This window comes from Lentzea sp. NBRC 102530 (assembly GCF_030269365.1).
Lineage (GTDB): Bacteria > Actinomycetota > Actinomycetes > Mycobacteriales > Pseudonocardiaceae > Lentzea.
This window is the reverse complement of the sequence record NZ_BSTF01000005.1, coordinates 112,429-340,361: the sequence shown is the minus strand read 5'-3', so window position 1 is coordinate 340,361 and position 227,933 is coordinate 112,429. Positions and strand designations below refer to the sequence as shown.

219 protein-coding genes and 1 riboswitch (2 of these 220 only partly in view) are annotated in these 227,933 nt (G+C 69.5%); of the genes, 67 read left to right on the top strand and 152 right to left on the bottom strand.

Annotated elements, in window-relative coordinates; all coding sequences use genetic code 11:
• Window positions 1-441, bottom strand: the 5' portion of a protein-coding gene (locus QSK25_RS15925) for an acyl-CoA dehydrogenase family protein (RefSeq protein WP_285639071.1). Its footprint begins 696 nt before the window's first position; 441 of the gene's 1,137 nt are visible here — the first part of the coding sequence; it begins with the start codon at window positions 439-441; its stop codon lies beyond the left edge, outside the window.
• A gap of 106 nt (window positions 442-547) precedes the next feature.
• Between QSK25_RS15925 and QSK25_RS15920 the strand changes: the two genes are divergently transcribed.
• Genes QSK25_RS15920 through QSK25_RS15910 form a run of 3 tightly spaced genes read left to right on the top strand, consistent with a single transcriptional unit; the run spans window position 548 to window position 4,274 of the window.
• On the top strand, window positions 548-982 hold the full coding sequence (locus QSK25_RS15920; protein ID WP_285639070.1) for a GNAT family N-acetyltransferase: 435 nt from the start codon (window positions 548-550) through the stop codon (window positions 980-982).
• 55 nt (window positions 983-1,037) lie between these two features.
• A complete protein-coding gene (locus QSK25_RS15915; protein ID WP_285639064.1) occupies window positions 1,038-2,240 on the top strand; it encodes an acetyl-CoA C-acetyltransferase in 1,203 nt (400 codons plus the stop codon).
• Between the two features lie 3 nt (window positions 2,241-2,243).
• A complete protein-coding gene (locus QSK25_RS15910; RefSeq protein ID WP_285639062.1) occupies window positions 2,244-4,274 on the top strand; it encodes a 3-hydroxyacyl-CoA dehydrogenase NAD-binding domain-containing protein in 2,031 nt (676 codons plus the stop codon).
• Here QSK25_RS15910 and QSK25_RS15905 read toward each other — a convergent pair.
• Window positions 4,271-5,221, bottom strand: a complete 951-nt coding sequence (locus tag QSK25_RS15905) for an AraC family transcriptional regulator (RefSeq protein WP_285639061.1) — start codon at window positions 5,219-5,221, stop codon at window positions 4,271-4,273. The genes QSK25_RS15910 and QSK25_RS15905 overlap by 4 nt on opposite strands.
• Window positions 5,222-5,433: 212 nt before the next feature.
• On the bottom strand, window positions 5,434-5,982 hold the full coding sequence (locus QSK25_RS15900; RefSeq protein WP_285639060.1) for a DM13 domain-containing protein: 549 nt from the start codon (window positions 5,980-5,982) through the stop codon (window positions 5,434-5,436).
• A gap of 61 nt (window positions 5,983-6,043) precedes the next feature.
• Between QSK25_RS15900 and QSK25_RS15895 the strand changes: the two genes are divergently transcribed.
• Window positions 6,044-6,394, top strand: a complete 351-nt coding sequence (locus tag QSK25_RS15895; RefSeq protein WP_285639057.1) for a hypothetical protein — start codon at window positions 6,044-6,046, stop codon at window positions 6,392-6,394.
• A 122-nt stretch (window positions 6,395-6,516) separates the two neighbouring features.
• On the opposite strand, the gene QSK25_RS15890 is transcribed toward QSK25_RS15895, so the two are convergent.
• From QSK25_RS15890 to QSK25_RS15880, 3 genes are all read right to left on the bottom strand, one after another.
• A complete protein-coding gene (locus QSK25_RS15890; protein ID WP_285639056.1) occupies window positions 6,517-6,915 on the bottom strand; it encodes a hypothetical protein in 399 nt (132 codons plus the stop codon).
• Window positions 6,916-7,226: 311 nt separating this feature from the next.
• Window positions 7,227-8,255, bottom strand: coding sequence for a LacI family DNA-binding transcriptional regulator (locus QSK25_RS15885; protein WP_502881864.1), 1,029 nt, complete (start codon window positions 8,253-8,255; stop codon window positions 7,227-7,229).
• A 75-nt stretch (window positions 8,256-8,330) separates the two neighbouring features.
• Window positions 8,331-9,353 carry a GNAT family N-acetyltransferase gene (locus tag QSK25_RS15880; RefSeq protein WP_285639054.1) on the bottom strand — a complete coding sequence of 341 codons (1,023 nt, stop codon included), beginning with the start codon at window positions 9,351-9,353 and terminating at the stop codon, window positions 8,331-8,333.
• 72 nt (window positions 9,354-9,425) lie between these two features.
• Between QSK25_RS15880 and QSK25_RS15875 the strand changes: the two genes are divergently transcribed.
• Window positions 9,426-10,613, top strand: a complete 1,188-nt coding sequence (locus tag QSK25_RS15875; protein ID WP_285639053.1) for an esterase-like activity of phytase family protein — start codon at window positions 9,426-9,428, stop codon at window positions 10,611-10,613.
• Between the two features lie 84 nt (window positions 10,614-10,697).
• Here QSK25_RS15875 and QSK25_RS15870 read toward each other — a convergent pair whose 3' ends face one another.
• The 11 genes from QSK25_RS15870 to QSK25_RS15820 form a co-directional block, all read right to left on the bottom strand.
• The gene (locus tag QSK25_RS15870) at window positions 10,698-12,116 is read right to left on the bottom strand and encodes a GH1 family beta-glucosidase (RefSeq protein ID WP_285639050.1); all 1,419 of its coding nucleotides are present in this window, start codon (window positions 12,114-12,116) and stop codon (window positions 10,698-10,700) included.
• A complete protein-coding gene (locus QSK25_RS15865) occupies window positions 12,113-12,937 on the bottom strand; it encodes a carbohydrate ABC transporter permease (protein ID WP_285639049.1) in 825 nt (274 codons plus the stop codon). The genes QSK25_RS15870 and QSK25_RS15865 overlap by 4 nt, the downstream gene beginning before the upstream one ends.
• 4 nt (window positions 12,938-12,941) lie before the next feature.
• Window positions 12,942-13,841, bottom strand: a complete 900-nt coding sequence (locus QSK25_RS15860; RefSeq protein WP_352235977.1) for a carbohydrate ABC transporter permease — start codon at window positions 13,839-13,841, stop codon at window positions 12,942-12,944.
• A 74-nt stretch (window positions 13,842-13,915) separates the two neighbouring features.
• Window positions 13,916-15,178: an ABC transporter substrate-binding protein gene (locus QSK25_RS15855; RefSeq protein WP_285639047.1), complete on the bottom strand. Its 1,263-nt coding sequence runs from the start codon at window positions 15,176-15,178 to the stop codon at window positions 13,916-13,918.
• Between the two features lie 500 nt (window positions 15,179-15,678).
• Window positions 15,679-18,195 (bottom strand): ABC transporter permease, encoded by a 2,517-nt coding sequence (locus tag QSK25_RS15850; RefSeq protein ID WP_285639045.1) that lies wholly within the window; start codon window positions 18,193-18,195, stop codon window positions 15,679-15,681.
• 6 nt (window positions 18,196-18,201) lie between these two features.
• Window positions 18,202-18,960: an ABC transporter ATP-binding protein gene (locus QSK25_RS15845; protein WP_285639044.1), complete on the bottom strand. Its 759-nt coding sequence runs from the start codon at window positions 18,958-18,960 to the stop codon at window positions 18,202-18,204.
• Window positions 18,961-19,079: 119 nt separating this feature from the next.
• Window positions 19,080-22,049, bottom strand: coding sequence for a helix-turn-helix transcriptional regulator (locus QSK25_RS15840; protein ID WP_285639042.1), 2,970 nt, complete (start codon window positions 22,047-22,049; stop codon window positions 19,080-19,082).
• A gap of 14 nt (window positions 22,050-22,063) precedes the next feature.
• Window positions 22,064-22,216: a hypothetical protein gene (locus tag QSK25_RS15835; RefSeq protein ID WP_285639041.1), complete on the bottom strand. Its 153-nt coding sequence runs from the start codon at window positions 22,214-22,216 to the stop codon at window positions 22,064-22,066.
• A 167-nt stretch (window positions 22,217-22,383) separates the two neighbouring features.
• Window positions 22,384-25,230: an AfsR/SARP family transcriptional regulator gene (locus QSK25_RS15830; protein WP_285639040.1), complete on the bottom strand. Its 2,847-nt coding sequence runs from the start codon at window positions 25,228-25,230 to the stop codon at window positions 22,384-22,386.
• 328 nt (window positions 25,231-25,558) lie between these two features.
• Window positions 25,559-25,741: a DUF397 domain-containing protein gene (locus QSK25_RS15825; protein WP_285639037.1), complete on the bottom strand. Its 183-nt coding sequence runs from the start codon at window positions 25,739-25,741 to the stop codon at window positions 25,559-25,561.
• Window positions 25,742-25,773: 32 nt separating this feature from the next.
• A complete protein-coding gene (locus QSK25_RS15820) occupies window positions 25,774-26,619 on the bottom strand; it encodes a helix-turn-helix domain-containing protein (protein WP_285639036.1) in 846 nt (281 codons plus the stop codon).
• A gap of 166 nt (window positions 26,620-26,785) precedes the next feature.
• Between QSK25_RS15820 and QSK25_RS15815 the strand changes: the two genes are divergently transcribed.
• Entirely contained in the window at window positions 26,786-27,103 is a 318-nt protein-coding gene (locus tag QSK25_RS15815) for a hypothetical protein (protein WP_285639035.1), read from the top strand.
• Window positions 27,104-27,525: 422 nt separating this feature from the next.
• Window positions 27,526-29,739: a SulP family inorganic anion transporter gene (locus QSK25_RS15810; protein WP_285639034.1), complete on the top strand. Its 2,214-nt coding sequence runs from the start codon at window positions 27,526-27,528 to the stop codon at window positions 29,737-29,739.
• Between the two features lie 57 nt (window positions 29,740-29,796).
• Here QSK25_RS15810 and dacB read toward each other — a convergent pair whose 3' ends face one another.
• The gene (dacB, locus tag QSK25_RS15805) at window positions 29,797-31,329 is read right to left on the bottom strand and encodes a D-alanyl-D-alanine carboxypeptidase/D-alanyl-D-alanine endopeptidase (RefSeq protein WP_285639033.1); all 1,533 of its coding nucleotides are present in this window, start codon (window positions 31,327-31,329) and stop codon (window positions 29,797-29,799) included.
• The gene (gene gnd / locus QSK25_RS15800) at window positions 31,326-32,756 is read right to left on the bottom strand and encodes an NADP-dependent phosphogluconate dehydrogenase (protein ID WP_285639032.1); all 1,431 of its coding nucleotides are present in this window, start codon (window positions 32,754-32,756) and stop codon (window positions 31,326-31,328) included. Before gnd ends, dacB begins: the two co-directional genes overlap by 4 nt.
• Window positions 32,757-32,876: 120 nt before the next feature.
• On the opposite strand from gnd, the gene QSK25_RS15795 reads away from it, so the two are divergent.
• On the top strand, window positions 32,877-33,179 hold the full coding sequence (locus QSK25_RS15795; protein WP_285639031.1) for a DUF2218 domain-containing protein: 303 nt from the start codon (window positions 32,877-32,879) through the stop codon (window positions 33,177-33,179).
• On the opposite strand, the gene QSK25_RS15790 is transcribed toward QSK25_RS15795, so the two are convergent.
• Complete coding sequence (locus QSK25_RS15790; RefSeq protein WP_285639029.1) at window positions 33,162-33,755, bottom strand: LysE family translocator; 594 nt, start codon at window positions 33,753-33,755, stop codon at window positions 33,162-33,164. The genes QSK25_RS15795 and QSK25_RS15790 overlap by 18 nt on opposite strands.
• 60 nt (window positions 33,756-33,815) lie before the next feature.
• Here QSK25_RS15790 and QSK25_RS15785 point away from each other — a divergent pair, with 60 nt between their 5' ends.
• On the top strand, window positions 33,816-34,322 hold the full coding sequence (locus QSK25_RS15785) for an Lrp/AsnC family transcriptional regulator (protein ID WP_285639027.1): 507 nt from the start codon (window positions 33,816-33,818) through the stop codon (window positions 34,320-34,322).
• Here the strand turns inward: QSK25_RS15785 and QSK25_RS15780 are convergent.
• The 3 genes from QSK25_RS15780 to pyk are packed head-to-tail and all read right to left on the bottom strand — an operon-like array spanning window position 34,319 to window position 37,263.
• Complete coding sequence (locus tag QSK25_RS15780; protein ID WP_285639025.1) at window positions 34,319-34,876, bottom strand: Uma2 family endonuclease; 558 nt, start codon at window positions 34,874-34,876, stop codon at window positions 34,319-34,321. The genes QSK25_RS15785 and QSK25_RS15780 overlap by 4 nt on opposite strands.
• 50 nt (window positions 34,877-34,926) lie before the next feature.
• Complete coding sequence (tesB, locus tag QSK25_RS15775) at window positions 34,927-35,829, bottom strand: acyl-CoA thioesterase II (protein ID WP_285639024.1); 903 nt, start codon at window positions 35,827-35,829, stop codon at window positions 34,927-34,929.
• Between the two features lie 9 nt (window positions 35,830-35,838).
• Window positions 35,839-37,263, bottom strand: coding sequence for a pyruvate kinase (gene pyk, locus QSK25_RS15770; protein ID WP_285639021.1), 1,425 nt, complete (start codon window positions 37,261-37,263; stop codon window positions 35,839-35,841).
• Between the two features lie 64 nt (window positions 37,264-37,327).
• Here pyk and QSK25_RS15765 point away from each other — a divergent pair, with 64 nt between their 5' ends.
• Complete coding sequence (locus tag QSK25_RS15765; RefSeq protein ID WP_285639019.1) at window positions 37,328-37,672, top strand: VanZ family protein; 345 nt, start codon at window positions 37,328-37,330, stop codon at window positions 37,670-37,672.
• Here the strand turns inward: QSK25_RS15765 and QSK25_RS15760 are convergent.
• Entirely contained in the window at window positions 37,620-38,267 is a 648-nt protein-coding gene (locus QSK25_RS15760; RefSeq protein WP_285639017.1) for a DUF2461 domain-containing protein, read from the bottom strand. The two genes, QSK25_RS15765 and QSK25_RS15760, sit on opposite strands and share 53 nt — an antisense overlap.
• A gap of 75 nt (window positions 38,268-38,342) precedes the next feature.
• Between QSK25_RS15760 and QSK25_RS15755 the strand changes: the two genes are divergently transcribed.
• Complete coding sequence (locus QSK25_RS15755) at window positions 38,343-40,259, top strand: helicase-associated domain-containing protein (RefSeq protein WP_285639015.1); 1,917 nt, start codon at window positions 38,343-38,345, stop codon at window positions 40,257-40,259.
• A 52-nt stretch (window positions 40,260-40,311) separates the two neighbouring features.
• Window positions 40,312-43,176 (top strand): NACHT domain-containing protein, encoded by a 2,865-nt coding sequence (locus tag QSK25_RS15750; protein WP_285639013.1) that lies wholly within the window; start codon window positions 40,312-40,314, stop codon window positions 43,174-43,176.
• Here QSK25_RS15750 and QSK25_RS15745 read toward each other — a convergent pair.
• Both QSK25_RS15745 and QSK25_RS15740 read right to left on the bottom strand, forming a co-directional pair.
• Window positions 43,166-43,978, bottom strand: coding sequence for a DNA/RNA non-specific endonuclease (locus QSK25_RS15745; RefSeq protein WP_285639011.1), 813 nt, complete (start codon window positions 43,976-43,978; stop codon window positions 43,166-43,168). The genes QSK25_RS15750 and QSK25_RS15745 overlap by 11 nt on opposite strands.
• An 84-nt stretch (window positions 43,979-44,062) precedes the next feature.
• Window positions 44,063-44,518, bottom strand: coding sequence for a COG4315 family predicted lipoprotein (locus tag QSK25_RS15740; RefSeq protein ID WP_285639009.1), 456 nt, complete (start codon window positions 44,516-44,518; stop codon window positions 44,063-44,065).
• A gap of 166 nt (window positions 44,519-44,684) precedes the next feature.
• On the opposite strand from QSK25_RS15740, the gene QSK25_RS15735 reads away from it, so the two are divergent.
• The gene (locus QSK25_RS15735; protein WP_285639007.1) at window positions 44,685-45,926 is read left to right on the top strand and encodes a CHRD domain-containing protein; all 1,242 of its coding nucleotides are present in this window, start codon (window positions 44,685-44,687) and stop codon (window positions 45,924-45,926) included.
• A gap of 52 nt (window positions 45,927-45,978) precedes the next feature.
• On the opposite strand, the gene QSK25_RS15730 is transcribed toward QSK25_RS15735, so the two are convergent.
• From QSK25_RS15730 to dctA, 6 genes are all read right to left on the bottom strand, one after another.
• Window positions 45,979-47,307, bottom strand: coding sequence for a SulP family inorganic anion transporter (locus QSK25_RS15730; protein WP_285639006.1), 1,329 nt, complete (start codon window positions 47,305-47,307; stop codon window positions 45,979-45,981).
• A gap of 13 nt (window positions 47,308-47,320) precedes the next feature.
• Window positions 47,321-47,794 carry a carbonic anhydrase gene (locus QSK25_RS15725; protein ID WP_285639005.1) on the bottom strand — a complete coding sequence of 158 codons (474 nt, stop codon included), beginning with the start codon at window positions 47,792-47,794 and terminating at the stop codon, window positions 47,321-47,323.
• A gap of 161 nt (window positions 47,795-47,955) precedes the next feature.
• Window positions 47,956-48,273, bottom strand: a complete 318-nt coding sequence (locus tag QSK25_RS15720) for a hypothetical protein (protein ID WP_285639004.1) — start codon at window positions 48,271-48,273, stop codon at window positions 47,956-47,958.
• A 489-nt stretch (window positions 48,274-48,762) separates the two neighbouring features.
• Entirely contained in the window at window positions 48,763-50,268 is a 1,506-nt protein-coding gene (locus QSK25_RS15715; protein WP_285639003.1) for a glutamate synthase subunit beta, read from the bottom strand.
• The gene (gene gltB / locus QSK25_RS15710) at window positions 50,261-54,784 is read right to left on the bottom strand and encodes a glutamate synthase large subunit (protein ID WP_285639002.1); all 4,524 of its coding nucleotides are present in this window, start codon (window positions 54,782-54,784) and stop codon (window positions 50,261-50,263) included. The genes QSK25_RS15715 and gltB overlap by 8 nt, the downstream gene beginning before the upstream one ends.
• Window positions 54,785-55,298: 514 nt before the next feature.
• A complete protein-coding gene (dctA, locus tag QSK25_RS15705) occupies window positions 55,299-56,657 on the bottom strand; it encodes a C4-dicarboxylate transporter DctA (protein ID WP_285639001.1) in 1,359 nt (452 codons plus the stop codon).
• Window positions 56,658-56,767: 110 nt separating this feature from the next.
• On the opposite strand from dctA, the gene QSK25_RS15700 reads away from it, so the two are divergent.
• Window positions 56,768-57,667: a TAXI family TRAP transporter solute-binding subunit gene (locus QSK25_RS15700; protein ID WP_285639000.1), complete on the top strand. Its 900-nt coding sequence runs from the start codon at window positions 56,768-56,770 to the stop codon at window positions 57,665-57,667.
• Here the strand turns inward: QSK25_RS15700 and QSK25_RS15695 are convergent.
• Genes QSK25_RS15695 through lgt form a run of 3 tightly spaced genes read right to left on the bottom strand, consistent with a single transcriptional unit; the run spans window position 57,636 to window position 60,719 of the window.
• Window positions 57,636-59,009, bottom strand: a complete 1,374-nt coding sequence (locus QSK25_RS15695; RefSeq protein WP_285638999.1) for a sensor histidine kinase — start codon at window positions 59,007-59,009, stop codon at window positions 57,636-57,638. The two genes, QSK25_RS15700 and QSK25_RS15695, sit on opposite strands and share 32 nt — an antisense overlap.
• 48 nt (window positions 59,010-59,057) lie before the next feature.
• On the bottom strand, window positions 59,058-59,720 hold the full coding sequence (locus QSK25_RS15690; RefSeq protein WP_285638998.1) for a response regulator transcription factor: 663 nt from the start codon (window positions 59,718-59,720) through the stop codon (window positions 59,058-59,060).
• 3 nt (window positions 59,721-59,723) lie between these two features.
• Complete coding sequence (gene lgt, locus QSK25_RS15685; protein WP_285639392.1) at window positions 59,724-60,719, bottom strand: prolipoprotein diacylglyceryl transferase; 996 nt, start codon at window positions 60,717-60,719, stop codon at window positions 59,724-59,726.
• 259 nt (window positions 60,720-60,978) lie between these two features.
• Between lgt and QSK25_RS15680 the strand changes: the two genes are divergently transcribed.
• A complete protein-coding gene (locus QSK25_RS15680) occupies window positions 60,979-62,127 on the top strand; it encodes an FAD-dependent oxidoreductase (protein ID WP_285638997.1) in 1,149 nt (382 codons plus the stop codon).
• Here the strand turns inward: QSK25_RS15680 and QSK25_RS15675 are convergent.
• The 6 genes from QSK25_RS15675 to QSK25_RS15650 all read right to left on the bottom strand — a co-directional run bounded on the left by QSK25_RS15675 (window position 62,124) and on the right by QSK25_RS15650 (window position 68,014).
• Window positions 62,124-62,684: a Uma2 family endonuclease gene (locus tag QSK25_RS15675; RefSeq protein ID WP_285638996.1), complete on the bottom strand. Its 561-nt coding sequence runs from the start codon at window positions 62,682-62,684 to the stop codon at window positions 62,124-62,126. The genes QSK25_RS15680 and QSK25_RS15675 overlap by 4 nt on opposite strands.
• 399 nt (window positions 62,685-63,083) lie before the next feature.
• Window positions 63,084-63,875, bottom strand: a complete 792-nt coding sequence (gene trpA / locus QSK25_RS15670; protein ID WP_285638994.1) for a tryptophan synthase subunit alpha — start codon at window positions 63,873-63,875, stop codon at window positions 63,084-63,086.
• Window positions 63,875-65,095: a tryptophan synthase subunit beta gene (gene trpB, locus QSK25_RS15665; RefSeq protein ID WP_285638993.1), complete on the bottom strand. Its 1,221-nt coding sequence runs from the start codon at window positions 65,093-65,095 to the stop codon at window positions 63,875-63,877. The genes trpA and trpB overlap by 1 nt, the downstream gene beginning before the upstream one ends.
• A gap of 35 nt (window positions 65,096-65,130) precedes the next feature.
• Complete coding sequence (trpC, locus tag QSK25_RS15660) at window positions 65,131-65,940, bottom strand: indole-3-glycerol phosphate synthase TrpC (RefSeq protein ID WP_285638991.1); 810 nt, start codon at window positions 65,938-65,940, stop codon at window positions 65,131-65,133.
• A gap of 132 nt (window positions 65,941-66,072) precedes the next feature.
• A complete protein-coding gene (locus QSK25_RS15655) occupies window positions 66,073-66,486 on the bottom strand; it encodes a Trp biosynthesis-associated membrane protein (RefSeq protein WP_285638989.1) in 414 nt (137 codons plus the stop codon).
• Window positions 66,476-68,014: an anthranilate synthase component I gene (locus QSK25_RS15650; RefSeq protein WP_285638987.1), complete on the bottom strand. Its 1,539-nt coding sequence runs from the start codon at window positions 68,012-68,014 to the stop codon at window positions 66,476-66,478. The genes QSK25_RS15655 and QSK25_RS15650 overlap by 11 nt, the downstream gene beginning before the upstream one ends.
• Window positions 68,015-68,052: 38 nt before the next feature.
• Between QSK25_RS15650 and QSK25_RS15645 the strand changes: the two genes are divergently transcribed.
• A complete protein-coding gene (locus QSK25_RS15645) occupies window positions 68,053-68,664 on the top strand; it encodes a TetR/AcrR family transcriptional regulator (protein WP_285638986.1) in 612 nt (203 codons plus the stop codon).
• 4 nt (window positions 68,665-68,668) lie between these two features.
• On the opposite strand, the gene hisI is transcribed toward QSK25_RS15645, so the two are convergent.
• The 3 genes from hisI to hisF are packed head-to-tail and all read right to left on the bottom strand — an operon-like array spanning window position 68,669 to window position 70,130.
• Window positions 68,669-69,019, bottom strand: coding sequence for a phosphoribosyl-AMP cyclohydrolase (hisI, locus tag QSK25_RS15640; protein ID WP_285638985.1), 351 nt, complete (start codon window positions 69,017-69,019; stop codon window positions 68,669-68,671).
• On the bottom strand, window positions 69,016-69,375 hold the full coding sequence (locus tag QSK25_RS15635) for a hypothetical protein (RefSeq protein ID WP_285638983.1): 360 nt from the start codon (window positions 69,373-69,375) through the stop codon (window positions 69,016-69,018). The genes hisI and QSK25_RS15635 overlap by 4 nt, the downstream gene beginning before the upstream one ends.
• Entirely contained in the window at window positions 69,372-70,130 is a 759-nt protein-coding gene (gene hisF, locus QSK25_RS15630; RefSeq protein WP_285638981.1) for an imidazole glycerol phosphate synthase subunit HisF, read from the bottom strand. The genes QSK25_RS15635 and hisF overlap by 4 nt, the downstream gene beginning before the upstream one ends.
• Window positions 70,131-70,188: 58 nt before the next feature.
• On the opposite strand from hisF, the gene QSK25_RS15625 reads away from it, so the two are divergent.
• The gene (locus QSK25_RS15625; protein ID WP_285638980.1) at window positions 70,189-70,578 is read left to right on the top strand and encodes a PPOX class F420-dependent oxidoreductase; all 390 of its coding nucleotides are present in this window, start codon (window positions 70,189-70,191) and stop codon (window positions 70,576-70,578) included.
• Between the two features lie 186 nt (window positions 70,579-70,764).
• Window positions 70,765-71,466, top strand: a complete 702-nt coding sequence (locus QSK25_RS15620; protein ID WP_285638979.1) for a Clp protease N-terminal domain-containing protein — start codon at window positions 70,765-70,767, stop codon at window positions 71,464-71,466.
• On the opposite strand, the gene priA is transcribed toward QSK25_RS15620, so the two are convergent.
• The 6 genes from priA to QSK25_RS15590 form a co-directional block, all read right to left on the bottom strand.
• A complete protein-coding gene (gene priA / locus QSK25_RS15615; RefSeq protein ID WP_285638977.1) occupies window positions 71,432-72,163 on the bottom strand; it encodes a bifunctional 1-(5-phosphoribosyl)-5-((5-phosphoribosylamino)methylideneamino)imidazole-4-carboxamide isomerase/phosphoribosylanthranilate isomerase PriA in 732 nt (243 codons plus the stop codon). The genes QSK25_RS15620 and priA overlap by 35 nt on opposite strands.
• Before the next feature lie 74 nt (window positions 72,164-72,237).
• Entirely contained in the window at window positions 72,238-72,873 is a 636-nt protein-coding gene (gene hisH, locus QSK25_RS15610; RefSeq protein ID WP_285638975.1) for an imidazole glycerol phosphate synthase subunit HisH, read from the bottom strand.
• 10 nt (window positions 72,874-72,883) lie between these two features.
• On the bottom strand, window positions 72,884-73,696 hold the full coding sequence (locus tag QSK25_RS15605; protein ID WP_285638972.1) for a hypothetical protein: 813 nt from the start codon (window positions 73,694-73,696) through the stop codon (window positions 72,884-72,886).
• 8 nt (window positions 73,697-73,704) lie between these two features.
• Window positions 73,705-74,478, bottom strand: a complete 774-nt coding sequence (locus tag QSK25_RS15600) for a hypothetical protein (RefSeq protein ID WP_285638971.1) — start codon at window positions 74,476-74,478, stop codon at window positions 73,705-73,707.
• A gap of 95 nt (window positions 74,479-74,573) precedes the next feature.
• Window positions 74,574-75,467 (bottom strand): transketolase family protein, encoded by an 894-nt coding sequence (locus QSK25_RS15595; RefSeq protein ID WP_285638968.1) that lies wholly within the window; start codon window positions 75,465-75,467, stop codon window positions 74,574-74,576.
• Window positions 75,467-76,129 carry a thiamine pyrophosphate-binding protein gene (locus tag QSK25_RS15590; protein WP_285638966.1) on the bottom strand — a complete coding sequence of 221 codons (663 nt, stop codon included), beginning with the start codon at window positions 76,127-76,129 and terminating at the stop codon, window positions 75,467-75,469. Before QSK25_RS15590 ends, QSK25_RS15595 begins: the two co-directional genes overlap by 1 nt.
• A 74-nt stretch (window positions 76,130-76,203) precedes the next feature.
• On the opposite strand from QSK25_RS15590, the gene soxR reads away from it, so the two are divergent.
• The 3 genes from soxR to QSK25_RS15575 are packed head-to-tail and all read left to right on the top strand — an operon-like array spanning window position 76,204 to window position 77,821.
• Window positions 76,204-76,650, top strand: a complete 447-nt coding sequence (gene soxR / locus QSK25_RS15585; protein WP_502881863.1) for a redox-sensitive transcriptional activator SoxR — start codon at window positions 76,204-76,206, stop codon at window positions 76,648-76,650.
• Window positions 76,651-76,694: 44 nt separating this feature from the next.
• Entirely contained in the window at window positions 76,695-77,219 is a 525-nt protein-coding gene (locus QSK25_RS15580) for an RNA 2'-phosphotransferase (RefSeq protein WP_285638963.1), read from the top strand.
• The gene (locus tag QSK25_RS15575; protein WP_285638960.1) at window positions 77,216-77,821 is read left to right on the top strand and encodes a class I SAM-dependent methyltransferase; all 606 of its coding nucleotides are present in this window, start codon (window positions 77,216-77,218) and stop codon (window positions 77,819-77,821) included. Before QSK25_RS15580 ends, QSK25_RS15575 begins: the two co-directional genes overlap by 4 nt.
• Here QSK25_RS15575 and QSK25_RS15570 read toward each other — a convergent pair.
• Genes QSK25_RS15570 through hisD form a run of 4 tightly spaced genes read right to left on the bottom strand, consistent with a single transcriptional unit; the run spans window position 77,818 to window position 80,988 of the window.
• A complete protein-coding gene (locus QSK25_RS15570) occupies window positions 77,818-77,973 on the bottom strand; it encodes a CG2302 family histidine operon protein (protein WP_285638958.1) in 156 nt (51 codons plus the stop codon). The two genes, QSK25_RS15575 and QSK25_RS15570, sit on opposite strands and share 4 nt — an antisense overlap.
• The gene (gene hisB / locus QSK25_RS15565; RefSeq protein ID WP_285638957.1) at window positions 77,973-78,572 is read right to left on the bottom strand and encodes an imidazoleglycerol-phosphate dehydratase HisB; all 600 of its coding nucleotides are present in this window, start codon (window positions 78,570-78,572) and stop codon (window positions 77,973-77,975) included. Before hisB ends, QSK25_RS15570 begins: the two co-directional genes overlap by 1 nt.
• A complete protein-coding gene (locus tag QSK25_RS15560) occupies window positions 78,569-79,675 on the bottom strand; it encodes a histidinol-phosphate transaminase (RefSeq protein ID WP_285638956.1) in 1,107 nt (368 codons plus the stop codon). Before QSK25_RS15560 ends, hisB begins: the two co-directional genes overlap by 4 nt.
• On the bottom strand, window positions 79,672-80,988 hold the full coding sequence (gene hisD / locus QSK25_RS15555; RefSeq protein WP_285638955.1) for a histidinol dehydrogenase: 1,317 nt from the start codon (window positions 80,986-80,988) through the stop codon (window positions 79,672-79,674). The genes QSK25_RS15560 and hisD overlap by 4 nt, the downstream gene beginning before the upstream one ends.
• Before the next feature lie 132 nt (window positions 80,989-81,120).
• Between hisD and QSK25_RS15550 the strand changes: the two genes are divergently transcribed.
• Window positions 81,121-82,416, top strand: a complete 1,296-nt coding sequence (locus QSK25_RS15550; RefSeq protein WP_285638954.1) for a M14 family metallopeptidase — start codon at window positions 81,121-81,123, stop codon at window positions 82,414-82,416.
• On the opposite strand, the gene QSK25_RS15545 is transcribed toward QSK25_RS15550, so the two are convergent.
• Window positions 82,400-83,530 carry an aminotransferase class V-fold PLP-dependent enzyme gene (locus QSK25_RS15545; RefSeq protein WP_285638953.1) on the bottom strand — a complete coding sequence of 377 codons (1,131 nt, stop codon included), beginning with the start codon at window positions 83,528-83,530 and terminating at the stop codon, window positions 82,400-82,402. The two genes, QSK25_RS15550 and QSK25_RS15545, sit on opposite strands and share 17 nt — an antisense overlap.
• A gap of 27 nt (window positions 83,531-83,557) precedes the next feature.
• Here QSK25_RS15545 and QSK25_RS15540 point away from each other — a divergent pair, with 27 nt between their 5' ends.
• Both QSK25_RS15540 and QSK25_RS15535 read left to right on the top strand, forming a co-directional pair.
• Complete coding sequence (locus QSK25_RS15540; protein ID WP_285638951.1) at window positions 83,558-84,046, top strand: hypothetical protein; 489 nt, start codon at window positions 83,558-83,560, stop codon at window positions 84,044-84,046.
• A gap of 10 nt (window positions 84,047-84,056) precedes the next feature.
• Window positions 84,057-84,548 carry a hypothetical protein gene (locus QSK25_RS15535; RefSeq protein WP_285638950.1) on the top strand — a complete coding sequence of 164 codons (492 nt, stop codon included), beginning with the start codon at window positions 84,057-84,059 and terminating at the stop codon, window positions 84,546-84,548.
• Here the strand turns inward: QSK25_RS15535 and QSK25_RS15530 are convergent.
• On the bottom strand, window positions 84,541-86,040 hold the full coding sequence (locus QSK25_RS15530; protein ID WP_285638949.1) for an ABC transporter substrate-binding protein: 1,500 nt from the start codon (window positions 86,038-86,040) through the stop codon (window positions 84,541-84,543). The genes QSK25_RS15535 and QSK25_RS15530 overlap by 8 nt on opposite strands.
• A gap of 42 nt (window positions 86,041-86,082) precedes the next feature.
• On the opposite strand from QSK25_RS15530, the gene QSK25_RS15525 reads away from it, so the two are divergent.
• Complete coding sequence (locus QSK25_RS15525; RefSeq protein WP_285638948.1) at window positions 86,083-86,862, top strand: carbon-nitrogen hydrolase family protein; 780 nt, start codon at window positions 86,083-86,085, stop codon at window positions 86,860-86,862.
• Between the two features lie 86 nt (window positions 86,863-86,948).
• Here QSK25_RS15525 and nadC read toward each other — a convergent pair whose 3' ends face one another.
• The 3 genes from nadC to nadA are packed head-to-tail and all read right to left on the bottom strand — an operon-like array spanning window position 86,949 to window position 90,414.
• A complete protein-coding gene (nadC, locus tag QSK25_RS15520; protein WP_285638946.1) occupies window positions 86,949-87,785 on the bottom strand; it encodes a carboxylating nicotinate-nucleotide diphosphorylase in 837 nt (278 codons plus the stop codon).
• A complete protein-coding gene (locus tag QSK25_RS15515) occupies window positions 87,782-89,395 on the bottom strand; it encodes an L-aspartate oxidase (protein ID WP_285638944.1) in 1,614 nt (537 codons plus the stop codon). Before QSK25_RS15515 ends, nadC begins: the two co-directional genes overlap by 4 nt.
• Entirely contained in the window at window positions 89,395-90,414 is a 1,020-nt protein-coding gene (nadA, locus tag QSK25_RS15510) for a quinolinate synthase NadA (protein ID WP_285638942.1), read from the bottom strand. The genes QSK25_RS15515 and nadA overlap by 1 nt, the downstream gene beginning before the upstream one ends.
• 73 nt (window positions 90,415-90,487) lie before the next feature.
• Here nadA and QSK25_RS15505 point away from each other — a divergent pair, with 73 nt between their 5' ends.
• Window positions 90,488-91,183 (top strand): NUDIX hydrolase, encoded by a 696-nt coding sequence (locus QSK25_RS15505; protein ID WP_502881850.1) that lies wholly within the window; start codon window positions 90,488-90,490, stop codon window positions 91,181-91,183.
• Window positions 91,184-91,193: 10 nt separating this feature from the next.
• Window positions 91,194-91,874 (top strand): LON peptidase substrate-binding domain-containing protein, encoded by a 681-nt coding sequence (locus tag QSK25_RS15500; RefSeq protein WP_285638941.1) that lies wholly within the window; start codon window positions 91,194-91,196, stop codon window positions 91,872-91,874.
• Here the strand turns inward: QSK25_RS15500 and QSK25_RS15495 are convergent.
• Entirely contained in the window at window positions 91,871-92,140 is a 270-nt protein-coding gene (locus QSK25_RS15495) for an alpha/beta fold hydrolase (protein ID WP_285638940.1), read from the bottom strand. The genes QSK25_RS15500 and QSK25_RS15495 overlap by 4 nt on opposite strands.
• Window positions 92,116-92,610 (bottom strand): alpha/beta fold hydrolase, encoded by a 495-nt coding sequence (locus QSK25_RS15490; RefSeq protein WP_285639390.1) that lies wholly within the window; start codon window positions 92,608-92,610, stop codon window positions 92,116-92,118. Before QSK25_RS15490 ends, QSK25_RS15495 begins: the two co-directional genes overlap by 25 nt.
• A 484-nt stretch (window positions 92,611-93,094) precedes the next feature.
• Between QSK25_RS15490 and QSK25_RS15485 the strand changes: the two genes are divergently transcribed.
• Window positions 93,095-94,339 (top strand): MFS transporter, encoded by a 1,245-nt coding sequence (locus tag QSK25_RS15485; RefSeq protein ID WP_285638939.1) that lies wholly within the window; start codon window positions 93,095-93,097, stop codon window positions 94,337-94,339.
• Window positions 94,336-95,058, top strand: a complete 723-nt coding sequence (locus tag QSK25_RS15480; protein ID WP_285638938.1) for a putative hydro-lyase — start codon at window positions 94,336-94,338, stop codon at window positions 95,056-95,058. The genes QSK25_RS15485 and QSK25_RS15480 overlap by 4 nt, the downstream gene beginning before the upstream one ends.
• Window positions 95,059-95,076: 18 nt before the next feature.
• On the opposite strand, the gene QSK25_RS15475 is transcribed toward QSK25_RS15480, so the two are convergent.
• From QSK25_RS15475 to bioD, 4 genes are all read right to left on the bottom strand, one after another.
• A complete protein-coding gene (locus QSK25_RS15475) occupies window positions 95,077-95,670 on the bottom strand; it encodes a DUF2567 domain-containing protein (protein WP_285638937.1) in 594 nt (197 codons plus the stop codon).
• Between the two features lie 13 nt (window positions 95,671-95,683).
• The gene (gene bsaP, locus QSK25_RS15470; RefSeq protein ID WP_285638936.1) at window positions 95,684-95,872 is read right to left on the bottom strand and encodes a biotin synthase auxiliary protein BsaP; all 189 of its coding nucleotides are present in this window, start codon (window positions 95,870-95,872) and stop codon (window positions 95,684-95,686) included.
• Window positions 95,872-96,888 carry a biotin synthase BioB gene (bioB, locus tag QSK25_RS15465; protein ID WP_285638935.1) on the bottom strand — a complete coding sequence of 339 codons (1,017 nt, stop codon included), beginning with the start codon at window positions 96,886-96,888 and terminating at the stop codon, window positions 95,872-95,874. Before bioB ends, bsaP begins: the two co-directional genes overlap by 1 nt.
• Window positions 96,889-96,958: 70 nt before the next feature.
• Window positions 96,959-97,678 (bottom strand): dethiobiotin synthase, encoded by a 720-nt coding sequence (gene bioD / locus QSK25_RS15460; RefSeq protein ID WP_285638934.1) that lies wholly within the window; start codon window positions 97,676-97,678, stop codon window positions 96,959-96,961.
• A 36-nt stretch (window positions 97,679-97,714) separates the two neighbouring features.
• On the opposite strand from bioD, the gene QSK25_RS15455 reads away from it, so the two are divergent.
• Window positions 97,715-97,957, top strand: a complete 243-nt coding sequence (locus QSK25_RS15455; RefSeq protein WP_285638933.1) for a glutaredoxin family protein — start codon at window positions 97,715-97,717, stop codon at window positions 97,955-97,957.
• Here the strand turns inward: QSK25_RS15455 and QSK25_RS15450 are convergent.
• The 5 genes from QSK25_RS15450 to QSK25_RS15430 all read right to left on the bottom strand — a co-directional run bounded on the left by QSK25_RS15450 (window position 97,930) and on the right by QSK25_RS15430 (window position 102,346).
• Complete coding sequence (locus tag QSK25_RS15450) at window positions 97,930-99,132, bottom strand: adenosylmethionine--8-amino-7-oxononanoate transaminase (protein ID WP_285639389.1); 1,203 nt, start codon at window positions 99,130-99,132, stop codon at window positions 97,930-97,932. The two genes, QSK25_RS15455 and QSK25_RS15450, sit on opposite strands and share 28 nt — an antisense overlap.
• 64 nt (window positions 99,133-99,196) lie before the next feature.
• The gene (locus QSK25_RS15445) at window positions 99,197-100,402 is read right to left on the bottom strand and encodes a cytochrome P450 family protein (protein WP_285638932.1); all 1,206 of its coding nucleotides are present in this window, start codon (window positions 100,400-100,402) and stop codon (window positions 99,197-99,199) included.
• 36 nt (window positions 100,403-100,438) lie between these two features.
• Window positions 100,439-100,843: a VOC family protein gene (locus QSK25_RS15440; RefSeq protein ID WP_285638931.1), complete on the bottom strand. Its 405-nt coding sequence runs from the start codon at window positions 100,841-100,843 to the stop codon at window positions 100,439-100,441.
• Between the two features lies 1 nt (window position 100,844).
• Window positions 100,845-101,498 carry an SDR family oxidoreductase gene (locus QSK25_RS15435; RefSeq protein ID WP_285638930.1) on the bottom strand — a complete coding sequence of 218 codons (654 nt, stop codon included), beginning with the start codon at window positions 101,496-101,498 and terminating at the stop codon, window positions 100,845-100,847.
• Window positions 101,495-102,346: a DUF427 domain-containing protein gene (locus tag QSK25_RS15430; RefSeq protein WP_285638929.1), complete on the bottom strand. Its 852-nt coding sequence runs from the start codon at window positions 102,344-102,346 to the stop codon at window positions 101,495-101,497. The genes QSK25_RS15435 and QSK25_RS15430 overlap by 4 nt, the downstream gene beginning before the upstream one ends.
• A gap of 78 nt (window positions 102,347-102,424) precedes the next feature.
• Between QSK25_RS15430 and QSK25_RS15425 the strand changes: the two genes are divergently transcribed.
• Complete coding sequence (locus tag QSK25_RS15425) at window positions 102,425-102,913, top strand: CGNR zinc finger domain-containing protein (RefSeq protein ID WP_285638928.1); 489 nt, start codon at window positions 102,425-102,427, stop codon at window positions 102,911-102,913.
• Window positions 102,913-104,505, top strand: a complete 1,593-nt coding sequence (locus QSK25_RS15420; protein ID WP_285638926.1) for an MOSC domain-containing protein — start codon at window positions 102,913-102,915, stop codon at window positions 104,503-104,505. The genes QSK25_RS15425 and QSK25_RS15420 overlap by 1 nt, the downstream gene beginning before the upstream one ends.
• Here QSK25_RS15420 and dnaE read toward each other — a convergent pair.
• The gene (gene dnaE / locus QSK25_RS15415; RefSeq protein WP_502881862.1) at window positions 104,502-108,014 is read right to left on the bottom strand and encodes a DNA polymerase III subunit alpha; all 3,513 of its coding nucleotides are present in this window, start codon (window positions 108,012-108,014) and stop codon (window positions 104,502-104,504) included. The two genes, QSK25_RS15420 and dnaE, sit on opposite strands and share 4 nt — an antisense overlap.
• A 256-nt stretch (window positions 108,015-108,270) precedes the next feature.
• On the opposite strand from dnaE, the gene QSK25_RS15410 reads away from it, so the two are divergent.
• Window positions 108,271-109,107 carry an Lrp/AsnC family transcriptional regulator gene (locus QSK25_RS15410; RefSeq protein ID WP_285638922.1) on the top strand — a complete coding sequence of 279 codons (837 nt, stop codon included), beginning with the start codon at window positions 108,271-108,273 and terminating at the stop codon, window positions 109,105-109,107.
• Here QSK25_RS15410 and QSK25_RS15405 read toward each other — a convergent pair.
• Window positions 109,104-109,892 (bottom strand): inositol monophosphatase family protein, encoded by a 789-nt coding sequence (locus QSK25_RS15405; protein WP_285638921.1) that lies wholly within the window; start codon window positions 109,890-109,892, stop codon window positions 109,104-109,106. The two genes, QSK25_RS15410 and QSK25_RS15405, sit on opposite strands and share 4 nt — an antisense overlap.
• Between QSK25_RS15405 and QSK25_RS15400 the strand changes: the two genes are divergently transcribed.
• On the top strand, window positions 109,891-110,787 hold the full coding sequence (locus QSK25_RS15400; RefSeq protein ID WP_285638919.1) for a LysR family transcriptional regulator: 897 nt from the start codon (window positions 109,891-109,893) through the stop codon (window positions 110,785-110,787). The genes QSK25_RS15405 and QSK25_RS15400 overlap by 2 nt on opposite strands.
• Here QSK25_RS15400 and QSK25_RS15395 read toward each other — a convergent pair.
• The 5 genes from QSK25_RS15395 to QSK25_RS15375 form a co-directional block, all read right to left on the bottom strand.
• Window positions 110,776-111,366 (bottom strand): NAD(P)-dependent oxidoreductase, encoded by a 591-nt coding sequence (locus tag QSK25_RS15395; RefSeq protein WP_285638918.1) that lies wholly within the window; start codon window positions 111,364-111,366, stop codon window positions 110,776-110,778. The genes QSK25_RS15400 and QSK25_RS15395 overlap by 12 nt on opposite strands.
• Before the next feature lie 73 nt (window positions 111,367-111,439).
• The gene (locus tag QSK25_RS15390; protein ID WP_285639388.1) at window positions 111,440-112,324 is read right to left on the bottom strand and encodes an RluA family pseudouridine synthase; all 885 of its coding nucleotides are present in this window, start codon (window positions 112,322-112,324) and stop codon (window positions 111,440-111,442) included.
• Window positions 112,325-112,421: 97 nt separating this feature from the next.
• Window positions 112,422-113,201 (bottom strand): signal peptidase II, encoded by a 780-nt coding sequence (lspA, locus tag QSK25_RS15385; RefSeq protein WP_352235888.1) that lies wholly within the window; start codon window positions 113,199-113,201, stop codon window positions 112,422-112,424.
• Window positions 113,202-113,224: 23 nt separating this feature from the next.
• Complete coding sequence (locus tag QSK25_RS15380; RefSeq protein ID WP_285638915.1) at window positions 113,225-114,556, bottom strand: aminotransferase class V-fold PLP-dependent enzyme; 1,332 nt, start codon at window positions 114,554-114,556, stop codon at window positions 113,225-113,227.
• A 35-nt stretch (window positions 114,557-114,591) separates the two neighbouring features.
• Window positions 114,592-114,706: riboswitch (SAM riboswitch) on the bottom strand.
• Between the two features lie 73 nt (window positions 114,707-114,779).
• Complete coding sequence (locus QSK25_RS15375) at window positions 114,780-116,267, bottom strand: potassium/proton antiporter (protein ID WP_285638913.1); 1,488 nt, start codon at window positions 116,265-116,267, stop codon at window positions 114,780-114,782.
• Between the two features lie 131 nt (window positions 116,268-116,398).
• On the opposite strand from QSK25_RS15375, the gene QSK25_RS15370 reads away from it, so the two are divergent.
• Window positions 116,399-117,331, top strand: a complete 933-nt coding sequence (locus tag QSK25_RS15370; protein ID WP_285638911.1) for a M28 family metallopeptidase — start codon at window positions 116,399-116,401, stop codon at window positions 117,329-117,331.
• Here QSK25_RS15370 and QSK25_RS15365 read toward each other — a convergent pair whose 3' ends face one another.
• Window positions 117,332-117,868 (bottom strand): TetR/AcrR family transcriptional regulator, encoded by a 537-nt coding sequence (locus QSK25_RS15365; RefSeq protein WP_285638909.1) that lies wholly within the window; start codon window positions 117,866-117,868, stop codon window positions 117,332-117,334.
• A gap of 58 nt (window positions 117,869-117,926) precedes the next feature.
• Here QSK25_RS15365 and QSK25_RS15360 point away from each other — a divergent pair, with 58 nt between their 5' ends.
• Window positions 117,927-118,382: an SRPBCC family protein gene (locus tag QSK25_RS15360; RefSeq protein ID WP_285638908.1), complete on the top strand. Its 456-nt coding sequence runs from the start codon at window positions 117,927-117,929 to the stop codon at window positions 118,380-118,382.
• Here QSK25_RS15360 and QSK25_RS15355 read toward each other — a convergent pair.
• Together QSK25_RS15355 and ileS are read right to left on the bottom strand one after the other, a co-directional pair.
• Window positions 118,364-119,353 (bottom strand): hypothetical protein, encoded by a 990-nt coding sequence (locus QSK25_RS15355; RefSeq protein WP_285638906.1) that lies wholly within the window; start codon window positions 119,351-119,353, stop codon window positions 118,364-118,366. The two genes, QSK25_RS15360 and QSK25_RS15355, sit on opposite strands and share 19 nt — an antisense overlap.
• A gap of 111 nt (window positions 119,354-119,464) precedes the next feature.
• Window positions 119,465-122,569, bottom strand: coding sequence for an isoleucine--tRNA ligase (gene ileS / locus QSK25_RS15350; protein WP_285638905.1), 3,105 nt, complete (start codon window positions 122,567-122,569; stop codon window positions 119,465-119,467).
• 245 nt (window positions 122,570-122,814) lie between these two features.
• Here ileS and QSK25_RS15345 point away from each other — a divergent pair, with 245 nt between their 5' ends.
• Complete coding sequence (locus QSK25_RS15345; RefSeq protein WP_285638904.1) at window positions 122,815-123,159, top strand: DoxX family protein; 345 nt, start codon at window positions 122,815-122,817, stop codon at window positions 123,157-123,159.
• Window positions 123,160-123,305: 146 nt separating this feature from the next.
• Here the strand turns inward: QSK25_RS15345 and QSK25_RS15340 are convergent, their stop codons facing one another.
• The 8 genes from QSK25_RS15340 to crtI form a co-directional block, all read right to left on the bottom strand.
• Complete coding sequence (locus QSK25_RS15340) at window positions 123,306-123,800, bottom strand: hypothetical protein (protein ID WP_285638903.1); 495 nt, start codon at window positions 123,798-123,800, stop codon at window positions 123,306-123,308.
• A 15-nt stretch (window positions 123,801-123,815) separates the two neighbouring features.
• Window positions 123,816-124,631 carry a DivIVA-like cell division protein Wag31 gene (gene wag31 / locus QSK25_RS15335; RefSeq protein WP_285638902.1) on the bottom strand — a complete coding sequence of 272 codons (816 nt, stop codon included), beginning with the start codon at window positions 124,629-124,631 and terminating at the stop codon, window positions 123,816-123,818.
• Between the two features lie 48 nt (window positions 124,632-124,679).
• The gene (locus QSK25_RS15330; RefSeq protein ID WP_382440120.1) at window positions 124,680-124,955 is read right to left on the bottom strand and encodes a YggT family protein; all 276 of its coding nucleotides are present in this window, start codon (window positions 124,953-124,955) and stop codon (window positions 124,680-124,682) included.
• An 18-nt stretch (window positions 124,956-124,973) separates the two neighbouring features.
• Window positions 124,974-125,627, bottom strand: a complete 654-nt coding sequence (locus QSK25_RS15325) for a cell division protein SepF (RefSeq protein WP_285638900.1) — start codon at window positions 125,625-125,627, stop codon at window positions 124,974-124,976.
• Window positions 125,628-125,694: 67 nt separating this feature from the next.
• Window positions 125,695-126,393, bottom strand: a complete 699-nt coding sequence (locus QSK25_RS15320) for a YggS family pyridoxal phosphate-dependent enzyme (protein WP_285638899.1) — start codon at window positions 126,391-126,393, stop codon at window positions 125,695-125,697.
• Window positions 126,390-127,094, bottom strand: a complete 705-nt coding sequence (pgeF, locus tag QSK25_RS15315) for a peptidoglycan editing factor PgeF (protein ID WP_285638898.1) — start codon at window positions 127,092-127,094, stop codon at window positions 126,390-126,392. The genes QSK25_RS15320 and pgeF overlap by 4 nt, the downstream gene beginning before the upstream one ends.
• Window positions 127,095-127,393: 299 nt before the next feature.
• On the bottom strand, window positions 127,394-128,707 hold the full coding sequence (ftsZ, locus tag QSK25_RS15310; RefSeq protein ID WP_285638897.1) for a cell division protein FtsZ: 1,314 nt from the start codon (window positions 128,705-128,707) through the stop codon (window positions 127,394-127,396).
• Window positions 128,708-129,092: 385 nt separating this feature from the next.
• Window positions 129,093-130,511 carry a phytoene desaturase family protein gene (gene crtI, locus QSK25_RS15305; RefSeq protein ID WP_285638896.1) on the bottom strand — a complete coding sequence of 473 codons (1,419 nt, stop codon included), beginning with the start codon at window positions 130,509-130,511 and terminating at the stop codon, window positions 129,093-129,095.
• A 381-nt stretch (window positions 130,512-130,892) separates the two neighbouring features.
• On the opposite strand from crtI, the gene QSK25_RS15300 reads away from it, so the two are divergent.
• A complete protein-coding gene (locus tag QSK25_RS15300) occupies window positions 130,893-131,360 on the top strand; it encodes a hypothetical protein (protein WP_285638895.1) in 468 nt (155 codons plus the stop codon).
• Here the strand turns inward: QSK25_RS15300 and QSK25_RS15295 are convergent.
• The 8 genes from QSK25_RS15295 to QSK25_RS15260 all read right to left on the bottom strand — a co-directional run bounded on the left by QSK25_RS15295 (window position 131,357) and on the right by QSK25_RS15260 (window position 141,587).
• A complete protein-coding gene (locus QSK25_RS15295) occupies window positions 131,357-132,106 on the bottom strand; it encodes a cell division protein FtsQ/DivIB (RefSeq protein ID WP_285638894.1) in 750 nt (249 codons plus the stop codon). The genes QSK25_RS15300 and QSK25_RS15295 overlap by 4 nt on opposite strands.
• Window positions 132,103-133,440: a UDP-N-acetylmuramate--L-alanine ligase gene (murC, locus tag QSK25_RS15290; RefSeq protein ID WP_502881861.1), complete on the bottom strand. Its 1,338-nt coding sequence runs from the start codon at window positions 133,438-133,440 to the stop codon at window positions 132,103-132,105. The genes QSK25_RS15295 and murC overlap by 4 nt, the downstream gene beginning before the upstream one ends.
• 41 nt (window positions 133,441-133,481) lie before the next feature.
• The gene (gene murG / locus QSK25_RS15285; RefSeq protein WP_502881849.1) at window positions 133,482-134,549 is read right to left on the bottom strand and encodes an undecaprenyldiphospho-muramoylpentapeptide beta-N-acetylglucosaminyltransferase; all 1,068 of its coding nucleotides are present in this window, start codon (window positions 134,547-134,549) and stop codon (window positions 133,482-133,484) included.
• 63 nt (window positions 134,550-134,612) lie between these two features.
• Window positions 134,613-136,076 (bottom strand): putative lipid II flippase FtsW, encoded by a 1,464-nt coding sequence (gene ftsW, locus QSK25_RS15280; protein WP_285638892.1) that lies wholly within the window; start codon window positions 136,074-136,076, stop codon window positions 134,613-134,615.
• Between the two features lie 67 nt (window positions 136,077-136,143).
• Window positions 136,144-137,517 (bottom strand): UDP-N-acetylmuramoyl-L-alanine--D-glutamate ligase, encoded by a 1,374-nt coding sequence (gene murD / locus QSK25_RS15275; RefSeq protein WP_285638891.1) that lies wholly within the window; start codon window positions 137,515-137,517, stop codon window positions 136,144-136,146.
• Between the two features lie 4 nt (window positions 137,518-137,521).
• Entirely contained in the window at window positions 137,522-138,607 is a 1,086-nt protein-coding gene (gene mraY, locus QSK25_RS15270) for a phospho-N-acetylmuramoyl-pentapeptide-transferase (RefSeq protein WP_285638890.1), read from the bottom strand.
• Complete coding sequence (locus QSK25_RS15265) at window positions 138,604-140,064, bottom strand: UDP-N-acetylmuramoyl-tripeptide--D-alanyl-D-alanine ligase (protein WP_285638889.1); 1,461 nt, start codon at window positions 140,062-140,064, stop codon at window positions 138,604-138,606. The genes mraY and QSK25_RS15265 overlap by 4 nt, the downstream gene beginning before the upstream one ends.
• Window positions 140,061-141,587, bottom strand: coding sequence for a UDP-N-acetylmuramoyl-L-alanyl-D-glutamate--2,6-diaminopimelate ligase (locus QSK25_RS15260; protein ID WP_502881848.1), 1,527 nt, complete (start codon window positions 141,585-141,587; stop codon window positions 140,061-140,063). Before QSK25_RS15260 ends, QSK25_RS15265 begins: the two co-directional genes overlap by 4 nt.
• A gap of 210 nt (window positions 141,588-141,797) precedes the next feature.
• Between QSK25_RS15260 and QSK25_RS15255 the strand changes: the two genes are divergently transcribed.
• A complete protein-coding gene (locus QSK25_RS15255) occupies window positions 141,798-142,598 on the top strand; it encodes a universal stress protein (RefSeq protein WP_285638888.1) in 801 nt (266 codons plus the stop codon).
• Here QSK25_RS15255 and QSK25_RS15250 read toward each other — a convergent pair.
• From QSK25_RS15250 to mraZ, 5 genes are all read right to left on the bottom strand, one after another.
• Window positions 142,595-143,578 carry a putative glycoside hydrolase gene (locus tag QSK25_RS15250; protein ID WP_285638887.1) on the bottom strand — a complete coding sequence of 328 codons (984 nt, stop codon included), beginning with the start codon at window positions 143,576-143,578 and terminating at the stop codon, window positions 142,595-142,597. The genes QSK25_RS15255 and QSK25_RS15250 overlap by 4 nt on opposite strands.
• A 302-nt stretch (window positions 143,579-143,880) precedes the next feature.
• Window positions 143,881-145,791, bottom strand: a complete 1,911-nt coding sequence (locus QSK25_RS15245) for a peptidoglycan D,D-transpeptidase FtsI family protein (protein WP_285638886.1) — start codon at window positions 145,789-145,791, stop codon at window positions 143,881-143,883.
• A gap of 1 nt (window position 145,792) precedes the next feature.
• A complete protein-coding gene (ftsL, locus tag QSK25_RS15240; protein WP_285638885.1) occupies window positions 145,793-146,365 on the bottom strand; it encodes a cell division protein FtsL in 573 nt (190 codons plus the stop codon).
• On the bottom strand, window positions 146,362-147,315 hold the full coding sequence (gene rsmH, locus QSK25_RS15235) for a 16S rRNA (cytosine(1402)-N(4))-methyltransferase RsmH (protein ID WP_285638884.1): 954 nt from the start codon (window positions 147,313-147,315) through the stop codon (window positions 146,362-146,364). The genes ftsL and rsmH overlap by 4 nt, the downstream gene beginning before the upstream one ends.
• Before the next feature lie 167 nt (window positions 147,316-147,482).
• Window positions 147,483-147,914 (bottom strand): division/cell wall cluster transcriptional repressor MraZ, encoded by a 432-nt coding sequence (gene mraZ, locus QSK25_RS15230; protein WP_053733094.1) that lies wholly within the window; start codon window positions 147,912-147,914, stop codon window positions 147,483-147,485.
• Between the two features lie 587 nt (window positions 147,915-148,501).
• Here mraZ and QSK25_RS15225 point away from each other — a divergent pair.
• From QSK25_RS15225 to QSK25_RS15215, 3 genes are read left to right on the top strand one after another with little or no spacing between them, the layout of a single operon-like run.
• Window positions 148,502-149,554, top strand: coding sequence for an AAA family ATPase (locus QSK25_RS15225; protein ID WP_502881847.1), 1,053 nt, complete (start codon window positions 148,502-148,504; stop codon window positions 149,552-149,554).
• A 2-nt stretch (window positions 149,555-149,556) separates the two neighbouring features.
• Window positions 149,557-150,831, top strand: a complete 1,275-nt coding sequence (locus QSK25_RS15220) for a DUF58 domain-containing protein (protein WP_285638883.1) — start codon at window positions 149,557-149,559, stop codon at window positions 150,829-150,831.
• A gap of 1 nt (window position 150,832) precedes the next feature.
• Window positions 150,833-153,379 carry a transglutaminase TgpA family protein gene (locus QSK25_RS15215; protein ID WP_285638882.1) on the top strand — a complete coding sequence of 849 codons (2,547 nt, stop codon included), beginning with the start codon at window positions 150,833-150,835 and terminating at the stop codon, window positions 153,377-153,379.
• A gap of 66 nt (window positions 153,380-153,445) precedes the next feature.
• Here the strand turns inward: QSK25_RS15215 and QSK25_RS15210 are convergent, their stop codons facing one another.
• A complete protein-coding gene (locus tag QSK25_RS15210) occupies window positions 153,446-153,844 on the bottom strand; it encodes an SCO2097 family morphological protein (protein WP_285638881.1) in 399 nt (132 codons plus the stop codon).
• Between the two features lie 283 nt (window positions 153,845-154,127).
• Here QSK25_RS15210 and QSK25_RS15205 point away from each other — a divergent pair, with 283 nt between their 5' ends.
• Together QSK25_RS15205 and QSK25_RS15200 are read left to right on the top strand one after the other, a co-directional pair.
• Window positions 154,128-154,634, top strand: a complete 507-nt coding sequence (locus tag QSK25_RS15205; RefSeq protein ID WP_285638880.1) for a hypothetical protein — start codon at window positions 154,128-154,130, stop codon at window positions 154,632-154,634.
• Window positions 154,634-156,172, top strand: coding sequence for an alkaline phosphatase D family protein (locus tag QSK25_RS15200; protein WP_285638879.1), 1,539 nt, complete (start codon window positions 154,634-154,636; stop codon window positions 156,170-156,172). The genes QSK25_RS15205 and QSK25_RS15200 overlap by 1 nt, the downstream gene beginning before the upstream one ends.
• A 113-nt stretch (window positions 156,173-156,285) precedes the next feature.
• On the opposite strand, the gene QSK25_RS15195 is transcribed toward QSK25_RS15200, so the two are convergent.
• Window positions 156,286-159,438: a S8 family peptidase gene (locus tag QSK25_RS15195; protein WP_285638878.1), complete on the bottom strand. Its 3,153-nt coding sequence runs from the start codon at window positions 159,436-159,438 to the stop codon at window positions 156,286-156,288.
• Between the two features lie 265 nt (window positions 159,439-159,703).
• On the opposite strand from QSK25_RS15195, the gene QSK25_RS15190 reads away from it, so the two are divergent.
• Together QSK25_RS15190 and QSK25_RS15185 are read left to right on the top strand one after the other, a co-directional pair.
• Entirely contained in the window at window positions 159,704-161,209 is a 1,506-nt protein-coding gene (locus QSK25_RS15190; RefSeq protein ID WP_285638877.1) for a M48 family metalloprotease, read from the top strand.
• 41 nt (window positions 161,210-161,250) lie between these two features.
• On the top strand, window positions 161,251-162,351 hold the full coding sequence (locus QSK25_RS15185; protein ID WP_285638876.1) for a DUF4034 domain-containing protein: 1,101 nt from the start codon (window positions 161,251-161,253) through the stop codon (window positions 162,349-162,351).
• 322 nt (window positions 162,352-162,673) lie between these two features.
• Here QSK25_RS15185 and QSK25_RS15180 read toward each other — a convergent pair whose 3' ends face one another.
• The 3 genes from QSK25_RS15180 to QSK25_RS15170 form a co-directional block, all read right to left on the bottom strand.
• A complete protein-coding gene (locus tag QSK25_RS15180; RefSeq protein ID WP_285638875.1) occupies window positions 162,674-163,330 on the bottom strand; it encodes a hypothetical protein in 657 nt (218 codons plus the stop codon).
• Window positions 163,331-163,415: 85 nt separating this feature from the next.
• Complete coding sequence (locus tag QSK25_RS15175; protein WP_285638874.1) at window positions 163,416-164,690, bottom strand: DNA polymerase IV; 1,275 nt, start codon at window positions 164,688-164,690, stop codon at window positions 163,416-163,418.
• A gap of 35 nt (window positions 164,691-164,725) precedes the next feature.
• Complete coding sequence (locus QSK25_RS15170) at window positions 164,726-165,823, bottom strand: amidohydrolase family protein (RefSeq protein WP_285638873.1); 1,098 nt, start codon at window positions 165,821-165,823, stop codon at window positions 164,726-164,728.
• A 12-nt stretch (window positions 165,824-165,835) separates the two neighbouring features.
• Here QSK25_RS15170 and QSK25_RS15165 point away from each other — a divergent pair, with 12 nt between their 5' ends.
• Window positions 165,836-167,146 (top strand): type I glutamate--ammonia ligase, encoded by a 1,311-nt coding sequence (locus QSK25_RS15165; RefSeq protein ID WP_285638872.1) that lies wholly within the window; start codon window positions 165,836-165,838, stop codon window positions 167,144-167,146.
• Here the strand turns inward: QSK25_RS15165 and QSK25_RS15160 are convergent.
• From QSK25_RS15160 to QSK25_RS15135, 6 genes are all read right to left on the bottom strand, one after another.
• Window positions 167,127-167,744 carry a sigma-70 family RNA polymerase sigma factor gene (locus QSK25_RS15160; RefSeq protein WP_502881860.1) on the bottom strand — a complete coding sequence of 206 codons (618 nt, stop codon included), beginning with the start codon at window positions 167,742-167,744 and terminating at the stop codon, window positions 167,127-167,129. The two genes, QSK25_RS15165 and QSK25_RS15160, sit on opposite strands and share 20 nt — an antisense overlap.
• Window positions 167,745-167,851: 107 nt before the next feature.
• Window positions 167,852-168,529, bottom strand: coding sequence for an RNA polymerase sigma factor (locus tag QSK25_RS15155; protein ID WP_285638871.1), 678 nt, complete (start codon window positions 168,527-168,529; stop codon window positions 167,852-167,854).
• 104 nt (window positions 168,530-168,633) lie between these two features.
• Entirely contained in the window at window positions 168,634-169,200 is a 567-nt protein-coding gene (locus tag QSK25_RS15150) for a sigma-70 family RNA polymerase sigma factor (RefSeq protein WP_285638870.1), read from the bottom strand.
• Window positions 169,201-169,285: 85 nt separating this feature from the next.
• The gene (locus QSK25_RS15145) at window positions 169,286-170,002 is read right to left on the bottom strand and encodes a class I SAM-dependent methyltransferase (protein WP_285638869.1); all 717 of its coding nucleotides are present in this window, start codon (window positions 170,000-170,002) and stop codon (window positions 169,286-169,288) included.
• Window positions 169,999-170,568 carry a sigma-70 family RNA polymerase sigma factor gene (locus QSK25_RS15140; protein ID WP_285638868.1) on the bottom strand — a complete coding sequence of 190 codons (570 nt, stop codon included), beginning with the start codon at window positions 170,566-170,568 and terminating at the stop codon, window positions 169,999-170,001. Before QSK25_RS15140 ends, QSK25_RS15145 begins: the two co-directional genes overlap by 4 nt.
• Before the next feature lie 100 nt (window positions 170,569-170,668).
• Window positions 170,669-171,388, bottom strand: a complete 720-nt coding sequence (locus QSK25_RS15135; RefSeq protein WP_285638867.1) for a class I SAM-dependent methyltransferase — start codon at window positions 171,386-171,388, stop codon at window positions 170,669-170,671.
• Window positions 171,389-171,421: 33 nt separating this feature from the next.
• Between QSK25_RS15135 and QSK25_RS15130 the strand changes: the two genes are divergently transcribed.
• The 6 genes from QSK25_RS15130 to QSK25_RS15105 are packed head-to-tail and all read left to right on the top strand — an operon-like array spanning window position 171,422 to window position 176,440.
• Window positions 171,422-172,267, top strand: a complete 846-nt coding sequence (locus QSK25_RS15130; protein WP_285638866.1) for a ParA family protein — start codon at window positions 171,422-171,424, stop codon at window positions 172,265-172,267.
• Window positions 172,260-173,021, top strand: coding sequence for an Fpg/Nei family DNA glycosylase (locus QSK25_RS15125; protein WP_285638865.1), 762 nt, complete (start codon window positions 172,260-172,262; stop codon window positions 173,019-173,021). The genes QSK25_RS15130 and QSK25_RS15125 overlap by 8 nt, the downstream gene beginning before the upstream one ends.
• A gap of 32 nt (window positions 173,022-173,053) precedes the next feature.
• Complete coding sequence (locus tag QSK25_RS15120) at window positions 173,054-174,292, top strand: cytochrome P450 family protein (protein WP_285638864.1); 1,239 nt, start codon at window positions 173,054-173,056, stop codon at window positions 174,290-174,292.
• Between the two features lie 42 nt (window positions 174,293-174,334).
• Entirely contained in the window at window positions 174,335-174,889 is a 555-nt protein-coding gene (locus QSK25_RS15115; RefSeq protein WP_285638863.1) for an RNA polymerase sigma factor, read from the top strand.
• Window positions 174,886-175,404 (top strand): hypothetical protein, encoded by a 519-nt coding sequence (locus QSK25_RS15110; protein WP_285638862.1) that lies wholly within the window; start codon window positions 174,886-174,888, stop codon window positions 175,402-175,404. Before QSK25_RS15115 ends, QSK25_RS15110 begins: the two co-directional genes overlap by 4 nt.
• A 58-nt stretch (window positions 175,405-175,462) precedes the next feature.
• Entirely contained in the window at window positions 175,463-176,440 is a 978-nt protein-coding gene (locus tag QSK25_RS15105) for a quinone-dependent dihydroorotate dehydrogenase (RefSeq protein ID WP_285638861.1), read from the top strand.
• Here QSK25_RS15105 and QSK25_RS15100 read toward each other — a convergent pair.
• The 10 genes from QSK25_RS15100 to QSK25_RS15055 all read right to left on the bottom strand — a co-directional run bounded on the left by QSK25_RS15100 (window position 176,421) and on the right by QSK25_RS15055 (window position 186,156).
• Window positions 176,421-177,635 (bottom strand): glycosyltransferase family 2 protein, encoded by a 1,215-nt coding sequence (locus QSK25_RS15100; RefSeq protein ID WP_285638860.1) that lies wholly within the window; start codon window positions 177,633-177,635, stop codon window positions 176,421-176,423. The two genes, QSK25_RS15105 and QSK25_RS15100, sit on opposite strands and share 20 nt — an antisense overlap.
• Before the next feature lie 172 nt (window positions 177,636-177,807).
• A complete protein-coding gene (locus QSK25_RS15095) occupies window positions 177,808-178,992 on the bottom strand; it encodes a uracil-xanthine permease family protein (protein ID WP_352235871.1) in 1,185 nt (394 codons plus the stop codon).
• Between the two features lie 236 nt (window positions 178,993-179,228).
• On the bottom strand, window positions 179,229-180,050 hold the full coding sequence (gene pspM, locus QSK25_RS15090; RefSeq protein WP_285638858.1) for a phage shock envelope stress response protein PspM: 822 nt from the start codon (window positions 180,048-180,050) through the stop codon (window positions 179,229-179,231).
• A gap of 43 nt (window positions 180,051-180,093) precedes the next feature.
• A complete protein-coding gene (locus tag QSK25_RS15085; protein WP_285638857.1) occupies window positions 180,094-180,945 on the bottom strand; it encodes a PspA/IM30 family protein in 852 nt (283 codons plus the stop codon).
• A 361-nt stretch (window positions 180,946-181,306) separates the two neighbouring features.
• Window positions 181,307-181,729, bottom strand: coding sequence for a helix-turn-helix domain-containing protein (locus tag QSK25_RS15080; RefSeq protein WP_285638856.1), 423 nt, complete (start codon window positions 181,727-181,729; stop codon window positions 181,307-181,309).
• A 105-nt stretch (window positions 181,730-181,834) separates the two neighbouring features.
• A complete protein-coding gene (locus tag QSK25_RS15075; protein ID WP_285638855.1) occupies window positions 181,835-182,308 on the bottom strand; it encodes a CinA family protein in 474 nt (157 codons plus the stop codon).
• Window positions 182,305-182,883, bottom strand: coding sequence for a CDP-diacylglycerol--glycerol-3-phosphate 3-phosphatidyltransferase (pgsA, locus tag QSK25_RS15070; RefSeq protein WP_285638854.1), 579 nt, complete (start codon window positions 182,881-182,883; stop codon window positions 182,305-182,307). Before pgsA ends, QSK25_RS15075 begins: the two co-directional genes overlap by 4 nt.
• Window positions 182,880-184,283 (bottom strand): 30S ribosomal protein S12 methylthiotransferase RimO, encoded by a 1,404-nt coding sequence (gene rimO, locus QSK25_RS15065; RefSeq protein WP_285638853.1) that lies wholly within the window; start codon window positions 184,281-184,283, stop codon window positions 182,880-182,882. The genes pgsA and rimO overlap by 4 nt, the downstream gene beginning before the upstream one ends.
• A 39-nt stretch (window positions 184,284-184,322) precedes the next feature.
• Window positions 184,323-184,796 carry an RloB family protein gene (locus QSK25_RS15060; RefSeq protein ID WP_285638852.1) on the bottom strand — a complete coding sequence of 158 codons (474 nt, stop codon included), beginning with the start codon at window positions 184,794-184,796 and terminating at the stop codon, window positions 184,323-184,325.
• A 70-nt stretch (window positions 184,797-184,866) separates the two neighbouring features.
• The gene (locus QSK25_RS15055) at window positions 184,867-186,156 is read right to left on the bottom strand and encodes an AAA family ATPase (protein WP_285638851.1); all 1,290 of its coding nucleotides are present in this window, start codon (window positions 186,154-186,156) and stop codon (window positions 184,867-184,869) included.
• Between the two features lie 144 nt (window positions 186,157-186,300).
• On the opposite strand from QSK25_RS15055, the gene QSK25_RS15050 reads away from it, so the two are divergent.
• From QSK25_RS15050 to QSK25_RS15020, 7 genes are all read left to right on the top strand, one after another.
• Window positions 186,301-186,801 (top strand): amino-acid N-acetyltransferase, encoded by a 501-nt coding sequence (locus QSK25_RS15050; protein WP_285638850.1) that lies wholly within the window; start codon window positions 186,301-186,303, stop codon window positions 186,799-186,801.
• Window positions 186,802-186,864: 63 nt separating this feature from the next.
• A complete protein-coding gene (locus tag QSK25_RS15045) occupies window positions 186,865-187,716 on the top strand; it encodes a MerR family transcriptional regulator (RefSeq protein WP_285638849.1) in 852 nt (283 codons plus the stop codon).
• Complete coding sequence (locus QSK25_RS15040) at window positions 187,700-188,494, top strand: hypothetical protein (protein WP_285638848.1); 795 nt, start codon at window positions 187,700-187,702, stop codon at window positions 188,492-188,494. Before QSK25_RS15045 ends, QSK25_RS15040 begins: the two co-directional genes overlap by 17 nt.
• A 94-nt stretch (window positions 188,495-188,588) precedes the next feature.
• Entirely contained in the window at window positions 188,589-188,999 is a 411-nt protein-coding gene (locus tag QSK25_RS15035) for a hypothetical protein (protein ID WP_285638847.1), read from the top strand.
• A complete protein-coding gene (locus tag QSK25_RS15030; protein ID WP_285638846.1) occupies window positions 188,996-190,150 on the top strand; it encodes a YcaO-like family protein in 1,155 nt (384 codons plus the stop codon). Before QSK25_RS15035 ends, QSK25_RS15030 begins: the two co-directional genes overlap by 4 nt.
• A 3-nt stretch (window positions 190,151-190,153) precedes the next feature.
• The gene (locus QSK25_RS15025; RefSeq protein WP_285638845.1) at window positions 190,154-190,807 is read left to right on the top strand and encodes a nitroreductase family protein; all 654 of its coding nucleotides are present in this window, start codon (window positions 190,154-190,156) and stop codon (window positions 190,805-190,807) included.
• Between the two features lie 83 nt (window positions 190,808-190,890).
• Window positions 190,891-191,358 carry a phospholipase gene (locus QSK25_RS15020; protein ID WP_285638844.1) on the top strand — a complete coding sequence of 156 codons (468 nt, stop codon included), beginning with the start codon at window positions 190,891-190,893 and terminating at the stop codon, window positions 191,356-191,358.
• A 19-nt stretch (window positions 191,359-191,377) separates the two neighbouring features.
• On the opposite strand, the gene QSK25_RS15015 is transcribed toward QSK25_RS15020, so the two are convergent.
• On the bottom strand, window positions 191,378-193,756 hold the full coding sequence (locus QSK25_RS15015) for a DNA translocase FtsK (RefSeq protein ID WP_285638843.1): 2,379 nt from the start codon (window positions 193,754-193,756) through the stop codon (window positions 191,378-191,380).
• Between the two features lie 148 nt (window positions 193,757-193,904).
• Here QSK25_RS15015 and QSK25_RS15010 point away from each other — a divergent pair, with 148 nt between their 5' ends.
• Complete coding sequence (locus tag QSK25_RS15010) at window positions 193,905-194,648, top strand: lysophospholipid acyltransferase family protein (RefSeq protein WP_285639383.1); 744 nt, start codon at window positions 193,905-193,907, stop codon at window positions 194,646-194,648.
• Here the strand turns inward: QSK25_RS15010 and QSK25_RS15005 are convergent.
• On the bottom strand, window positions 194,545-195,225 hold the full coding sequence (locus QSK25_RS15005; RefSeq protein WP_285638842.1) for a hypothetical protein: 681 nt from the start codon (window positions 195,223-195,225) through the stop codon (window positions 194,545-194,547). The genes QSK25_RS15010 and QSK25_RS15005 overlap by 104 nt on opposite strands.
• A 48-nt stretch (window positions 195,226-195,273) precedes the next feature.
• The gene (locus tag QSK25_RS15000) at window positions 195,274-198,045 is read right to left on the bottom strand and encodes an AfsR/SARP family transcriptional regulator (RefSeq protein ID WP_285638841.1); all 2,772 of its coding nucleotides are present in this window, start codon (window positions 198,043-198,045) and stop codon (window positions 195,274-195,276) included.
• A gap of 138 nt (window positions 198,046-198,183) precedes the next feature.
• Here QSK25_RS15000 and QSK25_RS14995 point away from each other — a divergent pair, with 138 nt between their 5' ends.
• Window positions 198,184-198,798 (top strand): class I SAM-dependent DNA methyltransferase, encoded by a 615-nt coding sequence (locus tag QSK25_RS14995; protein WP_285638840.1) that lies wholly within the window; start codon window positions 198,184-198,186, stop codon window positions 198,796-198,798.
• Here QSK25_RS14995 and QSK25_RS14990 read toward each other — a convergent pair.
• The 9 genes from QSK25_RS14990 to thyX form a co-directional block, all read right to left on the bottom strand.
• Complete coding sequence (locus tag QSK25_RS14990; protein ID WP_285638839.1) at window positions 198,795-199,154, bottom strand: hypothetical protein; 360 nt, start codon at window positions 199,152-199,154, stop codon at window positions 198,795-198,797. The two genes, QSK25_RS14995 and QSK25_RS14990, sit on opposite strands and share 4 nt — an antisense overlap.
• Window position 199,155: 1 nt before the next feature.
• Window positions 199,156-199,959 (bottom strand): F0F1 ATP synthase subunit A, encoded by an 804-nt coding sequence (gene atpB, locus QSK25_RS14985; protein WP_285638838.1) that lies wholly within the window; start codon window positions 199,957-199,959, stop codon window positions 199,156-199,158.
• 101 nt (window positions 199,960-200,060) lie between these two features.
• Window positions 200,061-201,740, bottom strand: a complete 1,680-nt coding sequence (locus QSK25_RS14980; RefSeq protein ID WP_285638837.1) for a ribonuclease J — start codon at window positions 201,738-201,740, stop codon at window positions 200,061-200,063.
• The gene (gene dapA / locus QSK25_RS14975; RefSeq protein WP_285638836.1) at window positions 201,737-202,633 is read right to left on the bottom strand and encodes a 4-hydroxy-tetrahydrodipicolinate synthase; all 897 of its coding nucleotides are present in this window, start codon (window positions 202,631-202,633) and stop codon (window positions 201,737-201,739) included. The genes QSK25_RS14980 and dapA overlap by 4 nt, the downstream gene beginning before the upstream one ends.
• 19 nt (window positions 202,634-202,652) lie before the next feature.
• Window positions 202,653-203,264, bottom strand: a complete 612-nt coding sequence (locus tag QSK25_RS14970) for a TIGR03085 family metal-binding protein (protein ID WP_285638835.1) — start codon at window positions 203,262-203,264, stop codon at window positions 202,653-202,655.
• Window positions 203,265-203,292: 28 nt separating this feature from the next.
• Window positions 203,293-203,697, bottom strand: a complete 405-nt coding sequence (locus QSK25_RS14965) for a hypothetical protein (protein WP_285638834.1) — start codon at window positions 203,695-203,697, stop codon at window positions 203,293-203,295.
• Window positions 203,698-203,700: 3 nt separating this feature from the next.
• On the bottom strand, window positions 203,701-205,143 hold the full coding sequence (locus tag QSK25_RS14960; protein WP_285638833.1) for a serine/threonine-protein kinase: 1,443 nt from the start codon (window positions 205,141-205,143) through the stop codon (window positions 203,701-203,703).
• A 70-nt stretch (window positions 205,144-205,213) separates the two neighbouring features.
• Window positions 205,214-205,615: an ACT domain-containing protein gene (locus QSK25_RS14955; RefSeq protein WP_285638832.1), complete on the bottom strand. Its 402-nt coding sequence runs from the start codon at window positions 205,613-205,615 to the stop codon at window positions 205,214-205,216.
• 5 nt (window positions 205,616-205,620) lie between these two features.
• Window positions 205,621-206,325 (bottom strand): FAD-dependent thymidylate synthase, encoded by a 705-nt coding sequence (gene thyX, locus QSK25_RS14950; RefSeq protein ID WP_285638831.1) that lies wholly within the window; start codon window positions 206,323-206,325, stop codon window positions 205,621-205,623.
• 68 nt (window positions 206,326-206,393) lie between these two features.
• Here thyX and QSK25_RS14945 point away from each other — a divergent pair, with 68 nt between their 5' ends.
• Window positions 206,394-206,909, top strand: a complete 516-nt coding sequence (locus QSK25_RS14945; RefSeq protein WP_285638830.1) for a toxin-antitoxin system HicB family antitoxin — start codon at window positions 206,394-206,396, stop codon at window positions 206,907-206,909.
• A 5-nt stretch (window positions 206,910-206,914) separates the two neighbouring features.
• Window positions 206,915-207,829 carry a DUF4097 family beta strand repeat-containing protein gene (locus tag QSK25_RS14940; RefSeq protein WP_285638829.1) on the top strand — a complete coding sequence of 305 codons (915 nt, stop codon included), beginning with the start codon at window positions 206,915-206,917 and terminating at the stop codon, window positions 207,827-207,829.
• A gap of 28 nt (window positions 207,830-207,857) precedes the next feature.
• On the opposite strand, the gene QSK25_RS14935 is transcribed toward QSK25_RS14940, so the two are convergent.
• From QSK25_RS14935 to QSK25_RS14925, 3 genes are read right to left on the bottom strand one after another with little or no spacing between them, the layout of a single operon-like run.
• Complete coding sequence (locus tag QSK25_RS14935) at window positions 207,858-208,352, bottom strand: hypothetical protein (protein ID WP_285638828.1); 495 nt, start codon at window positions 208,350-208,352, stop codon at window positions 207,858-207,860.
• An 18-nt stretch (window positions 208,353-208,370) separates the two neighbouring features.
• Window positions 208,371-208,979 carry a TetR/AcrR family transcriptional regulator gene (locus QSK25_RS14930; protein ID WP_285638827.1) on the bottom strand — a complete coding sequence of 203 codons (609 nt, stop codon included), beginning with the start codon at window positions 208,977-208,979 and terminating at the stop codon, window positions 208,371-208,373.
• Between the two features lie 5 nt (window positions 208,980-208,984).
• A complete protein-coding gene (locus QSK25_RS14925; RefSeq protein WP_285638826.1) occupies window positions 208,985-209,968 on the bottom strand; it encodes an aldo/keto reductase in 984 nt (327 codons plus the stop codon).
• Window positions 209,969-210,096: 128 nt separating this feature from the next.
• Between QSK25_RS14925 and QSK25_RS14920 the strand changes: the two genes are divergently transcribed.
• Window positions 210,097-210,639 (top strand): winged helix-turn-helix domain-containing protein, encoded by a 543-nt coding sequence (locus QSK25_RS14920; protein WP_285638825.1) that lies wholly within the window; start codon window positions 210,097-210,099, stop codon window positions 210,637-210,639.
• Window positions 210,636-211,511, top strand: a complete 876-nt coding sequence (locus QSK25_RS14915) for an SRPBCC family protein (RefSeq protein WP_285638824.1) — start codon at window positions 210,636-210,638, stop codon at window positions 211,509-211,511. Before QSK25_RS14920 ends, QSK25_RS14915 begins: the two co-directional genes overlap by 4 nt.
• Window positions 211,512-211,682: 171 nt before the next feature.
• Here the strand turns inward: QSK25_RS14915 and QSK25_RS14910 are convergent, their stop codons facing one another.
• The gene (locus QSK25_RS14910; protein WP_285639382.1) at window positions 211,683-212,180 is read right to left on the bottom strand and encodes a YqaA family protein; all 498 of its coding nucleotides are present in this window, start codon (window positions 212,178-212,180) and stop codon (window positions 211,683-211,685) included.
• Window positions 212,181-212,210: 30 nt separating this feature from the next.
• Window positions 212,211-212,753 carry a GNAT family N-acetyltransferase gene (locus QSK25_RS14905; RefSeq protein WP_285638823.1) on the bottom strand — a complete coding sequence of 181 codons (543 nt, stop codon included), beginning with the start codon at window positions 212,751-212,753 and terminating at the stop codon, window positions 212,211-212,213.
• A gap of 70 nt (window positions 212,754-212,823) precedes the next feature.
• Between QSK25_RS14905 and QSK25_RS14900 the strand changes: the two genes are divergently transcribed.
• Complete coding sequence (locus QSK25_RS14900) at window positions 212,824-214,029, top strand: winged helix-turn-helix domain-containing protein (protein WP_285639381.1); 1,206 nt, start codon at window positions 212,824-212,826, stop codon at window positions 214,027-214,029.
• Between the two features lie 78 nt (window positions 214,030-214,107).
• On the opposite strand, the gene QSK25_RS14895 is transcribed toward QSK25_RS14900, so the two are convergent.
• The 13 genes from QSK25_RS14895 to rbfA all read right to left on the bottom strand — a co-directional run.
• The gene (locus tag QSK25_RS14895; protein ID WP_285638822.1) at window positions 214,108-214,545 is read right to left on the bottom strand and encodes a tetratricopeptide repeat protein; all 438 of its coding nucleotides are present in this window, start codon (window positions 214,543-214,545) and stop codon (window positions 214,108-214,110) included.
• Complete coding sequence (dapB, locus tag QSK25_RS14890; protein ID WP_285638821.1) at window positions 214,542-215,279, bottom strand: 4-hydroxy-tetrahydrodipicolinate reductase; 738 nt, start codon at window positions 215,277-215,279, stop codon at window positions 214,542-214,544. Before dapB ends, QSK25_RS14895 begins: the two co-directional genes overlap by 4 nt.
• Window positions 215,276-216,610 (bottom strand): M16 family metallopeptidase, encoded by a 1,335-nt coding sequence (locus QSK25_RS14885; protein WP_285639380.1) that lies wholly within the window; start codon window positions 216,608-216,610, stop codon window positions 215,276-215,278. The genes dapB and QSK25_RS14885 overlap by 4 nt, the downstream gene beginning before the upstream one ends.
• Before the next feature lie 65 nt (window positions 216,611-216,675).
• Complete coding sequence (locus tag QSK25_RS14880) at window positions 216,676-218,916, bottom strand: polyribonucleotide nucleotidyltransferase (protein WP_285638820.1); 2,241 nt, start codon at window positions 218,914-218,916, stop codon at window positions 216,676-216,678.
• 228 nt (window positions 218,917-219,144) lie between these two features.
• The gene (gene rpsO, locus QSK25_RS14875; protein WP_045318466.1) at window positions 219,145-219,414 is read right to left on the bottom strand and encodes a 30S ribosomal protein S15; all 270 of its coding nucleotides are present in this window, start codon (window positions 219,412-219,414) and stop codon (window positions 219,145-219,147) included.
• Window positions 219,415-219,708: 294 nt separating this feature from the next.
• Window positions 219,709-220,194 carry a helix-turn-helix domain-containing protein gene (locus tag QSK25_RS14870; protein ID WP_285639379.1) on the bottom strand — a complete coding sequence of 162 codons (486 nt, stop codon included), beginning with the start codon at window positions 220,192-220,194 and terminating at the stop codon, window positions 219,709-219,711.
• Window positions 220,195-220,278: 84 nt separating this feature from the next.
• Window positions 220,279-221,211, bottom strand: a complete 933-nt coding sequence (locus QSK25_RS14865) for a bifunctional riboflavin kinase/FAD synthetase (RefSeq protein WP_285638819.1) — start codon at window positions 221,209-221,211, stop codon at window positions 220,279-220,281.
• Window positions 221,212-221,317: 106 nt separating this feature from the next.
• Window positions 221,318-222,205: a tRNA pseudouridine(55) synthase TruB gene (gene truB / locus QSK25_RS14860; protein WP_285638818.1), complete on the bottom strand. Its 888-nt coding sequence runs from the start codon at window positions 222,203-222,205 to the stop codon at window positions 221,318-221,320.
• Window positions 222,206-222,334: 129 nt separating this feature from the next.
• Window positions 222,335-223,660: an MFS transporter gene (locus QSK25_RS14855; RefSeq protein WP_285638817.1), complete on the bottom strand. Its 1,326-nt coding sequence runs from the start codon at window positions 223,658-223,660 to the stop codon at window positions 222,335-222,337.
• Between the two features lie 131 nt (window positions 223,661-223,791).
• Window positions 223,792-225,093, bottom strand: coding sequence for an MATE family efflux transporter (locus QSK25_RS14850; RefSeq protein ID WP_285638816.1), 1,302 nt, complete (start codon window positions 225,091-225,093; stop codon window positions 223,792-223,794).
• A 50-nt stretch (window positions 225,094-225,143) separates the two neighbouring features.
• On the bottom strand, window positions 225,144-226,277 hold the full coding sequence (locus QSK25_RS14845) for an ROK family transcriptional regulator (protein WP_285638815.1): 1,134 nt from the start codon (window positions 226,275-226,277) through the stop codon (window positions 225,144-225,146).
• Window positions 226,274-227,260, bottom strand: a complete 987-nt coding sequence (locus QSK25_RS14840) for a DHH family phosphoesterase (protein ID WP_285638814.1) — start codon at window positions 227,258-227,260, stop codon at window positions 226,274-226,276. Before QSK25_RS14840 ends, QSK25_RS14845 begins: the two co-directional genes overlap by 4 nt.
• Before the next feature lie 531 nt (window positions 227,261-227,791).
• Window positions 227,792-227,933 carry the end of a 30S ribosome-binding factor RbfA gene (rbfA, locus tag QSK25_RS14835; RefSeq protein WP_285638813.1) on the bottom strand. Its footprint extends 308 nt past the window's final position, so the window shows 142 of its 450 coding nt (coding positions 309-450); the start codon falls outside the window, past its right edge; the stop codon is at window positions 227,792-227,794.

Sequence of the window (227,933 nt, the reverse complement as noted above, 5' to 3'; positions counted from 1 at the left end):
CTCGCGGATGGCCTTCGTCCGGATGCCCTGGAGGTCCGACCCGGCACCGGGTTCGGTCATCGCGATCGCGCCGACGTACTCACCGGACGCGAGCTTCGGCAGCCAGCGCAGCTTCTGCTCTTCGGTGCCGTAGGAGTTGAGGTAGTGGGCGACGATGCCGCTGTGGACGCTGTTGCCCCACGCGCTGTCGCCCGCCCGTGCCTGCTCCTCCAACAACACGGCCTCGTGTGCGAACGTACCGCCGCCACCGCCGTACTCCTCGGGGATGCTCAGGCACAGCAGCCCGAGCTCACCGGCCTTGCGCCACAGGTCGCGGTCGACCTGCTTCTGCTCGGCGAAGCGTTCGAGGTTCGGCGTGACCTCCTTCTCGAAGAACGTGCGCGCGAGCTGGCGCAACTGGTCCAGGTCGCTGTCCATCCACCGCGATCGACGCTCTGCCATGCGGTCCACGAAACCACCGGGCGATGGTCCACGCCATGACCGCCGCGCCAGTGCGGCCGCCGAAAACTGAGCGAAATTCCCACCCCGGTCGTCCAGACTGACCGGTATGCACATCCACCAGGTCGAGCCGGACGAGTGGGCGCTCTGGCGCGGCATCCGCCTCGACGCGCTGGCGAGCGACCCCGAGGAGTTCGGGTCGACGCTGGCCCGCGAGCAGGCCTACACCGAGGACGAGTGGCGGGAACGGGCCGGGGAAGGCCTGAAGCTCGTCGCACTCGCCCCGGAGCCCGTGGCCCTGGTCGCCGCGACCGCCACACCGGAGGGCCTCTACCTCTACTCGATGTGGGTGCGCGACTCCCACCGCGGCCTCGGCGTCGGGGAAGCCCTGGTCAGGACCGTGCTGACGTGGGCGGCCGAGGAGGGCTGGAAGGTCGTGCGGCTGCGGGTCTGGGACGACAACCTGCCCGCGCGGCGGCTCTACCGGCGGCTGGGGTTCGTGGACGTCGACGAGCCCGAGCACATGGAGTGCCGGGTGAGCTAATCGGTCACCCTCCACGGTCATGGCCAGCTCTCCCGGCCAGGCCTAGCGTGGTGTCATGAGCGAAGCCTTGATCTTCGACGCGGTGCGCACGCCGCGCGGCAAGGGGAAGCGCGGGTCGCTGCACAGCGTCAAGCCCGTCGATCTGGCCGCCGGCGTGTTGCGCGCGCTGTCCGAACGCAACTCCCTCGACACCTCCGCGGTGGACGACGTCGTGTTCGGCGTGGTGTCGCCGCTCGGTGAGCAGGGCGGCGACATCGCCCGCACCGCCGTGCTGGCCGCCGGGTGGGACCAGCGCCCGGCCGGGGTGCAGCTCAACCGCTTCTGCGCGTCGGGCCTCGAATCGGTGAACCTCGCCGCGGCCAAGGTCGCGTCCGGGTTCGAGGACCTGGTCGTGGCGGGCGGCGTCGAGTCGATGTCGCGCGTGCCGATGGGCTCCGACGGCGGCGCGTGGGCGATCGACCCCGCCACGAACTTCGACCTGTCGTTCGTGCCGCAGGGCGTCTCGGCCGACCTGATCGCGACGCTGGAGGGCTTCTCCCGCACCGACGTGGACGCGTGGGCCGCCCGGTCGCACGCCCGCGCGTTCAAGGCGCAGAAGAACGGCTGGTTCGAACGGTCCGTCGTGCCGGTGGTCGACCAGAACGGCACGGTGGTGCTCAAGGAGGACGAGACGATCCGTCCCGAGTCCACCGTGGAGTCCCTCGGGAAGCTCAAGCCGAGCTTCCAGTTCCACGGCGACCTCGGCTACGACACCGTCGCGATCGACCGCTACCCCACCGTCGAGCGCATCTCGCACGTGCACACGCCGGGCAACTCGTCGCAGATCGTCGACGGCTCCGCCGCGATGCTGATCGGGTCCGCGGCGGCCGGCAAGGCCCTCGGTCTCACCCCGCGCGCCAGGATCGTGTCCGTCGCGGTCGTCGGCACCGAGCCGACGATCATGCTGACCGGACCGGCGCCGTCCGCGCGCAAGGCGCTCGACAAGGCCGGGCTCTCGGTCGAGGACATCGACCTGTTCGAGGTCAACGAGGCGTTCTCGTCGGTCGTGCTCAAGTTCCTGCGGGACATGGACGTCCCCGAGGACAAGGTCAACGTCAACGGTGGCGCGATCGCGCTGGGCCACCCGCTCGGCGCCACCGGCTGCATGATCCTCGGCACGCTGCTCGACGAGCTGGAGCGCCGGGACCTGCGCCGCGGGCTCGCGACGTTGTGCGTGGGCGGCGGCATGGGCATCGCGACGATCATCGAGAGGGTCTGAGGCATGCCTTTCCACTACGACAAGGACTCCGACGGCATCGTCACGCTGACGATGGACATGTCCGGCTCCGCCAACGTCATGAACGACGAGTACCGCGACCTCATGGGCGACGCGGTCGCCAAGCTCGAGGCCGACGACATCACCGGCGTGATCATCACGTCCGCCAAGAAGACCTTCTTCGCCGGTGGCGACCTGAACGTGCTGATCGCGATCACGCCGGAGAACGCCTCCCAGGCGTTGGAGGGCGTGGAAGAGCTCAAGTCGCAGCTGCGCCGGCTGGAGAAGCTCGGCAAGCCGGTCGTGGCGGCGATCAACGGGTCCGCGCTCGGCGGCGGGTTCGAGATCGCGCTGGCCGCGCACCGCCGGATCGTGGTGAACGACGACAAGATCCGCGTCGGCCTTCCCGAAGCCACGCTCGGCCTGCTGCCCGGTGGCGGTGGCGTCACGCGCATGGTGCGGCTGCTCGGCGTGCAGAAGGCGTTGCCGTTGCTCATGGAGGGCAAGCAGCTGCGGCCGGAACGCGCGCTGCAGGCCGGAATCGTGCACCAGGTCGTGGACACGCGCGAGGAGCTGATCTCCGAGGCCGTCGCGTGGATCAAGGCGAACCCGGCGCCGCAGCAGCCGTGGGACGTGCAGGGCGCGGGCGTGCCGGACCTGAAGTTCGGTGACCCCAACAGCTACGGCCTGCTGGCGGCGGCTCCTGCCGTGCTGAGCAAGAAGTCGCACGGCGTGTACCCGGCGCCGGAGAAGATCATGGCAACGGCCGTCGAGGGTGCCTACGTCGACTTCGACACGGCGTTGCAGATCGAGGGCCGCTACTTCGTGGAACTGGCCTCCGGTCAGGTCTCCAAGAACATGATCACGGCGTTCTGGTTCAACCTCAACGAGGTCAACGGCCGCGCGTCCGCCACCGGTAAGCGCGTCGCCAAGCTGGGCGTGCTGGGCGCGGGCATGATGGGCGCCGGAATCGCCGAGGTGTCCGCGAAGGCGGGCATCGAGGTGGTGCTGAAGGACGTCAGCCTCGAAGGCGCCCAGAAGGGCGCTCAGGGCCTGGAAGGCATCACGCCGACCGACTCGGACGACGACCTCGCGGGCTGCGACCTGATCATCGAGGCCGTCTTCGAGAACCGCGAGCTGAAGAACGAGGTCCTCCCCGCGGCCGAGGAGAAGGCGTTGCCGGACGCGGTGATCGCGTCCAACACCTCGACGCTGCCGATCACCGGCCTCGCGTCGGCGGTGACGGCGCCGGAGCGGTTCATCGGCCTGCACTTCTTCTCGCCCGTGCCGAAGATGCGGCTCGTGGAGATCATCCGCGGCGAGAAGACGTCCGAGGAGACGTTGCAGCGGGCGCTGGACTACGTACGGCAGATCGGGAAGACGCCGATCGTGGTCAACGACTCGCGCGGCTTCTACACCTCGCGGACGTTCGGCACGTACGTGATCGAGGCGATCACGATGCTGGCCGAGGGCGTGGCGCCGGCGTTGATCGAGAACGTCGCCAAGAAGTCCGGCATGGCGGTCGGGCCGCTGGCCGTCTCGGACGAGGTGACGCTGTCGCTGCAGCTGAAGATCCACGACCAGACGCTCGCGGACGACCCGTCGCTGGTGTCGGAGAGCCCGGCGTACGACCTGATCCGCGAGCTGGTGTCGTTGGGGCGCAGCGGTAAGTCGGCGGGCGCGGGCTTCTACGAGTACCCGTCCGACGGCTCGAGGAAGTTCCTGTGGCCCGAGCTCACGACCCGGTTCGTGAAGGCCGACGCGGGCGTGTCCGAGCAGGACGTGCGGGACCGGCTGCTGTTCGTGCAGTCGCTGGAGACCGTGCGGTGCCTGGACGAGGGCGTGCTGACGTCCGTGGCGGACGCGAACATCGGCTCGATCTTCGGGTTCGGGTTCGCGCCGTGGAGCGGCGGTACGTTGCAGTTCATCAACTCCTACGGCGTGCAGGCGTTCGTGGAGCGGGCGGACTACCTCGCGGACACCTACGGCGAGCGGTTCCGCCCGCCGGCTTCGCTGCGGGAACGCGACAGGTTCTAGGCGCGGTAGGAACCCGGTGACGAACCGGTCCACCGCTTGAAGGCCCGGTGGAAGGCGCTCGCCTCGGAGAACCCGAGGCGCAGCGCCAGTTCCTCCACCGACTCCCCGCCGCGCACCAGCGACGCCACCGCCTGGTCGCGCAGCAACTGCTCGCGCACCTCGCGGAACGACGTCCCCTCCGCGGCCAGCCTCCTCCTGAGCGTGGGCGCCGAGACGCCCAGCTGCGCCGCCACCGCCTCCAGCCCGGTGACGCCGCGGCCCAGCAGCCTGCGCACGTGCCCGGCCGTGTCCGCGCCGTGGTCCCTGCGCGACAACAGCTCCGCGGGCGAGTGCCGCAGGAACCGCCTGAGCGCCGCCTCGTCCTGCACCACCGGCATGCGCAGGAACTTCGGGTCGAACGCGATGGTGGTCCGCGTGCTCCCGAACCGCAACGGGCAGCCGAAGATCAGGTGGTACTCGGCGGCGTGCGCGGGTTCCTCGTAGCCGAACTCGGCGCCCTGCAACGGGATGCGGCGGCCGATGAGCCACGACGAGAGCCGGTGCCACAGCACGAGCAGCGACTCGGTCAGGAAGTGGTCGGGATCGCCCGGCACGTCGAGCGTGAAGCGGCCGCCGTCGAGTTCGAGGTCGAGCGGCTGGTCGAAGAGCGAGTAGAACTGGAGTCCCCTGCGCAGCGCCGACTCGAGGTCCGGGCAGTGCACGGCGAGCAGGCACATCATCGCGAACGTGCCGCGTTTGGACGGTCGCGGCCCGAAGCCCATGAACTCGTCGTCGAGGACTTCCCAGAGCGTCTGGATGAACTTCGTGTACTGGGCGGGCGTCACGCGCGCACGGTCGTCCGCGAGCAGACTGGCCGGAATCCCCGCCCCGAGCAGCACGGCGGACGGTTCCGGGCACGCGCGCAGCGCCGCGCGCACGTAGTGGATCGCCACCGTCCTGGAGTGCACGACCCACAGTAAACGCCACCGGCGGTGGCGCGGCTCCGGGAGAGTTGGAGTCGCGTCACCGCCGGTGTGGCCCACCCAGTGAGCCGTACTCCTTGCCAACGGGGCTTCCGCACGCCCATCGGCAAGGGACGATGTTGTGTTGTGAGCGCAGACGCTATGTGGTCTAGACCAGGAAAGTCAACACCCGTCACACAGCTTCTCGCGCCTGTGTTTCAGGCTTGTTCCAACGGTGCAACGGCGAAGCCGGCACTGAACCGCTGACACCAGATGACAACGCTCCGAATGGTGGACACGTCCACCCCGGCGGGGATTTCGTACACCTGGTCGCCACGATTTCCCTTCAGCTTCCCCAGGCTGGTGAATCCCTGGCCGAAGGTTTTCTCCGCCGAACTGGACGCGTGCGGGGACAGGTAGACGTACAGGTCGGGACCGTCACTGGTGTTCAGCCCGGCGAACTGGACGGAATGCGCGCCACCGGGCAGTTCGATGAGGCTCGCCTTGCCGGTGGTCGCGTGTTCGAGCGAACGCCACTCGCCCGCGGCGACCTCCTTGGGCGTTGCGACAGGCGCGCTACCAGGCACCTGCGCGGTGCTTTGAGCGGTGCTCTGAGCAGTGGTCTGAGTGGCCGGCGGCGGCACGAGCAACGCCTCATGCGTTTCGCGAACCGTGAGCAGCCGCCACGGCTGGAAGAGGTACAACCCCACCCCGAGTGCGACGACCACGAGAACTGAGACGGGAATCAGGAAACGACGCTGGCGCATACCGAAAATACTGGACCAAACCGGACCAAAAAGAGCTTACGGAGTTGTTAGGGTCCTCGCCGTGGCGACACAGGCGAGGATCGGCCAGGCCGTGCTCGGCGTCCTCATGGTCGGCTGCGCGCTGACCGGCCTCTTCCCCGAACCGGTCCCCCTCCTCTTCGCCACCGCGGCGGTGGGCACGGTCAACGCCGCGTTCCCCCTCATGCGCACGTTCGGCAGCGCCTTGCTGGGCGGAGTGGCCGCCGCCTCCATAGCCCTCTCCTCGGTCCCGTTCGTCACCTGCTCCACCGAACGCTTCACCGAGGTGTTCACCTGCTCGGGTGACGCTCCGACGTGGCATCTCACCGGAACCGTGCTGGTGGCAGGCCTTTCCGGGGCCAGTTTGGTGCTCGCCCGGATCACAGTTCAGTGACGGCGATCACTCAACCGGGGCCATCAAGGAACCGATAAGGCATCAGGGTGAGCGTTCTCCTGCATCCGGCCTACCCGGTAGTGTGCCTGGAGCGTGACCGCCCGACTTCATACCGTGAGCATCTAGAGGAGGACTGCCGTGCGCGCACTGTGGGCCGCAGGTGGTTCCGCTGTGCTCGGGTCAGCGTTGCTGGGGGTGCTGGTGGGCATGGCGTTCCACGGAGCCGCAGGCGAGGACCCGCAAAGCAGAACCCCGGCATCGACCTGGATCACCTCGACCACCAACAGCAACCCGAGCACGACCGACAGCTCGACGCCCAGCAGCGCCCCCTCGTCCTCGAGCGAGAGCAGCGCGCCGTCGAGCACCCAGCAACAGCCGAAGAAGACCACGCCACCCCCAGCGGTGACGAACCCGGAGGCCCCACCACCCCCGCCGGCGCAAACGACGACCACCGCTCCGTCCTCTTCCGGGTGGCCGTGCAGCCCGCTGAACCCGCTACCGCCACCCACCTGCAAGAACATGGGTTGACGGCAGGCTCGGCGCGCCAAGCGGCCGAGAGCTGAGCCCAACCGCAGTCGCGAACGCAAGCCGACCACCGTCTTGGCTCGGCGCGCGGTGCCAACCGGACAGCCGAAGTCGCAGGCCAACCACTTACGAGTCCTGGCGTGGCGAAGCGGAGCGAGCCCGAACGGGCTGCTTCACACCAGACCAGCCGGTTCCCCCTGCAGTGGCGATGGGGGCCTTACCTCGAGGGGCGGGATGCCAGCCTGTCCGAACCGACCCGCGCCGCCCTCCCTCGCAAGGTGAGCCGAACTCTGGAACGCAACCGACCTCAGGCGGATTCGCGCGGCACCAGCACAGTAGGAAGCATCTGCTGCTTCTTCTTCACCGTCTCGTCCCGAAGCAGCTTCATCAGGTGCTCGACCATCACCTTGACCTGCTCGTCGGAATCCTGCCGGACCGAGGTCAACGGCGGCGAAGTGTGCTCCGCGATCGCCACGTGGTCGTCAAACCCGACGACGGCGACGTCCTGCGGCACCCGCCGCCCAGCCTCCGCCAGCGTCTCCAACGCCCCAGCCGCCATCAGGTCGGACGCCACGAAGACCGCGTCCAGCGCAGGTACCCGCGCCAGCAACGCGGACATGGCCTTGCGCCCACCCTCCCGGGTGAACCCACCGTCCTCGGTGACCCGGGCGACGGCCTTGTCGTCCAACGACAACGCGGCTCGGAACCCGTTCAACCGATCGATGGCGGACAACTCGTCCAACGGTCCCGAGACGTGCACGATCTTCTTGCGCCCGAGCGACTTCAGGTGCTCGGTGGCCAGGACGGCGCCACCCTCGTTGTCGTTGTCGACGAGGTGCATGCCCCGCAACGAACCCCACGGCTTGCCGGCGTAGACCACCGGCAGCGGCAGCTTCTTCACGATCGACACGAGTTCGTCGTTGCGGTGCGGCGCGAACACCAGGGCACCGTCGACGTGGCCGCCGGCGAGGAACCGGTGCGCACGGGCCTGGTCGTCCGGGGAGTGGACGAGCATCAGGACCATCTGCACGTCCATGTCGGCCAGCGCGCGGGCGCCCGCTCGGATCAGGCGCGCGAAGTGCGGGTCATCGAAGATCTTGGGTTCCGGCTCGGAGAACAGCACGGCGACCGCGCCGGTGCGGCGGGTGACCAGGGCGCGGGCGGCTCGGTTCGGCTGGTAGCCGAGGGCCGTGACGGCGGCGTTGACGGCCTCCAGCGCTTCCGGGCTCACGCGCGGGGACGCGTTCAGCACTCGTGACGCCGTGGCGCGGGAAACCCCTGCCCTCGCGGCAACGTCTTCCAACGTCGGACGCGCGTGGTTGGACACGAGCACCACCACTCCTCGATGAAAACCTTTGAGTCGCTAAGCAGCTTAGCCCCAAGCGATCTCCGAGGAGGGTTTCCGCGCTGTTCATCGTGATTTTTCGGCGACCGCCGCGTTGATCGGTGCCGTTCGGGCCTGTCCGCAGGGCTTGATCGAAACGCGGAGCAGGCCGTCTTCCCGGCGTGTCGTGGCGGCGAGCCCGGCCCGTGCGGCGGTGCGGACGAGGGCGGTCTCGGAGGGCAGGCACCACGCCACGAGCTCCGAGAACCCGGCTCCACGGGCATCCGCGGCCAAGGCTCCCAGCAGGGCCGCTCCCACGCCCCGGCGTTGCCAGGCGTCCTCGACGAGCAGCGAGATCTCGGCGCAGTCCGGGGTTCCGGTGTGGATGAGCTGACCGAGAGCCACCACCTGGTCGCCGCACTGCGCCAGCACCGTCGTGCCGCGCGGCGGGCTCAGCAGGCGGTGCAGCCAGCGGCGGGGAACCGTGCGCATGCCCGAGTGGTAGCGGTTGAACATCGTCCTCATCGAACAGCGCGAGTGCAGCGCGGCGACGGCGTCCTCGTCCAGCGCGGAACCGGGGCGCAGGACCAGGGCGAAGCCGTCCTCGCTCAGCACGGGCCGCAGGGACGGGCCCGGTGCCGTCACGAGATCGACCAACGCCTGCGCGCGCGTGAGTTCCACGTCCGTGAACGACGCCCAGCCGCGCCGCACGACCCACTCTCCCAACTGGACCTGGCCTTCGGCCGCCTCGCCCACGACCACCGAGTCCGCGGCCAGCACGGAACGCAACGCCGACGACACCTGGCTCGGGTCGCCCAACGCCTGGCGGGCCGCGCGGAGCACCGAGGTCGGCACGTCCACCAGGTCCCGGACGTCGGCGGGCGTGATCCCGACGCGACGGCCGCCCTCGGCCCGCACCGCCTCGACGAGGTCCGCGGGCAGCACGCCCTCCCCGGCCCGCACCACGATCTCGTCCAGAACCCCACCCGGCACGGGCATCACGTGCAACGCGAGCACGTTGCAGTCGGCCGCGGCGAGCCGGACGGTGACGCGGGCGAGCGCGCCGGGGCTGTCGCTGAGTTCGAAGCGCATGCGCCAGGTCGTCGTCATGACGTCAAGAGTTCATGGAACTTGTTGCCGCGACGCGAACCACGGGTAAAACGATCGTCATAGGGTCGCGCCATGAGGAGAACACTGGCTGTAGGCCTCACCCTGCTCACCGTCACCGCGCTGGCCACGCCCACCACGGCCGCCCCGCAGAAGACGCCGAAGCAGGCCACGCTGACGAACTTCGCGTTCCTCCCGGCGGAGACCTTCCTGCCCGGCAGCGAGCCGAGCGGCGCGGCACTGGGAACGACCCCGATCAACGGGGTGACGCCGCCGTTCGCCGACCAGCCGGTCCAGGGCTTCAGCGGCCTCGTCCGCAACAGCGACGGCACGTTCGACGCCATCTCCGACAACGGCTACGGCACCAAGGCCAACAGCGCGGACTTCCTGCTGCGCATCCACCGCATCGCGCCGGACTTCCGGAAGAACACCGTCGACGTGCTCGGCGGCATCACGCTGACCGATCCGAACGGCCACATCCCGTTCCCGCTCACCCGGCCGGACCGGGTGCTCACCGGCGCGGACATCGACGTCGAGTCGGTCACCCGCGGCTCCGACGGCACCTACTGGATGGGCGACGAGTTCGGCCCGTACCTGCTGCACTTCGACCGCGCCGGACGCCTCCTGGCACCGCCCGTGCCGCTGCCGGGCGTGCGCGCGCCGGAGAACCCCGAGGGCAACCCGAACCTGGGCGGCAGCAAGGGGTTCGAGGGCATCACGCTGTCCCCGGACGGCAGGACGATCAACGCCCTGCTGGAGGGCACGGTCGCCGGGGACACCCCGGGCACGCTGCGCCTCAACGAGTTCGACATCGCGACCAACCGCTTCACCGGCAAGACCTGGCGCTACCGGCTGGAGGACCCGAACTTCGCGATCGGGGACGCCATCGCGGTCGACGCGAACCGGCTGCTGGTCATCGAACGCGACAGCGCCCAGGGTGCCGACGCGATCGTCAAGCGCGTCTACCTCGCCGACAAGCGCGACCGCGACCGCGACGGCGAGCTCGACAAGACGGTGGTCGCGGACCTGCTGAACCTCGCGAACCCGAAGCGCGTCGGCGGTCAGGCGGACCCGTTCAAGTTCCCGTTCGTCACCATCGAGGACGTCACGATCCTCGACGACCGCACGATCGCGGTGCTCAACGACAACAACTTCCCGTCGTCGTCGGGCCGCACGCCGAGCAAGCCGGACAACAACGAGTTCATCACCGTCAAGCTCGCCGAGAACCTGCACGCCGACCCGCGCGTGCTGCGCCGGCGATAGGGCCGAACAAGAGAGCGCTCTCACCCGTGAACAGGAGTGTCCGCGGGTGAGAGCGCTCGAAGGCCCCCTCGGCCCGTCTGGCGGCTAAACGGTGTAGCCGTGTGCGGGAAGGCCGTTCTGCCCGATGATCCGGGACAGGGCGACCGCGCTCTCCTTGATCGTGCGCTGCTGCGTCTCGAAGTCGACGTGCACGATCCCGAACCGCTGCGAGTACCCGGCCGCCCACTCGAAGTTGTCGAGCAGCGACCACGCCAGGTAGCCGCGGACGTCGGCGCCCTCGGAGATCGCCCGGTGCACCGCGCGCACGTGGTCCAGCAGGTACTTGGTCCGCTGCACGTCGTTCACGCGCCCTGCCGGGTCCACGACGTCCGGGAACGCCGAACCGTTCTCCGTCACGACCAACGGGATCCCGTCGACGTGCTGCGAGAGCCGCACGAGCAACTCCGTGAACGCGTCGGCGTTCTGCTCCCACCCGAACCCGGTCAGCTCGCCCTGCCCAGGCTGGATCTCCACCCCGCGCAGGCCCGCGTGCGGCCCGGCCGTCACGAAGTCCGGGTCGGCGGTCGGGGCCACGCGGGTCGGGTTGTAGTAGTTGACGCCGATCCAGTCGACCGGGGTCGCGATGGTCTCCATGTCCCCGTCGCGCACCACGTTCGTCCAGTCGCCCAGCCAGGTGGTGTCCTGCAGGACGTCCAGCGGGTAGCCGCGGCCGAGGACCGGGTCGAGCAGGATGCGGTTCTGCAGGCCGTCGACCTTGCGGACGGCCTCCGCGTCGTCGCCCCAGACCGTGCTGAAGTTGAGCACGATCGACAGCCGGTGCGACTCGGGTGCCTGTGCGCGCAACGCCTGCGTCGCAAGGCCGTGGGCCAGCAGCAGGTGGTGCGCCGCCTCCAGGGACGCGACCGCGTCGGTGACGCCCGGCGCGTGGATGCCGTTGCCGTAGCCCAGGAACGCCGACACCCACGGCTCGTTCAGCGTGGTCCAGGCCTGCACCCGGTCGCCGAGCCGTTCGTGGACGATCGCCGCGTACTCGGCGAAGCGGTAGGCGGTGTCGCGGTTGCGCCAGCCGCCGAAGTCCTCCAGCACCTGCGGCAGGTCCCAGTGGTACAGCGTGGCGAGCGGCTGGATGTCCTTCTCCAGCAACGAGTCCACCAGCCGGTCGTAGAACGCGAGCCCGCGCTCCTCGACCTTGCCGCTGCCGCTCGGCTGGATCCGGGGCCACGCGATGGAGAACCGGTAGGCCGCGAGCCCGAGGGACTTCATCAGGTCCACATCGGACTGGTACCGGTTGTAGTGGTCGCAGGCCGGGTCGCCGGTGTCGCCGGCGAGCACCTTGCCGGGCGTCGCGGCGAACGTGTCCCAGATCGAGGCACCGCGACCGTCCGCGGTGGTCGAGCCCTCGATCTGGAACGCCGCGGTGGCCGCCCCCCACAGGAAGTCCGGCGGGAAGGTCAGCACCTCGCGCCCGACCTCGACGTCCGCGTCGGTCGTCAATTCCGTCATCCCTTCACCGCGCCCTGCATGATGCCGCCGACGATCTGGCGGGACAGCAGGACGAAGATCGCGATCACCGGCAGCACCGCGATGGAGGCACCGGCGAGCATCAACGAGTAGTCGGTGTAGTAGCCGCTGGCCAGCGTCGACAGGGCGACCTGCACCGTCGGGCTGTCGTTGGGGTCCAGCACGATCAACGGCCAGAAGAAGTCGTTCCAGGCCGTCATGAACGTGAACATGCCGAGCACCGCCGCCTGGGGCCGCACCGCCGGGAAGCCGACGTGCCAGAACGTCCGCAGCACCGAGCAACCGTCCACGCGCGCGGCCTCGATCAGCTCGTACGGCACGGTCTCCTCGCACGCCTGGCGCATCCAGAACACCGCGAACGACCCGATCAGCACCGGCACGATGACGGCCTGGAGCGTGCCGTACCAGTCGAGGTCCGACATCAGCATGTACAGCGGGATCACGCCGAGCTGCGTCGGGACCATCGCGGTGCCGAGCACGACCAGGAACAGCGAGTCGCGGCCCTTGAACCGCAGCCGTGCGAACGCGAACCCGGCGAGCGTGCCCAGCACGACGTTCGAGATCGCCACGGTCGACGCCACGATGAACGAGTTCTGCATGGCGAGCCAGAAGTCGACGGTGTCGAAGACGCGGGTGATGTTCTCGACCAGGTTGCCGCCGGGGATCAGCGGCGGGACCTTCTCGCCGAGGACCGAGTTGTCCTTCGACGCGACGATGAACGAGTAGTACAGCGGGAAGATCGACGCGGCGAGCACGGCGACCAGGAACCCGTAGAGCAGAGGCCCTGCCTTGGCGTTCTTCATGCCCTCACTCCTTGCCCGCGATGCGCCGCGTCAGCGTGAAGTTGACGACCGCGACGAGCAGGACGACCACGAAGAGCATCCACGCGACCGTGGCCGCGTACCCGGCGTCGAACAGCCGGAAGCCCTTCTCGTACATGTAGAGCACCAGTGTCTGGAACTGCCGGTCCGAGCCGCCGGTCGAGTTGTTGGCGGCGAAGCCGGGGTCGAACAGCGCCGGTTCGGCGAACAGCTGCAGACCGCCGATCGTCGAGGTGACGACGGTGAACAGGATCGTCGGCCGGATCGACGGCACGGTGATCGACCAGAACATCCGCCAGCGCCCTGCACCGTCCAAAGTGGCCGACTCGTACATGTCCTTCGGCACGGACTGCATGGCCGCCAGGTACAGCAGCGCGTTGTAGCCCGTCCAGCGCCACATGACCATCGTGGACACCGCGAGGTGCGAGGCCCACGTCTCGGCGCGCCAGTCGATCGGGTCGATGCCGATCAGACCGAGCAGGAAGTTCACGATGCCGAAGTCGCGGCCGAAGAACTGCGCGAACACCAGCGCCACCGCGGCGACCGAGATGACGTTGGGCAGCAGCACCCCGGCGCGCCAGAACGCACTGCCGCGCAGGCCCCGGTCCAGCAGCGCGGCGAGGCCGAGCGCGGCCAGCAGCTGCGGGACCGTCGAGAGCACGAACAGGCTGAGCGTGTTGAACAGCGCGTTCCAGAACTTGGCGTCGCCGAAGAGCTCGACGTAGTTGTCCAGACCGACGAACCCCAGGTTGCCGTCGATCAGCTGCCAGTCGTGCAGCGACACCCACGCCGTGTAGATCAGCGGGTAGAGCCCGAAGATCCCGAACACCAGGAAGAACGGCGCGATGATCAGGTACGGCGTGTACCTGGCGTCCCAGTTGCTCAGCCGGAAGCGCTTCGGCTCGGGGGAAGGCGAAACCGAGGCGGCCGGAGCCGCCTCGGTCCCTGGACGAGTCACCGTCACTTGGCGGCGTCCGTCGCTTCCTTCAGGGCCTGCGTCCACGCCTCAGCAGCGGACTGCTTGCCCTGCTCCACGCGGGTCAGCGCGGTGCCGAACACCGGGCCGACCTTCGAGTCCTTCGTGCCGCGGTAGGTCGGCTTCAGCGACTCCGCCGAGGTCGCGAAGATCTGACCCACCGGGGCGGAGTTGAAGTACTCGTTGACGGTCGCCTGCACCTCGGCGTCCTGGTAGACCTTCGGCTGCGACGGCAGGTTGCCCGTCTCCTTGAAGATCCGCTTCTGCTGCTCGGGGGCCGTGAGCCACTTGGCGAGCTCGTAGGCCTCCTTCGGGTGCTTGCCCTGCTTCGGGACGGCGAGGAACGAACCGCCCCAGTTGCCGCCACCGCCGGGCGCCGTCGTCACGTCCCACTTCCCGGCCGCCGCGTCGCCGGCACCCGCCTTGATCAGCGCGAGCGCCCAGGCCGGGCAGGTGGTGGTGGCGAACGAACCCTGCTTCAGGGCGACGTTCCAGTCCTGGCTGAACGGCTCGAGGGCACCGGTCTGCTGCTTGGTGCCGAGCGCCGCCGCCGTCTCGAACGCCGTCTTGACCTTGTCGTTCTTCTCCGCGATGTACGAGTCGTCCTTCGCGAAGTAGCCCTCCTCGGTCTGGTCGAGGATCGCCTTGTAGACGTTGCGGGCGGTGTCGACGAACTTCACGTTCGGAGTCTTGGCCGTGAACGTGTCCGCGGCCTTCGCGTAGTCGGCCCAGGTCGGCCACAACTTGGCGACCTCGGCCCGGTCCGTCGGCAGGCCCGCTGCCTCGAACAGGTCGCGGCGGTAGCAGAGACCCAGGCTGCCCATGTCCGTGCCCAGCCCCAGCACGAACTCACCGCCGTCGGCGGTGCCCTGGTTCCACTTCCAGCCGGCCCACTGGTCCTTCAGGTCCTTGGCGCCGTACTCCGCCAGGTTCACGAACTTGTCCTTGGAGGCGCGGAACTGCGAGACCACGCCCTCCTCGAGAGCGACGATGTCCGCGGCACCACGGCCACCCGCGAGCTGCGTCGCGAGCTGCGTGTTGTGCTGCTCCATCTTGACCTTGCGCTGCTCGATCTTGATGTTCGAGTGCGAGGCCTGGTACTCCTCGATGAGCTTGTCGTACCCGAAGTCCGAGAAGAGGCCCAGCGACAGCTCGATCTTGCCGTCAGCCTGGGAACCCCCGCCGCAACCGGCGACCATGACCATCACCATGGCCGCAGCAGCGCTGCCGACCAGCCTCTTGCTCATCCGTCCTCCTCGACGACGCCGTGAGCGGCGCTTAACTGTGATGAGAGCGCTCTCACACTCGACGGGAGATGCGCGGGTGTCAAGCGGTCGACATCGTTCCGTAACTTTGTGGAGGCAGGCAACAAAAACCTTTGCCAAATTTCCCGAGCGTCTCGGATGGGTGAACTCGGGGCACGCGCAGAGCCGCGCGGCCGACGCCGGAACGAAGAGGAGGGACGACCGGGCCCTCGCTCCGGTCGTCCCTCCACACCAGGTAGAGGGGGTCGCGGGCCAAAAGTGACGCGCGCCCCCGAAGTTTTTTCGCGAGCTTCCGACCGCACGCGGGGACCAGACCGACACGAAAGCGCCCCGCGTGCCTTCCGGGATGCGGAAACAGCGGAGGCCCGGTGCCCCGACGGCACCGGACCTCCACCGATCCCCCGGTCGTGCGGGCCCCTGTTTCCCGCACTCCCGAACCCGCCTGGCCTCAGCCCCGACTGCGGAGGCCGGGCGGGGTGTCCTTAGGCCTCCGCCATGCCCGCGACCACGGAGTTCCGCGCCGCGCGCCGGGCCGGCAGGGCCGCCGCGATGATCGCCGCGACCACGGCCAGGCCGAGCATGGCGCCGATCTGACCGAACGGGATGGAGAAGCTGATCTGGAACTCCGGGTTGGAGATCGCCTCGACCAGCAGCCACCCGAACCCGGCGCCGAGCAGCACGCCCACGACCGCGCCGATCAGGGCCATCAGGATCGACTCGACCACCAGCATCTGCCTCAACTGGCCCCTGGTCAGGCCCAGGGCCCGCAGCAGGGCCGACTCGCGGGTGCGTTCGAGCACCGAGAGGGTCAGCGTGTTCGCGATGCCGAACAGGGCGATGATCAGCGCCAGGCCGACCAGGGCCCAGATGAAGAGCAGGATCTGGTCGATCTGCCCGTTCAGTTCCGCCTTCGTCTCGGCGGCCGAGTTCAGCACGGCGACCGGCGAGGTCGCGATGACGCGTTCCAGGTCGGTGCGCGCCTGGGCGATGTCGGTGCCGGGAGCCAGCTTGACCAGCAGGTTCTGGTAGCCCTTGGCCGGTTCCTTCAGGATCGACTGGGCCGAGGCCAGCGTGACGATGCCGGTGCCGTAGCTGTTGTCCTTGATCAGGCCGACGACCTTGAAGTCCTTGCCGCTGATCGGGACGGTGGAGCCGACGCCGACGCCCGCCTTCTGGGCCTCCTTGTCCCGCATGACGATCTCGCCGTCCTTGAGACCGGTGATCGTGCCCTCCGACAGCGGCGGGCGGACCAGCGAACCGAGGGCCTCGGACGGGTAGCCCGTCACGTCGGCGTACTCGAGCTTCGTCGACTCGCCGAACGCCCTGAGTTCGGGCGCGACCAGCGCGACGTTGCGGACCTTGGCCAGTTCGTCGGCGAACTTCTGCGTGAGCGGCTGGTCGTAGACGCTCGAGGAGACCGCGTAGTCGGACGGGAAGCGCTCGTCCACCTTCTTGATCATGGTCTCGCGGCCGCTGCCCGCCACGACGGTCACCATCGCCACGATGGTCACGCCGATCATCAACGCCGCGGTGGTGGCGGCCGTGCGCTTGGGGTTGCGACCCGCGTTCGCCGAGGCGAGCTTGGCCGGGACGCCGCGCAGCGCCTTGCCGAACAGGCGGTTCACCAGCGGCACGTAGAGCGGGCCGAGCAGCAGGACGGCCAGCAGCAGCACCATCGTGGCACCGCCGGTGATGAACAGCGCCGGCTCTTCCCTCTGCTGCTGGAGTCCGAAGTAGACACCCGCGCCACCGAGCAGCGCGATGACCGCCGCGACGGCGATGCGGATCTTGCCGGTGCGGGCGACGTCGTCGGAGCTGTCCGGCTGCGAGCGCAGCGCGGCCACCGGGGCGACCTGCGTGGCGCGGCGGGCCGGGAGCACGGCCGACAGCACGGTCACGACCACGCCGACGCCGAACGCCGCGGCGATCGTCACCCACGAGATCGGCAGGCGGATCTCGGACTCGCCGCCGCTCGGGCCGCCGAAGCTGCTGATGACCGACTGCAGGCCGGCCGAGACGCCGATGCCGCCGAGGAAGCCGAGCACCGATGCCGCGAGGCCCATGAAGACCGCCTCGGCGAGCACGGACCGGAACACCTGCCCGCGTTCCGCTCCGACGCAGCGCAGCAGCGCCAGTTCCTTCGTGCGCTGGGCGACGAGGATCGTGAAGGTGTTGTAGATGACCATGCCCGCGACGATGAGCGAGATCGCGGCGAACGCGAGCAGAAACGTCTTGATCTCGCTCGCGGCGTCACCGACCTGCGCCAGCGTGGCCTTGGTCAGCTCCTCACCGGTCTGCACCTGGTAGCCGGGGCCGATGGTCTTGGTGATGTTGTCGACGAGCTGCTGCTGCGACACCCCGGACTTCGCGACGGCCACGATCTCGTAGATCCGCTGCTCCGGGACGAGCGTGCGCATGCCCTCCGGCGAGACGATCAGGTGGTCGCTGCCGGACATCGAGAGGCTGCTCGCGCCCTGCTGGTAGCTGCCGACGATCGTGTAGCTGTGCTCGGCCTCCCCCTCGCCGAGCAGCTTCAGCGTGTCCCCGACCTTGAGCTTCGCGATCTGCGCGGTCTTGGAGTCGACCGCGATCTCGTCGGCCCCGGTGGGGAACCGGCCGTCCTTGAGGTTGAAGTCGCGCAGCTTCTCCGTCGTCGGCAGCGGCTGCACCAGAGCCTGCTTCGCCTTGCCGTCACCGCCGATCAGCGCCGCCCGGCCGAACTCGCGCGAGTCGGCACCCTCGACCCCGGACGTGGCGCGGATCTTCTGCAGGAAGTCGGCGGGGATGCCCTTCTCCTGCTCGGTGCTGTTCTCCGCCAGGTGCACGGCCGCGTCGACGTTGCGGGCGCTGCGGGCGAAGTTGTCCCTGGTCTGCTCACCGACCGCGTCGCCGAGCACGAGCGTGCCCGTCACGAACGCGACGCCGAGCGCGATGGCGATGCTCGACAGCACCAGCCTCGCCGTGCGGGCCCGCAGGCCCGCGAGGATCGTCTTCCACATGACGGGTCAGGCCCCCAGGTGCGCGAGGGCGTTGACGACGGACTCGGTGGTGGGCTGGTGGATCTCGCCCGCGAGCCGGCCGTCGGCGAGCAGCACCACGCGGTCCGCGTAGCTCGCGGCCACCGGGTCGTGCGTCACCATGATCACGGTCTGGCCCAGCTTGCGGACCGACATGCGCAGGAAGTCGAGGACCTCGGCACCGCTGCGGGAGTCCAGGTTGCCGGTCGGCTCGTCCGCGAAGATGACCTCGGGACGGGCGACGAGCGCACGGGCGCACGCCACGCGCTGCTGCTGGCCACCGGAGAGCTCGGTCGGGCGGTGGGTGAGGCGGTCGCGCAGGCCGAGCACGGTGACGATCGTGTCGAACCACTGCTTGTCGGGCTTGCGGCCGGCCAGTTCCAGGCCCAGCAGGATGTTCTGCTCGGCGGTCAGCGTCGGCAGCAGGTTGAAGGCCTGGAACACGAAGCCGACGCGGTCGCGGCGCAGCTTGGTCAGGTCCTTGTCGTTCAGCCTGGTGATCTCGGTCTGTCCGATGTGGATCGCGCCGCTGTCCACCGTGTCCAGTCCCGCGAGGCAGTGCATCAGCGTGGACTTGCCGGAACCGGACGGGCCCATGATCGCGGTGAACTTGCCCGCCTGGAACGCGACGTTGATGCCGTCGAGCGCCCGCACCGCGGTGTCACCCTTGCCGTAGACCTTCACCAGGTTGTGGGCTGCCGCGGCGGTAGTGCCGACTGCGCCTGCTTCGGACACCAGTGCTGACATGTCGTGCGCCTTCCTCACAGGGGGTGTTCCTTGATGAGGAAGAAGCTATTTCGGCAGTTCGTGCGCGGACATCAACTCCGCGACGCGTTGCGCATCAGCCTGAGGTATGACAACCGGGGCTACTCCAGCAGACCCCGGTCGTACGCGATCGCCACGGCCTCCGCGCGCCGCGACGCCCCGAGCTTCGCCATGATCCGGGAAAGGTGCACGGAAACGGTCTTCTCGCTGATGTAGAGCTCCTCGCCGACCTCGCGGTTCGTCCGTCCCGCGGCCACCAGGCCGAGCACGTCGCGTTCGCGCGGGGTGAAGAGGTCGACCTGCTCGCGCACCGGCTCGTCCGCCCTGAGGGTGATGCGGGCCCGCTTCGCGCACGCGGCCACGGCCTCACCGAGTGGCACGGCCCGCAGCCGCGTCGCCACCTCGTCGGCGAGCCTGAGCTGCTCGGCCGCCTCCTCACGGCGGTCCGCGCCGAGCAACGCCTCCGCGAGCCGCCACCGGCACAACGCCTGCTCGTACGGCACGCCGTAGGCGAACTCGTCGATCGCGGCCTGCCACAGCGCCGGATCACCGGCGCTCTCGAGCCTCGACTCCTCGGCGAGCGCGCGGGCGAACCACGCCCTGCCCTCCGGACCGAGGGTGCTGGAACGCGGCTTGCCGTTGCGCACGGTCAGCCGCACGTGCTCGGCGAGTTCGTGACCAGCGCTGATGGCGTTGTTCTCGGCTTCGGCGTCCCGCTTGCGCCGGGCCTTCGCGGCGATCTCGGCGTGCGCCGCGATGCCGACCGCGCCGATCCGGATGCCCGCGAGCATCCACGGCCCGCCGAGCTTGCGCGCCCACTCCAGCGCGTCCGTGACCCGTTCGACGGCCAGCTCGGGACGGCCGCGCCACAACGCGAGTTCGGCGCCGGTACCGCCGTTGATCAGGGCGATCTGGATGTCGCGGTGCCAGTCGCTGCGCAGCTTCGTGATCACCCGCTCGGACTCGGCGAGGTCACCGCGCGACACCGTGAGGTGGGTGCTCGCGGACGCGAGCCGCGCCAGCACCGTCGAGGACACCGCCATGCCGGGCGGTTCGCTGGCCCACGCCGCGTACTCCCAGTCGCCGATGTAGTAGTGCACCAGCACCTGCAGGATGCGGATCTCCAGGCCGTACATGCTCCAGGTCAGGCCGGTTTCCTTGGCCCGGTTGCCGGCCAGGTTGTAGACGCGGGCCGCCTCGGCCAGGTCGCCCCGGTCGTAGTGCATCAGGCCGTAGTAGTACCAGGCCCTCAGCTCGTTGTTGAACGCTCCGACCTCGCGCGCGCAGTCGATCGCGCGCTCGAAACTCTCCTTGGCCTGCTCCGGCTGGCTCGCGTGGTCGTCGAGGATCGCGAGGGTGCCGAGACCGTCCGCGACGGCACCGGGCGCGTTCGCCGTCCGGCCGTCCGCGATCGCGAGCTCGGCGGCCTCCCGCGCTTGAGCGTCTTTGCGCTGCTGCCGCAACGAGGACGCCTTGCCGGCGAACACGCGGGCGCGGGTCGGGCTGGGGTCGCGGTCCTTGACGAGCGCGAGCGCCTTGCCCAGCACCAGGAAGTGCTCCTCCTCGTTGCCGTCGAGGATCGACAGCGCCTGCGAGAGCCGCAGCCAGATCTCGGCGGCCTCCTCCGGGGTCTGCTCGGCGCTGATGGCCTTCGTGGCGCTGCGGGCGAACGCGACCGCGCGTTCGGGCTGCCCGGCCGTGCCCGCCACCCAGGACGCGCGGCGCAACAGCACCGACTCGTCCACATCGGACGGACGATCGGCCTCGGCCACGGCGTTCCAGAGGTTGAGCGCCTTCTCCAGGTACCGCAACGACTCCGCGGGCGCACCGGCGCGTTCGGCCTCTTTGGACGCCTGGATCGAGGCCTTCAACGCGAGCGGCAGGTCGTGGCTCTCGAACGCGTGGTGCGCGAGCGCCGCGGACGACCCGCGTTCGTCGAGCCGCTGGGCCAGGTGCCGGGCGTAGGCGGCGTGCAGCCGGACCCGTTCGCCGGGCAGCAGGTCGCGGTAGACGGCCTCGCGGACGAGCGCGTGCCGGAACGTGTAGACCTCGTCGTCGTTCACGACGAGCAGGTGGTGCTGGACCAGTTCGCGCAACGCCGTGTCGAACGCGAGGTCGTCCATGCCGGAGACCTCGTGCAACCGGTAGTGCTTGACCCGGCGCCCCCACGCCGACGCGACGCGCACCGCGTGCTGCGCCTCGGAGCTCAGCCGTTCGACCCGGCTGAGCAGCACGTCGGCGAGCGCGGACGGCAACGACCTCGGGTCGTCGCACGTCGCCACCGCGATGAGTTCCTCGGCGAAGAAGGCGTTGCCCTCGGAGCGTTCCGCGACCTGCTGGACGACGTCCTCCGGCAGGTCGTCGGACAACGCCTCGACGAACCGGCGCGCGTCCGCGGCGTTGAACGGCGTGAGGTCCAGCCGGTCGACGGCGGGCAGCCGGACCAGCTCGGACAGCAAGGGGCGCAACGGGTGACTGCGGTGCAGGTCGTCCGCGCGGTAGGTGCCGACGACCAGCAGCCGCTGGGAACGCAGGCGGGACAACAGGAACGACAGCAGGTACCGCGTCGACGCGTCCGCCCAGTGCAGGTCCTCGACGACGAGCAGCACGCGACGACGTTCGGAGAGATCGGTCAGCAACCCGAGCACCGCGTCGAAGAGCTGGAGCTGACCGACGTCCTGCTCCGGCCGGCGGCCCGGGATCAGGCTCGGCGCGATCATGCCCTCGGTGCCGGGCTCGCGTTCGGCCGGCAACGCGAGCTGCGGCAGCAACATCGCGAGCGCGGGCCGGTTCGACACGTCCTTGACCGAGCCGAGGGCCTCGGCGAACGGCAGGTAGGGCAGGCCGGTCTCGCCGGCGTCGAGGCACCGTCCCATGAGGACGATCGTGTCGCCGGCGCTCGCGGCCAGCTCGTCGATCAGCCGCGTCTTGCCCACGCCCGCGTCACCGGCGAGGAGCACCGCCCCCGCGGTGCCCTCCCCCGCCTGTGCCAGCGCGGCACGCAACCGGTCCAGCTCGCGGTCGCGCGCGACCAACGGGATGCCAGAACCAAGTCGCGCCACGAGTGGCATGTTTTCACATGTCATCACCGGGTGCTGCGGTGTTTTCCGGAGGTGCGGTGGATCACTCGGTGCAGCCACGACGGCGCGGAGCCGTTCGACCGCTGCCAGTTGCACCGGGCGTTGCCACGTCGGTAGTCGATTTCCGCCTTGATCGCCTCAGGGGTCCACTCGGTCATGGTGGACAGCGTGCTGCTGAGGCCTCACCTCAGGCATCGGGCGATCACGCAGTCCGGCGCGGCAGAACCCTTACCCGCGGTGCCACGCCGACTCCCTCACCCGCGCGCCACCACCAGGCGAGCCCTGCCGCTCACGCGTCACCGCGCGCACCCCGGCCGGGCGAGCCTCAGCCCGCGGCGCCGCTCACCGTCACCGCGCGCACCCGGGCCAGCCGGGCCCGCACCCCGTCGGCCTCCGGCGCTCCCAGCTCCGTGAACAACGCCAGCGCCCGCTGCCAGTGCGCCGCCGCCCCCGCCGCGTTCAACCGCTCGAACACCGCCGCGAGCCGGTCGTGCGCCAGCGCCTGGTGGTACGGCGACACCGCGTCGCACGCCACCGCCAGCGCCGTCCTGGCCGCCGACAACGCCCCGTCGGTGTCGCCGGTCTCCAGCAACGCCGTCGAGATGTCGGTGTGGCAGGCCGCCTCCCCGCACTGCTCGCCCACCTCGTGGTACATCCGCAACGCCACCCGCAGCCACGGCATCGCGTCGTCGAACCGCTGCGTGCTCAGGTACAGCAGCCCGAGGTGGTGGTGGGCGTTGGCCTCGGCCCACTTCGAGCCCGCGATCCGGGAGATCTCCATCGCCTCGCGGTAGTGCGCCTCGGCCTCCGCGTGCCGGCCGAGGTCCTGCAGCGTGCCCGCGACCGTGGTCAGCGCCCGCGCCTGCTGGTGCACGTCCTCCTTGCGGCGCGCCGTTTCCAGCGCACCCCGCTGGGCTTGCAACGCCTCCTCGAAGCGTTCGAACTGCAGCAGCGCCACGCCGAGGTTGAACTGCATGACGAACCGCGCGTCGTCGTCGTTCAGCGCGATCGCGGCCTGCAGCGCGGCTTCGGTGAGGCGCAACGAGGTCTCGCGTTCGGTGCGCAGCCAGAGGTAGCGCGACAACGTGTACGGCAGCTGCCACGCGTGGACGTGCCAGCCGGAGCTCGACGCGAGTTCGGCGGCGGCGATCAGGTTGGCGCGTTCGGCGTCGAACCAGGCCGTCGCGTCGGCGGGACCGGAGATCACCGGCACGTGCGCCGGGCGGTGTTCGGGGGCGACGAGGACGCTGCCGCGGTTGATCGGCAGCAGGCCGTCGGCGAGGTCCGCGCAGTGCAGGTAGTAGTCGAGCATGCGGCCGGTCGCGGCACGGCGTTCCGGTTCGGACAGCTCACCGGCGAGCGTCTTGGTGTAGACGCGGACGAGGTCGTGCGCGAAGTGGCGGCCCGGTTCGCTGACCGACAGCAGGTTCGCGGCGGTCAACGCGTCCAGCGCGCGCTGGGCCTCGATCAACGGGACGTCGCCCATCGCCGCGACCACGTGCGGGGTCAGGTCGGCGCCGGGGTGCAGGCCGACGATCGCGAGCAACCGCGAGGGTTCGGCCGGCAGCGCACGGCGGGAGGCGTCCAGCGCGGCCCGGACGGTGCCTTCGCCGTCCTCCAGACCGAGAGCGGCCAGGCGGCCGTGCTCGTCCTGCAGCTCCTCCACCAGCTCGGCCACGCGCAGACGGGGTGACACGGCGAGACGAGCCGCCGCGATCCGCAACGCCAGCGGCAGGCCGTCGCACAGTTCGGCCAGCGACCGCAGCGCACCGGCCTCCATGTCGGACCGGCCCGCGATGCGGCCCAGCACGTCCACGGCCGCGTCGGGGTCGAGCATGTCCAGCTCGATCAGCTTCGCCTCGACCTGTGCGACCAGTCCGACGAGCCGGCGCCGCGACGTCACGACCACGCACGACGGCGCGCCCGGCAGCAGCGGCAGGAGGTCCGCCGAGCCGCGGACGTTGTCGAGCATCACGAGCATGCGGCGGTCGGCCAGCCTCGTCCGCAGCAGAGCCGAGCGCTCGTCGACGGAGACGGGGGTTTCCCCGGCCGGGACGCCGAGCGCGCGCAGGAACCGGTTGAGCACCTCGCCGATCTCCAGCGGCTCGCGGTTCGGGTCGTAGCCGTGCACGTCGACGTACAGCTGGCCGTCCGGGAACTCCTCGCGCACCCGGTGCGACCAGTGCAGCGCCAGCGCGGTCTTGCCGACGCCCGCCGGACCGGTCACCAGCAGCACCGGGCCGTCGTGGCCGCGCAGCAACGCGTCCATGCCGGCCAGTTCGGGATCGCGGCCGATCAACGCGACGGGCGCGCGCGGCAGCTGCGCCGGCACCGTCACCGGGGCCGGTTCGGGCACGGACTGCTGCTGCGGCACGCGCACGGGCGCACGTTCCGGTTCGGGACTGTTGCCCGCCAGCACGGCCTGGTGCACGCGGCGCAGCTCCGGTCCCGGTTCGACGCCGAGCTCCTCGATCAGCACGGCGCGGGCCTCGCGGTACGCGGCCAGCGCCTCCGCCTGCCGTCCGGCCTGCACCAGCGCCCGCATCAGCAGGCCGTGGCCGCGTTCGCGCAGCGGGTGCTCGGCGACCATCGACCCCAGCTGCGACACCAGTTCCGGGCCCTGCCCGATCGCGAGGCCCAGCTCGGCGCGTTCCTCCAGGACCGCGAGCCGGCGTTCGACGAGACGGCCGCGTTCGACGTCGGCGTGCAGCCCCGAGACCCCGCCGAGCGGCTCGGCCCGGAACAACGCCAGCGCGTCGTCCAGCTCGACCGCGGCTCCGGCCAGATCACCGGTGGCGCGCATGCGGTTCGCGAGCAGCACTTGACGTTCGAACACGTCGAGGTCCAGCGCGCCCGGCTCGATCCGCATCAGGTAGCCGTCGCCGACCGAGGTCAGCAGCTCGGCGGGAGCGCGGCGGGCACGGGTCGGTTCGAGCGCCCGGCGCAGTCCGGCGACGTAGGTCTGGACCAGGTTGACGGCGCTGGACGGCACGTTGTCGCCCCAGACCGCCTCGATGATCTGGCCGCGGGACACCGGGGTGTTGCGCGCGAGCAGCAGGACCGCGAGGACGGCGCGCTGCTTGGCCGCACCGAGAGCAACCTCTTGACCTGCGCGAACGACCCGGAGAAGGCCGAGAACCTCGAACCGGAGGGGTTCCTCGCCGTGCGTCACCGCTCTGTCCCTCGCCTGTGGGCCACCTGGAGCTTGAAGATCACTTCAGTCGGGCTCCAGTCGTGCTGTAGAAGGCATTCTTACGCTTAGCGTGTCCAACCAACCACAGACCGCGAGATCAACGGAAACCGGAGATCAGCGAGTCCGACCAGGTTGGACCGGACAGCGGAACACCCGCTGCTCCCCATGATCGACGTGGGTCGGCCGGCGTGCAAGGGGCATCCAGCCCGCGGCGGCGGAACGCCGGCCGGCCCACGTCCCCTTTCACCTCGAACGACGACGGCCCCGGCTGGATCTTCCAGCCGGGGCCGTCGCGTACCCCTGTCGATCAGCTGACAAAAGAGCCGTTCTTCGCGGCGGCGAGGAACGTGTCCCACCCCGCGTCGCCGAACCTCAGCCGCGCGCCGTCCGCGTTCTTGCTGTCACGGACCGCCGCACCGGCGGGGACGAACGCGATCTCCACGCAGTCGGCTCCAGCGGCCGAGGACCGGCTGCTCTTGCGCCAACTCAAGCTTTCCACTGTCTGTTCACTCCCGGTCGCGGTCACGCGAGAGTGCGAGCGACTTCGGTGATCAAGGCGAAGGACTCCCGCTGCGGAAGCGAGGCGCTCACCAGCCGCTCGAACATCTCGGCGTAGGAAAGGACGTCCGACTGCTGTTCCAGGTAGACGCCGCTTCTGGTGCTTTCGATGTACACGACGTCGGGGTCGAGCCGCTCGGGAAAGCTCAGGATGACGAACGGGCCGTCCATCGCGGCATGACCACCGGCGTCGAACGGCACGACCTGCATCGTGACGTTCTGCAGTGCACCGATCTCGAGAAGACGCGCCAACTGCCCGCGCATCACCTCTCGCCCGCCGACGAGTCTGCGCAGGGCGGCCTCGTCGATCACGGCGTGCAGGCGCAACGGGTCGTCCTCGCGCAGCAGGGCCTGCCGGGCCTTGCGCAACCGGACGCGGCGTTCGATCTCGGCGGCGCTCGCGTTGGGCAAGCCCTGGGAGATCAACGCTCTCGTGTACGCCTCGCACTGCAGCAGGCCGGGGACCATCAGGCCCTGATAGGTCCGGATGGAGTCCGCGTCGGCCTCGTACCCCACGTAACGACCGGGCACGATGTCGCCGAACTCGTCCCACCACGCCTTGCGGCGGGCTTCCCTGGCGAGCTGGACCAGTTCTTCGAGGGCGGCGGCGTCCGCACCGTAGGCGGTGAGCATGTCCCGCACGTCGCGCGGACTCACCCCCACCCGGCCCGTCTCGATGCGGCTGATCTTGGAGGCGGAGCACTCCAGGCGCTCCCCGACCTCCTCGATCGTCAGCTCGGCCACTTCGCGCAGACGCCGCAGCTCGCTCACGAGCCGGCGCTTGCGCAGGGTCGGGCTGCTACCCCGCATGACGCCTCCTGAGTGGCATCCGCACCTCCTGGTCGTTCCCAGTTTGAGAGCAAACCAGCTCGCCGCAAAGAGACGTCATCCATTCGTGTACTGCAACTTGCAGATCGCAGGTTCGTCACGCCAGGCTGCATGGGCTGCTTACGCAAGGACTGGAGCTCTGAGCCTGATGGCCGTCACGGTGTTCAGCCAACTGGACAAGTCGCTGCACTCCCACCTGGCCACACTCACCGACCTCGCTGCCCGCGGCGACGACCAGACCGCTCTCGTACTCGCCAGGGTTGAGTTGCCGAGGGTGGTCGCGGTGGTGAAGGCGTTGCTCGACGAGCACCAGCCCGACGAGCACGGCCGGTGCGCCACCTGCAAGCGCGGCTGGTTCTCCAGGCGGATGCCCGCACCGTGCCGTGCCTACCTGTCGGCGCAGCTGATCCTGACCGTCGTCGGCCAGGAGACTTCGCACGGCAAGCACCTGCGCTCGGTAGGCTGATTTCTCCGAACTCGATAGTTCTTCGGTTCCCGCACGACTTGGGCCGGCTCCGCACCCCCCGACCGGAGCCGGCCCTTCTATGCGATCACCAGGCGTGACGACTCGGGGCAAGATCAACACGGTTGGCTGAAACATCTGTCACAGCACCGTTTTCGGCCTCATCATTGGTGACGACGCGGCCTGATCCCGCCCCACGATGCCTGTGCCGACACGGAGGTGTTCCCGTGCCGACCCCGCATGACCGCGCCGACGAGCTCGATGCCGTCCGGCCGCGCCGAATGCTGCCCTTAAAGCGCCTGCTGGTGTGGGCCGCGCACGGTCTGAGCCGCACCCGCTAGAGCGCTCTTCTCCAGCTCACTCCCCTCCCCGCCCTGTGCAACCGAGCGCACAGGGCCATGCCGCCATTCAGCAAAGGGAAATCCGTGAACCATCAGCCCAGGTCCAACGCCGGCGAGCACACCCCGCACGGCCCTCCGGTGCTCCTGAAGCACGACCTGCCCGCGAGCTTCGTGCTGTTCCTCATCTCCATCCCGCTCTCACTCGGCATCGCGCACGCGACCGGCGCGCCGCTGATGGCGGGCATCATCTCCGCGATCATCGGCGGCGTGGTCGTCGGCGCGATCAGCGGAGCTCCGTTGCAGATCAGCGGGCCCGGCACCGGGCTCGTGGTGATCGTGGCCGCCCTGGTCGCGCAGTTCGGGTGGGCCGCCACGGCGGCGATCACGCTGGCCGCCGGTGTGCTGCAACTCGCGCTGGGGCTCACCGGGATCAGCCGCCTGGTGATGTCGCTGTCCCCCGCCGTCGTGCACGGCATGCTGGCGGGCATCGGCATCTCCATCGCCGTGGGGCAGCTCATCGTGCTGCTGGGCGGCACGGCGGCGTCGACGGTGCCCGCGAACCTCGCGCTGCTGCCGGGAGAACTGGTCTCGGCGCAGCTCGGGTCCGTGGTGGCCGGTGCGGTGGCGATCGCGGTTCTCCTGCTGTGGCCCCGGATCCCGCGCGCGTCTCTCGTGCCCGCGCCGCTGGTGGCCGTCGCTTTGGCGACCGCGCTGGCGTTCGTGCTGCGGTTCGACGTGGCCCGCGTGGACCTGCCGGACAGCCACGCGCTGACGTTCCCCGAGATGCCGCAGGGCAGTGTCGGCACGGTGCTGACCGCCGTCGTCACGGTGGCACTGGTGGCGAGCATGGAGTCGTTGCTGTCGGCCGTCGCGACGGACCGGCTGCACGACGGGCCGCGCGCCCGGCTCGACAAGGAGCTCATCGCGCAGGGCACCGGCAACGTGCTCGCGGGCGCGCTCGGCGGGTTCCCGATCAGCGGCGGCCTGGCGCGGAGCTCGACGAACGTCGCGGCGGGCGCGAAGACCCGGTACGCCGCCATCTTCCAGGGCGCGTGGATCGCGGTGGCCGTGCTCGCGTTCGCGCCGACGCTGGAGCTGATCCCGCTGGCGGCACTGGCCGGCGTGCTGTTCGTCGTCGGCCTGAAGCTCGTGTCGGTGCAGCGGATGAAGAACCTGTTGCAGCACCGGGAGTTCGTGGTCTACGCGACGACCGTGTTCGGCGTGGTCCTCTTCGGACTGCTCGAAGGCGTGGTCGCGGGGCTCGCGGTCGCGCTGCTGCGCGCGTTGTACCGGTTGACGCACTGCTCGGTGCGGGTCGAGGGCAACCGGGTGTGCGTGCGCGGATCGCTGGTGTTCCTCGGTGTCGGGCGGCTGGTGCGGGAGCTGCGCCGGATGTCGCAGGGCCAGACCGTGGTGCTGGAACTGCACGTCGACTACCTGGACCACGCCTCCTACGAGGCGATCAACGACTGGCGCGAGGGCTACGAACGGCTCGGCGGCCGGGTGCGGGTCGACGAGGTGCACGACACCTGGTACGACCGGGCGAACCAGGGCAAGCCGGGGCGGCGCAAGACGTTGCCCGGCCCGTTGCCGCGCTGGTTCGCGCCGTGGTCGCACTGGCAGGGCAAGCCGGACGCCGTCACGTTGCCGGCCCAGCGCGCGTCCGCTGAGGGCGATCCGATGCTGCGCGGGATGCACGAGTTCGAACGCCGCTCGGCGCCGTTGGTGCGGCCGTTCCTGCACGAGCTGGCGGTGCACGGGCAACGGCCCCAGCAGCTGTTCATCACCTGCGCGGACTCCCGCGTGGTGCCGAACCTGATCACCACGTCCGGACCCGGCGACCTGTTCTGCGTGCGCAACATCGGCAACCTGGTGCCGACGCCGTCCGCGGACGACAGCTCGGTCGGCGCCGCGATCGAGTACGCGGTGGAGATCCTCAACGTCAGCACGATCGTCGTGTGTGGACACTCCGACTGCGGCGCGATGAAGGCACTGGTGAAGGGATCGGCCGCGCGCGGCTCGCACCTGCGCTCGTGGCTGCGCAACGCCGAACCGTCGTTGATCAGGTTCCACGCGCCGACGGCACCGGGCTGCGCGGACCTGCCGGTGGCCGACCGGCTCGCGGTCGCGAACGTCGCGCAGCAGCTCGACAACCTGCTCGGCTTCCCGAGCGTGCGGGAGGCGATAGCGGCGGGCACGCTGACGTTGAAGGGCCTGTACTTCGACATCTCGAACGCCCGCGTGTACCTGGTCGACCCCGACCGCAACGGGCTCGAGCCCGTGCCGTCGCCGGCCTGAGAAGCGAGGAGCCGCCCCGGAACGCGTCCGGGGCGGCTCCACTGTGGACTTCTCAGATCAGCAGGTGCCGATCCACGAGCACTCCACGTCGAACCGTTCCTGCGCGGGGACCTTGGCGCGGTCCTGCGCCGGAGCCTTGCGCTGCTGCGGCACCGACTGGACCTGCGGCGCGATCGAGCTGCCGCCGTCCGAGGCCAGCCGCACGGCGATGCGGTCCTCGATGTTCTTCGGGTTGTTGAACAGCAGAACGTTGTTCTGCACCACCGAGAACACCAGGTCACGACCCGCGGCCGTCGTCACGTAGCCGGACAGGCCGGAGACGCCCGAGAGCGACCCGGTCTTGGCCTTCACGTTGCCCGCGGCCGCCGTGTTCTTCATGCGGTTCGCGAGCGTGCCGTCGACCCCGGCGACCGGCAGCGACGCCTGCCACCCGGAGAACCACGGCTTGGTCTTCGCCTTGATCAGCACCGACGTGAGGTCGTCCGGCGAGAACTGGTCGAGCCTCGACATGCCGGAGCCGTCGAAGACCTCGACCGCGTTCGGGTCGACGCCCAGACCGGACCACTTGGTGCTGAGCTGGTTGACGCCGTTGGTGAACGAACCACCCGCGGTCTTGACCAGCACCTCGGCCAGCATGTTGTTGCTGTCCTTGAGCAGCGGCACGTTCAGCTCGCTGAGCTTCATCGACGTGTCGGTGGCGAGGACGGCGGCACCCGCGGGCGCCTTCTGCCGCTTGACGCCACCGGTGACGGTGATCCCGCTGGCCTGCAGGGCCTTCTGGAACACCGACGTCACGAGCCCGGTCGGGTCCTTGACCGTCGAGAGCCTGGTGGTCTCGACGCTCGTCGACCCGGCGACGATGATCCGGTTGGTGCCGTGCTCGCGTTCCACGGTGATGCCGGCGTTGCCGGTCGTCGCCGTCGACACGATCTGCACGTGGTCGTTCGCCGGTTCCGTCGTCACCACGGCCGGGGCGCCCGCCGCGGCGCCCGGCTTGACGCGCACGACGACCGTGCCCGCGCTGAACTTCGCGTCCGGCGAGAGCGTGAGGGCCGACGTCTCCGCGCTGTACGAGAACGGTTCGTCGTCCCACGCCCAGCCCGTGCCGTACGGCTGCGCGTCGAACTTGGTGTCGTCGATGACCAACGCGCCGTTGACCGTGGTGACCCCACTGGCCTTCAGCGCGTCCGCGAGCTGCTGGTAACGCAGCCGGGACATCGTCGGGTCGCCGCCACCGCGCAGCGCCAGGTCGCCGTTGAGCGTCGAGCCGGACTTCGTGCCCGACGAGACGAGCTCGGTCTTCCAGCGGAAGTCCGAGCCCAGCAGGTCGAGCGCCGTCGTCGTGGTGAGCAGCTTGATGTTCGACGCCACCTGGGAACGCCTGCTGCTCTGCCTGGTGTAGATCACTTCTCCGGAGTTGGCGTCCCGCACGACCAAGCCGACGTCCGCGCCCTTGAGCGCGTTGTCGGCGAGGATCGCGTCGAGATCAGCCGTGAGAGCCTCGTTTCCGACTGCCACGGCGCCGCCGCTGGACGTCAGGTTCAACCCTGCCGCCACAGCGACGACCGCCCCCAGAACACGAAATTTCACGCTTCCACCTCTGATCGATCACCCGACCACAACGTGTGGAAGCTACCGGGCTTGTCGGTGCGCCTGTACGTGTGCGCCCCGAAGAAGTCCCGCTGTCCCTGCACGAGCGCGGCGGGCAGTCGCTCAGAGCGAAGTCCGTCGTAGTAGGCCAAAGCGGACACAAACCCCGGCGTCGGCACACCGGATTCGACCGCACGGACCACAACCCTGCGCCAAGCGGCCTCCGCGTCGCGCACGGCGTCGCGGAAGTAGTCGTCCACCAAAAGAGACGCGATGTCGGCGTTCTTGTCGTACGCCTCGCGAATGCGGTTGAGGAACTGCGCGCGGATGATGCAGCCACCGCGCCAGATCGTCGCCATCGCGCCGAGGTCGATGTTCCAGTCGAAGTTCTTCGACGCCTCGCGCATCATGTCGAAGCCCTGCGCGTACGCGACGACCTTCGACGCGTAGAGCGCCTGGCGCACGTCGTCGACCAGGTCGGCGTCCGGCTTCGCGACGACCTCGCCGGCGCCGAACGCGTCGCGCACGGCCTTGCGCTGGTCGGTGTGGCCGCTCAGGCTGCGCGCGAACACGGCCTCGGCGATGCCGGTGACCGGGACGCCGAGTTCCAGCGCCTCCTGCACGGTCCAGCGGCCGGTGCCCTTCTGCTCCGCGGCGTCCTCGATGACCTGCACGAGCGGCGTGCCGTTCGCGTCGACGTGCTTGAGCACCTCGGCGGTGATCTCGACCAGGTACGACTCCAGGTCACCCGAGTTCCACTGCGTGAAGACCTCGGAGATCTCCGCCGGCGTCTGCCCGCCGATGCGGCTCAGCAGGTCGTACGCCTCGGCGATCAGCTGCATGTCGGCGTACTCGATGCCGTTGTGGACCATCTTCACGAAGTGCCCGGCGCCGTCCGGCCCGACGTGCACGCAGCACGGCTGACCGTCCACCTTGGCCGCGATCTCCTCGAAGACCGGGCCGACGTGCCGGTACGACTCCGCCGGACCACCCGGCATGATGCTGGGGCCGTTGAGCGCGCCCTCCTCACCGCCGGAGATGCCGGCGCCGACGAACAGCAGGCCCTTCTCCTTCAGGGCGGCCTCGCGGCGGCGCGTGTCGGCGTAGTGGGCGTTGCCGCCGTCGATCACCATGTCGCCGGGTTCGAGGATGTCACTGAGCTCGTCGATGACGGCGTCGGTGGGGCCACCGGCCTTGACCATGATGATGATCTGGCGCGGCGTCTGCAGGCTGTCGACCAGGTCCTGCAGCGTCTCGGCGCCGACGAAGTCGCCCTCGTGGCCGTGCTCTTCGAGCAGGGCCTTCATCTTCGCGGGGGTCCGGTTGTGCACGGCGGTTTTGAAGCCGTGGCGCGCCAGGTTGCGCGCGAGGTTGCTGCCCATGGTGGCCAGACCGGTGACCGCGATACGTGCTTTGCCTTCCGTCATGCGCACAGCCTGCCGTGTTCTTCAGGTTTACGCGAGACGTCACAGCGTGTTCTCAGACTCCGTTTTGCCAGGTGAACCGCGTCACGTGCCGGTACGTATGGCTAGGCGTAAGTTGGCTTCATGACGGAATTCACGAGCGTGGGACGCTCGGCGACCGGCCGTGCCTCCAGGTACGGCTCACAGCTGGTGAAGCACTTCACGGCGAAGGACGTGGAAGGGTCCTGGGAGGACACCCGCGGTTTCGTGCGCTTCTCGTTCGGCCTGGCCGAGTTCGAGGCCGCCGACGACGCGTTGATCATGCGCGTCGCGTGCACGTCGGAGGAGGACGTGGCGCGTCTTCGCGATGTCGTGGAACGGCACCTGGTCCGGTTCGGCACCCGTGACGAGCTGAGCGTCACGTGGGACTCAGGTAGCGAGAACTGACGCCGCCAACCCGATGAGAGCGGTCCCACAGACCCGTTCGAAGTGCGCGCGGGTCTTGGGCTTGCCCAGCAGCCTGCCCAGTTGACGCGCGCTCGGCACCACGATCACCCAGAACACCGCGAACACGCCGACCGTCACCGCGCTGAGCAACGCCGCCTGGGGCAGCGGAGCCGCGTGGGGGTCCATCGCCTGGGGGATGAGGCTCAGGAACGTGAGCATCACCTTGGGGTTCAACAGGTCGCACAACATGCCGCGCAGGAACACGTTCTTCTGCTGCGGCTGTTCCTCGATCGGCTTGTTGGCCGCCTTCAACGTCATGAAGCCGACGTAGGCCAGGTACACCGCGCCGATCGCCTTGATGACGAACAACGCCGTGGGCGCGGCCGCCACGAGCGCCGACAGCCCGACCGTCGCCAGCGTGCCGTGGATCAACAACCCGGTGAGCACGCCGAGCGCGGCCTCGACGCCCTTGCGGAAGCTCCGGACCGCGTTCCCCATGACCAGCACGAAGTCCGGGCCGGGCACGACCGTGATGACCACGAGCGCCAGCAGGAACGACGTCCACGCGATGTGCATGCCGCAGATCGTCTGTCGTTCGTTCGTGCCGATTCCAGCAGCTCAGTAGGATGTTCGGTCATGCGCGAACAAGCCGAACTGGATTCGGTCGACTGGCACATCCTGGAGGAGTTGCAGAACGACGCCACCCTCCCGAACCGCGCGCTGGCCGAGATCGTCGGCCTGGCCCCTTCGTCGTGCCTGCAACGGGTCCGCCGGCTGCGCGACCTCGGCGTGATCACCGGCAGCCACGCCGTGGTCGACCCGGCCACCACGGGGCTGCCCCTGGAAGCGGTGATCTCGGTGAACGTGCGCCCCCACACCCGGCCCGTCGTGGCCGGTTTCCGGGCGTTCGTGATGGCGCAGCCGGAGACGCGGTCGATCTTCCACGTCTCCGGGCAGGCCGACTTCCTGATCCACATCGCGGTGGCCGACTCGACGCACCTGCAGGCGTTCCTGATGGACAAGATCGCGGTGCGGACGGAGGTGCGGAACCTGACTTCTTCGGTGGTGCTGGAGCGGGTGGAGACGCGCGCTCTGACGCCGCCGGCGAACCTGCGTCCGACCCACCGGCGGCGGAAGGTCTAGCGGCGGCGGGTCAGTGCGTCCAGGTCGAACACCAGCGGAGCAGGCCGCGTCAGCCGCACCTCGCCCACACCGTCTTCCACCAGCTTGTAGATGCCGTCAACGAGTTCGAAAGCCGTCAGGCTGATCGGGTCGCCCAGTTCGACCAGCCAGTAGTGCGCGATTCCCGCTTCGGCGTACTGCATGGGCTTGGTGACGCGATCATCGCGCTCGGAGCCTGGAGACACGATCTCCACCGCGAGGACCACGTCCTCCGCGTCGAAACGCTTGGGATCGCGGTCAGCCGCCTCCGTCGTCACCACGACGACGTCCGGCTTGCGCACGGTGGGCCGGTTCGAGTTGTCGATCACCACGTCGACGTAGGCGTACACGTCGAAATCGTCTGGAAGCTGTTCGTCGAGCCAATAGGTCAGCCGACTTCGGGCTTTCTGATGAGCGGGAACAGCCGCGGCCACCACGTGCAGGACTCCATCCACGACTTCGAGGTTCTTGTCCTCTGGCATCGCGTCCCACACGCCAAGGCTCACCAGGTGATCAGGCCACGCTTTCTCGGTCATGTGATCACCCCTTCCGCCACCAGCTTCCTGCTTGGAAATCCTCCATGCCATCACTCGGACGGCTTGATCACCCGGATGAGCCCTTCCTGCACGACGGTCGCCACCAAGGCCCCGTCCCGGGTGAAGAACTGCCCGGTGGCCAGCCCCCGATTCCCAGACGCGGAAGGCGAAGCGGTGTCGTACAACAACCACTCGTCGGCCCGGAACGGCCGGTGGAACCACATCGCGTGGTCGAGGGAAGCCCCTAGCACCTTGTCCAGTCCCCAGTAGACACCGTGCTTGGCCAGCACCCCGTCCAGCAACGTCATGTCCGAGGCGTAGGTCATGATGCAGAGATGCAGCATCGGGTCGTCCGGCAGCTTGCCGTCGGCCTTCATCCACACCCGTGACGCCGCCTCGCCCGGACCGTCCTCACGGGACTCCCACGGCGGCTCGGTGACGTACCGCACGTCGATCGGCCGCGGGAACTTCGCGTTCATCAACGGGAAGTCCGCGGTCGCCTCACGCCACGTCGGCAGCGTTTCCGGGTCGGGCACGGAGGGCATCGCGGAGGCGTGCTCGTTGCCCTGCTCCTCCAGCTGGAAGGAGGCCGACAACGTGAAGATCGCCTTGCCGTGCTGCACGGCCACGACGCGGCGGGTGGTGAACGAGCGGCCGTCGCGGATGCGGTCCACCTCGTACACGATCGGCACGCGGGGGTCGCCGGGCCTGATGAAGTACGAGTGCAGCGAGTGCACCCGCCGTTCCACCGGGACCGTGCGACCGGCGGCCACCAGGGCCTGTCCCGCCACCTGCCCGCCGAACACGCGCACTGGCGATTCGGCGGGCGAGACGCCTCGGAAGATGTTCTCCTCGATGCGTTCCAGGTCGAGCAGCGCGACCAGGTCGTCCACTGCGGACTGTCCGCTCAGGCCCGAAGGCGAGGTTGCGGCGGCTCGGGCGGCCTCGGTCACGACAAACTCCTACGCGTGGTCGTCCTCCCCCAGCCGGTGCACCCGGATGAGGTTCGTCGACCCAATGGTGCCAGGAGGCGATCCGGCGACGACCACCATGAGGTCACCAGCCTGGTAACGACCGATCTCGATCATGGCCACGTCGACCTGGCGGACCATCTCGTCGGTGGACTCGACGCGCGGCACCAGGAACGTCTCGGTGCCCCACGTCAGGGCGAGCTGCGAGCGCACCGCGGGTTCCGGCGTGAACGCCAGCAGCGGGAGGTGCGTGTGCAGGCGAGCCAGGCGGCGGACCGTGTCACCGGACTGCGTGAACGCGACCAGGGCCTTGGCGTTGAGGCGCTCGCCGATGTCGCGGGCCGCGTACGAGATCACGCCGCGCTTGGTGCGCGGGACGTGCGTCAGCGGCGGCACGACGACCGACTCGGTCTCGACGGCCTCGATGATGCGGCCCATCGTCGCGACGGACTCGATGGCGTAGCGGCCGACCGAGGTCTCGCCGGAGAGCATCAGGGCGTCCGCGCCGTCGAGCACCGCGTTCGCGACGTCGGACGTCTCGGCGCGGGTCGGGCGGGAGTTGGTGATCATCGAGTCGAGCATCTGGGTCGCGACGATGACCGGCTTCGCGTTCTCGCGGGCGATCTGGATCGCGCGCTTCTGCACGAGCGGGACGTGCTCCAGCGGGAGCTCGACGCCCAGGTCACCGCGGGCGACCATGACGCCGTCGAAGGCGAGGACGATGGCCTCGAGGTTGTCCACGGCCTCCGGCTTCTCGATCTTCGCGATCACCGGGAGACGCTTGCTGCCCGCGCGGTCCATGACCTGGTGGACCAGGTCGATGTCGGCGGGCGAGCGGACGAACGACAGGGCGATGAAGTCCACGCCCAGCGAGAGCGCGAACTCGAGGTCCTCGATGTCCTTCTCCGACAGCGCCGGCACGGAGACGTCCATGCCGGGCAGCGAGAGGCCCTTGTTGTTGCTGACGGGTCCGCCTTCGGTGACCTCGCACACGACGTCGGAACCTTCGACGTCGATGACCACGAGGCCGACCTTGCCGTCGTCCACGAGCAGGCGGTCGCCGACCTTGGCGTCCTTCGCGAGCTCCTTGTACGTCGTCGACACGCGGTCGTGCGTGCCTTCGACGTCTTCGACGGTGACGCGGACCACGTCGCCGGTGTTCCAGTCGACCGGACCCGCGGCGAAACGGCCGAGGCGGATCTTGGGGCCCTGGAGGTCGGCGAGGATGCCCACGGCGCGGCCCGACTCGTCGGCTGCCGCGCGGACCATGTCGTAAACCTGCTTGTGGTCGGCATGGCTGCCGTGGCTGAAGTTCATCCTGGCCACGTCCATACCGGCCGCTACCAGGTCGCGGACCTTGTCCGGCGTGCCAGTGGCGGGACCGAGGGTACAGACGATCTTTGCGCGTCGACTCACGTCTAGAGAGAGTAGACCCCGTTCCTGGACCGATCCCGAACTACTCCTCGGTAATGTTCGGACAATGGGTCGAGTGCTGCCATTTGTGATCGCGGCGTTGCTCAGCGTCGTCGTGTTGTTCACCCCCGAGTCAGGTGTGCCGAGCTCGCCACCCGGTACGGACAAGGTGGTCCACACGCTGCTGTTCGCCCTGCTCGCGTTCACCGGCCTGTACGCGAGGATTCCTCACGTCCTGTGGTGGCTGGTCGCCTACGCAGGCCTTTCGGAGGTGCTCCAGCAGCTGATCACGCCGTTGCACCGGTCCGGCGACGTGCTGGACGCCCTGGTGGACGTGCTCGGCATCGGCCTCGGCTGGGCTATCGCCGCGGCTGTTCGCTCACGCCGACGTGGTCCTCGCACCACGCGTTGAAGTCCTTGAGCTGCCTCCACGACTTGCGCACCCGGTCCAGGCACCCCGGCTCGTGCAGCACGTCGTCCGGCTCCCACACCTTGCGCACGTAGATCGACCGGTGCTTGAGCAGGTCGAGGTGCGGGTGGTCGTCGTCGAACCCGCGGGGCTTCGACTTCATCACGTCCCCCGCGACCGCCCACCCCTGCTTCACGAGCTTGTCCACGATCTTGCGCAGCAGGACGCCGTGCGCGTCGACCGAGGCGCGGTAGCGGGCGAGCTGGTCGGACTGCATGTGGAACGAGCCGCCGCCGGTCATCAGGCCCTCGGGGCTGATCTGCACGTAGTACGCGCCACCGCCACGTCCCTTCTCGACCACGCCGCCGCAGTGGTCCTTGTACGGGGTCTTGTCCTTGGCGAACCGCACGTCGCGGTACGGCCGGAAGACCTTGCCCTCGCCGAACTCCTGCTCCAGCGCCAGCAGCAGCGCCTCCATCGGCGCGCGCACGTCGCGCAGGTAGGTCTCCTTGTGGTCGTCCCAGTACGCCTTCGAGTTGTCCAGGACCAGACCGTCGTAGAAGTCAATGGCGTACTCGCCGAAACCGCTGAACGTCACCGAGTCAGCCTAGGCGGATCGCCCATGCCGGTGAAAATTCGTTTGAGCGCACACAACCAGGACATAATCCGATGAATGCCACGCCGTATCAACGCGCTCGCGACCTGGCTCCTCCAACTCGAGCCGGACGAGGTGGCCGCGATCCTGCTGCACCGCCGCGACGTCGCCGACCGCTACCTCCGGACGTTGAAGGACCTCGCGACACAGCTGACCGACGCGGATTCGGTGCACGCCGGTGAGGACACGCTGGACCAAGGCGCGCTCGACGTGCTCGGGGCGATCGTGGCGCAGGGGAACTCCGGGACGGTCGACACGGTCTGCGCGGAACTGCGGTGTTCGCTCGGCGACTTCGAGCGGGCGTTCGGCGAGCTCAAGCAACGGGCGCTGGCGTGGCCGGAGGGGTCCCGGCTGGCGGCGATCAACTCCGTGCGCACCAGCGGGGCCACGCAGGGGAAGTTGACGTTACGCCCTCCGGCGCCGGGCAGGCGCAAGGCGTCCGCGGTGTCGCCGATCGTGCCCGCCATGTCCACTGTGGACGGTGTCGCGCGACTGCTGGCGCACTGCGAGCAGGACACGTTCGACGCCCGCTACACCGGCGGCGTGGCGACCGTGGAGATCCGCCGGGTGGCGCGGGCGTTGCGGGTCGCGGACGGCGTGCTGCGGTTGTGGCTGGAACTGGCGGCGGAGGCCCAGCTCGTCGGGGTGGACAGGGGGCGGTTGCTGCCCACGAGGCACGGGGACGCGTGGCTCGACTCGCAACCGGGACCGCGGCTCGCGGCGCTGGTCCACGCGTGGCAGCGGATGGACTGGCGGCCGGAACCGGACCAGGCGCGGGCCGCGTTGCGCGACTACCCCGGGGCGGCCGGGCTGCTGTTGCGGCGCAGTACGTTGGAGCGCTTCCAAGCCGACGAGGCGTTCACCCACACCAGCGAACTGGTCGCGGACCTCTCGTGGGAACGGCCCGCGGTGCACGACGAGCGGGCCACGGCGGCGGTGATCAGCGAGCTGGAGTCGCTGGGCATGGTGGCCGGTGGCGCGCTCACGCCGCTGGGGGTGGCGGTGCGGGACGGCGGTGACGTCGAGGCCGCCGCGGTCGAGTTGATGCCGCCGGCGACGGAGAAGGCCGCGTTCCAGACGGACATGACGGCCGTGGTGAACGGCCTGCCGTCGCCGGAGCTGAGCGCGACGCTGAACCTGGTGGCGGACCTGGAGGACAACGACGCCGCACGGGTGTGGCGGATGTCGGCCGGGTCGGTGCGGCGCGCTCTCGACACCGGGCTGTCGGCCGACGAGGTGCTCGGGCGACTCGCGGCGGTGTCGGAGGCCGCGCTGCCGCAGGTGATCGAGTACCAGGTCCACGACGTGGCGCGGCGGCACGGGCACCTGACGGTGACGGACGTGGCGAGCTGCGTGCGGGCCACCGATCCGGTGCTGCTGCAGGAGATCGTGAAGTCGAAGCGGCTCGCGTCGCTGAAGCTGCGGTTCCTCGCGCCGACCGTGCTGGCCTCGGCCCAGCCGATGGCGGAGACCCTCACCGCGTTGCGCCGCTGCGGGTACGCGCCTACGGGACTCGATGCGGGTGAACAGTCCATTGTGGAGACCGTTGAGCGCAAGCGGGCGCACGCGCGCGGCGAACGCAGGCCCGACCATCGGCGGACCGAGGTGGACGACCTGGAGCTGACGCAGCTCGCGGTCCGGCTGGTCGAGCAGGAACGGCCGAGCGCGGGACGGGGCTCGCCCAGGGCGACGGCGGCGCGGATGCTGCGCGACCAGAACGTCTTCCTGCGCGACGAGGAGGTCGTGCTGCTGTCGTCGGCACTGGTCGACGGCAGCCGCGTCGAGATCAAGTACGCCACCGGGCCGCGCAACACCGAGACCCACGTGATCGTGCCGACCAAGCACCTCGAAGGCATCGTCAGCGCGGACCTCGCGGACGGCACCAGCAGGGACTTCGAGATCGGCCACGTCCGCAAGGTCGCCCTCCCCGGATGAACAGCTGGTGAAGTACCCCCGCACCACCTGAGCACGTGCCGATACTGGGGTGGTGGCCGATCCGTTCTCCGCCGGACTGCTGATGGTGCTGGAGACCGTGCTGGAGCGGGTGCTCCTCGGTCTCTTCGACGTCGTGCACAAGGGCGCCAGGGACAAGAAGCGCCGGCGCGAGCTGACCAGACCGGGACCGCTGGTCGAACGGGTCAGCGGGGAGCTGGCGCGCGGCGAGCTCAGCGGTGTCGAGCAGCACGAGTGGCAGGCCGCGGTGGACGCGGTGCGCGAGTCGATCGAGGCCTCGCTCCCGCTGCGGCCCGACGAGGCGTTGCGGGTGATGCTGACGCCCGAGTCGTTGCGGGCCCACGTGCTGTCGAGGTCCGGTCGCATCCGGCGGGCGGCCGGTCTGTCGGAGCAGGCGACGGCCGTGTACGACGCGTTGCTGCTGCGGGTCTGTGTCGCGGTCGTGGAACTCGTGTGGTCGCAGCCGGAGTACGCGCGCCGGCTCGCGGTGGAGATGTTCCGGATGGGCAAGGCGACCGCCGACGCCGTGGCACGGCTCGCTGACCAGCACCAACTGGCGCTCACCACCGCTCACCGCGACTTCGAGGACCGCTACGCCGACCAGGTCGCGCACGCACTGGGCGGGCTGGAGCTCTTCGGGGTGTCGCGGGGCCGGGCACCGCGCAGGCAGTCGTTCGACACCTCGTACGTGTCGCTGGCGGTCGCGCGGGTCGGCGACACCGACGAGCTGACCGGCGCCGGACTGCCGGTGGCGGCGGCGCTCGCGGACACCCCGAGGGTGCTGATCAGGGGCGGTGCCGGCGCGGGCAAGACGACGTTCCTGCGCTGGCTCGCGATGAACTCCCTCGGCCAGACCAGGACGTCGGGCAACGAGTGGCTGGGGCTGGTGCCGTTCTTCGTGCCGTTGCGGCAGTACACGTCGCTGCCGAAGCCGGAGGAGTTCATCTCCCCGACCGCCTCGATGATCGAGGAGGAGAAGCCGGCGGGCTGGGTCACCGCGCGGCTGAAGGAGGGGCGCGCGCTCGTCCTCGTCGACGGTGTGGACGAACTGGTGTCCGAACGCAGGGCCGAGGCGCGGCAGTGGCTCGAGAAGCTGGTCACGGCCTATCCCGACGCCCGGTACGCGATCACGACGCGGCCCGCCGCCGTGCCGGAGGACTGGCTGGAGGACGCCGGGTTCGCCGCGTTCGACCTGTTGCCGTTGAGCGACAAGGGGGTGCGGGACTTCGTGGAGGCCTGGCACACCGCGGCCCGCGACGAACCGGGGCTGACCCGCGACGCACGGGTGTGGCTCACCGACTGCGAGGCCCGGCTGGTCGCGACCCTCGCGAAACGGCCCGACCTGCGGCGGCTCGCGTCGAGCCCGTTGCTGGCCGGCCTGCTGTGCGCGTTGCACCAGGACCGGAACATGCACCTGCCGCGCGATCGGCGGTCGCTCTACGAGGCCGCGCTGGACCTGCTGCTGGTGCGCTGGGACGAGGACCGCGGGCTCGCGCTGCCGTCGTTCTCCAAGGAGGAACAACTCGTCCTGCTGCAACGGTTCGCGTACTCGCTGGTGCGCAACCGGGAGCTGATGGTGCCGCGCGAGGAGGCCGTGCACCGGCTCGGCAACGCGATGCGCGGGTTGCGTTCGCACGAGACCGACCCGTCCGACGCGATGCAACGACTGCTCGAACGCGCCGGGCTGCTGCGCGAGGTGACGGGCGAGCGCGTGCAGTTCGTGCACCGGACGTTCCGGGACTACCTGGCGGCCAAGGAGGTCGTGGACGCCGGTGACCTGAACCTGTTGGTGGACAGGGCGCATCTGGACGAGTGGCACGACGTCGTGGTGATGGCGGTCGCGCACGCCCGGCCGCGGGAACGGGCCCGCGTGCTGATGGACCTGCTGGCGGGCAACGACGACACGCGCAAGGACGAACGCGGCCGCGACAAGCTGCGACTGCTCGCGCTGGCGTGCCTCGACCAGGCCGACGTGATCGAACCGGAGACCGCCCGCGCCCAGGTCACGGCCGCCGCGGCCGCGCTGATCCCGCCGAAGAGCTTCGCGCACGCCGACGCGCTGTCCGAGGCCGGCTCGTTCGTGGTCGACCTGCTGCCCGGCCCGGAGGCGTCCGACGAGGCCGCCTACGTCGTGCGGACGCTCGCGAACATCGGCGGCGAGGGCGCGTGGGAACGGATCGCGGAGTTCGTGGCGGTCGACCACGCGATGGTCATCGACGAACTCCTGCGGGCGTGGCGCAACACCCCGGACGCCGAGCAGTACGCGCGGTCCGTGCTGTCCAAGGTGGACTTCGGCGACCGCAGGGTGGACGTCCGCGGCTGGCACCGGATCCAGTTCATCATGCACCTGGAGAAGCTGCGGCACGTGCGGTGCATCGGCAACATCAACCCGCTGGACCCGCTGGGCGCCATGCCGTCACTGCACCGGCTGGAGCTGTGGCAGAACGAAGTCCTGCGCGACCTGGCGCCGTTGGCCGGCTCGCGCTCGCTGAAGGAACTGCACCTGAGCCGTTGCCGCCCGCTCGGCCGGATCGACCTGGCGCCGGTGAAGGACCTCGACGAACTGCACCTGCACTTCAGCCGGGTCGACCTCGCGTCACTGGAGGGCGGCGCGCTGCGGCGGTTGCAGATCCGCGACTCGGCGACCGACGAGGGGCTGGGCGCGTTGCCCGCACTGCCGGGACTGCGCGAACTGGCGATCGACCACCGCCCGCCCTACCCGCTGGCGGGGCTGGAGCGGTGGCCGACCATCCGCACGCTGGAGGTGTTCGGACTGCCCGCTGCCGACGACCTGCGCGTGCTGCCGGGACTGGAACACCTGGTGGTGCGCCAGCCCGAGTCGCTGTCCCGCCTGGAGGAGCTGAGGGCTCAGCTGCCGGGACTGACCGTCACCACCTGATGTCGGCGAGGCTGTCCAGCGGCTTGCGCTCCCCCTCCTCCAGCAACTGCACCGACACCGTGTCCGCCGCGTGCAGCTCCGCCGGGAACGTGAGGCTGACCCGCTTCTCCAACTCGGTCAGCGACACCTGGAACACCCGGAACTCGTCGAGGTCGAGGGCCTCGGCCAGGACGATGTTCTGGGTCAGCAGGAACGCGCTGCACCGCAGCTCGCCGTCCACGACGAACGCGATCGCCTTGTAGAACTCGCGCGGGATCGCGACGCCGCGGAACAGCCGGTCGTCGGCGTTGAAGACGGGGCCGCCGTAGACGCTGACCCTGAGGTCGTCGACGTCGACGTCGGCGAGCACCGCGTCCTCGAGCCTGCCCCAGAGCCCCTCGCGGGCGCTCTGGTTGAAGTCGTCCATCTGCGGCGTGATGTTCGTGAAGAAGAACGAGTCCCGGTTCGCCTTCTGCGCCTCGGCCTTGGGGCCCCAGCACAGGTCGGCGCGGCGGGCGAGGTGGCCGCGGTCGAGCCGGTTGTCGCGGTACAGCTCGTCGCCGGTCTGGAACTGCGCCGGCACCCGCGGGTCCTTGACGAACGGGATGTTGCTGCGGCTCAACGCCTTCATCTCGCCGCCGTCGATGTTCCACGCGACCCAGCTCGCGAACTTGCGGGACTTGCTCATCGCGAGCGAGAAGTGCGTGTAGTGGATCGTGGTCGAGCCCTCGAGCTCGACCGCGTCGGCCGTGCCCGACTCGGTCAGGACCGGGATCCCGGCCTCGGTGCCGAGGAACTTCGGGTCAAACCCTGCGCTGGTCATGTGTCGCCCCCTACTGGTTCACCTGCAGGGTCGACATCTCCCACGGGGCCGTTAGCCGCATACACCCGAACGGCCCAGTGTTCATCAGCTCTTCTTGACGAGTTTCCCGTCCGCGGCGATGGCGAACCACTCGTCGTCGACGCCCTGGCCGTTCACGTCACCGGCGACCTGGTCACCCACGTAGTAGTACAGCGGCCACTTCCCGTAGACGGCCTGCGAGCTCTCGTCGAGCTGCGAGACGAGCTTCGCGTCGGCGCCGTCCTTCGCCTCCACTGTGGACTGCGAGGTCAGGGCGGGCCACACCGCGATGCAGCCGGCGTCGCACTCGGCGGGTTTGTTCTCGTTCTTGGTGAACGCGTAGAGCGTCCGTCCCGTCTGGTCGACGAGGATCGGGCCGAGCTCGGACTGTGCGATCTTCACCTCGGTGTTCGCGGGGACCCCCTGCTGGGCGCCCTGCTGTTGCGGCGCTTCACCTCCGCACGCGGCGAGCCCGGCGAGCAGGGCGGGCAGGGCGGGCAGAATTCCCATACGTACGCGCATCTTCGTCTCCTAGCGGGGGTGTCCTGTTCCGACGTTGACACGTGATGAGACGCGGTTCGGTTCAGCCGGAGAATTCTTGAACCGAACCTGGCCGCGGCCCGTGTCGGTCATGTCGGGTCCGCCAGACCCCCCGACTCCCACTCGTGGAGCCTTGGAGCCCAATCCCATGTCTGTCAACAAAACCGTCGCTGCCGCATGCCTTCTCTCGGCCGGACTCGGCCTCGGCGTCGTCACGCCGGCGTCCGCTCAGGACGCGGTGACCGTCAAGATCACGAACACGGCCGGCTACGAGGCGAGCTTCTGCGCCGCCGACCAACTGGAGGGCCGCTGCCTCGACAGCACCGAGAAGGGCGAGACCCGCACCTTCACCGTGCAGCCCGGCCGCGGCCAGATCGAGGTCCGCGTGGTCGTGAAGAACGGCGGCTCTGCGTTCGAGAACTTCACCGCCGACGGCACCACCCTGAACGTCGACGCGGGTGGCTCGGCCGCGAAGCCCACCGCCACGAAGGCGGGCGCCGGTCAGGACCACGGCGCGGGTCACGGCACGCCCCCGCCGCCCAGCCAGGCCCAGCCCCCCGCGCAGAACCAGCCGCCGGTCAAGCCCGCGACCGGCAAGCCGCTGTTCTTCGCAGCCGACCTCGACGGCCGCCAGGAGGTCCCTACGGCCGGTGGACCGGCCGTCGGTGACGACGACGCCTCGGCGAAGGCCCTGGTCGAGGTCCGCGGCGACCGCGTGACGTTCGCGGTGCAGTGGCAGAAGACCTCACAGCTCACCCTCGGCCACATCCACCAGGGCGCGGCCGGTCAGAACGGCGCGGTCAAGGTCAACCTGTTCACCACGCCGATGCCGGAGACGCTGAGCGCGGCCGCCGGGCAGACCGTGGTCGACGCGAAGCTCGCCGAGGACATCCGCAAGAACCCGGCCGGGTTCTACGTGAACCTGCACAGCACCGAGAAGCCCGGCGGCGCCGTGCGTGGTCAGCTCAAGCCGCTGACCAGGAAGATCAACCCGCTCGACATCGTCAAGGGCGGCAAGCTGCGCGCGTTCTCCAACGGCCGCAACGAGGTCCCGGTGGCGAACGGCCCGAAGGTCGGTGACCCGGACGGCCAGGCCATCACGTTCGTGCAGCCCACCGCGACCGGTGTCGACTTCTCGCTGGCGTGGGTGAACATCGACGCGCCGACCCTCGGCCACGTCCACCAGGGCGCCCGGGGCGTGAACGGCGACGTCAAGATCACGTTCTTCGGCACGGCCGTCCCGAACGGCGTCTTCGCGGTCTCGGGTTCCGCCCAGGCCGACCGGGCCACGCTGGACGCGCTGCGCAAGTCCCCCAAGGACTTCTACTCGAACATCCACACGGGACCGTTCCCCGGTGGCGCGGTCCGCGGTCAGTTCACGACCCACTGACGGCCGGCTGAATGAGAAAGCGCCGCGACCCCGCGGTCGCGGCGCTTTTCTGCTACCTGCCGACCAGGTCGACGGTCTTGCCCGCCCGCCGCGACTGGTCCACCCACTGGTCGATCGCCTGCCCGCAGGCCTGGTCGAGGTGCCTGACCCCGCTCAGGTCCATCCGGACGTGCTCGCGGTCCACCCGGTCGAGCTCGTCCAGCAGCACGGGCAGCCGCAGGAACGTCGCGTTGCCGCGCAACGCCACCCCCTCCGGCGTCACGGTCACCTGGAGCCGGGACACGTCCCAGGCGGTCTTGATGACCGCCGCCAGCAGACCGGCCACGGTGCCGGTCAGCAGGTCGGTGCCCACGATGAGACCCGCGGTCAGGACGAAGACGAAGCCCTCGGCCTTGTCCGTGCGCCACAACGAGACCACTTCACGCAGGCCGAGCAGCTTCCAGCCCGCGTGCACCAGCACCGCCGCCAGCACGGCCACCGGGATCAGCGTCAGCAACCCCGGCAGCAGCACCACGAACAACAGCAGCCACACGCCGTGCAGCACCCGGGACGCCTTCGTCCGGGCACCGGCGTTGACGTTGGCCGCGCTGCGCACGATCACGGCCGTCATGGGCAACGCGCCCAGCAGACCGCAGATCGTGTTGCCGACGCCCTGTGCGACCAGTTCCTTGTTGTACTGCGTGCGCGGCCCGGTGTGCATCCGGTCGACAGCGGCCGCGCTGAACATCGACTCGGCCGAGGCGACGAGGGCGAACACCACCGCCGTGCCGATGACCCCGGTGCCGATCAACGAGAAGTCCGGCAGGTGCACGTCCGTGGAGAGCGTTCCCACGGTGATGCGGTCGACCGGCGTGGCGAACACCGCCGCGATCGCGGTGCAGACCACCACGCCCACGAGGATGCCCGGCACCACCTTCAGCGGGGTGCGCTGCCAGAGCAGCATGATCAGCACGGTGAGCAGGCCCAGCGCGAAGGCGACGGGCGAGACCACCAGGTGCCTGAGCTGACCGAAGATCAGCACGAGCCCGATGCCCGCGAGCATGCCCTGCACGACGGACGGCGAGATCGCGCGGAACCACCGCCCGCACCTCAATAAGCCCAGCGCGACCTGCAGCAGGCCCGCACCGAGGACGATGACGCCCAGCGCCGCGATCCCGTGCCGGCTGACGGCATCCGCCACCAGCACCGTCAAACCGGCGGCCGGTCCGCTCACCTGCATCGAGCTGCCCGGCAGCAGGCCGACGACGATGCCGCCGACCACTCCGGTCACGATGCCGAGTTCGGCCGGCACCCCGGACGCCACCGCCACACCGACGCACAGCGGCAACGCCACGAGGAACACGACGACCGACGCGCCGATGTCGGTCCAATGCTTCTTCATCACGTCGAGACCCCTACAGCGGAAGGAAAGCGTGCTCTGCGCACGCGGAGACCTCGCCGGTCTCGATGTCGTAGAACCAGCCGTGGACGCGCAACGACCCGGCGGCGACCTTCTCCGCCACGAACGGGTACGCCAGCAGGACCTCCAGCTGGGCGCGGACGTGCTCCTGACCTTCCGGGCGCATGGCGGGACCGGACGCCTGCCGAGGCTGTCCGGGACGCAGCCAGCCGCGCATCGCGGGCAGGTGGTCGATGCCGCCGCCGTTCAACGCGCCCACCGCACCGCAGTGCGAGTGGCCGCAGACGACGATCTCGCTCACGCCGAGCTGGAGCACGGCGAACTCGATCGTGGCCATCTCGCTGGATGGCGAGGTGAGCGAATAGGGCGGGATGACGTTGCCCGCGGTGCGCATCTCGAACAACGAACCGGGCTCGGCGCCGGTGATGGCGGCCGTCACGATCCGCGAATCCGCGCACGTGATGAACATCGTCGTGGGTTGCTGACCTGCCGCGAGCTTGCGGCCGAGCGCACTCGAACGCGAAGCGGCGTGTGCGCGGGCATGCTGAACAAAGCGATGGAAGTCCATTGGAGTCCCTCACTGCGATAGGTAAAAGGTGTTCGGTTAGACCCGGGGAGAGACAGGTCCGATCAGTTGCGGAACACCTGCAACGCAGGAGGTGTGCGCCAGACCGCTATCGGTTCGGCGTTGGACACGAGCACGAGAACACCGGGAACAGCGCGCGGCGTGAACACGGTGACGAACGTCGGGGCGGCCACCTTGGACGAACGGTCGACGGAACTCACCAACAGGCGCAGGCGGCTCGTCTCGCGCTCCTCGCGGGGCGCTTCCTCCTTGGGGGCGGACGTCTTCGACTTCGGTGGCGGGGCACCGATCGACGCGGTCGACACGGCCGGGGTGAGCACTGCGCAGAGCGCGACGATGACAGCGAGAAGAACACTGCGCATGGTCACACCCCCAACCGAGTCGATCTACAGTTATCAGTTTCGCCCGAAATGGACAACTTCCGCGATATGCGCTCTCAACTTTGCCCGGAACACACACGACTTTCACCCGAAAGGTTCTCCGGTCTCACGGAAAGATACGGATGCGCAGAGTGATCGCCAAGCGGGTGGACTATGCCGAAAGAGTGCTCACCGAATCGGTGGTACATAGGCAACCAATGCGATGCGTAACCAAATCTCGCGGGAGACTCCCCAGCCGCCCGTCAGCCATCGGCGCACCGCGTGGAATGTGGCGATCCTGACACCAATCCGACCGGGGTTGCACACCGAATAAGCGATTTTCCCGGAAGTTCACCCCGTTGACAGGATTCAAGCCGGGAAATGCGGTACGGGCGCCGTGCACCGCGCGGGACTCCCGGAAAAGGCGAACGCCCCGCGCGACTCCGTTGTCGCGCGGGGCGTCATGCTGCTCTCCGCTGTCGGACGCCGTTGTCAGACCACAGCGAGCGGAAGCTGGTTCGGGATGACCGGCGAAGGCAGGTTCGAGGAACCCGTGAGGAACTTGTCCACGGCGTTGGCCACGGACCGACCCTCGGCGATCGCCCACACCACCAGGGATGCGCCGCGGTGGGCGTCCCCGCAGACGAACACGCCGGGCGCGCTCGTCTGCCAGTCGGAGCCGCACGAGATCGTGCCGCGCTGCGTCAGCGAGATGCCGAGGTCGTCCAGCAGCCGCATGTGCTCGACGCCCTCGAAACCGATGGCCAGCAGCACCATGTCCGCGGGCAGGACCTCGACCTCGTCGGACAGCGGCACGACCGAACGACGGCCGGAGGAGTCCTTCTCGACCCGCACCTGCTGCAGTTCGATGAACCGCACGTGGCCCTCGTCGTCACCCACGAAACGCTTGACCGCCACGGTGAAGCGGCGCTCGCCGGCCTCCTCGTGCGCGGGGTACGTGCGCAGGATGTGCGGCCACACCGGCCACGGCGAGCGGTCGTCGTCGCGGACCGACGGCGGCATCGGGTACTGGTCGAGCTGCGTCACGGACAGCGCGCCCTCGCGGGTCGCGGTGCCGTAGCAGTCGGCGCCCGTGTCGCCACCGCCGATGACGATGACGTGCTTGCCCTCGGCGGAGAACGACGACGGCCCGTCCCCCTCGACGGCGCGGTTCGCGGGGACCAGGTGGTCCATCGCGAGGTGCACGCCCTGGAGCTCACGTCCGGGAGTCGTCTTGTCGTCACGGCCGCGCAGAGCGCCCACGGCGAGCACGACGGAGTCGAACTCGGCCCGCAGCTGCTCGACGGTGATGTCGACGCCGACCTCGCAGCCGGTGACGAACTTGGTGCCCTCCTTGCGCAGCTGCGAGAGCCTGCGGTCGAGGACCTTCTTCTCCATCTTGAACTCGGGGATGCCGTACCGCAGCAGCCCGCCCAGACGGTCATCGCGCTCGTACACCACGACCTCGTGGCCCGCGCGGGTCAGCTGCTGCGCGGCGGCGAGCCCGGCCGGACCGGAGCCGACGATCGCGACGCGCTTGCCCGACGACACGGCCGCCTGGGACGGCTGCACGTAGCCGTTCTCCCACGACATGTCCGCGATCGTCTCTTCGACGCGCTTGATCGCCACGGCGCCACCCGCGTCGTGCGAGATCGACAGCACGCAGGCGGCCTCGCACGGCGCCGGGCACAACCGGCCGGTGAACTCCGGGAAGTTGTTGGTGGCGTGCAGGCGGTCCGAGGCCAGCTCCCAGTCGCCGCGGCGCACCAGGTCGTTCCACTCGGGGATCAGGTTCCCGAGCGGACAGCCCGCGGTTCCGCTGTGGCAGAAGGGGATGCCACAGTCCATGCACCGCGTCGCCTGCGTGCGCACGGCGGCGTTGCGCTCCTCCGGGGCTTCCTGGAGGTAGACCTCGTTCCAGTCCTGCAACCTCTCCGGCTTCGGACGCTTCGGCGCGTCGGAGCGGGAGAACTTCATGAATCCCTGTGGATCAGCCACGAGACGCCTCCATGACAGCCGCGTCAACGTCCCGGCCCTCAGCGCGGGCGAGGCGCATGGCCTCGAGAACGCGCTGGTAGTCGCCGGGCATGACCTTCGTGAACGCACCGGCCCGACGGGTCCAGTCCCCGAGCAGCGACGCGGCGACGGCGGAACCCGTGGCCTCGTGGTGCTTGGTGACGGCGTCCTTGAGCCAACGCAGGTCCTCGGCGCTGAGGCGCTGCAGATTCACCATCTCCTGGTTCACCGACAGGGGATCCAGGTCCAGCACGTACGCGATGCCGCCGGACATGCCGGCCGCGACGTTGCGCCCGGTCGGCCCGAGCACCACGGCCCGGCCACCGGTCATGTACTCGAACGCGTGGTCGCCCACGCCCTCCGCCACGAGCAGCGCGCCGGAGTTGCGGACGCAGAAGCGCTCGCCGACGCGGCCGCGCAGGAAGACCTCACCGGACGTCGCGCCGTAGCCGATCACGTTGCCCGCGATCACCTGCTGCTCGGCGGCGAACGGCGCGTCGTCGTGCGGCCGGACGATGATCCGCCCGCCGGACAGGCCCTTGCCGACGTAGTCGTTCGCGTCGCCGACCATCTCGAGCGTGATGCCGCGCGGCAGGAACGCGCCGAGCGACTGCCCGGCCGACCCGGTCAGCTTGACCCGGATCGTGTCGTCCTCCAGGCCCTCGCCGCCGAAGCGGCGGGTGACCTCGGCGCCGAGCAGTGTGCCGACCGTGCGGTTGACGTTGCGGACGGGCAGCTCCAGCTTCACCTGGTGCGCGTCCTCCAGCGCCGCCTCGGCGAGCTGGATCAGCGTGCGGTCCAGCGCCTTGTCGAGGCCGTGGTCCTGGTCGCGGACCTTGCGCTTCGCCGTCGGGTACGGCGTTTCCGGCACCTCGAACACCGGCGCGAGGTTCAGGCCCTCGGTCTTCCAGTGCTCGATCGCCTCGTCCTTGTCGAGCAGCTCCGCGTGCCCGACGGCCTCGTCGATCGTGCGGAAACCGAGCTCGGCCAGGATCTCGCGGGCCTCCTGCGCGATGAACTCGAAGAAGTTCACGACGTGCTCGGCCTGGCCGGTGTAGCGGGCGCGCAGGTCCGGGTTCTGCGTGGCGACGCCGACCGGGCACGTGTCCAGGTGGCAGACGCGCATCATCACGCAGCCCGCGACGATCAGCGGCGCGGTCGCGAAGCCGAACTCCTCGGCACCGAGCAGCGCGGCGACCACGACGTCGCGGCCGGTGCGCATCGCGCCGTCGACCTGGACCGTGATGCGGTCACGCAACCCGTTGAGCAGCAACGTCTGCTGGGTCTCGGCGAGGCCGATCTCCCACGGCGTGCCGGCGTGCTTGAGCGAGTTCATCGGCGAGGCACCGGTGCCGCCGTCGTAGCCGGAGATCAGCACGACGTCCGCGTGGGCCTTCGCCACACCGGCGGCGACCGTGCCGACACCGATGGACGAGACGAGCTTCACGTGAACCCGCGCCTGCTCGTTCGCGTTCTTCAGATCGTGGATGAGTTGCGCCAGGTCCTCGATCGAGTAGATGTCGTGGTGCGGCGGCGGCGAGATCAGGCCGACACCCGGCGTGGAGTGCCGGGTGCGCGCGACCCACGGGTAGACCTTGAAGCCGGGCAGCTGGCCGCCCTCGCCGGGCTTCGCGCCCTGCGCCATCTTGATCTGGATGTCCGTGGAGTTCACGAGGTACTCGCTCGTGACGCCGAACCGTCCACTCGCGACCTGCTTGACCGCCGAACGGCGTTCCGGGTCGTACAGGCGCTCGCGGTCCTCGCCGCCCTCACCGCTGTTCGACCGGCCGCCGAGGCGGTTCATCGCGATGGCGAGGGTCTCGTGCGCCTCGGCCGAGATCGAACCGTACGACATGGCGCCGGTGTTGAAGCGCTTGACGATCGAGCTCACGGGCTCGACCTCGTCGATCGGGATCGGCGTGCGGCCCTCGTTGCGGAACTTGAAGAGCCCGCGCAACGTGCCGCCCTGCCGCGAGATGCGCTCGACCTCCGCCGTGTACTGGCGGAAGACGTCCTCCTTGCGCGTCTTCGTGGCGTGCTGCAGCAGGAACACCGTCTCCGGCGTGAACAGGTGCAGCTCGCCCTCGCGGCGGTACTGGTACTCGCCACCGACCTCGAGCCTGCGGTGCGCGCGCTCGGTCGGGTTGTCCGGGAACGCGCGGCGGTGGCGCACCGCGACCTCCTCGGCGAGCACGTCGAGTCCGGCGCCGCCGAGCTTCGACTGCGTGCCGGTGAAGTACTCGTCGAGCAGGTCGTTCGACAGGCCGACGGCCTCGAAGATCTGCGCCGCGGTGTAGGCGCCGACCGTCGAGATGCCCATCTTCGACATGATCTTCAGGACGCCCTTGACGAGCGCCTTGACGTAGTTGCGGATCGCCTTGTGCGCCGGGACACCGGTGATGGCGCCCTGGCTGATCAGGTCCTCGATCGTCTCGAACGCGAGGTACGGGTTGACCGCGGCGGCGCCGTAGCTCAGCAGGGCGGCGACGTGGTGGACCTCGCGGCAGTCACCGGACTCGACGACGAGCGCGACGCGCAGGCGTTCCTTGGTGCGCACCAGGTGGTGGTGCACCGCGGACACGAGCAGCAGCGACGGGATCGGCGCCATGCGGTGGTCCGAGTCCCGGTCGCTGAGCACCAGCGTCCGAGCGCCGTTCGCGATGGCCTCCGACGCCTCGCGGCGCACGCGCTCGATCGCGGCGGTCAGCGCCTCGCCGCCACCGTCCACCTCGTACAGTCCGGACAGGACGGTGCAGGCGAAGCCCGGCAGGTCGCCGTCGTCGTTGATGTGGATGAGCTTCGCGAGCTCGTCGTTGTCGATCACCGGGTAGTCGAGCGTGACGTGGCGGCACGAGACGGGGCCGGGGTCGAGCAGGTTCTGCTCGGGGCCCATCACGCGCTTGACCGACGTGACGATCTCCTCGCGGATCGCGTCCAGCGGCGGGTTCGTGACCTGCGCGAAGTTCTGCACGAAGTAGTCGTAGAGCAACCGGGAGCGCTGGCTCAGCGCCGCGACCGGGGTGTCGGTGCCCATCGAGGCCAGCGGCTCCATGCCCATGATCGACATGGGCGTGAGCAGGATCCGCAGCTCCTCCTCGGTGTAGCCGAAGGTGAGCTGGCGGCGCACGACGGACTCGTGGCTCTGCACGACGTGCTCGCGGTCCTGCAGGTCCGCGAGGTCGAGCAGGCCGGCGTGCAGCCACTCGTCGTAGGGCTGCTCCGACGCGAGGTTCGACTTGAACTCCTCGTCGTCGATGATGCGGCCCTGCGTGGTGTCCACGAGGAACATCCGGCCGGGCTGCAGGCGGCCCTTCGCGACGACCTGGTCGGACGGCACGTCGAGCACACCCGTCTCGGATGCCAGCACGACCCGGCCGTCGGCGGTCTGCCACCAGCGGGCGGGACGCAGGCCGTTGCGGTCCAGCACCGCGCCCACGAGCTCGCCGTCGGTGAACGTGACGCAGGCCGGGCCGTCCCACGGCTCCATCAGCGACGCGTGGAACTGGTAGAACGCACGGCGCTTCGGGTCCATCGTGGCGTGGTTCTCCCACGCCTCCGGGATCATCATCAGCACCGCGTGCGGCAGGCTGCGGCCGCCGAGGTGCAGCAGCTCCAGCACCTCGTCGAACGACGCGGAGTCCGAGCCGTCCGGGTTGCAGATCGGGAACAGCCGCGCGAGGTCGCCCGGGATCAGATCGCTGTCCAGCAACGCCTCGCGTGCGCGCATGCGGTTGCGGTTGCCGCGGACGGTGTTGATCTCACCGTTGTGCGCGACGAACCGGAACGGGTGCGCGAGCGGCCACGAGGGGAACGTGTTCGTGGAGAAACGGCTGTGCACCAACGCGATCGCCGTGTAGAGGCGTTCGTCGTGCAGGTCCGGGAAGAACGCCGGCAGCTGCTCGGTCGTCAGCATTCCCTTGTAGACGATCGTTCGTGCCGAAAGGGACGGGAAGTAGACGCTGCCCTCGTGCTCGACCCGCTTGCGCAGGGCGAAGGCGAGGCGGTCCAGGGCGATCCCGGCCTCGTCGCGCGTGCCCTTCACGAAGAGCTGCGCGAAGTGCGGTGCCACCGACATCGCGGTCGGGCCGACGTTGGCCTTCTCCGGGTCCGTCGGGACGTCGCGCCAGCCGAGGACCTCGAGGCTCTCCTGCTCGGCGATGCGTTCGATCTCCTGCATCGCGGCGGCGCGTTCTTCGGTCTCGAACGGCAGGAAGGCGATTCCCGCCGCGTACTGCCCGCGCTCGGGCAGGTCGAACTCGACGACAGCGCGCAGGAACTCGTCCGGCAGCTGAAGAAGAATGCCAGCACCATCGCCGGAGGTGGGCTCGGCGCCCGCGGCTCCTCGGTGCTCCAGGTTCGCCAGCGCCGTCAGGGCATCGCTCACGATGCCGTGGGAACGCCTGCCCTGGATGTCGGCCACCATCGCGACACCACAGGCGTCGCGCTCGTCAGACGGGTCGTACAGACCCTGGGGGCCGGGGATGGCGGAGAAGATCACTGCGCAGACCTCCTTCGTCGTCCTCGCGTAAAAGACTGAAAGTCCTCGTGCTCAGACCTCGAACCAACAGGTGGGAGCACGGGACGACGATGGCCCGCGTGTTGACGCGACTTTAACAGCCGCGAAACCCAGGGACACCCGCCAATGGGTGATCTAGGTCATGGATGTGTAACGATTCCCCGCTGGGGAACGACATTGCGGCCAACGTCGAGGTTCGTTACAGCCGAGTAAGCGTAACCGACCGTTCAACTCCGGCCAGTCGAGTGAGAGTTGCGCGACACTCCCGGTTTGTCACTGGTTGAGCTGGGTAATCAGATGTTTTTGCTGTTCAGCAGCCTGCCGTCCCAGTTAGCGGACGCTCACGCGCGTTCCTCCGCGACCGTTGCGCACCAAACAAAAGACCGAGGCCCCGTTCACCCCGCGCCGCATGCGGGGAGAGCGGGACCTCGGCATACACGGAGGTCGCAGGTCGCGTGGCTGGAGGCGGGAAGAGTCGCCTCCAGCCACGGACGTCCTAGTGAGCCGCGACAGGCTCCTTCTTGTCGTCGTTCTCGCCGGTCTGCTTCGCGAGCAGGTCGTCGACGTCGACGCTGTCCGGGTTGTTGAGGACGTGCGTCAGGCGCTCCTTGTCGAGGCCCTTCTGCCAGGCGGCGACCACGAGCGAGCCGACACCGTTGCCGATCACGTTCGTGATGGCGCGGGCCTCCGACATGAAGCGGTCGATGCCGACGATCAGCGCGATGCCGACCGCGGGGATGGCCGAGTGGGCCTCGAAGGCCTGCAGCGAGGCGGCGAGGGTGACGAGGCCGGCACCGGTGACGCCCGCCGCGCCCTTCGACGCGATCAGCATGAAGAGCAGCAGACCGATCTGGACACCGATCGACACGTCGTGACCCGTGGCCTGGGCGATGAAGATGGCGCCCATGGTGAGGTAGATGCAGGTGCCGTCGAGGTTGAACGAGTAGCCGGTCGGGATGGTGAGGCCGACGACCGACTTCTGGGCGCCCGCCGCCTCCAGCTTGACCATCATGCGCGGCAGCACCGACTCGGAGGACGACGTGCCGAGGACGATCAGGATCTCGTCCTTGATGTAGCGCAGGAACTTGAAGAGGCTGAAGCCCGCGAACTTCGCGACGAGGCCGAGGACCACGATCACGAACAGGATGCAGGTGGCGTAGAAGGAACCCATCAGCCACAGCAGCTTGCCGAGGACGCTGCCGCCGAACTTGCCGACGGTGTAGGCGATGCCGCCGAAGGCGCCGATCGGGGCGACGTACATGACGATCTTGATGATGCCGAACATGACCTTCGACAGCGTCTCCATGGCGGAGACGACCTTGGCACCGCGCTCGCCCATGCCGGCGACCGCGACGGCCACCAGGATCGCGACCACGAGCACCTGGATCAGCTGACCGTCGGTGAAGGCGCTGACGAACGACTTCGGCACCAGGCTCAGGATGAAGCCGGTGACACCGGTCTCCGCGGTCGAGGCGGACTTCAGCGTCGCGTCGGCCTGGCTCGCGTTCAGCGTGATCTCACCGCCGTGGTGACCCGGCTGCACGATGTTCACGACGATGAGGCCGATGGCGAGCGCCACCGTGGTCATCGCGGTGAAGTAGAGGATCGTGCGGAGGGCGAGGCCACCCGCCTTGGCGAGGTTTCCGAGACCCGCGATGCCGACGATGATCGTCGCGAAGATGGTCGGCGCGATCACGACCTTCACGAGGTTCACGAACAGGTCCGCGAGCCACTTCATCTCGGACGCCTGTTTGGGGAACAGGAAGCCGACGAGTGCGCCCAGCACGATGGAGACGAGCACCCAGAAGTAGAGGTGCTTGTAGATCGGTTTGCGCCCTGTGGTCGTGGTGGCCACTGTTCCTCCTTGAACTACGTGTTGCGAAGAGAGTGAGCCGCGCCACCACGACCGACAAGCCGACGTAGGGAAACTTCAGACAGCCCTGACGTAACAGCTAGGCTTCATCGGTGTCGTTCAGCCGTCGCACGCTTCTGCTAGGGGCCGGGCTGGCTCTCGCCGGGTGCACCCCGCGCAGGGTCGAGGCGCCCGCTGAACTGGTGCTCGCCACCGGCCCCGAGGGTGCGGTGTTCCGCGAGGTCGGAGGGGCGCTGGCGGCGGCGCTGGCCGAGCAACTGCCCGGCACGAAGGTCACCGCGATCCCCACGGCTGCGTCGGTGGAGAACCTCCAACTGTTGCGATCAGGTGAAGCACAGCTGGCGTTGTCCTCTTTGGACCCCATCGACGACCCGCAGAGCGTTCGCGCGGTCGGCCGGCTCTACGACAGCTTCATGCAGATCGCCGTCCCGGCTGCCTCTTCGATACACACTTTCAGCGACCTTGCGGGCAAACGGATCTCCTTGGGGCCCGCCGGTTCCGGCACGGAGTTCACCGCCGAACGGATGCTGGGGTTCTTCGGTCTGTCCGCAATGGACGAACGGATGGCGCACGCGGAGGCGTCCCGGCGGGTCGCGAACGGGTCACTGGACGCGATGCTCGCGTTGACCGGCATCCCGACGCCCGCGATAACGGACCTCCAGGGCAACGTGCGGCTGATCAACATCCCCGACGAGGCGGTCAAGCTCGCCGAGAAGTACAAGGGCCCGTACATCCCGGCGACGATCCCCAGCACGACCTACGAGGACGTGGCGGCGAACCAGACGTTCGCGGTGCCGAACCTGCTGCTGGCGCGCGAGTCGTTGAGCGTTGACGTGGTCGAGGTCGTGACGCGGACGGTGTTCACCGAGACCGCGCGGATCGTCGAGGGGCACCCCGAGGCGTCGCGGATCAACGTCCGCACCGGGATCGCGACCGGGCTGGTGCCGCTGCACGACGGCGCTATGCGCTGGTTCCGTTCCGTGAAGCGCTGAGGGCGACCTTCACGTCCAGGCCCGGGCCGGCGTCGTGCAGGGTGAGCGTGCCGCCGGCCGACTCGATGAGTTCGGCGCAGATCGCGAGGCCCATGCCGGTGCCCGCGATGTTCTGGTGCTTGGTGGCACGCCAGAACCGTTGCAGCGCCAGTTCGCGTTCCTCGTGGGTGAGGCCGTCGCCGTTGTCGACGACGTGCAGCTCGCCCTGCGTGCCGGTCACCCTGACCTCGGTCGCGTTGGCGAGCCTGATGGCGTTGCTGACGAGTTCGTCCAGCACGCTGCCGAGGCCGCCGGGCGGTTCCTGCATGGTGAGGCCCTGCGGGACGTCGATGGTGAGGGTGACGCCGGTCTTGCTCGCGAGCGCCTGCCACGCCGGGCGGTGCGTCGTGAGGAGCTGGTCGATCTCGACGGGCTCGGTCTGGCGGGCGCTGTCGAGCCTGGTCGCGGCGAGCAACGTGTCGAGCACGCGGCCCATCTCCTCTGCCTCCTCGACCGCGATCTGATGCGCTTCCTTCGCGTCCTCGCCCTCGACGTGCGGGCCGAGGTTGTCGACGGCGAGCCGGAGACTCGCGAGCGGGTTGCGCAGCTGGTGCGAGGCGTCGGCGACGAAGGCCTTCTGCCTGTTCAGGGCCTTGCCGACGACGTCGACCATGGTGTTGAAGCTTCTCGCGAGCCGTCGGAGCTCCTGCGGCCCGCCGACCTCGTCCGCGCGCACGTCCAGGTTGCCCTGGGCGACGGCGGCCGTGGCCTCGTCGAGCCTGCCGACCGGCCGGAGCACCCAGCGCGACATGGGCCACGCGGCGGCGACCACGGCCAGCATCGGCGCGAGACCCGCGAGCGCCATGAGTCCCCACTGCCGCAGGACCTCGTTCCTGAGCCCGCGGGTCTGGGAGATGGTGACGACGGCGGCGACGACCTCGCTGTCCCGTCCGACCGGCTCGACCACGACCATCGGACCCGTGCGCCACGGCCAGCCCGTGTACTCGGGTTCGGGGCGCACGCCACCGTTCAGCGCGGTGTTGAGGGACTTGACGACCTCCGGGTCGTTGCTCGGGTCGAAGCCCTGCCGCGACGCGAGCAGGATCCGCCTGTCCGCACTCACGAGCGCGACGGGGATGTCGTAGAGGTTGTCGTAGCGCTGGATCTCCTGGCTCAACGCCTCCAGCCGGTCCGACTGCAACGCGCTCTCGCCGAGGCTCGCGAACCGGCTCGCGTCACCGAGGCGGTCGAGGTACGTCGTCTGGGTCTCGCGCTGCACGACCGCGGACGCCAAAGGGATGCCGAGCGCCGCGACCAGGGCGACGAGCAGCGGAACGGTGATGACGAGCAGTCGGCGGAGCATCAGCCGTGATTGTTCCGCACCTGCCTGTGGATGTCTCTCGGACACTCGTCACGTGGCGAGGCGGTACCCCACACCCCGGACCGTCTCGATCTTCACGCTGCTCCCGAGCTTCCCGCGCAGGGCCGCGATGTGCGTGTCGAGCGTCCGCGACGGCGCCTCCCAGTGTGCCTGCCACACCTGGTCGACGATGAAGTCGCGGCTCACGACCTCGCCCTTGCGGCTCGCGAGGAGCGCCAGGAGGTCGAACTCCTTGCGGGTGAGCGAAAGCTGCTCGCCGTCCAAAGTGGCCGTGCGCGTGGACGTGATGACCTGCAACGCCCCGACCTCGACCGGCGCCTCGCTCTCCGGCCCCGCGCGGTGCGTTCGGGTGCGCCGGAGCACGGCCTCGATCCGGGCCAGCAACTCCGACGTGCCGAACGGCTTCACCACGTAGTCGTCCGCGCCGGCCCTCAGCCCGAGCACGCGTTCGCGTTCCTCGCCGCGCGCCGTGACCGTGATGACGGCGGTGCCCGGACGGTGCCGCAACTCGCGCAGCACGTCCAGGCCGTCACCATCGGGCAGGCCCAGGTCCAGCAACACCACGTCGGCGGGCGCGGCACGCAGCGCGTCGGCGGCCGTGGCCACCCGATGCACCTCGTAACCCGCGTGCCGCAGTGCGGTCAGCAGGCCCCTGGCCACCCGGTCGTCATCCTCGACGACGAGCACGCGCACAAATCACTCCGGTTTGACGGACTCCGGGGAGTTCTTCTTCTCGGCGTCGCCTTCTGCGGCGACACCCTCTGCTTGCGTGGTCTCCGCGGTCTCGGCTTCGTCGGGCTCGGCTTCGCCGGCCACCCCGGCCTCCGTCGTCCCGCGCATCGCCGCGACGTCCTCACGTTCACCGCGCGACCTGGCGATGATGAAGTACGCCACCGCCCCGAAGAACACGAGCGCCGACACGAACACGTTCACCCGAGTGCCCAGGATGAGCGTCGCCTCATCCGTGCGCATGAGCTCGATCCAGAATCGCCCGGCCGTGTACCCGGCCACGTAGAGCGCGAACACCCGCCCGTGCCCGAGCCGGAACTTCCGGTCGGCCCACACGATCAGCAGAGCGACACCGAGGTTCCAGACGAGCTCGTACAGGAACGTCGGGTGCACGATCTGGATCGGCGTGTGGTCGATGGCGATGCCCGCCAGCGCGTCCTCACGACCCTCCGGCGTCACCCGCCGGTAGATCTCCAGCCCCCACGGCAACGTCGTGTCGCCGCCGTAGAGCTCCTGGTTGAAGTAGTTGCCGAGACGCCCTATCGCCTGCGCCACCACGATGCCGGGCGCCAGCGCGTCCGCCATCGCCGGCAACGGGATCCCCCTGCGCCGGCAGCCGATCCAGGCACCGACGGCACCCAGGGCGATGGCACCCCAGATCCCCAGGCCACCGTTCCAGATCTCCAGCGCCGCCAACGGGTTCTTGCCGGGCCCGAAGTACTTCTGGTTGTCCGTGATGACGTGGTAGAGCCGACCGCCGACCAGCCCGAACGGTACGGCCCACACGGCGATGTCGGTGACCTCGCCCTTGATGCCGCCGCGTTCGACCCAGCGACGCTCACCCCACCAGATGGCGACGATGATGCCGGCGATGATGCACAGCGCATAGGCCCTGATGGGGAGTGGACCGAGGTACCAAACACCGCGGTCGGGACTCGGGATCGTGGCCAGAAGGGCGTCCAACACGGCGACCACCGTACCGTCCGCGCTGTGAGCGCCTCGTTCGGACGCGCGATCGTTACCGAGCCAGAACCCCGCCGATCACGCCCGGGCCACCCGAAGATCACCCTCCGCACCCAAAACCCCAGGTGAGCAGCATGGCGGCGGGCGGCAGGGCGCGTTCTTCACCTCACCTCCCGAACCCGCCGTTCCGCGCCTTCCCGCGGTCGCGGCCGACCGAGATACTCGGACGCGGTCTCGGCGGACGCGCGAAGGGTCGTACATGACAGTCCTGGTGGTCGGCGGCGGTATCGGCGGACTGGCGACGGCTCTCGGGCTCGCCCGGGCCGGGCAGCGGGTGACCGTGCTGGAGGCCGCCCCCGCGTTCGAGGAGATCGGCGCGGGCATCCAGGTCGGCCCCAACGGCTTCCGGATGCTCGACGCCCTCGGTGTCGGTCCGGCGGTGCGGTCGCGGGCCGTGCACGTCGACGCGTGGCGGCTCCGGTGCGGCGTGTCCGGCAGGCTGATCGCCGGGTTGCCGATCGACGACGGGTTCCGGGCTCGGTTCGGCACCTATGCCGTGGTGCATCGCGACGACGTGCTCGCGCCGTTGCTCCACGCCTGCCAGAGCGACGAGCGGATCGACCTCAGGGTCGACAGCGGGGTCGAGGCGTACACGCAGGACGAGGACGGCGTCACGGCCGTGTTGCGGTCCGGAGACCTGGTGCACGGCACGGCGTTGGTCGGCGCCGACGGGTTGCGGTCCGCCGTGCGGCGGCAGCTCGTCGGGGACGGCGACCCTCAGGTTTCCGGGCACACCACCTTTCGTGCGGTCATTCCGGCGCGGGACGTGCCGCACTCGTTGAAGGAGGACGTGGTCACGCTCTGGGCGGGACCCCGCTACCACGTGGTCTGGTACGTCATCGCCGGCGGGCGGTACGTGAACCTCGTTGCCACGGCGGACAACGGGGCCACGGACCCCCTGAGCGGCAAGCCCGTCGAGCACGCTGACGTGATGCGGCACTTCACGCCGTTGTGCGATGACGCGGCCCGGGTCATGGAGCTCGCCGACGAGTGGCGGGCCTGGGTGTTGTGCGACCGCGCGCCGATCGCGGACTGGCAGGACTCACGCGTGGTGCTGCTCGGGGACGCCGCGCATCCCGTGTTGCAGTACGCCGCGCAGGGTGCGTGCCAGGCGTTGGAGGACGCGGTGTGCCTCGCCTCCGTGTTCGACCCTCGTGACGTGCGGGGCTCTTTTGCGCGGTACGTGGCGCTCCGGTCGGAGCGGGCCGCGCGCGTCCACCAGGCATCACGGTTCATGGGCCGGGAGGTCTACCACCTCGCCGGGGAGGCGGCGCTGGCCCGTGACGCGATGTTCGCCTCGTGGACCGTCGCCGACCTGCACGAACGGCTGGAGTGGCTCTACGGCTAGAACTTGATGGTCACCGGGAACGGCCGCTCGGCCTCCAGCACTCCGGCATCGCTCGTCGCGATCTCGACGTACTGGTCTCCCTGCAGTTCGAGCAGCGTGGCCTCGACGACCGGGCCGCTCGGGTCGACCATCAGGTAGTACGGAACGCGCGCGTCCGCGTACAGGCTGCGCTTCAGGCCCTCGTCGTTCAGCCGAGTGCTCGGCGAGAACACCTCACCGACCAGGACGACGTCCGACACCGGGAACATGACTCCCGCTTCCCGCGGCTTCACGACGGTGAAGTCCGGGATCACCAAGCGGCCGCTGGACAGCAGGACGTTCAGCTCGATCGTCGTCTTCAGGTGACCTGGACAGGCCGCGCGCAAGCAAGCGGCCGTATCGAACACCACTTCCTGGTGTCGAACGGACCCCAGCGGGCTCACGAGAAGCATCCCGTCGACGAGTTCGATGCGCTGGCTGTTGTCCTCGGGCAACGACAGGACGTCGTCGAGCGACCAAGGGCCCACGTGCCTCGGCAACAGGTACTGGTCTGGCGCCGTCTCTGCTGGAGCTGCCACAGGGCATCACCTCCGAAAACCGCCCGGCGAGTACCAGTGTGGCACGCCGGACGGATAGCTGGGTTGTGCATAGGGCCACGATCGCAGCTCGGACCGACGGTGAAGTGGGGTTTTGGCCCCGTTCGATCAGAATTCACTCGATCAGGTGTTCGAATCTGTGTAATCATATTGGAGGAACTCCAAAGACTCCGAAAGGAGGCAGGCGCTCCCCCCACAACCGAATACCCGCCATCCCGACAACCACTCGATGACGGGCACGACGTTCGACCTTCGAAAGCAATTCCGCGCCACCCGGCAACCATCACGGTGAAGCCGTCGCTGCAGAGGCGGCTTGACCAAGCGCTACAAAGCAAACCGCCCGGCCCACGAGGGCCGAGCGGTCTCACGAGGAACGGAGGGTCAGACAGTCGCAGCAGCCGACCGCACGCCCTTGGCGAGGTCCGCGGCCAACGCACGCACCGCGGCGTCGCCCTCGGCCACGGCCGACACGAACGCGGACCCCACGATGACGCCGTCAGCGAACCCGGCGATCTCGGCGGCCTGCGCACCGGACCGCACACCCAGCCCGACGCCGACGGGCAGCGTGGTGTGCTCCCGCACCCGTGCGACGAGCTCGGGCGCGGCGGACGACACGACGTCACGGGCGCCCGTGACGCCCATGACCGCGGTGGCGTAGAGGAAGCCGGACGAAGCGCGCGCGGTCATCGCGATGCGCTCCTCGGTCGACGACGGCGCCACCAGGAACGTCCGGTCGAGCCCGTGCGCGGCGGACGCGGCCATCCAGTCGTCGGCCTCGTCGGGGACGAGGTCGGGCGTGATGATGCCGAGGCCGCCGGCGGCGGCGAGGTCGCGCGCGAACGCGTCCACGCCGTAGCGCAGGACCGGGTTCCAGTACGTCATCACGACCGCACGACCGCCGGCCTCGGACACGGCGGAGACCACGTCGAACAGGTCGCTCACGCGGAAGCCCGCGGACAGCGCCTGCTCGGCGGCGGCCTGGATCGTCGGGCCGTCCATCACCGGGTCGGAGAACGGCAGGCCGACCTCGACCAGGTCACACCCGGACTCGACCATCGAACGGAGGTGGTCCTTGGAGCCGTCCACCGTGGGGAAGCCCGCGGGCAGGTAGCCGATCAGCGCGGCACGCGACTCGGCCTTCGCCGCGGCGAAAACGTCAGACAACGACGACATCAGGCCTGTCCCCCGTCAGCGAGGCCGAAGTACTTCACGGCCGTGTCCATGTCCTTGTCGCCACGCCCGGAGAGGTTCACGACGAGGAGTCCGTCCGGCCCGAGCGACGGTCCGATCTTCAGCGCGCCCGCGAGGGCGTGCGAGGACTCGATCGCCGGGATGATGCCCTCGGTGCGCGAGAGCAGGGCGAACGCCTCCATCGCCTCGGCGTCGGTGACCGGGAAGTACTCGGCGCGGCCGATGTCCTTCAGGTGCGAGTGCTCGGGACCCACGCCGGGGTAGTCGAGACCGGCGGAGATCGAGTGCGCCTCGGTGATCTGGCCGTCCTCGTCCTGCATGACGTACGACATCGCGCCGTGCAGCGAGCCGGGGGTGCCGGCCGTCAGGGTGGCGCCGTGGCTGCCGCTGTCGAGGCCGGAGCCGCCGGGCTCGACGCCGATCAGGCGGACGTCCTGGTCGTCGATGAAGCCGTGGAAGATGCCGATGGCGTTCGAGCCGCCGCCGACGCAGGCGATGACGGCGTCGGGCAGCCTGCCGGTCTTCTCGAGGACCTGCTCGCGCGCCTCGATGCCGATCACGCGGTGGAAGTCGCGGACGAGCAGCGGGAACGGGTGCGGGCCCGCGGCGGTGCCGAGCAGGTAGTGCGTCTCGTCCACGTTGGTGACCCAGTCGCGCAACGCCTCGTTGATCGCGTCCTTGAGGGTGCGCGACCCGGACTTCACCGGGATGACCTCGGCTCCGAGCAGGCGCATGCGCGCCACGTTCAGGGCCTGGCGCTCGGTGTCGACCTCGCCCATGTAGACGACGCAGTCGAGGCCGAGGAGCGCGCACGCCGTCGCGGTGGCCACACCGTGCTGGCCGGCGCCGGTCTCGGCGATGACGCGCTTCTTGCCCATGCGCTTGGTCAGCAACGCCTGCCCGAGGACGTTGTTGATCTTGTGGGAACCCGTGTGGTTGAGGTCCTCGCGCTTCAGCCACACCCTCGTACCGGCGTGCTCCGCGAACTTCGGGGCCTCGGTCAGCAGGGACGGACGGCCCGCGAAGTCCTTGAGCAGGCGCTGGAACTCGTTCACGAACTCCGGGTCGAGCCGCGCCTTGTCGTACTCCGCGGCCAGCTCGTCCACCGCGGCGATCAGGGCCTCCGGGACGAACCGGCCGCCCCACGGGCCGAAGTGGCCACGTGCGTCGGGATCGTGCGGTGTGGGCGTGAACTGGCCCATCGGGTAGCTCCTCTGAAGCTGTGTTTCGAACGTGCCTACCGGCTCGGCCGGGGGCACGCGGGGTGTGAGCCCGCGGTCACGAGCTTGTTCACGGCGGCCTTGGGGTCACCGCTGGTCACCAGGCTTTCGCCGACGAGCACCGCGTCAGCGCCCGCGCCGGCGTACGACATCAGGTCACCGGGCCCGGTCACGCCCGACTCGGCGATCTTGATCGTCTCGAAGGGTAGCCCCGGAGCGATCCTGCCGAAAACGTCTTTGTCGACCTCCAACGTGTGAAGGTTGCGCGCGTTGACGCCGATGACCGACGAACCCGCCTCCAGCGCCCGGTCGGCCTCCTCGGCCGTGTGCACCTCGACGAGCGCCGTCATGCCCAGTGACTCGACGCGGTCGAGCAGCGACACGAGCGCGTTCTGCTCCAGCGCGGCGACGATCAGCAGCACCAGGTCGGCGCCGTGCATGCGCGCCTCGTGCACCTGGTACGGCGACACGATGAAGTCCTTGCGCAGCAGCGGGATCTTCACCGTCCGGCGCACCGCGTCGAAGTCCGCCAGCGATCCGCCGAAGCGGCGCTGCTCGGTCAGCACGCTGATCACCGACGCGCCGCCCGCCTCGTACGCGGACGCGAGTTCGGCCGGCTCCGGGATCTCCGCCAGCGCGCCCTTGGAGGGGCTGCGGCGCTTGACCTCGGCGATGACACCCACGTTCGGCCCGCGCAACACCGACAGCACGTCGAGAGGCGGGGCGGTCTTGGCCGCGCGCTCCTTGACGACGTCGAAGGGCAACTGGGCCTCGCGAGCGGCGAGATCCTCACGCACACCTTCGAGGATCGATTCGAGAACCGTCACAGTCTTGCTCCCCTTCCCGCTACGGGGATGCTAACCCCGGCGGAGTAACGCCCCAGCCACCGGGGTTCACCTGTCCCTGCAGCTAACCAAGGTTGTGCACGTGTCACATGCGCGAACGCAGGTGAATGATCTTCACTCGTTCGAGGAACGTTCGCCCGCCTTCGAATCGTCGGTCGGGTCGTCGGTCGGGTCGTCGCCGCGCTCCAGAGCGCGCCACAGGTCGGTCTCCGGGTCGGCCGCGCGGGTCTTCTGGCCGCCCATCCCGATCTTCGGCATCCGGCCTCCCAGCGCCGCCTGGAGCGCGCCGGAGGCCACCACGAGGACGCCTCCGGCGATCGCGAGCCAGTGACCCGAGAACGCCGCCACGACGCCCACGACGACCAGCAGCACTCCGAGGATCCGGCGCACCACCCCGCTCAACGCGAGGACCGCCGCGACCGACGCGAGGCACAGCAGCGCCACCGGCACGGAGTCCGCGCCCCAGAAGGCACCCGCCGCGCCCACCAGCAGGAGCGCGGCGATCCACAGTGGACGGCTAGCGTTCAACTGCCGGCGCCATGGTCTGGGCGGTGGCGATCGCGGCCAGGACCGCGCCCGCCTTGTTGAGGCACTCGTTGTCCTCGGCCAGCGGGTCCGAGTCGGCCACGATGCCGCCACCGGCCTGCACGTACGCCACCCCCTGGCGCACCAGGGCGGTGCGGATGGCGATGGCGGTGTCGGCGTCCCCGGCGAAGTCGAAGTAGCCGACGACGCCGCCGTAGAGGCCGCGGCGGGTGGGCTCCAGTTCCTCGATGAGCTCCATGGCGCGCGGCTTGGGCGCACCGGACAGCGTGCCGGCCGGGAAGCAGGCGGCGACGGCGTCGTAGGCCGTCCTGCCCTCGGCGAGCTCACCGGTCACGGTCGACACGATGTGCATGACGTGGCTGTACCGCTCGACCTTGAAGAAGTCGACGACGTGCACCGAACCCGGCTTGCAGACGCGCCCCAGGTCGTTGCGGCCGAGGTCGACGAGCATGAGGTGCTCGGCGCGTTCCTTGTGGTCCGCGAGGAGGTCCTTCTCCAGCAGGGCGTCCTCTTCGGGGTCCTCGCTGCGCCAGCGGGTGCCCGCGATGGGGTGCGTGGTCGCCTTGCCGTCGCGCACCGTCACGAGCGACTCGGGGCTGGACCCGACGATGTCGAACCCGTCGAGGCGCAGCAGGTACATGTACGGGCTGGGGTTCGTCGCGCGCAGCACGCGGTAGATGTCGAGCGCGTCGGCGTCCGTGTCGATCTCGAACCGCTGCGACACGACGACCTGGAACGCCTCGCCTGCCCGGATGGCCTCCTTGGCCCTCTCGACGGCGGCGAAGTGCTCCGCCTGCGAGCGCTTGCGCCGGAACTCGGGCTTGGGCCGGGAGAACACGGCGGCCGTCGGCGGCGCGGGCGTGTGCAGCGACGTGGTCATCTCGTCGAGGCGGCGCACCGCGTCGTCGTACGCGGCGTCGACGCGCTCGGGCGAGTCGTCCCAGTTGATCGCGTTCGCGATGAGCGTGACGGTGCCCTCGTGGTGGTCGAGCGCGGCCAGGTCGGTCGCGAGCAGCATCACGAGCTCGGGGATCTTCAGGTCGTCCTCGGCGATGACGGGCAGCCGCTCCAGCCTCCGCACCGCGTCGTAGCCGATGTAGCCGACCATGCCGCCGGTCAGCGGGGGCATGCCGGGCAGCGGGTCGGTGCGCAGCACCTCGATGGTCTCGCGCAGCACCTGCAGCGGGTCACCGCCGTCGGGCAGGCCGACGGGGCGCGTGCCCGTCCAGTACGCCTCGCCGCCGTTCGCCGTGAGCGCCGCGCTCGACCGCACGCCGATGAACGACCACCGCGACCACGAGCGCCCGTTCTCCGCCGACTCGAAGAGGAACGTGCCCGGCTGATTGGCCCCGAGCTTGCGGTACAGGCCGACCGGGGTCTCCGCGTCCGCGAGCAGCTTGCGCACCACCGGGATGACCCGGCGGTTGACCGCCAGCTCGCGGAACTCCTCACGCGTTGGGCTCACGGCCCCCAGACCAGCGGCGGCCACAGCCCCGATGACGCTCACCATGTCACCAATTGTTGCATAAATTCAACATCTGTTGAACTATGGCCCGTGTGGAGCAAGTGAACCAGAAACGCCGCGGCCGCCGAGCCGCGGGCGAGGACACCAGGGCCGCGCTCGTCGCGGCGGCCCGCGAGGTCTTCGTGGAAAAGGGCTACGACGGTGCCACCGTACGCGCGATCGCCGCCAAGGCGGGCGTGGACGCCGCCATGGTCAACCACTGGTTCGGCGGCAAGGAGGGCCTGTTCGCGCAGTCCGTCCTGCAGCTCCCCTTCGACCCCGCCGAGATCCTCAAGCGCCTGCTGGACGGCCCCGTCGAGGAGGCGGGCGAACGCGTCATCCGCACCTTCGTGACGGTGTGGGACGCGACCGGCGGCGGCACCTTCGCCGCCCTGATCCGCAGCGTCACCAGCCAGCCGGAGGTGGCGGGCGCGCTCAAGGGGTTCCTCGTCAACGCGATCTTCAACAAGGTGCTCGCGGAGATCGGCGCCGAACAACGCGAACTGCGCGCCACGCTCTGCGCGACGCAGATGGTGGGGCTCGGCATCGTCCGGTACGTCGTCGGGTTCGAGCCGCTGGCCTCGACCGACCTGGAGACCGTCGTCAAGGCCATCGGCCCGAACATGCAGCGCTACCTGACGGGCGACCTGGACTGACCCGTCACGCGTCGGCGAGCAGGACCGTGGCGTCGAAGCACGTGCGGTCGCCCGTGTGGCAGGCCGCACCCTGCTGGTCGACGGTCAGCAGCAGCGTGTCGCCGTCGCAGTCGAGGCGCACCTCGTGCACGTACTGGGTGTGGCCGGACGTCTCGCCCTTCACCCACAGCTGCTGGCGGCTGCGCGAGTAGTAGGTCGCGCGACGGGTGGTGAGGGTGCGGTGCAACGCCTCGTCGTCCATCCACGCCACCATGAGCACCTCACCGGTGCCGCGCTGCTGGGCCACGGCGCACACGAGGCCGTCCGGGGTGCGCTTGAGGCGTTGCGCGACGGCGGGGTCGAGCGAGTTGCTCAACGGGGACCTCCCAGGTGTTCACGAGCTGGTCCGGTGTTGAGCAGGACCACTCCGTAGATGTGCACGGCGGACAGCACGCCGGACGCGACGCGGGCCCATGCCGGTCCGTCGGCCAGCACGATGACGAGGTGCAGCAGCGCCACCAGGATGAAGACGATCATCGCCGGGTAGTGCACGACCCTCAGTCGCAGCAGCAGGGCCGCGGCGATCGGCAGCTCCACGATCGCGAGGAACGACGGCAGCTTCAGCACGTCGGCGTCCCCGGTCGTCCGCCACATGATCAGGCCCACGACGAAGAACACGAGCGCGCCACCGAGCGCGACCGCCGAGGCGACCCGCACCTCGACGGGTTTCATCGCACCACGACGCCCGCCTGGCGCAGGCCGTCCTTGACCTCGCTGATGCGGAGCTGGCCGAAGTGGAAGACGCTCGCGGCGAGCACGGCGTCGGCCCCCGCGGCGACGGCCGGCGCGAAGTGGTCGACGGCGCCCGCGCCACCGCTCGCGATCAGCGGGACGTCGACCTCGCGGCGGACCAGTTCGAGGAGCTCGAGGTCGAAGCCCGCCTTGGTGCCGTCGGCGTCCATGGAGTTCAGCAGGATCTCGCCGACGCCCAGTTCCTGGCCCTTCGCGGCCCACGCGACGGCGTCGATGCCGGTGCCGTTGCGGCCGCCGTGGGTGGTGACCTCGAAGCCGGTACCGCCGGGCACGCGCCGCGCGTCGACGGACAGCACGACGCACTGCGCGCCGTACCGCTCCGAGCACTCCTTGAGCAGCTCGGGGCGCGCGATGGCGGCGGTGTTGAGGCTGACCTTGTCCGCGCCCGCGCGGAGCAGCTTGTTGACGTCCTCGGGGCTGCGCACGCCGCCGCCGACCGTCAGGGGGATGAACACCTGCTCGGCGGTGCGGCGGACGACGTCGAACGTCGTCTCGCGGTCGCCGCTGCTGGCCGTCACGTCGAGGAACGTCAGCTCGTCGGCGCCCTCGGCGTCGTACGCCCTGGCCAGCTCGACCGGGTCGCCCGCGTCGACGAGGTTGGTGAAGTTGACTCCCTTCACCACCCGGCCGCGGTCGACGTCGAGACAGGGGATGACACGGACCGCGACTGACATGCGGGAAAGCCTACCGGGGAGCCTGGAAAGACCGCGCCGAGGACTAGGCTGCGGCGCCATGATCAGCGACTTGGGCGAGGGCAAGTACCTGCTGCTGACGACGTTCCGCAAGGACGGCACCGCGGTGCCGACGCCGGTCTGGGTCGTCGCCGGCGAGAACGACGGCGTGATCTACGCCTGGAGCGCGCGGGACAGCGGGAAGGTCAAGCGCATCCGGCGCAGCGGGACCGTCGAGGTCGGCCCGTGCGACGTCCGCGGCAACCCCCAGGGCCCGTCGGTGCCGGCGCACGCCGTGTTGCTGGACGACGACGCCAGCGACGACGTCCGGGCGCGCATCTCGAAGAAGTACGGCCTGTTCGGGTGGGTCACGGTCTTCGGCAGCAAGGTGCGGCGCGGGCGGACCGGATCGGTCGGCATCCGCATCACCGCACCCGCCGATCAAGCTTGAGTTGAGTCGTCAACACCGGGTCAACGTTGAGTGGACTGGTCAATGTCGGCTCAACGTTGACTGCGTTCAATCAACGTTGACGTGGGTCGTCAACATGGACATGCCAAAGGTTTGCGCACCGAAGACAACGTTGTCATCGTCAACCCAAAGTTGACGATCGACATGATGTCAACCTAGAGTTGACGCATGATCCAGTTGACCGACCTCATCGTCACCGTCGCCCAGGAGGCCGACGACGCGCTCGTACGCCTGACCAAGGCCGTCGAGATGAGCGGTCAGCTGAGCGAGCTCGGCGACCACCTGATCGGTCACTTCGTGGACGAGGCGCGGCGGGGTGGGGCGAGCTGGGCCGAGATCGGGGAGAGCCTCGGCGTCACGAAGCAGGCGGCGCAGAAGCGGTTCGTGCCGAAGGAGTCGCCGGAGCTCGGCAAGCCGACGATGGAGCGCTACACGCAGCGGTCGCGGCGGGTCATCGCGCTGGCGCGGCACCACGCGCGGTTCAGCGAGCGGATCGGCACCGAGCACCTGCTGCTCGGGTTGCTCGACGAGTCGGCGGGGCTCGCGGCCAAGACGATCGCGAAGCTGGAATCAGGTGACGGCAGCACGCGCATCGCGACCCTCAACCGGCTCGACGCCGAGGCCAAGCAACGGCCGGAGAAGCAGCCGTACACCACGCACTGCAAGAAGGCGCTCGAACTGGCCGTGCGCGAGGCGTTGCGGATGGGCCACATGTTCATCGGCACCGAGCACATCCTGCTCGGGGTGCTGCTGGAGGCCGACGGGACCGCGGCCGACGTGCTCCACAACACGGGTGTGACGCACGCGGCCGCGGCCGCTCACATCGAGTCGGTCGTCAACGGACCGCAGCGAGTGCTTCCGGGAGCGTGAACGCGCCGGCGTACAGGGCCTTGCCGATGATGGAACCCTCGACGCCGTCGCGGGACAGCGCGGCCAGGGCCACCAGGTCGTCCACAGTGGACACGCCGCCGGACGCGATGACCGGGGCGTCGGTGCGGGCGCAGACCTCGCGCAGCAGGTCGAGGTTCGGGCCGGTGAGCGTGCCGTCCTTCGACACGTCCGTGACGACGTAGCGGGTGCAGCCGTCGCGGTCGAGGCGGTCGAGGACCTCCCAGAGGTCGCCGCCGTCCGACGTCCAGCCGCGGCCCTTCACGCGGTGGCCCTGCTCGGTGATGCGGACGTCGAGGCCCACGGCGATCTTCTCGCCGTACGCGGCCAGCGCCTTCGCGCACCACTCCGGGTCTTCGAGCGCGGCGGTGCCGAGGTTCACGCGGGCGCAACCGGTGCCGAGGGCCGCCTCGAGGGAGGCGTCGTCGCGGATGCCGCCGGACAGCTCCACCTTCACGTCGAGTTCGCCGACGACGCGCGCGATCAGTTCGCGGTTGGAGCCGCGGCCGAACGCCGCGTCGAGGTCGACGAGATGGATCCACTCCGCCCCGTCGCGCTGCCACTGCAGGGCCGCGTCGAGCGGCTCGCCGTAGTTCGTCTCGGTACCGGCTTCGCCCTGCACGAGCCGGACGGCACGACCGTCGGCCACGTCAACAGCGGGGAGGAGTGTGAACGTCACGCGGTCAGCCTAGCGTCACCGGGGACGAGGGCGGCCACGTGCTCTCGGACCTCCGACGCCCCTGTTGACGGTGATCACGACAGGGTGGTCAGCCAGTTCCGCAGCAGGTGCGCTCCGGCGTCGCCGGACTTCTCCGGGTGGAACTGGGTCGCCCACAGCGGACCGTTCTCGACGGCCGCCACGAACTCGTCACCCGCGTGGTCGGCCCACGTCACGAGCGGCGCCTTGAGGTGGTCGGCCGGCTCCAGCTCCCAGCGGCGCACGCCGTAGGAGTGCACGAAGTAGAACCGCGTGTCCTTGTCCAGCCCGGCGAACAGCTGCGACTCCTCGGGCGCGCGCACGGTGTTCCAGCCCATGTGCGGCACGATCGGCGCTTCGAGCCGCTCGACGGTGCCGGGCCACTCACCGCAGCCCTCGGTCAGCACGCCGTGCTCGATGCCGCGGTCGAACAGGATCTGCATGCCCACGCAGATGCCGAGCACCGGACGGCCACCGGCGAGGCGCGCGCCGATGATCCTGGCGCCCTGCACCGAGTTGAGGCCCTCCATGCACGCCGCGTAGGCACCGACGCCGGGGACGACGAGACCGTCCGCCTCACGGGCGGCGCGGGGGTCGGACGTCACCTCGACATGGGCGCCGACCCGCTGAAGCGCGCGCTCGGCCGAGCGCAGGTTGCCGGAGCCATAGTCAAGTACGACGACACGTGCCACGCCGTCCAGGTTAGTCGGTCGGAACCGCACCCTGGGTGACCGGGATGACCGGCAGCACCGTGTTGATCGGTTTCGTCCGCACGAGCCGCCGCCTGAGCATCACCAACAGCCCGACGAGCAGCACCAGCAGCAACGCGCCGACGAGGTAGTACACGAACGCGGGCATGTTGAGCAGGACGGTCACCAGTGCCGTCACCACCATCAGAGGGAAGATCAGCGCCAACGGCCACAGCTGCGCGCGCGGCGGCTCCAGCGTGGTCAGCACGCCGTCCGCCCGGCCCTGCTCGGTGAGTTCGGCCACCTGCGCGACCTCCAGCAGCCCGGCGGCGCGGAAGAAGTCGGGGATCGCCGCGCGGCCGTTCTGGAAGTCGCGGATGCGTTCGAGCGTGCCCTTGCGGCTAGCGGACGGGTACAGCGCGGTGAGCTTGTCGATGGCGTCGAGCTGCCACTTCTCCCGCTCGCGCAGGTCGACCATGCCCGCGGTCATGCGGTCGAAGGCCTTGCCGACCGGCCCGGACTGCTTGGCCTGTCCCGACAGCCGCAGCACCGCCTCGCGCGGCCCCCACATCGAGGCGCGGCCGAGCGACGTCGTGAACATGTAGAGCAACGCGGCGTCGTCGTTCCACACGGCCAGCGCGGCGCCGCCGCCGATCTTGCGCACCCGGTTCGTCATGTACGCGGCCTCGTTGAGCTTCGTGGCCGGCGGGGGCAAGAGCACCGTGCCGGACTGCACCGGGACGAGCGCCGCGGGTCCCACGTTGCCGCTGTGCATGGCCTTCTGCAGCTCGGCGGCGTTCAACGGGGTCCAGATCAGCATTCTCACGACCAACATCATTCCTGGTCGGCTTCACGCGCCCATGCGGACATGCCCAGAACATCGCGCACCGGGAACGCATCCGTGCGCCGCCGGCGGCTCCACACCACCGCGCAGACGGCCCCCGACCACGCCAACGCACACACGAGCAGCGCGCACACCGGAACCGTGATCTGGACCGGAACATCGTTCGCCACCAGCAAGAAGACGAGCAGGAACGCCACGGCGGCGGTACCGGCGAACGACGGCCGCGGGTCGACCCACGGCGTGTCGGCCATGCCCTGGCGCTCGCCCACGAGGCTCTCCCACCACTTCTTCTCGTGGTGTGGAAGGGCGTCGTCGACTTCCCCGCCGTCGACCCTCACCAGTGCCTGGGCGTCCAGGAAGTACCCCGCCGCCTCCAACGCCGTGCACAACGCGCCGATCCCGTCGTGCACACCTTGTCGGCGCACCGTCTCCGCGGCCTCACCCAGCCAGCCGAGGCCTTCCGGCAGCCGCCTCGGCGGTGCCGGTTCGAACGAGTCGTCCGGGCCGAACCTCCAGCCCCGGACCTCTCCGTCGAAGTAGACGAGCCACGCCGTCGACTCCGTCCACATGAGACCAATGCGCCTGCCCTTGACGACGCGCAGGCCGTCGATCAGCGTCTCCGCCGTGTACGGCTCGGGGCCGAGCACGAACGTGCCGTGCGGAACGGGCACCAGCAACCGCGGCCTGGCCGCGCGCCTGCTCAGTTCCGCACTCGTGCGTTCAGGATCGGCAGTGGTCCACACGACCACACGTGGGTTGGGCACGATCAGGATCCTGCCTGATCGTGCCCCTCATCTCACGGCCGGACTGCGCGCGAAGGCGCTCCGGTCCAGTCATCCCCCATGGCGAACATGTTCCTTCACCCCCTGAAGAAACTCCGCACAGCACTCCCCAGCCCCACCACGTCAAGATCATGAGCGGAGTCATGGTCCTCGGCCGTGCCGTAGTTGCGGAGCTCTGCGTGTCGTTTGACGCCTATAGAACGCACACGGTGCGGAATATGTTGCAGCGTTTCCGAAATTTGATGAGAAGAAGTTCCTTCGAGGTACGGTTCGACCACCATCACGTCGGCGTGGTCGGTGTCCTGCACCGCCTTGCGCAGTCCGTCGGAGTCGAACGGCCGGATCGTCGTCGCGTAGAGCACGGTGACATCGGCCTTTTCGCGCTCGACGGCCGCGAGCACGCGGTCGAGCATCGGGCCGACGGCGAGGACGACGCCGCGCTTGCCGTGTTTCAGGGTGGTGAATCCCTCGCCCACGGGGTGGGGCCGGGTGTTCTCGTGCAGCGAAAGCCTCATGTAGACGCGGTTCTCGTCCTTCAGGGCCTGGCGCAGCAGCGGAACGACCTCGTCGGGGTGTCCGGGCACGTGCACGGTCCAGCCGGGCAGCGTGTCGAACAACGCCACGTCGGCGGGTGCCTGGTGGGTGCGGCCCCACGCCGGGTCGTCATAGGACGCTCCGATGCTCACGAACACCGCGCCCACGTCCTGGTGTCCGATGTCGAGCTTGATCTGCTCGTAGGGCCGTTCGACCAGGAACGGCGCGTAGCTGTGCACGACCGGGCGCAGGCCGGCCAGTGCCAGGCCGCTCGCCACGCCGACCATGGTCTGCTCGCGGATGCCCACGTCCACGACGCGTTCGTTCTCCTGCGGGAACTCGTTGCTGGAGATCACCGCGGTCACGACGGCGATGCGCGGGTCGGCGGCGATCTCGTCGTTGACCGTCTTCACGAAGGCCTGGCGCATGGTGGTCATCAGCAGCTCCTCTCTACCTTGGCGACGACGGCGTAGGGGCGGTCGTGCGGCGCGGTCAGTGTGGTGAAGATCGCCTCGTGGTCGCGGCCGTCGACCTCGGCCGTCTGCCAGCCCTCGACGGCGAACCGGCGGGCGATGCCGCCGGGCCAGCCGTACATCGCGGACTGGTTGTCGACCACGATCGTGGTGAGGTTCGAGACGCCGCGCCGCGCCGCCACCGCGATGGCCTCGTGGTTGCTGCCCTCGTCCAGTTCGCCGTCGCCGACCAGCACGAACGTGCGGCCCCGGCTGCCCGCGATCCGCTGGCCGATGGCCGTGCCGACCGCGATCGGCAGGCCGTGGCCGAGCGAGCCGCTGCTGATCTCGGCGCCGCGCACGAGCACCCGGTCGGGGTGCTGGCCGAGCGGGCTGTCCCACGACGTCCAGCCGTCCAAAATGGATTCCTGGATGAAGCCCTTCTCCGCGAGCACGGCGTAGTACGCCATCGGGCCGTGTCCCTTGGAGAGCAGGAACCGGTCGCGATCGGGGTCGTCGACGGTCGCCGGTGTGACGTTGAGGACCTTGTCGTAGAGGACCCAGAGCACGTCGATGGTGGAAGCCGCAGCCCACTCGTGCTTCTCGTCCCCGGTCATCCTCGCGAAGAGCTCTGGTATCCGTTGCATGGCACCAACTCTTCAACCTCGACCATGCTGGAGGTCAAGACCGTTACCATGATCTGGTGAGCAAGCTGCCGGAAATGCTGACCATCGGCCAGGTCGCCGAACGCAGCGGCGTCCCCCACACGGCGCTGCGCTTCTACGAGGACAGGGGCCTGATCGCCTCGGTGCGCACGGCGGGCAACCAGCGCCGCTACCTGCGCTCGGTGCTGCGCCGGCTCGCGTTCATCCGCACCGCCCAGCGCGTGGGCCTCACGCTGGAGGACGTCCGCGACGCCCTCGCCCAACTCCCGGACAACCGCACGCCGACGAAGTCCGACTGGGAACGCCTCTCGCGCTCGTGGAAGTCGGAGCTCGACGCGCGGATCGACGCGCTGTACCGGCTGCGCGACCGCCTCACCGGGTGCATCGGCTGCGGGTGCCTGTCGCTGCGCAGCTGCGCGCTGCAGAACATCGACGACGAGCAGGCGTCGCACGGGCCGGGCGCGCCCAAGCTCAAGCCCGTGGGCGAGGGCGGCACCGACTAGGAACGGCAAAACCGCTGGACGCGCTGTGGTTTGCTGGTGACCAAATGGAAGACGAAAGAATGATCCGCCTCTCCAAGCGGATGTCCAAGGCACTGCGGCACCAGCCCGAGCGCATCGGTCTCACCCTCGACCCGGCTGGTTGGGTACCCCTGGCCGACCTACTGAGCGCCCTCGGCGTCTCCGAGGCCGACGTGCGCGAGGTCGTCGCCCGCAACGACAAGAAGCGCTTCACGATCGACGGCGACCGCATCCGCGCCAACCAGGGCCACAGCGTCGAGGTCGACCTCGGCCTGCCCACCGCGGTCCCGCCCGGGCAGCTGTTCCACGGCACGGTGGCGCGGTACCTCGACGACATCATGCGCGAGGGCCTGCGCCCGATGAACCGCCACGACGTGCACCTCTCGCCCGATCGCGAGACCGCCCACCGCGTCGGCTCACGGCGCGGACGGCCGTTGATCCTCACCGTCGACGCCGCGGCCATGCACGCGGACGGCCACGAGTTCCGGCTCAGCGCGAACGGCGTGTGGCTCACGCAGCACGTCCCCGCCCGCTACCTTCAGACCTCGTGAAGCACATCGTCGAGGCCGGTTACGACGTCATCGCGGAGCGGTACGTCGACTGGTCCGCCCAGATCACCGACGACCCGCGGCTGCGCTACCTCGCCGAGTTCGACGAGCGGCTGCCCGACGGCGCGAAGGTCCTCGAACTCGGCTGCGGTGCGGGCGTCCCCTGCGGCCGCAAGCTCGCCGAACGGCACGACCTGCTCGGCGTCGACCTGTCCCGGCGCCAGGTCGAGCTCGCCCGCGCCAACGTGCCGGGCGCGCGGTTCGAGAAGGCCGACATGACCGCGCTCGACCTGCCGGAAGGCGAGTTCGACGGCATCGCCGCGTTCTACTCGATCCTGCACGTGCCGCGCGCCGAACAGCCCGCGCTCCTCGCGAAGATCGCGGGCTGGCTGAAGCCCGGCGGCCTGTTCCTCGCCTCGCTGGGCACCGGCACGCCGGACGTCACCGAGACCTGGCTCGGCGTGGACATGTTCTTCGGCAGCAACACGCCCGAGCAGAACCGGGCGCTCATCGCCGAACACCTGGAGCTCGTCGTCGACGACCTGGTGACCATGCACGAGCCGGGCCCGGTGGCGTTCCACTGGGTGCTCGCCCGCAAGGGTTAGAGCAGCCAGAGGACGGCGCCCCCCACGGCGACGACGGTCAGCACCAGCAGGATGATCGCCAGGAGCTTGGCGGTCTTCCAGGTGGTGTAGACGCCACCGGCCAGGAAGCCCGCGAGGGCCAGCAGGCCGATGACGACGACTTCCTTCGGCATCAGAGCACGCCCTTGGTCGACGGGATGCCGCCGACGCGCGGGTCCGGCTCGGTCGCCGTGCGCAGGGCGCGGGCGATGGCCTTGTACTCGGCTTCCGCGATGTGGTGCGGGTCGCGGCCGTACTCGACCCGCACGTGCAGCGCGATCTGGGCGTGGAAGGCGAGCGACTCGAAGACGTGCCGGTTGAGCACGAACGGGTAGTTGCCGCCGATGACGAAGCTGTTGAACTGCTCCGGCTCGCCCTTGTGCACGGTGTACGGGCGGCCCGAGACGTCCACCGCCGCGTGCGCGAGGGTCTCGTCCATCGGGATCCAGCAGTCGCCGAACCGGCGGATGCCCTTCTTGTCGCCCAGCGCCTCGCGCAGCGCCTGCCCGAGGACGATGGCGATGTCCTCGACCGAGTGGTGCGCGTCGATGTGCGTGTCGCCCGTGGCCCTGACGATCAGGTCGAAGCTGCCGTGCACGCCGAACGCCGTCAGCATGTGGTCGTAGAACGGCACTCCCGTGCTGATCTCGACCTGGCCGGTGCCGTCGAGGTCGATCTCGACGTAGACCGACGACTCCCTGGTGGTGCGCTCCACCTTGCCCACACGGCTCACCGGCTGACCTCCTTGCTGGCCGCGAGGAACGCGTCGTTCTCCTCGGGCGTTCCGACGGTCACCCGCAGGTGACCCGTGATTCCGACGTCCCTGATGAGCACGCCGTGGTCCAAATAGGACTTCCAGACCTCACGTGCGTTCTCGAACCAGCCGAACAGCACGAAGTTCGCGTCCGACGGCACCACCTGGAAACCCAGCTCCGTCAGCGCCGCCGACACCCTGTCGCGTTCGGCGGCGAGCTTCGCCACCGACCCCAGCGTCTCCGAGGCGTGCCGCAGCGAGGCGCGCGCGGCCGCCTGGGTCAGCGCCGACAGGTGGTACGGCAGGCGCACCAGCTGCAGCGCGTCCACCACGGCCGGGGCCGCCGCCAGGTAGCCGAGGCGGCCACCCGCGAACGCGAAGGCCTTCGACATGGTGCGCGAGACGATCAGCCGCGAGCCGAACTCGTCCAGCAGCTTGATCGCGCTCTCCTGCGGGGAGAACTCCGCGTACGCCTCGTCCACCACGATCATGCCGGTCGTGGACGCGATCAGCAGGCGCAGGTCGTCGAGTGGGATCGACTGGCCCGTCGGGTTGTTCGGCGACGTCACGAAGACGACGTCCGGCTTCGTCTCCGCGATCAACGCCGCGGCCTTCTCCACGTCCAGCGAGAAGTCGGGCCGGCGCGGGGTCGGCGACCACTCGGTGCGCGTGCCCGCCGCGATGATCGGGTGCATCGAGTACGACGGCTCGAAGCCCAGCGCCACCCGCCCGGGCCCGCCGAACGCCTGCAGGATCTGCTGGAGGATCTCGTTCGACCCGTTGGCAGCCCACACGTTCTCGGACGTGAGCGGCACCGACGTGGCCTCGCTCAGGTACGCGGCCAGGTCGTCGCGCAACGCCACCGCGTCGCGGTCCGGGTACCGGTGCAGCTCGCCCGCGATCTCGGCCACCGCCGCGACGACGTCGGCGGCGAGCGCCTCCGTCGGCTCGTACGGGTTCTCGTTGGTGTTCAGGCGGTACGGGACGTCGAGCTGCGGCGCGCCGTAGGGCGTGCGGCCGCGCAGGTCTTCGCGCAGGGGCAGGTCCGACAACTCCACCCGTGCGCCGATCACCGGCTTCATCGGGAGAACCTCGCTGTCACGGCCTGCCCGTGCGCGGGCAGGTCTTCCGCGTTGGCCAGCGCGACGACCTTGTCCGCGACCTCCCGCAGAGCTTCTTCGGAGTAGTCGATCACGTGGATGCCGCGCAGGAACGTCTGCACCGACAGGCCCGACGAGTGCCGCGCGCAGCCACCGGTCGGCAGCACGTGGTTCGAGCCCGCGCAGTAGTCGCCCAGCGACACCGGCGAGTGCGCGCCGACGAAGATCGCGCCGGCGGACCGGATCCGCCCCGCCACCTCACGAGCGTCGCGCGTCTGGATCTCCAGGTGCTCGGCCGCGTAGGCGTCGACGACCCGGACACCTTCGTCCACAGAGGACACGAGCACGGTGCCGGACTGCTTGCCGCGCAACGCCGTGCGCACCCGCTCGCTGTGCCTGGTCGCGCCGGTCTGCCGCTCCAGCTCCACGTCCACCGCGTCCGCCAGCTCGACCGAGTCCGTCACCAGCACGGACGCGGCCAGCGTGTCGTGCTCGGCCTGGGAGATCAGGTCCGCGGCCACGTGCACCGGATCGGCCGTCGAGTCCGCCAGGATCGCGATCTCGGTCGGGCCCGCCTCGGCGTCGATGCCGATCAGGCCGCGCAGCACGCGCTTCGCCGCGGCCACGTAGATGTTGCCCGGCCCCGTCACCATGTCGACCGGTGCGAGCTCGGCGCCGTCCGTGTCGACGCCGCCGTGCGCCAGCAGCGCCACGGCCTGCGCACCACCGACGGCCCAGACCTCCTCGACGCCGAGCAGTGCGGCCGCGGCCAGGATCGTCGGGTGCGGCAGGCCGTCGAACTCGGCCTGCGGCGGCGAGCACACGACCAGCGACTCGACGCCCGCGATCTGCGCCGGAACGACGTTCATCACGACCGACGACGGGTACACGGCGAGACCACCGGGCGCGTACAGCCCGACCCGCTCGACGGGAACCCACTTCTCCGTGACCGTGCCACCGGCGACGACCTGCGTGGTCTTCTCGGCACGCCGCTGGTCGGAGTGGACGCGCTGAGCACGGGCGATCGACTCCTCCAGGGCCTCGCGCACGACCGGGTCCAGGTCGGACAAAGCAGACTTGAGAGCGGAATCGGGCACGCGGACAGAAGCGGGACGAACACCGTCGAACTTCTCGGTGTACTCCAGCGCCGCTTCGACCCCGCGCTCGGCGATCGCGTCGACCAAAGGCCGTACATGATGCAGAACCGCGTCCACGTCCACCTCGGCGCGCGGGACAACAGCGCGCAACTGAGCGGGAGTCGTGGTGCGACCTCGCAGGTCGATGCGGTTGAGCATGACTCACAGCCTAGTTCCTGCAGAAATCTGTCAACGGTCAGCCCGCTATCGGCGCTACTCAGCCTGTGACGCCCCGGCCACGCTCGGTCGAGCACAACTCCGTCGCAAACCCCTGCTGATGATGGAGGACCCATGTTCACCAAGCGCCGCGGCAAGATCGCCGCGATGCTCGCCATATGCCTGCCCGTGCTGGTCGCGGGCATGGCGACGCCCAGCACGGCCGACTCCGGCCGCTACCTGCTGGAAATCACCGCGAACACGTCGGCCGAACGCACCAAGATCGCCCAGAGCGGCGTCGACGTGCTCGGTGCGGTGAAGCTCACCACCGTCTCGGTCGTCGCGGACAAGGCGCAGTACCGGGCCCTGCAGGCCACCGGACTGCCGATCAAGTACGTCGGCGACTTCGAGAAGGAGCTCAAGGCACTCGGCAAGGTCGACTTCACCGATCCGCAGCCGGGCCAGATCGGCACGCAGGACTTCCCGTCCGGCTACGCGGGCTACCACAACTTCGCGGAGATGACCGCGGAGCTCCAGCAGACCGTGCGGGACCACCCGACGCTCGCGAGCCTGCGCAGCATCGGCAAGAGCGCGCAGAACCGGGACATCTGGGCCCTCAAGGTCAGCGACAACGTCGCGACCGACGAGGCGGAGCCCGAGGTGATCTTCACCTGCAACCAGCACGCGCGTGAGCACATCACCGTCGAGCAGTGCCTGCAGATCATCAAGCGCTACACCGACAACTACTCCACGCCGGCCATCAAGAACCTGGTGGACAGCCGCGAGGTGTGGTTCGTCCCGATGGTCAACCCGGACGGCGTCGAGTACGACATCGCCACGGGCTCGTTCCGCGGCTGGCGCAAGAACCGCCAGGGCAACGGCACCGACCTCAACCGCAACTGGGGCTACAAGTGGGGCTGCTGCGGCGGTTCCAGCGGCAGCACGACCTCGGACACCTACCGGGGCCCGTCGGCGTTCTCCGCTCCGGAGACCACGGCCGTCAAGAACTTCGTGGACTCGCGCGTGGTCGGCGGCGTTCAGCAGATCAAGACGAACATCGACTTCCACTCGTTCTCGGAGCTCGTGCTGTGGCCCTTCGGCTACACCACCGCGAACACCGCACCGGGCCTCGACGCGACCGAGGAACGCGCGTTCCGCACGCTCGGCCAGCAGATGGCCGCCACCAACGGCTACACGCCGGAGCAGGCGAGCGACCTGTACATCACCGACGGCAGCATCGACGACTGGATGTGGGGCCAGCACAAGATCTGGTCCTACACCTTCGAGATGTACCCGAGCAGCGGCGGCCTCAACGGCTTCTACCCGCGGGACACGGTCATCGCGGCCCAGACGAGCCGCAACGACCGCGCCGTCGACCTGTTCGTCGGCTACTCGGACTGCGTGAAGCGGGTCATCAACGTGTCCTGCTGACCGTCCCGATGATCTCCAGGGCCCGGTCGAGCTCGTCGTGAGTGACGAAGTAGTGCGGGGAGGCCCGCACTACTTCGCCCAGGCCCCGCCGGGTCATGTCGAGCAACGTCGACCCGGCCTGCGACACGGTGACGGCGACGTTCTGCTGCCACAGCCGGTCCTTCAACTCCAGCGCCGGCACACGCTCCGACGTGAAGGTGACGATGCCCGACTGCCGCTCACCGAGATCGCGCACGGTGATGCCGGGGATGGTGGCGAGCCCCTCGCGCAAGCGCTTGGCGCGGTCGGCGACCTCGGCCTCGATCACGTCGAGCCCCATCTCGAGGGCATGACGCGCGGCCGCGATCATGCCGAGCCGGTCGGCGATGCCGCACTCCCACAGTTCGAAAACGCGGGCATCCGAGCGCAGCCTGTACTCACGCGGGCCCGTCCACTCACCGCTGTGCAGGTCCACCAGGCGTGGGTGGAGTCGTTCCCGCACCTCGTCGCGCACGACGAGGGCGCCGGTACCGCGCGGGCCTCGCAGCCACTTGCGGCCGGTGCAGGCCAGCATGTCGTAGTCGAGCCCGCGCAGGTCCAGTTGACCGGTCGACTGGCAGGCGTCGAGCAACACCAGCGCCCCGACCTCACGAGCCGCCGCTGTGATGTCGTTGACCGGGTTGATCAGGCCGCCGTTCGTCGGCACGTGCACGAGCGAGATCAGCTTGACTCGGTTGTCAAGGTCCAGGGCGCCGAGATCGACCTGTCCGTGACTGTCGGACGGGATGACCTCGACGACCGCCCCGGACTCCGCCGCTCGACGCAGTACCGGGATCGCGTTGCCAGCGTATTCAACCTCGGTGACGAGAATTCGGTCTCCGGCCGACAGAGGCACCGCGTCGAAGGCCGCCAACCATGATCGAGTGGCACTGTCCGTGAAAGCGACCTCGGACGGCTGACACCCGAAGAGGTCAGCGAGAACGCCGTACCCCGCCTCCAGGTCGTCCCGCCGTTCCGCCGCGGCGCGATAGCCACCGATCTCGGTTTCCCGCCTGAGATGGCCGATCACCTCGTCCACCACCGGCGCGGGAGGGATCGAGGAACCTGCGCTGTCCAAGAAGATCAGATCGCTCACTCACCCCACTGTGCCACCATCGGATACATGGGGGATCGCACGTTCGGGTACAGCGCTCAGGTAAGACCTTTCCTGTGGGTTTTCCTCGTGGTGACACCGCTGGAAATCCTGCTCGTGGAACTCATCGTGCCGTGGTTCTGGCTGCGCGCGGTGCTCCTCGCTTTCGGCGTGCTGAGCGCGTTGCTGCTCGGCTACCAGCTCTGGATGCTCTACAAGTTCAAGCACGAGGTCGACGACGAGCACCTGTGGCTGCGGTACGCGCGGGAGTTCGAGTACCGCATCCCGCGGCACGCCATCGACAGCGTCACGCAGGGCATGACGAGCTGGGCGACGGGCAAGACCCGGTCCGTTGTGGACGGCACGCTGGTGCTGGAGATCTCCCACTCCACGAACGTCTCGGTGCGCCTCAGCACACCGCTGGAGATCGACCTCGGCCGCCGGGGCGCGCACGACGTGACGAAGATCGAGTTCTGGACCGACGACCCCGAAGGCATGGTGCGCGCGCTGCGAAAATAGGCTCACGGCCATGGTGGAGATCCCCTACGGCAAGCGCATGAAGCCGCGGTACGTGCGGTTCCTGATCATCACGGCGGTCGGGATCGCGCTGGTCGCGTTCGGACTCGACATCCCGTGGCTGCTCATCACCCTGAGCATCCTGGGCGTGCTGAACGCCGTCGTGTGTGTGGGCGCTCTCTACGTGCTGACGAAGCAGCCGCACACTGTCTCCGACGACGAACTGCGGCTGCGCCAGCTGGGTTTCTTCGACTGGCGCCTGCCGACCGCGGACCTCGGCCGGGCCCAGATCGCCGAGCGCAGCCACAAGGGCCAGCGCAGCGTCGAGGTGATCGGCGACGCCCTCGTCATCCAGTCGCTGACCAGGACGAACGTCACCGTGCCGTTCCACGAGCCGCAGCTGGTCGACCTCGGCAAGACGGGCGTTCAGCGGGTCGAGCGCGTCGAGTTCTGGGCGGACGACCCGGAACGCGCCGTCCGCGAGATCAACGCCAGGACTACTTAGGCTCCCACTTCTCCAGGTTCCACCACGGACCCCAGGCCAGCGCGCCGTAGGAGTTCGGGTCGACCACGGGCTGGTAGCCGTTCCACGAGTCGCGCAGGACGTACGCGTGCTCCGGGAACACCAGCACCGCCATCGACGGCGCCGCGACGAACGCCTGCTGGAAGAGCTTGTACGCCACGGCCCGCTGCGCCGGGTCGTTCAGCCTGCGGCCGTTCTCCAGCGCGGCGTCGGCGGCGGGACTGCCCTGGCCGCGCAGGTCGTAGAGCATCAGGTCGGGGTCGAACGGCGACCCCTCGCCGTACAGCAGCGCGTCCTGCGCCATCCGCGGCCGGATCGCCTCCCACGACAGGCCGGCGAGCTGCACGTCCACGCCCACGGCCTTGGCGTCGGCCGCGAACGCCGTCGCGAGGTCGGCGCGCAGGTCGTCACCCAGCGGGTACATCAGCGTGAACCGGGCCGCGACGCCCTCGCGCACCCGGATGCCGTCCGCGCCGGGCACCCAGCCGCCGACGTCGAGCAGGCGGGTCGCCTCGGTCTTGTCGAAGCGGAACTTCGCGGTCGTGTCGAACTCCTCGGCGAGCGCGTCCGGCACCGGCGTGTACGCGACGGTGCCCTTGCCCTCCAGCAGGCTGTCGATCATGCCCTGGCGGTTCGCGGCGAAGTTCAGCGCGAGGCGGATGGCGGCGTTGCCGGTCACGGGGTTGGCCGCGGGCAGCCGCACGGCCCGGTAGTCGGCGCTGCGGTGGTACTGGACCTGCAGACCGGACTTGCCGGCGAACTGGGTGACGATCTTGGGCGGCAGCACCGTGCCGTCGAACTCGCCGTCCTGCATGCGGCGCGCGCGCTGGTTGTCGTCGGTGACGAACACGACCGTCACCTTCTTGACCTTCGGCGCGCCGTCGAAGTACCCGTCGTTGGACTCCAGCAGCAGCCGGTCGCCCTTCTTCCACTCGGTGACCTTGTACGGCCCGGTGCCGACGGGCTGGCCGTTCGGGTTCGCCTGCTCGCTCGGCAGGATGCCGAGCACGAGCAGGTGCGGGAACGCGGCGTGCACCTGCGTCAGCGTGAAGCGGACCGTCGACGGGTCGACCTGGTCGACGCTCTTGAGGGTGCTGAACCGCTCCTTGACCGTCGTCTGCAACGCCGCGGTGTACGTCGCCACGACGTCCTCGGCCCCGAACGTGCTGCCGTCGGTGAACTTGACGTCGCCGCGCAGCTTGACCGTCCAGCTCAGCCCGTCCGCCGCCGGTTCGGGCAGGTCTGCCGCGAGCTGCGGGGTCAGCGAGCCGTCCTGGCGGTGCTCGACGAGGCCGTCGTAGATCTTGGACACGCCCTGCGCGCCGTACCCGAGCAGCGGGTTCAGCGTGGTGGGCTCGTCGCGGTCCGCGAGCACGATCGACGTGCCGTTCGACCCACCGTCCGGGCGGGGTGTGGCGGTCTCGGTGCAGCCCGCGACGGCCAGCAACACGACTAGGAGCAGTGGGGAACGCACGGTGTTAGACCTTATCTGGCCAGGACCCTACAGTTGGTCCCCATGCGGATCGCCGTGAGTCAGATCAGCTCGACCACCGATCCCCGTTCCAACCTGGAGCTGGTGAGGGACGCGGTGCGCCGGGCCGAGGGCGCGCGGGTCGTGGTGCTTCCCGAGGCGACGATGTGCCGGTTCGGGGTGCCTCTCGGCCCCGTCGCCGAGCCGTTGGACGGGCCGTGGGCGTCCGCCGTGCACGAGATCGCTGTCGCACATGACGTCGTGGTGGTCGCCGGGATGTTCACGCCTTCCGGTGACCGGGTGACGAACACGATGCTGGTGACCGGGCCGGATCTGCACCTGGGGTACGACAAGATCCACCTGTTCGACGCGTTCGGGTTCCAGGAGTCGCGGACGGTCGCGCCCGGTACGTCGCCGGTGGTCTTCGAGGTGGACGGGGTCACTCTGGGTGTCGCCACCTGTTACGACGTGCGGTTTCCCGAGCTGTTCCGCGCGTTGGCGGACCTCGGTGCTTCGGCGGTGCTGATGGGTGCGTCGTGGGGCGCCGGGCCGGGCAAGAAGGAGCAGTGGGAGCTGCTGGTGCGGGCGCGGGCGTTGGACTGCACCTCGTACGTGGTGGCTTGTGGGCAGGCGTATCCCGGAGATCTCGGGTCTTCGGCGCCCACCGGGATCGGGTACTCGACTGTCGCCGATCCGTTCGGGAACGTCGTGGTGCAGTTGTCGGAGCAGGTGTCCGACACGGTGGTGGATCTCGACTTCGGCGTGGTCACGCAGGCCCGTGAGGTGTTGCCGGTGCTCGCGAACCGGCGCTTGACCTCCAGTTAGGACGAGGAGCGGGTCGCAGGCCGCCGACTGGCGCCGGGTGCGGAACTTCCCCGGCGCCCGCGGGTGTGGAGCGGTACCAGCCGCCGCTAGCGCAGGTCCATGCCGAGGTCGAGTGACGGCGAGGAGTGCGTGAGGCCGCCCACCGCGAGGTAGTCCACGCCCGTTTCGGCGTACGCGCGGGCCACCTCCAGCGTGAGTCCGCCGGACGCCTCCAGCTTCACTCCCTCAGGACGCCGGGCGACGGCCCGGGCGCACTGTTCTGGCGTGAAGTTGTCCAGCAGCACCAGTTCCGCGCCCTCGGCCAGCGCCTCGTCGAGCTGCTCCAGGCTGTCCACCTCGACCTCCATCAGCAGGTCCGGGGCGTGCGCGCGGGCGGCACGGATGGCGGCTCCCACCGAACCGGCCGCGGCCACGTGGTTGTCCTTGATGAGGATCGCGTCGCCCAGGCCCATGCGGTGGTTGACGCCGCCGCCGGCGCGGACCGCGTACTTCTGGAGCAGACGCAGGCCCGGCAACGTCTTGCGGGAGTCGCGGACGGCCGCGCCGGTGCCCTCGACCGCGCTGACCCAGCGGGCCGTCTGCGTGGCGATGCCGGACAGGTGGCAGATCAGGTTGAGCGCCGTGCGTTCGACGGTGAGCAGGCCTCGGGTCGGGCCCGTCAGCACCAGGGCGGGTTCGCCCGGCACCGCCTTGTCGCCGTCCTGGGCCTCCGCGACGACCTCGATCTCCGGCAGGTAGCGCTGGAACGCCGTGCGCGCAACGGAAACGCCGCACAGCACGCCTGCCGAGCGCGGCGTGATCTCGGCGGTCGCGACGGACTTCTCCGGCACGGTCGCGAGCGTCGTCGCGTCCAGGCCGTAGCGGAGGTCCTCCTCCAGTGCGAGCTGGATGACCCTGTTGGCGTCGTCCCAGTCGATGGTCATGCGACACCCTCCGCGAGGACGGGATCGGCGAGCACGGGCTGGCCGGTCGGGGTGAGTCGGACGAGCTGACTGCGTTGCCACGTCTCGGAACGCCCGGTGAAGTCGGTGCGGACGTGGCAGCCGCGTGACTCGGTGCGTTGCTGCGCGGCGGCGATCAGGGCGCGGGCGGCCGTCGTCAACGCCGCGTCCTCGACCAGTTCGCGGGACTCCAGCTGCTTGTCCACGGTGGACACGTCCAGCACCGAGCCGACGACGGCCAGGCCCTCGGCGTCCCGGCCGATGGCGGCGTAGCGGGACATCACGCGCTGGAGCATGTCGCGGTCCGCGACCGGGGCCGTCGGGAGGACGGGGTCGACGGTGCGGGTGGGCGCGATCAGGCCGATCGCGAGGTCCGCGGCGACGGTCTGCGCGGCACGGGTGCCGCAGACCAGGCCTTCCAGCAGGCTGTTGGAGGCCAGGCGGTTCGCGCCGTGCAGGCCCGTCCGCGCGACCTCGCCGACCGCGTACAGGCCGGTGACGCCGGTGCGGCCGTCGACGGTGGACACCACGCCACCGCAGGCGAAGTGCGCCGCCGGGGCGACCGGGATCGGGTCCTTCGCCGGGTCGACGCCGACCGAGACGCACGCCGAGTAGACGGTCGGGAAGCGGGTCGCCATGTCGTGCAACGCCGTCGCGTCCAGGAAGACGTGGTCGTCGACGCCGCCGGGCTCGAGAGCCAGGTGACGGGTGATCGCGGCCGCCACGACGTCGCGTGGAGCCAGGTCCTCGAGCGGGTGCACGCCCTTCATCACGCGGGCACCGGTCGCGTCGACCAGCACGGCACCCTCACCGCGCACGGCCTCGGTGACGAGCGGGCACCGGCCCCGCGCGCCCCGGCCCGTGTACAGAACGGTCGGGTGGAACTGGATGAACTCGACGTCCGCCGCCAGCGCGCCGGCACGCAGAGCCAGCGCGAGGCCGTCTCCCGTTGCCACGGAAGGGTTCGAGGTCGCCTGGTACATCTGGCCGAGGCCACCGGTCGCGAGCAGCACGGCCGGTGCGGTGAGCACGCCGGGCACGCCGTTGCCGTCCAGCACCAGGAGTCCGGCGACGGCACCGAGCGGCGTCTTCACCGCGTCGACCGCGACGTGGTTCTCCAGCAGGGGAACCCGTCCGTCCACAGTGGCCTTGAGCAACGCCCGTTCGACCTCGGCGCCCGTGGCGTCGCCGCCCGCGTGCACGACCCGGAACGCGCTGTGGCCGCCTTCGCGGGTGCGTTCCAGCAGGCCGTCGGGCTGGGCGTCGAACACGGCGCCGCGTTCGCGCAACCGGGCCACCGCGGCGGGGCCGTCGGTGATGATGGCCGCCACGGCCGCGTCGTCGCACAGGCCCGCGCCCGCCGTCAGCGTGTCCTCGATGTGCCTGGCGACCGAGTCTCCGGGGTCGTGCTGGTCCTCCATGACGACCGCGACGCCGCCCTGGGCCCAGCGCGTGTTGCCGTCGTCGCCCGCGGCCTTCGTGACGACCAGGACCCGAAGTCCCAGCTCACGAGCCCGCAGCGCGGCGGTGAGACCCGCCACGCCGGTGCCGACCACGATCAGGTCGGCTCGCGCCTCCCAGCGCGCGGCCATCACTCACCGCCGCCGGGCTGACCGATCTCGATCATGCGCTGCACGGCACCCTGGGCGCGCTGGGCGGTCTCCAGGTCCACGTGCACCTCGTCCAGGCCGTCCCGCACGCAGCGCAGCAACGCGGCCGGCGTGATCATCTTCATGTAGGTGCACGACGCGCGGTCGTTCACAGCGCGGAAGTCGATCTCCGGGGCGGCCTTGCGCAGCTGGTGCAGCATGCCGACCTCGGTCGCGACGAGCACCTTGGTGGCCTTGGTGCTGCGGGCCGCGCTGATCATGTCGCCGGTCGAGAGGATCTTGACCTTCTCCGCCGGGACGATGCCCTCGCCGCTCAGGTAGAGCGCTGACGTGGCGCACCCGCACTCCGGGTGGATGAACAGGTCGGCCTCGGGGTTCGCGGCGGCGCGTTCGGCCAGCTCAGGGCCGTTGATACCGGCGTGGACGTGGCACTCGCCCGCCCAGATGTGCAGGTTGTCGCGACCGGTCTCGCGCTTGACGTGCGCACCCAGGAACTGGTCGGGGCAGAACAGCACCTCGCGGTCGGCCGGGATCGACGCGACCACGTCGACGGCGTTCGAGGACGTGCAGCAGATGTCCGTCTCGGCCTTCACCTCGGCCGTGGTGTTCACGTACGACACGACGACGGCGCCGGGGTGCTGCGCCTTCCACTCGCGCAGCTGCGCGCCGGTGATCGAGTCGGCGAGCGAGCAGCCCGCGCGCTCGTCCGGGATCAGCACGGTCTTCTGCGGCGCGAGGATCTTCGCGGTCTCGGCCATGAAGTGCACGCCGCAGAAGATGATGGTCTGCGCGTCGGACTGCGCGGCGATGCGGCTGAGCGCGAGGGAGTCGCCGGTGTGGTGCGCGATGTCCTGGATCTCGGGCAGCTGGTAGTTGTGCGCCAGGATGACGGCGTCCCGCTCCTTCGCGAGGCGCAACACCTCGTCCCGCCACGCCGCGTTCGGCTCGACTCCGCCGTACACGCCTGACGCGGTTCGCTCCACGGTTGCGGTAGCGACCATCACTGCCTCCTCGATCCGGGGTTTTCGCCTATTGGTCGAAAACGTGGCCGATAGTATCAGCCAGGTGGCAGGTGTGGGGCACGAAGTTCTGGCCGCTGTGTTGCGGGTGAGAGGTGCGTCACTCCAGGTCATGCTGTGGGAGCGCGCTCGGGAGCCACACGCTCACCGCTGGTCGCTGCCCGGCGGGGAGCTGCGGGTGGACGAGGACGTCGAGTCCTCCATCCGCCGTCAGCTGGCGGAAAAAGTCGACGTGCGACAGTTGTCACACGTCGAGCAGCTGGCCGTCTTCAGCGCCCCGGACCGCGTCCCCGGACCCCGCGTCGTGGCGACCGCGTTCCTCGGGCTGGTGCCCTCCGACGTCGATCCCGAGGTGCCCTCGGACACTTCCTGGCACTGCACCGAGAAGTTGCCCGCCATGGCGTTCGACCACGCGTCGATCGTGCATCGAGCGCGGCACAGGCTCGGCTCGAAGCTGTCGTACACGAACCTCGGGTTCGCCCTGGCCCCGCCCGAGTTCACGATCTCGCTGCTGCGCGACCACTACTCGGCCGCGCTGGGGTACCGGGTGTCCGCGACGAACCTGCAACGGGTGCTGTCGCGGCGGTTGTTGCTGGAACCGACGGGGGGCACCGCTCCCCCCGGCCCGTCCGGCGGCAGGCCCGCCGCGCTGTTCCGGTTCAGCGCCAAGGGAATCAAAGTCACCGATCCGTTCGCCGTGCTGAGGCCGCCGGGATCCGGCCGTCCAGCAGGCGGAGGTGGCACCACGTAACGTTGCACGCGTGGCAGAGACGCTTCCGTTGTTCCCCCTGGGCACCGTGCTGCTGCCCGGCGCGTCCTTGCCGCTGCACATCTTCGAACCCCGCTACCGCCAGCTCGTCGTGGACCTGATGACGGGCTCGCTGTTCGGGCGCACGTTCGGGGTCGTGTGCATCAAGGAGGGCTGGGAGGTCGGCGCCGACAACGTCCGCTCGTTGCAGGACATCGGCTGCTCGGCCGACCTGCTCGACGCCCGGCCGTTGCCCGAGGGGCGCTTCGACATCGTGACGCGCGGGGTGCGCCGGTTCCGGCTGCTGGACGTGGACACCACGACCGCGCCCTACCTGCTGGCGCACGTCGACTACCTGGACGACGCCGCCGTGCCCGAGGCGGCGCTGGAGGTCGTGCCGCTGCTGGAGCGCGGGGCCCGGGCGGCCCACGAACGGTACTGCGGCGCGGCCTGGCACCAGGAGGACTGGTCGGCTCCCTCCGATGACGTGTCCCTGGGAGCGTTGTCCTACCTGCTGGCGGCGGATTGTTTGTTGCCGGTCGAGGACCGGCAGCGGTTGCTGGAGGAACGGTCGCCTGCTCGGCGGTTGCGGTTGGTGCGCAAGATGCTGCACCGCGAGACCGGGATCTTGAGCGCGTTGAAGGCGGTTCCGGTGCCGTTGACGGAGTTCGGGCACGTTCCGAGTCCGAACTAGGGCTTGCCGAGGAAGCTTTCGAACGCCGGCAGGACGTGGTGCGGGTGGCCGCTCGGGGAGAGGTGGTGGGCTTCCTCCACGAGCACTTTCTCGGCGTGCGGCAGGAGGCCTGCCAGCAGGTGCAGGCCCTCGGTGAGGTACTTCGGTGATTTCGCGCCGCCCACCAGCATCACCTTCGGTGTGAGGGCCCTGAACCGGTCCGGGTTCTCGCTCGCCTCGCGTGCCAGCCGGAAGTCATGGCTCAGGGTCGGCAGGATCTCGGCCATTTCCTGCTTTCCTCGTCGTCGCTCTTGCGCAGCACCGCGGTGAAGAGGGTGCGGGGGATCCAGCGGAGTGCGCGCGGACCTATTTCCAGACCCTTGACGAGGGTGACTGCGGCGGCTTCCGGTTCGCCTGCGGCGATTTCCCTTTCGAAGCGGGCGATGACCTTGGCCTTGCGTTTGTGGGCCCCGATCGGTGGTTCGTAGGCGATCACCTTGGTGACGTCCGGGGTGTGCAGGGCGGTTTCCAGGGCGATCAGTGCTCCGGTGCTCACGCCGAGCAGGTGTCTGGCGCCGGTGGCTTTCAGGACGGCTTCGACGTCCTCGACCTCGGTTCTCAGGCTGTGATCCGGTTTGAGCGGGCCGCTGTCGCCCCGGCCCCTGCGGTCGAGGACGTGGACGGTGTGGTGCTCGCCCAGGGCGGTGGCGAGGTCTTCGAAGTCGGCGGCGGGCTCCATCGGGCCCGGGATGATCACGAGTGGTCTGCCCGTGCCCGTGGTGGTGTGGTTGATCTTGGTGCCGTCGGCTGAGGTCGTGATGGGGGGCCTCCTCGTGATTGGTTGTCCTCTGAACGCGCGGGCCTCGACGGTTGTTGCGCGCGCTCGCGCAGGGGTCCCCTTCGAAATGGCGTCCCCCGCGACCCAACCTAGCGAGCAGGTCTGACAGTGCCCGTCGGCACGAACCGGCCGCACCCACAGACGCCGGCCAGCACGAACCAGCCGCACCCAGTCCCCCACACGCACGAACCAGCCGCACCCACAGACGCCGGCCGGCACGAACCAGCCGCACCCACACACCCCGCCGACACGAACCGGCCGCACCCGTGGACGCCGAGAAGCCGAGCGGCAGGGCGCCGATCATCGGATCGTTGGATTGTGGCCTTGTGGGATTGTTGAACAATCCTTACCCTGAGGTCCACATCACACCCGACCACTCCTCCACCACGCTGCGAGGTGTCCCATGAGCACGTCCACGACCGAGGAAACAGGCCGTTTCGCCTGGTTCCGCAGTCTCGGCCAGAAGGGCAGGCGCGCGTTCATCGGCGCGTTCGGCGGCTACGGGCTGGACTCGTACGACTACTGGGTCCTGCCGTTGAGCCTGGTCGCCATCACCGGCTACTTCGGTCTCACCAAGGCCGAGGCCGGTCTGCTGGGCACGAGCACGCTGCTCATGAGCGCCATCGGTGGCGCGGTGGCGGGCATCATGGCCGACCGGTTCGGCCGGTCCAAGACGCTGATCATCACGGTGGCGGCGTACGCGTTCTTCACGGTGCTGTGCGGGTTCGCGACCAACTACGAGACGTTGCTGGTGTTCCGGGCGCTGCAGGGGCTCGGGTTCGGTGGCGAGTGGGCGGCCGGGGCGATCCTCGTGGCCGAGTACTGCAAGCCGAAGTACCGCGGGCGGACGGTGGCGTTCATCCAGAGCGCCTGGGCGGTCGGCTGGGGGCTCGCGGTCGTCGTCAACACGATCGTCGCGTCGGTGGCCGACCCGGCGATCAGCTGGCGGATCATGTTCTGGACGGGCGCGCTGCCCGCGATCCTCATCTTCTACGTGCGCCGCAACGTCGACGACGCTCCCGAGGTCAAGGCCCAGCCCAAGGAGCGCGGCACGTTCCCGAAGATCTTCCAGGGGCCGATCCTCAAGACGACGTTGTTCGCCGCGTTGCTCGCGACCGGTGTGCAGGGCGGGTACTACACGCTCGCGACGTGGCTGCCGGCGTTCCTGCAGACCGGGCGCGGCCTCACGATCATCGGCACGGGCGGGTACCTGGCGTTCCTCATCACGGGTGCGTGGATCGGGTACGTGTGCGGCGGCTACCTGACGGATTACCTGGGGCGCAAGAAGACCTTCACGGTGTTCGCCATCGCGAGTGCGCTGCTGATCGTGGCCTACACGCAGATCCCCAACGGCGCCAACACGTTGGTCATGTTCCTCGGCTTCCCGCTCGGGTTCTGCATGAGCGCCATCTTCAGCGGGTTCGGCAGTTACCTGTCCGAGCTCTACCCGACGCGGCTGCGCGGGACGGGGCAGGGCTTCACGTACAACTTCGGGCGCGCGTTCGGCGCGGTGTTCCCCGGCCTGGTCGGGTTCATGGCCGACCGGCTGGGCATCGGTGGTGCGATGCTGTTCGGGGCGGCCGCGTACGGGATCGCCGTCGTCGCACTCATCTGGTTGCCGGAGACCGTCAACAAGGAGCTCGAATGACGACCGCGGGACAGGCGCCGGGGCAGGCGCAGGCCAACCTGATCGCGATTCCGCGTGACTGGGCGTACGACTTCCTCCTCTTCACCCACCGCAACCCCAAGCCGTGCCCGGTGCTCGACGTGTTGGACGCGGGTGAGACGGTCAGCGCCCTCAAGCAGGACGCCGACGTGCGCACCCACGCGCCGCGCTACCGGATCTGGGAGCACGGTGAGCTGATCGCCGAACCCGAAGACGCGACCGAACACTGGCGCGACGACCTGGTGACGTTCCTGATCGGCTGCAGCTTCACGTTCGAGACGGCGCTGACCAACGCCGGTGTGCCGCTGCGGCACGTCGACCAGAAGCGCAACGTCTCGATGTTCGTCACGGACATCCAGTGCCGGCCCGCGGGACGGCTGCACGGCCCGATGGTCGTGTCGATGCGCTGGATCCCCGAGTCGCTGGTGGACATCGCGCACAAGGTCACCGCGCTCATGCCGTCCGTGCACGGGGCTCCGGTCGGCGCGGGAGATCCGAGGATGCTCGGCATCGACGACGTCCACACGCCCGACTTCGGCGACGCGGTCGAACCGGAACCCGGTGACGTGCCGGTGTTCTGGGCCTGCGGGGTCACTCCGCAGGCGGTGCTGATGAAGTCGAAGCCGCCGTTCGCGATCACGCACGCGCCCGGTCAGATGTTCGTCACCGACATGCCGGACTTCGCCTACCGCGTCGGCTAGAACCAGGGGGACGGCGCCTCAGCCGAGGCGTCGTCCCAGGTCGTCCAGGCCGTTCCAGGCCGCGCAGCAGCCGTACGCCAGCGCGGCGCCCAACGGCCACGCCAGGATCCCCCACCACGTCTCCAGCGACGGTGCGACGAGCAACGTGTCGTTGGCCTTGATCGACGCGGGCATCGGGTACGCGCCGGCGGCGAGCGAGCCGCCCAGGAACTGCATGAACCACCCGGCACCGAACGCGCCGACGGTCATCCCGAGCATCGCGACGGGCCCGCGCCGCTGCCGCAGCAGCCAGGTGGCGACGCCCGTGATCACACCGGCGCCGAGGCCGATCATCACGAACACCATCAGCGCGTCGAGCCGGTGGTAGCTCTCCAGCCCGATCGGGTAGAACTTGCCGTCCTGCGCCGAAACGATCTTGAGCTGCGCCGGTGCCAGCCACGACCACAGGTAGGCGGCGGGCAGCCCGAACGCGAACGTCGTCAGCGCCACCACGACGCCCGGCAGCAGGTCCCGCTTCACCACCACCTTCGGCCGTGGCCGGAGGTAGTAGTGGTAGACGTACGGCGGCTCCGGCACGGGTTCGATGCGCACCGGCGCTGCTTTCTCGTCCATTCGCGAGAGATTACTACCGAGCCGAGGCGGTCTCTCCATGACGGCTGCAGCGCGCCGTCCAGCCGTCCGGCGTCACCTGGACGACCATGCGGCGCGCGCACTCCGCGCAGTACCGCGGCGGGTCGATCATGGACAACCGCTGACGGCAGAACGCGTGGTCGCCGTCAGCATCCTCTTTGCCGCAGAAGGAGCAGTACGTCATCACAGGGTCTGGCTCAACGCCTTGATGGGCATCGACAGCTCTTCCAGCATGTCGAGGTCCTGCTGCGCCGGGCGGCCGAGGTTCGTCAGGTAGTTGCCGACGATGATCGCGTTGATGCCGCCGAGCATGCCCTGCTTCGCGCCCAGGTCGCCGAACGTCAGCTCACGGCCACCGGCGAACCGCAGGATCGTGCGCGGCAGGGCGAGCCGGAACGCGCCGACCGTGCGCAACGCCTCGGCGCCCTCGACGACCGGGTAGTTCTCGTACGGCGTGCCGGGGTTCGGGATGAGGAAGTTGAGCGGCACCTCGTCGGGCTCCAGCTCGGCGAGCTGCACCGCGAACTCCGCGCGCTGCGCCAGCGTCTCCCCCATGCCGATGATGCCGCCGCAGCAGACCTCCATGCCGGCGTCGCGGATCATCCGCAGCGTGTCCCAGCGCTCCTCCCAGGAGTGCGTGGTCACGACCTCCGGGAAGTGCGAACGGGCCGTCTCGAGGTTGTGGTTGTAGCGGTGCACGCCCATCGCCACGAGCTCGTCGACCTGCTCCTGCGTGAGCATGCCCAGCGAACAGGCGATCTGGATGTCGTTGCCGTCCTCGCGGATGGCCTTGATGCCGTCGCGCACCTGCGAGAGCAGCCGCTTGTCCGGGCCGCGCACGGCCGCGACGATGCAGAACTCGGTCGCGCCGGTGTCGCGGGTCTGCCTCGCTGCGCGGACCAGGCCGGGGATGTCGAGCCACGCCGACCGCACGGGCGACGGGAACTGGCCCGACTGCGAGCAGAAGTGGCAGTCCTCGGGGCAGCCGCCGGTCTTGAGCGACACGATGCCCTCGACCTCGACCTCGGGGCCGCACCAGCGTTCGCGGACCTCGTGGGCGAGGGCCAGGAGCTCGGGGATGCGGTCGTCGGGGAGTTCGAGGACCTTGAGGACCTGCTCCTCCGACAGTCCGACTCCTCGTTCGAGCACCTGCTCACGAGCCTCGTCGAGCACGTCGATCTGTTCCGGAGCTGCGGTCACGGTCTCTCCTCCTCCTGTGGCCTGGCGTGCACTATGCCGCACTGAATCCTTCATCGTGGAGCGACGTAGGTCACTGGACCGCGAACTGAGCCGCGAACGTGTCCGGGTCGAACGCCCCGCCGAACCACGGTGAGAACGATCTCTTGGCAACGCCCAGGAAATCCACAGAACCGAGCTTCGTCACACCCTGGGGCAGCGCGCCGAGCAACGGGGCACCCGCCGCTTCGGGCAGATCAGCCAGGTTGGTGAGCGACGCGAGGTCCGGGTGCAACGGCCAGCTGCCGACCACGACGCCGATCGCTTCGAGCCCACGCCGCTGCAACGCCTCGGCCGTCAGCGCGGTCGTGTTCAACGTGCCGAGCCCCGCCTGCGCCACGATCAGGACCGGCGCGTTCACCGCCCACGCGATGTCGGCCAGGGTCGAACCGCTCTCGTCGAACCGCACCAGCAGCCCGCCCGCGCCCTCGACCAGCACCAGGTCGTGGGTCTCGTCGAGCTCCGTCACGGCCGCGGCGACGTCCTTGGGGTGCACGGTGGCCATGCCCGCGCGTCTGGCCGCGGTGGCCGGGGCCAGCGGGTCGGGGTATCTCGCCAGCTCACGGGTCGTCACGTCGCCCGCGAGCCGCGCCACCTCCGCCACGTCGCCCGGCTCGCCGGGCAGCAGGCCGGTCTGCGCGGGCTTCAGCACCGCGACCCGTCTGCCTTCTGCCCTGGCCAGCGCCGCGATGCCCGCGGTGACGGCGGTCTTGCCGACCTCGGTCCCGGTTCCGGTGATCACCAGCACGCTCACAGGGCCCCACCCTAGAACCTCACCTACGGTGATCACATGACCGACGAACCGATCGTGATGTACGGCGCCGAATGGTGTGGCGACTGCCGCCGGGCCAAGTCGTGGCTGACCCGCAACAACGTGCCGTTCACCTACGTCGACGTCGAGCACGACGACGCGGCGCGGGACAAGGCGATCGAGATCTCCGGCCGCAAGCAGATCCCCGTCGTGGTGCTGCCGAACGGCGAGTTCATGGTCGAACCGACGGACACTCAGCTGGCCGCCGCGATCACGCCCTGACAGATCGCCGCGATGTCGTCGTCCGTGCTGATGAACGGCGGCATCGTGTAGATCAGGTCGCGGAACGGCCGCAGCCACACCCCAGCGTCCACGGCGGCCTTCGTCGCCCGTGCCATGTCCACGGGCTCATGCAGCTGCACGACACCGATAGCGCCCAGCACGCGCACGTCCCGAACACCGGGCAACGCGCGTGCGGGCGCGAGTCCGTTCCTGAGACCGGTCTCGATACGCGAGACCTCGCGCTTCCAGTCCTGCGACAGCAGCAGTTCGATCGACGCCAGCGATACCGCGGCGGCCAGCGGGTTGCCCATGAACGTCGGCCCGTGTGCGAGCACCGGCACCTCACCCTTGCTGATCCCGTCCGCCACCCGGGACGTGCACAAGGTGGCGGCCATCGTCATGTATCCGCCGGTCAGCGACTTGCCGAGGCACATGACGTCCGGGCTGACGTTCGCGTGGCCGGCGCCGAACAGCTCGCCCGTGCGCCCGAACCCCGTGGCGATCTCGTCGAACACCAACAGCACGTCGTGTGTGTATGCGAGCTCACGGAGTACATGCAGGTAGCGGGGGTCGTGGAACCTCATGCCCCCGGCGCCCTGCACGACCGGCTCGACGATGATCGCGGCCAGTTCGTGAGCGTGTTCTTCGATGAGGTCCGCGAGGTGCTGGACGTACGCGGTGTCCATCTCGGCCGGCGGTTCGTCCGCGAACACCTGCTGCGGCAGGATTCCACGCCACAGCGAATGCATCCCGCCGTCGGGGTCGCACACGGACATCGGGTTGAACGTGTCGCCGTGGTACCCGCCGCGCCACGTCAGCAGGCGGTGCTTCTCCGGCCGGTTCCGCGAACGCCAGTACTGCAGGCACATCTTCACGGCGACCTCGACCGACACCGAGCCGGAGTCGCACAGGAACACGTGCTGCAAGGGCTCAGGCGTGATCTCCACGAGCTTCTCGCAGAGCCTGATGGCGGGCTCGTGCGTGAGCCCGCCGAACATCACGTGGCTCATCCGGCCGAGCTGGGAGGTGACGGCCGCGTCCAGCACCGGGTGGCGGTAGCCGTGGATGGCCGCCCACCACGACGACATGCCGTCGACCAGCTCACGGCCGTCCGCGAGGGTGAGCCGGACACCCGAGGCCTCCGCGACGAGCAGCGGTTCCTGGGTGCCCGGCATCGGGCCGTACGGGTGCCAGACGTGCGCCTGGTCGAGCTTCAGCAGGTCGTCCACCCGCCCGAGATTAGGCGAGGCGCACCGGCAGCGTGTGCAGGCCGCGGATCAGCGTGCTGTCCCGCCACCCCAGCGTCTCCGGCTCGGCCGCGAGCGTCAGGTTCGGGAACCGGGCCAGCAGCCGCGTGAGCGCCACGTCGAACTCCAGGCGGGCCAGCGGCGCGCCGAGGCAGAAGTGGATGCCGTGCCCGAACGCCACGTGGCCCTGCGCGGACCGCGTCACGTCCAGCTGGTCGGCGTTCTCGTAGCGCTGCGGGTCGCGGTTCGCGGCGATCAGCGACACCATGAGGATCTCGTCGGCGGGCACGGTCACGCCGCCGAGCTCGACGGACTCCTTGGTGTACCGGAAGGTCGCGACGTTCACCGGTCCTTCCAGCCGCAGGAACTCCTCGGTGCTCGCCGGGATCAGTTCCGGGCGGTCCTTGAGGATCTGCAGCTGCTCCGGGTTCTTCAGCAACGCGAGCACGGCGTTGCCGATGAGGTTCACCGTCGTCTCGTGGCCCGCCACCAGCAGCAGGAACGCCATCGAGATCAGCTCTTCGGTGCTCAGCCGGTCACCGGAGTCGTCCGCGTGCACGAGGGCGGAGAAGAACGTGTCGTTCGGCTCGGCCTCGGCGATCGCCGTGACGTGCTGGAACAGGAAGCCCGCCATCGAGGCCGCCGCTGCCTGGACCTGCTCGGGCGTGCCGAACGACAGCAGCTGGTTGGACCACTCGCGGAAGTCGTCGCGGTTGTCGATCGGGATCCCGAGCAGCTCACAGATCACCGTGATGGGCAGCGGGAACGCGAACACCTCCAGCAGGTCGACCTCGTCGCCGTCGTCCAGCTTCGCGATCAGCTCGGCCGCGATCTCCTCGACGCGCGGACGCATCAACTCGACGCGACGGGCGGTGAAGGCCTTGGTCACGAGCTTGCGCAGGCGGGTGTGGTGGGGCGGGTCCAGGTTGAGCATGTGGACGGCGAGCGTGGGCTCGACCTCGCGGCGCACGTGCGCCTGGGTGGCGTGCTTGGCCATCAGGTGGCCACCGGTCTGGATGTCCTTGCTGATCCTCGGGTCGGTGAGGGCGATCTTCGCCTCGTCGTAGCGAGTGACGAGCCAGGCCTTGAGACCGTGCGGCAGGATGACTTCCCGCACCGGCCCCTCGGCGCGCAACAGGTCGTGCACCTCGTGCGGGTTCTGGACGTAGTCGGCGGGCAACCGGGTGAGTGTCGTCACCTCACCCAGTTAACCCCGTTTACTCGACCCTCGCCACTATTTCCCGCGCGATCCTCGTTCCTGCACCGTCCACAGGTTGCCGTCGAGGTCGGTGAAGTCGAAGAAGCTCGCGTAGTTGCGCCGCGCGGGGTCCCTGCCGGGCGCGAAACCGCCCTGCCAGTCGGGCATGCCCGCCTTGTGCCGCAACGGTCCGACGCTCACGCCGCGACCTGCCATCTCCTGGTGCGCGGCCTCGATGTCGTTCACGACCAGGTAGTTCCCGACACCGGTGCCGAACTGGATGGAACACCCCGAACCGGGCGGCGTGAGTTGCACTACGCGGAATTGGTCGTTCGGCCGATAGTCGACGTCCAACTCGAATCCGGCCATTTTCGTGTAGAAGGTGATCGCCTTGTCCACGTCGCTGACGGGGATGGTCACGACCTCGATCCGGTAGTCCACCTCAGACCAGCACCTCTCCACCGTCGACGCCGAGCGAGACGCCGGTCAGGAACCTGTTGGTGAGCGCGAAGAACACCGCGTCGGCGATCTCGTCGGCCTGTCCGACCCGCCCGGCCGGGCTGGTGGCTTCGCGGGCCGCGAACAACACCGCCTTCTGCGCACCGAGGCCGTCGTAGGCGCCGGTGTCGATCGTGCCGGGCGAGATGGCGTTGACCCGGAGAGGCGCGAGTTCGACCGCAAGGCCGCGGGTGATGGCGTCCACGGCGGCGTTGGTGGCGCCGACGGCGAGCATGCCCGGCATGACCTTGCGGGCGGAGGCGCCGGAGAAGAAGACGAACGACCCGGTGGCGGGCATGCGCGGGGCGAAGTGCCTGGCCAGCAGGATCGGGCCGACGACCTTGACGTCGAACGACGCCCGCACGGCGTCCCGGTCGAGATCGGCGACCGTGCCACGGGCCCTGGCCGAGGCGGTCGACACGACGTGGTCGACGGTGCCGACCCGTTCGGCGAGGGCCGCGACACTGGCCTCGTCGGTCAGGTCGACGTGCTCGTCCTGGTTGCGCCCGGCCAGCACGACCGTGCCGCCGGCGGCGCGCACCTTCGCGGCCACCGCGCCGGCGATGCCGCTGTCACGTCCGATGACCAGCACCTTCATCGCAGTCCCTCGATCTCTTCCGGGGTGAGGCCGCGGTCGATGCCGTGCGGCACAACGGTTTGCCCTGGTTCCAGGGCGAGCTTGCGGTCGTCGAGCCACACGTCGACGACGTCGGGTTCGAACGAGACCCAGTTCGACACCGGGGCCACCTCGGCCCACGCGTCCGGGTACGACCAGGCGGCGCGCTTGCGGTCACCGATGTCGTAGTAGCTCGCCAAACCCTTGTAGGGGCAGAAGGTCTCGCATTCGACGTGCCGCAAGGCGTCCGCATCGACGTCCTCGCGCGGCACGTACCAGCGCGTCGCGAAACCCGATTCGTACAGCGCCAGCGGCCTCTTCGTGTCCGCGACGACCCGGTCGCCGTCCCGCACGACGAGGTGCCGTGAGGTCTGCCGGATGTCGATGCGGTGGTACGGATCGGCCGCGTGCCCGACGATCCGTTCGTCCTCCTCGTAGAACGCTTCCATCGCACGCCAGGCGAAAGCGATCCTGTCTCGCAGGACGTCAGCATGCGCGGGCAGATCGACGTGCTGCCACGCCGCGTGCTTCGCCGCCCCCACCGCGAACCACTTGGTGACACCGAAATCGCGGTGGTTCGTCGTGCGCGTCTCTTCTTCGAGCCCCGTCACGTCGTCACGCGGGAAGTACGCGACCGGATAACGGCCGGGTTCGTGCAGCAGCACGACGTTCTCGCTGTCGGTGACCCACTCCCCCGCGTGCTTCACGCGCATCCGGCGGCGCAGCGGTTCGGCCCACAACAGCCGCTCCGGCAACGGTTCCGGCGTCAGGAACCGCCCCACGGCCTTCGCACCCAACGGCCCTTGCTGCCACGACAGACCCATGACCATCTCCTAACCTTTTAAACGGTGGTTGATAGTTAGACACCCGGTCCTATAACCTGTCAAGGGTCACTTTGGAGGTTAGGAATGGACGAGGCGCTGTTGCTCGACCTGCTGAACACCACACCCGTGCTGGACGACGGACAGCACGACCTGCTCGCGGAGGACGGCCCGGGGTGGCTGACGTCGCACGACCAGCCGGCGTCGAAGGACGAACTGCGCGCCCTCGTGGCCGCGCGGGACGCGTTGCAGGCGGTGGTCCGCGGCACCGGGGAGACGGCCGCGCTGGCGCCGTTCGTGGAGGGTGTGCGGCAACGGGCGGGCGTCGACCCGTCCGGTCTCGTGTGGCACCTCGACCTGCCCGGAGGACGAACGGCGGCCGCACGCGCGGTGCTCGCCTGGGACGCACTGCGGGTCTCCAGCCCCGGACGGCTGCGACCGTGCGCGAACCCCGAGTGCCGGCTGTTCCTGATCGACCACAGCAAGCCGAACTCCGCCCGCTGGTGCTCGATGGCGGTGTGCGGCAACAGGATGAAAGCCCGCCGCCACTACCAGCGCACGCGAGGAGAACGCTGATGGCCCGCCTGCTGTCGTTGAACGTCGGTCTGCCGAAGGACGTCTCCTGGCACGGCAGGACCGTCCACACCGGAATCTTCAAGCAGCCGGTCGACGGGCCGCGCATGGTCCGCCGCCTCAACATCGACGGCGACGGCCAGGGCGACCTCGGTGGGCACGGTGGCGAGAACCGCGCGGTGCTCGTGTACCAGCGGGAGTCCTACGAGCACTGGAGGTCCGAACTGGGACGGACGTTCGAGCACGGCCAGTTCGGCGAGAACTTCACGGTCGAGGGCCTGGCCGACACCGAGGTGCACGTGGGCGACCGGTTCCGCATCGGCGGGGCCGAGTTCGAGGTCACCCAGCCGCGCGTCACCTGCTACCGCGTCGGGATGAGGCTGGACGAGCCGCGCATGCCGTCGTTGATGGTCGCGCACGGCCGTCCCGGCTTCTACCTGCGGGTGATCACCGAGGGCGAGGTGCGGGCGGGCGACGAGATCGTGCGCACCCGCGTCGGCCGGCACGCGCTGAGCGTCGCCGCGATCGACGCGTTGCTCTACCTGCCGGGCAAGGACCGCGAGAGCCTGCTCAAGGCCGTCGACATCCCCGCGCTGAGCCCCGGCTGGCAGGGTTCGTTCCGCGACCTGCTGGCACCGCCGGAACCCGTTGGCCGGGTCGGGTTCCGATCGGTGCGGGTGGAGGCGGTCGTGCCGGAGGGCCCGTCCATCACGTCGTTCCACCTCGCCGGTGACGGCCTGCCGCGCGCGTTGCCGGGCCAGTACCTGACGGTCCGGGTGCCGGGCGGAGTGCGCAGCTACTCGCTCTCGGCGGACTCGTACCGGATCAGCGTCAAGCGCGACGGCGTGGTCAGCAGTTGGTTGCACGACAACGTGAAACCCGGCGACGAGCTGGAAGTGGCGGCGCCGCGCGGGGAGTTCGTGCTGGAACCCGGCGACGAACCGGTGGTGCTGCTCTCGGCCGGGGTGGGGATCACGCCGGTGCTCGCGATGCTGCACGCGCTCAAGGGGACGGACCGCGAGGTGTGGTGGGTGCACACGACGCGTTCAGCCGACCAGGCCTTCGCCGAGGAGGTGCGGGAACTCGGGCCCACTCGGACGGTCGTCCGCTTCTCGGAGCGAGGCAGGTTGACGCAACGCGACCTGGTCGACCTGCCGATCGGTGCGAGCGCGTACCTGTGCGGCCCCAACGCTTTCATGGACGACATGCGCGAGGCCCTCGTCGGCCTCGGCTTCGACCCGGCCCGGATCCACACCGAACTGTTCGGTGCGCGCACGGCCATCAATCCCGGCCTGACCGGCGTCACCACCGTCGCGCCGCACCAGCCCGCACGACCGGGCACCGGCCCGCAGATCACCTTCGCCCGCAACGGCCTCACCGCGGCGGTCCGCGACGACGAGTCGGTCCTCGACCTCGCCGAGGCGTGCGACGTCCCGACCCGCTGGTCGTGCCGCACCGGCGTCTGCCACACGTGCGTGACACCGGTGCTGTCCGGCACCTTCACGAACGATCCGGAGCCGTTGGAACCACCGGCCCCGGGCCACGCGCTGATCTGCTGCGCGCGCCCGGAGACCGACCTGGTCCTCGACCTTTAGCGGTGGATCGTCACGCCGCGGATCGTCTTGAGGTCACCGAAGAGCGACGGCGTCGTGCTGACCCGGAAGTTGTCCACGACCAGCATTTCCTTCGACTTGTCGCGCTTCTGCACCTCCAGGTGCACGGCGACCTGCCCCTCGTGCGACTTGAACACCATCTTGAGCTCTTCGATCAGCTCGGGCGTCAGCGTCCTGGTGTGCAGGCCGAGGACGAGAGGCGGGTCCGCGCCGGGGTTCGCCTCGGCGTCGCTGATGTCGAGCGGCACGACCCCGTCACCGAAGATCGCCATCTTGTCCTCGCGCCAGTTCACCCGGCCCTTGACGCAGACGGCGGAGTCGAGTTCGAGGTCGTCGCGCAGCACCTCGTACGACTTCGGGAAGAACAGCACCTCGATGGACGCGTCCAGGTCCTCGATGACCGTGATCGCCCACGGCAGGCCGTTCTTGTTCACCCGGCGCTCGATCGACGAGATCATGCCCGAGACGATCAGCTCGCCTTCCTTGGGCGGGTCGTCGAGCACGACGGCGATCGGGCGCGGCGCGAACTTGCGCAGGATCCGCTCGGCACCGTCGAGGGGGTGCGAGGAGACGTAGAGGCCCAGCATCTCCTTCTCGAGGCTGAGCATCTGCTTGCGCGGGTACTCCTCGGTGCCGAACTTGAGGTGCGCCAACGGGGACGTGCTGTCGTCCTGGTCGTCCGCGCTGTCGCCGCCGAAGAGGTCGAACTGACCTTCGGCCTCCTTGCGCTTGATCGGCACGACCGCGTCGACCGCGTCCTCGTGCACCTGGATCAACGCGAGGCGCGGGTGTCCGAACGAGTCGAACGCGCCCGCCTTGATCAGCGACTCGATGACGCGCTTGTTGCAGGCGACGAGTTCGGACTTGTCCATGAAGTCCGTGAAGGACGTGTAGTTGCCCTTCTCCTTGCGCGTCTTGATGATCGACTCGACGACGTTCGCGCCGACGTTGCGGATCGCGCCCAGGCCGAAGCGGATGTCGGTGCCGACCGCGGAGAACCGCAGCGCGGACTCGTTGACGTCCGGCGGCAGCACCTTGATGCCGAGGCGGCGGCACTCCGCGAGGTAGACGGCCGACTTGTCCTTGTTGTCACCGACGGAGGTGAGCAGCGCGGCCATGTACTCGGCGCGGAAGTTCGCCTTGAGGTACGCGGTCCAGTACGAGATCAGGCCGTACGCGGCGGCGTGCGACTTGTTGAACGCGTAGCCGGCGAACGGGAGGATCGTGTCCCACAGCGCCTGGATCGCCTCGTCGGAGAAACCACGCGGGTCGGCCCGCATACCCGCCTGGAAGCCCTCGAACTCCTTCGCGAGGACCTCGGCCTTCTTCTTGCCCATCGCCTTGCGGAGCACGTCCGCTCGGCCCATGGAGTACCCGGCGACCTCCTGGGCGATGAACATGATCTGCTCTTGGTAGACGATCAGACCGTGCGTCTCGCCGAGGATCTCCTTGAGCGGCTCGGCGAGCTGCGGGTGGATCGGCTTGACCTCTTGACGGCCGTTCTTGCGGTCCGCGTAGTCGTTGTGCGCGTTCACGCCCATCGGGCCGGGGCGGTACAGCGCGCCGACCGCGACGATGTCCTCGAACGACGTCGGCTGCATGCGGCGCAGCAGGTCGCGCATGGGGCCACCGTCCAGCTGGAACACACCCAGCGTGTCACCGCGGCCGAGCAGCGCGTACGTCTCCGGGTCGTCCATCGGGAGCGTGTCGAAGTCCGGGACCGCGTCCTTGCCCCGGTTCATCTCGATGTTCTCGATGGCGTCGCCCATGACCGTCAGGTTGCGCAGCCCGAGGAAGTCCATCTTGAGCAGGCCGATGTTCTCGCACGACGGGTAGTCCCAGCCGGTGATGAACGAGCCGTCGTCGCGGTACCAGAGCGGGATGGAGTCGGACAGCGGGTCCTTCGACATGATGACCGCACACGCGTGCACACCGGCGTTGCGGATCAGGCCCTCGAGCCCGAGCGCGGTGTCGAAGATCTCCTTCACCTGCACGTCGGTCTCGAGCAGCGAGCGGACCTCGGCGGCCTCGCCGTAGCGCGGGTGGCTCTTGTTGATGATGCCGTTGAGCGGGATGTCCTTCGCCATGATCGGCGGCGGCAGCGCCTTGGAGATCTTGTCGGCGATCGCGAAGCCCGGCTGACCGTGGTGGACACGCGCCGAGTCCTTCAGCGCCGCCTTGGTCTTAATGGTGCCGAACGTGATCACCTGGGCGACCTTGTCGGCGCCGTACTTCTCGCTCGCGTACCGGATCATCTCGCCTCGACGGCGGTCGTCGAAGTCGATGTCGATGTCGGGCATGGCGGTGCGCTCGGGGTTCAGGAACCGCTCGAACAGCAGACCGTGCGGGATCGGGTCGATGTTCGTGATGCCCATCGCCCACGACACGGCGGCGCCCGCCGCGGAACCACGGCCGGGGCCGACGCGGATGCCGACGCTGCGGGCGTAGTTGATGAGGTCGGCGACGATGAGGAAGTACGCCGGGAAGCCCTTGTCGATGATGACCTGGGCCTCGTAGTCACAGCGCTTGATGTACTCGTCCGGCACCTCGGAGCCGCGGAACCGCCACTCGAGGCCGCGCCGGATCTCCTTGCGGAACCACGACGCCTGGTCCTCGCCCTCGGGGACCTCGAAGTTCGGGATCCGGTCCTTGATGCTCCAGATGTCGTCGTAGGACTCGACCATCTCCGCGACGAGCAGCGTGTTGTCGCACGCCTCCGGCAGGTCCTTCCAGATCTGCCGCATGTCCTCGGCCGACTTCAGGTAGTAACCGTCGCCGTCGAACTTGAACCTGTTCGGGTCCGTGAGCATCTTGCCGGACTGCACGCAGAGCAACGCCGAGTGCGTGTCCGCCTGGTCCTTGGTGACGTAGTGGCTGTCGTTGGTCGCGAGCGGCGGGATGCCGAGCTTCTTGCTGATCTCCAGCAGGCCCTCGCGGACCCTGGTCTCGATGTCGAGACCGTGGTCCATCAACTCCAGGAAGAAGTTCTCCTTGCCGAAGATGTCCTGGTAGTCGGCCGCCGCCTGCAGCGCCTCGGCGGTGTGCCCGAGCCGCAGCCGGGTCTGCACCTCGCCGGACGGGCAGCCCGTCGTCGCGATGATGCCGTTCGCGTGCTCCGCGACGAGTTCGCGGTCCATGCGGGGCTTGTAGTAGTAGCCCGTCTTGCTCGCCTCGGTGTGCAGCCGGAAGAGGTTCCGCAGGCCGTCCGCGTTGCGCGCCCACATCGTCATGTGCGTGTAGGCACCCGCACCGGAGATGTCGTCGCCGCGCTGGCCCGGGTCGCCCCAGAAGACCGGCTTCTTGTGCAGGCGGTTGTGCGGCGCGAGGTAGGCCTCGATGCCGATGATCGGCTTGATGCCGGTCTTCTGCGCCGTTTGGTAGAACTCGTCGGAGCCGTACATGTTGCCGTGGTCGCTCATGCCGACCGCCGTCATGCCGAGCCGGCCGGCCTCCTCGAACAGCGGGGCGACCTTGGCCGCGCCGTCGAGCATCGAGTACTCGGTGTGCACGTGCAGGTGCACAAACGAGTCCGCCACGGGCAACCCCCTTGTGTAGCAAGCGTTTTCGCGCGACCAAGGGACTATCACGTCCAAGCGCCAGCCAACCCTACAGCCTGAGCGGACCGCTCATCACGACCGGCACGCCCCAGAGGACAAACCGCCAGGTGGCACTGCCGGACTTGTCGCCTTGATCTCGATCGGGTACGCGGTGGCGCCGTGATCCAGAGCGGCGGGTAGCGTTCTTTTCGTGGTGGCCCCCGATCCCGTAGACGCTCGCCTGCTCGCCGTTCTCGCCGAGTCGGGCCGCGCCGCCGTGCACGAGATCGCCCAGCGCCTGGGCATGGACCCGCGCGAGGCCGCCATGCGCCTGATCACGCTCTCGGGCAGCGGCCTGCCGTTGCTGGTGGGCGTGGAGTGCGACCCGAACGGCCTGCGCAGGGCGTTGGCGAACGCCGCCGCGTACGGCAACTACCTGGGCCCGCCGCCGTCCGGTCCGTACGCCGTGCACCAGAGCGGGCCGCACCCGGTGCAGCAGCCGTACGGTCCGCAGGGGCCGGTCAGCCAGCCGTTCCCGGCCCAGCCGCAGCCCCAGCAGACGTGGGGCCCGCCCCAGTCCGCCGGGTGGGTGCGCGCGGACCAGCCGCAGCCCAAGCCGGTCGTGTCGCGGACCGGCAAGGTCGGTTCGGCGCTGGAGGCGGACAGCCTCGAGGGCGCCCGCCTGTCGATCCAACTGGTCGAGGTCGTGGACCCGGCCGACTTCCTGTTCACCGCCGCCGGCTACAAGCTCGCCGAGGGCGAACGGGCCGTGGTCGTGCACACCGAGGTGACGAACACCTCGCAGGTCGCCTACACCTCGCTGCCGGACATGTACCTGGTGCTGGTGACGAAGACCGGCGAGACCGTGACGAAGGCGCCGGTGTCGCTGTCGTCACGGCCCGCGCACAAGCTCGGTGTGCAGCCCGGCGAGACCGCGGGCGGGCACAGCGTGTTCGTGCTGCCGGACGCGACCGAGATCATCCAGGTCCGGTGGAGCGTGCGGCCCGAGGTCGACCTCAACACCCTCGTGTGGACCGTCGAGGACTAACCGAGCACTTCCAGCGCCTTGGCGTGCACGCCCGGTGCGGCCGCGAGGTACTCACGCGTGGTCAGGTCCCACGGCTTGCCGTCGAGGTCCGTGACCGTGCCGCCTGCTTCCTGCACCAACAACACACCTGAGGCATGCGCGCGCACGTTGTCGTACTGCCAGTGCGCGTCCATGCGTCCCGCCGCCACCTGTGCGAGCTGGTGGCTGACCGGAACGGAGATGCGCACGTACAGGGCGTGCTTGGCCATCGCCGCGTAGGAGGTGCCGACCCGGTCGGCCATCTCCGGGCCCTGACCTGGCTGCGCCTGGCCGGTGCCGACCAGGGCGCCGTTCAGCTCGGTCTTGTCCGAGACGCCGATGCGGACGCCGTTGAGGAACGCCCCTCCGCCCTCGGTGGCGGTGAACATCTCGTCGAACAGCGGGAAGTGGAGGACGGCCAGGACCGGGCGGCCGTCGCGGACGAGGCTGACGCCGATGTTCCAGTCGGTCATGCCGTGGACGGCGTTCATGTTGCCGCCGACCGGGTCGATCAGCCACCACTCGCCGTCGGGCAGCGGGCCGGAGCCGTGTTCGTCGTCGAGCCAGCGGGCCTGCGGGTTGATCTCCTTCAGCGCGGGTTCGAGCAGGTCGACGACGGCGGCGTCGTTGGCCTGGACGGCAGCGACGATCTCGGCGAGAGACGAGGTGCGGGACTCCGTCGAGTAACGCTTCAGCATGCGGGCGCCGGCGGCGCGAACGGCTGCGGTGGTGGCGGCGATCATGGCTTCCTCCAAGATGACGGTCATGCAAGCGGATCTGAACCTGCTGGTCGTGCTGGACGCCCTCCTCGAGGAGGGCAGCGTGATGGGGGCGGCGGAACGGCTGCACCTGTCGTCGCCCGCGGTCAGCCGGACGCTCGGGCGGATCCGGAAGGTGACCGGCGACGACATCCTCGTGCGGACCGGCCACACGATGACGCCCACGCCGTACGCCCTCGGGATCGCCGAGGAGGTGCGGCGGCTGGTGCGGGAGGCCAACGCCGTGCTGGCGCCCAGCCGGGAGCTGGACCTGGACGGGTTGGAGCGGACGTTCACGGTGCGGTGTCACGACGCCCTCGCCTCGTCGGTGGTGCCGGCTCTGGTCGGGCGGGTCGCGGAACGGGCGCCCGGCGTGCGGTTGCGGGTGCTGGCCGAGCACTCCGGCGACACCGACGACCTGCGGCACGGGCGGGTGGACCTCGAACTCGGGGGTGGGGTGCCGGACCTGCCCGAGTACCGGTCGGAGACGCTCGGGACCGATCCGCTCGCCGTGGTGATGCGGCGTGGGCATCCGTGCGACGAACTGGATCTGCGCGCGTATGCGACCTATCCGCACGTGGTGGTGTCACGGCGGGGGCGGTTCAGCGCGTCGATCGACGCGGTGCTGGAACGGGACGGGTTGCGGCGCAAGGTGATCGCGACGGTGGCGACGGTGCACTCGGCGTTGCAGATCGCGGCGGCCAGTGATGCGCTCGTCACCACGACGACGATCCTGTGCGGACCGTTGATCGAGGCGTTCGGGCTGGTCACACGGCCGTTGCCGGTCGAGTCACCGGAGGCGCCGATCCACTGCAACTGGCACCAGCGGTACGACTCGGACCTCGCTCACGCGTGGTTGCGCGAGCAGGTCGGGGAGATCGTCGAGCAGGCGCTAGCCCGCTAGCGGCAACGCCACCGCGCCGGCGAAGCGGGGGTTCTCGGCCTCGTCGAGCATCGCGGCGGCCACGGTCTCCCGGCTGATCTTCGCGCCCAGGTCGAACGGCGGCGCCTCGTCGAGGCCGACCGTGCGGCCGGGCCGGTAGGGCTCGTCGGTGAGCACGCCCGCGTGGAACACGGTGCCGCCGGCGGCGAGGACGGCGTCGTCGGCCGCGACCTTGTCCGGGATGCGGTCGCCGAAGAACTTCCACAGGACCTCGGCGCCCTCGCCCGCCGCCTGGGCCGAGGCGCCCGTGCCGTACGCGCCGAGCCAGATGATCCGGCGCGGACCTGCGGCGATGACGGCCTGTGCGCCCTCGGAGAGCACGCCGGGGCGGTCGGTGCCGAGGCCGGACAGGACGACCGTGCCGGGGTCGACGGTCAACGGTCCGCTCGCGTCGCCCGTGACCTTGCGGAGGTTCGGGTGGTCGAGGGCGATGCGCGAGACGTCGCGGGCGATCGCGGTGACGGTGTGACCGCGGTCGAGGGCCTGGCGGGTGAGGGCGGAACCGGTGCGGCCCGAGGCCGCGAGGATGGTCAGGTGCATGACCGAAACGCTATTGAGCACACCGATTAACATCAAGTGCAACGTCATCAACCGGTGATTTACTCAGACGCAATCAGCCTTCTTCGCGCAGCTTCTCCAACGCCGTGGCGAGGTCTTCCGGGTAGGCCGACGTGAACGTGACCCACTCGCCGGTGCCGGGGTGGTGGAACCCGAGCTGGTGCGCGTGCAGCCACTGCCGCGTCACACCCAGACGCTTGGCCAGCGTCGGGTCGGCGCCGTACGTCAGGTCGCCCACGCACGGGTGGTGCAGCGCGGAGAAGTGCACGCGGATCTGGTGCGTGCGGCCGGTCTCCAGGTGCACCTCGACGAGAGAGGCGGCGCGGAACGCCTCCATCACCTCGTAGTGCGTGATGGACGGCTTGCCGGAGTTCATCACCGCGAACTTGTAGTCGTGCTTCGGGTGACGGTCGATCGGCGCGTCGATGGTGCCCTTGATCGGGTCCGGGTGGCCCTGCACGATCGCGTGGTAGACCTTGTCGACGGTCCGCTCCTTGAAGGCGTGCTTCAAAGCCGAGTAAGCGGATTCGGACTTCGCGACCACCATCACGCCGGTCGTGCCGACGTCGAGCCGGTGCACGACGCCCTGGCGTTCGGCGGCACCGGACGTGGCGACGCGGTGACCGGCGGCGGCGAGCCCGCCCACGACGGTCGGGCCGGTCCAGCCGGGCGACGGGTGCACGGCGACGCCGACGGGCTTGTCGACGACGATGATGTCGTCGTCCTCGTGGATGATCTCCAGGCCCTCGACCGGGATGGCCTGCACGGTGATCGGCTGCGGCGGCGCGGGCAGCGTGATCTCGAGCATCGACCCGGCGGTCAGCCGGTCGGACTTGCCCACGACCCGGCCGTCGACCAGCACGTCGTCGGCGTCGGCGATGGCCGCGACGGCGGTGCGGGACAGGCCGAGCAGCTTCGCGAGGCCGGCGTCGACGCGCATGCCGTCCAGACCGTCGGGAATCGGCAGCGTTCGGTATCCGCTCACGCGCGGGGCCTCGACTTTCACTTGCTCTGGGACGCCTCGCGGCGCCGGGTTGCTACTTGGATTCCTGGAGGCTGTCCGGTGCCGGGACCTGCTCCTGCTCGGCGTCCGGCGCGGAGACGGGCTCGGCAACGGGTGCGGCGACCGGCTCGGGATCGTCCTCGTGCACGGTGCCGTCGTAGTCGTGCCTCATCAGCGCGAGCACGATGATCGTCGCACCGCCGCCCACGATCGCCATGTCGGCGACGTTGAACACGGGCCACACCCGGCCGTACGGGTCGAACAGCGAGAGGAAGTCCACGACGTGGCCGCGCATCGGGCCGGGCTCGCGGAACAGGCGGTCGGCGAGGTTGCCGACGGCACCGCCGAGCACCAGGCCGAGGCCGACGGCCCAGCCCTGGGAGCGGAGGTTGCGCGAGATCCAGTAGATGAACCCGGCGACACCCATCGCGATCAGCGCCAGCACCCACGTCATGCCCTCGCCCACGCCGAACGCGGCACCGGGGTTGCGCACGAACGTCAGGTACAGCACGCCGCCGAACAGCTGGATCGGGTCCGCGTCCTCCAGGAACGCCACGGACACGACCTTCGTGAGCACGTCCAGGGCCAGCACGCCGGCCGCCAGGACCGCGAGGACCTTCGTCTTCAGCTCCGGCAGCGACCCCGTGAACGAGAAACCCTCGTCCTCGTCGTCGTCCGCCTCGGCCGAGGACTTCGCGGGCTCGTCCCCGACGGGTACCTCGATCACCGGAGTCGCGACCGTCTCAGGCTCGCTGACCTGCGCCTCGGCAGGTTTCTCAGCGGCCTTCTCCGCGGCCTTGGACTCGTCACTCACCAGGTCATTGTCCACTACAGGGACTACGCGAGGAACGGCGGCAGGGTTCGGCCGTCGTCCTCGGGCACCCAGCGGCCGTCCTGCTGGGTGTAGGTCCACTTCGGACCTTCGGTCACGAGCGAGCGCAGCGCGGCCACGAGACGGTCCACGTGCTCGGCCGTGGTGCCGAGGCCGATCGACGCCCGCACCGCACGCTGCTCGTGCGATCCGACCTGCTTGACCAGGCGGCCCACGATGACGTGCGCGCAGAACGCCCCGTCGCGCACGCCGATGCCGTACTCGGCGGACAGCGCGGCGGCGAGGAAACCGGCGTCGAAGCCGGAGACCGTGAAGCTCACGACACCGACCTTGTCGGCGTCGGTGAGGATCTTCAGCTCGCGGAAGCCGGGGATCGTGCGCAGGCCCTCGCGCAGCCGAACCAGCAGCTCCTGCTCGTGCGCGATCGTCTGCTCCCAGTGCCGCGACAGGATCTCGCAGGCCGCGGCCAGGGCGTGCACGCCGACGACGTTCGGGCTGCCTGCCTCGTGCCGCTCGGGCACCGCGGACCAGGCCACGCCCAGGCGGTCGCCGTGGTCGGTGACCTTGGAGGTCGCGCCGCCACCGACCAGGTACGGCTGGGCCTGCTGGAGCCAGTCCGCACGGCCGACCAGCACGCCCGCGCCGAACGGGGCGTAGATCTTGTGGCCGGAGAACGCGATGTAGTCGACGCCCAGCTCACGGGCGTTGATCGGGCGGTGCGGGGCGAGCTGGGCGGCGTCGAGCGCGATCCGCGCGCCGTGCCGGCGGGCGACCTTCGCGAGCTCGGCGACCGGCCACAGCTCCCCCGTGACGTTGGACGCCCCGGTGACGATCACGAGCCTCGGGCCGACCGGGGCGGCGGCAAGAGCCCGGTCCAGCGCGACGACTGCAGCGCCGGACGAAGAAGGTGCGGTGATCCGCTGAACGTTGGGACCCCTCCACGGCAGCAGCGCCGCGTGGTGCTCGCTGTCGAACAGGACGACGGCGGTGTTCTTGGGAACGCTGCGCGCCAACAGGTTCAGCGAGTCCGTGGTGTTGCGGGTGAAGACGACGGCGTCGGACGCGTGCGCCCCGACGAACCGGCGGATGCGGTCGCGGGCCTGCTCGTAGACGCGGGTCGAGACCTGCGAGGCGAACCCGGCACCGCGGTGCACGCTGGCGTACCAGGGCAGCAGCTCGTCGACGGCGTCGCGCACCTCCTGCAGACACGGCGCGGAGGCCGCGTGGTCGAGGTTGGCGTAGGTGACGCGCTCTCCGGTGACCAGCGGAACGCGCAGGTCGGCGCCGACGACAGCCGGAACCGCCGTGGTGGTGCTGGGGGTGATCGCGAGCGTCATCGAGCTGCCTCCGAGGCCAGGGGCCTTCGTGTGGAGGCCCGCGCTTGACCGGCGCCCTACGCGCCGGACCAGGTCCTCACCAAGGGCACCCCACCGCGGTTGGAGGGTTGCCGGCCAGCAAGCTTGGGCTTGACGCTGGCTCTCATGACCTGCCGACGACGTTAGCGGAGGGTGACCGCGCCGTCGACACCCCGATCACATCGTGAGAAGCCTCGGAGACCGACTAATCGCCGGTCTCGCCCTTCCACCTGGCGTAGCGGCCCGCCCGGTCGACGGCGCGTATGCGCCGCTCAGCGGCGTCACGCGTCTCCTCGGTGGTGACGATCAGCAACTGGTCCTCGGTCTGCAGCCGGGTCGTCGGCTGTGGCGTGAAACTCTTCCCCGAGCGCACCACGAGGCTGACCGTGGCACCGCTGGGCAGCCGCAGTTCGGACATGTAGACGCCGTGCAGCTTCGAGCCGCGCTGGATGTGCACCTGGAGCAGCTCGGCGCCGAGCTCGTCGAGCGGGGACGAGTCGACCTGGACCTCCAGCGCCTCCCCCGTCTTCACCAGGCCGAGGCGCCGCGCGAGCAACGGCAGCGTCGTGCCTTGCACGATCGTCAGCACGATGACCAGCAGGAACACCACGTCGACGAGTTGCCGGGCGCCCTCGACGCCCTGGATCAGCGGGATCAGCGCGAACACGATCGGCACGGCGCCGCGCAGCCCCGACCAGGAGAGGAACGCCTGTTCCCGCCACGGCACCTTGAACGGCAACGAGGCCAGCACCACCGACAGCGGCCGCGCCACGAACGTCAGCACCACGCCCGCGACCAGCGCGGGGAACAGCACGTCGAGCAGGCGTTGCGGGGAGGCGTAGAGGCCGAGGAGCACGAAGAGGCCGATCTGGGCGAGCCAGCCGAGGCCTTCGGCGAACGAGAGGGTGTCGGCGCGGTGCGGCAGGCGGGCGTTGCCCAGGACCAGCGCGGCGACGTAGGTGGCGAGGAAACCGGACGCGTGCACGAGGTCACCGGCCGTGTAGGCCAGCACGCACACCGCCACCGTGGCGAGCGGGTACAGACCGGTGGAGGGCAGCGCCGCGCGTCTGAGCCCCGCACCGCCGAGGAACCCCAGCGCCACGCCGATCAACGCGCCCGCACCCAGTTCGTAGATCACCAGCAGCGGTGCGGTCCAGGAGATCTGGTCCGACGAGGCCAGCAGCACGACGGCGATGTAGACGGGCGCGTCGTTGAGACCGGACTCGAGTTCGAGCGCGCCGGTCAGCCGCGCCCCGACCCCCAACGAGCGCAGGACGCTGAACACGGCGGCCGCGTCCGTGGACGACAGCACCGCGCCCCACAGCAACGCCATCCGCCAGTCGAGGCCCAGCAGGAAGTGCAACGCCGTGCCGGTGACGGCGACGCTGACCGCGACGGCCACTGTGGACAGTGCGACGCCCAGCCACAGCGACGACTTCACGGCGTTCCACCGGGTCGTGATGCCGCCCTCGGTCAGGATCAGCACGAGCGCGGCGATGCCGAGGGACTGCGTGAGGTCGGCGTCGTCGAACTTGATGCCGACGACCGACTCGCCGAGCAGCACGCCGATGCCGAGGTAGAGCAGGAGCGAGGGCAGCCCGAGCCGCGTCGACACGCGCACCGCGATCACCGAGATCAGCAGCACGGCCGCACCGATGCCCAGGACCGCCGTCACGTCACCCACCTGGACCATTCTGGTTGATCACCCTCGATTCCGACGAATCAGACGAGTTAACAACTCCCGCCGATCGCCCCTACCGGGCCCATGCACGACGGAGCATGTTGATCAGTGGCTCAATCCCTAACCCTGCACGGAGTTGAACCATGAGGATCCTGATCGCGCTGGCGGCCGCCTTGATGGTGACCGGAGTTACCTCAGCGCAAGCAGCGGCGCCTGCGGCACTGGCGGCGCCGAACATCAACGTCGCGAACGTACAAGCTCACCTCAACCAGTTCCAGTCCATCGCGAACGCCAACGGCGGCAACCGCGCGCATGGACGACCGGGGTACCTGGCCTCGATCAACTGGGTGAAGAGCAAGCTCGACGCGGCCGGCTACACCACGCGCGTCCAGTCGTTCACCTCGAACGGCGCGACGGGCTACAACCTGATCGCCGACTACCCCGGCGGTGACCCGAACAACGTCGTGATGGTCGGCGGCCACCTCGACAGCGTCTCGGCGGGCCCCGGCATCAACGACAACGGCACCGGCTCGGCGTCGATCCTGGAGATCGCGCTCCAGGTGAAGGCCACCGGTTTCCAGCCGACCAAGCACCTGCGGTTCGGCTGGTGGGGCGCGGAGGAACTCGGCCTCGTCGGCTCGACGTACTACGTGAACTCCCTGTCGTCGACCGAGAAGTCGAAGATCAAGGCGTACCTGAACTTCGACATGACCGGCTCGCCCAACCCCGGCTACTTCGTCTACAGCTCCTCCGGCCAGCCCACCGGTTCGGCGGCGCTGACGCAGCGGCTGCAGGCGGGCTTCACCGCGCTGGGCGTGCAGACCGAGCTGACGAACGTCGGTGGCCGCTCCGACCACGCGGCGTTCGCCCGCGCGGGCATCCCGACCGGTGGCACCTTCACCGGCGCCGAGGGCATCAAGACCTCGGCGCAGGCCTCGAAGTGGGGCGGCACGGCGGGCCAGGCGTTCGACCGCTGCTACCACCGCTCCTGCGACACCACGTCGAACGTCAACGCGACGGCGCTCGACCGCAACGCGGACGTGATCGCCTCGACCCTCTGGGCGACCGCGGCCTGATCACTTCGCGATGAGCACGCGCACGGCCTCGTCGAGCAGCGGTTCGACGAGGCCGGGCATGCTCGTCCAGAGCTGTGCCTGGCCCAGGTAGAGGCTGAACGCGATCAACGCGCGCTTCCTCGCCTGGGCCTTGCCGAACCCGAGCTCCCGGAACAACTCGGCCAGGTAGGCCACCCGCTTCTCCGTGACGCGGTGCAGCACCGGGGCGATGACCTCGTGCGTCGCGGCCGCCTGCAACGCCATCTCGACCGACCCCTTGCGGCCGCGGTCGAGCACCGTGGCGAAGAGCGTGCGGAGCTTGTCCTGCGGCGTCCGCTCGGACTCCACGAGTTCGATGACCTTCTCGGTGTGCTCCCGCTCCCACCGCTCGACCGTCGCCTGCAGCAACGCGTCGCGGTTCGGGAAGTGGTGGTACACGCTACCTTTGGTCGCCCCGGCCCGCGCCGCGAGAGGCTCGATCGCCACGGCGTTGAGCCCGCCTTCGGCCAGCGCTCTCAGCGCTATCTCAGTCCAGTCATCGCGATTCCGCCGCACCACGCTTCCATACGCTACCGTACGTTCCAGGAACATACGGTAGCGTATGGAAGGGGCTCCCATGATCAGGAACGTCCACACCCGCGACCTCGGCGTGCCCGCCGGTCCGTTCGTCGCGCGCATCCAGGAACTGTGGCCGCCCGCGTGGGGCAAGCAGGAGTTCGACCGGCCGCTGGGCGTCGGCGCCGACGGCGGGCACGGCCCGATCCGGTACCGCTGCACGGAGTTCGTGCCCGGCGAGTCGATCACCTTCGAGTTCACCCGGCTCTCGGGCACCCACACGCTGTCGGCGTCGGGGAACGTCGTCCGGCACGAACTGGTGGGCGACTTCGGCCTCGTGGCGTGGCTGCGCTGGGTGCTGGTGATCCGGTGGCTGCACGACGCGTGCCTGGAGGACATGTTCGACGGCTACGAACGCGCGGCGGGCCGGGAACCGAAGTCCCCGGCCCGCTGGTCGTGGTACGTGCGCCAGATGCGGCGCCTGTTCACCCCGAAACGTCAGCCACAACGCGCGTGAAGCGGTGTGGCGTTGTTGCTGCCCGGTCCGTCATAGGTGCCGTAGACGTCACCGTTGTCGGCCAGCACCACTCCGTACGAGAGCCTGGGTAGCAGCTCGACCTCGCCCGGCGCGTTCACCACGCCCACGTCCTGCCTGATCCAGGTCCTCCCGAGCACGCGACCCGACGCGTTCGCGTCGCGGGCGAAGTCGAGCTCGGTCAGCACCCGCACGATCTTGCCGTCGAGTCCCCACTGGACGACGTTCCTGCCGTCGAACCGGGACGACGACCAGCCGAAGATCCGGCCGTTGCTGATGATCTGCGGCACGGCGGAGTCGTGTGCCGGCAGCGTGTCGAGCCTCGTGGCCCGGCCGGCGCGGTCCCAGACGCGGCCCCAGGTCTGGCCGTCCGGCCGTTCCTCCTGCGCGATCACGTTGCCGCCGTCGTCGATGCCCGCCGGGACGCGCACGACACCGTCGTCCGTACCCGGCAGCATCGTCGGCGTCGTCGATCCGGCCGGCCACACCACCAGCGGCCCGCGGTCGCTGAAGGTGGGGCCGGAGATGCCCAGCACGTCGCCCGCGTTGTTGATGTGCTGGGCAGCGGCCGCTCCGACACCCCGCACCTTGCCGAGGGCCTCGCGCACGCCGTTCACGACCCGGTACGCGTCGCCCCGTTCACCGCCCGCCATGACGCCGGAGTTGTTGACGTCGCTGACGGTGTAGCCGCCGTAGCGCTCCGGCTGGAGAACACCGTCGCGCCAGGCCAGGATCGTGATGCCGCCACCGGTCGCGAGGTCGTACCCGTCGCCGAGCACCCACTCGCCGTTGTCCGACCCGCCCTTGACGTCGTAGAAGTAGAACTCGTTCCGGCTCGGCAACGGCAGTTCCTCGATCCCCCATGCACATGCGGCTTCCGCCTGTGCTGCCGCAGGCGCCACCATCGCCACGGCCAGCGCGAGAACCGAACCCAGTCTGACCAGATTTCCCATGTGCGTTCCCCCAAATCGTCTGCAACGACGACGTTAGGGATCGGGACTCACAATCCGCTCACGCGAAAGGGGCCGCCGTCCGAAGACAGCGGCCCCTTCACACGATCCCGGTCAGGCCTTCGCGACCGCGACCTTCACCTTGAGGCCGTCACCGACCGAGCCCTCGGCGGTGCCCTCACCGAACACCACCGACGACGTCAGCGTCTCCGACTGCACGAACGCCAGGTGCGGCTCCACCGCGGCGCGCACCGCGTCCGGCAGCTCCAGCGTCAGCGTGATCCGGTCGGACACGTCGAGCTGGGCGTCCTTGCGGGCCTGCTGCACCACGCGGACCAGGTCGCGCGCGAGACCCTCGGCCTCGAGCTCCGGCGTCACCGCCGTGTCGAGCACGACGACACCGGCACCACCCGGCAGCGCGGCCGTGGCGGCGGGATCCGTCGCCACCAACCGCTGTTCGTACTCACCCTCGAACAGCTCGACCCCGGCGGCCACCACTCGACCGTCCACTTCGGACCAGTCGCCGGCCTTGACGGCCTTGATGACCTTCTGCACGTTCGGGCCGAGTCGCGGCCCGGCCGCCCGCGCGTTCACGACCAGCTGGAACTGCCCGTAGGCGTCGACGTCGGTGGACAGCGACACCTCCTTGACGTTGACCTCGTCGCGCACGATCTCGGCGAAGCCCTCCAGCGAGCCGGCCACCGGCGAGGCGACCGTGAGGCGCGCCAACGGCAGCCGCACGCGCAGCTTGTTGCCCTTGCGCAGCGACAGCGCCGTCGAGCACACGTCGCGGACCTCGTCCATCGCCGCCACCAGGGCGTCGTCGGCGGGCACGTCGGACACCGACGGGAAGTCCGTCAGGTGCACCGAACGGCCACCGGTCAGCCCGCGCCACACGACCTCGGTGGTGTACGGCAGCAACGGCGCCGCCACGCGCGTGACGACCTCCAGCACGGTGTGCAGGGTGTCGATCGCGTCCTGGTCACCGTCCCAGAACCGCTGCCGCGACCGGCGCACGTACCAGTTCGTCAGCACCTCCAGGTACTCGCGCACCAGCTGGCACGCGCCGGAGATGTCGTAGACGTCCATCGCCTTCTGGACGTCGCGGACGAGGTCGTGCGTCTTCGCGAGCGCGTACCGGTCGAGCACGTTCTTCGAGTCGACGCGCCACGTGCCCTCCTTCCCGGCGGCGTTGGAGTACAACGCCAGGAAGTACCAGGAGTTCCACAGCGGCAGCACGGCCTGGCGCACCGCGTCACGGATGCCGCGCTCGGTCACCACGAGGTCGCCGCCGCGCAGGATCGGCGACGCCATGAGGAACCAGCGCATGGCGTCCGAGCCGTCGCGGTCGAAGACCTCGTTGACGTCCGGGTAGTTCTTCAGCGACTTGGACATCTTCTGGCCGTCGTCACCGAGCACGATCCCGTGCGCCACGCAGTCGCGGAACGCGGGCCGGTCGAACAACGCCGTCGCGAGCACGTGCAGCGTGTAGAACCAGCCACGCGTCTGCCCGTTGTACTCGACGATGAAGTTTCCGGGGTAGTGCTCCTCGAACCACTGTGCGTTCTCGAACGGGTAGTGCACCTGCGCGAACGACATCGAGCCCGACTCGAACCAGCAGTCGAGCACGTCCGGGATCCGGCGCATGGTCGACTGACCGCTCGGGTCGTCCGGGTTCGGCCGCGTCAGCTCGTCGATGAACGGCCGGTGCAGGTTGTCCGGGCGCACGCCGAAGTCGCGTTCCAGCTCGTCCAGCGACCCGTACACGTCCGTGCGGGGGAACTCGGGGTTGTCCGAGGTCCACACGGGCAGCGGCGAGCCCCAGTACCGGTTGCGCGAGATGTTCCAGTCGCGCGCGTTCTCGAGCCACTTGCCGAACTGGCCGTCCTTGATGTGGCCGGGCACCCAGTTGATCTCCTGGTTGAGCTCGACCATCCGGTCCTTGAACTGCGTGACCGCGACGAACCACGCCGACAGCGCGCGCTGGATCAGCGGGTTCTGGCAGCGCCAGCAGTGCGGGTACGGGTGGTCGTAGGTCTCGTGGCGCAGCAGCAGGCCCGCGTCCTTGAGGTCGCGGATGATCAGCTTGTTCGCCTCGAAGACGTGCACGCCCTGGTACGGAGCGACCTCCGCGGTGAACTTGCCGTCCGGTCCGACCGGCACGACGACCTCGATGCCCGCCGCGTCCGTCACGACCTTGTCGTCCTCACCGAACGCCGGTGCGATGTGGACGATGCCCGTGCCGTCGTCGGTGGTGACGTAGTCGGCCGTGAGGACCTGGTGCGCGTTCTCGCGGCCCACGAAGAAGTCGAACGGCGGCAGGTACTTCTTGCCGACCAGGTCCGAGCCCTTGTGGCGGGCGACGACCTCGGGCTCCTCGCCCAGCTCACGCGCGTACGCCGCGACCCGGGCCTCGGCCAGCAGGTACTTGTCGCCGTCGGAGCCCACCACGGTCACGTAGTCGACGTCCGGGTGCACGGCCGCGGCCAGGTTGCTCGGCAGCGTCCACGGCGTGGTCGTCCAGACCAGGGCCTTCTCACCGGATTCGAGGCGCAGCGCCACCGTGACGGCCGGGTCCTGCCGGTCGCGGTAGGCGTCGTCCATCTTGGTCTCGGTGTTCGACAGCGGCGTCTGGCAGCGCCAGCAGTACCAGAGCACCCGGAAGCCCTCGTAGATCAAGCCCTTGTCCCACAAGGCCTTGAACGCCCACATGACGCTTTCCATGTAGTCGAGGTCGAGCGTCTTGTAGTCGTTGTCGAAGTCGACCCACCGGGCCTGGCGCGTCACGTAGTCGCGCCACTGGTCCGTGTACTGCAGCACGGACGTGCGGCACGCCTCGTTGAACTTCTCGATGCCGAGCTCGTCGATCTCGTGCTTCTGCGTGATGCCGAGCTGCTTCTCCGCCTCGTACTCGGCGGGCATGCCGTGCGTGTCCCAGCCGAACCGGCGCTCGACGTGCTTGCCGCGCATCGTCTGGTAGCGCGGCACCACGTCCTTGACGTAGCCGGTCAGCAGGTGCCCGTAGTGCGGCAGGCCGTTCGCGAAGGGCGGGCCGTCGTAGAAGACGAACTCGTTCTCGCCGTGCTCGCCGGCCGGGTTGCGGTCGATGCTCGCCTGGAAGGTCTCGTCGTCCTTCCAGTACCCGAGCACGCCCTGCTCGAGGTTCGGAAAGGACGGCTGCGCCGGGACCTCGTTCGCTCCGGCCCTGGGGTAGGCCATCTCCACTGCTCCTCGCGGTCAAAAGTGACACGCGAGGACGACACGCCGATGTGGCTCGGCCTGCCGCGGTACCACCCCGCTTGCCCGCCCTGAGGGACGAGCCTCTCGTTCTTCGGCTGTGACGGGCCGGTCCCGTCCGGTTCTACTGAGGCTCGCGCCCGTTCTTCCGGAGGCTCCCCGGTGATGGCCGGATCGGTGCCTGTGAGTTACAGGGTAACCGGAGGCGCAAACCGTATGCTCGCCCGATGACGTTGACCATCGCGTTGTCGATCTTGCTGGCCGTGCTGTTCGTGGCGACGGGCGCGGGCAAGCTGTTCGGCGCGAAGGCGTCACTCGAGGCCCGCGACCACTTCCGGATGCACCCGGCGCTGTGGCGCACCATCGGCGCGCTGGAGTGGGCGGGCGCGGCCGGACTGGTGGTCGGGCTGGTCAGCTGGGAGTGGGTCGCGCACGCCGCCACCGTGGGGCTCGGGCTGCTGATGGTCGGCGCCACGGTCACCCGCCTGCGGTACGACTCGAAGCCGACGGGCGTGGTCGTGGACCTGGCGCTGCTGGCGTTGCTGATCATGCTGCTGTTCTTGGACCGATGAGGTCCCACCTCCGCGGAGCGCGTCGTGGGGGTGGTCGTGCCGCTCCGCGGAGCGTGGCCACCCCGGCGGGACTGCCGCCACACGCACAACAGCCCCCGTGCGCACGGGCCACTTCCTGACCCATGCCGGGGGCGTTCGCGTCGATCTCAGTCCATCTGTGCCGTGCGGCTCTTGCGCACCAGCACCGCGTCGGGGGTGCACAGCGCGCACGGCGTGAACTGCAACTGCCGTGCCTCCTGCACCGGGAGGCCCAGCGTGGGCCTCCCGGCGAGCCAGGAACACGAGCTCAGGTGGTACCGGGGCCGCTCGTCCAGCACCCGGACCTCGTCCACCAGATCGGCCACGACGAGCAGGTCCGCCGCGTCGGTGTCCTCTTCCGGTGGTTCCTCGTCAGCGGACGGTGTGTCGGCTTCTGCCGCCACGACCACCCGTTGATCATCAGCTACAGCCTGTTGATCTACACTCTGCGCGTCGGCTGCGGGGTCCCCCGGTCGCCTCCGCCACCAGTCCCCAGCGAGGACCAGGGCGGCGAGCACGCTCGCGCCCACGGAAGACCACGCCCAGATCGTGTTGGACGTGGCCAGCGCAGGTACGAGCAGCCCGAGGGCAGCCAGCACCAGAAGTAGAACTACGAAGAGCACCTAGCGAACAGTAGTTCAGCCCGCTTCGGCGCGTGCACCGAAGGAGTAGCCCTGGGAGCGGCCCTCGGACGGAGCGGCCGGGCCGCGGTCCTGGAGGTCGCGCAGGGACGACTCGAGCATCGTCTTCAGTCGCGTGCGGTACTCGCGCTCGAACGTCTGCAGCTTGTCGATCTGCTTCTCGAGCGTGTTCTTCTCCTGGGTGATGTTGCCCATCACCTCAGCGTGCTTGCGCTGCGCGTCACGGTCCAGCGCGGTGGCCTTCTCACGGGCCTGCCGCTCCAGCGTCTCGGAACGCGTCCGCGCGTCGTTGAGCATGGTCTCGGCACGCGTGCGCGCCTCGTTGACCATCGTGTCGGCCTTGGCGCGAGCCTCGGACAACAGCTGCTCGGACTTCGTGCGCGCCTCGGACAACATGCCGTCCGCCTCGGCCTTGGCCTCGCCGGTCAGCCGGTCCGCCATCTCCTGGGCGAGACCCAGGACCTTCGCGGCCTGCACGTGGTGGTCTCCGCCACCACCGGGAGACGTCTGCTCCATGACCGAAGGCGGCGGGACCGGCGCCAGGCGGCGCGGCTCCTCGACCGGCATGCGGGTCGTCATGGGGGCGGCGGAAGCCTTGGCCCTCGCGTCGTCGAGGTCGGCACGCGACGTCTCGAGCTGCTGGTCGAGCTGCTCGACCTGCTGACGGAGGTCGTTGTTCTCCTCGATCAAGCGGGCCAACTCGCCCTCAACCAGGTCGAGGAACGCGTCCACCTCGTCCTCGTTGTAGCCCCGCTTGCCAATCGGCGGCTTGCTGAATGCAACGTTGTGCACGTCAGCGGGGGTCAACGGCATCGGATCACCTCTCGCACTCCTGGGCTGCGGTCATCCCACGGTTCCCCGTCACCTGGGATCTGCGAATCGCATCAGAATGATAACGACCAGCCACAGCACAATAATCGATAGGTCCAGCCCGACGCCCCCGATCCGCACAGTCGGGATCACCCGACGGAGCGCACGGACTGGTGGGTCGGTGACCGTGTAAACGGTTTCGAGCGTCACGGCTACGCCGCCCGCCGGGCGCCAATCCCTCGCGAACGTCCGCACCATCTCGACCACGACGCGCGCGGTCAGGAACAGGGAGAACGCGAACAGGACGTAGAAGATGACGAGCAGGATGGGGGCCACGGGTCAACTCTAACCGTGGTTCCCGAACCCGCCCTCGGCCAGCTTCCTGCGGTCCTCCGCCGTCACGTCAACGTTGGGCGGTGAGAGAAGGAACACCCTGCTGGTGATCTTGTCCATGGACCCGCGCAGAGCGAACGCGAGACCGGCCGAGAAGTCGACGAGACGCTTCGCGTCCGCGTCGTCCATGTCGGTCAGGTTCAAGATCACCGGCGTGCCGTCCCGGTAGTGCTCCCCGATCGTGCGCGCCTCGCTGTAATTACGGGGGTGCAGCGTCGTGATGCGCGCCAACGGGTTGCCTGCCGGCTCGGCGACCGGACGCAACCTGCTCACGGGCTCGCGCTGCGGCTCGACCGCGAGTGCGCCGTGCACGGGTGCATCAGCGCTCCAGCGACGCGTGCTCGAGGGGCTGCCCCCGCGCCGCGTCTCCGGCTCGTAGTCGTCCGACTCGTCGATGTCGGCCCGGTACCCGGAGCCCTGGAGCTCCGACCGGCCCGGCGTGAACACGCGATTGCGTCGCGGGTACGGGTCGTAGTCGTCGGCCTCGGCCGCGTACTCGGACCGGTAGTCGCCGTAGCGACCTCGGTCGTCGTCGTAGCCGGGGTCGTCTGCGTACTCGGCGGGGACCATCCCGAAGTAGGCCTTCAGCTTGTGCAAAGCGCTCATTCCAGCCCCTCCTCGGCGGTTCCCCACTCTTAGGGACGGTGCGGACGGTCCCGAGGTTCCCGACAACCTAGGGCGAGGTTAGTCGCCGGTTGCCGAGCAACGCCGTTCCGACACGCACACAGGTCGATCCGTGCGAGATGGCATCTTCCAGGTCACCACTCATTCCCGCTGACACATGGGTGGCAGTGGGATGATCATCACGTAGGCCTGATACCACCGAAACCAACGCCTGAAACGCCTGCGCTGGCTTCATCGTCAGAGGAGCGACAGTCATCGCACCTCGGAGAATAAGATCACCCGAACGAGTGATCACGCCAGCGAGTTCGCCGACGTCCGCGATCGCCACCCCACCGCGACTCACGTCCCCGTCGATGCTGACCTGCAACAACACGTCCAACGTCCGGCCGCGGGCGTGCGCCGCCCTGGCCAGCGCCTCGGCCAGCCGGACGCTGTCGACCGAGTCGACCTGGTCCGCCCACCCGACCACCGACTTGGCCTTGTTCCGCTGCAACCGCCCGACCATGTGCCACCGCGCCTCGCCGAGGTGTCTCAACTGGCCGACCTTGGCGGACGCCTCCTGGTCCCGGTTCTCCGCGAAGTTCCGCAACCCGAGCTCGTAAAGGATCTCCACGTCGCTCGCGGGCCAGGTTTTCGTCACCGCGAGCAACATCACCTCCTGCCGCGGCCTGCCCGCCCGCTCGCACGCTTTCGCGATGCGCTCCTCGACCTCTTCGAGGTTGGCCTTCAGCTCGTCCCGCCGGTTCACGCGTCCACCCAGATCACCGACGCGAGCCGCCCGGTGGGCGCCTGCCGGCGGTGGCTGAACAGGTCCTTCTCCTCGAACGTGCACCGGGGATCGACACCGATCTTCCCGACCCCCGCGCTCGCGAGCTGGTTCCACAGCCCTGCCCGCAGATCCAGGGCGGGCGTGCCCTTCCGACTCTTGGAAGCGCTCCCGGGCAGGTGCTTCTCGACGTCCCGCTGCATCTCGACGGGCACCTCGTAACACTCACCGCACACCGCGGGCCCGAGCAGCACCTCGATGCGCTCAAGATCGGCTCCGAGCGCCATCATCGCCTTCAACGCCTCAACGACAACGCCGACCCGAGCCCCGACCCGCCCGGCGTGAACGGCCCCGACAACACCGGCCTGCTCATCCCCGAGCAACACCGGCACGCAGTCAGCCGTCAACACGACCAGACCGAGCCCGCCCTGTTTCGTCACGACGGCATCGGTGGCCTCGAGCGGCTCACCCCGCGGCCCGTCCACGGTGGCCACGGTCCGCCCGTGCACCTGCTCCATCCAGACCAACCGGTCGGGCGTCAACCCGATCCCGGCAGCGAGTCTGCCCCGGTTGGCCTCGACAGCTGCCTCGTCGTCCCCAACGTGATCGCCGAGGTTGAACGAGTCGTAGGGCGCCTTGGACACGCCACCGGCGCGGGTGGTGACAACACGACGAATGCGCACGCCTACACCCTAGTTCGCACGGCCGACCGCCTCAGGCGGGAGTCACGCCACGCTCTGCGGAGCCCCACCGGCCTCGGCTCCCAGCGAGTCGAGGTGGAGCGAGATCGGCAGGCAAGAGCGGGGCGAGGCGACGCGCCCCAAGCTCCAGAACGTGCGCATCGAGCAGGCCGGATCGCGTTCGCGATGCCGAAGGCGTCCCAGTGGCCAGGGGTGTCACACCGCCGTGCCAGGCGTTCCCCAACAGGAAGACCCCCTGAGCCCACACGCTGCTCAGGGGGTCCGACAAGATCAGAACGACGTCACCGCCGCATGAACGGCGGCACGTCCACCTCGTCATCGGGGTCGTCAGTGACCGGCACCGGCCGAGAAGGCAACGACCCGTTGGGCGACAACGACCGAGGCACGGACGGCACGTACCCGTTCCCCTGAGCCGGCGAAGGCTGAGGCGGAACGGAGGTGGCCGGCTGAACCGGAGCCGACTGCACGGGCTGGACCGGCTGGACCGGAGCCACCGGCGGAGCCTGCACCACCGGAGGCGGCGGCGTCGGCGCAACAGGCTGCTGCTGCACGTGCGCGACCGGAGCCGCGGTGGCCGAGGCGATCGGCCCGGTCGCGGTCCGGGGCGGCGAGGACAGCGCCGTCGGTTCCAGCTTCTTGTGGGTCGGGCCTCCGCCGTCGAAGCCCGCGGCGATGACGGTCACGCGCACCTCGTCGCCTAGGGAGTCGTCGATGACCGTACCGAAGATGATGTTCGCGTCCGGGTGTGCGGCTTCCTGGACCAGCGAGGCGGACTCGTTGATCTCGAACAGGCCGAGGTCGGAGCCGCCGGCGATGGAGAGCAGGACGCCGTGGGCGCCTTCCATCGACGCTTCCAGCAGGGGCGAGTTGATGGCCTTCTGGGCGGCTTGCACCGCTCGGCCCTCTCCTCTTGCCGAGCCGATGCCCATCAACGCCGAGCCCGCCCCGGACATGACCGACTTGACGTCGGCGAAGTCCAGGTTGATCAGACCGGGGGTCGTGATCAGGTCCGTGATGCCCTGGACACCGGAGAGGAGCACCTCGTCCGCGGAGCGGAAGGCGTCCATCAGGCTCACGCCGATGTCGCCGAGTTGCAGCAGGCGGTCGTTCGGGATGACGATGAGCGTGTCGCACTCGTTGCGCAGGGCCTGGATGCCGTCCTCGGCCTGCTTGGCGCGGCGCTTGCCCTCGAAGGAGAACGGGCGCGTCACCACGCCGATGGTCAGTGCGCCGAGCTTGCGCGCGATCGAGGCCACGACGGGTGCGCCGCCGGTGCCCGTGCCGCCGCCTTCACCGGCCGTCACGAAGACCATGTCGGCCCCCTTGAGGACCTCCTCGATCTCTTCGCGGTGGTCTTCGGCGGCCTTGTGCCCGACCTCGGGGTTCGCGCCGGCGCCGAGGCCGCGCGTCAACTCCCTGCCGATGTCGAGCTTGACGTCGGCGTCAGACATCAGCAAGGCCTGTGCGTCGGTGTTCACCGCGATGAACTCGACGCCCTTGAGCCCGACCTCGATCATGCGGTTGACGGCGTTGACACCGCCACCACCGATGCCGACGACCTTGATCACCGCGAGGTAGTTGTGCGGGGGCGTCATCGGATCCGCCTTCCTGATCGTGGTCCGTGCTGTGGTGCTGGGTGGGGATGCACCCGGATTGAAACTCTCAACCTCTCGTCGAGGTTCAGAGTTATGTCAACCCCATATGTTCCTGCTGGACGGTAAGCACCGGCGGTGCGTCGGTCCAGCAGCCACGCCGTAGGGTCCCAACACTGTGCGCTACTACTCCCCGGTCGTGCCGTCAAGTAGTGCGCACGGCCCTGAGGACGACGCCCCCACAAGCCTAGTCGGACTCCGAATCGGAGATCGTCTCGCCCGCCCTAACCGCGATTTCTGGTCAGCGGTGGCCGCCGGCGTCGAGGTGCGGGGATGAAATCGCCGGGCGCGATCGCTCCGGAACGGTGGTGGTCGCGCCCGGCGAACGTCAGCGCCGAACGGCGGCTGTCCGCTGGGCCGCGAGCCGCCCGGAGATCAGCACCGGCGGCACCCCGACCCCCGGCGTGGTGCCCGCACCGGCGAGCGCCACGTTCTCGACGCCCCGCACGACGTTGCGCGGCCGGAACGGCCCGGTCTGCGCGAAGGTGTGCGCGAGCCCGAACGGCGTGCCCGCCGCGTTGCCCCAGTCGGCCGGCGTCACGAGCACCTCGTCGCGCACCGCCGCGCCGAACCCGTCGAGCCCGCGCGCCTCCAGCGTCCGCACGAGCTCGTCGCGGTACCGGGGCCCGACGCGCCGCCAGTCGACCAGCCCGACCTCCAGGTTCGGCGCCGGCGCCAGCACGTAGTGCAGCCCGTCCTGGGCGTGCGTCACGAGCAGCGACGGGTCGGACATCAACCGTCCCCTGTGGACGATCTCGTCGAACGTCCCGCGCCACGCCCGCCCGAACAGGATGTTGTGGTGCCCGAGGTCCCACGTGCGGTCCGTCGCGGCGTGCAGCACGACGGCGGACGGCGACCACCGGTGCGGCACCACCCGCGAAGGCGACTTCCCCAACAATCGATAAGCGTCCGGCAGCTCACACGCCAGGACGACGGCGTCACACGCGATGCGTTCCTCACCGACGTGCACGGCCACCACACGCGCGCCCCGCCACTCCAGCCGCGTGACCGATGCGTCGTAACGGAACTCCGCACCGTGCTTCACCGCAGCAGCAGCCATCGCTTCGGGAACCGCACGCATCCCACCGCGCGGGTAGTACACACCGGCGATGGTGTCCATGTACGCGATGACGGCATACGCCGCGAGGGCCTGCTGCGGCGGCACACCGGCGTACAACGCTTGGAACGAAAAGAGCCGGATCAACCTCTCGTCCCGCAGGAACCGCCGCAACCGGGACTCCAGCCGCCCGAAGCCGCCGAGCGCCGCGAGCCGCACCAGCTCGGGCCGCACCAGGTCGAGCGGCGAGTCGAAGTTCGCGCCGATGAAGTGCGCGCGCTGCACCGAGTACAGCTCCCCGAGCCACCGCCGCAACTCCCGGTACCCGGCCGCTTCCCTTGCGCCGCAGACGGTGCGGACCTCGTCCTCCATCGCGGCGGCATCGGTGTGCACGGAGATCCGCGACCCGTCCGCGAACCGCGCGCGGTAGGCGGGCGTCACGGGATCGAGCGTCAGCCAGTCCGAAAGCCGTTCCCCCACAACGCCGAACGCCTCGTCCAGGTACTCCGGCATGGTCAGCACGGTGGGCCCGCTGTCCGCGGCGAACCCGCCGACCGCGACGGTCCCGGCCCGTCCGCCAGGCACGTCACCCTTTTCGACCACCGTGACCCGCCGACCGGTCCCCTGCAGGTGCATCGCGGCTGACAGTCCGGCAAGACCGGCACCCACAACGATGACGTGGTCCGGCATTGAGTACTTCCTTCGGGTGACAACGATCAAACTGGCTAATACCGCGAGTGGCACTCCGATGAGCACGGTAGTCGTACATCAACTGGAGGCACGTCTTGGCACCCGCACCCGCGTCCGTGCGTTCGCTCGTCATCGAGGCGATCGTGTTGGAACTCGTCACGAGCAGGCTCGGCAGCCTTGTCGTACGGGCAGCGATGGCGCGCTTGAGGCCGAACGGCTGACCGGCGAACCCGAGGAGATTCCTGTGTGCTCCCAACCGATCCCCCGGCCTGTGCACCGACGCCCGCGCCGCTGGCCGACGCCGTCGCGCCCGCCCGCGCCGCGCCGCTAGCCGACCCACGAACCCGAAGGACCGCCGTGGAGCCCATTGCACCGACAGTGGTGAATATCGGACCCGAGTCACCACCGAGACGCCGGCCGCCGTGGCTCGCGATCGGCTTCGCGCTGGTCGCGCTGACGGCGGGCGGACTCGGCTTCGGGCTCGGCCGGGCCACCGGTCCCGACCTGCTGCGCGCCGCCGGCACCGACTCGCCTGCGGCGTCCTCGACGTCAGGGCCCGCGACGTTCACCGTCGACGGGTCGATGACGGTGAACGGCAACTGCGGTTCGGGCGGCTACAGCGACATCAGGCTCGGCGGCCAGGTCGAGATCGTCAACCAGGACAACGAGGTCCTCGCCGTCGGCACGCTGATGAACGGCGTGGGCTCGTGCAAGTTCAACTTCTCCGTGAGCGGTGTTCCCGAGGGAGAACGGCTTTACGGCACGAAGATCGGCAACGCCAACCGCGGCGTCATCTGGAAGTCGCAGCAGGAAGCCAAGAGCGAGGGCTTCCACCTGACGCTCGGCTAGGACACCGTGGCCAGGTCCGGCGACGACACGTCGTACGTCGTGCCCTCCCGCGTCAGCAGCACGAGCAGCACGGCCGCCTTGCGGGCCGTGTTCTCGGCGCTACCCCACTTCGCCGTGCGGTTGCCGCTCAACGTCAGCGTCACGTCGGCACCGGTCGTCGCCGCCACCGACACCACGTCGGGCCGCAGCTTCTCGGGCAGTTCGTTCATGACACCGACGACCGCGCGGGTGGCGGGATCTGACGACGACGGCAGGGCCAGCACCAGTTCGGGCACGCCGGGGGCCGCTGCCGGGAGGACCGCGTAGTCCTTGCCGGTGGCGTCGACGAGGTGGAAGCCGTCGGGCATCTTCACCGAGCCGACCGGGGTGCGTTCGGTGATCAGCAGGCGGACGGTGCCGGGGAGCTGGCGTTCGACCTCCACGGCGGCGACGCGCGGGATGCCGGCCACGCGGTCGTGGATCTCCTGGAGGTCGAGGCGGGCCAGGGGTGAGCCCTGCTCGATGTCGGCCACCGCGCGGACCTCGTCCTCGGTCAGGGCCGCGTTGCCGCGGACGTCGACCTGGCTCACGCCGAGCAGCGGCGTGAAGAGCACGCAGTAGACCAGGCCCACCACGGACAGCACTGTCAGGAGCGCCACCAGGCGGCGGCGCAGGATGGTCCTGCGCCGCGCCCGGTACTCGGCGCTCCTCGGTCTCCGGTTCGCGGGGCGAACTCGCGTGGACCTGCCGCGAACCGGGGCGCTCATGCCTGCTCTTCGCTCGCCAGCGCGCTGACGATCTCGGGGCCGAGCATCGTCACGTCACCCGCGCCCATGGTCACCACGAGGTCGCCGTCGCGGACCAGCGACGCCACCAGGGCGGGCACGCGGTCGAACGACGGCTCGTAGTGCACCGAGGCGGTGACCTGGTCGGCGATCAACGCGCCGGTCACGCCCGGTTCCGGTTCCTCGCGGGCGCCGTAGACGTCCAGCACGACGACCTCGTCCGCGAGCGACAGCGCGGCGGCGAACTCGGCGGAGAACGTGCGGGTGCGCGAGTAGAGGTGTGGCTGGAAGACCACGACCAGACGGCCGGCCCCGGCGACCGGGCGGGCGGCGCGCAGCTGGGCGTCGACCTCCGTCGGGTGGTGCGCGTAGTCGTCGTAGACCGAGACACCGCCGCCGCGGCCCTTGAACTCGAACCGGCGCCGCACGCCGCCGAAGGCCGCGAGGCCCTCCAGCAGACCTGCCTGGTCGGCACCGATCTCCAGGCCCGCCAGCAGAGCGGCGATCGCGTTCAGCGCCATGTGCTCGCCAGGGACGGCGACGCGGACCTCGACCGGCACGCCGTCGATCTCGACCGACGCGAGGCCGCCCGACTCGAACGGCTTGTAGTCGACGAGCTTCGCGTCGGCGCCGCCACGGCCGTACTCGCGCACGCGGATGCCGCGCGCACGGGCCTCGGCGATCAGGCGGGCCGCGCCCGGATCGTCCACACAGGACACCAGCACGCCGCCCGGCGTGATGCGCTCCAGGAACGAGTCGAAGACGGCCGTGTAGGCCTCGACGGTGCCGTGGTGGTCGAGGTGGTCGGCCTCCACGTTCGTCACGACGGCGACGGACGGCGAGAAGAACAGGAACGAGCCGTCGGACTCGTCCGCCTCGGCCACGAACACGCCGCCGGTGCCCTGGTGGGCGTTGGCGCCGGACTCGTTCAGGTCACCACCGATGGCGAACGACGGGTCGACGCGGCAGTGCTGCAACGCGACCGTCAACATCGAGGTGGTCGACGTCTTGCCGTGCGTGCCGGCGACGCACACGACGCGATGGTCTTCCATCAACGCGGCCAGCGCCTCGGCCCGGCGCAGCACGGTGATGCCGCGCTGGCGGGCCGCCGCGTACTCCGGGTTCGTGTCCTTGATCGCGGTCGACACCACGACCTCGGTCGGGCCGCCGACGAGCTGGTCCAGGTTCGCGGCGTCGTGGCCGACGGCGATCCGCGCGCCCTGGGCCCGCAGCGCCAGCACGGTCCGCGAGTCCTTGGCGTCCGAACCGGACACCTGCACGCCGCGCGCCAGCAGGATCCGGGCGATGCCGCTCATGCCGGCACCACCGATGCCGACGAGGTGAACGCGTTCGAGACTCACTTCTTGATCACATCCAGAACCGTGCGGGCCAGGACCTCGTCCGCCTCGCGCCGGCCGGTGCCGAGCGTCGCGCGGGACATCTGCGCCAACCGGTCGCGGTCCGCCATCAGCGGCACGACCAGCGACGCGACCTTCTGCGGCGTCAGCTCCTCGTCCGGCACCAGCAGGCCGCCACCGGCCGAGACGACGGGACCGGCGTTCAGCGCCTGCTCGCCGTTGCCGATGGGCAGCGGCACGAACACGGCGGGCAGGCCGACGGCCGACACCTCGGCGACGGTCATCGCGCCGGAACGGCACAGCACGGCGTCCGCGGCGGCGTACGCGAGGTCCATGCGCTCCAGGTACGGCACCGTCACGTACGGCGGGCGCCCCGGAACCTGTTGCACGGCAACGGAGTTCTTCGGGCCGTACGCGTGCAGCACGCCGACGCCCGCGCGGGCGAACTCGGCGGCGACCGGCGCGACGGCCTCGTTGATCGACCGCGCGCCCTGCGAGCCGCCGAACACCAGCAGCACGGGCGCGTGCGGGTCCAGGCCGAAGAAGCGGCGGGCCTCGGCACGCAACGCGGCGCGGTTCAGGGTGGTGATCGACTGGCGCAGCGGGATGCCGATGATCTGCGCGTCGGTCAGGCCGGAGTCCGGCACGGCCGCGGCGACGTGCTCGGCGAACTTCGCGCCGACCTTGTTCGCGAGACCGGCCTTGGCGTTCGCCTCGTGCACGACGATCGGCACGCGGCCCCGCGCGGCCAGGTACGCGGGCAGTGCCACGTAGCCGCCGAACCCGACGACGACGTCGGCGCCGACGCGCTCCAGCACCTCACGGGTCTGCTTCACGGCGCCGCGCACGTTCAGCGGCAGCTTCAGCAGGTCCAGCGTGGGCTTGCGCGGCATCGGCACCGGCGGGATCAGCTCCAGCGGGTAGCCGCGCGCGGGCACGATCTTGTTCTCCAGGCCGCGCTCGGTGCCGAGCGCGACGACACGCGCGTCCGGTCGCAGCCGCATGACCGCGTCGGCCAGCGCCAGTGCCGGCTCGATGTGACCCGCGGTGCCACCACCTGCGACCACGACGCACGGACCACTGGGGGCAGGGTGCCCGGTCAAGACTTCTCCCGAATGTGAGTTGATCGATCAGTTGTGTCGCCCGCGACCGCGGGTCGACCGGCCTTGCTCTGAACGGCCCTGTGTCCGCCGCGATTCGCGGCGACGGTACTCCGAAGGCGGAGCCGAGCGTCCAGCCATACGACGTTCGTCGACCACCGGGAGTTGCGCGGTGCGCCTGCCCGGTGCGCGCGGAGGGGTGGACGGGCGGGACGGCTTGCGCTTCGCCGGCTGCCGGTACGCCTCGGGCGCGGGCAGCTTGAGCAGCCCGCCGACCCGGCCGGGGCCGAGCGAGCGCAACGCCGAAACGGCCTCCGGCTCGTGCCGCGCGCAGTTCGCGAGGATGCCGAACACGACCATGGTCGTGACGACCGAGGTGCCGCCGGAGGAGATCAACGGCAGCGTGAGACCCGTGACGGGCAGCAGACGCACGACGTAGCCGATGTTGATCGCGGCCTGCGCGACCAGCCACACCGTCAGCGTCGCGGACACGATCCGGATCCACGGGTCGGTGTTGCGCGACGCCACCCTCAGCCCGACCCATGCGAGGCCGCCGAACAGCGCCAGCACCAGCGCGCACCCGACGAACCCGAGCTCCTCGCCGATGACGGCGAAGATGAAGTCCGACTCGACGTTGGGCAGGTACCGCCACTGCGAACTGCCCTGCGCGAGCCCCTTGCCGAACAGCCCGCCCTCGGCGAGCGCGTACATCGCCTGCCGGGCCTGGAGTCCGGCGCCCTGCGGGTCGGCGTCGGGGTTGAGGAACGTCGTGACGCGCTGCAGCCGGTACGCGGCACCGATCGCGAGCACGACGGCACCGGCCACCGCGCCACCGGCGATCACGCCGAACAACCGCATCGGCGCGCCCACGAACCACAGCAGGCTGACCAGCACCACGCCGAGCGTGATCGTGCCGCCGAGGTCTGGCTGGAGCATGACCAGCGCGAACACCAGCATCGCGACCGGCACGACCGGCACCAGCAGGTGGCGGTACTGCGACAGCAACGCCCGCTTGGTCACCAGGACGTGCGCGCCCCACAACGCCAGCGCGAGCTTCACGGCCTCGATCGGCTGGAACGACACGGGCCCGAGCGTGAACCACGACCGCGCGCCACCGCGCACGTCCCCGAGCGGCGTCAGCACCAGCGCCAGCAACAGCACGCCGATGCCCATCGCGGCCGTCGAGAAGTGCCGCAACCTGCGCAACGGGAACCGCAGCATCACCCAGAACAGCACCGCGCCGATGCAGACGTAAATCAGCTGCTTCTGGAACACGCTGTACGCGGACACGCCGGAGGCGACCTGTCCCGGGGCCGACGCCGACAGCACCATCACCAGGCCGAGCACGGTGAGCATGCCGAAGATCGCCAGCAGGAGGTGGAAGTCGGCGAGCGGGCGGCTCAGCCACGACGTCAGGCCGCCGCGCAACGAGGCGACGCGGCCCGCGGGACGAACCTTCCGCTTGCTCTTCGGCTTGTCGGCGACGACGGTCACCAGATCATCGTCTCCTGTGTCAAGCGCTCGAACGGGGATTCCTGGGGCGTGTCGCCCCTTTAGCACCCTACCGACCGCTCGTGAGTGCCCTCACAGCGTCCGTGAACGCCTGACCCCGGTGTGCGTAGTCGCTGAACATGTCCATCGAGGCCGCCGCCGGAGCCAGCAGGACCGTGTCACCGGACTGCGCGAACTCCTGCGCCGCCCGCACGGTCGCCAGCATCGGGTCCTCGTCGCCGGCGAGATCGAGCGACCGCACCGGCACGTCCGGCGCGTGCTTCGCCAACGCCTCCGCGATGACCTGACGATCAGCCCCGATCAGCACGGCGGCCCGCAGCCGATGGGCCTCGGACCGCACCATGTCCTCGACCGACGCACCCTTCAGCAGTCCGCCGGCGATCCACACCACGCTGTCGAACGCCCGCAGCGACGCCACCGCGGCGTGCGGGTTCGTCGCCTTCGAGTCGTTGACGTACTGCACGTCCGCGGCGTCGACGGTCACCAGGACGGCCCGGTGCGCGGCCGGTTCGAAGGCCTCCAGACCTTCTCGCACCGCCTCGGACGGAACGCCGTACGCGCGCGCCAGCGCCGTGGCGGCCAGGGCGTCCGCGATACCGGGAGGGCCCGCCGGACGGATCTTCGCGATCTCGATCAACGGCTCGTCGTCGGCGAACGCCCGGTCGACCAGCCAGCCGTCGCGCACGCCGAGCTGGCCGCGTTCGGGCTCGTCCAGGGTGAAGCCGACGCGGTCACGGGCGGGCGCGGCTTCGAGGAGGTCGACCACGCGGTCGTCCTCGAGCCAGCCGATCGCCACCTCACCGGTGAGGATCTGGGCCTTGGCCTGGGCGTAGGCGTCCATGCCGCCGTGCCAGTCCAGGTGGTCCTCGGCGAGGTTGAGCAACGCCCCCGCCTGCGGGCGCACCGACGGCGCCCAGTGCAGCTGGAAGCTGGAGAGTTCGACGGCGAGCACGCGACGGCCCGCCAGCAGTGCGTCGACGACCGGCAGGCCCACGTTCCCGCAGGCCACGGCGTCGGCACCGGCGGCGTGCAGGATCGACTCCAGCATGCCGACGGTCGTGGTCTTGCCGTTGGTGCCCGTCACCGCGAGCCAGACCGGCGGGTCGGCCAGTTCGGTGCCCATCCGCCACGCCAGTTCGACGTCGCCGATGACCTCGATGCCCGCGGAGGCGGCGGCCGCGAGCAGCGGGCTCGACGGCTGCCAACCGGGGCTCGTGACGACGAGGGAGGTGCCGGCCGGCGGTTCCACCAGGCCGGGCACCAGTTCCACGCCTTCGAGCAGCGTCTCCAACGCGCCGAGGCGTTCGGCTGACGAGTCCGTCACCACGACCTCGGCGCCCGCCGCGAGCAACGCCTCCGCGGCGGACCGGCCGGTCACTCCAGCACCGGCGACCAGCACTTTCGATCCGGCCAGCTTGGTCATCGTCTCAGAAACCGCCCGTCAGCCACTCGCTGTAGAACACGCCGAGCCCGAACATGCAGCAGATGCCGGCCATCAACCAGAACCGGATGATGACCGTGGTCTCCGCCCAGCCCGCCAGCTCGAAGTGGTGGTGGAACGGGGCCATCCGGAACAGGCGCCGTCGTGAGGTGCGGAAGACCGCGACCTGCAACGCCACCGACAGGGCCTCGACCACGAACAGACCACCGATGACGATCATCAGCAGCTCGGTGCGGGTGGCGATCGCGAGACCGGCGACGAGGCCGCCGAGCGCGAGCGACCCGGTGTCACCCATGAAGATCTTGGCCGGAGCGGCGTTCCACCAGAGGAAGCCGATGCAGCCCGCCATCGCCGCCGCGGCGATCACCGCGAGGTCCAGCGGGTCGCGGACGTCGTAACACCCGGCCACGGCGTAGCTCGAGCAGTTGTAGCGGAACTGCCAGAACGAGATGACGACGTACGTGCCGAACACCATCGCCGACGAACCGCCGGCGAGGCCGTCCAGACCGTCGGTCAGGTTCACCGCGTTCGACCACGCGGCGACCATGCCGTAACAGAACACGATGAACCCGATGACGCCGAACGAGACCACCGGGAGGTCGCGCACGAACGACAGGTTGACCGACGCGGGCGTCAGGCCTTCCTTGTTCGGGAACTGGAGCACCAGGATCGCGAACGTGATGGTCGCGATGAACTGGCCGACCAGCTTCGCCGTCTTGTTCAGGCCCAGGTTGCGGGCCTTGCGGATCTTGATGAAGTCGTCGAGGAAGCCGACCAGGCCCAGCGACGTCGTCAGCATCAGCACGAGCAGGCCGGACGCCGTCGGGGTCTGCCCCGACGCCGACGCCGACATCGAGTTCACGAGGTGCGTGCCGAGGTAGCCGGCCCACATCGCGACCAGGATGGCGAGACCGCCCATGGTCGGCGTGCCGCGCTTGGTCTTGTGGTGCTGCGGACCGTCCTCGCGGATCTCCTGGCCGAAGCCCTGCCTCGAGAAGACCTTGATCAGGTAAGGCGTCAGCAGGATGGACACCGCGAGTGCGATCGCGGCCGCGATCAGAATGCTCTTCACTTGGTTCCTGCCTCCAGCAGGGCCTCGGCGATGCGCCACAGGCGGTAGGCGTTGGATGCCTTGACCAGCACTACGTCACCGGGCCGGACTTCCCCCGAGAGCAACGCGATGGCCGCGTCCGCGTCCGGCACCAGGACGGATTCGTCTCCCCAAGATCCTTCCAGGTGCGCACCCTGGTGCATCGCGCGGGCCGGGTCACCGACCACGACCAGCTTGCTGATGTCCAGGCGCACCACCAGACGGCCGATCTCGTCGTGCTCGCGCACCGCGTCGTCGCCCAGTTCCGCCATCGGGCCGAGGACGGCCCAGCTGCGGCGGGCGGGCGTCGTGGCGCGCGCGATCGAGGCGAGCGACTTCAACGCCGCGCGCACCGAGTCGGGGTTCGCGTTGTAGGCGTCGTCGATCACCGTCACGCCGTCCGCGCGTTCGGTGATCACCATGCGGTGCGCGGAAACCCGTTCCGCGGCGCCCAGTCGCTGCGCCACCTCTTCCGGCGTGGCACCCAGTTCGAGCGCGATCGCGGCGGCGACCAGGGCGTTGCCGACCTGGTGCTCACCGCTCAGCGTGAGCTGGACGCGGGCCTCGCCCTGCGCGGTCTTCAGCGTGAAGCTCGCGCGGGCCTGCTCGTCGAGTTCGATGTCGACGGCGCGGACGTGCGCGTTCGCGCTCTCACCGACCAGCACGACCTTGGCCTTCGTGCGGCTCGCCATGCCCGCGACCAGCGGGTCGTCGGCGTTCAGGATCGCGACGCCGTCTTCCGGCAACGACTCGACCAGCTCGCCCTTGCCCTGCGCGATGCCCTCGCGCGAGCCGAACTCGCTGAGGTGTGCGGTGCCGACGTTGAGCACGGCGCCGAACCTCGGCGGCGCGACCTCGCACAGGTTCGCGATGTGGCCTACGCCGCGCGCGGACAGCTCCAGCACGAGGAACTTCGTGTCCTCAGTGGCCCTCAGTGCCGTCCACGGGTGGCCGAGCTCGTTGTTGAACGAACCGGGCGGGGCGATCGTCTCGCCGACCGGGCTCAGCACCTGGGCGATGAGGTCCTTGGTGGACGTCTTGCCCGCCGAACCGGTGATGCCGACGACCGTGAGGTCCTTCAGGCGGTCCGTGACGTACCGCGCGAGCTTGGCCAGCGCCTCCAGCACCGCCGCGCCCTCGCCGGTCTTGTCCCCGGCGAGCACGTAGGCGTTGGTGTGCCTGGCCTGCACGGGCGGCGCGATCACCGACGGCGCGTCGACCTCGCGGCCCGCCAGCACCCCGGCGGCGCCCGAGGCGACGGCCTGGGCGGCGAAGTCGTGGCCGTCCACGCGTTCACCGGGCAGCGCCAGGAAGAGGCCCCCCTCGGTGACCTTGCGCGTGTCGAACTCGATGGTGCCGGTGACCACCGGACTGCCATCGGTCGCGTGCAACCGTCCGCCGACGACCTCTGCGATCTCGGCGAGCGTGAGTGCGATCAACGGTGCGCCTCTCTGATCGCGGCGGTCAGCGTCTCGACGTCCGAGAACGGATGGATCACGCCGGCGATCTCTTGTCCCGTCTCGTGTCCCTTGCCCGCCACGACGACGACGTCACCCGGATGTGCGAGCTCGACGGCCTTCTCGATCGCGAGCCTCCGGTCGCCGATCTCCAGCACCTCGCCCCGGTTCTCGGTGGCGAGCGCCCCTTCGAGCATGGCGGCCCGAATGGAGGACGCGTCTTCGCTCCTCGGGTTGTCATCGGTGATGATCAACACCTCGGCCCGTTGCGCGGCGGCCTCACCCATCAGGGGGCGCTTCGCGCGGTCCCGGTCGCCACCGCAGCCGAGCACGACGATCACGCGGCCGTCGGTCTTGGCCCTGACCGCGTCCAGCGCGAGCGCGACGGCGGCGGGCTTGTGCGAGTAGTCGACCACCGCGGTGAAGTCCTGGCCCTCGTCGACGCGCTGCATGCGGCCGGGCACCTGGACGTTCGCGAGGCCTTCCGCGATGGCTTCGCCGCTGATGCCCTCGAGGTGCAGGCAGGCGATCGCCAGCAGCGCGTTCGTGATGTTGAAGCTGCCCGCGAGCGGCAGGTGGATCCGGAGGTCGCCGTCCGGGCCGTGCGCGGTGAACGTCTGCTCACCGGTCGCGCTGACCTCGACGTCGCTCGCGGTCCAGTCCGCGTCGGTGGTCGAGGCGACGGTGACGGTGTTCTCCTTGACCAACCGCGGACCCCACTCGCCGTCGACGCAGACGACCTCCTTGCGCGCGCGGCCGTCGAACAGCTGCGCCTTGACCTGGAAGTACTCCTCCATGTCGGCGTGGAAGTCGAGGTGGTCCTGGCTGAGGTTCGTGAACGCGCCGATCTCGAACTCGGTGGCGGCGACGCGGCCCATGTGCAGCGCGTGGCTCGACACCTCCATCGCCACGTCGGTGACGCCGCGCTCGACCATCACCGCGAACAACGCCTGCAGGTCCGGCGCCTCGGGCGTGGTGTGCGAGCTGCCGAGCTGCTCGCTGCCGATCCGGGTGCCGACGGTGCCGATCAGGCCCGTGTGCTTCCCGGCGGCGCGCAGCACCGACTCGATCATGTACGTGGTGGTGGTCTTGCCGGACGTGCCGGTGACCCCCCACAGCTTGATCTTCTGCGACGGCTGCCCGTAGACGTGCGCGGCGAGCAGCCCCACGACCTCGCGAGGGCGCGGGTGGATCAGCACGGGCACGTCTTTGAGGGAGTCGCGCGCGGCACCGGCCTCGTCCGTCAGCACCGCGACGGCGCCGTTCGCGATCGCCTGGTCGGCGAAGTCGGCACCGTGGACGTGCGCGCCGGGCAGCGCGGCGTAGAGGTCTCCGGCGACCACGTGCTGAGCACGCAGAGTTACCCCTGTCACCTGGACGTCGGCATGCGCTGGCCTGGTCAGGTGCACGTCGGCGACCGCGGCGAGAGCAGCCACGGAAGCAGGGCGGATGGCAGTGGGGCGGGGCGGGGCGGTCGCGACCTTGCCCTCGAGCTTGGCAGGCACGGGCGAGAGGCTACCGGCCTGCGCGCAGTGGCCGAGCGGCGCGTTGGCGTTCGGGTGATGATCAGCGGCTCTGCGCCGTTCGGGTGGCCGTGTGCGCTGGTCTGCGTGAGCGAGCCCGTCCGGCCGAACAAGTTCCTGCCCGCCTTGTGACTTCCGGCCCTGCAAGCCCTGCTCCGGCTGCGGTGAGGTAGAGCGCGGCAGGAGGCGGCGATGAGAACACGCACGGCGGTGGAACCCAGGAGGTTCTCGTTCTGGGCACCGGATTTCAGCAGGTCCGTCACGGTGGGGGTGGACACCTCCGAATTCGCCTACCAGGCGTTCGAGTGGGCCGCGCGGCACGCGTGGTCACTGAGGACGGACCTCCAGGTGTACCTCGCGGACCCCGGCGACACGACGGTCCAGAAGGTCCTGGAACGACTGCCGATGCTCACCGCCCACTTCCGCCCCAGTGGTGACGACCCGGTGGCCGCACTGGTGGGGGCGTCGGATTCGAGCGCGATCTTGGTCTTGGGGTGCAAGGGAGAACAGCACCGCGGCCTGGGTCTGGGATCCCTCGTCCTGCCGGTGTTGCGCCGCGCGCGGTGCGGGGTCGTGGTGGTGCGCGGACGGCCTGAGGCGATCCGCGGCGAACACGGCTGGGTCACCGCTGCCGTCGGCGGGTGCGAGGACCCGGTCGTGCTGCGGCGCGCGGTCGAGCTCTGCCGCACCCGCCGAGCGCGGCTGCGGTTGCTGCACGTCCACCTGCCGGCGCAGCACGAGTCGTCGGTGCCGCGGGACGAGGCCGCGGTGCGCCGGGCCGTGTTGTTCCTGCGGACGACGGCTCCCGAGCTGACGCCCGAGGTGCGGGTGGAGGCGCGGCACCCGCACGAGTCGCTCGCGTCGCTGGACTCCGACCTCGTCGTGGTGGGACGCGGCGGACAGCACGACGGGGTCGGGCTGGTCACGCGGGCCGCGCTGCACCACGCGTCGTGCCCGGTGCTGGTCGCGCGGGCGGAGCCGACAGGCGACTAGCAGTCGTCCTTGCGCAGCACCGTCCCGGTCGTGCCGGGCAGGGCCACGAAGCTCACCGGCGCGCCGTGCTCGTTGACCTGCGTCTCAGCGAGGCGGACGGTGAACGGGGCGCTGCCGGTGCGGTTGGCGTTGACGATCACGGTGCCGCACTCGAAGTCGCGCTGGTGCACGTTCTTCGCGATCTCGAAGTGCTCGCCGAGCGGGGCGCCGAGGTCCCAGTCGTACTCGGTGCGCCACTGCGACGGGTCGTCGTAGCGGTCGGTGTGCTGGATCTCGGAGATCGCCGCGTTCTCGCCCGCCGCCAGCAGGTAGCTCGCGAAGGCGTAGCGGAACGGCTGTTCGGCGCCGCTGTGGTGCGGCTGCACCCAGGTGATCTTGCCCTTGGCCTCGTTGGCGGTGATCTGCTCGACCTGCCTGCTCCAGCCCTGCGCGTACTCGGAGAGCAGGTCGGAGTCGCCGAAGGTCAGCCACCACTCGTCGAACCCGCCGTCGAGGTGTTCGACGTAGCTGTCCCACGCGCCGTCGTGCAGGCGGGCGTTCGACATGTTCGCGACGGTCTTGAGGCCCGCGCCGACGAACTTCTGCCGGGTGTTGGCGAGCATCGAGCGGTAGGCGTCGCGCATCGCGGCGTCGGTCGGGTACTTCGCCGGGCACACGCCGTCGTGGTAGGTGTCGCAGGCGAACAGGGCGTTGTCCATGAAGACGCCGTCGAACGCACCGGCCGACGACTTCACGACGTTGTCCGCCCACGCGTTCTGGTACTCGACGTTGCCGACGTCCATCTGCCAGTGGTCCTCGTAGCCGTCGTACTCGAACCGGTCGCCCGAGGCGTCGGTCAGGAACCACGACGGGTCGGCCGCGCAGTACCCGACACCGGTGGGGAGATCGACGTCGTCGACGCCGTTCTCGCAGGCGTAGCCACGCGTGGAAGAAAGATCTTTGTAGACGAAGGTCTGGATCTTGGGATTAGCCGCTTTCAACTTCGCCGCAAGATCCTTTTCCCAGGCGTTCAGAACAACGTGAGAACGTCGCTGAGCCTCAGCGGAGATCATTTTCTCACTGGTCGGCGTGCTGTTCATGTGGAGCCAGAAAGAATCAACCACGGACGGATCCTCATCTGCCTGAGCTGCGGGAATGATCGTCACCGCCAGGACGCCCGCCAAGATCGCAATGCCGAAGGAACGCACGCCGAACCCCATCTCGCCTTACCACTCCGGTTTCGGAGCATTAGACGTGATGGATTGCGTCTCATTACGACGAGATATTCACCGATAACATTTGACTACATCTGCAGCTGCACGAACGGCGTCTGCTCCGCCGACATCGGCACCTGGAACCGCTGCGTCAGGAACGTCGCGATGTCGTGGAACAGCGGCGCCGCCGACGAGCTGAACTGGGTGCCGGTGGGCGCGTCCAGCATGATCCCCACGACGTAGCGCGGGTTGTCCGCCGGCAGGATCCCGGCGAACGTGATCCAGTACTGCGACTGCGAGTAGCACTTGCAGTTCTGGTCGATCTGCTGCGCCGTGCCGGTCTTGCCCGCGACCTGGTAGCCGGGCACCGCGGCCTGCTTGCCGGTGCCGTTCTGGTTCGCGTCGCGCGGGTCGGACTGCGTGACCGAGCGGAACATGTCGCGGACGGTCTTCGCGGTCTCCGCCGACACGACGCGAACGCCGTCGGGCCGTTGCTTCTCCGACCGCGCGCCCTCCTCGCCGATCTCGGCGCGGATCAGCCGCGGCGGGATGCGCACGCCGTCGTTCGCGATGGCCTGGTACATGCCGGTCATCTGCAGCAACGTCATCGAGAGGCCCTGGCCGATCGGCAGGTTGCCGAAGGTCGAGCCGGACCACTGGTTGAGCGGCGGGACCTGGCCCGCCTCCTCTGCCGGGACGCCGGACTGAGTGCGGCGGCCGAGACCGAACTTCTGCAGCATCTCGGCGTAGCGCTCCTGGCCGACCTCCTGGGCGGCGAGCAGCGTGCCGACGTTCGAGGACTTCGCGAACACGCCGGTGAACGACATCGGCACGGTCGGGTGGTTCCAGGCGTCGCGGATGGTCCGGTCGGCGACCTTGATCGACCCCGGCACCTGGAGCACGTCGTCCGGCTTGTGCAGGCCGTACTCGACGGCGGCCGCGGCCGTGACGATCTTGTTCACCGAGCCGGGCTCGAAGCTGTAGGCGACGGCGGTGTTGCGCTTCTGGTCCTCGGTGGCCTTGCCGAAGTCCGTCGGGTCGTACGTCTTGTCGTTGGCCATCGCGACGATCTCGCCGGTGCGGCTGTCCAGCACCACGGCGGAACCGTTCTTCGCACCCGACTTCTTGGTGTAGTCGGAGACCATCCTCTGCACGGCGTACTGGGTGTCGATGTCGATCGTCAGCTCGAGGCTGCGGCCGGGCTGCGGCTTGACGAGTTCCTTCTCGGTGTTCGGGATGACGAGGGTGTCGTCGCCCGACATCGTGTCGACCACGCGGCGGCCGGTGCGGCCGGCGAGCACGTTGTCCTGCGCGTTCTCCAGCCCGAGGATGCCCTGGACGGTCGGCGGCTTCTCGCCCTCGCGCCAGTTCGCCGCGCCGATGATGTTCGAGGCCACGTCGCCGTTGGGGTAGATGCGCTTGGAGCGGTACTCCGAGCCGATGTCCGCCGGGAACTTCTCGACGATCTTCGCGGCCTTGGCCGGCTCGGCCTCCCTGGCCAGCACCTCGTAGGTGATGTCCTGCACGAGCTGCTGGTAGATCGACTCCTCGTCGGTCTTCTCGCCGTTGACCTCGGGGCCGAGCGTCGCCGACATGAACTTCGCGATCTCGCGCGCGTGGTCCTCGTACGTGCCGGGGTACTTCTTCGCGTCCTTCGCGTGCGCCTCGTCCCACGTCTTGCGGGCGCGCTGCGGCAGGACGTACAGCGCGCGCACCTCGATCGAGAACGCGAGCTGGTTGCCGTTGCGGTCGAGGATCGAGCCGCGTTCGGCGGGGATGTCGATCGGCGTCGTGCGCTGCTTCTGCGCCTGCTGCGACAGCTCCGCCGCCTGGATGCCCTGCACCTGGACGAGCTTGACGCCCGCGATCAGCAGCGCGCCGATCAGCAGGACGCGGCCGACGGCGATGCGCACCCTGCTGTTGCCGCCCAGCCGGGTGGCGGGACGAGAACCGCGCACGGACAGCGGCCGGCGCGGTCCCCTGGTCTGCGGACCCGGCATCTCAGCCGCCCGCCGGAGGCGTCTGACCGGCCGGGGGCTGCTGGCCCGCGGGCGGCGGCGGGTTCTCCGACGACGGCGGGGGCGGCGGCGTCGACTTGGTCGCCGGGCTCGGCTTGCCGAACTCCTCGATCGAGCCGTCCGGGTTCTGCCGCAGCCTCGCCGGGTTCGTCGGCTCGACGAGTCCCATCTCGCCCGCGCGGCGCGCGAGGTCGGTCGGCGACTCCAGCAACGCCACCTCTCGGCGCAGCTGCTCCATCTGCAACGTCAGCCGCTCGGCCTCGGCCCGCGCCTCCTGCAGGCGGTAGGTGTCGGCGGCGGCCTGGGTCGAGAAGTACAGGATCCCGGCGACGCCCGCGCCGAGCACGAGCATCACGAGCACGACGAAAGGCGCCTTGGACGCGACCTTCTGCTGCGGCGCGGCCGAACCGCCCCGCAGGTTCTGGGCGCGCTGGGCCCGGCGGGCGTAGGCGCGCTCGGCACCGGCCGAGCGGCGGCGAGCCTTGTCCTCCTGCTCGCGCTTGTCCTTGGACGGGTCGCGCGGCGACGGCCCGCCGACGCGTGCGGGTGCCGTCATCTCGGTTCTCCGATCCGCTCCGCCGCCCGCAGGCGCACGGGCGCCGCACGCGGGTTGTCCTCGATCTCCTGCTCGTTCGCCAGCTCGGCGCCCTTGGTCAGCAGCTTGATCTCGGGCCCGTGGCCCGGCAGCTCGACCGGCAGCCCCGGCGGGGTCTTCGACTTCGCCAGCTCCGCGAACGCCTGCTTGACCATCCGGTCCTCGAGGGACTGGTAGGACTCCACGACGATCCGCCCGCCGACGCCGAGCACGCCCAGTGCCGCGGGCAGCGCCAGCCGCAACGACTCCAGCTCGCCGTTGACCTCGATCCGCAACGCCTGGAACGTGCGCTTGGCCGGGTGCCCGCCGGTGCGCCGCGAGGCCGCGGGCACGACGGCGTAGAGCAGCTCGACCAGCCGACCGGAGTTGGTGAACGGCTCCTTGTCGCGTTCGCGCAGCACCGCCGAGGCGATCTTGCCCGCGAACCGCTCCTCGCCGTAGGTCGAGAGGATCCGCGCGAGGTCGCCGTGCGAGTACGTGTTGAGCACGTCCGCGGCCGTCATGCCGGTGCCCTTGGACATCCTCATGTCGAGCGGGGCGTCCTTGGAGTACGCGAACCCGCGTTCCTCCTCGTCGAGCTGCAACGAGGAGACGCCGAGGTCCATCAGCACGCCGTCGACCCGCGAGTACCCGAGGTCCTCGACGGCCTCGTCGATGTGGTCGTAGGTGACGTTGACGAGCTTGACCCGGTCACCGTGCCGCGCGAGCCTCTTGCCGGCCATCTCGATGGCCTGCGGGTCGCGGTCGAGCCCGATGAGGGTGAGTTCCGGGTGCGCGCTCAGCAGCGCGTCGGAGTGGCCGCCCATGCCGAGGGTCGTGTCGACAACGATGGCAGGCTTGCCGTGCAGCGCTGGAGCGAAGAGTTCCAGGACGCGGTCCAGCAGCACCGGAACGTGCCGCGGCTGATCCATGTCCCTCTACTCCCCTTAATGCGCGTTTCGGGTGACGTCAGGTCCCCGCCCGCCCGTCGAACCTGGCGCCGGGGAAGGTGCGCCAGGGCCGATAGTCGAGCGGACCGAGGCCTCACGGCACCCGAATCGCGTGTGGAACATCCGGCCTGTTGCTCGGCTGACCGCCATCAGAAGACGCCCGGAATGACCTCCTCGCGAGCGGTGGCGTAGCCGTCCTCGTGCTCGTCGAGATAGGTCTGCCAGGCCGCCGCGTCCCAGATCTCCAACCTGGTGAACGCGCCGACGACCACGCACTCCTTGGTCAACCCGGCATACCGGCGCAGTTCCGGTGCGATCAGGACGCGGCCCTGACCGTCCGGACGCTGCTCGTCCGTACCCGCGAACAGATACCGCTGATAGGCGCGTACGGCGTCGTTGGTGAACGGCGCCTCGGCGACCTTCCTCGCCATCTGCTCGAACTCAGCCCGGGGGAACACGTACAGGCAGTGGTCCTGGCCCTTGGTGACCATGAGACCTCCCGCCAGTTCGTCCCGGAACTTCGCAGGCAGTGTCAGCCGACCTTTGTCGTCGAGGCGCGGGTAGTGAGTGCCGAGGAACACGGCAGCCACCTCCCTTGCCGGGCGACGAGACCGGCAGTGGAGCCCCCGTCTGCCCCACCGGCCGCCACAGTACCCCACTTTTCACCACAGTCAACGTTGAAAGAGGTGTTTGCGCAGCATGTCGAAACTCGTTTGTGCAGGTAGACGCCGTGGGGCGGCGTGGGGGGACGGTGGGGGAACTCGTGCGGCACCACCGTGGCGGGTGAGGGTTCAGCGGCGAATAAGCACTCGAACGGCCTAGAAAAATCCAGGAAAACGGCGTGTGACGGCGGGGTGGTGGGGGAAGGTGGACAGAGGTGGCGCGAACCCGCTCGAGCCCGCAGGTGCGGGGCACTCGGCAGGGGTCCGGCCGACGCGAGCGAAGGCGGACGGCATGGGTGTCCACGGGTCATGGTCCGAAGCTGTCGGTGCCACCCGCTACCGTGGTGACGAAATGGTCACGGTGACCCCGGCCTGCCGGTGTGCGCCCGATCCGACCACTGGACGCTCGCTGGTTCACACTTCGGGTAACGGCGCTTAGCCGTGGTTTGACACACTGCGTGAAACGCTCACACGTCCGTGTTCCGGACACGGCTGCTGGAGGTTTAGTGACGCCGGGAAGCCCAAGCGCGAACAGTCACGCGCCGGTCGATCAGGTTCTGGGTGAGTTGCACGGCGCCGTCCAGCGGATCGCCGCCAACGTGGAGCGGGTGCTCGTCGGCAAACCCGACGTGGTCCGCCTCGCCCTGGTCACGCTGCTCGCCGAAGGGCACCTGCTGGTCGAGGACGTGCCGGGCGTCGGCAAGACCTCGCTGGCGAAAGCGCTTGCCCGTTCGATCGACTGCACGGTGAGCCGCGTGCAGTTCACACCCGACCTGCTGCCGAGCGACATCACCGGCTCGTCGATCTACAACCGGCAGGAGAACGACTTCGAGTTCCGGCCGGGCCCGATCTTCGCGAACATCGTGGTCGGCGACGAGATCAACCGCGCCTCCCCCAAGACGCAGTCCGCGTTGCTGGAGTGCATGGAGGAGCACCAGGTCACGGTCGACGGCAACACCTACCCGCTGGGGTCGCCGTTCATGGTGATCGCGACGCAGAACCCGATCGAGATGGAGGGCACCTACGCCCTTCCCGAGGCGCAGCGCGACAGGTTCACCGCGCGCGTGTCGGTCGGGTACCCGGACCCGCAGGCAGAGCTCGCGATGGTCGACGAGCACGCGGGCCACAACCCGCTCGACGACCTGCGGCCGGTCTCGGACGCCGCGCAGATCCTGCGGCTGATCGAGGCCGTGCGCCGGGTGCACCTCTCGCCGGAGGTCCGCCGGTACGCCGTCGAGCTGGTCTCGGCCACGCGCCGCCTGCCGGAACTGCGCCTCGGCGCCTCGCCGCGCTCGACGCTGCACCTCGTGCGGGCCGCCCGCGCGCAGGCCGCGCTGGCCGGTCGCGACTTCGTGGTGCCGGACGACGTCCACGCGGTGGCGATCCCGGTGCTGGCCCACCGGCTGGTGCTGACCGCGGAGGCCCAGGCCGCCCGCCGGTCCCCCGCCGAACTGATCAGGGCGCTCCTGCAGCGCGTGCCGGTGCCCACCGCGGCGCTGGACCCGAGTGCGGCGTTCGTCCGCAGCATGAACAACAACAACGCAGGGACGCCACGCTAACGATGCGCACCGCACTCTCCGGTCTGACCACGCGCGGAAGATGCTTGCTGGCCGCGGGGTTCGCCGCCGGAGTGTGCGCCGCCGTGCTGAACGAGCGCGACCTGCTGCGGGTCGCGGCCTTCGTGATCGCGCTCCCGCTGCTGGCCGCGTGGCTCGCGACGAGGGCCCGGGTGGGGTTGCACGCCGCCCGGTACCTCGCCCCGAGCCGGGTGCCGGTCGGCGCCGCGTCCGAGGTGAAGCTCGACCTGCGCAGCACCGGCCGGCTGCCCACGGGCGGGCTGATGCTGGAGGACACCGTCCCGTACGCCCTGGGCGCGCGGCCGCGGTTCCTCGTCGAGCGGCTGCCCCGCAACACGCCGACGTCCCTGCGCTACCCGCTCAAGCCGGTGATGCGCGGGATCCAGCAGGTCGGGCCGCTGATGGCGCGGATCACCGACCCGTTCGGCCTGGCCGAGTTCGACCGCGAACTCGCCGGCCGGTCACGCCTCGTCGTGGTGCCCAGGGTCGTGCGGCTGGCGGGGTTGCCCGGCGGGTCCGGCATGGGCGCGGGCGACGACGGCTCGGTGCGGTTGCGCGCCGGTCAGGGCGAGGACGACGCGGTCGTGCGGCCGTACCGGCAGGGCGACGACCTGCGGAAGGTGCACTGGCGGTCGACCGCCCGGCGCGACGAGCTGATGGTGCGCGTCGAGGAACGCCCGTGGCGCGGCGGCACGACGGTGCTGATCGACCACCGGGTGCACGCGCACCGGGGCAGCGGGCCGACGGCGTCCCTCGAGTGGGCGATCTCGTTCGCCGCCTCGATCTGCCTGCACCTGCACCACTTCGGGCACCAGGTCCGCCTGGTCTCCGAGGACGGCCGGGTGCTCGCGGGCGGCTCGTCCGACGGCGGGCACAGCGACCACGTGGTGCTGGACTCGCTCGCGGCGTTGCAGGGTTCGCACCGCCGTGAGCTGAGCGGCGGCACCGACCCCGGCGCGGGCCAGGAGGTCATCGCGGTGCTGGGCGGGCTGTCCCCGGCGTCGGCGGAGGAGCTGATCCGGTACCGGCCGCGCGGCACCCGCAGTCTCGCGGTGCTGCTCGACGTGAACGCCTGGTCCGGTGGCGGTGACAACGGGGCCCAGGCCGCTCCCGACCCCGAGGACGCCCGGCGGTTGCTCGCGGGCGCGGGCTGGGGCGTGGCCATCGCGAAGCCGTCCGCGTCGATGCAGCAGGTGTGGCAGGAGTTGTGCGCCTCGGCAGGAACCCGGGGTCCGTCGTTCCGCTCGGAGGTGGGCTGAGATGGGGAGCCGTTCCGCTCCTGCCAGAAGCACCGAACCGGAGTGGTTCACCTCGGCGACGCCGTGGATCGCCGCGCTGGCCGTGCTGTGCGCGTCGACCGCGCTGTCCGGGGTGATCGAGGGCGACCTGTGGCTCGTCCGGATCGGCGTGATGATCGTCGCGATCACCGTGACCGGCGCCTTCCTGCGCGCGACCCGGCTGACCCCGCCGCTGGTCGCGGTCGCCCAGGTCTTCGTGCTGTTGTGCCTGCTCACCGCGTTGCACACGCGGTCGGGCATCTTCCTGTTCATCCCCGGCCCCGACGCTCTGGGCGAGCTCGGCGACGTGCTCGCGGAGTCGGTGGCGCAGGTGCAGACCGGGGTTCCGCCGGTGCACGCGTCGCCGGCGATCCAGGCGCTCGTGGTGCTCGCGATCGGCCTGGTCGCGATCCTGGTCGACACGCTCGCGGTGGCCGCGGCGGCGCCGGCGGCGTCCGGGCTGGTGCTGCTGTGCGTGTTCGCGGTGCCCGCGTCGCTCGCCGACGAGATGCTGCCGTTCTGGACGTTCGTGCTGGGCGCGGCGGCGTTCGCGATGCTGCTCGCGGTCGACGGCCAGCACCGGCACGTGGCGTGGCGGGGCAGGCTCGGGTCCGGCTCGGCCAGCGGGTCCGGCGGTTCGGCGACGTCGGTGGCGGCCATCTCGATGGTGATCGCGCTGGTGGTCGGCGCGGCGTTCACGTTCGTCGGCACGGTCGGGCGGCTGCCCGGCAGCGGCTCGCTGGGCCCCGGCCGGGGCGGCATCGGCCTGAGCGAGATGACGTCGTTGCGCGGCATGCTGAACCGCGGCCAGTCCGCCGAGGTGTTCATCGTGCGCGGCATGCCGAAGGAGGAGCCCGTGTACATGCGGGCGTCCACGCTCGCGCAGTACGTGCCGAACAAGGGCTGGGAACGCGGCTCGCCTCCCGGCGGTTCGGCCGCCCGCGGTGAACTCCCGCCCCAGGCGGGCGACCGGGGCGAGGGCAACTCCGTCACGATCAGCATCGAGCCGCGCAGCTGGCGGAGCTACTGGCTGCCGACCTACGGCAAGGTCCGCTCCATCCAGACGCCGGACGACCAGTACCAGTTCGACCCGAAGAAGGGAGTGATCTACTCCCAGCAGGAGCGCGAACCGGAACCGTACGAGATCAACACGGTGCTGTCGGTCCCGACGAACAAGTCGCTGCGCCTCGCCCCGACCCAGGCCAACGCGGTCGACCGCGAGTACTACGGGTACAACGGCGTCGAGCAGGAGGTCCAGGACCTCGCGAAGAAGATCGTCGAGGGCGCCACCAACGACTTCGACAAGGCCGAGAGGCTGACCGACTTCTTCCACGGCCCGGAGTTCAAGTACGAGCTCAAGACCCAGGGCGACGTCAACAGAGACGCGCTGACCGACTTCGTGACCAGGAGCAAGGTCGGTTTCTGCGAGCAGTACGCCTCCGCGATGGCCGCCATGGCGCGCGTGGTGGGGCTGCCGTCGCGGGTGGCGATCGGCTTCACCGCCGGTGTGCTGTCGCCCGATCAGAGCTACCGCACGATCAGCACGGAGGACGCGCACGCGTGGGTCGAGATCTTCTTCCCGACCTACGGCTGGATGACGTTCGACCCGACGCCGGTCGACGACGGGCGCGGCATCGTGCCGCCGTACCTGCGCGACGAGGCCCAGGGTGAGGAGGAGCTGCCGACCGGCGAGACGCAGACCGAGACGACGGCGCCGTCCGTGACGGGTTCGGCGCAGGCCTCCACCTCGCCCGACGGCACGGAAGACGCCGCCGCCATCGGTGACGCGACCGCGGAGGACACGTCGAAGGACTGGGTCCCGTGGGCTCTGGGCGGCGCCGTCGTGGTCGCGCTGGCCTTCCAGTTGTTCCGGCGCCGGGTCGCCAGCACGGTCGTCCCGCCCGACGGACCACCGGGGAACCAGCCGAACTGGAACGAGCCGGGCCAGGACGGGGCGACGACGAGGGTCCGGAAGAAGTCGTGGCTGGTGCCGCTGCGCCGTTACGGCGGTCTGATCTCGGCCGTGCTGTGGGCGGTGGTGGTGCTGCTCGCGGTGGCCTGGTTGTCGTACGTCGTCATGGCGGTCGTGCTGCTGCTGTTCATCGCGGCGACCCCCGCGGCCGTGCGGGAGCTGCGGCGGCGTGGACGGTTGCGCGAGGTCATCGGGCTCGGCCCGAACGCGGCGTCGGCTGCCTGGAGCGAGCTCCTCGCCGAGTCGATCGACCGCGGCGCGCCCGTGCCGTCCGCCGAGACGATCCGGATCGCGGCCCGCCGCCTCGCCCGCGAGCACAACCTCGACGACGCGGGCAAGGACGGCCTGCGCACGGTGATCGGGGCGATCGAGCGGTCCTGGTACAGCCCGAACCCAGCAGCCGACCCGGCGTTGCCCGCGGCTCTGGAGGCGGTGCGGCAGTCGTTGCGGCAGAACGCGCCGCTGTCGTGGAAGGCGAAGCTGTTCCCGAAGTCGGTGCTGAAGCCGGCACCCGCGCCGGTGGCCGACGTGCCGGACCGCGAGCCGGCCGGGGTCTGAGTTCCTGCTCAACGCGACAGGCCCGCTCCCCATCAGGGGGCGGGCCCGTCGCGTTGGATCTGCGGGTTACTGCTCTTCGTCGAAGCGACGACGGAAGCGCTCTTCCATCCGTTCGGAGAACGAGCTGCGGCTGCGCGCGGGCTTGCCGCCGTCCTCCTGCGCTCCCTCGGCGACCTGGTCACCGCGACGCAACGTCGTCAGGGTGATGAGAGCACCGAAGAACATGAGCAGGAAGCCGAAGACGCTCACCACGGGGATGCTGGCGATCGAGAGCTGCGGGAGCATCACGCCGGTGATGAGCGCGGCCACGCCGACCACGAACAACACGATGCCCTGCACGCGGCGTCGCTTGGACGGCCGCCGCAACTTGGCGCCCCGTACGGTAGATGCGAACTTCGGGTCCTCGGCGTAGAGCGCGCGCTCGATCTGGTCGAGCAGTCGCTGCTCGTGCTCGGAGAGTGGCATCGTTCCTCCTCCGGCACAGCGGTCGCGGGCGCCGGGTGTTTTCGGTTTCCGCCGAACCCGGCGGACGACCCACCCCTGGGGACGTCACCTTCCAGGATACGATCCGCGCGCCCCGGCGACTACCCAGTCGGCCTTCTCATACGGTCTGTTCTGTCACCATCATCCTCCTGGGGCAGTGGTGAGGCCTTCGTGAGGCTCGCTCACCCCCCTTGTGGCCTTCCGTTCACGCCTGATTCGACTTCCTGATCCGTCCTGGACGGCCCCGCTTGCTCGGATCGGTCGCATGACCGAACTCATCGTCAACGGCGCCGCCGAGCAGGGCCTGACCGGCTGGCTCGTGGTCGCGGGCGCCCCGATCGTGCTGCGGTACGACACGGGCCAGGGGTATCCGGGGCCCGGTGATCCCGGTCCGGCTCAGCGGGGGTCGTCGTTCTTCGGCGGCGGCGACACGCCCCTGAGCACGCTGCGACAGAGCGTGACATTGCCGCGGCGGGCGTCTCAGTTCGCCGTGTCCGGGTGGCTCGGCGGCTACGCCGAGCAGCAGGACGGCGCGCGGCTGTCCGTCGAGTTCCTCGACGCGGGCGGCACACCGCGCGGTCTGGTGGTGCTCGGCCCGGTCACTGCCGAGGAGCGCGGGGGCCGCACGGGCCTGCTGGAGCGGACGTTCGGCGGCACGGTGCCGCCGGGCAGCAAGACGGCGGTCGTCACCCTGCAGATGACCCGATCCGGTGGCGGCACGTCGAACGACGGCTACGCGGACAACATCTCGTTCACCGTGGAGGCCCGCTGATGCTGAACCGACGTGATCTCCTGCGCGCCGCGGCCGCCGCCGGCGCTCTCGGCACCGCGTGGCCGCTGGCCGCGGGCCTGTCCCCCGCGCAGGCCCACGCGGCCGCGCTCGACCTGGGTGCGTCGTGGGACCCCGCGCCGTTCACGCTCGGCGTCGGCTCCGGGGACCCGTTGCCGGACAGCGTGATCCTGTGGACGCGCCTCGCTCCCGAACCGCTGGCGTTCGAGCAACCGCTGCCCGAGATCGTCGAGGTGCAGTGGTCCGTCGCGCTGGACCGCACGATGCGTTCGAAGGTCGCCCGCGGCACGGTCGCGGCCTCGAACCTGTTGGGGCACAGCGTGCACGTGCCGGTCGCGGGCCTGCATCCCGGCCGCACCTACTACTACCAGTTCTCGGCGCTGGGCAAGCGTTCCCGTGTCGGGCGCACCCGCACGGCCCCCGTCGGCGCGGTGTCGCGCGTCCGGTTCGCGACGGCGAACTGCCAGGCGTTCCACGACGGCTTCTACGCCGCACACCGCGGCATCGCCGCGGAGAACGTGGACTTCGTCGTGCACCTCGGCGATTACATCTACGAGCACGGCCAGGTCAGCGGCCAGCACGTGCGCGATCACGAGGGCCCCGCCGTGCTGTCCCTTGCGGACTACCGGCGCCGCCACGCGCTCTACAAGGGCGACGCGTCGTTGCGCGACGCCCACGCCGCACACCCGTGGTTCCTCACCTGGGACGACCACGAGGTGGTGAACGACTACAGCGGCACCGAGGGTGCCGCACCGTTCGTGAAGCGCCGCGCCGCCGCCTACCAGGCCTGGTACGAACACCTGCCGATCCGTTCCGGCAGTGCGCTCGAACCGCAGATCCACCGGCGCCGCGAGTGGGGTTCCCTGGTCGACCTGACCGTTCTGGACCTGCGGCAGTACCGGTCCGCGCAGAACCTGGCCGACGGCACGATTCTGGGCGCCCAGCAGAAGAAGTGGTTGCTCGACGGCATTTCGGGCGCCCGCGAGGCGTGGCAGGTGTGGATCAACTCGATCATGCTGTCGCAGCTCGCCCGCACCGGCGGCGGCTACTACTTCACCGACCAGTGGGACGGCTTCCGGACCGAACGCCGCGAGGTGCTCGGCCACGTGGCGTCGTCCGGCATGGAGGACCTCGTCGTGCTGACCGGCGACTGGCACTCGGCGTTCGTGGACGACATCCGCCCGGACTTCGACGACCTCTCGTCGCCCGTGATCGGCACCGAGTTCACCGCGCACTCGGTCACCTCCGGCGCCTACTCGCCGGAGTGGAACGCCGTGAACGGACCGGTGATGGGAGTGGCGAACCCGCACCTGAAGTACTTCGAGGGCAACAGGTACGGCTACGACGTGTACGAGGTGACGCCTCAGCGGTTCACCACGCACATGAGGGTGATCGGGGACCGGCGCGACGCCGCGTCACCGGTGACGACGCTGACCTCGTTCCACGTCGACCGGGGCAAGGCCGGGAGCTACGAGGACCCGGCAACGGTCGGGTCTCCCGCGCAGTACCGGCGGGCCTGAAAAGTGTCAGACCCGCTGAGTAAGCTCGAAATCGGGGGTTCCCAGGCCCTGTGGGGTGAAGGCTGGGCCCCCCGAATCCGATGCTACTCAGCGGGTCTGACAGGTTCCGGCGGTCAGCTTGCGATCTTGTAGGCCCGGATGATCGTCGTCTCACCCGTGTTGCCGGCCGCGTCCGTGGTCTTGGCGCGCAGCGAGGCGAACTTCGCGTTCCTCGGGTGGTGCAGGACCAGCTTGTCGCCGGCGACCTGAGCCTGCTTCCAGGTCTTGCCGTCGTCGTAGGAGATCTCGACGGTGAGGCGTTTGACCTTCGGCGTGTTCTGCGCCTGCTCGACCTTCAGCGGGACGACCTGCACGCGGCCGCGTGCGGTGTCCTCGTCGTCGAGCTTCGGCAGGTAGCGCACGACGGTGAGCGGCAGGTGCGTGATGTCGTTGGTGTGCTTGGACTTGAAGGTCCAGGCACCGCTCACCCTCGTCGACACCTCGGCGTCGCGGCCGTGCTCCACCTCCGCGCGGTAGGTGCCTTCCTCGCCCGGTACGTCGAATACGGCGGTGGGCGTGTTCGCCTCACCGACCTTGACACCGTTGCGGGACAACGTGGTCTTCGCCGTGCCGCCGTTCACCCTGCCCGCACCGCCGTTGCTGTCGGTGAAGAGCGGGACGACCACGGCGATCTGGTCCTCCAGCCGGGCGAGGCCGGAGCGCGGCGCCTCCGGGACCGACGGGCCGAGGATCGCGGCGCCGAAGGTCTGCTCGTACTTCTTGCCTGCCTTGAAGGAACGGCTGGGCGTCTCGGTCGAGTACTCGGCGTTGTTGTCCGGGCCGACCCGATCGTAGATCCAGCTCCACTTTCCGGTCGCGGTCGTGACGAGGTCGACGGAGTGACCGCCCTCGGGGACGGGGGTGAACCAGCCGAAGCCACCGCTGCCGTCGACCGGGTGCGGCATGACGGCGACGCCGTGCTGACGGCCCTCACCAGTCGGCCGGAAGCCCGTCCTCACCTCGGCGAGCTCGCTCGCCCCTGCGGTGCGTTCGTAGCCGGTCGGCAGGCTCTTCTCGGTGTACATCATGCGGTAGCTGACCGGCGTCCTGTCGTCGCGCGGGGTGCCCTTGGCCTGTTCGGCGATCGTGGCCGAGAAGCCCTGCGGCGACGGTCCGATCTGGGCGGTGTTCGCCTGGCCCGCGAGGCCGTCGAAGAAGGCCCAGCCGTGGCCGTACGGCCTGCCCGCGACCTGGGCGCTGTAGCCGATCGTGCCGATCATGCCCTGCGCGGCGGGGTCCGGGGTCCGGAGCGCGACCGGCTTCGCCAGGCGCGTGTCGATCGTGATCGACCCCTTGCCGCTCACGGTGAACTTCGGCTGCACCACGAAGGCGACCTTGAAGTCCGCGGTGATCACCGAGGTGTCCACCAGGTACTCGCCCTTGGGCAACCGGACGTTCTTGCCCGTCCCCGGATAACCCTTGCCGGTCTGGGCGTTGACGAACACCGTGCTCTGGTTCTCGGCCGGGTTGCCGTCGGCGCCGAGCACCGCGACCGCGGTGTCGTAGCTCTCGACCTCCCGGTTGACGCTCACCAGCGTGCGCAGGCCGTTCGACGCGACGACCGCGCCGCTGTAGGCGCCGTCCGCCGCGTTGACCCTGGTGTCCGCGGTGATCGTGGCCTTGGCCTCGCCACCGGCAGGCACCGTGATCTTGGCCGGGAACACCGTGAACAGACCCGCGGGAGCGGGCTTGCCGTCCGGTCCCTTGACGTCCGCGCTCAGGTCGAGCGTGACGGCCTCGGTCCCGGGGTTGCGATAGGTGACCTCGCGGACGACCTTCTCGTCGTCCTCGTGCGGCCACTGCCGCACCCCGAAGTTGATGTTCGCCGGCTCGGCGACCACCTGCTGCGCCAGCATCTTCGGCACGTCGACCCGACCGGCGCCCTGGTCGAACGCCGTCAGCGACGGGTTCGCCCTGGCGGAAGCCATGATCGTCGCCTTGAGCCGCGGACCGGACCAGTCGGGGTGCTGCTGCTTGAGCAGCGCGACGACACCCGCGACGTGCGGCGTCGCCATCGACGTGCCGTCCATCGCGACGTGCCCCCGCGTCCCCGCCTCGGCCGCCACGATGCCGACGCCGGGCGCCGTCACGTCCGGCTTCACCGCGCCGTCCGCGGCCGGGCCACGGCTCGAGAACGACGCGATGGCGTCGTTGCGGTCCACCGCGCCCACGGTCAGCGCGGACTCGGCGCTGCCGGGCGACCCGATCGTCTCCGGACGCCCGGAGTTGCCCGCCGCGACGACGAACAGCACGCCGCTGTCCCGGGAGATCCGGTTGAGCGCCTCCTCGATCGGGTCGATCTCCGGCGTGTCACCGCCGCCCAGGCTCATGTTGACGACCTGCGCGCCCTGATCCGCCGCCCACTGCATGCCCGCGAGGATCGCCGAGTCCGGGCACCCACCGGGATGGCAGACCTTGCCGTCGAGGATCTCCGCGTCCGGCGCGACACCGCGGTACTGCTCGCCCCTGCTGGCGATGGTCGACGCGACGTGCGTGCCGTGCCCGACCTCGTCGGTGTTGTCCGGCGAGTCGGTGAAGTTCTTCTCGGCGACCTGCGTGCCCTGCAGGTCCGGGTGCGTCTCGTCGACGCCCGTGTCGAGCACCGCGACCTTCACGCCCTTGCCCGTGACACCTGCCTGCCACGCCTGCGGCGCACCGATCTGCTTGGTGCTGCGGTCGAGCGACACCTGGCGGATGCCGTCGAGCCACACCTTCTCCACCGCGCCACCGCGCAGCGACTCCCAGGCGCTGCCCGACTTCTCGGCCACACCCGTCACCAGGCCCGCGACCACTTCCTGGGCCGCCAACGCCGTCACACCCGATCGCGCGCCCGCCGCCGGCCGCACGATCAGAGGAACGCCGCCACGCCGCGCGTCGTCGTAGCCGAAGTCCGCCAGCAACGTCACGTCGAACAATCGGGCGTCGAGCTTTCCGTTGTCCACCAACGCGATCGCGTCCGCCGGCACCACGTTCTGATGCCCGTCGCGCGTGAAGGTGCGCACCGGGATCCTGCCCCGCCCCGGCCCCGGCACGACCCGCACGACGCGGTCGCCCGCCAGTTCCACGCGATCGCCGGTGATCAGCGTGACGCTGCGATCCCCTTGCCCCGGCGACTCCTGCGCGTGCGCGACGGCCGCCGTCCCCGCCGTCGTTCCCGCGGTGACGAGCCCCGCCGACAGCGCGAGCGCGGTGATCCCCCTGCGGGCACCTCGCTGTCCTGCTCTCACTGGTACCTCCAGTGCTCGATGAGGTGTTGCACCAGTGACCGTAGGGACACCGAGCGTCACCCACCTCCGCCTGAAGGCCGGAGCCCCGTGCGGGGATGTCATCCCGCAGCGGTACGAGGTCTGGCCGATCGGCTGGTTGACACCTCCACTTCGTTCGGGCTCAACCGCCTTTTCGGGATTGAGTCGTGACCGTGCTTTCGTGCACACTTCGTGCTGCCGTCATCTGGGGGCGGCACCGGGGGCTTGGGGGAAGGTCGCTCTACTCATGCGTGTTTCGTTTCGTGCTGCCGTCTCGGTGGCGCTGCTGGTCGGTTTCTACGTCCTCGCCTTCGGTCTGATCGGAGGCCTGCTGGCGCTGGAGACCTTCGCCCTGGTCGAACGACCGTTCGTCGGGCTGAAGCTGGCGTTGTTCGTCGTGCCCGTGGTGTTCGCCATCGGCAAGGGCCTGGTGTCGCTCGACCGCCGCGTGCGCGCCGAGGTGCCCGGCCTCCTCGTCACACCCGAGGACCAGCCCGGTCTCTGGGACCTGGTGCGCCGGCTGTCCGCCGAGGTCGGCACCCGCCCGCCGGACGAGATCAGGATTCTCGCCGCGGTGAACGCCGGTGTCTCCGAGGACACCCGCTTCCTGGGCCTGCGCGTGCTGAAGCGCCGCATGTTCATCGGTGCCCCGCTGCTCACCTCCTTGACCGAGAAGCAACTCATCGCCGTGCTCGCCCACGAGCTCGGGCACTACGCCAACAAGGACACGCGCCTGGCCGGCGTGGTGGTCTCCGGCCGTGACGCGATGCTGCGCGCCGGTTCCCACATGAACACCGAGAAGTGGTTCCAGCGCATGATCGCGAAGCTGTTCCGCGGTTACGCCAAGCTCTACCTCCGCGTCTCGCAGGCCATCAGCCGGCGCCAGGAGTTCGCCGCCGACCGCTTCTCCGCCACCCTCGCGGGCTCGTCCGCCGCCGCGTCCGCACTGCGCGAACTGCCGGTGATCGACGCCGCGTGGAACCTCTTCACCGAGCGGCACCTGACCGTCGCATGGGAACTCGGGTACCTGCCCACGACGTTCTTCGACGGCTTCGCCCGCCTGCGCACCGCCCCCGAACTCCACGAGGGGCTGGAGGAGATCCGCCAGGACCCGCACGACCCCGACCGCGGCCCGTACGACTCTCACCCGCCGCTGAAGGACCGCATCAACGCCATCGAGGCGATGGCCCTCGAACCGGAGTCGGGCTGGGGCGACCGCCCTGCGCTCGACCTGCTCGCCGACCCGATGCCGTTGCTCGACGCCGCCGTCCTCACCACCCTGGTCGCCGACGCCGCCTCGAAGGAACGCGTCGACTGGGCCACGCTCGGCCACATCGGCGCCCGCGCCCGAGTCGTCCGCGGCACCCAGCGCCTGCTGGAGAGGACGGCCGAGCTGACCGGCAAGGCACCGTCACTCACCACCGTCCTCGACGCCCTGGACGCGGGCCACCTGGCCGACCTCGGCACTCACGTGCCGGGCGACCGCGAGGCAGGCGCCCGCGCCCGGCGCGAGATGGCCCGCGGCGAGGTGCTACCGGAGCTGTCGGCGTTGGTGGCGCTGGCCTTCTCCGACGCGGGCCTCGCCCGCTGGCAACTCGACTGGCTGGGACGAACCACGTTCGTCACCTCCTCTCACGACTTCGACATGGCCGACCACCTGGACGCCGCGGTCGCCGACCACGGCGACACCTCAGCTCTGCGCGCCGCCCTCGCCACCGCCGGGGTGGCCCCCGACTACCGCCCCGCGCGCTGAGCCCGTTCGCTCCGCTTTCGTTCTGTTTCAGGAGAAATCCCGTGGTGCTCTCGCTCCTCTTCAAGCCCAAGGAACTCGTCCGCGTCTTCCGCCTCATGCGCGAGGCGAAGCGCCGCGGCGTCGAACTCGACGAACTCCCCGATGACGTCGTGGCCTCGTTCGTCCTGCCCAAGACCCACCCCGAGCGCTACGGCCTGGTCCCCGACGACGAGGTGAGCACCACCTCCCCGCTGGCCGACCTGGCCCTCGCCGCCGTGAAGGACGACGTCCGAGCCGGCAACTGGGAGAACGCGGCCGACCTCGTCGCCGCCACCGAGGGCGACTGGGACCGCCGCGACCGCGTCGTCTGGGCCCTGGCCGACCTCGCCGCCAAGGACGACGCCTGGATGCAGGCCTGGATCGAGGCCCGCCCCGGCGACCCGCACTGGATCGTCGTGCACTCCCGCGCCCTCGTGGCGCTGGCGTGGGAGATCCGCGGCAGCGCCCGCGCCTCCGAGACCACCCGCGAACAGTTCGACGGCTTCCACCGCGTCCTGTTCGAGGCCCGCGAGGCGGCCTCCATCGCCACCTCGGTCCTGCCCGACGACCCCACGCCGTGGAACACGCTGCTGACCCTCGGCCGCGGCCTGCAGGTGGAGAACGACGAGTTCCGCGCCCTCTGGGCCGAACTCGTGGCGCGCGACCCGCTGCACTACTCGGCCCACGGGCAGGCACTGCAGTACTGGTGCCGCAAGTGGTTCGGGTCCGACGCCCTGGCGTTGGAGTTCGCGCTGGAGGCCGCGGCCAAGTCGCCGAAGTTCCTCGGGCTGCCGTTGCAGGCGGCTTACGAAGCTGACAACTCCGAGACGAACATGTGGAAGGACCCTTCGGTCGTGCGGTCGCTGGACGCACTGCTGGATCGGTTGGCGGACGAGGGGGCTGACACGTACGCGCTCCGGCACGACCGGGGGTACGCGATCTTCGGGCTGATGCAGTTGAGGCGGTTCGAGGAGGCTGTGGGGCAGTTCCGGGCTTTGGGCGCGGTGGTGGACGCCGGGCCTTGGGACTACTTCGAGGATCCTCGGTTGTCGTTCTTGAGCGTTCGGGGGAAGGCCATCACTGAGATGGCCAAGGGGCGCGGGGTGAAGGCGCCTGCTCGGTAGGGCGGCTCCTCGGGGTTGTGGCTCGGGGTTGTGGCTCGGGGTCCGGGGGTTGGGGCTCGGGGCTCGGGGGCGCGTGGGCAGTTGGGCGTTGGGCATGCAGGCCCCGGAATGCTTGGGGCGCTTGAAGCGGCGTCGACGGGCTCGTTGGGCGTGACGCCCGCTCGGCCGCGGGGTTGGGTCGTCTGAGGCCTGGCTTGAGCGTGCGGCGTTGAGGGCAGGTCTGCGTTGGGCGGCGGGGTGTTGGGCGTGCGGGCCCCGGAATGCTTGGGTGCCTGGCTTGGGCTGGCAGGCGGAGGTTGCGCGGTTGGTGCGGCCTGCCCGGTCAGCTGACGGGTTGCGGGGTTCGGGTTTGCGGGATGTGGGGGCGGCGGTCCATCACGGCCAGCTCCAGCTGGCGGGCCGGGGATTCGCCCAGCAGCTTGCGGGCCAGGGTGGTGCCCTTGCGCGGGGCCATGGCCAGTTCTGCTCGTAGGGCCTGCACGCCCACGTAGTGCGTCACCTCCTCGAGGATTGCTTTGGTGGTGGGGATGGAGCGGGTTCGGCGGATCGCGTCCACCGCCGCTCGTTCCAGCGGCGCCACGTGGAAGCCCCTTCTGAGGGCCGGTTTGGGCAGGCGGTCTGTCCGTTCCAGGCGCAGGGTGGCGTAGCCGCAGGCCGTCGAGTGGCGTGGGGCCAGGACGTGGATGGCTTCTGCGGTGGGCAGGGCTGATCTCATGCCGTGCAGGTAGAGGGCGTCGTTGGCGGTCAGCATCGCCCCCTCCCCCGTGTAGAGGAGGGCTGCTTGGACCAGCTGTTCCCTGGAGGGGCCCGCTCTGGAGAGCAGGATCATGCTCGGGAACAGGCGTTGCCACGGGCCGCCCGGGCGGGAGCGTTGGTCGATCAGGGACGCGGACAGTCCTATGTGGAGCAGGGCTGCCACCGGGGCCACTCGGTGCAGGAAGAGGGTGCCCAGGTTTTCCAGGTCGATGGGGTGGCGCATGGGTTCAGCTTGGGGCAGGGAAGCGCCGGGTGGTGCGCCGCGAGCGGAGGTTGTGGACAACTGCGGGGTTGTGGACAGGTTGCGATCATTCCGGCTTCGGCTCGAACTCGGCTGTCCTTTCCGGACTGTCGCTGAGCAGGGAGGCCGGCCGGACGGCCAGCGAGCCGAAGCGGGAACGGGCCTGGTCGGCGGCTTGCTCGGCTTCTCGCCAGCCTCGCTCCGGAGCGTCGAAGATCAGTTGCTGGGCCGAGTCCGCGTTGTCAAGACCCTCTATTCGGACGCCGATCAGGCGGATGGCTCCGGGCGGGGTCTGGGTGTCCAGGAGTTCGGCGGCCACCCGGTAGACCTCCTGGGTCACGTCGGTGGCCACCGGGAGGGTGCGGGAGCGGGTGATGGTGGTGAAGTCGGCGAAGCGGACCTTGATGGAGACGGTTCGGCCGTGCAAACCCTTGGCTCGCAGAGAACCCGCTGAGCGTTCGGCGAGGCGGAGGAGTTCTCGGCGCAGCAGGGAGCGGTCGGTGACGTCGATCTCGAAGGTCTCCTCGGCGCCGATCGACTTCTCGCGCGAGACGGGGACCACGGAGCGGTTGTCCACGCCGGACGCGAGGGCGTAGAGGTGTTCGGCCAGGGCCACGCCCACCTTGCGGCGCAGGCGGGGAAGAGGCATCGCCGCCACGTCCGCGACGGTGTCCAGGCCCAGTTCCTCCAGGCGTGCGGCGGTTTTCGCGCCCACACCCCACAGGGCGGAGACCGGCAGGGGGTGGAGGAACTCCAAAGCAGCAGTGGAAGGCACGACCATCATGCCGTCGGGCTTGCACATGCCCGAGGCGAGCTTCGCCAGGAACTTCGTCGACGCCACGCCCACGGAGCAGGTCACGCCGTGGTCGGCGAACACGCGCGATCTGATCAACTCGCCCACGCCCCCCGGCGTCAGGCCCAGCCGGCGAAGAGCACCGCCCACGTCCAGGAAGGCCTCGTCCAGCGACAGCGGCTCCACCAGCGGGGTGATGTCGCGGAAGATCGCCATCACGCCCCGCGAGACCTCCTGGTAGAGGTCGAACTGCGGCGGCAGGTACACGGCGTGCGGTGCCAGGCGGCGGGCGTGGGCCGTGGGCATCGCGGAACGGACGCCGAAGGTGCGGGCCAGGTAGTTCGCGGAGCAGACGACACCCCGTCCGCCGACACCGCCGACGACCACGGGCACGGACTCGAGTTCGGGACGTTCGCGGATTTCGACCGACGCGTAGAAGGCGTCCATGTCCACGTGCAACATCCGGCAGCCCGTGTCGTCGGGCCACACACCGTCGCGCGCACGGTATCGATCGACCAGGCCGCGTGGCAGGTTCGCACTGCGACCCATGAACACCCTCCTCGAACGCCAGTTCGAAGCGAATCCTACAGTTTGTACACGCGCGCTGCGTTCTCCGACGCGATGAGACGCGCTATCCGGTGAGCGTCCTCTTCCAAGAACGCGTCCGTACGCAGCCCATCGGCCAAGAAGTCTGACAACGCGCGCCGGAACAGCAACGCGCCGAGGTAGTACAACTCGGGCAGCGCGAACGCGTCGGAGGAGAAGAGGAACTTGCCGTACGGCACGATCTCCAACGCCTCCGCGAACACCCGCGACGCTTGATGCCCCAGCCCGTGCGTGGCCAGCCCGAGGTCGCAGAACACGTGCGGGAACACCTGCGCGAGGTACCCGGCCTGCCGATGGAACGGGTAGTTGTGCAACAACAACACCGGCACACCGAGAGACGCGGTCGCACGCAGGAACGGCGTCAGCAACGACGGATCGCACAAGTGCAGGTCGATGTCCGAGTCGCCGTACCCGACGTGGAACTGCAACGGCAGCCCGGCGTCCAACGCCTCCCACGCCAGCCAGGCGATCACCACCGGGTCCGCCAACCGCCCTGACGTCCACGACGAACAAGCCGACACGGCCTCGGCGTCGGACGGCCGAACCCCGGGCAACCCGAGCCCGATCCGGTAAGCCGCAACGGACTTGGCCCCGACGAACGCCCCGGAAGCCAGCTCGGCCCGCACCGCGTCCAGGAAACCGGCCGCGGACACGTCGGGCCGCAAGCACTCGGCCACCGCCTCCAGCCGCACGATCGAGTGCGCCACTCCCCCGCCCAGCCCGGCCAGTTCCGCCCCGGACAGCAGCAACTCGGGCCGGAACCCGCCGTCCACCAGGAACGTGTGGATCCCCGACGCCATCAGGAACGTCCGCGACACCTCGGCGATGTGCAGCGAGTTCCGCCGTTCGAGGTACGCGTCGGCGGAGGCGTGCCGGGGCAGGTCCAGCAACGGCGCACACCACCGCCGCACCGCGAACCCGAGCGCCGAGTCGAAGAACGACCCGCCCAGCGGAGAGACCTCGTCGGCCTCCAACAACAACGACTCGAACTCCAGCCGTGTGCTGTCCGCGCGCAACACACCATGACAGTGGTGGTCGATCAGCCCGAGTTCGGCGACGAACGGCAAGATGCCCATAACCTTAGGATCGTGGACTCTGCGGAACGGGACCAGCGGTTCGAGCGGGCGACCGAGCTCTTCGACGGGCTCCACGCGCGGGACGTGAGCGTCGTGGCCCTCACCTGGGTCGACAACAGCGGCATCACCCGCACCAAGTCGGTGCCCCTGCGCAGGCTCGCCCACGCGGCCGCGCACGGCGTGGGCGCTTCACCGGTGTTCGACGTGTTCCTCTTCGACGACTGGATCATCCAGGGCCGGTTCGCGGGTGGCCCGGTCGGCGACCTCCGGCTGCACCCCGACCTCGACCGCCTCACGCCGCTCGCGGGCCAGCCGGGCTGGGCCTGGGCCCCCGCCGACCGCCACTTCCAGAACGGCGTCCCGTACCCGATGGACCAACGGCTGCAGGCGCGCAAGGCCGTGCGGAGGCTCGCCGAGCACGGCCTCACGGCGAAGGCCGGCTTCGAGATCGAGTGGTGCGCGGGCAAGCAGGGAACCGACGACTGGGTGCCCGCGACCAGCGGCGGCGCGTACGGCCACGCCCGCCAGGTCGAGCTCTCCGACTACTCCGTCGACCTCCTCAACGCCCTCGACCAGCAGAACGTCGAGGTCCTCCAGTTCCACCCCGAGTACGCCCCCGGCCAGTTCGAGGTCTCCACGGCCCCCGAGGACCCGGTGCACGCCGCGGACACCGCCGTCCTGGTCAAGGAGACGATCCGCGCCGTCACGATCCGGCACGGCATGCGCCCGTCGTTCTCGCCGAAGGTCGTCAACGGCGGCGTCGGCAACGGCGGCCACCTGCACCTCAGCCTCTGGCGCGACGGCACCAACCTCTTCGACGGCTTCCAGGACGAGGCGAAGCAGTTCAGCGCGGGCGTGCTCACCCACCTCCGCGCGTTGTGCGCGATCGGCTGCCCCTCTCTCGCGAGCTACCTCAGGCTCGTGCCGAACACCTGGGCCGCGCCGTTCGTGGCGTGGGGCGAGGAGAACCGCGAGACGGCACTGCGCCTCATCAGGGACAACCTCGAGATCAAGTGCTTCGACCTCACCGCGAACCCCTACCTGGTCGTCGCGGGCGTGATCGCGGCAGGCCTCGACGGCATCGCCACGCAGGCCGAACTACCCGAGGGCCTCAACGTCGACCCGGCCCTGCTCGGCACCGTCGGGCGCCTGCCCACGTCGTTGAAGGAGGCCGTCGACGAGTTCGAGAAGGACGCCGTGCTCGCCGAGGCGTTCGGCCAGGAGCTGGCGGGCACCATCGCGGACGTCCGGCGTGGCGAGATCGAGCGGTACAAGGACGCGAGCCCCCAGGGCATCGCCAACATCACTCGCTGGCGGCACTGAGTTCTTTGCGCAGTCTCGTGAGCGCCCGGTGCTGAGCCACCCGCACGGCACCGGGCGTGGAGCCGACCGCCTCGGCCGTCTCCTCCGCCGACAACCCCACCATCACCCGCAGGACCACGATCTCGCGCTGCTTCTCCGGCAGCACCTTCAGCAGCGTAGCCATCTGCTCCGACAGTTCTCCCTGCATCGCCCGCTGCTCGGGCCCGGCCGCCGTGTCCATCGACTCCGGCAGCTCCGGCACGGCCTCGGCGCGGTTGCGCGAGAAGCTGCGGAACGAGTCCGCCACCTTGTGCGCCGCGATCCCGTAGACGAACGCGAGGAACGGACGCCCCTGATCGCGGTACGACGACAGCGAGGTCAGCACCGCCAGACAGACGTCCTGCGCAACGTCATCAGCCGACGCGAACGACCCAACGCGCGCGCGGCAGTACCGCACGACCAACGGCCTGATGGTGCCCAACAGCCGTTCGACGGCCGCGCGGTCACCGGCGACGGCCCGCGCGACGTGCTCGTCGGCCGACTGCTGGCGACCCGAGTAGTAGGAGGGCGCCGGCGGGTCGACCGGCTCCTCGGGCGCGACGGTGGTCCGCTCGACCAACGCGTCGAGCGTGCCCCTGGAGGCGGAGACCGGCCCACCGACGGACGAGCCCTGCACGGCTTCCGCGGGCACCTTGCGATGCAGGCCGGGTGTGAACTCCACGCAGATCACCGTTCCTCTTCTGGACGCCGGCGCACGGCAAGGCGCGCGCGCCGGATCCGTCCTTCGACCGCGCGCGGGGTGAGTCGCATCAACTCACCGATCTCCGCATGCGAGTAGCCCTGGTCAGAAAGGAAGAGCAACCGCCTGCTGTCCTCGCTCAGCGCGGCGAACGCGGCGTTCGCGATCTGCTGTTCGATGACCGCGTCCTCAGGGGTTCCTTCGGCCTGCACGTGTTCGAGGGAAGCAAGGGTGTCCACGAGCCGTACGTCCTGCCAGCCGTGCGCTCGCGTCTGCCAACGCCGGTAGACGTTGGGAAACGCGAGCACGCACGCGTTGACGAAGTACTCGTTCAACGGCTGGCCGTGCTCAACGGACCATTCGCGCCCGAGCAGTCCCCGGTCGCGGAAGTACACGAACCCCTCGTACACGGCGTCGCTCGCCAGTTCCTCGGCCTCCTGCGGCGCGATGTCCTGCTTCTGCAGGTACCGGCCGTTCCGCCCGGAGCGGGAGAAGATGGCACCGGACCGCACGAGCTTCGTAACGATCGTGAGTCCGTGCCCGAGAAGCTGACGGTGGAACTGGTCCCAGCGAGCACCGGTCAGCCCCGACTCGCGGAAGTGCTGCACCAGCACCCCGTCGATGCGCAGCCGGTCGGCGGCAAGCGCTGAGTCCGAACTTCCCATGCCCCCTGCGTCCCTATGTCGGCGTCTTCCTGCCCTCTAGGTATGTCGTTTGGGTGCGTTCTCCCCACGCAACCGCTACGACTCGTCACAAATGCAAACGAATGTCACCCGATCGGGACAACTAACGACGCGATTTCCTTGCGAAGGCGACCGAGCGCACGGTGCTGCGCGACGCGTACCGCACCCGGCGTCGACCCCACGGCGTCCGCGGTCTCCTCTGCGGACAGACCCACCACGACGCGCAGCACGAGGATCTCGCGCTGCTTGTCCGGCAGCAGGTGCAGCAGCTGCCCGAGCGTGCCGTTCAGCTCGTCCTGGAGGACGAACTCCTCCGGTCCGGCGCCCCGCACGACTTGGTCGGGAACCTCCGCCACCGGTTCCGCACGGTTACGAGCCAGCGACCGGTGCGCGTCGGCGACCTTGTGGGCGGCGATGCCGTAGACGAACGCGAGGAACGGTCGCCCTTGCTCCCGATAGTTCGGGAGAGCCGTCAGCACGGCCAGGCAGACCTCCTGCGCGACGTCGTCCGCAGTTGTCGCGGAACGACCCACACGTGCGCGACAGTACTTCACCACCAGCGGGCGCAGGTAGCGAAGTAGCTGGTCAACGGCCCTGCGCTCGCCCCGCACAGCCAGGCTGACCAGTTCCGCGGATAACGCTGAACTCTCCATTCGAAGGTTCCCCTCGTCGACGTCCCGTGGAGGAGACGTGCGACGCGTCACTCCTTATGCGGAAAGTAGGGAGAACTTTCAAACGTCACCCGTTCAGAGCAACGAGAAGCGGCTGGCAATAGGCGTGGAGCAACCACTCCACGTAACCGAAACCCGCTCGTTCCGCCAATGCGGTGATTTCATGACGAGTAATCGCCCAATACCGTGCCTTGCCCACATCGACCCGCCACGAGTCCGCCTCGTCGAGCCGGAACATCTCCAACTCGTACTGATCGCCGTCCCAATGCCAGAGCTGGAACCACACGACACGACCCGGCCCAATGGCCGGAGGCGTCGCCAACGGACGGTCCACGCGGATCGCGTCGTAGTCGCGCGTAGAGAGGATGATCCGACCACCGGGCCTCAGCACCCGGCGCATTTCACGCAGCGCCAGGAGCACATCACCGGCTGTCAGCAGATGGGGTAACGCGTTGTCCGCCGCCAGCACCACGTCGAAGGAGCCATCCGCGAACGGCAGCGCACGCATGTCCGCGGCGAACGCGGGCACCGTGACGCCACGCGCAGACGCCTCCACAACGGCCCTAGAGGCCGCCCTAGGGCTCAGATCGGCACCCACGACCTCATAGCCGCGCAACGCCAGACCGATCGCCTGGGTGCCGATGCCACACGCACAGTCCAGAACGCGCGCGCCCGCCGGAACGAACTCCGCGAGCTGCGCCGCCTGCCGGGCCATCGACGCGTCCCAGTCCGGGAACATCAGGTGGTACGTCCCGGACAGGCCGTCGTAGAAGGCGCCGGTCAAATCAGCTCCTCGACCCCCACGGACGTCCGCAGCTTGGCCAGGGCGCGGTGCTGGGCCACCCGCACGGCACCCGGTGTCGAGCCGATCGCCTCAGCGGTCTCCTCCGCCGTCAGCCCGACCACGACGCGCAGCAGCAGGATCTCCCGCTGCTTGTCCGGCAACAGCCGCAGCAGCTGCCCCAGGCGCACCGACAACGACCCGAGCAGCGCGTTCTCCTCGGGGTCGATCGTGAGCGACGGCCCGTCCGGCACCTCCGCTACGGGCTCGGAGCGGTTGCGCGCGGACACCCGGTGCGCGTCGGCGACCTTGTGCGCGGCGATGCCGTAGACGAACGCCAGGAACGGTCTTCCCTGTTCACGGTAGGTGGGCAGGGCCGTCAGCACGGCCAGGCACACCTCCTGCGCCACGTCGTCAGCCGACGCGTACGCACGTTCATTGTGCCCTACGCGCGCACGGCAGTACCGCGCCACGAGCGGTCGCACGGAGGCCAGCAGTCGTTCGACCGCAGGCCTGTCACCCGCGACGGCCTCGTTGACCAGTGAGGCCAGCAGGTCGGAACTTTCCATCTCGTCGGTCCCTACTTCGGCAGCGGAGGCCATTATCGTTCGCCGCCGCGTCGTTTGGGACCACTCATCAGGGTCATAAAAGTCCCGAATGCACAGCGTTTCAGAGGGCCCGGCGAGCCAGCACGTGCAGCCTGGCGGCGACGTCCCGCAGCGGGGACCTGGTTGCGGCAGCCAGTTCCAGTTCCGCGAGCGCGTCGGCGGCCCCCGGATTCGCATCCAGCACCACACCGGGAACCAGGTCAGAAACTACCCCGTGACCTTGCAAGATCTCCACAGCCAGGCCCGCGTCGAGGACGAGCTTCTCCAGACCGGCCACGTCGAACCGGCGCTGCAACGGGTCACGCGTGCCCGCGAGCTGCCCCGCGTCGTCGTCCAGCAACCGCCGCGCGTCGACGATCCGGCCGGCGATCGCGCGGTGCAGGATCGCCGCGAAACGGTTCGCGACCAGCACCGACACCGCTCCACCGGGGGCCACGGCCGCGGCCAGCGACGCGAGTGCGGCCGGTGCGTCGTCGACGACCTCCAGCACCCCGTGCGCCAGCACCAGGTCGGCCTCGCCGTCGGGCACGCCCAGCGCATCGGTGTCGCCCTGCACGGCGTTGATCGTCACGCCGGCCTCGCGCGCGCGGGTGTTCAGCGTCGCCAACGCGTTCGGGGACGGCTCCACGACCGTGACGGCGCATCCGGCCGCGGCGAGAGGCACGGCCCACACGCCGCTGCCACCACCAACGTCGAGCACACGCGGCGGTTCTCCACCCCTGCGCTCGCGTGCGGCGGCCAATTCCGCGTCGAGCAGCCTCTGTACGGCGTCCGGTCGCATGGCCAACAGACTAGGAGACCCTAGAGTAGGTCTGTGCATACGGTGTCCGTGCTCAGCCTCAAGGGAGGCGTCGGCAAGACGACGGTGGTGCTCGGCCTGGCCTCTGCCGCCCTCCGCCGTGGTGTCCGCACGCTGGTGATCGATCTCGATCCGCAGTGCAACGCCACGTCGACGCTGGAGCCCGAGGAGTCCAAGGCCAGCATCTACGACGTCCTGCAGGACCCGTCCGAGGAGAACCTGGAACAGGCGATCCGCCCCAGCCGCTGGGGTGACGGCATCGACGTGCTGTCCGGGTCCGAGGACGCCGAGCTGCTCAACCACCCCGATCCGAACGAGTCGCGGCTGCACCGGCTGAAAGACGCGTTGCGCACGTTGCGGGACATGTACGACGAGTTCCCGTACCACCTCGTGCTGCTCGACTGCCCGCCGTCGCTGGGCCAGCTGACCCGCTCCGCGCTGGTCGCGGCCGACCGGGCGCTGCTGGTCACCGAGCCGACGATGTTCGCGGTGGCGGGCGTGCAGCGGGCGTTCGAGGCCGTGCAGAACGAACGTGAGCAGAACAACGCCGACCTCCAGCCGCTGGGTGTCGTCGTGAACCGCGTGCGGCCGCGTTCGCACGAACACCAGTTCCGCATCGACGAGCTGAGGGACATCTTCGGCCCGTTGGTGATGCCGGTGGCGTTGCCGGACCGTCTGGCCGTGCAGCAGGCACAGGGCGCGTGCATGCCCATCCACGAGTGGGGCACGCCCGGTGCACGTGAGGTCGCGCTCGCGTTCAACCTGCTGCTCGCCCGCATCCAGCGGATCTCGCGGAGCCGGCGCCGGGCCGTGCACCACGACTTCGACGACGACGAGATCCAGGAAGCGGTGGATGCCTGAGGGCGACACCGTCTTCCTGGCGGGCAGGCGGATGCACGAGGCGCTGGCCGGGAAGACGCTGCTGCGCGGCGAGCTGCGGCACCCCCGCCTGGCCGCGGTGGACCTGACCGGGCTGGACGTGCTGCGCGTGCGCACGTACGGCAAGCACATGTTCACCCACTTCTCCGACGGCAACAGCCTGCGCAGCCACTTCCGCATGGACGGCTCGTGGCACCTCTACCGCCCCGGTGAACGCTGGCGCCGTCCCGCGCACCAGGCCCGCGCCGTGTTCGAGGTGGACGACCGGCAGGCCATCGGATTCGCGCTGCACGACATGGAGTTCGTGCCGACCGCCGAAGAAGATCGATTGATCTCGCACCTCGGACCTGATCTTCTGGCAGCCGACTTCGACGCCGCTGAGGCCGTTCGGCGGTTGACCGCCGATCCGTCGCGACCGATCGGTCTCGCATTGTTGGACCAGCGCGTGATGGCCGGTGTCGGCAATCTCTACAGAGCGGAAGTTTGTTTCCTGTTGCGCGTTCCGCCGACGGCCCCGGTGTCCGCCGTGGACCCGTCACGTGCGGTTGCGCTGTCGCGGAAGCTCTTGCAGGCCAACCAGTGGCGGCCGGAGCAGAGCACCACGGGCGACCTGCGCGTGCAGCACTACGTTTTCGAACGCACCGGCAAACCCTGTTTGCGTTGCCGCACAAGGGTCCGATCGGACGAGATCGAGGGCAGATTCGTGTACTTCTGCCCAAAATGCCAATCCGGTTGAACCGAGACGCGCTCCCGCCCGTGTGCCCCAATATGGCGGTAAATCTGGATGCGTTGCGCCCCGGCTTCACCGACGACCCGTACGCCGTGCTCAAAAGCCTGCGCGACGCGGGCCCCGTGCACCGGGTCGAGACCTTCGGCGTGCCGATGTGGCTCGTGACCCGCTACCCCGACGTGCGCGCCGCGTTGGACAACCCGCTGCTGTCCTCCCACGGTTCGGCGCTCGCCGAACCCCTGCGCGGCCATCCGCACTTCGCGTCGTGGTGGTTCGGTGACCTGTCCGACCACATGATGAACAGCGACGAGCCGAACCACACGCGACTGCGGCGTGCGGTGTCGAGCCAGCTCACGCCCCGGCGCATCGCCGCGCTGCGCCCCCGGATCGAGCAGGTGGCGACGCAGCTCGCGGACGGGTTCGTGGACGGCAGGTGCGACCTGATCGCGGACTTCGCGGCCCCGCTGCCGATCACCGTGATCATGGAACTGCTCGGTGTGCCGGCCGTCGACCAGGAGAACTTCCGCTACTGGGCCGACGTCGTGACGGGCCTTGCGGACGGTGACGCGTCTTCGGCCCGTGAGGAGACGGCGGGCTATTTGCGCGACCTCGTCACGCACAAGCGCACGTCCGGCGACGACGACCTGATCGGCGGCCTGGCCCGCGCCACCGGCGAGACCGCGCTGAGCGACGACGAACTCGCCTCGCTCGCGTTCCTGCTGCTCGTGGCGGGCTACACGACCGCCGTCGACCTGGTCGGCAACGGCGCGCTGGCGTTGCTGCGCCACCCGGACCAGCTCGAACTGCTCCAGCGCTCCTCGTCACTGCTGCCCGGTGCCATCGAGGAGTTCCTGCGGTTCGACGGCCCGGCCTCACACCTGCTGCGGTTCGCCACGCAGCCGCTGACGATCGGGGGCGTGCAGATCCCGGCGGGTGACGTCGTGCTGCTGTCGCTCGCGTCGGCCGAGCACGACCCGAACCGCTACCCGCGCGCCGACCAGCTCAACATCGAGCGGGCGGACCGGCAGCACCTCGCGTTCGGGCACGGCATCCACTTCTGCCTGGGCGCCCCGCTGGCCCGGCTGGAGGGCGAGGTGGCGTTCAAGACCCTGCTGTCGCGGTGTGCGGGCCTCGCGCTCGACCCCTCGCAGCCGCTCGGGTGGCGGGTGTCGCTCGGGAGCCGCGGGCTGCGGGCGTTGCCGGTGACGTTCCTGGCCAAGCCCAAGATGCCGCTGGACGAGCAGGCGACGATCAAGGTGCCCAAGCCGACGATGTAACGGCGGTGCTCGAAGTCGGCAACCATTAGCGTGAGTCAGCCGATGACAGCACCACGACATCCACCACCAGCGTCTCCCACGCGTGCGGCGCGCGCGTTCGAGGAGCTCTACGAGGCCGAGTTCGACGTCGTCATGGCGTACTTCGCGCGCCGGACCGCGGACCCGCAGACGGCCGCCGACCTGACCTCGGACACGTTCGTGGCCGCCATCACGTCGTTCGCGACGTTCGACCGCGACCGGGGCACGGCGCGAGGCTGGGTCCTCGGCATCGCCCGGCGGGTGTTCGCCCAGCACTGCGAGTCCGTCACGCGGGGGCGGGACGTGGTCGCCCGCATCCGGGGACGGCGGGCGCTGGGCACCGACGAGATCGCCGACCTGGTCACGCGGATCGACGCGGAACGGGCCGGGCGTGAGCTGATCGAGGCGATGGCCTCGTTGCCCGCCACCGACCGCGAGGTGGTCGAGCTCGTGGACCTGGTCGGGATGGCACCGAAGGACGCCGCACAGGTGCTGGGCATGTCGTCCGGCGCGCTGCGGCTCAGGCTCTTCCGGGCGCGCGGCAAGGTGCGCGCCCTCGCGGACGGGGGACGGCGATGACGACATTCAAGGACAAGCTGCTCAACGACCTGATGCGTGAGCACGGCGAGACGGTCGAGGAGGCGCCTGAACGGCCCGTAAGGTCCGCACGGCCGTTGCTGGCAGCTGCGGGGGTGCTGGCGTTGGCTGGTGCGGCGACGTTCGCGATCGTCGGCAACGACGCGCCCGCGTACGCCGTGACGAAGAACGCGGACGGGACGGTCACGGTGACCATCAAGGACGTCAAAGGCGTGGACGGGGCCAACGCGAAGCTGCGCGAGTACGGGATCCGCGCGAAGGCCGTGCCGATGTCGCGGGACTGCGCGGAGCTGGACGAGAGCAGGATGGACGCGCGCGACTACGAACTGCCTGACCAGGGCGAGGACGGGTCGATGACGTTCCGGCCGGGTGACCTGCCCGAGGGCTACACGATGCTGCTGGGGATCTCGAACCTGCCGGACCGCGGGACCGGGCTGGGTTTCACGGGCCCCATCAGGAACCCCGCGCCCGACTGCCTGCGCGAGGCCGGGAACTAGGCACAGCCCCCACCAGGTCCTGGACGCCCACCCTGAGCTGGCGTTATAGGGTGGGCGCGTGGTGTACAAGCAGGTGGTTCGCAGGGCGTTGTTCGGAATGCACGGCGGCGACGCGGAGCGGGTCCACGAGACCACGCTCGCCGCCATGGAACGGCTGAGCCCGTTGGCGCGGTTCGCCCGCAACCAGAACAACCCGCGCACCGTCTTCGGCGTCCGCTTCCCGAACCCGGTCGGGCTCGCTGCGGGCCTCGACAAGGACGGGCGCGCACTGCCGGCGTGGGCCGCGCTGGGGTTCGGGTTCGTCGAGGTCGGCACCGTCACGTGGCACGCGCAGCCGGGCAACCCCAAGCCACGGCTGTTCCGCCTGCGCGAGGACGAGGCGATCATCAACCGGATGGGCTTCAACAACGCGGGGGCGCAAGCGCTTGCCGCGAAGCTCGACCACACGACGCTGCGGGCACCGCTCGGCATCAGCCTCGGCAAGTCCAAGATCACCCCGGTCGAGGACGCCGTGCAGGACTACCTCGACTCGCTGAACGCGCTGAAGGACCACGGCGACTACTACGCGATCAACGTGAGCTCGCCGAACACGCCCGGCCTGCGCAGCCTGCAGGACAAGGGCGCGCTGACCGAGCTCGTCGCGGAGCTGACCAAGGCCACCGGCAAGCCGATGCTGGTCAAGATCGCGCCCGACCTCACCGACGACGCCATCGCCGAGGTCATCCAGGTCTGCGTCGACAACGGCATCAAGGGTCTCATCGCCACGAACACCACGCTGAGCCGTGAGGGCCTCGTCAGCGCGCACAAGACGGAGACCGGCGGTCTGAGCGGCCGCCCGCTCACCCAGCGCTCGAACGACGTGGTCCGGTTCATCACCAAGAACAGCGACCTGCCGGTCATCGGCGTCGGCGGCATCCGCACCGCCGACGACGCCAAGCGCATGATCGACGCCGGGGCGAGCCTGGTGCAGATCTACACCGGGTTCATCTACGAGGGCCCCGGCCTGGTGTCGCGGATCAACCGGGCACTGAGGTGAGCGTGCGCTCGACGTGTTCCCAGCGGCCGACCGGACGGTAGCCGCGCAGGACCGTGAACAACGAGCGCAGCACCGCCACGAAGTCCACGAACACGATCACCATCAGCAGCGGGTAGGCCAACGGTGCCAAGGCGAGCAACGGAGCCTTGGCGCGCCATGATTCCGTGAGGTCGCCGATGATGGTGAACAGCGCCACGCCCGTGTAGACCGAGCACAGCAGCACGATGCCGGTGAACCAGCCAGTCTGGAACGTCGCACTGATGACGACGTAGATGAACACGGGCTCGAACAGCACGAGCACCTCCCCCGCCGCCGTGTACGGCAGGTGCAGCCAGCTGAGCAGACGCGAGCACCTGCGGCCGAAGAAGAGCGAGCGGTGCTTGTAGAACGCCTGCAAGCGCCCGAACTTCCAGCGGAACCGTTGCCGCAGCAGACCTTTCAACGACGGCACGGCCTGCGTGTACGCGATGGCGTCCGCCGCGAAGATGATGCGCCAGTCGAAGTTGCCGCGCATGGACAGGATCTTCATCGAGAAGTCGATGTCCTCGGTCATCGTGTCGGTGTCGAAGTAGCCGCACGCGCGCACGGTCGACGTGCGGAACATCGACCCGACACCGCCGATGACGTACTCGCAGTTGAAGACCGTGTAGCCCTGCTTGAGCCGGTGCACCACCGCGTACTCCAGGCGCTGCACCCAGCCCAGCGCGCCGCGCTGGTCGGCGATCTTCACGTTCGCCGCCGCCGCGAGCACCATCGGGTCGGCGAAGTGCGCGACCATCTTCGTCACGGCGGTGCGGGACAACGTCGAGTCGGCGTCAAGCACCATCACCAGGCCGTCGCCGACGAGGTGCATGCCGGCGTTGATCGCCGCAGCCTTGCCCGCGTTCTCCTGCGAGACAACATGAACACGCTCACCGAAGCGTTGCAACGCCGCCACCGTGCCGTCCGTCGAACCGTCGTCGACCACGATCACGGACACGTCCTCGTAGGAACTGTCCAAAACGGACTGCACCGCCCGTGCGACGCAGAGTTCCTCGTTGTACGCCGGGATCACGACCCACACCGTCGGCGTGTAGGGCAACGGGCGAGAGCGGAACAACGACAGGTCGTAGAGATCAGCCGCCACCAGGACGACACACACACGCACCACGCCGACCATGGCCAGCGGCACCATCAACCACGCGAGGGATGTCATCGGCGGTGACGCAGCAACCGGATGCGTGTGGCGACCAGACTGCCCGCGATTATGGCGCAGGCGAAGAAGAGCACCACGTAGTACGCGGCGACCATGACCGAACTCCCTCCAGTGGACCGGGAACTGGATCGGTCCGAAGTGGAGTCACGGAAACCACACCAACGTGTGGCAGTCAGTTACGGCGCGCAGCCCTGAGCCAGCGCATCACCGGGTGCAGGATCACGACGAGCAGCGAGCCCCACACCATGCCGCCGAGTTCCAGGTCGCCGATCTCGATCGTGAGGTCACCGACGCCGGCCACCAGCGCGGCGCCGCCGACCATGGCGTTCACCGGGCTCGCCAGGTCGACGCCGCGGTCCATCCAGATCCGCACGCCGACCAGCACGATCAGGCCGTAGAGCACGAGCGTGCAGCCGCCGAGCACGCCCGGCGGGATGGTGCCGAACAGCGCGATGGCCTTCGGGGAGAACGCCAGCACCACCGAGAACACCCCGGCGAACGCGAAGGCCGCCGTCGTGTAGACGCGGGTCACGGCCATCACGCCGATGTTCTCGGAGTACGTCGTGGTGCCCGCGCCGCCGCCGAGTCCGGACAACGCCGTCGACAGGCCGTTGGCGATGATCGCGTCGCCCGCGCTGCCGTCGAGGTTGCGACCGGTCAGCGCCGCGACGGCCTTCACGTGCCCGACGACCTCGGCCACCAGCACGATCACCACGGGCAGCATCAACAGCACGACCGACGGCCGCAGCTCGGGCTGGTAGAGCCGCGGCAGGCCCACCCAGGCCGCCTCCCGCAGCTCGGCGATCCGGGCGGACGGCACGGCGCCGAACGCGAGGCCGCCCATCCAGACCGCCACGAAGCCGATCAGGACCGAGAAGCGGAACACCAGGCCCCGGCCCAGCACGCCCGCCAGCAGGATCACCACGGTGGTCAGGCCGGCCAGCAGCGGTTGCTCGCCGAAGTTCGAGGTGGCCTGCCGCGAGAGGTTCAGGCCGATGAGGATGACGACCGCGCCGGTGACGACCGGCGGCATGACCGACTCCAGCAGCCGCACGCCGAGCGCCTTGACCGCGATGCCGACGACGATCACCAGCAGGCCGGCCGCGACGACCCCGCCGAGCTGGGCGGCGATGCCCTGCTCGCGCGCGGCGATCAGGGGCGCGACGAACGCGAACGACGAGCCGAGGTAGCTCGGCACCCGGTTCTTGGTGATCACCAGGAACAGCAGCGTGCCGAGGCCGGAGAACAGCAGCGTGGTGGCGACGGGGAGACCGGTGGCGGTGGGCACGATCACCGTGGCGCCGAACATGGCGACGAGGTGCTGCACTCCGAACCCGATGGTGAGCGGCCAGCTCACCCTCTCCTGGGGTGCGACGGTTTCACTGTCGGTGATCCGACCGTCCCCGTGCACGGTCCACAACGCCAACGCACTGCCTCCCGGCAATTCAGCCGGACTTCCCGCAGACCGGCCCCGGAATCCTGCCACGCCATGTAGCGGCTACGGCTAGATAACGGTCCGATAATCACACGATTGCAGCAGAGATCTCCAGAGAGACTCGCCGAATAGCCGCAAGTGACTACGGAGCGTTACATTCAGTACGCTGAATAGCCTGAGACATCGCGCATCGCGGACGCCAAACCGGCCATGTGGTCCGTCGCGTCGTCCAGGACCTCGCCCGGGTTCTGGAACTGCGTGCTCGCGGCCAGCGCCTTGCCGGCCTCGGCCACCAACGCACAGTAGCGGTCCACGCCGTCCGCGAGTTGCTCCCGCAGCACCCGCACGCCTTCGACCAACGGGGCGCGTTCCAGCGGCGGAGCGGTGTCCCGGGCGCGTTCGACGGCCTGCAGCTGCGCCGACACCGCACGGATGGCCGCAGCGGCCTCCTGGGCGGTCTGACGGGCGTGCTGGACGGACTCGGCGGGCATCGACGTGAGCGCGGGCGAGTCGAGCTGCACGAGTAGCTGCGTCATCGCGTCCTCGGCGCTGTGCAGCTTCTCCATCGGCACCCGCGCGGACGAGATGTGCGCGGGCAGCGGCGGCCGGGGAGCGGGCGGCGGCGACAGCGCGAGGCGCTGCCGGGCGACGCCGATCTCCTTGAGCTTGAACCCGCTGCGCACGGCCAGCACGGCGGGCACGGCCGCGCCGATCGAGCCGGTGACGGCGGCCCACGTGCCGAGCACGCCGGTGAAACCCAGCACCGCGAGGGTGCCGAGCATCGTGATCACGATCAGCCAGAACGTCAGCACGGCGTTGGTCCGCTTGCGCTTGCGTTCGAGCTTCGCGACCGGGTCGTTCCACTTCTGCAGGCGGTAGCGCGCCTGCTCGGCCAGCGGGTGGCCCTGGAGCGACGCACCCAACTCGCCGACGACCTTGCGGACGATCTCGTTGTTGGGACGGTTTCTCCAGGGCTCCATGATCACCTGCTGACTCCTCCTGCTCCCCGCCGCCCGCAGAACCTCAGTTCTGGGCGGGAGGAACCTGCTGCTGCTGGGTCTTCTGCTCCGACTGGACGCGCTGCGCGATCTCGGCCTGGATCTGCGCGGCGGCGCTGTTGCCCGCGGTGACCTGCTGCGGGGTGCTCGACTGGCCACCGTGCATCGAGGCGCGGATCTGCTCGAGACGCGACGAGCCGGCGAGCTGGGTGGTCGAGGCCTGCACCTCGAGCATCCGGCCCTGCACCGAGTTCTGGGCGAGCTCGGCGGACCCGAGAGCGGTCGAGTAGCGCTTCTCGATCTTGTCGCGAACCTCTTCCAGAGACGGGACGTTGCCCGGCGCGGCGAGTTCGCTCATCTGGTTCAGCGATGCGGAGACCTGCTCCTGCATCTTGGCCTGCTCGAGCTGGCTGAGGAGCTTGGTGCGCTCCGCCAGCTTCTGCTGCAACATCATCGAGTTGCGCTCGACCGCCTGCTTGGCCTGTGCGGCGGCCTGCAGCGACTGGTCGTGCAACGTCTTGAGGTCCTCGATGCCCTGCTCAGCCGTGACGAGCTGGGTGGCGAAGCCCTGCGCGGCGTTCTCGAACTGGGCGGCCTTCTGCTCGTCGCCCTTCGCGCGCGCCTCGTCGGCGAGCACGAGTGCCTGACGGGCGGAGGCCTGCAGCTTCTCGACGTCGCCGAGCTGGCGGTTCAGCTTCATCTCCAGCTGGCGCTGGTTGCCGATGACTGCTGCCGCCTGCTGAGAGAGCGCCTGGTGCTGACGCTGCGCCTCCTCGATGGCCTGCTGGATCTGCACCTTCGGGTCAGCGTGCTCGTCGATCTTCGACGAGAACGACGCCATCAGGTACTTCCAGAACTTCACGAACGGACTGGCCATCTCCTACGCCTGCCTTCTCGGTGCCGGTGTTGGATCCATCGTCTCAATTGTGCGTCGGCGTATCCACCGACACGGGGAGATATCCGGGAACACCCTGACCCACCCCGGGACTTAGGAGTACACGCCTTGCGACGTGCCAATCCTGCCCGCACCCGCGCCCGGAGACGCGGTGACCCAGCGTGCTGATGCCAAGCCGTTGCCTGCCGTCCAGCCCGCTGCCGTCGTTGTCAGTTGAACGTACGAACGGGCGGTCTTGTTGCAGACCGTCACGTGGCGGGGGCCACAGGCCTGCCCAGATCACCCGAATGCAGGCGACCCCGCACGCCAGAAGGCGTACGGGGTCGTGTGGATGTCATAGGTGTCAAGCCGCAGCGACTGCCTTGGGCTTCTCGCCGATCTTGCTCGTGAGCCTGTGACTGAGCATGGGCTGCAGGCGCAGGTCCGAGAGGTCGTCCGAGAGCGTGGACGGCAGCACGCGGCCACCCTCCAGCTTGCGCCCATCCGTTCGTCCGTCCGGGACGGTGTCGGGCACCGTGTCCGGCGTCTGCTGGACGGCGCCGATGTCGGAGGCGACGTGGTGCAGCAGTTCGGACAGCGGGAGCTCTAACGCGTCACAGATGGCCGAGAGGAGCTCGCTGGAGGCCTCTTTGCGGCCGCGCTCCACCTCGGACAGGTACCCCAGGCTCACGCGGGCGGTCCGAGAGACCTCGCGCAGCGTGCGGCGTTGGTTGGTGCGGGCATGGCGAAGTCGATCACCGATCGCCTCGCGTAGCAGCACGGTCATCGCGCGCCTCCTTCCGGCCGGCCGTGTCCCTACGTTACCGATCGACACCGACAACGGGCACTGACTTCCGAACACGTCCGCCAAGGGCGAACGAACGCGGAGTCATCATTTGTTCCCGGCGTCGGTCATCAGCAGGTAATCCGAGAGCAGGACCAGGGCTTTTTCCACGGAGTCCCGACGGACCGCGCAACGATCACCACTGAGAGTGATTGTCCGCACTGTGGACACTCCAGGACCGCTCAAGCCGATGTGGACCGTTCCCGGGGGCACACCGTCCTGCGGATCGGGCCCGGCGACCCCGGTCAGCCCGATCCCCCAGTCCGATCCACACCTCTTCCTGGCGCCCTCGGCCAGTTGGACCGCGACGTCGGGGTGCACGGCTCCGTGCTCGTCGAGCAACTGCTGATCCACGCCCGCGAGCTCGTGTTTGAGCTCGGTGGCGTAGACGATCAACCCACCGCGGACCACGGCACTCGCCCCCGGTGTGTCGACGATCGTCGCGCACAGCAGACCCGCGGTCAGCGACTCGGCCGTGGCGACGGTCTGGTTCCTCGCTTTGAGCAGTTCGACGACGTTCATGCCACCGCTCTCCCTGCCCTCGCCTTCATCTTGAACGCTCGGACGACGTAGTCGATTCCCGTGACGACCGTCAGCACGAGCGCGACCGCCATGATCACCCAGGCGATCAGCTGCAGCACGTCGTTCTGCGGGAGCACGAACAACCCGATGGCGATGACCTGCGCCAGCGTCTTGGCCTTGCCGCCGCGGCTCGCCGGGATCACGCCGTAGCGGATCACCCAGAACCGCAGCAGCGTGATGCCGATCTCGCGCACGCCGATGACGATCGTGATCCACCACGGCAGCACGTCGAGGATGCTCAGCCCCACCAGCGCCGAGCCGGTGAGCGCCTTGTCCGCGATCGGGTCGGCGATCTTGCCGAAGTCGGTGATGAGCCCGTGCTTGCGCGCGAGCGTGCCGTCGATGTGGTCGGTGAAGCTCGCGACCGCGAACACGGCGAACGCGATCAGGCGCCACGTGGTGTCGAAGCCGCCCGCTTCGAACAGGGAGAACAGGAAGACCGGAACGAGTACCAGCCGCGCCATCGTGAGGATGTTCGCGACGTTGAGCAGCGGGACCTTCCGGGCTTCAGTCATGTCCCGATTACCTCGACGACCAGGTCCACTCCCTCGGAGTCGACGACCCGGCAGCGCACGAAGTCGCCGCGCTTGAGGTTCTCCGCGTCCAGCACGATGCACTCGCCGTCGACCTCGGGCGCCTGGTGCTCGGCCCGGCCGACGCAGTCGCTCTCGTCGTCCTCCTCGGTCTCGATCAGCACGGTGACCTCGGTGCCGACCCGGTCCTCGGCGCGCTGGCTCGTCAGCTCCTCGACGAGGTTGCCGATCCGCTGCACCCGCTCCGCGATGACGTCGGCGTCGAGCTTGCCGTCGAGCTCCTCGGCCTCCGTGCCGTCCTCGTCGGAGTAGCCGAAGATGCCGACCGCGTCGAGCCGGGCCTCGGTGAGGAACCGCTCGAGCTCCCGCAGGTCCTCCTCGGTCTCGCCGGGGAAGCCGACGATGAAGTTGCTGCGGATGCCGGCCTCGGGCGCGTGCTCGCGGATCTGCCACACGAGCTTGAGGAAGCTGTCCGTGTCACCGAACCGGCGCATGCGGCGCAGCACGTTCTCGCTGGAGTGCTGGAACGACATGTCGAAGTAGTTCGCGACCTTGTCGGTCTTGGCGATGGCCGCCACCAGACTCGGCTTGGTCTCGGCGGGCTGCAGGTAGCTGACCCTGACCCGCTCGATGCCGGGGATGGAGGCCAGTCGCGGGAGGAGCTGTTCGAGGGCGCCCTGGTCGCGCGGCAGGTCCTTGCCGTAGCTCGTGGAGTTCTCGCTGACGAGGAAGAGCTCCTTGACGCCGTTCTCGGCGAGCCACATGGCCTCGGAGACGATCTCGTCGGGGTGCCGCGACACGAAGGCGCCGCGGAAGCTCGGAATGGCGCAGAAGCTGCACCGGCGGTCACAGCCGGACGCGATCTTCAACGGCGCCACGGGGGCGTCGTCGAGGCGCTTGCGCTGGACTTTGGTCGGACCCCAGCCGTGGCCGGGCACCTGGACGCCCTCTTTCGCTTCCTGACGCTTCACCGGCGTGATCGGCAGCAGCGTGCGGCGGTCCACCGGCACGTGCGACTCGACGGGCTTGCCGTGCAGCACGTCCTGCAGCCGCTCGGCGAGGTCGTTGTACTGGTCGAACCCGAGGACCGCGGCCGCCTCCGGGAGGCTGTCCGCGAGCTCCTTGCCGTACCGCTCGGCCATGCACCCGACCGCGACGACCTTGGCGCCGGTGTCGGAGGCGGCCAGCAGCGTGTCGACCGAGTCCTTCTTGGCCTGCTCGACGAAGCCGCACGTGTTGACGACGACGACGTCAGCGCCCTCGTCCACCAGCTCCCAGCCGCCCTCGCCGAGGCGTCCGGCGAGCTCTTCGGAGTCGACCTCGTTGCGGGCGCAGCCCAGGGTCAGCAGCGACACGCGTCGCGGAGTGGTGGGAGAAGACACGACGCTCAGAGTAACCGCCCCAGGTCCCGGCGCTTGAACTCAGTGCTGCAAGAGCACCTCTACGAGACGCCACACGTCGGTCGACGGGTTACCGGGCTCGAGCGCCTTGGCGTGTTTGATCGCGGCCTCGACGCCGCCGTCGAACGTCGCGTAGTCGAGCTTCTTGTCGTAGGCCGGGACGTGCTTGGCCAACAGCTTGCACGCGGCTTTGCCGTTGTCGACGTGACCGCGGTGGTCGGTGAAGTGCAGCAGCAGCCACAGCTCGAAACAGGGTTCGGAGACGACGAGTTCGACGCCCAGGCGTTGCGCCTCTGCGCGAGCGCCCTCGATGTCGAAGTCGTCCACGTCGACGACACACCACACGCTGTCGTACTCGTCACTGGTGAAGATCCCGGCCGCGTACTTCACGAGGTTCTTGGGCGAGTCCGTCTTCGACCGCACCTTGACGCGCGCTCCGCGTGCCCGCGCGAGCCCGGTGAAGTAGGCGGGCTCGGTGCACTCGCCTCCGGTCACGATGAGAACGTGCGCCGGGCGCAGTTCCCTGCTGCGACCTCGACGCGTCTGCGAGTTCTCCCTGTTCCGGTCACGCCTCGCCACGGCCACCCCGGACGACTTCCGCGAACTTGTCCTCGAACAGTTCAGGTACCGCACCATAGCGGCCGGCGAGGTAGCGGCGTTCGAGATTATCTTCAGTGCGCGGCTTGAAGTCGGTCAACGGGTAGAGCGAACTTGCCCCGCTCTCTCGTTCCTTCTCCACGAACCACACCTCGTCACGAGCTAAAACCTCTTCGGAGAAAGGTGCGTTCAGCAGCGTCGCGTCGTGCGTGGTGAAGATGAGCTGGCCACCAGCCGGATTCGCATGCGGGTCGTTGAAGAGCGAGATGAGGCGCATCGTCAGCAACGGGTGCAGGCTCGCGTCGATCTCGTCGATGATCAGGCAGCCCCCGTCGCGGAGGACAGCCAGCACCGAGGGGAGCACACTCAACCACGACCGGGTCCCGGCCGATTCTTCTTCGAGGAGAAACGGCTCCGAACATCCATGATGAACCACCTGGACTCTTGGTCGTCTACGACCTCCCCATCCCACAATGTCCAGCGCGCGATGAAATTTCCCCAGGTCAGAAATTTCATCGACCACCAGATCCCGAACTGCCGATGATTCCACACCCTCGTCCCTGACAACGACGACATCATCGATTCCGACATCAGCAGCACGAACCAGACCAACCAGCTCTTGACTCAGCTCCGGGCGCTTCTGGAAGAAACTTGCGATCTCAAATTCCAGAACCAGCCCGTCAGTGCTCTCCCTGAACCGCAATGAGTTCACGCACCAGCGGTACACCGGCAGCACCCACGCCACGTTGAGTTGCGCGGCGAGGCTCACCAGGAGCGAGTTCGGCCGAAGCGTCTTCTCCAGCACCTCGAGCACGGACTTCGACTCTTCAAGCGTGCTGCCGAACTTGATCTCGTCACCGATGCGCTCGAACAGCACTCGCTTGCGCTTCTCGGGGTAGCTGTACAGCCACTCCTCCAGGACACGTTCGTCGTCCACCTCGATGCCGTAGGTGTACCGCACCCCGTCCTGGATCAGCTCGACCACGAACGTTGACGGCTCTCCCCACTTCCCCGCGTCGAGCTTGAACGCGCGACGGCCGACCACCCCCGCGTCCGGCCCCCACGAGGCGAAAGAGTTCTTCACCGCGTCCGCCATGAACCGCAGACCGTCGAGGAGGTTCGACTTGCCCGAGGCGTTGGCTCCGTAGATCGCGACGACCGGCAGCGCCTCGCGCTCCTTGGCGTACGCGGGCATGAGCAACAACTCGTGCTCGTCCCGGAACGAGCGATGGTTCTCCAAGCGGAAGCTCCTGAGCACCCTAACCACCTCCATCGAGGACTCTCAGGTCGTCTTGCGCAAGTAAACCGCACAAACTCGGCTGCAACTCCGCCAGCTGGAAGATTTCACTGTCCCGACCACTGCCCGCAGCGGGCAACCGGGTGCGGCCCATACTTGACGGTTGTGACCAGTGGGGTAGTCGTGCGGCGCGCCCGCACCAGCGACGTGCGCGCCATGAAGGCGTTGATCGACGGGTACGCGGGCAAGGTCCTGCTGGCCAAACCCCTGGTCACGCTGTACGAGGCGGTCCAGGAGTTCTGGGTGGCCGAGGAGGACGGCGAGCTGCTCGGCTGCGGCGCCCTGCACGTCATGTGGGAGGACCTGGCCGAGATCCGCAGTGTCGCGGTGTCCCCGCTGGCGCTGGGCAAGGGCGTCGGCCACCGGATCGTGGCCCAGCTCATCGCGACGGCCAAGGAGCTGCAGCTCGGCCGCATCTTCTGCCTCACGTTCGAGACGAAGTTCTTCAACAAGCACGGGTTCGTCGAGATCGAGGGAACGCCGGTGAGCCCCGAGGTCTACGAGGAGATCATGCGGTCGGTCGACGAGGGTGTGGCCGAGTTCCTCGACCTGAGCTACGTGAAGCCGAACACGCTCGGCAACAGCCGGATGCTCCTGGAGTTGTAACTCTTCGAGTAATCACTCGAAGAGTCTTGACTCAAAGAACCGGAGCACGCCAGGATCTCAGGCGTGTCCGAATCGCTGACCGTCGACGAGCTCGCTGCCCGGATCGGCCTGCCCAGCAGCACCATTCGCATGTACCAGACGAAGGGTGTGCTGCACGCGCCGAGACGGCAGGGACGCGTGGCGTACTACGACGCCTCGCACGTCGAGCGGTTGACGTTGGTGCAGCGGTTGCAGCAGCGGGGGTTCTCGTTGCCGGCGATCGCGGAACTCATTCAGGCACGTGAGAAGGGCGAGTCGGTCGCCGCGGTGCTCGGCATGGGCGAGACCGAGGGGCCCGACGACTGGGTTCGGATCAAGGTGCGCGACATCCGGCACCTCGTTCCGATGGGAGACGTCCAACCGCGACTCCTCCTCCGGGCTATGCGGTTGGGCTTGGTGCGGTGGAAGTACGGCTGGCCGCACGCGCGTCGCTGGGCACTCGAAGCGGGCGGTCGGCTGGCCGGCCTCAGGGTGCCCAGCGATGACGTCATGGACAGCTTCACGCGCCTGCGCACGGCGACCGACGCGGTGGCGGCGGACTTCGTGCGGTTGTTCGAACGGCAGTTCTGGCCGGAGCTCGCGCGGAAGGCGGGCGACGAGAACCAGTTGGAGAACGTGCGGGCGTTGCTGGTCGAGTTGACGTACACGGCGGAGACCGCGGTGGTGGGGACGCTGCGCGAGTCGATCCGGGACGCGGCGGAGGAGTTCGCGTCGCGGCACGGGCTGCTGCCCAGCGACGACTACCAGCCCGCGTGGGCCGAGCAGCCGTTGCCGCCGATCGCCGAGAACCTCATGGACCCGGCCGGTGATCTGCCGAGCGAGCAGGAGATCGAACGCTTCCTGCAAAGGGGGGACGAGGATGAGCCTGGTCGCTGATCCCGCCTGGCACGCACAAGTACGAGACGAAGGCCTTGTCGTGTACGCGGGAGCCGATCTCGCGTACCTGATCCCGGACCTGCCCAGGGCGGTGGCCGTGGCGCTGGCAGGCCTGTTCGAGCCGGTGTCGAGGGGAGTGGCTCGAACGGTCGACGAGAACCGGTTGGGGGAACCGGTTCGCCAGTACCTGGCCCAGCTGAGGACCCTGGGCGCTCTCCGCCCGGCCGGGTTGCCTCGGGACGACGTGGCGGTGCCGATGGGGGTCGGCACGCGCGTCGTCGGAGAGGCACCCGCCGGGCTGGCAGAGCTGTTGCCGCACAACGAGGATCCGGAACTCCTGCTCGTGGTGCGGACGACCGGCACGCTGCTCGACCTGGTCGAGGTGGCGCGCGAGACCGAGGTTCCGCACCTGTTGCTGGACCTCGCGTACCACCACACCGCCGCCGTCGGGCCCTTCGTGGTGCCCGGGGCCGGCGCGTGCCTGGCGTGCCTCGCGGTGCGGGCGGGGCGGCGGTGGGGGGATCCGCCGCCTCCCCCGCAGCCGGCCGCGATGACCTACGAGTTCCCGATTTCCCTTGCCCTGCAGGCGATCCAGAACATCCGCAACGGCTCGCTCGCACTGCTCGACACGGTCGTCACCGTCCACCTCGACGAGTTCACGACGACCCGCGAGAGCGTGCTGCCCGCGGCCGGGTGCGAGATCTGCCCCACCGTCGAGGTCGGGCGCGTGTCACTTCCTTGGGGGAACCTTGAACGCGACGGCAGTCCGGTTACCTGACCAGTTCTCACCCGGTGCGGCCGCCGCGAGCGCCGCGACGCCCACCTGTTGCTGTTGTTGTTGCTGCTGCGCGGTTTCCTCGGTCGGCGCCGCCGTGCACATCCCGGCGGCCCTGCACCGGGACACCGCGGAGCTGCCGCGGCCGCGCAGTCTGCTGGTGTTGCCGGCGGCCGTCTTCCCGTTGCTCGTCGTCGTGTTGCCGTTCGTCACGATGGGCGCGGTCTTCGACCTCCACCGGGGCTGGTGGGGTGCCGCCGCGGTCGCCGCGCTGTCCTGGTCGGTGGTGGCCGGCTACGTCGCGAAGTCGCCCAAGCCGTTGCACAGCTTCGGCAGGCTGCTCGGGTGGATCGCCCTGTGGTGCCTCGAACCGTTCGCCGTGCTGCTGGTCCTGGGCCCCGTCGCCGCCACCCACGAGGTCACGGCGGTGGTGGTCGGCGTGCTCTACGTGCTCGGCGCACTGGCGTGCGGTCACCTCCTCTTCCGGCACTACCGGAGCAAGCGGTGAGGACCGTGGCGGAGGCGCTCGCGGAACGCGCCGTCGGCTGGCGCCAGGGCGTGGTCTCGCAACTGCACCCCGTGCCGCACAGTCTGTCCGATGTGGACGTCGAGGGCTGGGCCGCCGTCCCGGAACCCTTCGCCACGGGCGGCACTTCCGGCGGCACCACCAGGACCGCTGCCATCGCCGAAGCCCTGGAACGCCACGCGGCCGCACGTGCGCACCTGGAGACGGCGACGACCGGCGAGTGCTGGCCGCTGGAACACTTCAGCCTGCACACGGTCGAGCAGCGCGTGTCCCCGAACTACCGCTACCGCAAGGGATACGTCGACACGAGGTACACCACCGCGTGGACGCTCCCGGGCAACACGCCGATCCGCGTCCCGGCGGGCCTGGTGGCGCTGGACCCGGCGTACGGCCTCCCGGCGACGTCCTCAGGCCTGGCCGCGGGACCGTCCACGACCAGCGCCCTGCTCCGGGCGGTCCAGGAACTGGTCGAGCGCGACGCGTTCACCACGACCTGGCTGCACTCCCTCGCCCCTCCCCGCTTCGAGGCCGGACTGCCGCACGGCGCCCAGGCGTTCGACCTGACCCCGGCCTACAGCCCGCACCCGGTGGTGGCCGTCGCGGGCTCGCTCCCGATCGCGGGCAGGCCACGCCCGACCCTGGGTCTGGCCTGCCGCGCGACGACCGAGGAGGCCGTGCGGAAGGCCTACGAGGAATGGGTCCAGGGCACGGTGTTCGTCGAGGTCTGGCTCGCCCGGAACGGCACCGCGCCCGTCACCGACGTCACCGACTTCGACGAGCACGCCGCCTACTACGCCACGAACCCCGAGCAGTGGGACGGCCTCCCGTGGTTCCGGGGGATCGAGACGGAACCACCGCCAAACGCACGTTCCCAAGGCACAGCGGCGGAACTGACCGAACTGGTGCACGCCCTGGCCGACGAACACATCCGCCTCGCCTATCACGAACTGACCACACCGGAACTCTCGGCGGTCGGCCTGCACTGCGTCCGGGTGCTCTCGCCGGACCTGGCCCCGCTGCACTCCGACCACCACTGGCCGCACGTCGCCGGACGCACCGGCGAACTCGACTGGCGCTACCCGCACGCCTCGCCCGGCACGTTCCCCAATCCCGCACCACATCCACTGGGGTGACCCGTGTTCGACGACTTCTGGGCCGCGAGCCGCTTCTCCGTCCTGCACCAGCGCAGGCTGGGCGACCAGCTCCGCGACTTCCGCCCGGCGCGGCAGCCGATCGACCCGTTGGAACTCCCCACGACCCCGGCGCCGCTCCCCCGCCCGAAGGACCGGCTGCAGAAGCTGTTCCAGGCGCGCAGGAGCACCCGCGACTTCGCCCGCAAGCCCCTGACCGACCGGCAACTCGGCACGGTCCTCGGCGCGCTGACCGACCACAGCTACCCGTCGGCGGGCGGGCTCGACCCGTTGCGCTGCTACGCCTTCGTGAACGGCCGCGCGGTCCGCTACGACATCCGCCGCCACGCGCTGCAGGACATCGGTCCCGCACCCGAGAACCTGCCCGAGATACTCGGCACCCCGGACACCCCGCCGCTCACGATCGTCCTGGTGCTGACGGACAGGGACTCGTTCGAGAAGTACGGCGAACGCGCCGGCCGGTTCGGCTTGATCGAAGCGGGCGCCGCCGCGCAGACGATCTGCCTCCGATTGGCCGAACAGAAGCTCGGCGGCTGTCTGCTCGGCGGAGTAGCAGACCACGAAATGCTGCAAGCGCTGGGACTTCCCCGTGAACTCCGGGTGGCCACCGCGATCGCCTGTGGCCATCCGGGCACCTGACGTTCATCAGATCGTGTCTACCGAGGACAGTCGATCACCCGCTACAACTGGCGAGACCCTGCTCACAATCCGAGGAGCTCGCCATGTCGAAGACCCTGCGCTCGGCATTCGTGGGTGCCGCCGCCTCGATCGCCCTGATCTTCACGGGCACCCCGGCACAAGCCGTGGACATCGTCGCGGTCACCGACGACTACCTGTACTCCAAGAGCATCAGCCAGTTCACAACATTGCGCGCACAACAGCCGTACGCGGGCCAGCTCGACTGGTCCTCCGACGGCTGTTCGTACTCGCCGGACAACCCCTTCGGCTTCAAGTTCCTGCCGACGTGCCACCGCCACGACTTCGGCTACCGCAACTACAAGCGCCAGGGCCGGTGGACCGAGGCGAACCGCCTCCGCATCGACAACAACTTCAAGTCCGACATGTACCACCAGTGCGGCTCGAACTGGGCCTGCAAGCGCACCGCTGACCTGTACTACGCCGCCGTCCGCCAGTTCGGTGGCAGCGCCAGTTCCACCGCCACGAGCATCCAGAAGGCGGGCCTGAAGTAGTCACCGCGCGGGGCGGGCCTCACTCGTCGTCGCCGGGTCCGCCCCCGCGCATCAGGTAGATCACGCTCTCCAGCTCGTCCGGCTTGATCAGCACCTCGCGGGCCTTGGAGCCCTCGGACGGCCCGACCACCCCGCGCGTCTCCAGCAGGTCCATCAAGCGCCCCGCCTTGGCGAACCCGACCCGCAGCTTGCGCTGCAGCATCGACGTGGACCCGAACTGGGACGTCACGATCAGTTCGGTCGCCTGCACCAGCAGTTCGAGGTCGTCACCGATGTCGGCGTCGATCTCCTTCTTCTCGCCGGCCTTCTGCGCGGTGACGCCGTCGGTGTACTCGGGCTGGGCCTGGTTCTTGGTGAACTCGACGATCGACGAGATCTCCTCGTCCCCGACGAACGCCCCCTGGATGCGGACGGGCTTGCCCGCGCCCATCGGCAGGTAGAGCGCGTCGCCCATGCCGATCAGCTTCTCGGCGCCGGGCTGGTCCAGGATGACCCGCGAGTCGGTCAGCGACGACGTGGCGAACGCGAGGCGCGACGGCACGTTCGTCTTGATCAGGCCGGTGACGACGTCGACGGACGGCCGCTGCGTGGCGAGCACCAGGTGGATGCCCGCCGCACGGGCCTTCTGGGTGATCCGGACGATCGCGTCCTCGACGTCACGGGGCGCGGTCATCATCAGGTCGGCGAGCTCGTCGACGATCGCCATGATGTACGGGTACGGCCGGTAGACGCGCTCGGAACCGGGCGGCGCGGTGATCTCGCCGGACTTCACCTTGCGGTTGAAGTCGTCGACGTGCCGCACCCGGTTGACCTGCATGTCCTGGTAACGCTGCTCCATCTCCTCGACCAGCCACGCCAGCGCCGCCGCGGCCTTCTTCGGCTGCGTGATGATCGGCGTGATCAGGTGCGGGATCCCCTCGTACGGCGTCAGTTCCACCATCTTGGGGTCGATGAGGATCATCCGGACCTCGTCGGGCGTGGCACGGGCCAGCAGCGACACCAGCATCGAGTTGACGAACGACGACTTACCGGAACCCGTGGAGCCCGCGACGAGGAGGTGCGGCATCTTCGTCAGGTTCGCGGTGACCATGTGGCCCTCGATGTCCTTGCCGAGGCCGATCACCATCGGGTGCGTGTCCTTCAACGTCGAAGGCGAACGCAGCACGTCTCCCAGGCGCACCATCTCGCGGTCGCTGTTGGGCACCTCGATGCCCACGGCGGACTTGCCGGGGATCGGCGCCAGCAGCCGGACGTTGTCGGTGGCCACGGCGTACGCGATGTTCTTGGTCAGCGCGGTGATCTTCTCGACCTTCACGCCGGGGCCGAGCTCGACCTCGTACCGCGTGACCGTCGGGCCGCGGGTGAAGCCGGTGACCTGGGCGTCGATCGAGAACTGGTCCAGCACCCCGGTGATGGCCTCGATCATCTGGTCGTTGGCCTTGCTCCGGGACTTCGGCGCGTCGCCGTCCTTCAGGATCCCCGGCGGCGGCAGCTTGTAGTCGCCCTCGACGGCGCGCACGGCCATGTCCGGAGCGGCGGCGGCGGCCGCCTTCTCCTTCTTGGCGACGGGCTTCGGCGCGGGTTCCGGTTCCGGCTCCTCGAGGGGTAGTTCCGGCATCTCCTCGACCGGCTCCACGGCCTGGCGGCGGCGGGACGGGCGGCGCAGGCGGACCGGCTTCGGCTCCTCCTCCGGCTCCTCGTCCGTCGTGGGTTCCTTGGCCGCGCCGGGGTGCAGCAACGAGCGGATGCGTTCGGGCGCCTGGCGAATCGGCGTGTGGGTCACGACCAGCAGGCCGTACCCGAAGATCAGGAACAGCAACGGCCCGGCGACCCACGGCGTCAGCCCCTGGGCGAGGAACCCGCCGGCCAGGTACCCGAGCGCACCACCGGCGTCGCGGCGTTCGACCGGCTCCATCGGCAGCCCGCCGATGAGGTGGAACATGCCGAGCACGCCGATGATCATCAGCGACGAGCCGATGATCAACCGCGGTCGCGCGTCGGGCTTCGGGTCGGTGCGCATCAGCGTCACGCCGATGCCGAGCAGCACCACCGGCACGATCACCGCCGGGAACCCGACGGAGCTGCGCACGGCCACGTCGACCCACTGGCCGACCGGTCCGCCCGCCTGCCACCACACGCCCGCGCCGGTGATCACGGCGAGCGCGATCAGCAACAGCCCGAGGCCGTCCCGGCGATGTTCGGGGTCGAGGTCCTTGGTGCGGCTGGCGGTGCGCACGAGGCTGCCGACACCGCGGCCCAGAGCACCCCACACGGCGCTGATGGCACCGCCGCTCTTGCGTGGAGCGGGTTTCCTGGACGCGGTGGATCGCGCCCGCGGCTTGGCTGGTGCTTTGCCGCGTGACGTGGTCTTTCTCGAAGTCCCTGTGCGCCCGGCCATGTGTATAAGGTAGTCCCTCGCGTCTCACCAGCCCCGTTTGCAACTGGGACGCGTGCGAAACCTCATGGTTCCCCGGATCCGGCACGGTGTCCGCGCGACACGCCGTACGCTGCCCCGCGTGTCCACACCGCTCTTCTGGCGCGTGCTCATGGTGGTCGACCGTGGCCTGATCGCGCTGACCGGCAAGCTCGAGGTCTCGGGCGACATCCCGCCGGAACTGCTCGGCAAGCCGTTGTTGCTGGCCTCCAACCACATCGGCAACCTCGACCCGATGGTGCTCATCGCGGCGTGCCGCAAGATCGGCGTCAACCCGCGCTTCATGCTCGCGGGCGGCCTGCTCGACGCGCCGGTCATGGGCCCGGCGCTCAAGGCGTGCGGTCACCTGCGCGTCGACCGGGCGTCGGCGAACGTCGGCGAGGCCATGCACCGGGCCGTGGCAGCGCTCCAGGCGGGCGGCGACCCGATCGCCGTCTACCCCGAGGGCAAGATCACCCTGGATCCCGGCATGTGGCCGGAGCGCGGCAAGACCGGCGTCGCGCGGATGGCGCTCGGCGGCTCGATCCCGGTCGTCCCGATCAGCCAGTGGGGCGCGCACGAGGCCGTGTACTGGGGCAACCTCAGCGTCGGCGGCTGGAGGGACCTCCTGCCGTACCTCACGTCGTGGCTGCGCGCGGTGCGCAGGCGCCCGACGTTCAAGGTGCACTTCGGCAAGCCCGTCGAACTGTCCGACCTCAACGCCGAGACCATGGGCGACGCCCGGCGTGCGCACGAACGGATCATGCAGTCGATCACCGAGGGCCTGGTGCCGTTGCGCCTGGACGAGCCGGACGTGCCGAAGTTCCACGACCCGACCCGTCCGACGACCGGCTCCTCGCCCTGGCGGCCCGCCTGATCGAGTAGGCGAGCACGGTCACCAGCATCGTCAGCGGCATCGGGTTGCCCATCCAGAGTCCGAGGCCGAAGTCGATGCCCGCGATGGCCAGGCACGCGAGGAACGTCCCCGCGCTCGCCGTGGGCAGCTTGACCTTCGGGTCCGCCCACGGCGTGCGCCCCCACGGTTTCGCGACGCTCAGCCAGGCCTGGAACGAGATCGCGCTGATCATCAACGCCGTGCCGACGGGCATCCACACGGTCGTGTGCCCGTCGATCGCCTGGGCCAGGTTGCCGCTGAGGATGAAGATCCCCACGTAGAGCTGGCTGACCGTGATCACGAACTTCGCGAGCACCCACCAGTGCCGGAAGTAACCCCACGGCGTCGTCGCGCTGAGCATGAACCCGCTGAACGCGCTGATGTTCGCCATGATCGCGAGCACGCCGTGGTCGAGGAAGCGCGCCATCTTGAACGCGTTCACGTCGCCCGTCTTCATCCCGTGAAGCAGCAGGGCGAGCAACGCGACGGCCTGGCTGAGCCAGCCGACCGACGTCACGACGTGCAACCACACCAACAGGGTTCGAGCGCGCTTCTGCATGACATGTAGCTTGCCTACCTATTGCGGCAGGCACATCAGGGATCGCCCCTAGGCAAGCTCGTGCAGCCGTGCGCGCACCTCGGGCGTGCGCGGGTGGTCGTAGTCCTCGTAGATCGTCAACGCTTCCAGCAGGTGCGTCCGCGCGACCTCCGGCTGGCCCGCGCTCGTCTCCCCCAGGCCGTGCAACGCCTCCGCGAGGCTCTTGCGGTCACCGAGCACCCGCAGGAACGCGATCCCGTGCCGGAACGACTCGCGCGCCTCCACCGGCTGCCCCAGGCCGAGCAGCGCCCAGCCGATGCTGACCAGCGCCATCGCCTTGCCGTGCACGGCGTCGTGCGCGTCCATCAGGTCGAACGCCGTCCGCGCCGACGCCAGCGACGCGTCGAACCGGCCGGCCGAACGCAGGATGTCGCTGTGGAACAGGCGGGTGCCCGCCTCGCCGAACCACGACCCCACCTCGGCGTGCCCCCGCAGCGCCTCACCGAACCGGTCGACGGCCAGGTCGAACTGGCGCAGGCCGCCGTACGCCATGCCGAGGCCGGTCAGGCTCCACGCGGCACCGGCGGGGTCACCGATCTCGCGCCGGAGCGCCAGGGCGCGGTCGAAGAGTTCCAGCGCGTCCGCGAACCGTTCGCCGCGGAACGCCGCGAGCCCCTGACCGTGCACCGCCCACGCGCGTGCGGCCTGGTTGCCGTCGCGAGCCGCGCTGCGTTCGGCGACGCGGTAAGTGCGCATCCACTCGTCGAGCGCGCTCGACACGATGAAGTAGTTCCACAGCGCCAGCGGGATCCGCCAGGCCGCCGGCGAGTCGTGCTCCTCGGCCAGCCGCGTCACCGCGAGGAGGTTCGAGGACTCCGTGCGGCACCAGGTGAACGCCTCGTCGTGCGAGGTGAAGTCCTGAGTGGACAGTGGCGGCAGCAGGAACGACGGGTGGTCCGGCGGCGCGATGATCGCACCGGCCGCGTTCGCCGTGTCGAAGTACCAGCCCAGCAGGCGTGCCACGGCCTCGTCGCGACCGCCGGCCGACTCCTCGGTGGCGCTGAGTTCCGTGGCGTACAGGCGAAGCAGGTCGTGCAGCCGGTACCGGCCGCGCGAGACCTCCTCCAGCATGTGCCCACCCGCGAGCACGTCCAGCAACGTCCGTGCGCGCGACACCGGCACACCCGCCAGCGCGGCGACCGCGTTCAGGCTGATCTCGGCGCCGGGGTGCAGGCCGATCAACCGGAAGGTCCTCGCGGCGTCGGGCTTCAGCGCCAGGTACGACCACGAGAAGGCGGCGCGCACGGCCGTGTCCTCGTCGTCGCCCGTGGCCAGCACGTTCAACCGGTCGCGCTCGTCGGCGAGGTCCGAGGCGAGGTCGGCGAGGGTCAGGTGGGGCCGGGTGACCACGCGTTCGGCCGCGATCCGGACGGCCAGCGGCAGGTGCCCGCACAGTTCGACGAGCTTGGCGGCGGCCTCGGGTTCGGCGGCCACCCGGTCGGCGCCGACGGCGGACGTCAGCAGCGCGAGGCCTTCGTCGCGGGTGAGCGTCGACAACGTCAGGGAGTGCGCGCCGTCGCGGGCGACCAGGCCGCCGAGGTGGTTGCGCGACGTCACCAGCACCATCGACGTCGACCGGCCCGGCAGCAGCGGGCGGACCTGCTCGGCCAGCCGCGCGTTGTCGAGCAGCACCAGAACCCGTTTGCCCGCGAGGACACTGCGGTAGAGCGCGGACTTCGCGGGCAGGTCGTCCGGGATGCGTTCGGACGGCACCCCGAGGCTCTGCAGCAGCTGGTGCAACGCGGCGGCGGGCTGCACGGGCGGCGCCGACGAGTCGAACCCGCGCAGGTCGACGTGCAGCTGCCCGTCCGGGAAGCGCGCCGCGACCTGGTGCGCGAACCTCACGGCCAATGCGGTTTTGCCGACGCCTCCGGTGCCGGTGATCGCGACGAGCACCGGCGCGTGGTCGTGCGGGACGACCTCGGCGAGCTTCGCGAGTTCCTTCTCGCGGCCGGTGAAGTCGCGGATCTCGTGCGGCAGCTGAACCGGCACCAGCGCGGGCGCGGCGGGTGCGGGCTGCGGGTCGGGCCTGCCGACGAGGAGTTGTTCGTGCAGCCGGCGCAGTTCCGGGCCGGGCTCGATGCCGAGCTCGTCGATCAGCAACCGCCGCAGGTCCGCGTAGACCGCGAGTGCCTCGGCCTGCCTGCCGCCGCGGTACAGCGCGGACATGAGCACGCCGTGCAGCCGTTCACGCAACGGATGCGCGCTCACGAGCGTGGTGAGTTCCGTGGCCACTTCGGTCTCACGCCCGACCGTGAGCATCAAGGCCGCACGTTGCTCCACGGCCGTGAGCCGCAGTTCGGCCAGGCGCGCGCGTTCGACCGCGGCGAACGGCCCGGGCACGCCGTCCAGAGCGATGCCCCGCCACAGCCCGAGCGCCGCGTCGAACGCGCTGAGCGCCTGTTCGGGCTGGTCCCTCAGCCTTCCGGCCTCGTCCAGGTGCGCGCGGAACACGGCGGCGTCCGAACAACGGGAAGGGAGCCTCAGCAAGTATCCAGCGTCCGTGGAGAGCAGCACGGAACTCGGCGCGCGCGACGCCCTGTCGGGTTCGAAGAGCCTGCGCAGGCCGGCGACGTAGGTGTGGATGCCGTTGTCGGCGCTGGCCGGCGGGTCGTCGCCCCACACGGCGTCGATGAGTTCGCTGCGCGACACGACGTGGTTCGCGCGCAGGGCGAGCACCGCGAGCACGGCTCTTTGCCGCGGCGGGCCGAGCGTCAGCTCCTGACCGTCCACCGCGGCCGCGAGCGCGCCCAGCAAGCTGACGCGCAACTCGTTCCGCACCCTACGTCTCACTTCGTCGCTGTCCGCGTTCACCCAGCAACCTACCGTCAGTTTTCGTCCAGAAGCCATCCAGAAGGCGTTCAGAGAGGTTCTCCACACTTCACTCAGGTGGATTGGGTCGAAATGAGGGGCGGGGAAATGAACGCGGCCGAGGTCTTCGACACGCTCGGACTGGAGTACCAACGCGCTTGGTCGCACCAGCCCGCCCTGCACGGCACCCTCGCCTGGTTCGCCGCGACGCAGCCGTCCGGCTCGCGCGTGCTCGACATCGGTTGCGGCACGGGCGTTCCCGTCGCCCGCACCCTCGCCAAGGCGGGCATGAAGGTCACCGGCCTCGACGTGTCCCCGGTGATGGTCGACCTCGCGGCATCCCAGGTGCCGGACGCGACGTTCCACAAGATCGACATCCGTGACTTCGAGTCACCCCCTGGCTCGTGGGACGTCATCTGCGCCGTCTTCTCGCTGCTGCAGATGTCCCAGGCCGAGATCGTCCGGACCCTCGGCCAGATCTCGACGTGGCTGCGGCCCGGCGGCCACTTCTTCCTCGCGACCGTGGCGATCGACGTCGAGAAGGTGACGCTGCCCTGGATGGGGCAGGAGATCGAGGTGTCGTCGTTCTCCGAGGAGAACTACGAGGCGCACCTCGCCGAAGTCGGCCTGCGGGTCGTGCGCCGGAGCCGGCCGGTGTTCACCCCGTCCTACCCCGGCGCCACGCCCGAGGAGTCGCTGCACCTGGTGTGCCAGCGCCCCTAACGCACGATCGCGCGCAGTTCCCCGGGAGGCGCACCCTCGTGCACCTCGCCGTCGCGCACGATCCACGCCCGCGCGTCGTCGACCTCGCCGGTCAGCAGGAAGAACCCGACCGGATGGTCGCCGTCGTCGTCCGCGAACTTCGCGATGGCGGCGACCTGCGTGCGCAACCAGTCCAACGCCTGCACACGCAGGTCGCCGCCGTACGTGACGTACAACGTCCAGTTGAACGGCTTCTCCGGCACCGCCCACCCGGCCGAGTAGAGGTCGTGGTGGTGCGCCGCCACGACCTCCCGCACCGCGTCGCGCTGCTCGTGCGACAGCTCGAGCCAGCCGCGCACCGACACGTAGTTGCCCACGTCAGTGCTGCTCCGCCAGCGCGCGGCCGATGAAGTGCGCCGACAGCAACGCGAAGATGTACGCCTGCAACACCTGCACCAGCGCCTCCAGGAAGAACAGCGCGATGGCGAGCGCGAAGCCGATCACCGACACCGGCTTGAGGTAGATCGGCGCGTTGAACAGCACGAACTCGCTGCCGAGCGTGAACACCAGGATCAGCAGGTGCCCCGCGAACATGGCCGCGAACACCCGCAGCGCGAGGTTCAACGGGTCGAAGAAGAACTTGAGGATGACCTCGGTCGGGATCAGCAGGCCCCACAACACGGGCTTCGGCACGTCCGGGATGACGAACTGGTTGCGCAGGTAGCCCCTGAGCCCGAACTTGCGGATGCCCACGTAGTGGTAGAGCGGAAAGATGATGATCAATGCGATCGCCATCGGGAACCCGCTGTGCGTGAACGTCGGGAACTGCACGAGCGGAATCAGCCCGTAGAGGTTGTTCACGAGCACGAAGCTGAAGATGCTGACGATCAACGGAACGTACGGCGCGAATTCCTTGGCACCGATCTGTTCGCGCGCGATCGTGTTGCGGCCGAAGTCGTAGACCGATTCCGCGGCGAACTGCCAGCGGGACGGCACGATCTTCAGGTTCCTGGTCGTGACCAGGAAGAAAGTCAGGATGATCGCCACCGAGAGCACCAGCAGGACCTGCGGCTTCGTCACCTCGAAGGTGAACGGCAGGCCGAACGGCTCGTGCCAGCTGAAGATCGGTGGGAGAAGAATGTCTTCTTTGCCCGGTGGGTTGAAGACGTCATTACCGGCCATAGGGCGACCCCCTCGTCCATGGTCTGGGATCAAACCTTATCGGACGAGGGGGACGCAGATCACAGCAGGGTCACGCCCTGAACCGCTTTCACACCAACGGGTTACACCGGAATGACCGTGGGAACGATCATCGGACGACGGCGGTACGTCTCCGCGACCCACCGGCCCACGACGCGGCGCACCGCCTGCGCGACCCGGTGCGTGTCGGTGATGCCCTCGGCCTCGGTGCGCGCGAGTTCCATCTCCACGAGGGGCACGACGGCCTCCAGCGCCTTGGGGTCGTCGGAGAAGCCCCGGCCCGAGATCGTCGGCGCCACGACGGCGCGGCCGGTGGCGGTGTCGATGGCGACGGAGATCGAGATGAAGCCGCCCTCGCCCAGCACCAGGCGGTCGGACAGCGTCGATTCGCCGACGTCGCCCACGGACAGGCCGTCGACGTAGACGTGGCCCACGACGACGCGGCCGGAGACCGCTGCCTTGCCGTCGATCAGGTCGACGACGACGCCGTCCTCGGCGATGACCACGTGGTCCTCGGCGACACCCGTGGCGACGGCCAGGGCGGCGTTCGCGCGGAGGTGGCGCCATTCGCCGTGCACCGGCATGACGTTGGACGGCCGCACGGCGTTGTAGAGGAACAGGAGTTCGCCCGCCGGGGAGTGGCCGGAGACGTGCACCTTGGCGTTGCCCTGGTGCACGACGGTGGCACCCAGCTTGGCGAGGCCGTTGACGACGTTGAAGACCGCGTTCTCGTTGCCGGGGATCAGCGACGACGCGAGGATGACGGTGTCGCCCTCGCGGATCGAGATCTGGCGGTGCTCGCCGCGGGCCATGCGGGACAGCGCGGAGAGCGGTTCGCCCTGCGAGCCGGTGGAGACGAAGATGACCTCGTCCTCCTCCATCCGCATGGCCACGTCGATGTCGACGAACAGGCCGTCCGGCACGTTCAGGAAGCCCAGGTCGGCCGCGATGCCCATGTTGCGGACCATCGAGCGGCCCACGAACGCGATCTTGCGCTTGTACTGCACGGCCACGTCGAGGACCTGCTGGACGCGGTGCACGTGCGAGGCGAAGCACGCCACGATGACGCGCTGGTCGGCCTTGCGGATCACGTTCTCGAGCACGGGGCCGATCTCGCGTTCCGGCACGACGAAGCCGGGCACCTCGGCGTTGGTCGAGTCGACCAGGAACAGGTCGACGCCCTCGTCGCCCAGGCGCGAGAAGCCGGCCAGGTCGGTCAACCGCCCGTCGAGGGGCAACTGGTCGAGCTTGATGTCACCGGTGTGCAGCACCAGGCCGGCGGACGTGCGGATGGCGACGGCCAGCGCGTCCGGGATCGAGTGGTTGACGGCGAAGAACTCGAGCTCGAACGGCCCGAACGGGCGCCGCTCGCCCTCGCGCACCTCGACCAGGCGCGGGTTCTGCCGGTGCTCGCGGCACTTGGCGGCGAGCAGCGCCAGCGTGAACCGGGAGCCGACGACCGGCAGGTCCGGGCGCAGCTTGAGCAGGAACGGAACCGCGCCGATGTGGTCTTCGTGGCCGTGCGTCAGGACGATGGCGTCGATGGCGTCGAGCCGGTCCTCGATGGCGCGGAAGTCGGGCAGGATCAGGTCCACGCCGGGCTGATCGTCCTCGGGGAACAGAACTCCGCAGTCGACCACGAGCAGCCTGCCGGCGTGCTCGAAGACGGTCATGTTGCGGCCGACCTCGCCGATTCCGCCGAGAGCGACGACGCGGAGGCCGCCTTCCGGCAGTGCGGGTGGCAGTTCGGTCGATTGGGTCACGCGTTGACTCCCAGTTCGGCCGCGATGGCCTCGATGTCTTCGGCGGCGGCCGGCACGAGCGGCAGACGGGGATCACCCACGTCGAGTCCGCGCAGGCGCAGCGCCGCCTTCGTGTACGTCACGCCGGGAACCCGGCGGAAGGGTCGCAGCAACGGCAGCAGCGACTCGTGGATTTCCTTCGCCCGGGCCACGTTCCCGGCTTCAAAAGCTTCGAGGAGGTCCCGCAGGCGGTCGGCCGCGAGGTGACCGATCACGCTCACGAACCCGACGGCGCCGACGGCGAGCCACGGCAGGTTCAGCGGGTCGTCGCCCGAGTAGTAGGCGAGATCGGTCGAGGCGATCACCCGGCTGCCGGCGTGCAGGTCGCCCTTGGCGTCCTTCACGGCGACGATGCGCGGGTGTTCGGCCAGCCGCAGGATCGTGTCGACCTCGATCGGCACGATCGCGCGCGGCGGGATGTCGTAGAGCATCACCGGCAGCTCGGAGGCGTCCGCGACGGCGGTGAAGTGCGCCAGCAGGCCTTCCTGCGGCGGCCGCGAGTAGTACGGCGTCACGACCAGCGCGCCGTGCGCGCCGGCCCGTTCGGCCTGCTGCACCAGGTGGATGCTGTGCGCGGTGTCGTAGGTGCCCGCACCGGCCACCACGGTCGCGCGGTCGCCCACGGCCTCGACGACGGCCGTGATCAGCGCCGTCTTCTCCCGGTCGGTGGTCGTGGGGCTCTCCCCGGTGGTGCCGTTCACGACGAGACCGTCGTTGCCCAGGTCCACCAGGTGTTTCGCGAGTTCCTGCGCCTTGGGGAGGTCTACCTCGCCGCGCGAGTCGAACGGCGTGACCATGGCGGTGAGAACGCGGCCGAACGGGCGGTTCGGCGCTGCGTAGGGGCTTGCGGGCATGCGCAGAAACTACCCGAGTTCACACACTTCGGTTCAACGACCGCACCCGTTGCACCGCGTCGGCGTCACCGCTGTATTCCACTCGGGCCTCGTCGCGGCCGAACGCCAGCATCACGAGCTCGGCCACCTCACCGGTGATCACCACGCCGTTCGCGCCCTGCTTGGCGACGATGTGGTCGCCATCAGGACGTACGAGCGTCACGCCGACGGGCGACGACTTGTACGTCATGCGAGCGGTGATCGGCAGCACCTTCCACAGCGTTGCCTCACGTCGGGCGTCGTACGGCCGCGGCTCCCAGTCCGGCCGTGCCCGCCGCACGTCCTCGTGGTGCACGAAGTACTCGGCGGTGTTGATCAGGTCGTCGAACGGCGAGATCCAGAACGGCGGCGTGCGCACGAGGTCGAGCAGTTCGCTCCACGCCTTGTGCGTGTAGTCCTCCTGGACCTTCTCGGTCCACTTCGCGAACACGGGCAGCACGATGCCCGGCGCGGTGTCGGGGCGGCGCTCGCGGATCGCGAGGTGCGCGGCCAGGTCCTTGGTCGACCAGGTGCCGCACAACGTCGGCGCGTCCGGACCGAGTTCGGTCATCAGGTCGACCAGGGCCTTGCGCTCATCACGGGCGAGACTCACTCCCCCATTCCACCACAGCCGGGTCTCGCTACGGCTTGTAGCAGTCCTTGAACCCGGCGGGCTTGGACGAGTTGTCCGCGAGGAGCTTCTCGACCTGGTCGCGCTTCAGGTTCTCGGGGTAGCCGGGCCAGTCGGGCTCCTGCCCGTTGACGTGCAGCTCGTCGAGCCAGTAGCCGGACTGCCCCGAGGTCTTCGCGAACTCCAGCTCGCACCCCTTGACGTTGACCATCACCTCGATGGTCTTGTCCTTGGACTTGATCGTGCGCTTGCCGACCTTCTTGGTCTTCTTCTCCGTCTCCGTGCTGGGCTCGCCGGGGTTGCTGAACCCCGCGGCCTTGAGCTCGGAGACGAACTTGTCCTCGTTGCTGGTGCACGCCGTGAGGGCGGCAGCCGTGCCGAGGACCAACAACGCGGAGATGATCCGTCGCTTCACTTGTCAGTTGTCCTTCTTCGCACTGATCGTGCCGTCGAGTTTGCTGCCGTCCTTGGCACCGGCGAGACACCAGATCTTGCGCTCGGCGTTGCCGCTCTTGTCTTTGGTCCACGCGCTCTCGCTCGGGACCAGGGTGGTGAGCTTGAGCTTCGAACCGTCCTTGATCCACTGCGAGTTCAGCGTCAGCTCGCAGCGTGCCACCCCGAGGCTCTTCAGGGAGTCGATTCCGGGATATGCGGCGTCCGGCAGGTTGGACGCGACGGGCAGGGTGTCGATCGCGTCGAACACCTCGAAGTCGTGCGGCTTGTCGCACTCCTCGCGAATGTCGGAGTTGAGCAGCTTGGTCGGCGCGACCTCGCCGATGCCGCAGGTGTTCTCGTACAGGCCGAACACCGGGATCTCCGCGCCCTCGCCGTAGGTCAGCGCGGTGCTGCCGCTGCTGCCGCCGGGCGTGGTGAACGCCTTGTGCACGAAGATGCCGCCGGTGAACGCCGCCGCCGCGATGACGGCCGCGCCGACCAACGCGATGATGCGGTTGCGCTTCTTCTTCGCCGGGTCGACGGCCGGAGCCTGCTGGTACTGCTGCGTCTGCTGGGGCGAGATGCCGGTGGGCGGCGTCGGCTGGTTGCCGATGCTGGAGAGCATCGCGCGGGCCTGCGGGCCGGACAGGCGGGCGTTCGGGTCGGCGATCAGCAGGCCGGTGATCACGGCGCCGAGCACGCCCGTCGCGCGGGTCAGCCGCGGCGTCTCGCTCATGATCGCGTGCAGTGTCGAGGCCGTGGAGGAGCGTTCGAACGGGCTCCAGCCCTCGACGGCGTAGCAGAGGGTCGCGCCCAGGGCCCACAGGTCGGACGCGGGACCGGCCTCGTGGCCGTGGATGCGTTCCGGCGCCATGTAGGCGGGCGAACCGATGAGGCTGCCGCTGGTGGTCAGGCGCGGGTCGTCGACGGCCTGGGCGATGCCGAAGTCGGTGAGCTTGAGCTTGCCGTCCGGGCGGACCATCAGGTTGCCGGGCTTCACGTCGCGGTGCACGATCCCGGCCTGGTGCGCCGTTTCGAGCGCGGACAACGCCTGCAGCGCCATCGAGATGACCTGGTTCTGCGGCATCGGGCCGTGGGTGCTGATCAACGTCGACAGCGTCGCCGCGTCGACCAGCTCCATGATGATGTAGGTCGTGCCGTTCTCGTTGATCGCGTCGTAGACGGTGACGACGGCGGGGTCGTTGAGCTTGCCCGCCGTGCGCGCCTCACGCAGAGCGCGCTCTTCGAGCACACGGCGTTCCTCGTGCGCGATGCCGTCCGGCAGGTGCAGTTCCTTGACCGCGACGAAGCGCCCGATGTGCCGGTCCTGCGCGCGCCAGACGATGCCCATGCCACCGCGGCCGAGCTCGGCCACCAGGGCGTACCTGCCCGCGATGACGCGCGGTTCGACTGCCTGTCCGTGCAACGTGCGCTCCTGAAACTCGGAACCGGGGGCGTTGACGGTACTTGAGACCCGCCAACTGGAGGATCGGTTCCTAAGCTTCCGGCGCTACAACCAGTTCGTGACCTGCGGCACGCAACGCCTTGACCGCGCGACCGAGGTCGGTCTGCTTCACCAGCAGGTGGTCGGTGTCGTATGTGGACAGCGCGAACAGCGAGACGCCCGCCGCCGCCAGTTCGCCCGTCAGCGCGGCCATGATGCCGGTGAGGGTGAACTCCAGCGGCCCGCGCACGGTCAGCAGCCGCCAGCCCTTCTCCACCACGTCGGTGTCCAGTGCGAACGACGTCGGCGCGACGACCGACAGCTCGGCCGGGGTCCTGATCACGGAGACCAGCACGCCGGTGAGGTCGAGCAGCCCGCTGGGGACCGGAGCGTCCGCCGCCAGGCGCGAGACCGCGTATTCGCCGGGCAGGACGTCCACGATGAGCCGCTTCATGCCGCTCAGCCTTCAACCACCAGCGGGCTGGAGGCAACTTCTGTGCCGTCCGGGAGTGTCGAGACGACGAAGTCGGCGAACGCGTTGGGCGCGGCCTCGGTCAGTTCGCGCAGGCAGGCGACGGCGAGCTCGCGCAGTTCGACGTTGATGTGCTCGGTGGCGCGCATCGCGATGAAGTGCCGCCACGAGCGGTAGTTGCCCGTCACCACGATCTCGGTGCCCGTGGCGTTGGGCAGCACGGACCTGGCGATCTGCCGCGCGCGCCGGCCGTTGACGGACTTCTCCAGGCTCTGCACGAGGTCCTCGTACGCCTGGAGGCTCGCCTCGGTCGCGGCGACGAACCGCGCGTGCAGCTCCGGGTCCTTCGCGATCAGGTCCGGCTCGACGACGTCGGTCGGGTCGGTGCGCTGGGAGAGCTGCGAGTACGAGAAGTGCCGGTGGCGGATCAGCTCGTGGGTGAGCGAGCGCGGCAGCTCGGTCAGGTAGAGCGACGCGCTGCCGTGCTCGAACGCGGCGAGGTGGCCGACGTCGAGCAGGTGGTGCAGGAACGTCGCGTTGGTGTTCGTCATCGGGTTCGAGCGGTCCCACGACTGGTAGCAGGCCCGGCCGGCGAACTCGACGAGCGCCGCGCCCCCGTCCGCGTCGGTCGTCCACGGCACGTCGTCCGGTGGGATGAACTCGGTTTTCGCCACCAAGCGCACTCTCGGCATGGATCCGACATTAGTCCTGACGTCACCAGTTCCTTGCGCGATGTCGGAAGTGACGTCATAGTGGTGTCATGGATCTGTCGCCGTACATCGCGTCACTGCGCGAGGACCTGGCGACGGCCGCGTCGGCGGGGGACGAGAACACCCGTCGAACGGCCGCCGCGTTGTCCGCAGCGCTCGAGCCAGCCGCGCGACTGGCGATCATGAACGCACTCTCCGACCTCGCCGCGGAGGTCACCGCCTCGCTGGACGGCCAGGTCGTGGACGTGCGGCTCGCCGGCCGGGACGTCCAGGTGGTCGTCACCGGATCCGCCGAGCCGGAGCCGGAACCGGGCCCGCGTCAGGAGGTGCCACTGTTTGGCGCCGGTGACGCCACGGGTGACATCAGCCGCATCACGCTGCGCATGATCAACGAGCTCAAGTCGAAGGCCGAGGCCGCCGCGGCCGCCCAGGGCGTCTCGCTGAACTCGTTCATCCAGCAGGCCGTGGGCGGCGCGGTGCACGGCAAGCAGAAGCACCAGCGGCACCAGGGGTGGAGCGGGAACACGGGGTCGGGCTCGCGGGTCCGCGGATGGGTGCAGGGGTGAACGGGATGACCGAACCGACTTCAGAGCCCACCGCGGAACCGTCCGGCGTGGTGCGTCAGCAGAGCTTCGAGTTCGCGGGTGTCGCGGAGATCGACATCTCGCTGCTCAGCGGCCGGGTGCAGGTGCAGCTCGTCGACGCGCCGGGCGTGCACGTCGAGGTGCGGCACGACCCGGCGGCGGGCAACTCGTGGACCGAGGGCCTGTCGAGCGTGCTGAGCTGGGTCAGCGGCCAGTTCGGCACCGAGAAGGCCGCTCCCCCGTCCGGTCCCGAGGAGGCCGTGCGCGACGCACGGGTCGAACTGCTGGGCAACCGTTTGCGCATCGAGTCGTCGAAGGCACTGCCGTTGCGTGCCGTGCCGCTCTCGGTGGTGGTGACGGCACCCGTCGGGTCGCACGTGGCGTCACGGACGGGCGCGGCCGACGTCATCGTGACCGGTGGTGCGGGCCGGCTGGACCTCAACACCGGCACGGGCAGCGTGTCCGCGGACCGCGCGACCGGTGAGGCCAAGGTGAACTCGGGTGCCGGGACCGTGCGCCTGGGCACGATGCTGTCGTCGCTGAAGGCCAAGACGGGCAGCGGTGACGTCGAGGTGTCGTCCATCGGCGGCACGTCCACGCTGATCACCGGCACCGGTGACGTGTGGCTGGGCGCCGTGCAGGGCAACGTCCAGGTGCGCACCGGCAGCGGTGACCTGACCGTCGCCGACGCCGCGGCCGGGGAACTGCAGCTCGGCACGGGCTCCGGCCACATCCGCGTCGGCATCAGGCAGGGCACGCTCGCCCGCATCGACCTGGTGTCCACGTCCGGCACCGCCCGCAGCGACTTCGACGTCTCGCCGGAACCGCTGGGCGACGCCGTTCTGACGGTCACGGGCCGCACGGGCAGCGGCAACGCACTGGTGACCGCCGCCGCAAGCTGACCGGGGGGTCGGGAGAAGACGTCCCCGGCTAGGGCTCCTGGAACGGCTTGGAGCCGCCGGGGACGTCGTCCGGGAACAGCGGGCAGCGGATCTCCGCCGTCAGGAACTTCCTGATGAAACTGGAGAAGTTGCCGTTGTAGGACCACTTCTCGCGCATGTCCGTGACCAGCACGGTCCACTCGTCCGGCTCACCCCGCGTGTACCAGAGGCAGTGCTCGCCGTTCACGGTCATGCCCCAGGGCAGCAGGCCCGGACGGTCGGGGTGCACCCGCAGGCCGGGTGCCCGCCGCAGCGCCCGCAGCATCTTGGGCGCTGTCGCCATCCAGTTCATGAAACCGGCACGCGCCGTCGGGTGCAGGATGCGGACGTAACCGCCCACGATCAGAGGCGGGTAGGCCTCGGCGAGGTGCACGAAGTCGCTGGGCAGCGCCGTGCCGGCCCGTGCTTTGACCGCGTCCCAGTCAACCGGGTCCGGACGCCTCTCGGGCGCTCCCAGCAGATCGATCCACTCGTCAGGCGGCACCGTTCACCTCCGTGACCCTCAAGCATCGCCTGTGGCACTAGGGATTCGGTTGTACCGCAGTCCATCGACGACCAGTGAGACCACGGCGTCGAACGCATCCTGAATGTGAGGATTCCCCCACTCCTGGGCGTGCGCCGGGTGGTGGAACACCTGCGTCGCGTCCCACACCGCCTGCGCCGTCGTCTGCACGTCGTCCGTCACGAACTCACGGGTATCCACTCCGGCCTGGACGATGCGCGCGATCTGCCCCACCAGGTGGCCGAGGTGGTAGTCGGGGATGATGCTGCTCTCGCTGACCAGCACTTTGTAAGTCGCGAACAGCTCCGGCTCGTCGGAGTGCGAAAGCCGCTTGCGGTCGAACAGGTGCTGAAGCCACGCCCTCAGGTTGTCGCCCGCGGTCGCGTCCGGGTCGAGGACCGACTCCATCTCCACGTGGATCGCGTCGAGCCAGCGCCGCGTCACGGCCTCCCGCAACGCGGCCTTGGTCGGGAAGTGGCGGTAGACGCTGCCGTGGCTGACCCCGAGGGCCTTGGCGACGTCGACGACGGTCGCCTTGGCCGGGCCGTACCTGCGCAGCACCTCTTCGGTCGCCACGAGGATCGCCTCGCCGGTCAACGCCTCCGCCACGTCGCTCACCTCTCGCTGTCCAGCATCGCCATCTGCTGGGCCGGGTACCGCGTTCCCGCGGCGGCCCCGACTGGCACAACGGCCTCGATCTCGTCCAGTTCCCGCTCGGTGAACGTCACGCCGACGGCACCGATCGCCTCCTCCAGCCTCGCACGCTTGGTCGTGCCGACGAGAGGCACCACGTCCTCACCGCGTCCCGCGACCCAGGCGATCGCGAGCTGGGCGACCGTGACGCCCTTGTCCGCGGCGATCTCGCGGAGCTTCGCGACGAGCACCTCGTTGCTGCTGAGGTTGTCGCCCTGGAACCGGGGCGTGTGGCTGCGGTAGTCGCCGCCGTCGAGCGCGAGCGGAGTGGACGAGATCAGGCCGCGCGACAGCACGCCGTACGCGGTGATGCTGATCCCGAGCTCTCGCGTGACCTGCAGGATCTCCCGCTCGACGTTGCGTTCGAGCAGGCCGTACTCGATCTGCAGGTCGGCGATCGGGTGCACCGCGTGGGCGCGCCGGATCGTCTCCGGGCCGACCTCGCTGAGGCCGATGTGCCGGACGCGGCCCTTGTCGATCTGCTCGGCGATGGCGCCGATGGTGTCCTCGATCGGCACGTTCGGGTCGAGCCGGGCGGGCCGGTAGATGTCGACGTGGTCGGTGCCGAGCCGCTGCAACGAGTAGGCCAGCGAGTTGGCGACCGCGATCGGCCGCGTGTCGAAGCCGAGGAAGGCGCCGTCGTGGTCGCGCATGCCACCGAACTTGACGCTGAGCAGCGCCTCGTCTCGGCGGCCCTTGATGGCCTCGGCGACGAGCATCTCGTTGTGGCCCTGGCCGTAGAAGTCGCCGGTGTCGAGCAGCGTGACGCCCGCGTCGAGGGCGGCGCGCACGGTCGCGATGCTCTCGTCCCGGTCGGCCGGGCCGTAGGCGTTGGACATGCCCATGCAGCCCAGGCCGAGGGCGGACACGACCGGGCCGGTGGCTCCGAGCTGACGCTTCTGCATTTCGAACCCCTCCGTTGTCTTCGATCCCTCCACCATGCCCGTTGGGATGACAGATTTCAATATCTGTCAGCCCATTTTTGTCGGCTCGATTGACAAAATAGTTTTGAACGTTCAAAGTTGTTTTTGCGATGAGAGACGTGATCTATCTGGATCGGATGGAGCAGGCCGAGACCCTGCTCAAGCCGCAGCGCGTGGAGGTGCTGCGGCAGCTCGCCGCGCCGCGCTCGTGCACCGAGGTCGCCCAGGTGCTCGACCAGACGCCGCAACGCGTGCACTACCACGTGAAACAGCTGGTCAAGGCCGGTTTGGCCACCCAGGTCTCCGAGCGCAGGGTGCGCGGCGTCCAGGAGGGCCTCTACCAGGCCGTGGCCCGCTCGTACTGGCTGTCGCCACGCCTGGTCGGCCGGATCGGGTCGCGCGACGAACTGGCATTGGGGCATCTCGTGGACCTCGCCGAGCAGATCCAGGTCGACGTGGCAGCCCTCGACAGGTCGACCGAACTGCCGTCCGTGGGCGTGTCCGGCGAGATCCGGGTGCCGCCCGAGGACCGCGCGCGGTTCCTCGCCGAGCTGCAGACGACGTTGCAGGACCTCTTCACCCGATACGGCGGCGCGGAGGGAGATGCCTTCCGCATCGCGCTCGCCTGTTACCCCAAGGGAGACGATCGATGAGCACCGGAATCGTCCGCGTCCGCACCTCCGCCACGCCCGCACGCGTCCACCGGGCGCTGACTTCCGCGGACGAACTGCGCGTGTGGCTCGCCGAGCACGCCGACGTGGACCTCGAGCAGGGCGTGTACGAGTTCTGGGGCCGCTACACGCCCGGAGTCGAACGCGGTCGGCACAAGCTGCTGGACGCGACTTCTTCTTCGGTGCGCTTCACGTGGCTGTGGCGCGACATCGAGTACACCGTCGAACTCGGTGTGGAGGAACGCGACGGCGAGACGCTGATCTACGCGTCGCAGTCGCCGTACCCGGAGTGGGGCGCGGCGATCGAGGACGAGGGCGGCGCGGGCGTCGTCCACACGTTCTGGTCGCTGTCGCTCGCGAACCTGGTCGAGCACGTCGAGGGCCGCTCCGTGTTCGCGCTGTGCGACTTCGTGGCGCAGGAGCAGCGGATCGACGTCGACATCGCGGCCACGCCGGCGGCGATCATCCACGCGCTGACCGACGAGGAGGTGTTCGCGCGGTACTTCGGGGCGCGGTGCTCGATCGAGCCGCACGTCGGCGGCCGGTGGGCGATGGGCAGCCTCGAGGACGAGCCGAACCCGGCGAAGGTCGTCGCACTGGACGAGAACCGCTTCGCGCTGGAGTTCCAGGACGGCATGGTCGCGGACTGGCAGCTGAAGGGTTCCGAGGGCAGGACGCGGCTGACGTTCGTGCAGAGCGGGTTCGACGTGACCGACCCGCCGTACGGCTCGTGGATGGGCTGGCTGTCCGGGTTCGCCGAGATGCGCCGGATGCTGGAGCTGCCGTCGTGGCGTCCGATGTGGCACTCCTACGAGGCGCCCGGACTCCCCGACGGAGTGCTCACCTTCGAATAATCGGGTGCGAAACAGGCGGATGAGAGCCCGATCATTCGGCTCTCACCCGTTTGCGCCTGGCTTTCGTCGGTTCGTGATCGATACCGTCGGAACCGTGCTTGAGTCGGCCCGAGTCACCGTCGCCGCTGTGCTGATCGCGTTCTCCGTGACCGCGGCGGTCCTGTTCAACTACTAGAGCCAGGCCATCACGATGGCCGGCGAGGCCGCGAGGAAGCTGAACCTCGCGAAGCGCCCGACCATGCCGGTGGCCACGAACATCAAGGTGGACATGCCGGCCAGCCCGGCGAGCACGCTCGTCGCCATGAACGGCGGCACCCCGACCAGCGCGCTCACCCCGTGGGTGCCGGCCATCCAGTTCGGGTGCGCCCGGCACTTCACGTGCACCCACTCGCCCCAGCGGTGCAGGCGCGTGCCCGGCCCGAACCACCTGCTGAGCTTGGACGGCTTGTCGCTCTTCTTGCGGTGCAGGAACTTCGGCAGGTGGATGTCACCGCGCGCGGCGTAGAAGTACAGCAGCTTGCCCAGCACCTGGCCGACCGCGACCGAGAGGCCGACGATCCAGAACGATGTGTCCGGCCAGCGCGCACAAAGTCCCAGCACGAACATCTCGATGCTGATCAGAGGGACTATCGCTGAGCCGAGCGCGACCCCGAAGGTGAGGCCAACCAAGGCGAGCACCCGGCCGAGGCTACACACATCTCAGAGGTCGAGTCGGACGGCGAGTTCTCCGGACATCCGGATTTCGCGCAACGGACGCCCGCCTGCGTCCAACGTGCGCACCGTGCCGTCCCCCGTCCAGCCCAGTCGTTCGTAGAAGCTCTTCGACGCCTTGTCGGCCTCAGGGATCCACGCGATGCCCCTGGAGGCACCCGTGGCCTCGAGCCGTTTGCCGGCCTCGGCGACGAGCCTCGTGCCGTGTCCCCTGCGTCCCCACCGCGGTTCGACGAGCACGCTGACGAGCGCCGTCGTCTCCGCGTCCGCGGGGAGGCTGCCGTCGGCGTTGGCGACCTCTTCTTCCGGTGCCTTGCTGGCCACGGCGAACCCGACCGTCCACTCCCCCTCGGTCGCCTTGAGCACGGCTCCGCTGTGGACGGCGAGGGACCAGGCCTCGTCGGCGTCGAGCGTGTCCAGCACTTCCTTCGGCAGCAGCTCGGCGTACGCGAGCCGCCAAGTCTCCCGATGGATGCGGACGATCTCCTGGAGGTCAGCAGCGGTGGCGATCTGGACGCCGGCGTCGGCCATAAACGCAGCTTATCGACGCCTCGTCCGAGAATTGTCAGGGGTGCGTGGCAGCATCGTCGACGTGCAGACGATGAGTGCGGACGTGGCCCGTCGAATCGCGCTGGGCGCCCAGGGCTTCACCGACCCGAGGCCCTCCGCCGCGACCCGCAGGCACCTGCAACGAGTGCTGTCCCGCGTGCAGCTCCTGCAGATCGACTCGGTGAACGTGGCCGTGCGCGCGCACTACATGCCGCTGTTCTCCCGCCTGGGCTCCTACGCCCCGTCGCTGCTGGACGAGGCCGCCTGGACCCACACGGCCCGCAAACCGCGCATGCTCGTGGAGACCTGGGCGCACGAGGCCTCCCTGGTCCCCGTCGCCGACTGGCCGCTGTTCCACTCGGGAGCCAAGAAGCGGGGCTGGTGGCAGAACTACCAGACCCTCGTCGACCGCTCCCCCCAGCTCGTCGACGAAGTGCTGGCCGCGGTGAAGGAACTGGGCCCCGTCGGCGCCGGAGCCCTGGAAAAGGCCCTCCTGGGCGACTCGGGCCGCGCCAAGGGCCCGTGGTGGGACTGGTCCGAGGTGAAGCGGGTCTGCGAGGTCCTCTTCGGAGTGGGCGTCCTGACCACGGGCACCCGCCGCTCCTTCGAACGCCTCTACGACCTCACCGAGCGGGTGATCCCGGCCGACGTCCTGGCCCAGCGGTGGACCCCGGACTCCGGCGCCCGCGAACTGGTGCTCCGCTCCGCCGTGGCCCTCGGCGTCGCCACCGAACCGGACCTGCGCGACTACTACCGCCTGGACCCGCGCCGCTCCCAGGCCGCCGTGGCCTCGCTCGTGTCGGACGGCGTGCTGGAGCCGGTGGCCGTGGAGGGCTGGAAGGCCGTGGGCTACCGCCACGTCGAGGCCCGGGCACCCCGGCGAGTGACCGGGCGCGCGTTGCTGTGCCCGTTCGACCCGCTGATCTGGGAGCGGGCCCGCACCGAACGGATCTTCGGCTTCCGCTACCGCATCGAGATCTACGTCCCCGAGCCCAAGCGGGTGCACGGGTACTACGTGTTTCCGTTCCTGCTGGACGGTCAGCTGGTGGGCCGCGTGGACATCAAGGCGGACCGCGCGGCCGGGGTGCTGCGGGTGCAGTCGGCGTGGGCGGAGCCCGGGGTGAACCGGGCTCGGGTGGCGACGGAGCTCGCCGCGGAGTTGCAGCACATGGCGGAGTGGCTGGGGCTGGAGGAGGTTCTGGTGGTGCAGAAGGGAGACCTGGCCGCAGACCTGATCACCGCGGTGCTCGCCGGCTGACCCCTGCGCGTGCTGACGCAGGGGTACCCCCGAATCGGGAACCCCTGCGTTTCAACGTACTCGGCACCCCCGACAAGATCAGGAATGCAGTTCGATCGCTTTCCGCATGGTCTCGCGCGCCCTCCCGCGGTCCCCCGCGACGTCGTACGCGTGAGCCAGCCGGAACCACACCCGCCAGTCGTCCGGCGACGCCTCGACCTCGGCCCGCCGCTCCTCGAACCACGAGTCGGCGGCGTCCCGGTCCACCCGGCCGGACGGACGGCGCGGCAGGTGCGAGACGTCGGGCAGCAGCCCGTCCGCCTCCAGCTCCCGCGCCATCTTCTCGGTCTCCCACCCGAACCGCAGGTTCGAGTAGACGAGCCACACCCCGAGCAACGGCAGGATCAACACCCCGACCCCGAGCAGCACGCCGACGATCTCACCGGTCTGCAACAGGGCCACGGCGCGTCCCGCGAGCAGGACGAAGTAGACCGCGAGTGCCGCGATCAGCACCGCGACGGTGATCCGGACCTTCACAGGTCGAGGTACTTGTCGAGACCGACGGCGAGGCCGGGGCGACCCACGATCTCCCGCACGCCCAGCACCACGCCGGGCATGAAAGAGGTGCGGTGCAACGAGTCCTGGCGCAGCGTCAGGGTTTCGCTCTCCCCGCCGAACACGACCTCCTGGTGCGCGATCATGCCGGAGATCCGCAGCGAGTGGACGCGCACGCCGTCGACGAGTGCGCCGCGGGCGCCCGGTTCCTCGACGGTGGTGGCGTCGGGCATCGGGTCCATGCCCTCACGCGCGGCCGCGATCAGGCGGGCGGTGTGAGCCGCGGTACCGGACGGGGCGTCCGCCTTGCGCGGGTGGTGGAGTTCGATGATCTCGGCCGACTCGTAGTAGCGGGCCGCGATCTCCGAGAAGCGCATCAACAGGACCGCGCCGATGCCGAAGTTCGGCGCCACCAGCACACCGACGGACGGCTGGGAGGCCACCAGCTCCGAAACCGCCGCGAGCTTGGCATCGTCGAAGCCGGAAGTGCCCACCACGCAATGGATTCCGGCGTTGACGCAGAACTCGAGGTTCCCCATCACGACGTCGGGGTGCGTGAAGTCGACGACGACCTGGGCACCCGCGTCGACCAGCGACGACAACGGGTCGTCGGCGTCGATGGCCGCGACGACCTCCATGTCCTTGGCCGCCTCGACGGCGCGGACCACCTCGGAACCCATGCGGCCCCGCGCGCCGAGAACTCCGACGCGAATCATGCAATCACCTCGTGTACCTGGTCCGGCAGATCGTCGGCGTGATCGTAAGGGCCGACCACCGCCGCGGCGACGGGGCGGCGCAGCAGATCACGTGCGAGGAGCGCCACTTCGTCGGCGGAGACGGCGTCGATGCGCGCCAAGGTGTCCTCGACGCTCAGGTGGTCACCGTAGTTCAGTTCGGACTTGCCGATGCGCGACATCCGGGAACTGGTGTCCTCCAGGCCCAGCACCAACGCGCCGCGCAGCTGTCCCTTGCCACGCGCCACTTCCGCGTCGGAGAGGCCGCCGCGCGCCACGTCCACGAGCACCTCGCGGATGACGCCTGCGGTCTCCCCCAGGCGGTCCGGCTGGCAACCCGCGTACACGGCGAACGTGCCCGTGTCGGCGTACAGGCCCACGGACGAGTAGACCTGGTAGGCCAGGCCCCGGCGCTCGCGCACCTCCTGGAACAGGCGTGAGCTCATGCCGCCGCCGATGGCCGCGTTCAGCACGTTCAGCGCGAAGCGGCGCTCGTCGTGGCGGTCCAGACCGCGCATGCCGAGCATCATGTGCGCCTGCTCGGTGTCGTCGGTGTGCAGCACCAGCTTCTGCGCGTCGGCGATGCGCGCGCGGCCCGCACGGGGCACCACCGCGCTGCCCTCCCGCGACAGCCGGTCGCCGAGAGCCTTGCGGACCAGGCGCATCACGTGGGCGTGCTCGATGTTGCCCGCGACGGAGAACACCATGCGCGGCAACGTGTAGCGCTTCTTGTAGAACGAGTAGAGCGCGTCGCGCTCCATGTCCTGGATGGACTTCTCGGTGCCGAGAACGGGACGCCCCAACGCATGCCCGCCGAACAACGCCTCGATGAACGCGTCGTGCAGCAGGTCCTCGGGGTCGTCGTCGCGCATCGCGATCTCTTCGAGCACGACACCGCGTTCGGTCTCGAAGTCACGCGGACCGCAGATCGCCTCGAACACCACGTCCGCCACGAGGTCCACCGCCAACGGCAGGTCCTCGTCGAGGACGTGCGCGTAGTAGCAGGTGTGCTCCTTCGCGGTGAACGCGTTCAGCTCGCCGCCGACCGCGTCGATCTCCTCCGCGATGGCGGCGGCGGAACGACGCGCGGTTCCCTTGAACAGCAGGTGTTCCAGGTAGTGCGCGGCACCCGCGACCTCGGGCCGTTCGTCCCGGGACCCGACCTGCACCCACAGCCCGACCGACGCGGACCGCACGCTGGGGATGCGCTCGGTGATGACGCGCAGGCCCGACGGCAGCATGCTGCGCCGCACCTCGGACCCGGCGGACGCCTCCAGCACGCGCGTGCTGCCCGGCTTCTGGAGGTGTCCCAGCGTGGGAGTACGCGGACGGCCGCGGGTGGATGCACCCGCGGCCGTCACGTTGTTGTCTGTCGCACTCACTGCGCGGGAGCCGCCTCAGCAGCGGTTTCCTCGGCAGCAGGCGCCTCAGCCGGCTTCGCGGCGTCCTCTTCGGACACCACGACGAGGCTGATCTTGCCGCGCTGGTCGATGTCGGCGATCTCGACGCGGAGCTTGTCGCCGACCTTGACGACGTCCTCCACCTTCGCGATGCGCTTGCCGTTGCCCAGCTTCGAGATGTGGACGAGGCCGTCCTTGCCGGGCAGCAGCGAGACGAACGCGCCGAACGCGGCCGTCTTCACCACGGTGCCCAGGAAGCGCTCGCCGACCTTCGGCAGCTGCGGGTTCGCGATCGCGTTGATCATGCCGATCGCGGCCTCGGCCGAGGGGCCGTCCGCCGCGCCGACGTAGATCGTGCCGTCGTCCTCGATGGAGATGTCGGCACCGGTCTGCTCGGTGATCGAGTTGATCATCTTGCCCTTCGGGCCGATGACCTCGCCGATCTTGTCGGTCGGGATCTTGACCGACGTCACGCGCGGCGCGAAGGCGCTCATCTCGTCCGGGTCGGAGATGGCCTCGGCCATGACCTCGAGGATCGTGTAGCGCGCGTCGCGGGCCTGGCCCAGCGCCTGCGCCAGCACCTCGGACGGGATGCCGTCGAGCTTCGTGTCGAGCTGCAGCGCCGTCACGAACTCCTTGGTGCCCGCGACCTTGAAGTCCATGTCGCCAAACGCGTCCTCGGCACCGAGGATGTCGGTCAGCGCCACGTAGCGGGTCTCCCCGTCGACCTCGTCGGAGACGAGACCCATCGCGATGCCGGAGACCGGCGCCTTCAGCGGGACACCCGCGTTGAGCAGCGACAGGGTGGACGCGCAGACCGAGCCCATGGACGTCGAGCCGTTGGAGCTCAGCGCCTCGGACACCTGGCGGATCGCGTACGGGAACTCGTCCCGCTTCGGGAGCACCGGCATGAGAGCGCGCTCGGCCAGTGCGCCGTGGCCGATCTCGCGGCGCTTCGGCGAACCCACGCGGCCGGTCTCACCGGTCGAGTAGGGCGGGAAGTTGTAGTGGTGCAGGTAGCGCTTGTGCGTCTCGGGGGACAGCGAGTCGATCTGCTGCTCCATGCGCAGCATGTTCAGCGTGGTGACACCCAGGATCTGGGTCTCGCCGCGCTCGAACAGCGCCGAGCCGTGCGTCCTCGGGATGATCGCGACCTCGGCGCCGAGGTCGCGGATGTCCGTGAGGCCGCGGCCGTCGATGCGGACCTTGTCGCGCAGGATCCGCTGGCGCACGAGCTTCTTGGTCAGCGAGCGGAACGCCGCGCCGATCTCCTTCTCGCGGCCCTCGAACTGCTCGGCGAGCTTCTCGAGCGTGGCGGCCTTGACCTCGTCCAGCTTGGACTCGCGCTCGGCCTTGCCCGCGATGGTCAGCGCCTGGGCGAGCTCGCCGGACGCCGAAGCCTCGACGGCCTCGAACGCGTCGGCCTGGTAGGCCGGGTACGTCGGGAACTCACCGGTGGCCTTGGCGGCGACCTGGGCGAGCTGCGACTGGGCCTCGCAGAGGACCTTGATGAACGGCTTCGCGGCTTCGAGACCCGCGGCCACGACCTCCTCGGTGGGGGCGGTCGCGCCCTCGCCGATCAGGTCGATCACGTTCTCGGTGGCCTCGGCCTCGACCATCATGATCGCGACGTCGCCCGACTCGACCACGCGGCCGGCGACGACCATGTCGAACACGGCCTTCTCGAGCTGCTCGTGGGTCGGGAACGCGACCCACTGGCCCTCGATCAGCGCGACGCGGACGCCACCGATCGGGCCGGAGAACGGCAGACCCGCGAGCTGCGTCGACGCGGACGCGGCGTTGATCGCCACGACGTCGTACAGGTCCTTCGGGTTCAGGCTCATCACGGTGATGACGACCTGGATCTCGTTGCGCAGACCGTCCACGAAGGACGGGCGCAGCGGACGGTCGATCAGGCGGCAGGTGAGGATGGCGTCCGTGCTCGGACGGCCCTCACGCCGGAAGAAGGAGCCGGGGATGCGGCCCGCGGCGTACATGCGCTCCTCGACGTCCACCGTGAGGGGGAAGAAGTCGAAGTGCTCCTTGGGGTGCTTCGAGGCCGTCGTGGCGCTCAGAAGCATGGTCTCGTCGTCCAGGTACGCCACCACGCTGCCCGCGGCCTGACGCGCGAGGCGCCCGGTCTCGAAGCGGATGGAGCGCGAGCCGAACTTGCCGTTGTCGATAACGGCAGTCGCCTCGTGGACCTCGATGTCCGTCATTTACTTGTTACTCCTCGTCTTTTGGACACCGCACACGCGTCTTGACGAGGCCGGTCTTCGATCGAAGTCCTCTGGGGCGTTTCCACCAGAGGGCCACTACCGAGGACCGGCGAAAACTGCTTCGCGCGTTGCGGGTCCTGTTCGTTCCTCTTTGCAACCAGGGATCTGTATACACCCGGTTGTGCACCGAGGGGGAGTGACCGGCCGGTCACTCCCCCTCGGTGTGAATCACCTGCGCAGACCGAGGCGCTGGATCAGCGCGCGGTAGCGGTTGATGTCCACCTTGGTCAGGTAGTTCAGCAGACGGCGGCGACGGCCGACCATCAGCAGAAGACCACGGCGGGAGTGGTGGTCGTGCTTGTGCTGCTTCAGGTGCTCCGTGAGGTCGGCGATGCGCTTGCTCAGCAGGGCCACCTGGGCCTCGGTGGAGCCGGTGTCCGAGTCGTGCAGACCGTACTCGCCGAGGATGGACTTCTTCTGATCCGTGGACAGTGCCACTGGGTACTTCTCCTACTTGTTCAGGTCCGTGCGGCCCCACGCCCGCCGAATTGCTGGCCGGGGTAGCCGGTACTGGCCGCCACGGACCGCAGCCAGACCCAACTGCGAAGGCTATCAGGCACGACGCTCAGTGGCGCGCTGACGTGCGCAACCCCACCCGGTCCACGGGTGGGTGAACGCCGTCGGCGCTGCTCACGAGCACCGGCACCATCAGGTGCACGAATCGAATTCTGGACGGGAAGCACCGCCCGTGCCAACTCATTTGATTCGCCGTGAATTCCCGGTGGACCCGGTTCAGCGCGGCGGTCCCGCGGCCCTGATCGCGCGCCGGAAGAGCTCGGCGATCGCCGGGAAGTCGTCGGTGAGCAGGTCGGCGGCCTGCTGGAGCTCCACCCGGTCGGCGACGCGGCGCAGCACCGGGTAGGCGACGCTCTCGTCGCCGTTGACCGGCAACGAGTCGCGCGACACCGTCGGCTTGGACTCGCGCACCTCGTCGAGCGCGCGCTGCAACGCCTCGGGCGCACCCGTCGCCACGTCCGGCGTGAGGATCTTGCGCTCCAGCATGATCAGCCGGGCCAGCACCGCCGGGTTGCCGATCTTCGCGCGCCGGCCGCTCATCACCTGGCTGAGCATGGGCGCGCTGATCCCCAGCACGTCCGCGAGCTGCGCCTGGGACACGTTGAAGGCCACGACCAACCGGCGCACCCGGTCACCGAGAGGTTCCCCGTACCACTCCCGTTGCAGGGCGAGGTTGCGCTGAACGATCTTGTGGTCCTCCACCTTGGCCTCTCCAGTAACCAGCACTCCGACCCGCATCCTGCCAGGCCGCGGACTCCCGGACGTCCGCTTCGCCCAATCTGACGGTCACGACTCGGTCAGCAGTTCCCTCGTTCGGTCTACATCTCGATGCATTTGTTCGAGGAGCGCCTCGACGGAGTCGTACTTCTCCATCTCGCGCAGCCGTTCGATGAAGTCGACGGACACGCGCTGCCCGTAGTAGTCCTCGTCCACGTCCAGCACGAACGCCTCGACGCGGCGTTCCTTGCCGGAGAACGTCGGGTTGGTCCCCACCGAGACCGCGGCCTTGAGCGTCTTGCCCTTGGCGTCGGTGAACCAGCACGCGTAGATGCCGTCGGCCGGCACCGCCGCGAACTTCGGCGTGGACAGGTTGGCCGTCGGGAACCCGAGGTCCTTGCCCCGCCCGTCACCCTTGACGACGATCCCCTCCAGGCGGTGCGGACGCCCCAGCGCCTCGGCCGCCGCCTTCACGTCACCCGCGTCGATGCACGCGCGGACGTAGGTCGACGAGTACGTCACCTCTTCTGCGGACACCAGATCAGCCCCCTCGGTCACGAATCCGAACCGCTGCCCGAGCTGGCGCAGCAGCGCGACGTTACCCAACGCCTTGTGCCCGAAGGTGAAGTTCTCACCCACTACGACAGCCGCCGCGTGCAGCTTCTCGACCAGCACCTCGTGCACGAACTGGTCGGCCGGCATCCGGCTGGTCTCGAGGCTGAACGGCACCACCACGAAGTGGTCGACCCCGAGCGCCTCGACCAGCTCGGCCCGCCGCCGCAACGTGCTGAGCTGCGCGGGGTGGCTGCCGGGCCGCACCACCTCGGACGGGTGCGGGTCGAAGGTCATCAGCACGCTCGGCAGGCCTCGCTGCCGGGCGAGCCCGACGGCACGCCCGATCAGGGCCTGATGGCCTTTGTGGACACCGTCGAACACGCCGATGGTCACGACGCAGCGGCCCCAGCCGCCGGGGAGGTGGTCTAGTCCGCGCCAGCGTTGCACGGTGATCAGCCTACGACGGCGAGGTCGAGGACCGCCTGCCTGCCTCGCGATGCGCTCCAGCGGGCAGAACTCGGGCACGAACCCGTGCGCGGGTCCCAGCGTGTCGTCAGCCGGCGGGGCTCAGCACCACCACGGGTTTGCACGCCGTGCCCTCGTCCTTGGCCAGCGCGATCACGTGCCCGTCCGGCCCGAACACGCCGTACGTCCCGTCGATCCCCCCGGCCCGCAGCCGCTGCCCGTGCGACAACGCCGACGCCTCGGACGGGTCGATTTCCCGGCGCGGGAACGCCGTGGCCACGGCGGCGTCGAGGTCCAGCGACAGCCCGGGCGTCTCCTCCAGCTGTGCCAGGGTCTTGGCCACGCGGAGGTCGAACGGCCCCACCCGAGTGCGCCGCAACGCCCCGAGGTGCCCGCCGACCCCGAGCGCGGCGCCGAGATCGCGAGCCAACGCGCGCACGTAGGTGCCCGACGAGCACTCGACCATCACGTCCAGCAGCACCTGCTTGTCCTCACGGCGGGAGAACAGCACGTCGAACCGATGCACGGTCACGGGCCGTGCGGGGATCTCGACCTCTTCGCCCGCACGGACGCGGGCGTAGGCGCGCTTGCCGTCGATCTTCACGGCCGAGACGGACGACGGCACCTGCTGGATCGGGCCGGTCAGCTTCGCGATCTCGGCGGCGACGGCCTCGTCGGTCACGCCCGAAGCGTCCTCAGTGGACAGCACCTCGCCCTCGGCGTCGTCCGTGGTGGTGGCCGCGCCGAGCACGATCGTCGCGAGGTAGGCCTTGCTGTCCAGGGCGAGGTGGCCGAGGAGCTTGGTGGCGCGCTCGATGCCGAGCACGAGCACACCGGTCGCCATCGGGTCGAGGGTGCCGGCGTGCCCGACCTTGCGGGTGCCGAGGATCCTGCGCACCCGCGCCACCACGTCGTGCGAGGTCATGCCGTCCGGCTTGTCGACGACGACCAGGCCCGGCGCAACAGAGGGTTTCACGGCGAGAAAGCTTAGTGCGCTGACCGCAGCCCTTGCCGGTCGCCTTCGGCTCTCAGTGGGACGCCTCACGGCACCGCGATGCGCCCGCCTGAGAACCGAACGCGCGCGACAACGACTGCGGTCAACGCACTAGGCGACGCGCAGAGCGTCCCAGCGACGACGCCGGATCTGCACCGGCACCATCTCGCCGCGCGCCTCGGCCTCGAACACCGCTGCCCGGGCCCGACGCCACCACACGAGCATCCGCCAGCCGCCGAACACGAGCACCAGCACGAGGAAGCTCAGCGCGACGCGGAACGCCGCGGCCGGGGCCAGCACGCCCTCCAGCAGGTCGAGCACGACACCGATGCCGAGCGCCGAGACCGTCACCGCGAGGAAGCCGCCGACGTTGACCAGGCCGCTCGCGGTGGACTGCCGGTGCGACGGGTTGTAGTCGCGGGCCAGCGCGAACGCCACGCCCGAGATCGGCCCGCCCACGGTCAGCACCAGGAACACCACGGCGATGACGGGCGCGGGAACGTGCCCGCCCGGCCATAGCAGCAGCACGGCCCACCCGGTGAACGCGAATCCGAGGAACCCGACCGCGATCGGCATGCGCCACTCGGGGTTGCGGGAGAACAGGCCGCCGACGATCGGGCCCGTCACGATGCCGCCGACGACGAGCAACCCGAGCGTGGACGACGCGGCGTTCGGGGACATGCCCTGCGCCTGCACGAGGTACGGGTAGCCCCACAGCAGGCCGATCACGGCGGGTGTCGACATCGTGCTGAAGTGCGCCCAGAACCCGAGCCGCGTGCCGGGCACGCTCCACGCCTGCCGCACCTTCGGCCAGATCCTGCGCAACGGCACGGGTTCCGGCCGGGGCGCGGTGAACCCGGTGGGCACGTCCCGCACCCGCAGGAACGCCACGACCGAGTACGCGGCGGTCAGGCCACCCGCGACGAGGAACGCCCAGGTCCACCCGACCGAGCCGAGCAGCAGCGTCAGCGGCACGGTGGCCGCGAGGTTGCCGAAACCGCCGATCGTGGCCGTCACGGCGACGACGAGCGAGTACTGGCGCGGCGGGAAGTGCGTCGCGACGAGGCGGATCACGCTGATGAACGTCATCGCGTCACCCATGCCGAGCACCGCGCGTGCGGTGAGTCCCAGCGCGTAGGAGTCGGCGATGGCGAACAGCAGCTGGCCCGTGCCCATCAGCAACGCGGCGACGGTGAGGACGCGACGCGGCCCGTAGCGGTCGACGAGCAGGCCGGTGGGGATCTGCATGAGGGCGTAGACCCCGATCTGCAGCACGGTGAACACACCGAGCTGGGCGGGTCCGAGCCCGAAGCGCTCGCTCGCCTCCAGTCCGGCCACGCCGAGCGTGGTCCGGTGGAACAGGGCGGCGAAGTAGACGAAGACGGCGGTGGTCCAGATCAGCCACGACGTTCGGGTGGCGCGATCGACCGGCGGCACGGCGACACTCTCCCAGGTCAGAGACGGGCAGATATTAGTTACATCGCCTAAACAACCTTCTTGGTAACGATTTCATGCCGTGAGGTCGGACACAGCACCCGTTCGGGGAACACCGCCAGTGGGACCGGTCACTACCGGACCGCGCCCTCCACGGCCCACTCCCCCGACCGGGTGCGCCACACGACCGCCACGAGCCGCAGCAGCATGAACGCGGAGAGACCCGTCCAGATCCCGGCGAGCCCCCACCCGAACGCGTACGAGGCCCACACCAGCGGCAGGAACCCGATCACCGCCGAGCCGAGCGTCGCCGTGCGCATGAACTTCACGTCGCCGGCGCCGAGCAGCACCCCGTCCAGCGCGAACACCACGCCCGCGATCGGTTGCAGCGCAACGAAGAACCACCACGCGTTGGGGATCTCGCCGAGCACCCCGGCGTCCGTCGTGAACGCCCGCGGCAACACGGTGATCAACGCCGCGAACACGATCCCGAGCCCGATGCCGAACACCAGCCCGTACCGGGTGACCTGCCAGGCGAGCTTCTCGGCCTGCCGCCGCTTCGACGCCCCCAAGGCCGCGCCCACCAACGACTGAGCGGCGATGGCCAACGAGTCGAGCACAAGTGCGAGGAACGTCCACAGCTGCAACACGACCTGATGCGCACCCAACGCCGCGACGGACGACCGTGCCGCCACGGAGGCCGCGCTGATGAAGCACGCCTGGAACGCAAGGCTGCGCAACACCAAGTCACGTCCCATGCCGAGCTGCGCGCGCATGGCCGTCCAATGCGGCTTCAACGACACGTGCTCCGCGAACAACGCCTTGATGAACAACCCGGAGGAAAGCAGCTGCGCCACGACGTTCGCGATCGCCGAGCCCTCAAGCCCCCACCCCGCGCCGTACACCAGCGCCGGGCACAACACAGCGCTGATGCCGTTGCCTATCAAGATGTACTTCAAAGGCCGTTTGGTGTCCTGAACACCGCGCATCCAGCCGTTGCCGGCCATCGTGACGAGGATGAACGGCGCACCGAACAACGCGATGCGCACCCACTCCACCGCCGCGTCCGCCACGGCACCGTCGCCCGCGAGCAACTCGGCCAGCGGCCGCGCGAAGACCTGCCCGAGCAGCACCACGAGCACACCGGCGGCCAGCGCGAGCCACGTCGCCTGCACGCCCTCCTCGACGGCCTCCTGACGCCGTCCGGCACCGTGCAACCGGGCCGTGCGCGCCGTCGTGCCGTACGACAGGAACGTCAGCTGCGTGGACACCTGCGTGAGCAGCACACCGCCGAGCGCGAGCCCGGCGAGCGGCAACGCCCCCAGGTGTCCCACGACCGCCGTGTCCACGAGCACGTACAACGGCTCGGCCGCCAGCACCCCGAGCGCGGGTACCGCCAGCCCGATCACCCGCCGAGCGGGAACCCGATCCTCCACCTGAAGAACCTAAGCTTTGCGAAGCTCTTCCGTCCGGTGACGACGGCCACTCACGACCTTTGGGGCAACCCGAACACCTGCTCGCGCGCCACGGCCAGCGCCGAGTGCAACGCACCGGACCGCACCGGGTTCGCGGTGATCTGTGCGAGCGACACCGGCGTCCGCGGCACGACGAGCTTCACCAGCTCGGCGCCCACCAGATCGCACAACGTCTCGCCGCCGGCGTGCGCGACCTGACCGGACAGCAGCACGAGCTCGGGGTCGAGCACGCACACGACGTTCGCGAGCCCCAGCGCTATCCGGTGCGCCAGCGCCGTCAGGAACTGCCTGCCCTCGGTGCCCGCGTTCAACGCGTGCGCCACGGCCTCCAGCCCGGACGCCTCCTCGATGCCGTGCTCGGCCGCCAGCGCGACGATCGCGTCGCTGTCGACCTGGTCGCCGTAGCGGCCACCGGGCACCTGCATCGAGTCGATCTCGCCGGCACCGCCCGTGACGCCGCGCAGCAACGTCCCGTTGACCACGACCGCCGAGCCGATCTCGTCCGCGGGCCAGAACAGCACGAAGTTGCGCACCCCGACCGCCCTGCCGGAGCTCATCTCCTCCAGCGCGGCCAGGTTGATGTCGTTCTCGATCGACACCGAAGCGCCGAGCAGCTCCCGCAACGTCGACGGCAGGTCGACGTCCACGAGCCCCGGCAGGTGCGGCGCGAAGCCGAGGTGCCCGGTGGACGGGTCCACCGCACCAGGCGTGCCGACAACGACGTGCGACAGCGCGTCCAGCGTCAGCCCGGCGAGCGCCGCCGCCTTCTGCACCGTCTCCCGGAAGACCTGGAGGGTGTTCTCCTTGGGCATCGGCGAGCTGTGCTCGGCCAGCAGCGACCCGGTGATGTCCGCGATGGCCACGTCGATCAGCTCGGGCGTCAACGCCACCGCGGCAACGTGCCCCACACCGCCGTTGACGGCCCACATCTGCGCCCGAGGCCCACGCCCACCACCGCGCAACCCGGTGCGGACGACCATGCCGTCCTCTTCCAGCCGCGCGAGCAACTGGGCGGTAGCGGGCTTCGACAGCCCGATGACCTCCTCCAGCTCCGCACGGGTCATCGCGCCGGTGCGCAACAACGTCTCGATGGCGGCCCGGTCGTTGATCTCCCGCAGCAGTCGCGGGCTTCCTGTCCGTGTCATGACCCCATCCGCTCCAACGCGCCCTTCAGCGCGGCAACGACCTGCTCCGCGGTCCCGTCGAAGGTGAACCCGGCCGCCAGCCGATGCCCACCACCCCCGAGCACCTGCGCCACCTCACGAACGTCGACCCGGCTCACGGCCCGCAGCGAAACAGACCAGAACCCGGGCCGAAGCTCCTTCAACACAGCGGCGACCTCAGCCTCGGAAGCAGAGCGCACGACGTCGATCACGCTCTCCACCTCCTCGCTGCGGACCTCACGAGCGTCCTCGATGCTCACCACCGCGTGCGCCAGCCCCAACCCGTGCGCGGCAGCCTGATCGAGCTCGGCCTTGGCCAACACCCGGGACAACATCCCGAGGTACGCAAAGGGATGTGCGTCCATCAACGGCCGCGTGACGGCATACGCGTCCACCCCGGTCTCCAACAACCGAGCCGCAGTCTTGTGCGCCTCAGGCCCGGCCTTCCTGAAACCTCCGGTGTCGGTCACGAGCCCCGCGTAAATGCACCGCGCGATCGACTCGTCGACCTCGACCCCCATCTCGTCCAACAACTTGAGGGCGATGAGAGCCGTGGCCTCCGCATGCTCGTCAATGCAGTGCAACGTCCCGTACCTGGTGTTGGACACGTGGTGGTCCACCACGATCACGGGCCCACGACACCGCGCGACCCGATCCTGCAACGGCCCGAGCCGCTGCAAACTCCCCGTGTCCATCACCACGAGCATCTCGGGCTCCGCGGGCACCTCGTCCCGAAGCACCAGCAGCCCGTTGGTGTCCAACGCCTTCAGGCTCTCCGGCACCCCTTCGGGCTCACCGAAGGCGACCCGCACCGCCACCCCACGCCGCTGCAGCGCAAGCCCCACCGCCAGGGCACTCCCGAGCGTGTCAGCATCGGGGTTGATGTGACTCAGCAGGGTCACATCGCGGGCGTCGGCCAGCAACCGCGCGGCCTCGGCAATGGTGGTGCTCAGGTCGTCTGCCACAGGGAGACGTTAGCCGCTAACCGTGCCGAAGTGCGGTACGGCACCCTCAGACAAGACAGTTTCCATCCGATTCCAGCGGCACCGTGCCACCAGGACAGTCGCAAATCGCCGCAAGACAACCACCGAGGGCAACATCACCCCAGTTCAGAGGCGACAACGCAGCCGCACTCGCCGGCGCGAGCCGACCACCGTCTTGGCCAGGCGCGCGCACTCAACCGGCAACCGACATCGCAAAGCCCACCACCCACGAAACCTGGCGTGGCGAAGCGGAGCGAGCCCGAACGGGCTGATCCTCACCGAGCCGGTTCCCCCCGCCTTGGCGGTGGAGGCTCTACCTTGAGTGGGCGGGATGCCACCCTGTCCGGTCCGGCCGGGCGCTTCTCACCCCGGCTGGAGGCACCCTCGCAACCGCAGCCCGACCAACCGAACGCGACCAACCCCGCTGGAACAGGAACCAGCCCACACAACCCGCACCCAGCAAAAAGGGCGGACACGAAACCCCGTGCCCGCCCCCAAGCCCAACCGAAGACCTCAGTCCTCGTCGTCATCCTCACGAGGCGCCTTGTAAGGATCAGCCTCCCCGGCAGGAGAAGCCCCCACCGCCCGCCGAGCAACCTCGGCGTCCGAGGCCTGAGCCTTCGCCAGCAGCTCATCCATCTTCCGAGCCGCATCC

What these genes read in the sequence shown, in the direction of transcription:
- QSK25_RS15405 (WP_285638921.1), bottom strand. Translation starts at nt 109,892, where the DNA reads ATGACCGTCATCTTGGAGGAAGCCATGATCGCCGCCACCACCGCAGCC.
- QSK25_RS15355 (WP_285638906.1), bottom strand. Translation starts at nt 119,353, where the DNA reads ATGGGAAATCTGGTCAGACTGGGTTCGGTTCTCGCGCTGGCCGTGGCG.
- trpB (WP_285638993.1), bottom strand. Translation starts at nt 65,095, where the DNA reads ATGGGCCAGTTCACGCCCACACCGCACGATCCCGACGCACGTGGCCAC.
- QSK25_RS15155 (WP_285638871.1), bottom strand. Translation starts at nt 168,529, where the DNA reads ATGGGAAGTTCGGACTCAGCGCTTGCCGCCGACCGGCTGCGCATCGAC.
- QSK25_RS15720 (WP_285639004.1), bottom strand. Translation starts at nt 48,273, where the DNA reads ATGCGCAGTGTTCTTCTCGCTGTCATCGTCGCGCTCTGCGCAGTGCTC.
- ftsZ (WP_285638897.1), bottom strand. Translation starts at nt 128,707, where the DNA reads ATGACGCCCCCGCACAACTACCTCGCGGTGATCAAGGTCGTCGGCATC.
- QSK25_RS15435 (WP_285638930.1), bottom strand. Translation starts at nt 101,498, where the DNA reads ATGAAGGTGCTGGTCATCGGACGTGACAGCGGCATCGCCGGCGCGGTG.
- dapB (WP_285638821.1), bottom strand. Translation starts at nt 215,279, where the DNA reads ATGATTCGCGTCGGAGTTCTCGGCGCGCGGGGCCGCATGGGTTCCGAG.
- QSK25_RS15765 (WP_285639019.1), top strand. Translation starts at nt 37,328, where the DNA reads ATGGGTCGAGTGCTGCCATTTGTGATCGCGGCGTTGCTCAGCGTCGTC.
- QSK25_RS15790 (WP_285639029.1), bottom strand. Translation starts at nt 33,755, where the DNA reads ATGCACATCGCGTGGACGTCGTTCCTGCTGGCGCTCGTGGTCATCACG.
- dnaE (WP_502881862.1), bottom strand. Translation starts at nt 108,014, where the DNA reads ATGCTCGACGGCGCGGCCAAGGTCGCCCCGCTGTTCGAGGAGGCCGGC.
- QSK25_RS15245 (WP_285638886.1), bottom strand. Translation starts at nt 145,791, where the DNA reads ATGCCGGGTCCGCAGACCAGGGGACCGCGCCGGCCGCTGTCCGTGCGC.
- QSK25_RS15480 (WP_285638938.1), top strand. Translation starts at nt 94,336, where the DNA reads ATGACGACCGCGGGACAGGCGCCGGGGCAGGCGCAGGCCAACCTGATC.
- hisF (WP_285638981.1), bottom strand. Translation starts at nt 70,130, where the DNA reads ATGTCAGTCGCGGTCCGTGTCATCCCCTGTCTCGACGTCGACCGCGGC.
- QSK25_RS14905 (WP_285638823.1), bottom strand. Translation starts at nt 212,753, where the DNA reads ATGGCCGACGCCGGCGTCCAGATCGCCACCGCTGCTGACCTCCAGGAG.
- QSK25_RS15880 (WP_285639054.1), bottom strand. Translation starts at nt 9,353, where the DNA reads ATGACGACGACCTGGCGCATGCGCTTCGAACTCAGCGACAGCCCCGGC.
- QSK25_RS14995 (WP_285638840.1), top strand. Translation starts at nt 198,184, where the DNA reads ATGAACGCGGCCGAGGTCTTCGACACGCTCGGACTGGAGTACCAACGC.
- pgsA (WP_285638854.1), bottom strand. Translation starts at nt 182,883, where the DNA reads ATGACTGAAGCCCGGAAGGTCCCGCTGCTCAACGTCGCGAACATCCTC.
- QSK25_RS15725 (WP_285639005.1), bottom strand. Translation starts at nt 47,794, where the DNA reads ATGTTCATCACGTGCGCGGATTCGCGGATCGTGACGGCCGCCATCACC.
- QSK25_RS15595 (WP_285638968.1), bottom strand. Translation starts at nt 75,467, where the DNA reads ATGACCACCATGCGCCAGGCCTTCGTGAAGACGGTCAACGACGAGATC.
- trpA (WP_285638994.1), bottom strand. Translation starts at nt 63,875, where the DNA reads ATGTCGTCGTTGTCTGACGTTTTCGCCGCGGCGAAGGCCGAGTCGCGT.
- QSK25_RS15865 (WP_285639049.1), bottom strand. Translation starts at nt 12,937, where the DNA reads ATGAAGAACGCCAAGGCAGGGCCTCTGCTCTACGGGTTCCTGGTCGCC.
- QSK25_RS15535 (WP_285638950.1), top strand. Translation starts at nt 84,057, where the DNA reads ATGGTGGAGATCCCCTACGGCAAGCGCATGAAGCCGCGGTACGTGCGG.
- QSK25_RS15380 (WP_285638915.1), bottom strand. Translation starts at nt 114,556, where the DNA reads ATGACGCTCGCGATCACCCCCAGCACCACCACGGCGGTTCCGGCTGTC.
- bsaP (WP_285638936.1), bottom strand. Translation starts at nt 95,872, where the DNA reads ATGACGTACTGCTCCTTCTGCGGCAAAGAGGATGCTGACGGCGACCAC.
- QSK25_RS15870 (WP_285639050.1), bottom strand. Translation starts at nt 12,116, where the DNA reads ATGACGGAATTGACGACCGACGCGGACGTCGAGGTCGGGCGCGAGGTG.
- QSK25_RS15495 (WP_285638940.1), bottom strand. Translation starts at nt 92,140, where the DNA reads ATGGCCGAGATCCTGCCGACCCTGAGCCATGACTTCCGGCTGGCACGC.
- rsmH (WP_285638884.1), bottom strand. Translation starts at nt 147,315, where the DNA reads ATGGATCAGCCGCGGCACGTTCCGGTGCTGCTGGACCGCGTCCTGGAA.
- QSK25_RS15085 (WP_285638857.1), bottom strand. Translation starts at nt 180,945, where the DNA reads ATGGCCAGTCCGTTCGTGAAGTTCTGGAAGTACCTGATGGCGTCGTTC.
- QSK25_RS15785 (WP_285639027.1), top strand. Translation starts at nt 33,816, where the DNA reads ATGCGCGAACAAGCCGAACTGGATTCGGTCGACTGGCACATCCTGGAG.
- QSK25_RS15425 (WP_285638928.1), top strand. Translation starts at nt 102,425, where the DNA reads ATGGACGAGGCGCTGTTGCTCGACCTGCTGAACACCACACCCGTGCTG.
- QSK25_RS15395 (WP_285638918.1), bottom strand. Translation starts at nt 111,366, where the DNA reads ATGCACCTGACCATCCTCGCGGCCTCGGGCCGCACCGGTTCCGCCCTC.
- QSK25_RS14955 (WP_285638832.1), bottom strand. Translation starts at nt 205,615, where the DNA reads ATGAAGCGGCTCATCGTGGACGTCCTGCCCGGCGAATACGCGGTCTCG.
- QSK25_RS15695 (WP_285638999.1), bottom strand. Translation starts at nt 59,009, where the DNA reads ATGCTCCGCCGACTGCTCGTCATCACCGTTCCGCTGCTCGTCGCCCTG.
- atpB (WP_285638838.1), bottom strand. Translation starts at nt 199,959, where the DNA reads ATGGCCGGTAATGACGTCTTCAACCCACCGGGCAAAGAAGACATTCTT.
- QSK25_RS15540 (WP_285638951.1), top strand. Translation starts at nt 83,558, where the DNA reads ATGGGGGATCGCACGTTCGGGTACAGCGCTCAGGTAAGACCTTTCCTG.
- QSK25_RS15150 (WP_285638870.1), bottom strand. Translation starts at nt 169,200, where the DNA reads ATGGAGAGTTCAGCGTTATCCGCGGAACTGGTCAGCCTGGCTGTGCGG.
- wag31 (WP_285638902.1), bottom strand. Translation starts at nt 124,631, where the DNA reads ATGCCGTTGACCCCCGCTGACGTGCACAACGTTGCATTCAGCAAGCCG.
- QSK25_RS15015 (WP_285638843.1), bottom strand. Translation starts at nt 193,756, where the DNA reads ATGGCCGGGCGCACAGGGACTTCGAGAAAGACCACGTCACGCGGCAAA.
- QSK25_RS15735 (WP_285639007.1), top strand. Translation starts at nt 44,685, where the DNA reads ATGTCTGTCAACAAAACCGTCGCTGCCGCATGCCTTCTCTCGGCCGGA.
- QSK25_RS15855 (WP_285639047.1), bottom strand. Translation starts at nt 15,178, where the DNA reads ATGAGCAAGAGGCTGGTCGGCAGCGCTGCTGCGGCCATGGTGATGGTC.
- QSK25_RS14940 (WP_285638829.1), top strand. Translation starts at nt 206,915, where the DNA reads ATGACCGAACCGACTTCAGAGCCCACCGCGGAACCGTCCGGCGTGGTG.
- QSK25_RS15075 (WP_285638855.1), bottom strand. Translation starts at nt 182,308, where the DNA reads ATGAACGTCGTCGAACTGCTCAAAGCGAGGAACCAGACCGTCGCCACG.
- QSK25_RS15680 (WP_285638997.1), top strand. Translation starts at nt 60,979, where the DNA reads ATGACAGTCCTGGTGGTCGGCGGCGGTATCGGCGGACTGGCGACGGCT.
- QSK25_RS14920 (WP_285638825.1), top strand. Translation starts at nt 210,097, where the DNA reads ATGAGAGACGTGATCTATCTGGATCGGATGGAGCAGGCCGAGACCCTG.
- QSK25_RS15590 (WP_285638966.1), bottom strand. Translation starts at nt 76,129, where the DNA reads ATGCAACGGATACCAGAGCTCTTCGCGAGGATGACCGGGGACGAGAAG.
- QSK25_RS15560 (WP_285638956.1), bottom strand. Translation starts at nt 79,675, where the DNA reads ATGAAGCCGGTGATCGGCGCACGGGTGGAGTTGTCGGACCTGCCCCTG.
- QSK25_RS15110 (WP_285638862.1), top strand. Translation starts at nt 174,886, where the DNA reads ATGACGACATTCAAGGACAAGCTGCTCAACGACCTGATGCGTGAGCAC.
- QSK25_RS15020 (WP_285638844.1), top strand. Translation starts at nt 190,891, where the DNA reads ATGTCGAAGACCCTGCGCTCGGCATTCGTGGGTGCCGCCGCCTCGATC.
- QSK25_RS15890 (WP_285639056.1), bottom strand. Translation starts at nt 6,915, where the DNA reads ATGTTCTTGCAGGTGGGTGGCGGTAGCGGGTTCAGCGGGCTGCACGGC.
- QSK25_RS15360 (WP_285638908.1), top strand. Translation starts at nt 117,927, where the DNA reads ATGATCAGGAACGTCCACACCCGCGACCTCGGCGTGCCCGCCGGTCCG.
- QSK25_RS15815 (WP_285639035.1), top strand. Translation starts at nt 26,786, where the DNA reads ATGGCCGTCACGGTGTTCAGCCAACTGGACAAGTCGCTGCACTCCCAC.
- QSK25_RS15010 (WP_285639383.1), top strand. Translation starts at nt 193,905, where the DNA reads ATGGTGGTCGACCGTGGCCTGATCGCGCTGACCGGCAAGCTCGAGGTC.
- QSK25_RS15650 (WP_285638987.1), bottom strand. Translation starts at nt 68,014, where the DNA reads ATGGTGAGCGTCATCGGGGCTGTGGCCGCCGCTGGTCTGGGGGCCGTG.
- QSK25_RS15325 (WP_285638900.1), bottom strand. Translation starts at nt 125,627, where the DNA reads ATGAGCGCTTTGCACAAGCTGAAGGCCTACTTCGGGATGGTCCCCGCC.
- QSK25_RS15205 (WP_285638880.1), top strand. Translation starts at nt 154,128, where the DNA reads ATGACCGAACTCATCGTCAACGGCGCCGCCGAGCAGGGCCTGACCGGC.
- QSK25_RS15170 (WP_285638873.1), bottom strand. Translation starts at nt 165,823, where the DNA reads ATGGGCATCTTGCCGTTCGTCGCCGAACTCGGGCTGATCGACCACCAC.
- QSK25_RS15210 (WP_285638881.1), bottom strand. Translation starts at nt 153,844, where the DNA reads ATGCCACTCTCCGAGCACGAGCAGCGACTGCTCGACCAGATCGAGCGC.
- QSK25_RS15190 (WP_285638877.1), top strand. Translation starts at nt 159,704, where the DNA reads ATGCGTGTTTCGTTTCGTGCTGCCGTCTCGGTGGCGCTGCTGGTCGGT.
- pspM (WP_285638858.1), bottom strand. Translation starts at nt 180,050, where the DNA reads ATGGAGCCCTGGAGAAACCGTCCCAACAACGAGATCGTCCGCAAGGTC.
- QSK25_RS15455 (WP_285638933.1), top strand. Translation starts at nt 97,715, where the DNA reads ATGACCGACGAACCGATCGTGATGTACGGCGCCGAATGGTGTGGCGAC.
- QSK25_RS15135 (WP_285638867.1), bottom strand. Translation starts at nt 171,388, where the DNA reads ATGCGACCGGACGCCGTACAGAGGCTGCTCGACGCGGAATTGGCCGCC.
- QSK25_RS15485 (WP_285638939.1), top strand. Translation starts at nt 93,095, where the DNA reads ATGAGCACGTCCACGACCGAGGAAACAGGCCGTTTCGCCTGGTTCCGC.
- QSK25_RS15900 (WP_285639060.1), bottom strand. Translation starts at nt 5,982, where the DNA reads ATGCGCCAGCGTCGTTTCCTGATTCCCGTCTCAGTTCTCGTGGTCGTC.
- QSK25_RS15620 (WP_285638979.1), top strand. Translation starts at nt 70,765, where the DNA reads ATGATCCAGTTGACCGACCTCATCGTCACCGTCGCCCAGGAGGCCGAC.
- QSK25_RS15645 (WP_285638986.1), top strand. Translation starts at nt 68,053, where the DNA reads ATGGCCCGTGTGGAGCAAGTGAACCAGAAACGCCGCGGCCGCCGAGCC.
- QSK25_RS15220 (WP_285638883.1), top strand. Translation starts at nt 149,557, where the DNA reads ATGCGCACCGCACTCTCCGGTCTGACCACGCGCGGAAGATGCTTGCTG.
- QSK25_RS15795 (WP_285639031.1), top strand. Translation starts at nt 32,877, where the DNA reads ATGACGGAATTCACGAGCGTGGGACGCTCGGCGACCGGCCGTGCCTCC.
- murC (WP_502881861.1), bottom strand. Translation starts at nt 133,440, where the DNA reads ATGAGCGGCATCGCCCGGATCCTGCTGGCGCGCGGCGTGCAGGTGTCC.
- QSK25_RS15450 (WP_285639389.1), bottom strand. Translation starts at nt 99,132, where the DNA reads ATGCCGGGCACCCAGGAACCGCTGCTCGTCGCGGAGGCCTCGGGTGTC.
- QSK25_RS15570 (WP_285638958.1), bottom strand. Translation starts at nt 77,973, where the DNA reads ATGCCGAAGGAAGTCGTCGTCATCGGCCTGCTGGCCCTCGCGGGCTTC.
- QSK25_RS15920 (WP_285639070.1), top strand. Translation starts at nt 548, where the DNA reads ATGCACATCCACCAGGTCGAGCCGGACGAGTGGGCGCTCTGGCGCGGC.
- QSK25_RS15840 (WP_285639042.1), bottom strand. Translation starts at nt 22,049, where the DNA reads ATGCCACTCGTGGCGCGACTTGGTTCTGGCATCCCGTTGGTCGCGCGC.
- nadA (WP_285638942.1), bottom strand. Translation starts at nt 90,414, where the DNA reads ATGGTCGCTACCGCAACCGTGGAGCGAACCGCGTCAGGCGTGTACGGC.
- QSK25_RS15910 (WP_285639062.1), top strand. Translation starts at nt 2,244, where the DNA reads ATGCCTTTCCACTACGACAAGGACTCCGACGGCATCGTCACGCTGACG.
- QSK25_RS15635 (WP_285638983.1), bottom strand. Translation starts at nt 69,375, where the DNA reads ATGAAACCCGTCGAGGTGCGGGTCGCCTCGGCGGTCGCGCTCGGTGGC.
- QSK25_RS15515 (WP_285638944.1), bottom strand. Translation starts at nt 89,395, where the DNA reads ATGGCCGCGCGCTGGGAGGCGCGAGCCGACCTGATCGTGGTCGGCACC.
- QSK25_RS15400 (WP_285638919.1), top strand. Translation starts at nt 109,891, where the DNA reads ATGCAAGCGGATCTGAACCTGCTGGTCGTGCTGGACGCCCTCCTCGAG.
- QSK25_RS15390 (WP_285639388.1), bottom strand. Translation starts at nt 112,324, where the DNA reads ATGCGCGTCGACGCCGGCCTCGCGAAGCTGCTCGGCCTGTCCCGCACC.
- hisD (WP_285638955.1), bottom strand. Translation starts at nt 80,988, where the DNA reads ATGCTCAACCGCATCGACCTGCGAGGTCGCACCACGACTCCCGCTCAG.
- QSK25_RS15255 (WP_285638888.1), top strand. Translation starts at nt 141,798, where the DNA reads ATGAGAACACGCACGGCGGTGGAACCCAGGAGGTTCTCGTTCTGGGCA.
- QSK25_RS15115 (WP_285638863.1), top strand. Translation starts at nt 174,335, where the DNA reads ATGACAGCACCACGACATCCACCACCAGCGTCTCCCACGCGTGCGGCG.
- QSK25_RS14880 (WP_285638820.1), bottom strand. Translation starts at nt 218,916, where the DNA reads ATGACGGACATCGAGGTCCACGAGGCGACTGCCGTTATCGACAACGGC.
- dapA (WP_285638836.1), bottom strand. Translation starts at nt 202,633, where the DNA reads ATGCCCGCAAGCCCCTACGCAGCGCCGAACCGCCCGTTCGGCCGCGTT.
- QSK25_RS15200 (WP_285638879.1), top strand. Translation starts at nt 154,634, where the DNA reads ATGCTGAACCGACGTGATCTCCTGCGCGCCGCGGCCGCCGCCGGCGCT.
- QSK25_RS15780 (WP_285639025.1), bottom strand. Translation starts at nt 34,876, where the DNA reads ATGACCGAGAAAGCGTGGCCTGATCACCTGGTGAGCCTTGGCGTGTGG.
- QSK25_RS15755 (WP_285639015.1), top strand. Translation starts at nt 38,343, where the DNA reads ATGCCACGCCGTATCAACGCGCTCGCGACCTGGCTCCTCCAACTCGAG.
- QSK25_RS15120 (WP_285638864.1), top strand. Translation starts at nt 173,054, where the DNA reads ATGGCGGTAAATCTGGATGCGTTGCGCCCCGGCTTCACCGACGACCCG.
- QSK25_RS15180 (WP_285638875.1), bottom strand. Translation starts at nt 163,330, where the DNA reads ATGCGCCACCCCATCGACCTGGAAAACCTGGGCACCCTCTTCCTGCAC.
- QSK25_RS15550 (WP_285638954.1), top strand. Translation starts at nt 81,121, where the DNA reads ATGTTCACCAAGCGCCGCGGCAAGATCGCCGCGATGCTCGCCATATGC.
- QSK25_RS15850 (WP_285639045.1), bottom strand. Translation starts at nt 18,195, where the DNA reads ATGTGGAAGACGATCCTCGCGGGCCTGCGGGCCCGCACGGCGAGGCTG.
- QSK25_RS15295 (WP_285638894.1), bottom strand. Translation starts at nt 132,106, where the DNA reads ATGAGCGCCCCGGTTCGCGGCAGGTCCACGCGAGTTCGCCCCGCGAAC.
- ftsL (WP_285638885.1), bottom strand. Translation starts at nt 146,365, where the DNA reads ATGACGGCACCCGCACGCGTCGGCGGGCCGTCGCCGCGCGACCCGTCC.
- QSK25_RS14845 (WP_285638815.1), bottom strand. Translation starts at nt 226,277, where the DNA reads ATGACACGGACAGGAAGCCCGCGACTGCTGCGGGAGATCAACGACCGG.
- QSK25_RS14945 (WP_285638830.1), top strand. Translation starts at nt 206,394, where the DNA reads ATGGATCTGTCGCCGTACATCGCGTCACTGCGCGAGGACCTGGCGACG.
- gnd (WP_285639032.1), bottom strand. Translation starts at nt 32,756, where the DNA reads ATGACGGAAGGCAAAGCACGTATCGCGGTCACCGGTCTGGCCACCATG.
- QSK25_RS15875 (WP_285639053.1), top strand. Translation starts at nt 9,426, where the DNA reads ATGAGGAGAACACTGGCTGTAGGCCTCACCCTGCTCACCGTCACCGCG.
- QSK25_RS15345 (WP_285638904.1), top strand. Translation starts at nt 122,815, where the DNA reads ATGACGTTGACCATCGCGTTGTCGATCTTGCTGGCCGTGCTGTTCGTG.
- QSK25_RS15820 (WP_285639036.1), bottom strand. Translation starts at nt 26,619, where the DNA reads ATGCGGGGTAGCAGCCCGACCCTGCGCAAGCGCCGGCTCGTGAGCGAG.
- thyX (WP_285638831.1), bottom strand. Translation starts at nt 206,325, where the DNA reads ATGCCGAGAGTGCGCTTGGTGGCGAAAACCGAGTTCATCCCACCGGAC.
- QSK25_RS15730 (WP_285639006.1), bottom strand. Translation starts at nt 47,307, where the DNA reads ATGAAGAAGCATTGGACCGACATCGGCGCGTCGGTCGTCGTGTTCCTC.
- QSK25_RS15625 (WP_285638980.1), top strand. Translation starts at nt 70,189, where the DNA reads ATGATCAGCGACTTGGGCGAGGGCAAGTACCTGCTGCTGACGACGTTC.
- QSK25_RS15835 (WP_285639041.1), bottom strand. Translation starts at nt 22,216, where the DNA reads ATGACCGAGTGGACCCCTGAGGCGATCAAGGCGGAAATCGACTACCGA.
- QSK25_RS15100 (WP_285638860.1), bottom strand. Translation starts at nt 177,635, where the DNA reads ATGACATCCCTCGCGTGGTTGATGGTGCCGCTGGCCATGGTCGGCGTG.
- QSK25_RS15370 (WP_285638911.1), top strand. Translation starts at nt 116,399, where the DNA reads ATGAGGATCCTGATCGCGCTGGCGGCCGCCTTGATGGTGACCGGAGTT.
- QSK25_RS15080 (WP_285638856.1), bottom strand. Translation starts at nt 181,729, where the DNA reads ATGACCGTGCTGCTACGCGAGGCGATCGGTGATCGACTTCGCCATGCC.
- QSK25_RS15125 (WP_285638865.1), top strand. Translation starts at nt 172,260, where the DNA reads ATGCCTGAGGGCGACACCGTCTTCCTGGCGGGCAGGCGGATGCACGAG.
- QSK25_RS15740 (WP_285639009.1), bottom strand. Translation starts at nt 44,518, where the DNA reads ATGCGCGTACGTATGGGAATTCTGCCCGCCCTGCCCGCCCTGCTCGCC.
- QSK25_RS15005 (WP_285638842.1), bottom strand. Translation starts at nt 195,225, where the DNA reads ATGCAGAAGCGCGCTCGAACCCTGTTGGTGTGGTTGCACGTCGTGACG.
- QSK25_RS15745 (WP_285639011.1), bottom strand. Translation starts at nt 43,978, where the DNA reads ATGACCAGCGCAGGGTTTGACCCGAAGTTCCTCGGCACCGAGGCCGGG.
- murD (WP_285638891.1), bottom strand. Translation starts at nt 137,517, where the DNA reads ATGACCAAGCTGGCCGGATCGAAAGTGCTGGTCGCCGGTGCTGGAGTG.
- soxR (WP_502881863.1), top strand. Translation starts at nt 76,204, where the DNA reads ATGCTGACCATCGGCCAGGTCGCCGAACGCAGCGGCGTCCCCCACACG.
- QSK25_RS14900 (WP_285639381.1), top strand. Translation starts at nt 212,824, where the DNA reads ATGAGTGCGGACGTGGCCCGTCGAATCGCGCTGGGCGCCCAGGGCTTC.
- QSK25_RS15525 (WP_285638948.1), top strand. Translation starts at nt 86,083, where the DNA reads ATGCGGATCGCCGTGAGTCAGATCAGCTCGACCACCGATCCCCGTTCC.
- QSK25_RS14915 (WP_285638824.1), top strand. Translation starts at nt 210,636, where the DNA reads ATGAGCACCGGAATCGTCCGCGTCCGCACCTCCGCCACGCCCGCACGC.
- QSK25_RS15175 (WP_285638874.1), bottom strand. Translation starts at nt 164,690, where the DNA reads ATGGGTCGCAGTGCGAACCTGCCACGCGGCCTGGTCGATCGATACCGT.
- QSK25_RS15140 (WP_285638868.1), bottom strand. Translation starts at nt 170,568, where the DNA reads ATGGAAAGTTCCGACCTGCTGGCCTCACTGGTCAACGAGGCCGTCGCG.
- ileS (WP_285638905.1), bottom strand. Translation starts at nt 122,569, where the DNA reads ATGGCCTACCCCAGGGCCGGAGCGAACGAGGTCCCGGCGCAGCCGTCC.
- QSK25_RS15040 (WP_285638848.1), top strand. Translation starts at nt 187,700, where the DNA reads ATGAGCCTGGTCGCTGATCCCGCCTGGCACGCACAAGTACGAGACGAA.
- nadC (WP_285638946.1), bottom strand. Translation starts at nt 87,785, where the DNA reads ATGACCATCGACTGGGACGACGCCAACAGGGTCATCCAGCTCGCACTG.
- crtI (WP_285638896.1), bottom strand. Translation starts at nt 130,511, where the DNA reads ATGCCGGACCACGTCATCGTTGTGGGTGCCGGTCTTGCCGGACTGTCA.
- QSK25_RS14925 (WP_285638826.1), bottom strand. Translation starts at nt 209,968, where the DNA reads ATGCAGAAGCGTCAGCTCGGAGCCACCGGCCCGGTCGTGTCCGCCCTC.
- QSK25_RS15375 (WP_285638913.1), bottom strand. Translation starts at nt 116,267, where the DNA reads ATGGTCCAGGTGGGTGACGTGACGGCGGTCCTGGGCATCGGTGCGGCC.
- QSK25_RS15430 (WP_285638929.1), bottom strand. Translation starts at nt 102,346, where the DNA reads ATGGTCATGGGTCTGTCGTGGCAGCAAGGGCCGTTGGGTGCGAAGGCC.
- QSK25_RS15215 (WP_285638882.1), top strand. Translation starts at nt 150,833, where the DNA reads ATGGGGAGCCGTTCCGCTCCTGCCAGAAGCACCGAACCGGAGTGGTTC.
- QSK25_RS15915 (WP_285639064.1), top strand. Translation starts at nt 1,038, where the DNA reads ATGAGCGAAGCCTTGATCTTCGACGCGGTGCGCACGCCGCGCGGCAAG.
- QSK25_RS15845 (WP_285639044.1), bottom strand. Translation starts at nt 18,960, where the DNA reads ATGTCAGCACTGGTGTCCGAAGCAGGCGCAGTCGGCACTACCGCCGCG.
- QSK25_RS15580 (WP_285638963.1), top strand. Translation starts at nt 76,695, where the DNA reads ATGGAAGACGAAAGAATGATCCGCCTCTCCAAGCGGATGTCCAAGGCA.
- QSK25_RS15420 (WP_285638926.1), top strand. Translation starts at nt 102,913, where the DNA reads ATGGCCCGCCTGCTGTCGTTGAACGTCGGTCTGCCGAAGGACGTCTCC.
- QSK25_RS15475 (WP_285638937.1), bottom strand. Translation starts at nt 95,670, where the DNA reads ATGGACGAGAAAGCAGCGCCGGTGCGCATCGAACCCGTGCCGGAGCCG.